The following is a 230,686-nucleotide window of genomic DNA, read 5'->3' as shown; positions in this document are numbered from 1 at the left end:
GCAGGAACTGGCAAATCTGGTCAACGGTTTCGCCAAGTGGCCGGACGGACAGGACCCGCGCGGCGCCACGGTTGCGATCGGGGGTGAGGTCCTTCGCCGCGGCGCCCGGCATTTTGACAACCAGCACCTGGCGATGCTTGTGAACGGCTTCAGTAAATGGCCGGACGCGCGGGATTGTCGTGACGCTACGCTTGCGATCGTGCGCGAGGTCGTTAGCCGGGGTACCCAGTTCTCTGATTTTACTCCGCAGGAGCTGGCGAACCTGGTGAACGGTTTCAGCAAGTGGCCTGACGCGCCGGACTGTGACGACGCCACGCTTGCGATCGCGGGTGAGGTCGTTCGCCGCGACGCGCGCAGTGAGTTCGGACTCTCTGATTTCGACCGTCAGGACCTTGCGATGCTGGTGAACGGCTTCAGCAAATTGCCGGACGCGCAGGACTCCCGCGACGCGACGCTTGCGATCGCGCGTAAGGTCCTTCGTCACGCCAGACTCTCAGAGTTTACGCACCAAAGCCTGTCGAACCTGGTGAACGGCTTCAGCAAATGGCCCGACGCGCGGGACTGTCGCGAGGTCACGTTTGCGATCGCGCGTGAGGTCCTTCGCGCCGAACTCTCTGATTTGGCCCCCCAGGGATTGGCAAACCTGTTGAACGGCTTCAGCAAATGGCCAGAGAGTGAGGATTGTCGCAAAGCCGCGATAGTAATCGCCGGGGAAACCCGTCAGCGTCAGCGCTCTAAGTTCTCTCCGCAGGACGTGGTGCACCTTCTGAACGGCTTCAGCAAGTGGCCTGACGCGATGTGCTGTCAGTCCATCATGGACATCGCGCGCGAATTGGGGGCTGGAGCACAGCGATTTGGTGTGTTCACCACGCCTGAGCTGGCTATGCTCGCCAACGCTCTGTCCCGAACGATCAGGAGGGCGGAGGAGAGTGGGGAGATTACGGATGCCGCTCTGCCGAAGGATCGGTTGCACAAGCTCGCCCACTACCTGCAGTATGATGATGATCGCCTCTTGACGGCTGAGGTTCTGAACATCACGAACATTTTCAAGGCTCTGGGTAAGGCTGGCCTATTCGATGATCTCGGTTTGCTCGCGCCGACAGGCTTGAGTCGGCTCTCTGAATTGCATTCAGCTCCTGGTTTTGCCGCCGAGAATAACCTCGAAACCATGGGTAATCTGAGTGCTGCTCTGCTGCCGCTCGCGCGCAGCCCAGAGAAGCCACTGCGCTGGCACCGCAGGCAGGCCCTCAACGTGCTTAACGATCTTCAGCCCTTGCTCGAGCAAAAGATCAAGGCGCATCTGAACGCGGGCGGTGCGGAGCGGAGCCGTGGGCCCATTGCGAGCCGCCGCCCCGCTTTATCGATCTATCAGACGCTCAAGGCTCGTGCGGTGCTGGAGAGATTGTTCAGGTCACCCTATGTCGAGGGCGACAGGCCCGATTTACGGATCAGGCAGAAAGAGCTGCAGTGCGGCACGAGAGAGATCCTGGCTGGCGCTCGCGACCTGATTCAAGACGATCTGTCCAGCATGAGCTGGAATCTGATTGCGCAGATCGAGGCGGATAGTCCAGTGGATGCGCTGGACTTATTCATGGAGCAGGATGCGGCGGCGATCCAGGCGCAACGTCCTCCGTCGGTGTTCGACGTGCACCAGGTATTGCGAGCCATGGACCACGCCCCGAGGTCTCCGCAAGGTGAGGCGGGACTGATGCAGTTGCCGGTCGTGGACATGCATGGGCGGCCGTTGGCCACGGAGCCGGAGACGCGGTACTCGATTTTCCATCGCCTGACTTCGGGGGCCCTGCCCGTCGTCGCGGTACAATTGCCGGCACCCCCGAGCGCCTTCATGCTGGCGCGTACGGTAAATGTAAACGGTATTCCATACCGGATTGACTTGTTCGGCGGCAGCAAGTTAAAGCCGCCACGATTAACTGTGTCTCAAATTGCGACCCGCGCCCCAGACGAGCAAGCAAAGCTTTCGGGGGGAAAGCTGCTGGCGATTCCCTATGCCGAAACCGGGCCGGGTACAGCATTCGAGCAGCTGTCGCGCGCGTGGGCCCCTTTCAAAGAGGCCTATTATTATACTCAGCGCAGAGGCTTTGCGGCGCCGCCGGCGATCAAAGGTCTATCACCCCACGACTCCGCGCTGGAAGGCGCCTTCAAACTGGCGCTGCTGCCTGACCGCCCTGCCAACGAGGAGCATCCCTTCCAGCTGAGGGGGGCGGCCGGACCCATTGCATTGCGACCGCACGACGGCTGCGGCTTCATCCGGGCCTCGCTGGCCAAGCTTATGCCAGCTGTTTGCCGCGCCGGCGAGCAGGAAGGTCCTGACCGCGTGCAGGCCTTTGCCGAGGGAAGGAGAGCATCCCTGCCAGCGTCGGCCTTGCAACATTATCCGCGCAGCGAGCAAGTAGCGGATGAGGCCCGGCGGAAGGCGATGAGCTGGCTTGAGAGTCGGGTAAAGCAAGAGCTGACGTCGGAGGAGCTGTTTCGCGTCGTAACAGCCGCGAATATCAATGGTCCGGGCGCCGTCGCCGTCCCATCCGCTGATGGCTGTCTGCATGTGCCGAGGCTCAAGAGCGAAACATTGACCGGTGGTGGCGTGCTGATCGGGCGATCGCCCTACGACAAGCCCAACCTCCGCCCGTTCGCCCCCGATCGCGTCAGGTCAGCTGCGGACGGGGACCCGACTGCGGCGTTTCTCGATCAGTGCGTGACCATACAATACAGCTTCAACGTCGCCCAGAAGTCGGGGGAGAAGCTGGCAGTCGATGATCCGACTTTCTTCGCCAAGGGGCTTCTGATCGTGGTGCCGGATGAAATGTGGCCGGCCGACTTCGCCGACCGTGGCTTGGTGATGTCCGCCGAGGACGTCAAGTGCCATTCGAGCTGGATCAAGGGCAAGGACCGCGTAACGGCGGACAGCGCGCTCGATTGTATCGGGATCCTGCAGGCCACTGAGATCTTCGCTCCGGGGTCCCTGGTTGCCATCCCGCCTGATGAACAGAAAAAACTCGACGGCGACTTCGATGGCGATACGGCCATTATCATTGCCGACCGGCCGCAGCTTTACGAGCATGTCAGGCAATTCGACCAAGAGGAGCAAGCTCGCGGCCTCCGCTCGCTCAAGCCGCCAAAATCCCATACCCCGGCGATTGAGGACGGTCGCTATAATTTCGGTCGCGCCAGCCAGATTCTCGCCGCCACGCGGAACGTTCTGGAAACTTATACCGGCCTGCAGCGAGGCTTTCTGGCTCAATCAGATGAAGCCCGGCAGTGGTTTGCCGAACGTGCCATATTCGGCACGTACGAAGGCATTGACCGAGAGCTCAAGCGAGACATTCGCGGCCTGCTGGAGCAGGAACAGGTTAGTGCTCACGACGTCCGGGACAAGCTCGAGAAGGCGCGGCACGACATTGAGCTGGCACACCATCCCGTCGCGCTCGAGGCGGCCGAGTTGCTTCTCACCGAACTCGAGGCGTGGGCGGCTGGTCTCGACGAGCAAGTTCCGCCTCAACTCCTGCCCGAAACAGCCGCCACTGCGAGTGAGAGACAGCTCGCAATGAGCCAAGAGCTTTGCGAGCTGTTTCCGCCGCTTGCCGAGACCTATCCGGCAACGGCTCACCCACGGGACCGCGTCCAGCTTCTGGTCGATCGTTACCCTACGCGCATCGAGCCCCGACCGGATGGTTACATGCCGCACGACCTCGTGCAAAGTGCAAAAAATCTGCTGAGCATCGGCACCAAGGTCGGAACTGACGCCTACAAATCCGACACTGGCGTTTACACCTTTATGATCAAGAGCAGGCACCTTCAGCGCCTGTTGCAACAGACACCCGGGTTAAAATCGGCTCCATACACCAAGAGCTTGGCGGCTATCCTCAACCACGGTCGTTTCGATGTCGATGCGGCCTTGGAGGATCTCAATGACAATCCGACGCTCGCGGCGTCGGTCATGCAAGCCTCGATCAAGCTTGCTGCCGAGCGGGGGATTCTGCGCGAACCCTCGGCTCCAACGCTTGCTGCCGAAGATGTCGCCACCACAATCACGTTGACTCGCGAGGCGGCGGCACAGCGCGCCCAAATGGAGGCGTCCCGCGCTCAAGCCGAAGAGAAGGACATCACGCGGACGGCAATGTCGGTTGCCGAAGCCCTTAAGGGGGCCGGCATCGAGGTGAAGATGCCCCATTTGGCTAAGCGTCTTAGATCGCCAAGCTCAATGACAGACGAGCTCACCGGAATCCAGGCCAGCTCTGAGGCCGGCGTCCAGCTTTTCAACAACGCTGTACGCCACGTCTTCGAATTCTCTGACAGGGATTTTACACGTGCCTTCAAGAAAGCCATTCTAGCGTTCGAGGAGAGCGGGTATAGCGAGGTCAGCACGACTAACTGGTTCAGGACGCGATCGCGGACCTTCGCTGGCATCAAGACAGTGTTCGGCACGCCTGGCGGTTACCGTTTTGAGCTCGAGTTTCACACGGCAGACAGCTACAAGGCCAAGCTCGACAATCATGACACGTACAAGGAGCTGCAGAAGCTCAGACGGCTGCAGCGAGGGAGCGAGGAGCCCCCGGATGAGTCTATAGCCGAGCAACTCCTGGAGCGCGTGCGACGGGCGTGCAACAAGGTTGTCATCCCCGAGGGGGCCACACAGATCCCCCATTGGGAAGCCGAAGCCGGCAACAGCGTTGGCGCTAGCCATGCTCGTGTGTCGAACGTGGCCCGGCCGACACGCGCAGCGCGGTCGCCTCGCGCAACAGAGATTGTTGGCGCCCTCGACAACCGCCCGATCGTGCTCGTTGGTATGATGGGGGCCGGGAAATCCGGTGTGGGACGTGCACTCGCAAAGCAGCTGGGGCTGACGTTCGTCGACTCCGATAAAGAGATCGAGGCGAAGGCTGGCAAGTCCATAACCAAGATTTTCGCGGAGGACGGCGAGGCGCATTTCAGGGATCTCGAGGCGAACGAGATCAGCCGGCTGCTCGATCGGGGGCCGCTGGTGCTCGCAACCGGTGGTGGAGCCTTCATGACCGAAGAAGTCCGGCGTCGTGTCGGCGAGAAAGCGGTCTCGATCTGGCTTAATACCAACGAGGACGTGATCAGGCGCAACCTGCGACACGACACCAACCGTCCGAAAATACAAACCGCAGACCGGGACGAGATGATCACAGACCTGATGGAGCAGCGCAATCCTGTGTATAAGCTCGCCAATCTCACGATTGCCCCACAGGCCCGGCGGGAACTCAAGAGCGCCGATGCTTGTCTTAGCGAACTGCACGGCTATCTCTGCGCCGGTGGCAGGCTAGACGCTGGGCAATCTGGCTCGGTTAAGGAGTCGTCCGTGAAGATCGGCTAAGCAATTGAGCTAGAATCGCATTTGTCGTTGCGGACTGTTTTGCGATTGCAGGATTTTGAAGCTTCGGGCATCGGAACCTTGCAATTTCATTTTCAGGATTCCGTCGAATCGCCAGTCATGATTCCGTCGGCGCATCGGAGGTGGCGATGCGACCGAAGAAGCACAGGACGACGGGATCGGGCGATCTGTTCCGGGCCAGGCTGGACCAAATCATCAATATGAAGCACGAGCTGGTTCAACTCGCCGGCAAGGTCGATTGGGACTGGATCGACGGCGAGATCGCGCCGCTCTATAGCGAGAACGGTCGGCCGGGCATCGCGACCCGCTTCATGATCGGGCTGCTGTTGCTCAAGCACATTTACGGCCTGTCCGATGAGGGGCTGTGCGAGCGCTGGGTCCACGACCCGTATTTCCAGTACTTCACCGGCGAAGAGTTTTTTCAGCACGCGTTCCCGCACGAGCGCTCGGACCTGAGCCACTGGCGCAAGCGGCTCGGCGACAAGCTGGAACTGTTGCTGGCCGAGAGTTTGCGGGTGGCGCACGAGACCGGCGCGTTACGCAGCCAAGACCTCAAGCGGGTCGGAATGCCTCCTTCGATGATATGGGCCGGGGCCGGCGCCTGGATCACGCCGTCCGCGTTCTTGAACGCATACTTGGGACGGCGCGTGACGATCACATGGAACTTGACCGGCACCACATCCAGACGCTCCGACACGTCCTCGCCGATCAGCACTTTCTGCTTGCCGGCATGCTCAGCCAGCTCTTCCGGCTCAATGACGATCTCGACCCGTTCCAGATGGGGCGCAAAGCCCTTGCGCCGACGCGGTGCACGCTTGCTATCCGCTTGCGCACGGCCCTTGCTGACCCGGGCCTTGATCGCAGCGATGCCGGTCCTCGATCTCCTCGAAGGCAAAGGCTTGCTGTTCAACGTCGCCATTCGCAGAGTCGAGCTTTTCCGATGGTCGGCCGAACCGCGCGCGGTCGAAGGCCTTGGATGGCTATGCCGCCTATAACAAGCTCGCGCGATCCGATCGCGGCAATGATGGCATCACATTGGCTGGCTGCTGGTCACACTGCAGACGCAAGTTCTACGAGCTGCATGTTGCGGGGAGCTCAGAAGGGGCAACGGCGACGGTCGAGCGGATGGCGAAGCTCTGGCAGATCGAGAAAACCGTGCGCGGTCAAAGCCCCGACGCTCGCGTTGCCGCGCGCCAGCAAGCCTCCGCGGCGATCGTCGCAGATCTCTTCGATCTCTGGCAGCAGACCTTGCGGCGGATCTCCGGCAAATCAAAATTGGCCGAGGCGATCCGCTATGCCGTCTCGCGCCGTGCCATCTTCGAACGCTTCCTGACCGATGGACGTATCGAGCTCGACTCCAACATCGTCGAGCGCGCCATCCGGCCACAAACAATCACGAGAAAGAATAGCCTCTTCGCCGGCAGCGACGTTGGCGCGTCATACTGCTCATCTGGTGATGCCCTTATAAAGGAAGGAGATTCTGTTGCGGATCTCGAGATATCGGACGATGCGATCGTCTGGCATCGGCTTCGCGGCACACAGCGTCTCGCTGCAGGTCGGCGAGCCGGATAATCCAGGGCGCCCCGGCGCACAGCTGCCGGGCCGGAAGGGTGCCACTGCTGACCATCCGATAGGCCGTCGTGCGGCTCACCCTCAGAATGTCGGCGGCCTCATCCAACGTCACTTCGGCGCGCTCGGCTCGTTCACCTTCGCGGTAGACAGGAATGCTGTTGGTGTTCCGGAGACTGCAGACGTGGGATCGTGTCCAACTCGCACCATGTGCAGTCAGCTTGCCGGACCGATTGAGGATCGCAGCGATTGCTGTGTCCGATAATTGCCTCGCCAATACGCGAACGAGATCGAGGACATCGGCTTCGACCGTCCAGCGGGTCTGTCCGATCTTGTTCTTTTTGACCGTCAACTGGGTATGGTCGCCGCCTTGCCAATGAATGATGAGCGCCCGCCTTAGTGTCTTCCATAAGAATATGGATATGCTCATCCTGAAACGTGTTGGAACGTGCCCGACGATTAAAATGCTTGAATCTACCGTAGCGGCAGGTTGTAGGCAGCACAAAGCAAGATCGGGCGCCTTTGCAGAAATGTCATGTTGGGAACTAACGTCGCGAATGTCACAAGAACTAACGCATTACCTAAAGTGGGCTGCGTGCGCTGCAAATGCTGCCAGCCATGTTGGCTTGGCGAGAGAGCTTGGTGCGTGCGATGCACCGATGATTCGTTAGTACCGCAACAATGATGCCAAGTGCGCAGTGGAAGACCGCTCCCGCTGATGCGGCGACTTGCTTTTCCCAGACAGATGATACTCGCGGGGAGGAACAGTGAAGGGTATGCAGCTCAAGAGAGGTTTGTTGAAACAGAAACAACGAGGGGATTGGACTTACCCTGTACCTCGCCATGTAACCGCCCTTTTTTCGATTGCGATCGCAGCTGCGTGGTGCGCGGGATACGCTCGTGCCCGCGAACTAAGATCAGAAGAGATCTTGACGTCTTGCAGACCGGACGTGATGCGCTTCTGTGACCGCTTTACAGGGCGTGGCGATGTGGACGCGGCCATGTTTTGCCTGAGGGATAATTTCAAGCTCCTGCGTGTCGAATGTCGCCGGGTGATGCCAATCGCGGCGCAGAGAAAGGGCGGATCGAAAAAACGAGGGGCCAACAACCTCCCAATCGTCCTGCATCGGGAGTGAAAACGGAGGGCTTCTTGAGCGCGGGAAGCCGCTTGGATTAGGCGCCGATCGTGCTTCCGAAGGAACCGGTTGGTGCCGTTGCGGGCTCCTCAACGAGCGGTTCAATGGATTCGCTAGAACTGATGGGACTGGTTCTCGTTAAGTGCACCCCAGAACTCAAGACCAGAGGAAATGCGGTCGTCAGGAGCCTTTCGAAGGCAAAAAGCTGTTCGAGCAGACGCTTCTCAACGGCCTCACTCTCCTCGCGAGGCAGCTCCGCTTTAAGCAGCCTACGACAGCGCCAGATCTCGTTTCGCACCCATCTGATTTCACTTAATCTATCATCAATCGAAGTCATCACAAATGCAGGTTCAGTTGGCATTGGAATTACAACGCGTACGCCTCAGCACTTCGCAGTCGCTGCATCCGCGTTCATGCGATGGACTGCGCCTGAACGTGCGACTTGCCGTCATTGCCCGGCGCATGTGGCGAACGATTCGATGTATTCAAGGCTCCTATCAAGCGATATCACTTTGCGCTAAGTGCGCGACCGGAATTTGCCGCGGATCGTTGCGGTTTTTCTGCGTTACAATCGTGCGAGTTGCGGAATTCCTGCGCTCCGCAGGGGATCAGAGCGGGAGCTCGCGACTGCAAGCATAGCGATGTTGACCTCGAGCGGCGTACGCTATCTCGCAGCTTCATTGCGCTTGCCGTTCCCGCGCTTGTCGGCGGACGATCGTAATCGTCTTCTCAATGGGAAGGGACGCGCGCTCACCGACATCATGGAAATGGCGTGGCGCAAGTATTGTCCCCCATAGAAAAGACGAGTTCTACCGCGATATCATGCGCGCGAATCGATCGACGAAATGCAAGAGCGAGCTTGGGATCTCAGATGAAGAATCTCAGTTGAAGTCGTTTGAGCTGAATAAGGCTTCCACTGATAGTCATTGCGATCGTGGGTCGTGCAAAGTGCAAGCCAACATTTAATGGCTTGAACCCCACGCTGCGTCAGGTTGTAGGATGTAAAGCCGTAAAGACAAAGGCAGGCTGGGGTGACCGTCGAGTGAGTCAATATCATCCGGCAGGCGAGCTTCCTGTGCCGATTGTCTCACTCGCGGCCAGGGGCGAGTAGGTGCATCGATCGGCTGGGATGATGCCGTGTTCGCCGTTATCAGTTGCGCTGCAACACCGGAGTCGCGATATGCCACGAGGTAATGGAATGATGTGCGTAAAATTGCTGACAGCGGTTGCAACCGCATTTCTCGTTGCGCAGTGAGAGCGCCTTCGGTGAACCGCCCCGCTGTCGCAAGCAGATGCCTAAACTGCATAGGCGGTTACTATCAGCCAGAAGCGAAAACCGGTCGCATTGAGCTCGTGGCCGCACAAGGCGCTGCGGCGAAAGCTCGGAAGATCCCATGTCTGCTCAAGCCAATCTGACCGCGGCGCTAACCGAAATCGATCGTGCTCGCGACATCGTTGAATTCTCAACTGTGGTGGTTGCGCGCGATAGGCAGCTGCGCAAGACGGACCATCCAGTCTTTTTGCAACAGGCAGCCCTTGAGTTTCAATCTAGGTTCCTGCCAAATTTCGAGGAAAGCATCCGTGCCGGGAAGTCGTGGGGCTATGCCACGACGTGCAATGCGGTGAGCCGAAAGGCGGGAGGTCAGGCCGGCCGGGACGCTTGCGAGAGAATAGCTTGTCGTCTGTCGCTGCTTGAACATGCGCTGATTGGGAAAATCGGAATAAGGGCGCTTTCCATATTTGCAGCATCATTCGGTCGGCACTCCAACAGAGCGGAATGTCGCAAAGGGGCAATCAGAATAGCTAAGTTCTGTCGCGACGAAAGCAGGCCGCTTCAAGAGTTGAACAACCTAAGCCTGGCGGCGCTGATAAACGGCTTCAGTAAATGGCCGGAAGAAGCAGATTTTCGCCAGGCGGCGGTTGCAATCGCGGGCGATGTCATTCGGCGCTCAGGCCGCCATCACCAGCTCTCTGACTTTACACAGCAAGGATTGGTGAGCCTGGTCAACGGATTCAGCAAATGGCCGGATGAGGCGGCCTCATGCAAGGCGGCAGCCGTGCTTGCACGCGAAATTCTGCGTCGTTCCGGCAGGCTCTGCGAATTTCCTCAGCAGGGATTAGCCATCCTGGTGAACGGCTTCAGCAAGTGGCCGGAAGAGCTGGCCTGTGGTCAAGTCACGATTGCGATCGCAGGCGAAGTCCTTGGACGGGTCACCCAATTTCCTGAGCTTAGCGAGCAAGATCTAGCAAATTTGGTGAATGGCTTCAGTAAATGGCCGGATGAGGCAGTCTCTCGTCAGGCCACAGTCGCGATTGCAAGTGAGCTGCTGCGCCGTGCTGACCAGCTTCCTCATTATAGTCAACAGGGACTGGCGAACCTGGTGAACGGGTTTTGCAAGTGGCCTGACGATGCGACATGTCGTAAGGCGACAGTCGCGATCGCTGGTGAGGTACTTTGGCGTGCAGCCCAACTCCCCGATCTTACTCAGCAGGGGCTGACGAACCTGGTGAACGGTTTTAGCAAGTGGCCGGAAGAGCCGGCGTTTTGCCGCGCAGTAGTCGCACTCGCTCGTGAGGTTCTGCGCCGTGCCACTCAGCTCTGCGAGTTTTCACAACAGGGACTAGCGAACTTAGTGAACGGCTTCAGCAATTGGCCGGAGGAGCTGCCCTGTGGTCAAGTGACCGTTGTACTCGCGGGCGAAGTCCTTCGCCGCGCCGGGCGGAGGACGGGGCTCTCAGACTTTACCACCCAGGACCTCAGGGGCCTGGTGATCGGTTTCAACAGATGGCCGCAGGAGAGCGCGGCTCGGCAAGCCACGATTGCGATCGTTAATGAGGTCCTTGGCCGCGGTGTTCGGTTCTTTGACTTTACCAAGCCGGAATCGGAGAGTCTGTTGGATGACTTCAGCAGATGGCCGCAAGGCGCTACGGGCCATGAGGCGATAGCGAAGATCATCGGGGAGCTGCAACTCATACAAAGTGAAGCGACCCAGCCTCGTACGGGGGAGAAGTGGGCCAACCAAAAGAGGCAATCGACCAAAGAAATCTCTTCCTAGCCGTGTTCGACGCGCATGATGCGGCGACGTCGCAATACGACAATCTACGCAGAGATGCTCTCGTGATGCCGTCGGCGGCGTCTACAGTTCACAGAACCGAAAAAAAATCAGGAGGATGTAGTTCTTGGTCCAGGCTGAGAAGGATATCGTCGAGCAGATGCTCTCATCATTGACGATCAGCTTGTTGCAGAATCGTGTCGCGCCTTCCTATGAACAGGTGATGCATCATTTCGGCTTGGCCTGCGAGAAAGCGGGGCTGATCGCGACGGAAGAGGTGGCAATCCGGATATTGAAGCGCGTCTCACGTGAGATCAACGAGGCGCATTCGGTGCTCGAGTTTGTCGGTCGCGGCGCGGATCTACTACATTGAGGTCGAGGTCTAAGGAATTCCATCGCATCTGCAGATGCAGCTGTTCAATTGTTCAACCGAAAAGGCCTTCCGGCAAGAGCCAGTGGTCAGCTTTCGTTGGCCGAAGCCTGCGGAAACGTGAGTCGATCTGGCGAGGATCGGTCCTCGCCGCCCGATGTCGGAATAGGTGGGAGTTCGTCATCCAGGAAGACATAGTCGCCCGGCCGAAAAGACCGGCTGGACGTTTGTGCCGATCGCGGGTCGTGACCGCGCTTTGATCGCCGGCTTTGTCATCAGCTGATGAGCACGCCAACCATGGTAAGGCCTGACAGCTTAAAGGTGCGGCTCCGCACGCATTCGCTTCATTTGGACAGGAAGAAACGGCGTCGATGAATACAGAACAACTTGGCTCAGGCTCTCCTTCCGAAACTTCCGATTCGGAAACGTCCGAGCCGGGGTCTCTGGCCACGATGCAGTGGCGCGAAGCCCTGACGGATGCGCTGGCATTCGCCAATGAGGCATCCAGCCGGCAGCATGAGACCTTGGCGGACTGGGCTGCCGAAGACGGGCAGGGGCAACATGAGAATCGTCAACAGGCGGTAAGTCGAACGATGGATTGGCGGCAGACGGGCGACCTCAATGAGGCCCTGGATCTGTCATCGCTGTCCCTGACCTCCTTGTCTGGACCGATCCTGGCCGGGCTGCGTCGCCTGAACGTCGATGACAATCAACTGAACAGCCTTCCCGCGGACCTTCCGGCTGGTCTCCGGCGGCTCTATGCCAGCAATAATCGCTTGACCAACCTACCTGAGCTGCCTGCTGGCCTGCGACGGCTATATGTCATCAGCAACGGGCTGACCAACCTGCCGGCACAGTTACCGCCCGGGTTGCGGCGCCTGAACGTCGATAACAATCAGCTGGCCAGTCTGCCTGATCGCCTTCCGGCGACGCTTGAGGAACTGGACGCTAGCGGCAACCGCCTGAGCAGTCTGCCCGAGCTTCCAGCCGGGCTCCAGCGTCAGCGCTAGCCATAACGAGCTGACCAGTCTGCCCGAAACGGTGCCTCCTGAACTGCTATGGCTCGGCGCCAGCAACAACCAGCTAACCAGCGTACCCGAGACCCTGCCTGACACAGCTAAGTCATGACTCGAGTGTTGATCTGGAGAATAACCCGCTCCCCGATTGGGTGCAGGCCTATAGCGCGACAATCTGGCTGGGAAGCGCGCGACAATCAGGATGGCGAGTCGGTGTCGCAAGCGAGGTGATGATTGCCGCGATGATTGTCGCGCGCAAGAGTTTTGTTGGCTCTGATTGACGCGGAGCGTCAATCAGCGAGTATTTTTGGTGTCGCGTGCGACGGTGGCCGCCCTGGGCCGCGTTTTCGCTCGAGCGCGGTGCGCCTGCGATAGCTCTCGACGTTCATTTCGATGATGGTGGCGTGGTGAACGAGGCGATCGATGGCGGCGAGCGTCATGGCGGGGTCCGGGAAGACCCTATTCCATTCGCCGAAGGGCTGATTGGCGGTGATCAGCATCGAGCGCCTTTCGTAGCGCGCGCTGATGAGCTCGAACAGCACGCTGGTCTCGGCCTGGTCCTTGGTGACGTAGGCGAGGTCATCGAGGATCAGGAGATCGAAGCGATCGAGGCGGTTGATGGCGGCCTCGAGGTTGAGCTCGCGCCGCGCCACCTGGAGCTTCTGCACGAGATCGGTGGTGCGGGTGAACAGGACCCGCCATCCGTTCTCGATCAGGGCGAGGCCGATCGCTGCCGCCAAGTGGCTCTTGCCGCCGCCGGGCGGACCGAACAGCAGCAAATTGGCGCCCTTGCCGACCCAGCCATCGCCAGCGGCGAGCGCGGTCACCTGCGCCTTGGAGATCATCGGCACGGCCTCGAAGTCGAAGCTGTCGAAGGTCTTTCCGGCCGGCAGCCGCGCCTCGACGAGATGGCGCTCGATGCGACGGCGGCCGCGTTCGGCGATCTCGTGCTCGGCGATGACGGCGAGGAAGCGGGCCGCTGGCCAACCTTCCTTGTCGGACTGTTCGGCGAACTGTGGCCACAGCACCTTGATGGCGGGCAGCCGCAGCTCGTTGAGCAACAGATTGAGGCGCGCGGTGTCGACGGTGTTGGCCGTGTTCATGCGGCGTCTCCGATCTGGCTGGCGCCGACGAGGCACTCATAGCTGGCGAGCGGGGCAAGCTGCACCATGACCTGCGGCACGCAGGCAGGATCGGGCGCGAAGTGGGCGCACAGCCGTCCAAGGTCGGGCAGTTGGCCAGCGTTAAGGTCGGCGGCGAGCTGACCGGCGAGTTCGGCCTCGCAGCCGCGCTCGTGCGCCAGCGCCAGCAGATCGACCATGAGCCGGCAGGCTTTCCTGTCCGACAGCCGTTCGCGCAGGCGATCGAAGGTTCTCCGATAGGCCTCGCGCGGGAACAGCCGATCGCGGTAGACCAGATTGAGCAGCGCCATTGGCTTCCGCCGCAAGGAATGGATCACGTGCCGATAATCGACGACCTGGTCGTGCTTGCCGTTGGGATGCGGCCGCCCACGCGGCAGGGTGACGAGATGGGTGCCGCCGACGAACACGTCGAGACGATCGTCGTAAAGGCGCACCCGCAGCTGGTGGCCGATCAGGCGTGACGGCACGGTGTAGAACACCTTGCGCAAGGTGAAGCCGCCGCTTGACGTTACGCGGACAATCACCTCCTCGTAGTCCGAGGTGCGGCGATCTGGCAACGCCTGCAGGGTGGCGCGCTCGTGGTCGATCCGCTTGGCGTTGCGGGCATTGCGGCGGCTGACGATCTCGTCGATGAAGCCGCGGTAGGCGGCGAGATCATCGAAGTCGGCAGTGCCGCGCAACAGCAGCGCATCGGCGATCGTCCGCTTGAGATGGCCATGCGAGCTCTCGATCGCCCCGTTCTCGTGGGCGATGCCGCGATTGTTGCGAGAGGGCCGCATGCCGTAATGGGCGCAGAGGTCCTCGTACCGCCGGGTCAGATCGTCCCGCGCATTGCGGTCGAGATTGCAGAAGGCGGCCGACAGGCTGTCGGTCCGATGCTCCCGCGGCGCGCCGCCGAGCGACCACAGGGCATTCTGCAGCCCTTCGGCCAATGCGACGAAGCTCTCGCCACCGAGCACGACATGGGCGTGCTCGAATCCGCAATAGGCCAACCGGAAGTGATAGAGGCGATGATCGAGCGGCATGCCAGCGATGCTGACCCCGAGCTCACCCATGTCGGTGAAGTCGGAGAGGCCGACCTGGCCGGGCTCGTGGATCTGGCGGAAGATCACCTCCTGCTCCTCGCCGTGGATCGCCCGCCAGGCGCGGATCCGGCGCTCCAGCGTGCGGCGGATTCCGCTCCCGAGTTCAGGATGGCGTCGCAAGATCTCCTCGAAGATCGCAATCGGCCGCACGCCGGGGGCGGCCTTCAGCATCGGCACCACCTCGGCCTCAAACACGCCGGCCAAGGGATCTGGCCGGCGGCTGCCGCGGGCTCCCTTCTTCCGCGATGGCAGGCGAGGATCCTTCTCAATCCGGTAGGCGGTTGACGTGCTGAACGACGCCTTGGCGGCGGCCACGGGCGGGGTATCGGTCTGACGGTACTTCATGTAGAGCCTCATCTGGTGATCGGTAATGTGACGGCCTGGCAAGCGAGTGATTCCTCTTGGCGGAAGAACCACTTGCATAACCAGCCGGCCGCGATCACCAGACGGCGCGGTCCCTTGTGGATCGCGCCGTCGCCGAGCTCGTAACTCCGGTCGGGCTACGCCCTCCCTGCGTCACGAGCTCGGCGACGCTCTCTCATCCTGATTGACGCTTTGCTTCCATCCTGATTGCCGCGCGGCATGCAGGCCGGCCTGGCGACAGCGATACATGCCGCAGGTTATGCGGGTCCGCAGGTCTTTTTCTCGATCGCCGAAGGAGCTGTGGAAGTCCAGCCGCGGTCTCTGCAAGAGGTTGTCGCGGACTGGCTCGAGGCCGAGCCATCGGTAATGGCCGCCTGGCAGTGCTTCGAACAAGAACGGGGAGCCCCGGAATACGCGCGGTTCCTCGACCGGCTGTCGAGAACAGTGAGCTCTAGCGATCAGGAGTTCCGGCGGACGGTGATTAATGATCTGCGGCAGGCCGCGGAGAACAGCAACTTGCGCGAGCAGTATTTCGACCTGGCCCTTGACGCCAGTGAAACGTGCGAAGATCGGGTCACGTTGACCTGGAACGCGATGCAAAACGCACGCATGATCGAGGACGTCAAGAATGGCGTCTATGATAATGACGGTCGCCTTGCCGATCTGATCGATCTGGGCCGGGTCATGTTCCGCCTGGACGCGCTGGAGGGGATTGCCCGCAAGAAGGTCGAATCGCTGCAAGCCGAACTTCAACTGATCGGCGACGAGGACGCCGAGCGGTTGCTCGGACCCGACATCTCAAATGAGATCGCCAGCGAGATCAAGGGCGGGCTAATGCGCCAGGTGCTTACTGAGCGCGGCCTCCAACTGTGAAGCCGCATTCAATTCCAGGGCCTGCCAGTTCGATTCTTCCTATCGGCGGGTGTCACTACGGCGGGGCAATCTAGGTAGGCGGAGCCAGGCAATCAGGGTCTTCCGCATATTGGTGCCGTATGAGCGATCAGGATTAGACAGGTTGTCCGGAGTTCTCAAGCAGCCAAGAGCGCGCGACGATGCGTGCGGGCGGCGCCAAGCACATTTGTGTGCTGTTGCGCCAGAGCTATCTACGCCTCGCTAAGCGCGCAGCCATCATGATCGACTGCTATACTCACGCTCATCTGCAAGATTGGTGATGATACAATGCTGTAAGCTCGCTTGGGCCCACTGCTTCGGCTTAGTGCAGCGGGGTGCGCAGCCAGGATCAGCATCAGCGCGGTCCAAAGATCTATGCGTTACATGCGCCGGAGGTAGAGCGCAACGGCAAGGGCAAAGCCCGCGCTCCTTACGAGTCGGCTGCAGGGTTAGTATCGCCACCCTTTGACGTCTCCGAAGGGCAGACAGTTCCTCCTCCTTGCCAAGGCATTGCATGGCAATCTCTTCGACGGGCGCACGCTCGGCCTTGTCATTGCCGACATGGAGAAGCTCACCGGCGTGGAGACTCGCCGCATCCACGCGACAAAGTGGCATCATGGTCACAAGCACCCGCATCGGCTCAGGGTCTGGATCTCGGGCCAGGTCCGCCGCGTCACCGCTTCCATTCGTTGCGAGATGAAGCGTCGCGCGGCTATCGAGCCCGTTATCAGCTACGTCAAGGGCGAACATCGCACGGAGCGCAACCATCTCAAAGGTCGCCCTCGACGACCGCATCAACGTCGTCCTTGCCGCCGCCGGCGACAACTTCGGACTGCTCCTCCGATGGCTGGCAGAGCTTTTGCGCGTCATCCGCGCCCTCGTCGAAACCGTCCCGGGTCACAACATCGCTTGAGCCGGGCGCTGCACCGGATCTTCACGGACGACCGCATAATCGAGATGGAATCCTTATCGCAATTGCATTCGATCACGCACCCTATCGACATAGATGGCGAGCGGGAACTTCAAGTTACCCTGGCGCGCCGCAGGCTCTCGATATTCGTCGCCCGAGATCGATAAGGCCCCCGCAGCATCACGCTCGATTCCAAATCGCGAAACATGGTGTAATTTCGTCGGATCCACTGATGCAGCTCGGAGGACCAGTCCTTTTCGTTGCGCAGATATCCGGTAAAAGAAAAGCTAAGTCGGTCTATATATCTCTTTAGAAACAGGGGCAGCGCGGGAATTCGAAGCACCCGCTCTGTGTCCATCGCTTCAGGTAATCCTCCGCACAGCACGAATTCATTGTGGACGGTGACCAGCGACGCCGGAGGAATCTGCCGCCGCAGCATTTCATAGCCACGAAAGGAGATGCGGTCAGCGCCCGCAACGAAGAGGATGATAGGCACGACATGGCAGCGCGCAGTCTCTTTCATAAAGCCGATCTCCTCGCACATCTTGAAAAACTCGTCGAAGGCGTGGAAGCCGAGGTCGATCACCTTGGCTACCCGATCGTGAATGATCAGCGGGTCCATCAGCTGCATCTTGCCATAAGTATCGATCACATCTGCGGTCTCCGTGATGTTAGGAAGGTAATCGAGCAACGACGGCTCCTTCAGATTGACATCGAAGGAGAGCGCCGTGCCATTTTTCAGCAGCAAGTACTCGCTCACAAGGCGAGCGACGAGGGTTTTGCCGACCTGCGGGCTAGGAGAGCAGATGATGTAGATGGGTGTCGCTAACATAGCCAGCAGATCAATCTCGCTTCGTGCTTGGGCTCAACCCGTCGCTCGTCGATAATGCGATTACTTCTCGGCACTCCGGACTGCTGACTTGGCGCCGGCCAATTCCGTCAGGTTGATGCGATCAAATTCGCTCCAGACATTTGCCAACCAGTGCCGTACATAGCCGCGCAGCACGAAGGAGTTGTTCGCCGGCTCATCGTTCCGCCCCTTATTGGCGACGAAGTCTACGAAAGGGACAGAAGCGACTTCGACCTGCTCATAGGCCATCTCGTTGAGCTTCGGTATGGTCAATTCGGTCGCATGCTTGATACGATGAAAATAGGAACTATAGGTCGATTGGTCCCACTGGAAGAACTGAGTGTCGTTGATGAAGTTCTTGACCAGATAGTACTTTGCGCCGCCCATGAAAGTTGCGGTCTCGGCGATCTCGTCCAGCGAAGCGATGGATGATCCCAGGATATGGAATACGGCGAAGGTGATCTGGCCGGACCGGGCCGAATCCAAAAAGCCGATGTCGCGCAAGGAGGCCAACGCTGTGGATAGCAAGCCGGCCCGAGCGTCGATGACAGTGACGGACAGTCCTGAATTTAGGGTATCGAAGATCTTCATCTGGTCCGCAGTCGTCGTCATATCGACGATCTCGGTGATTGCGGGATAGAAGCGCTTCAGCGTTCCCCGCGGCGATTCCGTGTCGAATGCGCGTGTTTGCACGTTATTGACATTGAAGTAGTCAAGGAGCGTCCGTGACACGGTCGTCTTGCCAACTCCTCCTTTGTCTGCGCCCACCACAATCACAACTGGCTTCACCATGGAATTCTCCTGAGACACTCGCTATCGCCGCGCGAAGTGCGCAAACGGCGAGTCTCTGTTTTGGGTGTGAACATGGCAGAAAGAAGGGGCAATAGATTCTTCGATCCGAGAGCGGCGCAACTGATGAAGTTTACCAACGTCAAGCCATCAGAGCGTTTTTGATTGCAGCGGCGATGCAGTCGAGAACAGCAGCTAATCACCCGTGATCGTGCTTCACGTGAGGTTTGTGAGGAGCTGAAAGAGCAATTAGTCGAAGAGTCGCCTCTGCGCAGGTGATGGCCATCGCGATCACCATCAACTGCACAGTTCCAGCTCTTTGACCAGCATGACATGACTTGAAGCTCACGTAACATCAGATTGTAGACTTGGTGGAAGCAGGATCGAGGCAGTGCGGCGCGGCTGCGTAGACGCGTTCGGCCCGTCGGGTCGCAGGCTGTGATGACCTGGTCGATCATCAAACATTTAACTTGACAATCATTACTGTCGTCTTCGGCAGGTGACGTGGCTAGTCAGTTCGAGGATGACAATGAAAGTATCGAGCCATCGGTCTATTGAAAGACACGCGGCAGGTTTGAGCGCTGGAGTGGAAGCGTAGCCACTTTAGCACCCAGCGAGCCGAAGTTGCTCCCGTGAAGAAGGCGGCGGCCGACCGCTGCGTGCGGCCGCGTCCGAGATGCTTGTTGGGGTCACAGCGGCCCACGTGACGCCTGCGCGTAAAGTGAGGATCGCCAATGGAAGACTGCCATCAGGCTCGCCTCCAAAGCACCTGGAGAACGTCGGTCGGACATCGCTTCCCGACGTCAAATAGGTCAACAGAGCCGAGGCTCCGGGCCGCGCGCTCAGCTTGGCAATGCGGACGTGGTTGGCGTAATTGGCACGAATTCGAGCTGGAGCCGAATGCGCGTGCGAGTTTTGGCAGTCTTTCAGCGCTCGGATTCGCTACACCGCGCTTGATCTCGGCGACCTGACGCGTCGTATGTGTGAAGAGCGTCGCGAATGGGTTGCGTTGGCCCTAGAGCATGCCGCACAACGATGGATGTGAAGGCAATTCGGAAGAAGGTCGGACTAACGCAGGAGGAATTTGCCCCGCGCTGCTCTGTAAGATTGGCCAGACTGCGAGATCTGGGAGCAAAGGCGATATGCTCCTGATCAGACCGCGCGCGCCTATCTGACGATTGTCCATCGTGATCCGGTCGCCGTGGAGCGCTGGCGCAAGAGTGTGAAGCTGCTTGAGTGGCTTAAGGGGCGCCCGCCTCGCGCACGCCCGACGTGAGGAGGCTTTCACGGCGTACACTCTACGACCTGCACCGGCTGATCTGTGCATCTGATGTCGAAATTGCGCTGACCGGATCGGCCCTTATTAATACCGACAGCACCGTTTATCGACCGATCACTCTGACCGTTTGGCCATGGCCTCTTCGATTTGGTCGGCAAGCTGCAAAACGGGCGCCGAGATGCTCGTACAGATCGCGCTTCTTCTCGTCAGTCGCACTTTTTGCTACCGCATATCCGGCTTCGGCATGAAGCTTCTTCACACTCGCCTCCACGTCCTCCATGGGGCCACCGACCCTTTAGTTTACCCTCTAGAGGTTGCGCTGTAGGGCAGGTGTCGATCCGCTGGCGCCACGGTACATAACGCTATTCCTCGACGGTAACACCAGCTGAGCACAACTGTAAGACGCCTAAAGGCGGATACTTATCGCGGCAGATCGAGTAAGGAGGGGAAACAGGAAGCGTCGACTTCATAGCTCCTGCGTCTTCGTCCCGGAGCCTCCAAAAGATGCGATTTCTAGCGCTGTGAGGACTTCCGGGTGCCGGGGATCGCTGCTTGAGCGAGAAGTGAAAGATTGGTAACAAGGCAATCGGTGAGCGCTCATTTGTGCTGCTCAGCCGTGAGTCCGAGAGTTGAGCCCGATCCCCCGCGGTTGCCAAGTGCCAGTTCTCGACCGGAAGGAGAATTGGAGAGTGAGCCTCGTGGTTACGAGCCGGGTTACCTACAAGCTAATTGGGTTTTTTCGGTAAGGTGGGTGATGGCGTGGCGCTTAGCTGCTCGGTGTGTGGCGGCGGCGTCGCGACCGATGGGACAGGGGACGACTGGGCTTCGCCAAGGCGGGCGCGGCCGACGATAATGGTGAGCAGGCCCTGGCCCCACAGTCGCTGCGTCGACGACGGCGTTGTGCTTTTCGAAATAGTTGATCGGTAGCTTGTCAAGCTGATGCTGCAGCAGCGTGCGCGCAAGTTTTGATGATGAGTTGAGCGCCAGCATTTGCGAGCCCTTCAGGTAACACTTTGCGTCATCGAGTTCCTGCTGGGTCGGCCCTACCTCGGCGATGTGGCGGGCTTGCTTCTCGATCTGTTCGACCGTCTCGCCGGCGCGATCGGCTCGGGTCGCGCATTTGCCGACGAACATGGCCGAATGAGTCCTCCAGACCAGGTGCTCACGTACGAAATAGGCTAGCTCGCGCTTCTCGCGGACTTCGCGGAACAGCCGCGACCTCAGACCTGCACCGCCGAGGATGTGGTTGACGACATAGGCGGCCATGAAATCGGGCTCGCCGCGGCGAACGCCGGACCGCCGAAAGCCATGACTGTCTGCGGCACATCGAACGGAATGAATGCGCGCTGCGGCGGCTTTGCCACGACCACGTCGGGTACCGGCGTCGAGTCCGCCTTGGCCGGCAAGCCGCCAAAGGTCTTGTCGAGAAGCTTGCAGAGTACCTCTGGATCGACGTTGCCGACCACCGCGATCTTGAGCGTGTCTCTTGCGATCACGCGTCGGACATGGCTCTTGAGATCCGCGACTTCGATCTTCGGCACGCTTTCGACCGAGCCTGCGGTTGGGCGGGCATAAGGATGATCGTTGAAGGCGACCTCTAGGAGCTTGCGACCGGCGAGTGATGATGGATCGGTCGAGTAATGCCGAAGGCGCGCAAGTACGCCGGCGCGGATTCGTTCGACATCGGCGGGGTCGAAGCGGGGCGAGGTTAGCGCCATCCTTAGAAGGTCGAAGGCCTCGTCCCCGTTGTCCTCGAGGGTGCGCAAGCCACCGCAGAAGTGATCTTGGGTCGATCCAAAGCTTAGCTCGATGGCGCGGCGGTCGAGTCGCTCATGAAAGGCCTTGAAGTTGAGATCGCCGGAACCTTCGTTGAGCAGGCCAGCAACCATGTGGCCAACCCCGGGTTTGTCGGTGGGATCTTGAGTCGCGCCGCCCCCGAAAGCGAATTCCATCGCGATCAACGGGACGGTGGAATCTCGGACGAACCAGACTTCTATACCGCAAGACGAGACCAAACGCTGGATCGTGGTCGTGATGGCGGCAAGCGAAGGTGGCGAGGTGAGCATCGCGATTGAGAGCGACGCGCCGCCGAGGAGAACCTCACGTCGTGTGCAAGAATAGGTCACTGCAGCTTCTCCCCGTGCTGTGGCGCTGACTCTTTGATGAGATAACCCGTCACCGAGCGTCTCTTGTCGAGCCATTTGCGCGCGGCCTCCTGCACCTGCTGGGCGCCGACGGCGCGGATGCCGTCCGGCCAGCCTCGGATATCGTCGATGCTTCGTCCCGTCGTCAGGCCGCGGCCATACCAGCTCGCGACCATTTCGTGATTGTCTTGGGCGTAGATTGCTTGCGCAATCAGCCAGGTCTTGACCCGCTCGAGATCTTCGGGAGTCGCCGGATGATGCGCAATGTCGGCGATCATCTCGTCGGCGGCGCGCTCAATCCGGGCGAACTCGACGCCAGGTTTTGGTGTGACGGAAATCCCGAATTGCGAGGGGTCGAATGCGGTAGCGTGGTAGCCCGCCGATGTACTGACCGCGAGCTGCTTATCGATTACCAGCGCGCGATAGAGATATGAGTTGACGCCACTGCCCATCAGTTTCACCAGCACCTCGAGCGCTGCGCTCTCCCCGGCGGCCGCGGTGCGAGCCGACGGTACGAGATAGCAGCGGTGCAAGGCTGGCTGCTCGACGCGGGGATCGGCCAGCGTCACGGCGCGCAGCGCGGCCGGGGTCGGCTCCTGCGGTCGCAGGCGTTGAGCGGGGATCGACGGCTACGGGGGGATGTCGCCAAAATTCTTCTCCACCATCGCGTGGATCTCAGTGGCTTCGACGTCGCCCGCGATGATCGGGATGGCGTTGTTCGGTGCGTAGAAACGCTTATAGAACGCGAGCGCATCCTCGCGCTGGAGCTTTTCGATCTCCTGCCGCCAACCGATCACAGGACGGCCGTAGGGATGGTTGAGGTAAAGCGCCGCCATCATCTGCTCGGCGAGCCGCGCACCCGGATCGTTTGCGACCCGCATATTGAATTCCTCAAGCACGACGTTGCGCTCGGACAGCACGTTCTCATCTTTTAGCATGAGACCAGTCATGCGGTCAGCTTCAAGTTCCATTATCTTTGCCGAGGTGCTCGCGCGGCACATGCTGGAAATAGCTGGTATAGTCGGTTCCGGTGAACGCATTTTTGGTTGCCGCCGACGCGCAACACGGTCTGGGAAAACTCATCCGCCGGATGTTTGGAGGTGCCCTTGAACATTAGGTGTTCGAGGAAATGCGCCAGCCCCGATTTGCCCGGCGGCTCATCGGCGGCCTCGACCTTATACCAGATCATCTGAGTCACAACGGGTATCCGATGATCCGGAATCACCACCACCTGCAGGCCGTTATGAAGCACAAAGCTAGCCGGTCGATCTGACGTGACCGTGTTCTGGGCGAAGACGCTCTCCTCCTCGGGAAAGTATAGGTTACCATCCGTGCTATCATCTGTTCTGTGTTCGATCGCCAGGGCGGTGCGCGTCATCGAACCGATCGCGTCAGTGGTGATACCTCCCGCCGTGGTGGTGACCGAACGCCCGTTCTACATGGCATCGCCTTCCATTCAATAGAGATTCACGTGCTGTGGCGGACAGACCGACAAAGCGGGAAGCTGCACACTGTTTGGCAAGCAATAGAGCAAAGGCCGGGCCAATTGCCCGATGGCCCGCGCAAGGCCGAACGACGCGCCAACCGGACGCAAAACAAACCCGGCCCGGTTGTTCTGGCCAAACATCAAGCGCCGGCATGTCGTGGGCACGACGTTGCGCACGAAAGCCCACAACGGTTGGCGCCAATTAGCAACTTACAGGGAAGGACGGATTGAGCTGCGATGATGCCGAATAAACGTTCGCGAGGGCTCGCTGGTAGAATCTCGCTCTACACCGCAAGTGGCTTGGCAATATTTCTCATGGTTGCGAGCCGAGAATTTGCGATGAGCTCCTTGGAGTACACTGTGCCGAAGTAGTCCAGGACGAAGGTGCCAGAATAGCGTAGATTTGCGCTCGCGCGGATTAGGTTATCGAGAATTGGGCCGACTTGCCCAATGCGGTCGCGATAGCGCGCGCGGATGACGTTAACAGCGTTCATCGAGTGAACCGCCTCGTCGGCAATGATCTCCCGCAGCCAATGATGAAATTTAGTGTTCCCAAGGCCGTCATAAAACGGCTTTTCTGCTGCGTAGGCGCGGCAAGTGCACATCTCGTCAAATGCGATCATAACCATGAGGGAGAATTCGTCCGTTAGGTGCTCAGTGATCGGACCAAAATCATGCGGTCGAGCGTCCAATCTCTCTCGAAGATCCCTCTCGGCTCCATGAGCGACAAGTTCAATGATGCGGATGAAGCCATCGGTGTGGCGCTCTTCATCGATCGCCCAGGCGTCGAGAAATGCCGCAGCTTCATCGGTAGCGATGAGGTTTCGGTCGGCTAGTTCTTGTTTCAGATATCGGGCGTCATACTCCGTATACAGATCAGGCCACAATTTATCCCAGCGTGCGCGTATGGCCGATGGTTCGGCGGTGAACATCGCAGGCGTAAGAGCGTTGAACAATTCTTTTGGATTCCAGTTCCGTCGAACCGGCGTGATCATCCGAGTCCCCTCGTCGCGAGCGCTCTGGCGGACAAGTCGTCTGCTTGACCTCCCGAACCCAAGAACCATATTAGCTACATACAGGCACGTCGTCGCCTCCTAGTTTTGGTAGGGGCTATTCCGGGCATACACTTCCCGGCGTACCAGTGTCCCCTTTAAACAGCCAGTACAAGCTCATCGCAGTGCGAAGCAAGCCGATACGCTCATGATGACCGCTGATTGGCTCGAACGCCGTCTCCGCGAAGCCCACTGAACCGTTCGCTATCAATACGCATAGCATCGCTAGGCCACCGTCGGCCGGCTGCTCGGGCGCGCTATATCTTGAATCGCTACCAGTTTTCTGTCGCGCAGCTTCGAGCAATGGGGCACGCGCCCAAGCAGCGTATTGTGCTAGGATGCTGGTCAGCGGTTGAATAGATCCGAACATCGGAACGATGAGCAATTGCTCCCCGTCGATCGTCATCGCTGTTCGGCACGAGAGCTGCCATTCGCCCTCCACTGCTGTCGCTCTGCCGTGTCCGATTTGATACTTTCATGTCTCGACGGCGACGCCGCAGTAGCAGGGCGTCCGGAGCGCTATATCAAGCACGTGTCTTTCCTGTTCGTGGACGGCAGCCTCTCAGGGATCTTTTATGGCACGTCGTTTGCTCGTCGAGCAAAGGGACCAGATTGGCCCCGCAATTGTAGGCGAGAGCACAGACGTGCCAATTGGTGACCACGAATGACAGGCGGGGGTTCTGCTCAGGCGTCGTCGTCCATATACAACGACAAAGGAGATGATGATGACGAAAGAGAATGGAATAAACAATGACATCGGCATTGCAGCCGGCGCGTTTCAGGACTTCACCAAGCGAGTCATCGGAACGCAAAACGAGCTTTTGAAAAAGTACTCAGAGGCCTATTGGCACTGGCAGGAGCGCCTTCAAACCGAATCGACACAATTGACGGAGTTCTTCAAGGAAGTCTCCTCCACGACTTCGGCGCCCGACCAGATCGGCGTTCTTCAGGCCTGGGTGAAAGGCGCCAAGCAGCGGGTCACGGAGGATTTTATCTATTCAATTGAAACCGCGAAAGCTCTCACTAATGTCGGACTGCAGGCTTGACTGGTTCCCGGCCATCGCAAGGTAGCGGCCTCGTAAACACCTGGAAGATAGGGTGACGGCTGAACCGCTATGGTGTGCCTGTCGATTCGTGTACCTATCGACCACATATTGTCTCTTCCTGAGTCTTAGCGGCGGCTTACAGTCAGCCTAGTGTCGACAAGCCGCCGCACAGGCATCAAGCGCTGGCCGCGCCATCGTGATCGGGCCACGGCGTGCCTGCCGTCGCTCTGCGGTTGTGGGCGAGCGTCGGTCTCCGTCTTCCCTTCTAGCGCAAGCGACAGCACGAGATTGTTTCGCAACATCGCAACAGCCGTTCCTGGGGTGCGCGAAGTCCCGCGCACCATTCGGCTATGCCATTTCAAGACCGAACGAAGAGATGCAAATGGATTCGTTGCGCACGCTTGATTGCAGATCGTCTCACGACCGTGCACGCGAAGGAGGAGGACGCGCGGCGAGTTCCAACTTGCTGGCAAGTCTCGCCGATGCAATCCCTTGATCCGAGACAATGACATGGCTGTCTTCGTGCACAAGAATCGCCCTTCAGCGCGCTGTCTCATTTTCATCGGCCTCGGAAACACTTGAGCACTGTTGCATGATGGGTCACTGATGCGATTATGGGGCATGATTGCCATTCCACCAAAGACATCACTTTCCATGAAGGCCGTCCTCGCGCGGCGCGGCGAATAGTCGGTTCACCGTAAGCAGGCGGTGGGGGCAGGCATCAAGCATTCATGGTCCGCTCTTGCTCGCTGGACTATCTCGATCGGGCCAACGCCTGTCGGCCGTCGGTCTGCGATTGGGGGCTGACGCTCTCTGGCTCTGTCTTGCTGTCAAGTGCGAGCGATAGCGCGAGATTGTTGCGCAACATCGGATTTGCCGGGTCGGCCGCGAGAGCTTGGCGGTATAGCGCCTGGGCCTCCTGGTGGCGGCTTTGGTGATCGAGGACGACGGCTTTGGCGTTCAGTGCGCGCAGGTCGCCGGGTGACGCCAACAAGACGGTATCAAGCACCTCAATCGCCTCGCCCGGGCATTTACGAGCCAGCAGTTCCCGCGTCAGAGGAATCGCGGCATCGGCGTTGTCTGGTCTTTGCTTCAGCGCATCGCACAAATGCCGCTCGCCAGCGTCTCGAACGAGGGCGTGAGCGATTCGCTCTCGCATGGCGGGATTGATCTTCGCAACGCCGACCAACTCTGCTGTAGGCGTCTGCTGCGATGAAAGACCCGGGTGGTCCAGGTTAGCGCAGCCTGCGAGCAGCAAAACGGCGAGAACTGGGAGAAAGGCTGAGCTCGCGTGCGGACGAAAGCTACGCCGGCACCGCAGAATGTCGATTTCATACGACTTCATAAGTTATCTCACGCCCACAGCTGTACTCGTCAGCCGGCCGCACGGAGAGGATCGCGATGCTCTCCTATGGGGGTCCTGTCCTTGCCAGCGGAAAGTTTGACGGAGCCAATCGGCTGGACCGTGAAGTCCGCGGCAAGATCCTGATACGAGAGAACGGGCAGATCGATTCCGTTACGGGTGAGGAAGCCGCGGACGAAGCGCCGGATATCCATCGAGCCAAGAATGACTGGCTGGCTCTGACTCCGCGCGAGGCTCGCATGGATCTGATGGAATTGTGAAAGCAGCATCTCGCTTTGCCGATCTTCCAAAACAAGATAGGGGCCGACAGCGGTTTCGCGCACGGCACCACGCACGATATCCTCGGTTTCGCGCTCGACGATAAAGGCAGCGACAACACGATGGGCGTTGGCATAGCGATGACAAATCTGGCGCTTCAGACCGGAGCGGACATATTCGGTCAGCAGCACGGCATTCTGCTCCCGTTCGCTCCATTCTGCGAGCGCCTCCAGGACTAGGCGAGTGTTGCGGATCGGGATGCCCTCGTCCAGCAAGCGGCGCAGAACGTCCGCGATGCGGGGGATCGGCGTCGTGCGCAGCACCTCCTTCACGAGATCAGCATATTCTTGCTCCATCCGTCCGAGCAGCTGACGGGTTTCTTGAATGCCCACCAGGCGTTGAGCATAGCGCCTCAACGTCGACTGGACCCGCAAGGCGATCACATCGCTTGCACGGTGATGCCCTATTCCGGCTGCTTTGAGAGCAGGAGCATGAGCTTGTTCGATCCAGATCCGGTTCGTGTCTGGGTCCTGCCGAAAGGGGATTCCGCTCAATTCAATGTTTACCGCGTCGTCGTTGAGCAAGAGTTGTGTCGGCTTAAGGCTGTCCGCTTCGACGGGCACTCCCTCGACATCCACCCTGAATTGCGAATCCGCCAACTGCTGGTCGACTTGGGTTGGAATGCGCGGAATCGCGATGCCAAGATCAGATGAGACCAGTGCCGAAACCCGTGCGATGCCCTGCTCAAGGTCTGCTTTGTCGATCGCTTGTGTCAGGTTCGGCGCCAGCAAGAGCGTGATCGGAAGTGCTTCCGCAGGCACGGGTTGCTTCTGACCCTGTGCGGAAGTGGGAGCCGCACCGGTCGAACTGGCGCCTGTCTTGATGTCCGCTTTGCCATCCTGCATACCAACCTTGAGAAAGCTCGCCGCACAGAAGAGTGCGGCCAAAATGACGAAGGGTGGCAAAGGGAAGCCCGGAACAAGCCCCATCACAACGAGGACGCAGGCGGCCAGCCGTAGCGCTTGTGTGCTGGCAGTAAGCTGGTTGACGATATCGGCGCCAAGATTAAGCCTAGAGGGACCGTTGACGCGAGTGACGATGGTCGCCGCTGTAATTGAGAGTAGCAGGGCCGGAATCTGCGAAATGAGTGCATCGCCTATAGTCAGGATGGTGTATTGATGCATCGCCTCCTCAAGGGACATGCCCTTAGAAAGCGAACCGATCGTGATGCCGCCCAGCATGTTGATGCAGATGACGATGAGGCCGGCGATAGCGTCGCCCTTCACAAATTTCATAGCGCCGTCCATGGCGCCGTGAAGTTGGCTTTCTCGCTCCAGCGCGCTGCGCCGGCTGCGGGCTTCGTGCTGATCGATGTGGCCGTTGCGCAGCTCCGCGTCGATAGCCATCTGCTTGCCGGGCAGGGCGTCGAGCGTGAAGCGCGCCGATACCTCTGCGACGCGTTCGGCCCCCTTAGCGAGAACCATGAACTGTACCATGGTCACGATGAGGAATATGACAATTCCGACGGCGATGTTGCCCGATATGACGAAATCGCCAAACGTATGGATGATGCTGCCGGCATCGCCTTCGGCGAGTATCAGCCGCGTCGTTGCAACGGTAAGTGCTAGACGAAAGACTGTGGAGATAAGGATGACGCCCGGCAGCGACGAAAAGTCGAGCGGCGTATTGAGATAGAGGGCGACCATCAGCAGCAATATGGCAAAGCCGAGATTGAAGCCGATCAGCATATCGAGCACCACGATTGGCATCGGCATGATCATCATTCCGATCGCCAGAAGCAGCATCAACGCGACCATCAAATCCGGGTGAGACGGTGCGCGGGCGACGAGATTTCGTAGGTTCCTGGCCATGCAAAGCCTTATCGTTTGACCGGAGCCGTGCTGCCCCGCAATGAAACATAGCGCTTGAAGGTGGCCTGCGCCTCGACTATGCGGCCAGCCTGACGCAGAGCATGGCTGCGTAGCAGGAGCAATGGCGGGCGCGACGATGGCTGATCATCAAGCACGTCCAGCCTGTCCAATACCGATAGCGCTTCCTCGCCGAGGCGCTCTGAGATGAGAGCATAGGCGAGGATACGAAGCAGCTCGACGTCTTGAGAATGTTCGTGAACCACGGGCCGTAAAAGAGCCAGGCTGTGTGCGCTCTGCCCGCACGCAAGGTGGACATAGGTAAGCGCGCAGAGCAAATCGCGCTCGGGCCCAGAGATCGGCACCACCCCATCGGTTTTGAAAACATTTGAGGACTGGGTAGGTGTGAAGTGTTGCACTCCGCGCGGATCTGGCATTGCTAACCTTGGATCAAGCCGTTGTGATTCTGCCGGAGCAGGATTAACCGCCGTAGTTCCAGCCGCAGAAGCGCGGCCCCTTCGCGTGCCACCGAGCCCTCTGGCGCGGCTGACAGCGCATCGGCCAGGCGCTCGAGGAGAAGGCCGTGTTGCTCTGGACGCACAACATGCGAATGACGCAGGCGGGGCGTGACGAAGGAGAGCAGGCTATCCGCGAGATTGGGGCCGTTCAGCCATGCAAGTTCCGAATTCGTTCCGATCTTATCTGCGTGCTCGGTGGCATCGGTGGGATTGATCCGCGAGATTGGATCGATTGACTTGAGTTCGAGCGCGTTATCGATCGTATTGGCAGCCAACCGCTCCTGCGCCGCGCGGTCCTGGACAACTGACGTGTGAGCGTTACCGCCTTTTCCATGGACCTTGTCGATGCCGATGCCACTGGCCTGAGGTGTGGCCGGGGCGACGGCAGGTGCATGATGCTCGTTGTTGATTCCCTGAAAGGCGGTGCCAAGCTCTACGGACCGCTGCGGCAGCCTAGTCATGAAACGTTCCTTCGTTGCCCGAGGGCTAAAACTTTAATAAGATAGAGCAGCAAGCTGGCCATTGCGTGTCAGCAGCACACGTCCGTCCTCGATCTCCTTTACGGTCCATCCATTGCTCAAGATCGCGCCCACGAAATACTTTTGACCAGAAATGACCAGGTAAGGGTCGTTTCCGCGCCAAACCGCCTGGACGGCAATCGCGGGGGGCGTCTTCTCATCCTTGATGGCGACCGCGCTGACGAGCGTATAACCACCATTGCTGTCGACATCGAATCGCTGCTGGACTTCCCGCCATTTAGCGAGCGAGGCAGGCGTAATGGTGCCATCGGCCGTCACAACGCCCGGCCCAGAACCGACTTTGATACCGAGCAGGCCCGCTGCATCAACTTCCCCTTGCAGCCGTCGAGCAGCTGCGTCGGCGGCCGGAGCATCAGGGGCGGCGAGCGCGACTTTGGGGCCAATGTCCGCGGCGGAGGACGAAGTGCTCGGTACTGCGGCGCCGTCGGACTGGAGAAGGCCCGTTGAGACAGTGCTAACTGCGGCAGAGCTGATAAGGACCAAGGCGAGCACGGTAATCGGTACATGCCGGCGACCGGTAGAGCCGGCTTGTTGAGAGCCATCGATCGACAAGCGAATGGACATCGCGCCCATACGGATGACGGCAGGAAGAGGGAGAACAACGATCTCATTTGGCGAAATAGAGTCGCGGCCCTCGATCGCGACGTCTGCGGCAAGGGCCTCGATCTCGATCGAGCTGACATGCCAGCTGACGCGAAGATGGTGCGGTTCGAGGCCTTGCTCGACGAAGACCAAATCAGCATCGAGGCTGCTGCCAATCAAGCACGAGCCGCCCCCCGCCTTGCCGGTCAGCCCGGAATAAGACCCCGACAACACTTCGAAAAGCGGGGAAGCTGGTTCATTCACGGTCGCCTCCTGAATGAAGAACGAGACCGTACGGCAAGCCGTACGGTCTGTTGCGACTTCACAGATTATGCGGCCCGCAAAAGCGGGAAGGACATAACGGCGTCCCGCTTCATCCGTTACTGCACCCGCTCGTCGGCCACCTTCTTGACGGTCGAGAGCTCTGTCGTGACGACGCGAAGTTCCACATCCCTTTCAGCAGCCTTCGTGCTGGTGGCAGTCAGTGCGGCGAGTTGCCTGTTGAATGCCGCTTCTCCGGCAACTTCAGCTGCGGTGGAACCCGCGGCTGCAGCAGCAGTACCAGCTGCGCCACCTGCAGTCGAGGAATGGGACGCACCAACCTTATCAGCCATATTGTCTCTCCTGTTTGTTCGAACATTGCCGCGACTTGCGGCTCTCATTTTCCTGACACCGCAACATGCGAGGTCAGGAATCCTCCTCTGTCTCGGCCATGGTATCGTCGAACTTGCCCATTGCACTACTTGCAAGTTGGAAAACGACGGAGCCGAGAGCGACGTTGAACGCTTGCTGCATAGCGGCGGCTTGCGAGCCAGCGTCTGGACTAGACGTGCCGCCATCTACGGGAGCTCCTGCACCAGTCGATCGACCATGATCATCGTGCTCACCAGGGCTCCGGGATCCCTTTTTGGCGCCGCCAGCCGCATGGAGGTCGGTATCAAGGTGCCCAGCGCCGCTTGTGCTGGAAATACGCATCGGGTGTCTCCTACTTCAAACTTCGTTCGTGCGGTGGAAGGAGTCTCCATCATGTTTACTATGCAAGCGTTAGCTTTCGACAAGCTGACGAGCCGCAGAAAATACAGTGAGCTCATTGACGCTGCTTCTGCTCAGGTGGCCTCATATGTCGGCACTAGGCCGGCGAAAGCTGCAGATCAGAGAGTTGGTACAAGAACCTCGCTGATGTGGCACTTGATCAGGCAGCCCGCTGATCATTCAAGCGCAGCTTTGGTGAGCGGAATGTAAGCGCCAGGACGGATAAAATGGGCTTGATCATTGATGTAGCCCAATCTGAGGGGAGGAATACTCGCAACTCGTTCGGCAATTTATTTGCCTCGAGCGACTCAGCGACTTGTCTCCATCCCCGCTCCAGGGCGGCAGGTTAAAGGTGCTTATACGCGTCAGAAACGAAGCGCGATCCTCCAGTTCCGCTCGTGGCAAACCCATAAAAATCGGTCCACTTTATCGGACACGATCGGGAGGCGTCGGAGACAAGGACCTTGAGCCTCACGAATCACTCATGTGGTCTCGATCCGACGGCGTAAACTGGTGAGGTTTGCAGCTCCGCCCGGTTGGTGGCGGCGTAAAGTTGACAGCTCGCGACGGGTGGCGCCATCAGTACGGCGAGATCCATCAGTACGGCGAGATCTTCGCGTTGGCATACGCGATGTGAGAATGTCGGTCGGTCGCTCGAGTACAGCCGACAAATGCGCCGGTTTAGCTATCGCCAAATACGCTCGTCGGTGTAAGCATCGAATGTCGGCGGAGCTTGCGGAAGCTGCACCGCGCGGACGACTGTGCGCGCGGTGGCCTCGCAAGCTAGCCTTTCGTTCCAGCTTCACCCTGTGTCGATAGCGCCGCTACGACTAGGCGTAGGCACCTGCAGCTTGCGTGCGCTCGGATTCAATCCGTGCCTTGAGGTTATCCAGATAGTTCTCCGCGTAGGACTGAGCCATCGACACCGGCAGGTTGATGCCGGCCGTCGCCGCTTCTTGAATTGCCTGCTTCACCAAGCCTTCCCGTATCGCTATCTTGACCTCGGGGCCGGCGATGCAGCCCACGGCCTGCGCCGCGAGACTGAGCCCGGCTTCCGCCAGCGCCTGTTTTATGTTGCCACCGGTGATCGCGGTGTGCAGAAGATTTGCAGCTTGCGCCTCGGCCTCCATCACCATTGAAGCAAGATCGGCCAGCTCACCCAGCCCTGGAATAAAGCCGAGTACACCAACGGCCGTCGCTGTCCAGTCGAGCAGCTTCGAGCCGACCTTCAGCACGTCATCAAGTGCATGCATGAGGGCGCCACCGTTCTTCTTGGGAGACTTGATGTCGGGCTGGTCTGCCACGCCATCCATCATGTCCGCGGTAGCCTCCTGTTCGGCAGGCGTTTGAGCGGCATGCGTCTTCAACTGCGGAGCAGCGCGGTTCGCACCAGACATGTTATTGAAGAACTGCTTGAAATCATTTCCGCTGATGTTTCCGGAATCAACCGTGTGGCCGCCGCCGAAGTCGAAAAACTTGTGGTGGGTTTTGTAGCCGGTAATCGCGTTGTTCATCAACCCAAACAGCACAGGATCCGAGAGCAGCTGGGAGGCCGCTTTTCGTACCTCGGGAGAAAGATTCTTGTCGTCCACCATACTCGCGAGCTTTTCCCGGGTCAGAACGCCATTTCCAAAGAAGGCGTCCTGGTTGTTGTTAATCGTGTCTAGTGTGCTCAGCTCGGGTCGGCTGAGACTCATCGATGATGAAGCGACCTGCAAAAAGTCCTCTTTGTGGACCTTATCGATCGAGCCGCCGTATAACTGCTTCCATTGATCCGGGTGGTCGAGAAAATATTGAGCCGCCGCGAGGACCTGTGGGGGGCATTTGCCAATGTCGGCGTTGCCGTCCACGATGTGTCTGAAATCCGCAAGGCTCAAGTTCTTGGGCAGGTTATCGGAATAGCGGTAGAGCTCGCGCATGGCATCGGTCAGGGTCATGACCGATGGCTCACCATTTCCGGTCCCGTCGGATGGTATGTAGTTCTGCTCGTAGGTCCGCGCCCGCTGCTCTTGGAACGCGGCAACTTGGGGGTGGTGATCGGAAAAGCCGCAGAGATCGCCCACCTTGATCTTGCCGCCACAGCGGCCGTCGCCTTGCGAACCGATCGCATAAAAGAGCTCCGGGTCCTGTTGCAGCGCTTCGATCGCCGCCTTTAGATCCGGCGGTGTCGAGGGATCGTTGGCCAAATCTCCCAGGGACTTCCAATCAAGCGGACATTTGTCCTTGTGGCGGTTCAGGACAGAGACAATCTGCAGTTCCGCATTAGTCAGCGTGCCACCATTCCAGGTGATCCTTGAGCTTTGTACGGGTGCCTCCGCAATGATTGGGCTGCTCGCAGCACAGGACGGCTGTGGGTCATCCTGATATCCATCCAGTGCCGCCCTAATCTCTGGTGGAAGAATACTCCGCGTCTCCCGCGTGAGTTCCTCTGTCAGTTGCTGGGCTGCGTCTGTCGGCACCGGCTCCTGCGGTGCGGAATGATCGCTAGTCGCGTCCTTCGACGCGAGGCTGACCAACATCGCCTGAAAGCTGGAAAAGTCCTGCGCCGAAGAGGGCGGGGCGGGCATTCCGGGTAAAGCCACAGTTGAATTGGCGGTTGGCGATAGGTCGACTGACATTATACGTTCTCCGATTTAAGGGTGCACCACAAGACGGTCACCTAGTTGCGGCCCGAGATCGCGACGAACAAGGAGTGTTGAGCGGCAGAGTTCAACAGGTCCTACCACTTGCATCCTGTTGCTCGGTGCGCCTCCAGCGCTCAGTTCCGCGACCATCCATGGGGACACCGCCGTCTTCACGCCGTATGCTAGGACGGACAAGCTTTCGAGAAGCTGACGGCGCTCAGACGATTTCGACACGATTGATGACATGGCCTTGCCAGTAAGGCCGGACGGATTTTCAATGCCGGTGTCAGCTTTGTATGGTTGCGTTGACTTGGCCTGGTGCAATTCCCGTCTGCCGATCCGCAGCATTCGTTGATTTGGTCTAACGATCTCGCAAGATCTCCGGAGCATCTCAAGATGGGGCACTGGTTTCGCGCTCGATGATCATCAGGTGACGAAGGCTCGTCAGCTTTCGGTCAGCTTGCGTTTCTAGGGTGCTGGCCCATTCGCGCTCACGAAGGTGCCAATCTCATCACGTGACAAAACGGTTCTTCTCATGTTGCCTGCCGTTGCCTCGATCTCTCTCAACCCGGCTGAATGGTTCTCCAGCGGCTGTTTATCGGTGCGGGACCAGTTTCATGATAGTCTTGCGCAGGCAGCTTCGAAGCAAGGTGCAGCTTCGTGGGCCTGCCGCCTGGCATCCGGCAGGTAAACCGGAAGGTAGGGATCATTTCGATTCGGCCTTGACGAACCTGTGGGGTGTTGGCGATCGCGTCATTCAGGTTTCGCTCATCTCCAAGGGCGCCGGCGCCGTCAGCTTATCTCTGAATAAGCTTCTATCGGTGGGCTGAGCGGGCTGATGGTTTCTTCGCACAACAGCAGGATCGCTCGCGCCGCGACGCGCAGAGGGGGTGATGCGCTTGTTCACTTGCCACTTCTGCTACCGCATCGGCGGATGTAAGGGCCTACACCCTATATAACCAAAGTGCAGGCGGGTACGAAGGCAACAGCCGTCGAGCTGCTTGCAAATGAGAGGAGACATTGCGTTGCGGATAGATTTCTCGCGCATCAATCGGTCTAAAGCTGCATTCCACGATATTTATGCTTCGGATGATCCGAGGGCATATTTCTCGGTCCTCGGAGACCTGGATTATATGATACCGGACGTGGCTGAGCCGGTTGTGCGCCAAATACTGGCAGCGAAAGCTTCGGCCACCGGCCTCAAGCCCGTCGTGCTCGATGTTGGTTGTTCGTACGGTATCAATGCAGCGGTGCATCGCTTTCCGCTGACCTTCGCGGGCTTGCGTCACCGCTACGCCCGGCGTGAGATGAGAGCGATCAGCTCTGAGACATTGGTGAGTCTCGATCGCAGTTTCTATGCAGCCTGGCCTGATGTCGGGTTGGCACGCTTTATCGGCCTCGATGTGTCGGCAGCGGCGGTCAGCTATGCGAAGAATGTTGGCCTTTTAGAGCAGGGCATTGTCGCTGACCTTGAAAAGGAGGCGCTATCGATGGACAGCGCGCGCATTCTCCGCTCCGTGGATGTTATCATGTCGACCGGATGCATCGGCTACGTTACCGAGAAGACGTTCGGCGAGATTCTCGATGCGGCAGAGAAGCAACCATGGATCATCTCCTTCGTGCTACGAATGTTCCCATTTGAATCGCTCGCCGCGACGTTCGCAAACCGTGGTCTTGTGACAGAACGTCTTGCCGGCGCAACGTTTATCCAGCGTCGCTTTCGCGATGCTGAAGAATTTGAGAGCTGTTTGGCCAGCTTGGCGGCCCTTGGCGTGGATGCCACCGGCCTCGAATCGGAAGGGCTGTTTCACGCCGATCTGATCTTGTCTCGCCCCGAGGCGGATGCGCGCGCCATGCCTTTGGAAGACATTGTCACTGTCGCCAGCGGCAGGGGACGGCCGATCGGACCCCGTTACGTTCATGTTGAAAGTAAGGAGGGCTTGCAGGTCGCGCTGGAGCCGTGACAGGCGTGGGACCACTGTGCAGCGCGATTCGGTTCGGGGCTGGATGCAAGGCCATTCCGGTCGACGGCGCGCCAGAGCCGATGTTGTTCGCCCGCGAGTGGATAACGAATTCGTCCAGATGCCATTGGTCGCGGCGAGCAGGAGCGCTGCGAATCAAATCAAGCGTCTGGCCGAATTGCTCCTCTACTGACGCGCCGTTTCTTAGATTCCATCAATGCGACGTGCGAGCCAGGAATTCCCTCGACCTTTGCGCAGGCTTGACGGAAACCGGTAATGCAGCCCAACGGCATATCCAATCACCTGCAGCAGAAGCCGACAGCGGCGACAAAGTCGTCCGGGCTTCGGTATGTTTTTGCGTTTCAATCTGGATCTCCCCAGTTGACGAATCCCGGCGAGTAGTGCCTATGTCTAGCCAGTCACGGTCTTCTGGCCCCAACATTTTGTAGGTCGGAAGCTAAGAGGGAACCCGGTGCGCCGAACGGCTACTCCGGGGCTGCCCCCGCAACTGTAAGCGGCGAGCGGTTGTCATCATGGTCACTGGCGCAGCACAGCGCCGGGAAGGCCGACAGCCGCGGCGACCCGCGAGCCAGGAGACCTGCCGCGACTGAACGAAAGTCCTCGGGCGGGGTGCCCCGTTGGGTCGCTTGCAGCCGGAGACGTTTGACCGGTTTCCTCGCAAGTCATCCGCGCAGTCCCCCCCGCCTAACATCGCGGGGTTGCCGATGTCGCCGTCTTACGATTTCGATCAGCATGGTCATCTCATTGAGGAGCCGGCGCGCGTGAGGTCGCAGCCATTGCAGGCAGAGCCCAGCGCGCCTGAGTTGTGTCTTGTGCCGCCGCCGTCGCCGGCCCCGCTGCCGTACCCCCTTGCGCCATCGCCAAAGCCGGCCGATCTCAAGCTCGATCGGACGCGCGACGACCTGTTGACGCCGTTCGGCAAGCTGACGCTGAGCGACCGTTATCTGCTCGCCGGCGAAATGATCCAGGACATGTTCGCGCGGGTGTCTTGCGCCTTCGCGGATGATGTTGCGCATGCCCAACGTCTCTACGATGCGATGTCTCGGCTGTGGTTCATGCCAGCCACACCGGTGCTCTCCAACGGCGGCACGACGCGCGGCCTGCCGATTTCCTGCTTCCTTAACTCGGTGTCGGACTCGCTCGAAGGCATCGTGGGCACCTGGAACGAGAACGTATGGCTTGCCTCTAACGGTGGCGGCATCGGCACCTACTGGGGCAATGTTCGCTCGATCGGCGAGCAGGTGAAGGGCGGCGTTACCTCAGGCATCATCCCGTTCATCCACGTCATGGACGGCCTGACGTTGGCGATCAGCCAGGGCTCGTTACGGCGCGGCTCGGCTGCGGTCTATCTCGATATCCACCATCCCGAGATCGAGGAGTTCCTCGAGATCCGCAAGGCGTCCGGCGACTTCAACCGCAAGAGTCTCAACCTGCATCACGGCATCAACGTCACCGATGAGTTCATGCGTGCCGTAGGCGCCGGCACTGCGTTCGCTCTGCGCAGTCCGAAGACCAAGGAGGTTATCCGCGAAATCGACGCCCGCCAGCTGTGGCAACGCATCCTGGAGAACCGGCTGCAGACGGGGGAGCCTTATCTCTTGTTCATCGATACAGTGAACCGCGCGCTCCCCAAGCACCAGCGCGAGCTCGGCCTCAAGGTCTCAACGTCCAACCTGTGCAGCGAAATTACCCTGCCGACCGGCATCGATCATCGCGACGAGGAGCGTACCGCCGTGTGCTGCCTGTCGTCGCTCAACCTCGAGACCTGGGACCAGTGGAACGAGGAGCCTGGCTTCATCGAGGACGTCATGCGCTTCCTCGACAACGTGCTGACCCACTTCATCACGGTGGCGCCGGGCGTCATGAAGCGTGCCCGCTACGCCGCCTTGCGTGAGCGTTCCGTCGGCCTTGGCGTCATGGGCTTCCACTCGTTCCTGCAGGCCAAGAGCATTCCGATGGAAAGCGTCGTGGCCAAGTCGTTCAATCTGAACATGTTCCGGAAAATCCGTCGCGATGCTGATGCGGCATCCGTGACGCTCGCGCGCGAGCGGGGGCCGTGCCCGGATGCCCTGGAACGAGGCGTGATGGCCCGCTTCAGCCATAAGATCGCGATCGCGCCGACCGCCTCGATAAGCATTATCTGCGGCGGCACCAGCGCTTGTGTAGAACCCATCCCGGCCAACATCTACACCCATAAGACCTTGTCCGGCGCCATCTCGGTGCGTAATCGGCATCTCGCCAAGCTGCTGGCCGCCAAGGGCGCCAATACTTCGGCGATCTGGCAGTCCATCATCGCCGCCGAGGGTTCGGTCGCCCATCTCGACATCCTCTCGGAAATCGAGAAAGCGGTCTTTCGCACCGCCTTCGAGATCGACCAGCGCTGGATCGTCGAACTTGCCGCCGACCGCGCCGCGTTCGTCTGCCAGAGCCAGTCGGTCAACCTCTATCTGCCGGCTGACGTCGATAAATGGGATCTTCACATGCTGCACTGGACGGCATGGAAGCGGGGGGTGAAGAGCCTCTACTACTGCCGTTCAAAATCTATTTCGCGCGCGGCGTTCGCCGGCGCCATCGCCGATGGCGACAAGGCTGCGCCCCCGCAACCATCGCAGCAGCGCACCGACTATGAGGAGTGCCTCGCATGTCAGTGATCGATCCCTCGTCCGTCGATCCGCGTACGCTGATCGGCAAGCAGCGCGTCGGCCTCCTCGACTCGACCGGCAGCTACGACGTTGATCGCTACGCCTGGGCTTACGAGTTCTGGAAGCGCCAGCAGCAGACCCATTGGATGGGGGAGGAGGTGCCGCTCGGCGCAGACCTCAAGGACTGGGCGTCGGACCGCGTCACCGACAACGAACGTGCGCTGCTCACCCAGATCTTCCGTTTCTTCACTCAATCGGACATCGAGGTCGGCGACAACTATCTTAAGCGCTACATCCCGATTTTCCAGCCGCTCACCGTCCAGATGATGATTGCAGCTTTCACCAACATGGAGACGGTCCACATCGATGCCTATGCGCTACTGCTCAAAACGCTCGGTATGCCCAAAACCGAGTTCGAGGCATTCCGCGGCTATGCCGAGATGCGCGCGAAGGCCGACTACATGCACGAGTTCGGCGTCGGCACCGTGGCCGATGTCGCCCGGACGTTGGCGATGTTCGGCGCCTTCACCGAAGGCATGGCGTTGTTCGCGAGCTTCGCGATGCTGCTCAACTTTCCGCGCCACAACAAGATGAACGGTATGGGACAGATCGTAAGCTGGTCAGTGCGCGACGAGAGCCTGCATTGTGAGGGCATCATAAAGCTGTTTCACGAATGGCACCGCGAAACTGGCGCGGTGACGCGCTCCGTCCGTGACGATATCATCGACGTCGCCAAGACCATGGTGAAGCTGGAGGAGAACTTCGTCGACCTCGCCTTTGGCCTCGGCGAGATCGAGGGTATGAATCCCGAGCAGATCCATGCCTACGTCCGCTACGTCGCCGACTGGCGACTGACCCAGCTGCGGATTGCCCCGGTATTCGGCTTCTTCGAGGCTAAGGAGGGCGGGTTCATCCGGCTCAAGGCACATCCGCTGCCATGGCTCGTGGAGATTCTCAACGGTGTCGAGCACGCCAATTTCTTCGAGCAGCGCGCCACGGAATACTCCAAGGCGGCGAGCCGCGGCAGCTGGGATGGCGAAGACGGGGTGTGGGCAGCTTTCGGCCGGACGTAGTCATGCTGGAGCTAATCATCAAGGGCGATTGTGCATGTGACGATCGCGTTGATGATCAAGGCTGCCGACTTCGTGGCGTCGGCACAGCGGGACGGAGAGACTAAAACGACAGGAGGACGGCTGCGATCGTTCATCTCGAGCGTGCAGCTATTCTGACTTGACCGATTCTGTAATGATCAAGTGGGCTTAAACCAGGTGAATGGCAATATTTGCCGGCTGCGGGCCCGTACCAACTGCTGCTGCCGTCGCAATTTTTAATCTATCCGCTTCCAGGACGTGGCCCAGCCAAGGTACGGCCCGTCCCTAGCGGATACGCGGATCTTCCTCAGAGTCGGAGTCCAAAGATCTATTTTCAGCCGGCTCTTCAGGCCAAAGGGTTTGGTCCAGCGACGGTGTAAGACGAATGAAGCCCTCTTCTCTCCATTCGGCTGTGTGAGGCACGCCGAGAAAGGTAAAAACCTTTGTGGGGTGGTCCTTGCTCGGCTTCACTCCGCTGCGCTCAAGCATATCGATCTGAGCGGCTGTGGCCGTTTGGCCAGTGAAAACCCAGTAATCCTTGGCGAGACGTCCGTTCAGCATCCGGAACTCGGAAAGTTCTGGTGGTGCAGTTTCGGACGGACCAGCCTGAGAGGGGCCCGCTTGCAATGGCCGAGCGTGGGTGGGACCGGCGTGCGATGGCCCGGCATGGGACGGTCCCTCCAGCAGTGGTCCAGCGTACGATGGCCCAGCGTGTGAAGGGCCGGCCACATTCTGCCATATCAGATCCTGATCGACACCAGGATGTGCCTCGATCGCCTGAGCGATCGTCTGCTGGGGGAGATATTGCGGGCTTTCCGGTTCTGGCGCGACGTGCTCCGCGCTTGGCGTAAACGGATCATTTTCCCGATCCAAGTCCAGCCAGGGATGCGCTAAATCCAGGTACGGAGAATAGGGGTGACCAGCATCCAAGTACGGTGAATAAGGATGACCTGCGTCCAAATATGGCGAATAGGCGCCTCCCTGCAGGACCGGCGGGGCTGCGTGCTGTGGCAGAGCACCAGCTTGCGCGCCACTGAGCCGCTGCTCAAAGCCGGTCGCGTCCATAGACGGTTCTGGTAAGTCGGGCTCTGGCCTCGTATTCGCTGGACCGATTGCATTGAAATCCATCCTGTTACTCCTTTTCGATGATGGAGCGGATCGAGCGAGACATGCCCTGCGGCTCTGACGCAGCCGGTTCGAAGGCTCTCATCGATATTTGAGGCCCCGAGCTTCCGTCAAAGATGGCGCTTGCCAGCTTCCGCTCGCGTCAAGGGTGGCTGGTTGCCCACATCCGTTGCGGTCGGTAGGAGGCCCCGCCGTCCAGCGTCCGCACGCCCATGGGAGCATTAGCTTTCGAAAAGCTGACGATCAGAAGGACTTGAGCCGATGCAGATTGGATCGACTTCGGCTCAAGCTGCCTCGCATCAATTAGGTCATTTCTGGCCTGTGTCAGCTCCACGCACGGTGCCGTCCTGACGCGGCGCGTCGGACGCATAATGCCCTTCCGGGCGCCCATCCCGAATAACCACGCTGGAGGAACCACGAAACAACATCAAAACGGAATCCCGCGGCGGCCTTTCGGCGATGGCGGGATTGCGCCGCGCCTGCTCCTCCGCCACAAGACCCTTCAGCGTCTGGTCCACCAGCGCGATGAAGCGTGGCGGACCCGAAGCCAGGACAAGACCATCCCCCGGCGCCGGCTTCACGATATAGCGCTCATCGGAGATGTTGAGCGCCTCGAGCGCGGTCTTGAACGCATCGAAGCTGATCGGGTTCAACACAATCAGCCGGCTCTGCGCCTCGTGGGCTGCGGATATGTAAAGCACGAGGCCGTCGTAGTACCATTGAAGATTGTACAGGTTGGTCAGACGCTCGAGGAAGTCGCGCGGCGGCAGGTCCGGCATTCGCCCGCGAATCCGGCCCTTCACTTCAGTGCTGACATTGACCCTGATATTGAGATTGTTGCCGAACTCCTGCAGCGCGGCAGCAAGGTCCTGATCGAGAACCGTATAGCTATAAGGAGTCGAAGGCAGCGACAGGGGCGCGCCAAACGCGCTCACCATTGCAAGACAAATGAGAGCTCCGGCATAGAGACTGCTCTTCAAACTTTGCGCCATCGTGGATCGAACGAGCATTCCCGAAGGCCTTCCACCTGAGAATTAAACCTGGAATTTCGTTCCAGCTTGGAAGCCAAACGTGATCATTAGATGGCGTAATAACCTCCATCTTCGTCAGGTTTTCGTCAGCTCACCAATCTACAGATTTTGATCTGTTCATCCGTCGAGAACGCTTGGTCTCACCAGCGAGCACAATGACTCCTTATATGATGTTAGGCGCAACGCCGATCTCTCCCAATTCAGCCGACTGCCTTTCCAATGCCTGTTCGCCGGCAGCTCCCGTCGAGCAGGCACACTTTGAGCAGTCTCTTGCGCAAGCGGTCTCAAGTCAGGGGCCTGCCTCACCAGTCGCGGACAGAGCTGCAGTCGTTTCGCCGGTACTGGAGGTGCAGCGCACGAACACGCTGGCGGTGCCGCCGGGCGATCGCGTTCTTCAAACTCTTTCCACCATGTACCACAGCCATGCCGTTGCTCCCGCGGTCGGTGGCGCGTCTTCTGCTGCGAGTGCCGTACAAGCCGGCCCCGCCGCGCGGCCGCTGTTGCCGCCGGTCGACATCAGCGCGCATGCGGCGGTTAAACCGGTGGCTGCGGATTTCGATTCGATGATGGTAAATCTACGGGATGTCTACCGGGACGTCGTTCAGGTTTCCCTCGTCTCCAAGAGCACCAGCGCCGTGAGCTCCTCGTTGAACAAGCTGCTATCGGCGGGCTGAGTGGAGCTGATGCCTGGTGTGATGCACAGTGGGGGTTGCGGCCGCCGTCAATGGTGGCGGCGGCTTCGCATTTGCCTTGCTCTGCCGCTTCTTGTTCCGTTGATCGGCTGCAAGGCTGATCTCTACAGCAAGATTCAGGAGCGTGAGGCCAATGAGATGCTTGCGCTTCTCCTTGGCAAGGGTGTCGATGCTGTTCGCGTTGTCGCCAAGGATGGAACCAGCACGATCCAGGTCGAGGAAAGGCAGCTTGCATATTCGATTGACCTGCTCAATGTTGAGGGGCTGCCGCGTCAATCTTTCAAGAATCTCGGCGAGGTATTCAAGGGATCGGGCCTCGTTGCCTCCCCGATCGAGGAGCGCGCCCGTTACGTTTATGCCCTCAGCGAAGAATTGTCGCGCACCATTAGCGACATCGATGGCGTCCTTTCGGCGCGGGTGCACGTGGTTCTGCCGAAGAACGATCTTCTGCGGCAAGACGCCACCCCATCGTCGGCGTCGGTTTTCATCCGACATGGTTCGAACGCCAAGCTCTCGGCGCTGTTGCCTCAGATCAAGATGCTCGTCGCCAACAGCATCGAAGGGCTGTCTTACGACAAGGTGGCTGTGGTCTTTGTGCCGGTTGAGCGAGCGCCGCTTGAGCAGCCGGCGCAGTCGGCAGCCGCTTCGTCTCAATCAACAAGGCCGGCTTCAACGCCGTGGCTTGCGCTTGGGGTCGGGGGCGCAAGCGCCGCATTCGTCATTGCATCTTATCTGTTGCTTGGCGCGCGTCTTCGTCAGTTCGGTCAATCATCGCGCAAACTTACCATGTTCGGCAGGCGTTCGAATGTGACCGCTGTCCAGGCTGCTGGCAAAAAGATCACCTCCGATGCGACATAACCAGGACGCTCATGTCGTCATCGATATCACCCACCGAACCCAATCGTTCGATCACGCTGGCTTCAGAACGGCTGCGCGAGCTTATTGCCTCGATCCATCCGAGCCGTTTTGCCGCGTGTCTCGATCCGCTGCTGTCGCCCGCCACATTACTCCGACTGCAGCAGAGTTCCAGGTTGCAGCCAAGGCTGGCCGAGCTGCTGCTCGGCAGCGACGTGGATGTGAGCGGAGCTGGCTGGAACGACGACCTTCTGCTCGGGCATGATCCGCGTCGGGCTGCGCTGCTCGCCGGCGGTATCTGGCATGCTCATTCCGTCCTGAAGCTGGTTTCAAAGCGCGATCTTTCGATCTTGGTCGAGATGATCGGTGCCGAAGCGCATGCCTTCGCCATCCGGCATTTACCCAGTGCGGTTGCAACAGCACTCATTGCCGATCCGGAACACCTGTCGCGACAGATTGAACGCGATGGACATGCCTGTCTGGGCGCCTGGCTCGACCGGGCTCCAGCGATTGAGCGTATCCGCGTGCTTCTACGCTTGCCTCGTGGGACGGCCGCGGACAATCCGGCGGCTGAGCACCATCGTGCTTCAGGCCCGCTGCTTTCCTTGGTTGTGGCCCATTTGGGGACGGAGGCTGCCACGGTATGACAGTCGACTTCCCAGCATTGCCTGTGGCCCCACAGATCCGTCCGCTTGGGCCCCTGATCCCGGCAGCCGAGCTCGAGATCTGGCATGACGCCGTGCACGCGCGGGCCACTGCTGAGCGGCATCTGCAGCGTGTTCGCGGCTGGGGACGCAAAGCTTTTGAGCGGGAACGGGCGCGCGGCCATGCGGAGGGGGTAAAAACGGGCGCAGAGGAAATCGCACGCCTGATTGCGCAGGCTGCTTGCGAACTCGCGCAGCGAAAGGCCGTTCTAGAACAAGAATTGCCCGAGCTGGTCATCGAGATCGTGCGAGATTTGCTCGGCGCCTTTGATCCGGGCGAGATGCTGGTGCGCAGCGTTCGTCACGCGATTGAGCAAAAGTACAAGAACACGGAAGTCTGCCTTCACGTGTCCCCCCTGAAAGCCGATCTGCTTGCCAATGAATTCGCAGCCTACAACGGACAGGAGGGCCGGCCCAAGGTCAGGATCGAGCCGGATCCGGCGCTCACGGCGGACCAATGTGTCTTGTGGAGCGAGTTTGGCAATGTCGATCTCGGACTTGCCGCGCAGCTCCGTGCGCTTCGTGTGGGGTTTGGCTTGCCGTCGCAGGAAGGTGGACCGTGACCGCGCAACGATCGACCCATGGTGCTGCGGCTGAAGAAGAGGCTGTCCACGCCGCACTGTCTTCCTTGAGATCTTCCGCCAAGCATATCGACACGCGTGCCGTCCGCGGCCGGATCACGAAGGCTATCGGTACGCTGCTCCATGCCGTCTTGCCGGAAGCCCGGGTTGGGGAGCTATGCCTGCTGCAGGACCCCCGCAGCGGGTGGTCGCTCGAGGCGGAGGTGATCGGCTTGTTGCCGGACGGGGTGTTGCTCACACCGATCGGTGACATGGTCGGCTTGTCCAACCGTGCCGAGGTCGTCACGACTGGGCGAATGCAGGAAGTTCCGGTCGGCCCCGATTTGCTCGGCCGCGTGATCGACAGTTTCGGTCGTCCACTCGATGGTAAGGGGCCAATAAAGGCTGGCGAAGTGCGCCCGCTGCGCGGCAAGGCGCCCAACCCCATGAAACGGCGAGGTATCGAGCAGCCTTTCCCACTCGGCGTTCGTGTCCTAGATGGGCTTCTGACATGTGGTGAAGGCCAGCGGATCGGAATCTATGGGGACGCCGGTTGCGGCAAGTCGACGCTGATGTCGCAAATCGTCAAAGGCGCAGCCGCCGACGTCACGATTGTCGCGCTGATCGGCGAACGTGGCAGAGAGGTACGTGAATTCATCGAACGTCATCTTGGCGAGGCACTCCGCCGTTCGGTCGTCGTCGTGGAAACCTCCGACCGTTCGGCGATGGAGCGGGCACAATGCGCCCATATGGCGACGGCGCTGGCCGAATACTTTCGTGATCAGGGGCTGCGCGTCGTTCTGATGATGGATTCCTTGACGCGCTTTAGTCGTGCGATGCGCGAGATCGGCCTTGCCGCGGGAGAGCCTCCGACCCGGCGCGGATTTCCGCCCTCCGTCTTTGCTCTGCTGCCGGGTCTGTTGGAGCGGGCCGGCATGGGCGAGCAGGGCTCCATCACGGCCTTTTATACCGTGCTAGTCGAAGGTGACGGCACGGGCGATCCAATCGCCGAAGAATCGCGCGGCATTCTCGACGGACACATCATTCTTTCGCGTGCGCTGGCTTCGCGGGAGCATTTTCCGGCCATCGACGTGCTGTCGAGCCGAAGCCGCGTCATGGATGCGGTCGTGTCTGTGCCGCATCGCAAGGCGGCATCCTTCTTTCGTGATCAGCTCTCGCGCTACGCCGAGGCCGAGTTTTTGATCAAGGTCGGCGAATATAAGCAAGGCGCTGATCCGCTGACCGACCGGGCGATCGCCTCGATTGAGGAGTTGCGGACGTTCCTGCGTCAAGGCCAGGACGAGGCGTGCAAATTTGAGGAGACGATCGCATGGATGTCACGTTTGACCGCCTGAACACCGCTCATGCGTCGAAATTGCGGGCGGTGAAGGACATGAGGGAGCGAAGCGCCCTTCGTGAACTGTCCGACATGGAAGCCAAGCGCCGCATCGCAGGTGAAGCCGTCGAACAGGCTTCCGAGCAGCTTGCCAATACCGAAAGACACCGCGCAAGGGTCGAAGCCGAGCTTTATCGGGAGATGTTATCGGCCGATGCGATATCCGTCAGCGAGCTCGAGCGCCGCCATCATCTTATCATTGGGCGGCTCACAGAGGATATCGCGGCGGCGCAGCTACTTCTTGACAAGGCGCACACCGCTCAGGATCAGGCCGAGGCGGCGGTCCGTGAGGCGCGGACGCTATGGGCCAAACGTTCCGCTGCGTGCCACAAATGGCAAGAGATCGAGCGTAATGTTGAGCGCATCACCAATGCTCATGTTGAAGCCGCGGCGGAAATCGAAGCCGATGATGAGGTGTTGCTTCGCTACCGCAGAGGCGCCCCCGTCCAAGCGGGAGGCGAGCCGAGCTGATGGCCAATTCTCCTTTGCCGGTGTGCTGCGATGGGCAGGCGCCGCCTGCGACACAGAGGCTGGGTGGGCCCGTACCATTCAGGCCACAGCTGACCCTATCTCGTGCTGTGGTCTCTTGGCTCAATGAGATCGCAGCTTTCCGCGGACCTCTGCAAAGCCGTTTCGGCGATAAGCCGCTATCGCTGCGCATGGTCAGGCTTGTCTGGCAGGTCGAGCCACCTGAGACATCGATGCTTGACTGCGTCTTTGACGCAGGCGGCGAAACGCTCGTCCTGTCCTTGCCCAGGTCGTTTGCCGAAGCGCTGATTGCGACGGTGCAGAATGGCCTGACCTTACCTTCCGAGCCAACGCGTTCGCTGGTCCTTGAACTCGCGCTAGACCCGTTGCTCTCTTCTCTGGAGCAGCTGACGCAGCGGCATTTGCAGCTTCTCCGCACCGATGAAGCGGCGAAATCAGGTCCATTCCTTGAGTTCGATGTCGCCTATGGGCCGCTCACGAGCAAGGTTCGCCTGCTCCTATTCTCGTCTCTTGACGGTCTGGTTCCGCCAGCTTTCGGCGTCCTAGGTGAATTGCTTGGCCGATTGCCGCGACAGACGCCTAAGCTTCGCCCTGAACTCCCTGTGATCGTTGCAGGCGAGGTTGGCTCGCTCCGCATTACAATCGGCCTTGTTCGTCAAGCCCAGCAAGGCGATGCGCTGCTGCCGGACGCAATTTACCTTGCTCGTGGCCAGATCATCCTCACTGCCGGCACTTTGTGGGCCCCTGCGGAGGTTGCCGGCGACCGACTGGTCCTGCGGGGACCATTCCGCTCGCAATCTCACCCCTCGAAAAGTGGACACATGACGACACAATCCCAAGCCCAGCAGCCTCCCTCCGAGGCCGATATCGACAGCCTCGAGATCACACTCGTATTCGAATGCGGCCGCTGGCCGATGCCGATTGGAACCTTGCGGAGCATCAACGAAGGCCATGTGTTCGAACTCGGCCGGTCGCTTGACGGCCCAGTTGATATCCTTGCCAACGGGCAGCGCATCGGCCGTGGCGATATCGTGCGGGTCGGCGACGAACTTGCCGTCAGATTACGTGGCAGGTTGGCGGTCAATGACTGAGATTCAACCCAGCATCCTCGCGCTTCTGGCGATCACGGTCGGTCTTGGCCTGCTCGCCTTCGCCGTCGTGACGACGACCGCCTTCATAAAGGTCTCCGTTGTGCTTTTCCTGGTGCGCAACGCGCTCGGGACTCAATCGATACCGCCCAATATCGTCCTGTATGGGGCGGCACTGATCCTGACCGTCTTCATCAGCGCGCCGGTGTTTGAGCAGACCTACAACCGCCTGACGGATCCGCAACTCCGCTACCAAACATTTGATGACTGGGTAACAGCCGCCAAGGAGGGGCAGGAGCCGCTGCGCGCGCATTTGAAGAAGTTCACCAATGAAGAGCAGCGCCGGTTTTTCCTGTCATCGACCGAACATGTCTGGTCGGAGGAGATGCGCGGCAGCGCCACGGCTGATGATTTTGTGATTCTTGTGCCGTCGTTCTTGATCTCGGAGCTCAAGCGCGGCTTCGAAATCGGCTTTCTTCTTTATCTTCCCTTTATCACCATCGACCTGATCGTCACGACGATTTTGATGGCCATGGGCATGTCGATGGTGTCGCCGACAGTGATATCTGTTCCCTTCAAGCTCTTTTTGTTCGTTACCATTGATGGCTGGTCACGTCTCATGCACGGGCTGGTTTTGAGCTACACGACGCCGGGAGGTTGATAATGAACGAAGCCAGCATCCTCAAGTACCTGAGCGAATCGCTCGTGCTTTTCATGATCTGGGTTCTGCCGCCGCTCCTGGCAGCCCTGATCTCGGGATTGATCATCGGCCTCATCCAGGCGGCAACCCAGCTCCAAGATCAAACCTTACCCCTGACGGTGAAGCTTCTCGTCGTCGTCGCCGTACTCGCCGGGTTCTCTCCGGTCCTCAGCGCTCCGCTCATCGAGCAGGCCGAACGCATTTTCAGCGAGTTTCCTGCACTCACCGCAAGATACTAGCAGGGCTTGGATGGCCGGCCTGTCACCCACAGATGCGCATGCCCTCGTCGAGGGCGGAATCGAACTTATCGCAGCAACCGGCCTGAGCGCGGCCCGCGCCTTGGGCATCATGCTTGTGCTTCCCGTCTTCACCCGGCCGCGCATCAGTGGCCTGATCCGCGGAAGTCTGACGATCGCGATCGGGCTACCGTGTCTGGCGCAGATCAAGCTGGGACTGGAGGCGCTAGATCCGAACACGCGTATGGTCAGCGTAACCATGCTCGGTTTGAAGGAGGTGTTCGTCGGCCTTCTGCTCGGTATCCTGCTCAGCATTCCCCTATGGAGCATCCAGGCAGTCGGCGACATCATCGATACGCAACGAGGAATCTCCAGCCAGGTCGCAGCAGAAGATCCTGCGACGCACAGCCAAGCGTCGGGGACCGGGCTTTTTCTCGGCGTCACTGCGGTCACGATCTTCGTTCTGGTCGGCGGCCTGCAGACCATGGTGAGCAGCCTTTATGGCAGCTATCTGATCTGGCCCGTGCATCAGTTCCTGCCTGCGGTGACGGCACTGGGAGCAATGGAATGCCTCGCTCTTCTCGATCATATCATGCTGACGACGCTATTGGTCGCCGGGCCGGTGCTGGCCCTGCTGCTGCTGATCGACGTGTCGGTCATGATGCTCGGCCGCTTTGCATCGCAACTCAAGCTGAACGATCTTTCGCCCACGATCAAGAATGTTGCCTTCGGTGTCATCATGGTCAGCTATACCGTCTACCTCCTCGAATACGCAGGAGCTGAAATCCTCACGCCGAACAACGTGCTCGAGTCCTTCAAGAAGCTCTTGAAATGAGCGGCACGAGCGAGGAGAAGAAGCTTCCCCCGACCCCCAAGAAGCTGCGCGATGCGCGCAAGAAAGGGCAGAGCGCGCGCAGCTCCGATCTGGTGAGCGGGGTCAGCGCGTGCGCCGGCTTTTCCTGTCTGTGGTGGAGAGCGGGTGCGATCGAAGACAAGTGGCATGAAACGGTCCAGCTGATCGACAAACTGCAGGAGCAGCCCTTCACGAGCGCGGTTCCGCAGGCGCTCAACGGGTTGCTGGAACTTTCGATGGCAACGGTCGGGCCTTTGCTCGCGGCTGCCGTCGCAGCAGCCCTTCTGGCCAATGTCGTGGCCAATGGCGGTTTCATGTTTGCGTTGGAGCCGCTCAAACCGAAGCTTGAGAAACTGGATCCGATCAAAGGCTTGACGCGGCTTGCATCCAAACGTTCGGCCGTCGAGCTTGGCAAGACGCTGGTTAAGGTGGTGCTCCTCGGGACGTGCTTTTTCCTTACCGTGACCGCAAGCTGGAAGGCACTGGTGTATTTGCCGGTCTGTGGCATGGGCTGCCTCGGAATAGTCTTCACAGAGGTCAAGCTGCTGGCCGGGATTGCTGCCGGGGCGTTCCTCGTCGGCGGGTTGGCCGACCTTCTGATCCAGCGCTGGTTGTTCATGCAGGAGCTGCGCATGACCGAAACCGAGGCTAAGCGCGAGAACAAGGAGCAGCAAGGCAATCCGCAGGTGAAGAGTGAACGCAGGCGTCTGCGCCAAGTGTCGGCGAACGAGGCTCCGCTTGGCGTCAATCGCGCCAACTTGATACTAAGGGGGTCCGCAGCCTTGATTGGGCTGCGCTATGTTCGCGGCGAAACCGGCGTGCCGGTTCTGGTCTGTCGGGGTGAGGGCGAAGCTGCTTCCAAGTTGCTAGGCGAGGCGCGCGCGCTGCGCCTCAAGATAGTGGATGACGACGTCCTGACACATCAGCTGCTCGGCAAAGCAAGACTCGGCAACCCGGTTCCGTCGCAATATTTCGAGTCGGTCGCAAAAGCCCTTTACGCTGCCGGGCTGGTCTAGAGCGGTTTCCAGCGAGGTGGACGCCGGTTCGCGCGAAGGAAATGCGTCAAACAAGAATCTACAGCTCCGTTCCGATTCAATCGGAACGGAAAAGTCTCTAGACTAGACGGCTTTCGAGCGAAGTTGTGTACCGGTTCGCGGAAGAAAGCGCGCCAGAACAAAAATCCGACCTGCGATTCAATCGGCACGGGAAATCGCTAGATCATTTTGATCAGGCGGCGGCGATGCAACGCCCATCACCGAGGAGGCTGTACGTCCCTCGTTGCCGCCGCGGGAGCTTCCGACGCGGCCCCATTGCTCTGTCCACCTTCTCCGTTGCTCTTGTTGCCCGGGCCAAACGTGCCATAGCTGGCAACCGGAATGGCGGCGCGATCGCCATTACTCGTCATGACCGAGCGATTGTCCAGTAAGTCGAGCGGATCGTTGACCATGACTGCCAGATTGCTTCTGGTCGAGCAGCCAAGCGTCGGGTCGAACGAATTATCGTTGACCGCAGGCCCGACGATGGAAAGCGACGGACAGACAGGAGGCTGGGCTTCAAATGTGATCGCCTCGATCCTTACCCCGAAACGGGAGGGCAGATCGAGAGGTGAGGCGGACAGGCGAATATTATAGGGGGCAACGCCCATGGCACGGGCCTCGTGGGCCACCTGTGCAATGAGCCGGGGCGTGCCGGTGACATCGACATGGAGTGCGTCCCGCCGGCCGCCACTTGCACTCGCAATGAAACTCCGCAGCCGGTGCCTTTCGGAGCCACGAAGGCTCTGTAGGAACAAAACACTGTTCTTCTGCTCCACTTGGATCGCCTGTTCAGCCGGCCCGGGACGGATCGAAGCACTGTTTGCGCATCCGCTCAATGTTGCCGCAACAACGATCAAATGGCACAAATGTCGCAACGTCATTTGACGATCCTCATTCGATGATAAATCCAGCGCTGCCGGTCAATCCTGGTGCGCTCGTGCGGGGCGCATCGCGGTCTTTTGGCGGCCGCGCCAGCGTGTTCGTCAAGATGCGGCCCGTGTCTGAGGGCGGTGCTATGCGGTCGGTCGGTGCACTCATCCGGGTCGGGTTCGATCCGGGCCGGACGATGTAAGGCGTGACAATAATAACCAGCTCGGTCTCGCGCTTTTGAAACGATGAGGAGCGAAACAGCGCGCCAAGGATCGGCACGTCGCCGAGCCAGGGAAACTCGCCAATGTCGTTGTTGAAGTTGCGCCTGATCAGTCCGCCGATGGCAAAGCTCTGACCGCTGGCGAGTTCGACCACGGTGCTAGCTCGTCGCGTCGAAAGCGCAGGGACTTCCATGCCATTGATCTTGACTTGGCCTTCGCTCGACAGTTCGCTGACTTCGGGCTTCACACGGACATTGATCTGATTATTGTTGAGCACTGTCGGGACGAATTCGAGGCTCACGCCGAACTGGCGGAATTGGACCGACACCTGCCGATTATCCTGCATCACAGGAATGGGGAATTCGCCGCCGGCCAGGAAACTCGCAGACTCGCCGGACATCGCCGTCAGATTCGGCTCAGCCAGGATCGAGGCGAGGTGCTCGCTGGCGAGCGCGTCGAGAACAGCGCTCAGATTGGTATTGCCCGCGCTGAATCCGATACCGATCGTGCCGCCGCCGTTCGCCGCGGCGGATCCGCCATCCTTGCCGCTGATAAGGAAAGCGCCGTTTGGGCTGGAGGCCGTGAAGTGGATATTGAGATCCTTGACGGCACTGCGGGACACTTCTGCGACCCGTACGCTGAGATTCACCTGCAGCGAGCCGGCCACCTGGATCTTGTTGACGACGAGCGCACCCGCCCCGAGAAACTGCTCGGTGACCTTCTTGGCTATCTCGACGACCTCGGCATTGGGCGCGGTACCGCTTAAGATCGCTCCGCGCGGGGTATAGCTAACCTGGATCGGATAGTCGCCGACCTCAGCTTTCAGCGCGGCGCGCAGATCCTCGATCGGCTGTGTGACGACAACGCGCAGCTCGGCGAGAGCTTCTCCGTTCTCATTGAGGGCGAACAGGCTGGTGCGTCCTGATTTCTTGCCAAACACGAAGATTGTCGTATTTGACGGCGCCTGATAATCCGCAATCGTCGGGTCGGCAACAAAGATGCTCGCCGCCGCAGCGGTCAGATGGATCGTCTTGCCCTGTGAGGAAATCAGGTTCAGCGTGCCGGAGGTGCTGCCGGGCGCGCTATGCGGCGGTTCTGCTTTGCCATCCCGCTTGGCTTGGGCTGCCGCAGCAAGCGGAAATAGCAGAGCAAGTCCGCACAGGACGTAGCAGAGGCGATGCAAAACGGCAGAGCGCGTCGCCCCAGCTACCATCGACGGCTCATCAGCGCGCGCAGCATTGTTATCGAAATTCAAGGGGTTATTGCTTTCAAGTTGAATCGGCTAAGCAGCCGACGCTGCGCCAATGAGTTCAAGGGTGTAACCGACGCCGCGCGCCGTCTTGATCCTGAGCGTCGCACCCGACTGGCTCAAATGCGTACGCAAGCGATAGATGCCGACTTCCAGCGCATTGGTCGAGACCTCGTCGTCGAACGCATAAAGGCTATCCTCCAGAGATGCGCGTGGCACGGTACGACCGGCACGGTTGAGCAAATGTTCGAGAATGCACACTTCGCGGCGGGCAATCCTCAGTATCCGACCGCCGACCGCGACTTGCCTCGCGATCGGATCGAAATGCAGATTGCCGAATGTCACGACCGGCGCCGTCATTTGCGTTGACCGCCGCAGAATGGCTCGCATGCGCGCGATGAGTTCTTCGGTCGACACGGGTTTGGGGAGGAAGTCGTCCGCACCCGCGTTAAAGATCGCAATCCGCCGCCCGAGGTCGTTGAGGCTGCTCATCATGATGGCCGGCATTGAATAACCCTCGCGCCGGAGCTGCTTCAGCCAGTCCAAGCCGTCTCCATCGGGCAAAACCAATTCGAGCAAAAGAATGTGGTAGTTCGCGCAATCCAGCGCGGCCGACGCCTCGTCCAGTGTGCGTGTCACGTCAACGGCAAACCCGCAATCGGGAAGTGCGTCCTTCACAGCACGGGCAAAGTCCGCATGATGATCAACCAGGAGAATTCGCATTTCATCGCCTCTCGTCCATCCGCGCCAAGACTTTAGGCGCGTCACGGTTGACCAAGAGGTTCGATGAAGCTGACCGGCGCCCGCTTCGACATGAGCGGCAATGTCCGGCGGCGAGGAAGCAGAGCATGGTGACGGGCTATCAATCCCGGTGAATTCCTTGTCACCGGGTTGGAAAGCGCGATGGACCGCCAGGGGCTGCATGCGCCGTCGTCGATGCCGAGCAGACCCCTTGGACCGGGAAGACTTTCGAAATCATTCACGAGGGCGAAAGCCGTCGCAGCAGTTTGACGCATCTGCGCGTCAATCGCGTCCGTGTTTGCACCTACTGCACAGCAGCCTTCGATCTTTATAGCGCTGGACCTCGCAATCGACATCGACACCCAAGCGCAGGAGCGAGCGGATGGAGTCGTGGTTGAATAGTCTAGTGAAATCGGCATTGGGAACTCCCCACTTTTCCCCAGTCCCGCGGTCAGTACTTGCTGTGCTGTCGAACCATGGTGTCGCGACAAGGCAAGCTGTTCCGCGTGAAGACAGTTTCACGCTACGCGTCCGGGCGATGTCTCCAGAGCTGCGTTGCGCGACGAATGAACGATGATGCGCCTCCGGGCTACTGAAAAAGCCTTTCCCAAGCCGGTGATAGACGCGCAGGACGCCGACGCTCCCAACTCTCGGTCGGGTCCGATGGGCGATCCCCTCGAAAGTAGCGAACGAGAGACGGAGGGGACTGCCGCATTTCTGGGCGATGGCCCATCTGGCTGATATTGCTATGCCAGTTGCATCGCTTCACTTGCGATGATCGACTGCAAAGTAATCCAAGCGGAAATTTGAGGCTGCGTGGTGCGCGGTCAGGCCAAGGCAAATGGAATCCGAGTTCTACTCGGCCGCTAAATGCTGCTCGGGCCGCAACAGGGGTGGCGCCGACTTCTCTGTCCTGCACATAGACGTTACGGAGAACACGTCGTCCACAGCAGTGATCGACCCACGTGATGGGGCGGAGCGGAGCGTCGTAAAGTTTGAAAGACATTCGCAATTCTTGCTACCTGTCAGGAAGTTTTCGCGCGCGGGTTCGGTGTCGCGAAGCTGTCGGAAATCCTACAATCTGACGTCAGGTGAGGATCAAGTGTCTTTAATTACGAGTACCCTCCATCTTGTGCGCGTCTTGACTCGGTCGCGACACAGTTTGAACACTGTCATAGCCTCGTGGGTCGCTGTCGCTCTTGTGTTCTCGAAGGTTGTGAGCATTTCGCCTCTCCAAATTCTGCGAGGTGCAGCTTCAGCTGTTGCGATAGCGTGAGCTAGTTGTTCCCGCTGCGCGTTAGGGCAAGCCATAGCGCGCGCGAGCATGAGATTGCCCTGGTTGCCTCAAACGTGGCGATTGGCAGGCGGACTATGGCCGGCCGAGGTGGACTGATCTGACGCATAGCGCTTAACGTCGCGGGTGCAGACGCGCGGTTGCCAAATCGAATTGACTGGCAAAGGATTGAAGAGAGGGTCGACTGTCACACCACGTTCCTGAATGCTGCTCCAAAACTGCGGCCGACTATGGGGGCTTCGGGCGGGATCGGAAAAATCAATTGTTTTGATGGAACGCATTCAAGCGGCGGATAGGCGCGGCGCTCGCCGCCGCTTGCCTTCCATAGGTGATGCAGCTTTTAGCGCGCTGGCCATGCGGTCGCGTCCACCGATATTCCGGCTGAACGCGCCTCCTGCGTCACGCCAAGCCAGCCACTGGGTAGAGGCGCGGCTTTCACCGGCTCACGCCGCGAGCTCAGTGAGAAATGTGATCCCGGCGAGTTGGATCGATGTCAGCCGTGAGTACCGCCAGAGAATTAGTTGTAAGAGCGAGTTGAATGGGCTCCAGGCGTCGAGTTCGCTCGCAGCAGGACGGGGCCGATTGAACCGCTTGATAGCTCGATGCGCGGGCTGCCCAAGTTATTGTTCGTAAAGCCTGTCAGCGTTCTCCAACTCGTCCTTAAGCGGAGTGCCTTTGTGATTGAACATAAGCACACCGCTGCAGCGCGGAGCTCAGCAAATGCATTAATCAGCGCCATCGCGCTTGTACGGATTTGCCTCGCTGTCCGTCCGGTAATCGTCGAGGTTGCCGCCTAGAAACAATCGTTCGGTCTCTCGGGTTGGTGTTCTGCCCAGCGAGCACATCAGATCCACGTCCGCATCGATGTTGTCCTGGTCCTCAACGTTCATTCCAAGCCCGATACTGCTCAGCACGTCGTCGGGCGTCCAGACCGCGGACTTCGGGACGGTGTAGGTGTGCAGCGTGTTCGCATTGTTGGCGATCGCTCTCGCCCAGTGGTCGCGCGAAACAACCAGTTTTGAGGGATCCTCAACCAGCGACACAAAAGGAGATGCTGCTGTCTTGCCGCGCATATGCCATCCGGCCTGACGCGCCCGGTCCATAGTATATCGCTCCAGAGGATCTCCAACAGAAGAATGATCCCGAGCCGTGTTACGGATATGCGAGATTGCTCTCGTGTTTTCTTCCGTGCGCGGCTTGCAATCGTTGTCCTGAGTCTGAAAGCGCCGCAGTGTGACATATGACGACCCTGCTACGTCGTCGAATACGAGGTTCCGATCGACGGGAACTGCGGTCGCCGGCGACCAACGTGCTGATTGATGCGTGGCGAGGTCGATCTCGTTTCTGAGCGCTTCAAGCGTGGCGCCTGTCAGCGTCGCGGCAAGTTGAGCGCGCGCGCTGACAAATGATGTGGCTGGATAGGGGCCGGTTTCCGGGGGGCTCTCGCTCGGCGCGGTCGAGGACGTAGCAGTCGTATTATTTGCCGCCAAGGAGGCAGGGTAGACCGAGTTCAATTCATCTGGATCCAAATCATCTAGCTGCTGCTCAAAGCTTGCCTGATCGTCTGAGCTGTGTGCCGGTGTGCTGGTTTGTGCGCTTAGCTCGTCTGGCTGCCGGCCCGTCCGATGTGGCTGCCGCAGCACGTCCTGAAGCTCAAAGGGAGCGTCTGCAGCATTCCGTGGATCAATATTCATTTCTCTCTCCCCTCGAGTGCCGGCTATTAGTGTAGACTGTTGCAGGTGCAGCTTTCGAGAAGCTGACGGACCAGGCGGTGAGCCAGTGTCGGTTTGACGGTCACCGGCTGAATTCAGTTCAGTGAGGCGAGCGCTGAGCCAGGTGGAAGCGACGCTAATCGACGGATCACAAATCAGCGCTGCTTTGTGCGGTTTGCCATTTGTGACGAGGTCGAAATTGGGCCTTGAAGAGCTTTTTCATTCGCGACGCCAGATTCGCTTCCTTGTTGTCTGTCGTCTGAGTGGCAGGGAGCCCCAGGTATCAACGTGGACAAGCCGGCAGATGTGGCTGGTCCAAATGCTCGTTGGAAATCGTCCGTTACGCGCGTGGAACCGCATCGTCGCGATCGTTCGTCTCCATTGGATCAGCGTGACCGCTTGCCGTTTGTGGTTTCCGAGCGGCTGCTACTTGATCAAATCGTTCCAGCGATGTCGCACTTTAACAAACCTGACCTACGAGGTTGTGAGGTAGGGATAGCCGCCTCAACCACTTGCGCCTGGTTGCGACAGGTTGTTTTTCTCGCAGGCGCGCGTGCGCTTGATGTCTGGTTTCCACCAAACAGTTTGCGAGCACGGCATCTTGCCACGTGTGATCTGTGGTACTTATCGAGGGAGAAAAGCATATGAAGTCTATTGGCAAAGGGCTGGCGATCCTGCTGTCTTTGCTTTCGGCCATGAGTGTGAGCACGATGGCGAGAGCCGATGAGCCCTCGCCGAAATACACTGAGGTGCTCAATGCCCTGCAGGCCGGCAAGAACGTGAAGCTCATCCTGGACATGAGCCGCTGTGCTGCCGCGGAGGGTGGCAAGCCAGCTTCGGCGACACAGGCCGGCCTGGTCATCAATGCATTCAGGGTGACCCCGCAGAACGGCATCAGCTTCGCCAATGCGCACCAAACGGTGGACAGCTCCGGACATGCGGTGACCGAATACATTCGTCATAGCCTCAGCCGCGAAGGTAAGCTCACGGTGCGGGCCTCAAAGCTTGTCGTCGGGACCACCGAACTCGTGAACCAGGGCGAATTCATCTGTGAACTGCCGGATGGCGCAAAGTTCATCTGGTAAACGAAAGAACACAGGGACGGGGATGCGCTTGGAGACCTCGATCCTTTAACCGTGCAGGCATCTTCGCAAGCCACGACACGAATAATATCGATCATGAGAGACGGCCAGATTGTTTCTGGCCGTCTTTTCCGCAACGCTCATCGAGTTGCTCGAGCTTGTTGTAGTCGCTCAAGATACCGAGCGAATACCCGCCACGACAGCGGGGTCCCGGTCCTGAAGATAGCGAGATCGGAGCGAGCGGAGAAACGCTGTTCCGGCGTTGGCCGTTTGATGGCTCGTGGCCTTTTCTTCGCAGCTATTCGTGCGAAAATGCTCCCGGATGAACCACGTCAAGGAAAACCTGGCTGCACTGCACCTCCGAGCAGGAGTTGGCCCGCACGCTGAAATGTCCCCTCGTTCAAAGCCGCATGCTGAGCAACCACGAAGCTGTCGCACATCGCGCGCGCCAGATTGCTCGTCGTGTACAGCGAGTCAGTGCCGGCGAGACGGCTCGCGATCTTACAGACCTCGGCGCTTTGGAGCGCGGCGTTAGTCGCGGCGAGCCGCATCAGCGTCGCCGTATTCGGATTTACCGCGCCGTTGAGCGCCTCGTTCCACAGCTCCTCGGTAGCATCATAGAAGAAGGACCGCGCGGAACGCAGCATAGCCTCGGCTCTGGCCGCTTCCAGTTGGATGTAGCCCCGCTCTCCCATCACAGGCGCTCCGGTGATCGAGGCGCGGTTCCTGCTCATAGCGATCACCTCGTTCAGTGCGGAGCGCGCAATACCGACGCCAACGATCGCATGCGCCTGGGCGGCGAACGTCACTGATGGATAACGGTAGATTGGCCGGTCGATTGTCGGCGAGCCGCCGCGGATCAGGGTCCATTCCTCCGGCACGACGACATCTTCGATAACTAAGTCATGGCTGCCGGTTCCCTGCAGCCCAATGACGTCCCAATTGGGGCGGATAGTTACCTTTTCGGCCGGCACTACGGCTACACGCGGAAGATCGCCGATAGGGTCGTCTTCCACCCTGATGCCGACGCCAATCAAAGCCGCCCCGGGCGAGCCGCTGGCAAATGGCCACACGCCGTTCACGACAAATCCGCCGGCACTGCGTCTGGCGGACTGTAGCGGAAAAAGCGCAGCCGCGTACACCACATCGGGTCCATTCGCGTAGACTTTGGCGAGCGTTTCATCCGGAAGAGCAGCGAGATTGCAAGCCCCATCACCGAAGCTGGCGACCCAACCGGCCGAGCCATCTGCCTCGGAAATGCGCTCGATCAGCTGACAAAACGCGGCCGGCGTTTGCTCCTCGCCGCCGAAACGCTTGGCGACCATAGCTCGATAGACGCCAACTCGTTTAAAGCCATCGATTATGTCGCCTGGAATTTGTTGCGCGACCGCGAACGTGTTTCGACGGCTTCGGATCTCGGCGAGCAACGAGGAGAGGTTATCCCTGCTGACAGGCTCGACGTCGGCTTCTGACGGGATCATCTCTGGAGAAGCGTTCATAAATTCTCCTTGGTGCCTATACGGATGCTACTGCGCGCCATTGACGAAGAGTGGATACACTGGCGCATCGCAATGCGGCGGATTCGTCTTGAGGGCGCAATCATTGCACCATTGAGAATCGCAGTGCGAGATTGCACTTCTGCAGGTGACCGCAGCGCATGATCTGTCTGGTCCTCTCGAATCAGGAGCCGTCACCTTCGTGGCCAGGCTCACGGCCGATCAAGCCCGCGAACTCCTGCTGGCGGCCCAGCCGAGTGGCACGCATCTGCCATCTCCTCAGCAATCGGCGTGCCAATGAGATATCATCCGGCACCTTTGCTGAAGACGCGGAGACTACGTGATATGCGCTGAGCTTCCCGGCTCGATGTCCGACTTCTGGCATAGAACGTCGTCAAACGAACACGACAGGCGCAGCAGGACGAAAATTGGCTTCGACGGCGGCCCGTTCAAGATTCGACCGCTCGGAGGCCCAAGTGATCGGACATGACAAGCTGTCATTGCTTTTCGATTAAAATTCCGCAGCGGTATAGGCCAAAGCGATCGTCGATGGTATCTGTCCCGGATCACTAGCGACTGGGGGCTAAAATCTCTTTGGCTGTCCATGGCCAATTAACTAACCAACTGATTTCGTCGACATGGGTCAACGTCGGCTCAACACCCGGACGCATCTGACCCGTTATACCTGCATGCCGCAGGCCAATTGCCTGTGAGTCGTTTAACAATCGTTATCTGCCGGTCCTCTACCCTAAACCCGGGAATCGACATGTTAGGTCTATGCGCAGCGCCCGTTCTTCGCTGTGCTCGATCTCGAAAAATTGCGCGTTGCGGGGTCACCGGCAAGCAGGAGATCTCGATCTCTCCTTGCCGTGGAGGTACTGCGACAGGGAGACGTGTTGTTCGAGATCGAGCTCCTCATAAATGTTATAGCGCCGGGGGGCGCATTTCAGGTTCGACAGATGTGGACCCGGCCTCCAATCGAGACCTTTAATGCGAGCAACCGCCAAGCTGTTCCTGCAAAGACATTCAACCTAGCGTCAGTTAGCTGCCGAATGCGATGCACAAGGCGATTGAAATCGTTCAGCTTGAGCAGCTGTCCGAGGCGTCGAGCACCTCGTTCAGCCAAATTGTGGCCGATGAAAGAGAAGAACGCGGCCTCTGGGTAGGCTTTCGGCCGTGTAGGGCTGACCGTGGATTAAAAATCGTGTCATTGGGACATACTCGCTCGGCAGAAGACCCAGATTTTGGAGCGTGTCGATTACGGCAGGCGAAGCCTCTTGGGGGCCGTGCCTCCAATCGCGGGGGAACAACTCTCCGATTTCAGGCACTTGCCGTAGCGGCTGATGGCCCGACGCCTGCGCCGCAGACGGCGTTGGAGGGTTTGCCGCCGCCTTTCGCAATTCGAGCGACGCGGGCGGATCGAACCCGGGTAAAAGGGCGCCGTACGTATGCGCGACACCGGTCGGTGCCAAAAGCGCAGTGTCACCCGGTAAAGCGAACTTGGGGTGATGAATGAGTTGAACGTCGTCAGGTCCTTTCGGTCCCAACACAGCCGTGTAGCGCTCGCCGCTAATCTCATAGTTCATGATCGGATGTTCCGCATTAGGCAAGAAGTCCCACTTGCCCAGCGTAGATAGCATCATGTCGGGCGCCAGCTGGGTGCCATGGGAAAAGTCCTTGGGCACTGCGAATGAAACGTCGAAGGTGTCACCGGCAGCGGGAGACCGAAGATGGATAAGCTGAACATCATTGCGCCCTCCCGGTCCTAACACGGCCGTATAGCGCTCACCGGCAATGTCGTAGGTCTTTACCCGCTCTGCCGCGTCGGGCAACAGACCCCAGTGGCCAAGTTTGGTGAGCATCATATCCGGCGCGGACTGATTGCCGTGGGAGAAGTTGTCTGGAACGGCCCAGGAAGTATCAAAGCTTTCGCTGCCTGGGGGAGACCTCGTGGCGAGGGCAGCGCCGCCTTGGTCCATCATCCCTGCAAGGTACTCTTCAGAGGCAGGATTCTGCGGCCGCGAGCTCGGCTGTGAGGGGAGGACATCGGAAAACTCCTTCCCACGGACACTTTGCATCGGTGGGTGGTCAGGCGAGCCTACTTCCCGCCAAAACTCCGGTACAACAAGACGGTCCGCGGTCATGGAGCCCTCCCGATCCGCGGCATCGAAAAGATCTTCCTGGGCGAAGCTTTGCATGGGCGAGGCGACGACTGAACTTGGCGGCGGCCACAGTTCAGGGGCATCGAAAGTTGTGCCTGCCGGCGCGTCCTCTCGATTCACGGCATGGAAAAGCTCATTCTCGTCGACACTTTGCGGGTTAGAGTGGCCGGCGGAGCTCATTGTCGGCCAAGACGCCGATGCATCGTAGGGCATGGCTGGCAGCAGGCTCTCGCGAGCTGCGGCATCGAAAAGCTCTTCCTGAGCGAAACTTTGCACGGGCGAGGAAGCGGCATCGCGCGTTCCCTGCCAAAGCAGCGATGCATCGAAGCTGGAAGGCGTAAGCTCCCCGCTCCGCTCCGCGGCATCGAAAAGCATGTCCTGGGCTACACTTTGGATGGGAGAATAAGTGGCTAAACCCATTTCATGCCAATCCTGCGGAGCATTGAAACCGTCAGCCGCCAATGCGCTCCGATCCGCAGCGTTCCCAAAGGGTTGACCCTCGAGAACCTGCAGCGGTGAATGGGCGGCTGGCTGTGTCGGCAGGCGCGAGCTGGCTGCCTGTCCTCCCAAATTGTTCGGCCCGATGATCGCGCGATAATTGCGGAGCCCGTTCAAGGCGCAGACAAGTATATCGTCACCCCGAAACAATGCGTTGGCATGACCGAGCAGCGCTTCGTCGCTGATCTTAGCCATTGACAGGGGGCGCAGTGCTGCCGCTAGCTTCCGGAGACTGCTAGCATAATTTCCGGCCGTTTTCGCGTCGATTGCTCGACCGAAGCCTGCCTCAGCGGCCTCCCTGATGAGCCGTTCATCTTCCTTGGAAGGACGGTAATGTGTTGCGGTAGCGATGGCGTCAGGATCGCGGTAGCGGCTGACCATAAACAATGCTGGAGCGATGATTTTGTCCGTTGGCAGCAGCTTCTTGGCGTAAGCGAGCAACGTATCGTCATTGAGCTCAGCAATCGATTTACCTGACTGCTTCAGCAACTCGGCCAATTTGCGAAGTCGGCGATCATAAATGCTCACGGTGGTAGAACCCGGCGGTGGCCCTCGCTCGAGAGCAGCGCTGGACGCTGCCTGGATCAGGCGATCGTCTTCGTCAGAGACATTATAAAGCTCTCGGTGTGGATATATAGGGCCAGCCTGACCCGCTTCTCCCAAGTGCTGCTCAAATTCGGCTTGCTGCCGTTGCGGTTGCTCCACCGTTGCTTCGGACGCAGCGGGTCCGGTATCGGCTGGGTTGATATTGTTGAATCGGTCCATGCTCTCGTCTGCTGGTGTCGCCCTCGTGTTCTCTCGCTAGTACCCTCAGCTTTCCAAAACCTGACGTGGGCTCGCCAAATGTAGGAATCAATGGGAGTCTGCAAATGCCTTCTCCGAGGTGCTGCTGCGTGGTCGTGCCCTCAAGATAAAGTTGGCGACAAAGAGGGGAGGAGCACGGCAATTGGCCAACGCACTTGCCTCCTAGAAGAGCAAGTGCACAATGTTGGAGTTGATTTCTATTGCCGCCAGCCACGATGTGTAGGTCGAGATCATTCATGATGATGGACAGAACGAGTTCGTCGGATGCACGGCAATCCCAAATCGCACGGCTTGTGGGAACTGACGGCACCCGCGCCGCCGAATACGGGTCCTCTTGTAGGCGATGCGAGAGCTGATGTCGCCGTGATCGGCGGTGGATACACCGGTCTCTCTGCAGCCATTCACCTCGCGAAGGCTGGCGCGCGCGCCGTCGTGCTGGAGGCATACGAAATTGGGTTCGGTGGTTCTGGGCGCAACGTTGGGCTCGTCAATGCGGGCATGGGGGTCATGCCCGACACGACTCTCGGGTACGCTTGGCCCTTCCGTTTGGCGAACGGCTCATCGAATTGCTAGGTGGAGCACCGCAAGAGGTTTTTGAACTGATCTAGAGAGATGTGGTCGACTGCGAAGTTGAGCGCGCGGGGACCCTGCATTGCGCGGTCGGCCATAGGGGCTTGCAGGAAATCCAGATACGTGCCGAGCAGTGGCAAAAGCGCGGTGCTCCGGTCGTCGTGCTTAACGCGGAGGAGACCCGCAGAAAGATTGGCGGAGGCAACTATACTGGCGCGATGCTAGACAAGCGCGCCGGTACAATACAGCCGCTGGCCTATGCGCGGGGTTTGGCGCGCCTTGCGCTTGCAGCGGGCGCGAGGATATTCACTCGGACTGAGATTCTCACAGTCAGCGACATGGGTTTGTGCTGGAGGTCGGCACGGCAATGGGATCCGTACGTGCTGAGTGGGTGGTCGTCGCCACCGACGCTTACGGAAACAGACCTCGGTCGCAGGTCCGTCTTCCTTACTTCAATTTGGCCACGCGGCCGTTGTCAGATCGTCTCAGGACCTCAATCTGCCCGAACGGCAGGGAGCATGGGACACCAGCGCGGTCCTTTCCTCGTTTCGCTTCGATCGGTCGGGCCGTCTGGTGTTCGGCAGCGTTGGCGCTTTACAGGATATCGGTGCCTTGGTTCACCGAGCCTGGGCGATCAGATCGCTTCGCAGGTTGTTTCCGCAGCTCGATGAGCTTGAGTTCGAAACCGGTTGGTTCGGGATGATCGGCATGACTTCGACCACCTGCCGCGCTTTCACAAGCTCGACCGTAACCTCGTCTCCTTCGACGGCTATAACGGACGCGGGATTGCACCCGGCACCGTCTTTGGCCGTGTGTTGGCGTCCTACGTCCTCGGCCACCTTGCAGAAAAGGATCTACCACTTCCAGCGGCGCCTGTTGAACATCGGCGGTTTCGTGCCGCCCGTGAGGCCCTCTACAGAGCAGGCTCCCAGCTGGTTCACCTCGCTGGAGCGCGTCTCTGATCCACCTAGTGGCAGTTGTATATCCGATCAAGGCGAGTTTCCTCGTCGGTATGGCCATTTCCGGCATGTAGCGATCTACGTGAATTCTTGACATCCGCAGCCGCGTGGCCCTGCCGTCAAGCTTGTTGGTCGGCGTCCATACGCCGTCCTGACGTCTGCGAATTGGCAAACTCGCACCTCCTGCAGAGCAGAAAACCAGCCATTCCGTTCATGCGATCGACGACTTCGCGAAAGATTGTTCCTTCAAAGAGATGTTCGTACTCGTCGCGCAAAAGATTGCCCAAGACATGACGCCGCTCGAAATCCATGCAGCACAGAGTAACATCGCCGTTTGGAAGAAGGATATTGCGATATTGTTGTTTGCCAAGACATGTCAAGGCTCCGATGACCGGCCGTCGTGGTTTGATGATATCCGGATCGAGACGTCCTCGCGTGCTGCTCAGTGGCCGCAAGCGCTCAAGCTTTTTAGCGGGAATGATGTCGGCGAGAGCGGGATGGATTGTGCCCAGCACGACGAATCGAATTGAGGGAATGTCCGCCTCGAGAAGTTGGCCCATGACGTTGAGATAGGACTTTCCAACGAGGCGTCTGTTCATATAACTGCCGTCATCAGGAACATGGACGACGAAAGCCCTAAATTGGAGCATTTGCAAGCGCCGGACGTCACTCCCGTTCATCCCGACAAGTGTCGTGAAAATTCGGATGTCATGGCCGCGTGTGTAAGCATGCTCAACCATGCTGGTGCACGACGGATGCAGCCAAGGCTCCGAGTAGCCGGCAAAACTGATGTCGGTAGCCGTGGGCACGCGTGTCAAACATCGCTCGAAATCGTGCAGGCCAAGATGCTTCGCTAGAGACACAGGTCTTTGACGATCGGCGAACTTGTCCTGGGAGCAATATGAACATCTGACGATGCATCCTGCGGTCGTGGTTATCTCCAACACCCTGCGACCAGGATTGACGGCGCGTAAGCTTTGTAACACCATGGGATATGCCATCATTCTGTCTGGTCCTTTCAGGTGCCGGAGAATTGGAGAAAGAGCGCAGCATTTGGTGCGCAGCGGCTTGCCTTGCTTCTCACGGATTGCAAATCCAGGATAGGTCGTTTGGCGAAACGACCTAGATCAAGATCCTGCCTCAACGCTAACAACGCGCTGAGTTCGATAATGCTCAACCAAGGTGGGGCTGATCTGGCGCGTCAACTCCTCCTCTCCGCCACGACCGCCACTTGGTACCGTTGGCCGTCATTGGCATCATAGTTGCTGGACTCGGTAACCTCGGTGGGGACGCTTACGCAATCCTGGCGAAGCGGAACGAGCATCTGGCCCGCCCGCCCCATCGGGACTTCGTATTTCCTCTTGACGGGCGGCGCGGACCCGAGGCCCTCTTTTTTATGTCAGGCGGAGCGATAGCCCTCCCGAATGGCCCCGACGATGTGAACGTGATGGCGCGGACGATCAATCATCGCAGCCCTCGACGGCAGTCGTCCGCGAGAGCTCCCCGTCCCGCCCAAATGCAAGTTGCTGGTCAGGATGATGGATGAAGCAGCCTTGTTGCATACCGATGAACAAACTAGCTGTTCCCGGGCGGTAACCGTTTTCGTGGGCAGGATCAGCGCGGGCGGTGGTCACCGCACGATCCAGCGCCAAGCAAGTAATTGAGTGCGGCCGTTAGGAGCTGAAGACTTCGCATTTTGGCCTCTTAAAGAAGGGGGGAGCTGCGGTCGCATTGCGTCCTGTTTGATAGCTTGAGCAGCCACTAGCTGGAGCATTAGGCACCGCTTACGTAGCGCGGATGGTTCTCATCGCCCCACTGGAGCGGACGGAGTTAGGAAGTCAATACGATACTTACCTGCCGGAAATGGTAGGGGTGACTGTCCGGTTTTTGCGATACTCTGCTGGAGCAGCGACCCGCTCGCAACCGGCACGCCACGGCAGCTCGAAACTATCGATCGCGATCTGTGGATCCCTCATCTCTTGAGAGAGCAAAATCTGCGGAGACGATCATGAAAACGCAATTGGCGGACTTTCGAGCCGACGACGACGCCTCCAATGTTCCGCTGAGCAAGCTGGATGTGAGCGAAGCCAAGCGCTTTCAAGACGATAGCATATGGGATTACTTCGAGCGGCTGCGAACGGAAGATCCCGTCCACTACTGCCAAGAAAGCTTCTATGGTCCATATTGGTCGCTAACGAAATACCGCGATATCGTAGAGGTAGATACCAATCACAAGATATTCTCGTCGGAGCGGGGTGTTACCATCGCCGACGTGCCTGATAAGCACTGGACGCAAAGTTTCATCAAGATGGGTCCTCCTAAGCATCGCGAGCAGCGTGATACTGTAAGTCCGATCGTCGCGCCGGAAAACCTGACGAAGCTCGAAAGCTTGATCCGCCGTCGCGTCAGAACGATTCTGGACGGCTTGCCACGTAATGATGACTTCAATTGGGTGGATCGGGTCTCCATCGAGTTGACGACGCAGATGCTTGCTACGCTATTCGACTTTCCATTTGAGGATCGGCGGCTCTTGACCTATTGGTCGGATGTGGCTGTTGCAATTCCGAAAATCGGCCAGCCCATCGATAGCTGGGACAAGCGAAGTGCGATCTTGTCTGAGTGCTTGGCGTGTTTCGTGCGGCTTTGGAACGAGCGCATCAATGCCGAGCCGCGTCTCGACCTGATTTCAATGATGGCGCACTCGCCTGCAACTCGACACATGGAGCCGAGCGAATTTCTTGGCAATCTAATTCTTCTGATCGTGGGTGGGAATGATACAACGCGCAATTCGATTACCGGCGGTCTTCTGTTCATGAACCAGCATCCCTCCGAGCTACAAAAGCTACGCGATAATCCCAAGCTGGTCTCAAGCGCCGTGTCCGAGATTATTCGGTATCAAACGCCCATCGCACATATGCGCCGCAACGCCACGGCCGATATCATCGTAGGTGGGAAACATATCAGGAAGGGCGACAAGGTCGTCATGTGGTATATTTCCGGTAACCGGGACGAAGAGGTCATCGAGAATGCCGATAGCTTCGTCATCGACCGCAAGAACGTGCGGCAACATCTTTCGTTCGGATTCGGGATCCATCGCTGCGTTGGGCGACATCTTGCAGAGCTGCAGTTGAAAATCCTCTGGGAAGAAATCTTGAAGGCGCGGCTGGAGATCAAGGTTGTCGGCGAACCCGAGCGAATTGCGTCCAACTTTGTCCACGGGTATTCCGCTCTTCCTGCGCAGATTGCAGCTTAGGTCGTGATGCTCCGGCTAGCAGCCGCTCAGCTGCGCGGTCTCGTCTCCCTGTTTGACCACTCTCCGCCGCGCAGGACCGAAAGCGGTGATCCGCGCGAGGCGTCTCGGGAGCCGGGCGGCTTGCGGCAAACGTTGAGCGCCTGCGACAAGCGACGAATGGAGGTGCTCGAGGGCGTCGGGTTTTCCTGCTGTCTGAGGCAGGCCAGAGACCGATCCCAGATTGGAAACAACCTTTGACAGCAATTTCGATGTGTCAAGCGATGAGCTCAACATTGAAGATTGTAGCGGTGGGCGCGATTTTCTTTGGAGAAGCGCTTTCGATCATTGCAGAGTTGGTTGCCTCAAAGCAGTTCGGAAAGGACGGCGGCGATTTGACAACTCTCCTGCCGATGTTCCTGCTGATAGCGTTCGGCGGCATCCTTCTCGTCTTCGGATATGCACTGGGTTACATGTATCTTGAGAATATCTGGGTCATCATCGCGACATCGGTGGGAGCAATTTTAGTGGTGGAACCGATTCTCACGCTTCTGCTGTTTCGAGACGTGCCGACGGTAGGTTCGCTGATCGGATTGGCGCTCGGCGTGCTTGGCACGCTCGCCGCGTTATTTTTATGAGCATATTCCAAGTACGCCTAGATGGGTAGCATCTCGGCGGTTCTATCCTGAAAAAGACTTGCACAACGTCAATTCGAACACGAGAAGAAGAGGTTGTTATGACGCACCGTTCCACATCGAGCCACATCTACGTATCGTTGGGTCGGTAAACTCTTCTCGTTGGATCCGTAAACTCTTCGGTCGAACAACGGCATCTCTTTCCCGGTTAGCAAGAGGTTCGCTGCTGCCAGAAGTCTGAAAATCGACATCCTTCCGGTACTTACTTTGCCGCAGTCCTCCAGTCCGTTCCACGGTTCGGCATGCTAGACAGCCTTCGGTATTCGGCAAAGGCACTGGCAGGGCTATGCCCTAGACAAGCCGCCGCCATCGCCGAGTCCTTGAGGGATCGGCGTCACTGCCATCACGCGCAGCCTGGCAGCGCGCATTTCTATTGGTCACGGCGAGGCAGCGCCGAATGCGGACACGCGTTACAACCGAGCCTCCCGCGCCTCATGGGTCATCCCTATTGCTGCCTCCAGCGCCACAACAGCTTCCATGAAATTGGAACTCGGGCGGCCGGGGGGTTCTTTGTGCATCCGCAGAGCATCCTTCGTCAGCCAACCGTCAGCCAGGCGGTCTATCCAGGGAGGCTGCGCATTGTTGACCGTATGGGAGATGGACATGACGGGCATTGGCCGACCTGGCGAACCGTATGTTGGGGCGACAGGAGCCAACAGCACGTCGGGATCGAGTAGTACGCCTTCGGCGCCCAATTTTGTCCCTGCGTTTGTCCCTGCGGAAGGTAACCGGGTTTTCGACTCCGTCGTGGAGCGGATGCGCTTAGCGCCTGAAGATAGAATGGCGACGCTCGCGAGCCTGCCCTCAGGTTCGGGTGTGGCAGTCCCCATTTCCTCAAGCGGTGAGGGGATCAACGCAGCGAAACGAAATATGGACGGCCTGCTTGAGGAACTTGATGCTTGCCACAGTGCTGCCATGGGCGCTCAGAGCTCGTCTGAGGCGCAAGAGCTGATCGATCAGGTTGTCAAAGCGGGCGCAGCAGTTCTGGACTACTACGCGAGCCTGCCCCCAGATGTGGCGCGCGGCATTCTTTCCGACGATCAGGCTCGCCGAGTTCGTGACCAGACGCTGGATGCGGGGAACCAATGCAACGCGCTGGCCGCGCCGACTATCTACGCCTTGGAGCAGAGTAGGAAGAATGCAGGAAAGATACTCGAGCGGATGCGCCAATCCAATGCTCCGCCGGACCACCTGATCCGAGCGGCTTCTAGTGCGGCGAAACACTATTTGGCCTGCACGGAGTGGTGGGGAAAAAAGGCATTGCGCTCCGAACGGATGCAGTCCGTCTGCGGAGCCACTGCCAACTTGCCAAGTGCAACGGCCCAAATACGACAGGCCGAGCAGGCGACACTACGGCTGCACACCGGCTGGGCACTGTATACGAAGTGCGTGCATCTGCAGTCGCAGGTCGCTCTCGCGCGGGTCATGATTGAGTCGCAGGCGAGCACGCTCGACCCGGCCGTCAGGCAAATCCTCTTGGGTGAGAACGGTCGGGCACGTCTACTCGGAACCTTTATGGAGGATGTCATTCCGGCATTCCTCTCAACGGGCGACGCTGTTCTGAACAGCAAAGGGCAAGCCCTCGATGCAGCGCACTGCGCTGTTCTGGAAGGCGTCATGGAGCGCCTATCGGAATTTGCGTCGGCATTGCCGAACATGGTTGCCGAGCTAAGGAATAAGGGAGCAAGTCCCGAGCTTCCGTTGGAACTGTTGGATCAGATCGTGGAAGGAGCGTGGGTCACTGCCCATGAGGTTATGCGCCTTCTGGCAGTGCAGCCGAAGACACCAGTCATCATTGCACCGCCAACGGAGGCTGGCCTTGCGATACCGGCCGACGCCGCCGGCAGGGCCCCGGCGGCCGAAGACAGTCCAGCGCGCAGGAAAGGGAAGGGAAAGCGCAGGCAGGCCGGAGGTGCGGGGAGTTCGGCAGCCGGGCGGCGGCCCGAGCCGCAGCCGGCTATGCCCGACGCCGACACGGCGCGAGCCGCCAAGGTTATTGTGCTCTCGGATCTGGGCACGAAGAAACTCGCGAGTGCGGAGGAGGCGCATGCGAGGACGTCATCGTCGGCGAGTGGACACTTGGCGATATGGCAGGCTCCGCCATCGAAGGAGGCACTGACACGCCTGCTCGAGCGGTTGGACGAACTCTTGCAATTCGATCTGGGCAGTCAGCAAAGAGCCATTTCGCAAGCGCGCCACATGAAGCCGGAAGATGCCGACCACGTCGTGGACACCGTGGTCGAGCGGCTGCAGAGCCAATCTGCGGAGATAGAGGCGTGTGTAGCCGCGCTCGACGAACCTCGCCGACGCGGCCTACTCACGCCTGTGCAAGTGCCGGAAGTGCACGACAAAATAGTCCGCCTCAAGGCGATGTTGTCGGAGGTTCAGGGGCAGATACATGCTTTGAAGGCACGAAAGGCCTCGATCGAGATCGATTGCATGAAGACCTACGCGTTCCCCTCGCAGAAGTACCTCGAACGGTTGCAGGCGGCCGAAGAGGTGGCTCCCTTGGAGCCACCGCGCGCGTTGAAGAGCGAGCCAGGAAAGTTGTTCGAGATCAAGCTGCAGCCTGCGCCACTGGTCAATGGTGCGGTGCCACATCCGATGTGGGTGCACATCCATACGAAGCGGCCGGTCCATGCATGGCAGTTGGCGACATTGGATCACGCCGAGTTCGCCGCTTGCCACGTGAAATCCAACGAACAGCGCGGCTACAATCGCCTCTGGCAGAACGCTCGAGCTGCAACAGGCCACGATGACGTCGTGATTCACCGCGGCAAGCTCACACCTGCGTTCTGCAAATCCTTGTTAGGTGCCGCTTTTAGCGGGTACCCAGGCTATCCTTTTACCGAGACGGAGCACGGGATACGCAGGTGACTCGACACGAGACCAGTCAAGGCGTCTCGGCAGAGTGCCGCTTGTGGTGACGGCATCGGTCTTCTTCGCATCCGAATCCTAGTGTTCGAATGAACCGCACCTTGGGCCCGCGGGCACCAACTCCTGGGAGAATCGAGGCGCGGGAAGAGACACGCGCTCTATCTACACAATCGCAGGCAATCCGTTTTCGATGCCGCACGAGCAAGCCCCCACTACGAAGCGATTCGACCGAGTGCGAAGACCAGCGCTCGGGTGACAAGCAGCCCCATGGCACGGTGTGCTTTAGTTGGAGGGACAAATGTGTCCGGTGCCGACGGCGATCCGTTCGAATGTGATCACGAACGGCGGCAAAGACCTGTCATATCCTTGCGAGCTGGTGGGCAAACTTCGGCGGGATTTTAGGGCGCTTTTGCATGATTCGCCCCCAGGAAGACAAGTATCCTGGGCGGGTTTGACGAATCGAATTGGCGATGCACAGTGCGGTTGCCTATCCATGCTGCTCTTGGATGAGGCTACGATGGCCCCAGCATCCCGGCTTCCACGGCCCCCAGAAGGTGCTGGGGCTTTTCGTTGTTCCTTGAGCGCGGCGCGCCCGATCTCGATCCGCGCCGGTGCTGGGTCCATGTCCGGACGATCTGTCGTTTGGTGGCGCACCGGCCCGGCGGCATCAATGTTCCCACGAGCGCTCGGCTGAATATCCTCGGGCACATCTGGCTCGATAACGCCATCCTGTAGGCAGACGCCTATGACGGGTGCAGCCAGCCCCTGATCGATGCGGAAGGTCAGTAGGCCGCCACCGTTCCGGCCAGGGCCGAGTCGCATCTGGTCGAGGGGCGGGTGGCTCAGCATCACGGTCATCACTTCCTTCATTGACATTAGTCCGCCACGGATGCTGGCGCGGCAAAGGCATGGCTTCGACGGGCGCGTTGCGGGCTCGCGCGGCCGAGCCCTGCCTTGACGACGGCGCTCACGGAGGCGCAGTTGAATCGCATTGAGCGCGCTCTCGTAGGCTGCTTCCAGCCGATTGCGCTCGTAGCGTCGCGCCAGAGCGATAATGCCCGTGGCGAAATAAAAATACTGTTCGGAATACGGGCGCTCGCGCATCAACCGCTCGACCCGCATGGCGAGGCAGACGCATTCCGCGCTGCCATCTTGATCAAGCTGGCCGGCGTCATATTGACGTGAGGCCGATGGGATTGGGGTGTGCTCGTTCAACGTAACATGGCGACTGCGCTCGCCGCGCCTGGCTGGCGACGTGGTGATTCTGCAAGATGTCGACCGCGCGATGGCAGGCCGGATGTCCACCTGACGACTGATCAGCCGGCGCGGCGCCAAGTAAAAGGTCTTGTCGACTTTGACACGATAAGCGGGTGTTCGGCATATTCGAATAAGGATTTCGTCGTGAGTGGCGCCAATGGCGCGCGCTCGATCTCTTCGAACATCTCCCGGCGGGATTTCCCGCCACGGCGCATCGGCCGGCAGGTTAGCGCCTAAAGCAATTCACCAATCGCGCTATTGAGACAGCCTCGCCCAGCCCTCGCTGCGAGAACATCGGCAATCCAGGTCCTTGGGTTGACGCAAGTGCGGCTAGCCAGTCATGGCGGGCAGGCTCGCCTGCTACGTATGGTCCCTAGCTCAGTTCTACCGTGCTCAGGCCTGAGCAATCTAGCGTCCTCGGGTCTGGCCACATCGCGCCACGTCCGGCAGTCCATATAGCTCGACCTTCCAACGCTTGCGAGCACTTCAAGTCTCTTATGCTGCCACTGCGCGCCTTCGATTGCGCGGCGGCGATCAGGGTGAGACTTCTCTCATCCTGGTTGTCGCGCTATATTCGATCCCCATTTGTGCCGGCTCGATCCTTGCTCATCACTCGTGAGCGAGCCCGACGTTGCTCGTCGGCGTGCGTTATTTGATCCGCTGACCAATCTCGATCGGTGATGGTCAGCGGCAGTTCGAAGATGATGTCAGTTGACACAACCGATCAGCGCTGCAGAGAGATATCTGCGCGGCGGCTCTGAGAAGTCTTATTGTTCGATCCCGCGGTCTGCGAGCAGCCGGTGCATGACTTCGCCTTTGATCTCGCCAGCGATTTGGTTTCGGATTTGAGCTCCGAGCACCCGCTCGGCATCTGGGTCGCCTAGCAGACCGTGCTCGGCCAAGCGCTGATCCAGGCGGCTTTGAAACTCCTCACCCATGGCTTCGACGAGCCGATCTTGCATTGCTTCATATTCGTCCGGAGCGATGCGCCTCAGCACCGTCTCCCAGGGTTGCCAGCGGGTTGCCATGTAGTCGGTGAATTGGTTCGCTTCCTGCTCCCGAACCAGGTCCAGCGCCCGCGCCGCATCATCCGGGGTCACGTGAGAGACCGACAGGAAACGCATCTCAGGGGCGACGTGACTGAGCTCCAGCGGCTCGCGCAGGAGGTATTGATAGGCAAGGTAGACTTCGACATCGTCTACGTTCGGGTCGACGCTGAGGAGCGATTTAACCCTGTCGCGCGCGATCCCGTCCAGCGCCTCGAGGCGAAAAGCAACGCGGGCGCGCTGGATCAGCTCGCTAAGCCGATCATCATACGACCCATTCTCGACCTCAGTATTGAGGCGCGCGGTCCGCATGCCGTTCCAGTGCAGGGTAATACGATCCTCGCAGCTCGCGTTGGCCTCGGAAGCCTGTGTGAAAAACTGCTCGCGCAGTCTCGGATCGGCCGCCGCCTGCCGCAGATCGTCAGCCACTGCCTGCCGAAACTCGTCGCTGCCCTGGTTTACGGTCCCTCTTAGCCTCTCCAGGAAGCGGGCGTAGTTCTGAGCGCCCGGCTCATCCGCAAAGTGCTGCCATTCGGCAAGCGCTGCGAGGTCGTTCCCGAGCCAGTGCGCCGCAGCCTCGTGCAGAGACCGTTGTTCAAGATGCGGTGCCGCCAGGTGAGCGCGGACCTCGTCCGGGAGCGGGTTGTCGGCAAACGCAAGCTCCAAATTCGGGTAGTTTAAACTCGATAGGAGATTCTCAGGCAGGCCGGTCAGCCGGTTGCCGCTCAGATTGAGCGATTGAAGCCAGCCGGGAAGGGGTTCAGGGAGGCTGGTCAACTGATTGCTGCTGACATCGATTTCGATAAGCCCCGATGGGAGGACGGGAAGCTCGGTCAGCTGATTGCCGCTAACCGCGAGCGAGGTCAGGCCGGTCGGGAGCGCGTCGGGCAGGCTGACGAGTCGGTTATTGTTTGCGCTTAGGATCCCGAGCCCCGGCGGGAGATCTGCCGGCAGACTGGTCAACCTGTTATCGTTCGCTTCCAGGCGATAGAGGCTCGCCGGGAGCACGTCCGGCAAACTGGTCAACTGGTTATGGCTAACAAGAAGTTCGTTGAGACCCGGGGGCAGCCGAGCGGACAGGCTGCCCAGCTCGTTGTGCATGGCGCGCAGTTCCCTCAGCCGGGGCGGCAGGGCGTCGGGCAAAGCGGTCAGGGAGAGGGATGACAGATCTACCAAATGCGATCCAATGTTCTCCGCAGCCCTAATTCGTGAGCGCCCCTGTCGCCGATTCTCGGCTTCGCCCTGGCCCTCTTCGGCGGCCCAGTTTTCCAGGATGCGCGCACGCGAAGAGGCGGGGGTCCGATATCCTGTCAAGGCTTCGACCCAATCTGCCAAGGCTCGGTTGAAGCCGCCGAGGTAGCTTTCCTGCTCCCCATCTTCAAAAGTGTCGAGGGAGGAGTTTGCACTTCGCTGTGCCTGTCCTGTGTTCATCAACTTTCTTCGCTGTTGAAATCAAAGAGTACGCCCGGCGCTTCTCAAGACAGCGAAGCAGGCCGTTGCGCAGCGCAGCGATCGTTCGAGCGAACGCAGACGCTCCGGGGCTACCGACTCCTGGCCAAGCCGGTAAGCCTCACACGAGGCCCTCCGAGGCAATTGGATCGATCCTATTGCCAGGCTTGCTGCCACTTCGTGACCAGATAAGTCCTGAAGACCGTCATCGTGGAAGCTTTCTGAGCTTAGCAGGCTTACCTGTCGATCAGCTGACGAGCGTTGCTCCAGGTTGGCCAGTTCGCTCAACCTTTGTTGCCAAAGTAGGTCACACCAACGGCTGAGCGGATCAACCTCTTCAGATGAGTCGGTGCCGACTGCTTGTTACTTGGGGAGAGACGTCGCACGTTTTGGAAGATCGCAGCGCTTGCTGCTGATTGCAAGAACGCACGGGTACGAATGGATCGTATCCTCAGCCAGGATCCACACCCAGTTTCAGGTCACGACAGCAGTGTCGTTTCCGACGCGTGGTTGCAGTTTTTGCCGATCGGACCTGTCAGCTTATGGAAAGCTAGATGTCTTAAGCCCTCCTACCTGTCGTCATGGACTGAGTATGCTCGGTCTCGCAAGGGGGTGGGGATGGATTCTTTTCAGGAGCGACAGATACAGCGGGGTAGTGCCAGCCTTTCCGCGTCTTCCGGCCAAACCGACCGGGAAAATGAGGCATCGGCGCAGTGGGACGGAGTTGTGTCAGGCTATGCAGAAAGCCCGGCGGATTCAGCTCATGCGAACGGAGAAATAGACCAGACGCTTGAGAATTGGGCTGCTGAACAGCACGTGGGTCCGCTGGAGGATCGGGAAGAGGCGCTAAGGCGAGTGAATGCTCGGGATGAGGTCGCGAGACTGGATCTCGAATCATTGTCTCTTACCAGTCTGCCTCGACTTCCGACCGAAATCGTCGTGCTCGAGGTCCCCTTCAATCGGCTGACCAGTCTGCCCGATGGTCTGCCTGCTTCGCTCCAGCGTCTCGACATCAGGGGCAATCAGCTGACTAGTCTGTCGGCTCTTCCGGCCGAGCTCAGAGGGCTTGATGCAAGGTCAAATCGACTGAGGAGCCTGCCCGAGGTCCTGCCTACAGCGCTCCAGTTCCTCGACGTCAGCCACAATCAGTTACCGAGCCTGCCTGAGACTCTCCCTGCTTCGCTCCAGTTTCTCTATGCCAGCCACAATCGATTGACGGGTCTGCCGGAGGATCTGCCTGCTACGCTCCAGTTTCTCGACGTCTGCCAAAACCGCTTGACGGGTTTGCCGGAATCTCTCCCTGCCATGCTCCGGTTTCTCGACGTCAGCGAAAACCAGTTGGCGAGTCTGCCTGAGGACCTGCTGACGCAGTTGGGCGCAGGTGCCAGGATAGAGCTGGGTGAAAATCCCCTGCCCGAGCAGGTGCTGACGAACCTGGACACAACCCTCCGCGCCGAAGGGTATACCGGTCCGACCGTCTACCTTTCGCGCGATGACGAAAGTGATTTGTCCGGGACAGACGATGGACAGGCCGATGATCTCGCTGAAACAGTCGCAGCCTGGCTCAGGAGCGATCCGAAGCAGGGCGATCGAGAGGTACTGGCCACTTGGCAGAGCTTTGCAGAAGAGCCGGGCGCCCAAGAATACGCGTTTTTTCTCGAAAAGCTGTTCGACTCGGTCAATTCTGGCAATGAACAATTCCAGCAGTCGGTCGCTGACGCTCTGCGCTTGGCGGCCACCAACCCGCAATTGCGCGCGCAGTACTTTCAACTGGCTCTCGACGCCAACCAAAGCTGCGAGGATCGGAGAACTTTGACTTGGAACGGCATGCAAACCGCGCGGCTCATCGCAGACGTCGAGAACGGGGCCTACGACGATACGGCCCGACTTCCCGATCTCGTCGATCTTGGGCGCATCATGTTCCGTCTGGACGCGCTTGAGCGGATTGCGCGCGAAAAGACTCACTCGCTTCAGTCCGCCTACAACGTGGAAGACATCGACGCCGTTGAGGTCTATCTTGCTTATCAGAACAAGCTGCGCGACCGGCTAGGACTGCAACACGTCGCGCCCGCTATGCGCTATTTTGAAGTCTCCAGCGTCACCGATGCCGACGTTGACAGTGCGGAGACCTCCGTCCTGACCAAGGAGGCGGCGGAATTCGCCGGCTATTTGGCGACGGACTGGCAACCTTGGGACGGCCTGGTGCGGCGAATCGCTCCTGAAGAATATGCCATGATGCAGGGCCAGCTCATTGATGCAATGGGGGAAGAGTTCGACAACCGGCTGGAGCAACAACTCGCCGACAAAGGCTTGGCCGGGAGTGCATCTGATCTCGTCGAGGATGCCAAGCGAGAATTGGGTGCTGAGATTCGCAAGGAAATCGCCCGCGAGATCAAGGGCGCTCTAAGAGACAAGGTGCTCAATGATCACGGCGTGAAGCTCTGAGGCCGCCTTTGCTACAGCGAGAAGCTAAAGGAAACTTAAGCTGATTGAGCGCGTGGTTGACCGTCGATAAAGATTTCCGCCGCTTTGCCAAACACTTAGTTTGCGAAAACTTCCTCGTTGGCGCTCTGATTTGCAGCAACTGCAATCTCACGTTCACTTGGGTGCGGAGGCTGGGTCAGACAGAGGAGCGCGATGTAACACGCATGTTCATAAATCTTCGTAGACGTCTAGCTCGCCCCGAGAGCGATCATCCTTTTTACAACGCAGCAAATGTCGCGATGGGATCCTGGCCGATATCCTGAGTGGCGGTTGTCTGGCTTTAGCCGCGCGGTGCTTTTCTCTGCCGCGGCCCAGACTACGCGAACGGCATCAGCATACATGTGCGGAATCCCCGCGCCAACGAAACCACGCCGAATGCCAGAAATAGGCCGTCAGTAAGCCGGCAGCCGATGACAGGGATGTTAGCGATCGCATCATTCCCAGCGGAGGAAGCGGCTCGTATCAAGCCGCCACCGTGCGAGCCGTATGCTGGCCGCAACTGCGGCCACCGCAAGGTGCGCTATGTGGAGAAGGGTCGGCTTTTGATGGCCTGCCTCGCTTTTCCACCGCAGTGGCCGTCGAGCCAACGGAAGCGCTTGAGTTCGACACGACCCGCATCGAATCCTTGTTGCGTGCCGATCCTGAATTGGCCTTGGCGATGTTGCGGCTGACCAGCCTCAAGCAGCCGTTGCTAGTAGCGCCTGACCAATGAGCGTTCTCTCGGAGAACATGTACAAGCCCGCCATCGCCAAACTAATTTTTCACTGACCCTCGTCAGCGAGAAGCTGGTCGCAGAACAGAGGAGCATAAGCAATCCTAGCCATAACCAGCAGGCTTGGATTCCGCGTTCAGCTTTTCATCGCGCGGACGTAGGTAAGATCCAGCTCGGCCTGGAACGGCAGTTGCTCTTGAGTAACGTGCTTTTTGCGCCCGAGACGGCCGTCGTTTCTGCCGTCGCCCAATCGCCTCAGCGGGCATATAGTCACTAGACTGTATGCCCGCCTCCGCGGGCACTCTCGCTGACAAATTCGTTCAACAAATCTCGGAAACCCGAGCTCGAAAAATCTCTCGAAGTTTTATATTTTCGCCTCGAACATCGCCTGAAGCATCGCTTGCGATACTAATTTTGAGCATCGCCAATCTAGGAGGTGCTCATGAAATCGTCAGTAGCGTCGTCGGGACTGTCCGCCCAGAAGGTCGTTGCCCAGATTCGCAAAGTGAGGAAAGCAGCGGAAAAGGCGTCAGAGAACAACGGGCGGTTCGCCGCGCACAAGTATTTGCGGGCTGTTTTACGCGCCTACAGCTATTTTGAGACCACCAATCGAGCTATGACGGATTTTGGGTAACGCGGTCCGATCAGGCGGCGCGGACTTCAGCGGTCGGAATGAATTCGATTCGGTCCGCAAACTTTACCACGGATATCACCTTCGGCAACTGATTTGTGCCCTTCAACCGTCGCCAAGTTTTAGATGCGGCGCCGACGAGCTTGAAGACCATCAACTTTGCTGTGTGTGGCGATAACGCTCCCTTCGTTCGCACAGTCCGGTGCCTGACCGTCGCAAAGACGCTCTCGATTGGATTCGACGTGCGCAGATGCGACCAGTGCTCGGCAGGGAAGTCATAAAACGCCAACATGGCCGAGCGATCCTTGATCAGGCATTCAACGGCGGGCTTGTATTTGACGCCGTACTTCTCGACAAAGATATCAATCGCTGTTTCAGCGGCCGCCCGGTTCGGCGCCAGGTAGATGTCACGCAGATCACTCTTTATTGCCGGCTGCACGGACTTGGCGACCTTGTCGAGCACGTTGTTCACCTTGTGCAGCCAACATCGCTGATGTTGCGTGCCGGGGAAGATTTCATCGAGCGCCCGCCAGAAGCCGAGAGCGCCGTCGCCGACAGCAAGCTGAGGCCCGATCTGCAAGCCGCGCTTGCGCAGATCGGGCAGCAATTCTCGCCAACTTTGTGCGCTCTCGCGTACCCCGACCTGGAAGCCGATGAGTTCCTTCTTTCCTTCAGGCGTGGCGCCTATCAACACCAGGATGCATTCGGCATGGTCCTCCATGCGAGCCTGCAGATAGACGCCATCCGCCCAGATATAGACGTACCGCCGCGCCGACAGGTCGCGCTTTTGCCAACGTTCGTATTCGGCCTGCCAGTCCTTCTTCAGGCCAGCGATGACCGGCGGCGACAAGTTCGGCGCGTCCTTGCCGAGCAAGGCCGAAAGCGCCTCCTGGAAGTCGCTGGTCGAGATTCCCCGCAAATAGAGCACGGGGATCAACGCGTCCAAGCTCTTCGCCCGGCGGGCCCAGAGCGGCAGGATCGTCGAATGAAACCGGATCCTGTCGCCTGGCCCGCTTGCTGCACGGTCGCGGGCCTTCGGACGGGCGATCACGACAGGGCCGATGCCGTGGCAATTTCGCGCGCCGGCCCATATCCATGCCGCACCACGCGCGCCCGACCATCCGGCAGCGCCAGATGCTTCGTCGTTTCCAGGAATGTAGTGAACTCAATCTCGACAGCCCGGGGCGATCAGTTCGCGAGCTCCGGCACGCAGAATATCCGTCAGTGGATCAGCGATCTGATCGGGCTGACGCAGAGGAAATACATTGGTAGTCTCGTTCACGGCGTATCGCTCCTTTGGAGGTTGCTGGCAGGCTTCATCACCCGCCTCGATACGCCGCCTTTCTCAGGTCGTCATCACCCAGTTTCCGTCATAGCTCCCACTCGACCATCGGCTATCTCAGCCTGGTTGAGTTCGAGCGCAAGGTGGGATTAGGCTTAAGTCGGTGTCCATCAAACCGGCAGCAGCTCAATGCTCAATTTTGCGGAGTCTCTGACTCGTCAGCTTTCTGAAAACTTAACTGACTAAGAAACCTGCTTAGATGATTCTGTGGATGCGAAGGTAACGTGGACCGCCCGAACTATGAAAGCAGCGCAACAGCTTCGTTGCAGGTGCAGCACGACTTGTTGCAGGAGCAGCAAGCGGGCCAAACCGGGCAAAGCGCCTTTGAGCAGCAACTGCACGAGGCACGCCAGGCTGACACCGCGATACCCGACCGGCCTCTCCCTCCCAGTGTGTCTAGCGACAGTCAGCAGTCCCCGGACCCGTCGATGGGTGCGCTCGCCCGGAGCAAGCTTCCGCCAAGCGAGAAGGGTCTCATCAATAGACATGGCACAGCTGAGTTGAGGCAAACGAACAGGCCGAGGTCCCCAATCAATTCGCAAGGCGTTGCCTTTGAGCAGCAGCCGAGCGAGGTCGCAAGCTCACTTGAAGCTGGTGGAGCAATGCCTGCTGAGGCTGCCCCGCGGGCGCCTCAGGTAACTCAGGTTTCAATAGCGGGCAAGAAAAGGAAGCAGCCTCTTTATTCCAAGGATGCTGTTGTTATTGTAGAATTTAGCCAGGCGCTCACCCAGGGCAAGCTCGCTGAATCATTTGTCCAGAGAATCGTAGGTCCTCTTCTTAGCTTTGGCCGCTGGCTGTGCGCAAATAACAAGACGGGCGTTATTGCTCGGCTAGACAACAATTCACTGACCACTGATGGCGATCTCTTCCAATACAGCGGAAATAATAATGATCTGATGTTGGCCCTAGACCATCTCCGGACCTGGCGGTCGACGGGGCACGTCCCCCATCCAGCTCCCGTGCGCAAGCGCCAAAAAGCATCCGCCGTCTGTCCCCATGTGTCTGAGCGCGACCAAGGGCTTATCAGAGAGGTGGCTCAGGGCGTTATTGCAAGTCGGAAGCTGAAAGGCGAGGTGGCTAACGGGTACGCGCGCAATCTTACCAGGTTGGCAAATGATCTCGGGGAGCGCGGCCTATCTCTGGACAGTAGTAGTGATGCAGACTTGCTTGCCCATGTAAAAAAACTCTTCAAGAGCAATAAATTTATGCGGGCCGCGGTGGGGGCTCTTAGGGACCATCGTGCCCCGAGGGCTCCGGGCGCTTCATCTGTTGGCGGGCGCCCATCGCTTCCTCCTGCCGATGGTGACGAAGTGCTCATTAAGGGAGCCATAAGCCACGCTCTTGAGAGCGACAGGTTGAGTTCGACGACCGCCCGACTTTATGATTGGGCGCTTCGCAAATTCTCTCGAGAGTTAGATCTCTACGGTGACACGCTTTCCGCACTCAGTAACGCGGCCCTACGTATCTGCGCTGACAGAATGTTTCGCGACGAAAAGTGGAAGATGGCCTTGGACGGTGGGCTGAAAGCCCTTGGAGAGTATCGTCAGACGAAGGGTGCTGAACCCTCAGGGGAAGGTGCTTCGGGGCAGGCGGCTCTCGGCAGAGCGCCGGTGAGGGGCGCCGAGTTTGCAGTAATGGACGTTGATCCCGAAGAGCTTTGGCAGCTGTTGGACGTTGAGGGCGACGAGTGGCCGGTTATGGCTGACGATTCTGCGCTTCTGCGACCGGATCAACAGCTTCCGGAAGAGACTCGCGAATTGCGGGATGATCAATCCGGCCCTTCGTCGGCTCTCGGGTCAAATGTGCGCGACAATAATGCGCTGGATCATCTCGCAGCGTTCTTGGCTGACCCGAGCCGGCACCGCGACCCCCTAGGGGCTCCGCAGGAGCTGATGAGTGCGCCTCAGAGTGACGTCCTGCAAAGTGAAGGGGTTCTCATCGATGATGAGCACGGCACAGCCGAACTGAGACCAGCGAAGAGGCCAAGGAATCTGGATAGGGCGCAAGCAGTCGCAATTCAGGAAATGCTGATCGAAAACGGCAATTCGGGGGAGGGCGTGCTGATGCAGGCCCCCCTCGGCCGCGTGGTCGCATGGCAATGGGACGCGGCCGCGCAGCACAGTGGACCGCAGGGAGGTCTCAGTTCGCCGGTGGTCTTTCCCGCGGAATATTACGATCAGGATCTGCTTTGGCGAGCGATGGACGAAACCGCCCCATCGCCGTCTCGCGGCTCAATCATGAGCCCTCCCCAAGCAAGAGATTCCGGAGAGTCCGACCATCCCCTGAACTGGCACCCCAACCGCAAGGCCGCGGCAACCGGGAGCAATCTCTCGCCGACTCGGGACATGGGCCCGATTGAGGGAACGGTTCATCTCAATTCCTTCGAGCTACCGGGCGGCCTCGTCCCGACGTCTTACTTACGGTCGCTATTTGCCGGATCAGCACTGGATCATCACGATGACAGTCGACAGCCTAGTCTGCCGCATGGGCTTTCACCGCCGGTGCCTGCCTTTTCGGACGATGAAGCTATGGTATGGTTAAGGGAGGAGTTCTCGCGGCGGCAGATGCAAGAATCTGCCTCACCGTCAATCTGCAGGGCTCCGTCCGATCTCTACGGCGGACTTGAACCGTTGGTTGATCTGACTACGTTCACGCTGTCAGAATTGGGCGACGATGCTAATTCTGTGCCGGCGTTTCCGAGCACATCCGCCGATGATCAGATCGTAGCGCTGAATGCGGCAGCCTTGCCTCGCGAGCTGGTGCTGGGGGACGAGCAATGGCTGGGCGACGAGCATATCCTGAGGGATTACCAGCTTCAGGAGCAGGAGTTGCACAGGGACCCTCAGGATTTCCCCGCCCTGGATATCGCCACTCGGACGCGGTTGGTGTCTCCCACTTTGGTCCATAATTTGCTGCGCTCTTCCGACGATACCGTCGTTGAACGGGCATTTCAGCGCATTGTCTATGATGACAAGGGTAATGATACAGCCGACTTCGTGTTCCTGCCCGTAAGCGATGCCGATCCTTCGGATCCTTATAGCCAAGGGAATCATTGGTCGCTGCTGTTCCTTGATCGCCGTGACCGGAGCTCGCCTATTGCCTATCACTACGACTCCCGCAGAGGATTCAACGAGACGTCTGCCACCCATCTGGCCGGTAGACTGGGTCTTCTAGACAACGTAGTGCAAGCTGGCATCGCCCAACAGCAGAACGGCTATGATTGCGGCGTCTTTGTCGTGGACGGTACGCGAGCTCTCGTTAGTGGGTTGGTTGCAGGGCAGCGAGGGGTGCAGAATCTTAACAACCTCAGTGTCAGTAGGCTGGCACTGCAAGCTCGCCTACGGGCTGTTATTGGAGCCTAGCCCGCTGCTGAGTGAAGACCTTTGATAATCAGTGAAATGCAGCACAAGCTCGCGACATGATGTTGCTATGGCCATCGGCCAAGCTTTGAACAGAGAGCCGTATGCGCTGAAAGGTGCACGTACGGTTGTGTGTCCAGGTAAAGCTGGCGTGTTCAGCAGGAGAAGTCCTGCCGGGGTAGAAGTCAGAGCCCGTAGTTTGGATAGCAGAGGAGATGGAAACAGAACTTCTGAAGCCTATCGACAAGGTCTCCTTGAGGGAGATCCACGAGTCACCGGGCTGTAACAACAGTGAACGCGTTGTGGCCTCGAAAGTGAGTAAATCCGAGGGCCGAGCTCGCAACCGTAGGGCGAAGGCAGCATGAACAGCCGAACACTGACCGATACGGCTGTTTATCTCGGCGGGGTGGAAGCGACGGCACGGTGACAAGGACATGCTGAGCAACTGGAGAAACCCTCCTCGTCCCGGCGAGAAATCGACGGAGCAAGGTAGGCCGTATAACCGGCGACACCGGGAAATCGGCCGAAGGCGAGAGGGTGGCGGCTGGGTTCGGAGTAGCGAGGAAGCGGAGTAATGTCCGTGGAGCAAAGGGGCCCTGCCATTTGTGACGTCTCCAACGTAAGGAAGGCAAGGACGAGATGACAAAGGCGTCCATCGATTTGCAGGACCTGAGGCGGAGGCTATACGTCAAGGCGAAGGCTGAACCGTCCTGGCGTTTCTGGGGTCTATACGTCCACGTGTGCAAGATGGAGACTCTGCGCGCGGCGTATGAGATGGCGAAAGAAAACGACGGCGCACCGGGAATAGACGAGGTGACGTTCGAAGCCATCGAGGCGCGAGATGTGGAGTCGCTGCTTGCAGCTAAGGGACGAACTGACCGGGCGTACCTATAAGCCACTCCCCGCGCGACGGCAGGAAATACCGAAAGATGGGGTAAAGTCCGCATCCTCTCGATTCCTGCAATCCGCGACAGAGTGGTGCAAGGTGCGCTCAAGCTCATACTCGAACCTGTCTTCGAGGCGGATTTCCAACCGGGGTCGTTTGGATATCGTCCCAAGCGGGCAGCACATGATGCGATCAAGCGAGTGGCTGAAGCAGTAGTCCAACGGAAGACGCGAGTTCTCGACTTTGATCTGAAAGCTTACTTCGACAATGTCCGGCACGATCGGCTGTTAGAGAAGGTGGCGCAACGGATCGATGACGCGGATATCATGCATCTCCTGAAGATTATGCTGAAGGCCTCTGGCAAGAAGGGCGTTCCGCAGGGCGGTGTGATCTCGCCGTTGCTCAGTAATCTCTATCTCAATGAGGTAGATAAGATGCTGGAAAGAGCAAGGGAAGTCACACGCAGTGGCAAGTACACCTACGTCGAATATGCGAGATTCGCTGACGATCTGGTGGTCTTGATTGATGCCTACAAGCGACATGACTGGCTAATTGGAGCGGTAACTAAGCGGTTACGGGAAGAGTTCGCCAAGCTGCGGGTTGAGATCAATGATGAAAAGAGCCGCGTTGTCGACTTGGAACGAGGTGAGAGCTTCGGCTTTCTGGGGTTCGACTTCCGCTATCTCCGCAGTCTACGCGGAGCAATGCGGCCGCATTACACGCCCAAGCTCAAAAAGTGGACGGCGCTGCTGCGGGCGGTCAAGGAGGTGTTCCGCCGACACCGGTCGCAACCGATTGGGAGGGTGATAAGCCTGATCAATCCAATGCTCCGGGGGTGGGTGAACTACTTCGCAGTTGGGCACTCCAGTGAGTGCTTCGGCTATATCAAAGATTGGGTAGAGAAGAAGGTCAGGCGCCATCTGGCGCACGCCCGGAAACTACAGGGCTTCGGCTGGGACCAGTGGAGTAGGCCGTGGTTGCACGACACTCTGAGGCTGTTCAACAGCTATCGGGTGCGGCGCGACGGAACGAAAGCAATCCCAGCATGATAGGTCCCATAAGCCTTGGAGCGAAGCAAATGGGGGCGCGCAGTGCGGGAAATCCGCATGCTGCGTGCGACGTGGAGGGGGCTGGAAACGTGGCACGGTCGAGAGACCTGTTGGCGCGCCAGTCCTCGACCCTACCGGGGAGGAGAAGCGCGCTCGCGCTTCTTACTTCACTCCCGATGGCGCGCGGCTTCCTCTATCTCGCGGTGGCGCTCGACTGGTTCAGCCGCCGGGTGCTGTCGTGGCGCGTCTCGATCACGATGGAACCCGCATTCTGCGTCGAGACGCTGGAGGACGCTCTCGCTCGCCACGGCAAGCCGGACATCTTCAACACCGACCAGGGCTCGCAGTTCACGGGCGCCGCGTTCACCGGCGTGCTCGCCAGTCATCGCATCGCCATGGACGGCCGGGGCGCATGGCGCGACAACGTGTTCGTCGAGCGGCTATGGCGCAGCATCAAATACGAAGAGGTCTATCTGCGCGCCTACGATACCGTGTCCGACGCCGGCGCCTCGATCGGCCGATACCTCGTCTTTTACAATGGCCGGCGTCCCCACTCGAGCCTTGACGGCGGCACCCCGGATCAAGCTTACTTCAACCCGCTGCCGTTCCGCGCGGCAGCCTAACTCTGGCACAAGCTCCACTTATCGACGCGGAATTGCTGTTCAGACAACCGCAGCCAGCTCACTGCACGACCAGGCTGCTTTTCTGAGAGCTCTTGCCGACTCGAAAACCCCGTCTGAGCTACTGAAGTGCCACCTGGATTTTGCGGAGCAATCTTGGTCGAAATCGTTCAGCGAAGGCTCAAAGATATTGGATCGTTTGAAACACGTCCATCGGCCTGCGGTAAGTTAGTCGTCCGTGAAGATCGGCTAAGCAATTGAGCTAGAGCATTTTTCACATGATGTGGATCATCTGGTGTATCCAGCATGCCTAAAGTAGTTGGCACACATCTGCGGCGCAAACGACTTGACGAGTTTGCCGATGAGTTTGAGCAGGGCTTGGACCGTGCGGGTGGCGCCTTTGCGCAGCGCAGCTTTCAACCGGGAGAAGGCCTGTTCGATTGGATTGAGGTCGGGCGAGTAGGCCGGCAGATAACGCACGCGGGCGCCGACAGCCTCGATCGCCTCGCGGACACCGGCGATCTTGTGAGTGCGCAAGTTGTCCATGAAGACGATGTCGCCCTTGCGCAAGGTCGGCGCCAGGACTTGCTCGACATAAGCCAGGAACGAGGGCCCATCCATTGCACCGTCGATGACATAGGGCGCCGTGAGGCCATCGATGCGCAGCGCGGCGACAAGCGTCAGCGTCTTCCAGTGACCATGGGGCACGCCAGAGACGAGGCGCTCACCGCGAGGAGAGCGCCCATAGTGCCGGACCATCTTCGTCGTGACCGCAGTCTCGTCGATAAAGATGAGGCGCGGTGCACGCAGCTTGGGCTGCTCGGCTTTCAGCGCGGCACGCTCGGCAGCGACGTCAGGTCGATCCTGCTCGGCGGCGTGCAGTGTTTTTTTGAAGGTGATGCTGTGACGGTCGAAGAAACGCCAGATCGAACCGATGCCGGCCTTTTGCTTTCTCTGAGAGCGCAGACGCGCGCGGATCTCCTCGAGCGTCAGGTCCGGCTCCGCGGCGATCAGCTCGATCAGCCACTGCTTGTGCTGCTCCAACGGCGAGCGGCTGTGCCCGGTGCCGGGCTTGGCCTCAACGTTTCCGGTCTTCCTCCAACGATCCATCCATCGGATCGTAGTCGAAGCGCCGAGATTGAGAATGCGCGCAGCCTCACGTGCGCTTTCGCCGGACTCAACAAGCTCAACCGCACGCACCCTGAGGTCCTTGGAGTATCCCTTCGCCATCGCATGCCCCGCATGTTGTCGCGGGCAACACCGAATCTAATTTGCGTGCCCGTGGGAATCCCCTTTGACTGTTCCGATTCACCTCAACTGGAAACCGCTCTAGAATCGCATTTGTCGTTGCGGACTGTTTTGCGATTGCAGGATTTTGAAGCTTCGGGCATCGGAACCTTGCAATTTCATTTTCAGGATTCCGTCGAATCGCCAGTCATGATTCCGTCGGCGCATCGGAGGTGGCGATGCGACCGAAGAAGCACAGGACGACGGGATCGGGCGATCTATTCCGGGCCAGGCTGGACCAAATCATCAATATGAAGCACGAGCTGGTTCAACTCGCCGGCAAGGTCGATAGGGACTGGATCGACGGCGAGATCGCGCCGCTCTATAGCGAGAACGGTCGGCCGGGCATCGCGACCCGCTTCATGATCGGGCTGCTGTTGCTCAAGCACATTTACGGCCTGTCCGATGAGGGGCTGTGCGAGCGCTGGGTCCACGACCCGTATTTCCAGTACTTCACCGGCGAAGAGTTCTTTCAGCAGCGTTCCCGCACGAGCGCTCGGACCTGAGCCACTGGCGCAAGCGGCTCGGCGACAAGCTGGAACTGTTGCTGGCCGAGAGTTTGCGGGTGGCGCACGAGACCGGCGCGTTACGCAGCCAAGACCTCAAGCGGGTCACGGTCGATACCACCGTGCAGCCGAAGGCCATCACCTTCCCGACCGATGCCAAGCTGCTGCACGCGGCGATCAAGGGGCTCAACCGCCTGGCGAGGAAGCACGGGGTCAAGCTGCGACAATCCTATCTTCGCATTGCCAAGACCGCGGCAATGATGGCTTCCCGCTACGCCCATGCCAAGCAATTCAAGCGGCATCAGCGGCAGTTGCGCATCCTGCGTAGCCGACTGGGCCGGATCATCCGCGACATCCGCCGCAAGATCGAAGGGCAGGAAGCGCTCGAGAACGCGTTCGCACTGCCGCTCAGCCGGGCCACGCAGATCCGTTCGCAGCAGCAGCGCCAGCGCGGCTGGAAGCTGTATTCCTTCCATGCTCCGGAGGTGGAGTGCATCGGCAAGGGTAAGGCTAGCGCTCCTTACGAGTTCGGGGTGAAGGCCTCCATCGTCACCAACAACCGCCGTGCTCCTGGGGGCCTGTTCGTGCTGCACGCCAAGGCGCTGCCCGATAACCCCTACGACGGTCACACCTTGCGGGACGCCATCGACCGCACCGAGACACTCACCGGCTGTGCGATCGAGCGCGCCTATGTCGACAAGGGATACCGCGGCCACGACGCGCAAGATCCCGTCGCGTCTTCATCTCCGGCCAGAAGCGCGGCGTCTTCGGTGTCATCAAGCGCGAGCTGCGCCGCCGCTCCGCCATCGAGCCCATCATCGGACACCTGAAGGCCGAAGGTCACCTCGGCCGCTGCTACCTCAAGGGCCGCCAGGAGACGCCGCCAACGTCGTCCTCTCAGCCATGGGCCACAACTTCCGCCGCATCCTCGCCTGGCTCAGGAAGCTCTTGCGCTTCATCCTGATCGCTCTTTGGCCCGCCTTCGCAACCCCAGTCGCCCTCGACCCCGCTTGTTAACGGACGACAAGTTAAACAATCGGCCACGCGTGAAATAGGGCCGACGGCGCGCTTTTCCCTCCGGATTCCAATCCCGAACTGAATCCCGACCCGGTCTCGTAGGAATTGTCGCCATGCTCCATAAGTCGCCGCCGACCCCGAACAACAACGGATATAGGAACCACCTGCTCGGGGAAGCGAAAATGATCGATCGGCGCGTGCTTTGGTTTTGCCTCGGTCTTGGCCTCTGTGTCGGCCTTGGCGTATGGTTCATTTTGCCGGGTGGGCTGGCCGGTAAGAGCGATGGTGTTCGTACGAGCGACAATCCGCTTATCGACAAGGTCAAATCAACCTGGCGAGCGCAGGATGGTGAGAGAGCGGAGCAAATCTTTTCCAAGGTCTCGAAGGTAGCACACTTCATCCCCCGGGGATGGGAGGTTGGTCAAAAGACCCACTCGGGCGAGCGAGTTATCTTTTCGTGGGCTAAACATCGGGCCCATCAAGCAAAGGAAGAGTACACGGTCACGTGGGAGGTGGCGCCCGATGGCGCAACGAAAATTGTGGCACCTTATGCAAAGCCGATGGAACTAGGCTGGCAGGCGTTCGCGCTCTCGCTCATTGCGGACGAAGTCACAAACGACGAAAGTGGCGTGAACCGTCGCTTTCTGCATAATCCCGCCAACTTCAACTTCGTAACCACCGCGCAGGGCAAATTGGGCGATCTCCTGCGGCGTGGCCGCTGCACTATCGGCGAGCCGATTGGAGTGCATTACTCGCCGACAATAAATAGATGAGCAGCAAGCCACGAAGGGCGGGCTGTGGCGGGTCGAACTTTCGGTCGACTGCAATGTTCCCGGACCTAGTTCTTTTACCCGTGACGGAGTCATCATTTTGGAGAAGCGCGAAGGGCAAGATTGGGAGGCACAATCGTTCTTTGCAACGCTTATCGCCACGTATGCACCCGGCTCTTGGTTTGAGCTTGCCGACCCGAAAGATCAGGAAGCGTTCAAGGCGGGCAAGAAAGTGTTGTCAAAATGACGTTCGCTGTCGATGCCTCGAGCGTCGACGATGATAAAGCCGCATGGCTGTTCAAAGTGTCCGCGCTTCGTGGTGCACGTCGCGATCTCGGTAACCGAGCGCAAGTGGAGTTTGTCGGACGGTTGGGCGAGGCAAGATTGCAGACCAACACGATGGCCGCGCCTTGACGTTCCGGCCTGTTGTGACCAATACCTCAATTGATCAGCCGCTAACGTTTGTGTACAGCGGAGCATTGACGAGTATTGGGCCATAGTAGGACGCATCGATTATCCAGTCACGCTAGGCGATCGTCTCGCCGAACCGCGATCACTCCGTCTCCGCAACCCCGACCCGGCTCCGAGGGAGCAATCGCCACCAGCGTGCCACGGGAGAGAAAGAATGGCAGCTTGAAAACAGCCCGCAGCTAAAGGGCCGATTGACATCCATCCATCTTTTCGACCTTTCGCCATCACTGACGCGGACGTTGGTCGATGAGGGCTCACTTGCTCGGCCGCCTAGTGCGATCGCTCAACAGCCTCAACACATCCGCGCGATACAGATCGGAGGGGCTTGAATCGGACCTCGCGTCAAGTTGTACCTATTGTACTATGTTCTGCTTTCCCGGCCGATCGCCTCGCGCGCCAACATCAGGAGTGCGTGGTTGATCGATTGCCACAATCCGCTGTCGCGCCATTGGTAGAAATAGTACTGCACCGTGGTCATTGGTGGGAACAGAGTGGGCGGCAGCATGCGCCACGGCAACCCGCCGCGCAACAGATAGAGCACCGCCTCGACGATGTCACGATAGCTCCATTTCGGGCGCCGCCCGCGCTTGGCCCGCACAGGAAGCAACCTCTCCAGCACGCCCCATTCCGCATCCGTCCAGCCGCTTGGCAAACGCAGCTCCTCTCGGGCAAACTGTGCCCGGGTGATATCAGTCCACATTCTCGATCCCTTTGATGCTTCGCAACACCAATGGAATCAGAACTCGCTGATATCACTCAACTTATTTTTCGGTCGGACACTAAGGGTCATCCAATTGACGAAATCATGCGCTCAGCCGTTGCTAATCCGGCGCCCATTCAGCCAGCTCTGTCAGCCAAGACGAGGACAAGTGGTCGAGCCGGCACGTGGCTATCGCGCTCGTGAGGGCAGCCTGCACAGTTTCTGCTACATTGGAGAAGGATTATGAGGCGCATTGACGAGCGCGGCACATCGCCCATTTCGGAATTTGGTGCCGATGAAGGTCAAGGCGCTGACGGTTCTAGCGCTAGATCGGCTTGTGCCCCCGGCGAAGAGGGCCGATCATTCAGTTCCGTTGTGGAGCAGACGCGCTCTGAGCCTCAGGATTCAGATGCTTCATACTCGCGCAGCGCGCAGCGCGCCAGCGGTGCAGGCCGATTTGCCGCTCCTCCCGCCAGCGCACATCGACTCTTTGGGGCTGCGCTGCATGGCGTAATCGGTGGGAGCCGTCGTCGTTTCGGCTCCTTGCCGGGATCCGGCTCGTCGCGATCTGATAAGGAAGTGCGTCGCGACGATCCAGAGGCGGAAGGCTCGCTAGGACGCTCTCTCCCATCGCACGGCGGAGACGGACCAGAAGTGGGACACGTCCACGATGTGCCCACGCAGAGTGTCCTAGGCCCAGGCCCGCAGCGACCTTATGGAATTTACAGTGGGAGACCAGGTCGAAACGCGGGCGCCTCGCATCCGCGTGGCGAAGAGTTCTGGCGCGACGATAGAGAGGCTCAAAGCTCGCACGTGGGTAGACGCCCGCCGGATACGCCGTCCGTGTCTGAGCGAGGTAGCAGACCAGGAAGATGGCGCGTCGCCGACGCGCCTGCGCAGCCAATCGAGCGTGAAGGTGCGGAACGAAGCGATCGTACCTATAATGGCGCAGCAAATCAGGAAACACGCCTGGCGCACTCTGATGGCAATCAGTGGCGTGCCGACCGAACGGCTGAGCGCTCGCAGAGAGGTGGGCTCCCGCCAGATACACCATCCGCCTCCGAGCGGGGTGACAGGCCAGGAAGCTCGCGCATCGGCGGTGTCGCTGCGCAGCCAATTCAGCCTGGAAGCTCGGAGCGAGCCCATCGAACTTATCGTGGCGCAGCCAATCTGGAAGTTGCCCCGTCGTCTTCGGATGGCGACCGTCGGCGCGCCGATCGCGCCGGCGGGCTGGCGCCGCATGGCCAATCCATCTCTGACCGAAGTGGCGGACCAGGAAGGCAGCGCATTGACGATGTCGCCGCGCAGAGGGTCCAAGGTGCGAGCTCCGAACGACCGTATGGATCCTATCTTGACGGAGTACCTGGGGGAGCAAGCTGGCGTTCAAGCGGCGACCACTGGCGAGGCGATCAAGCCGCTACCAGCTCGCAGACAGATGCGCTCTCTCGACATAGGCAATCCGTGCCTGACCTGGGTGCTGGACCAAAAATGCAGCGTATCGAAGATATAGGCGCCGAGAGCGTCCGGGCTGCAAGCTTGGCGCGTCCTTATAGACGTGCGGATGAACTTAATGCAGCTCTGAGGGACCTTGATCACGTTCGCGACATCCGTGCGTTCTCAACTGCAGTGGTGCAGCATGACAAGAGGCTGCGAAAGGCGGACCGGGAGGACCATGAAAGGTTTCTGGAAAAGGCCGCCGTTGATTTCAAGACTGAATTCGTTTCGCGCCTGGAGGAAAACATCCGCGCCGGGCGATCATGGGGGTACGCCACAACATGCAACGTGGTGAGCCGAGAAGCCGGTGGTCGTGCAGGTGTGGAAGCTTGCAGGGCCTTGGCAGCTCGGCTGTCGCAGCTGGAAGATGCGTTAATAACGAAAGTCGACCCTAATGCGCTTTCGCTCTTCGCATTATCGTTTGGTCGGAACCTCCGGGCGGCGGAATGCCGCAATGGGGTGATCAGAATCGCCCAGTTTTGTCTCGACCAAGAAGGCCGACTACTTCAGAAGCTGAACAGTCAAAATCTGTCACTGCTGCTGAACGGCATCAGCAAGTTGCCGGATCAGGAGGATATCCGCAAAGCCGTCCTCGCAATCGCCCGCGAGGTCTGTGACGGCGGCCGCCAGCTCGCTCGTTTTCATGAGCAGGACCTGGCGAACCTGGTGAACGGTTTCAGCAAGTGGCCGGGCCAGGACGATGCCGGCCGGGCCGTCCTCGCAATCGCCCGTGAGGTCTGTGACGACGGTCGCCAGCTCGCTCGTTTTAATGAGCAGGACCTGGCGAACCTGGTGAACGGTTTCAGCAAGTGGCCGGGCCAGGACGATGCCGGCCGGGCCGTCCTCGCAATCGCCCGTGAGGTCTGTGACGACGGCCGCCGGCTCGCTCGTTTTCATGAGCAGGAGCTGGCGAACCTGGTGAACGGTTTCAGCAAGTGGCCGGGCCAGGACGATGCCGGCCGGGCCGTCCTCGCAATCGCCCGTGAGGTCTGTGACGACGGCCGCCAGCTCGCTCGTTTTCATGAGCAGCAGCTGGCGAACCTGGTGAACGGTTTCAGCAAGTGGCCGGGCCAGGACGATGCCGGCCGGGCCGTCCTCGCAATCGCCCGTGAGGTCTGTGACGACGGCCGCCAGCTCGCTCGTTTTAATGAGCAGCAGCTGGCGAACCTGGTGAACGGTTTCAGCAAGTGGCCGGGCCAGGACGATGCCGGCCGGGCCGTCCTCGCAGTCGCCCGTGAGGTCTGTGACGACGGTCGCCAGCTCGCTCGTTTTCATGAGCAGCAGCTGGCGAACCTGGTGAACGGTTTCAGCAAGTGGCCGGGCCAGGACGATGCCGGCCGGGCCGTCCTCGCAATCGCCCGTGAGGTCTGTGACGACGGTCGCCAGCTCGCTCGTTTTCATGAGCAGGAGCTGGCGTACCTGGTGAACGGTTTCAGCAAGTGGCCGGGCCAGGACGATGCCGGCCGGGCCGTCCTCGCAATCGCCCGTGAGGTCTGTGACGACGGCCGCCAGCTCGCTCGTTTTAATGAGCAGGAGCTGGCGAACCTGGTGAACGGTTTCAGCAAGTGGCCGGGCCAGGACGATGCCGGCCGGGCCGTCCTCGCAATCGCCCGTGAGGTCTGTGACGACGGCCGCCGGCTCGCTCGTTTTAATGAGCAGGACCTGGCGAACCTGGTGAACGGTTTCAGCAAGTGGCCGGGCCAGGACGATGCCGGCCGGGCCGTCCTCGCAATCGCCCGTGAGGTCTGTGACGACGGCCGCCGGCTCGCTCGTTTTCATGAGCAGGAGCTGGCGAACCTGGTGAACGGTTTCAGCAAGTGGCCGGGCCAGGACGATGCCGGCCGGGCCGTCCTCGCAATCGCCCGTGAGGTCTGTGACGACGGTCGCCGGCTCGCTCGTTTTCATGAGCAGCAGCTGGCGAACCTGGTGAACGGTTTCAGCAAGTGGCCGGGCCAGGACGATGCCGGCCGGGCCGTCCTCGCAATCGCCCGTGAGGTCTGTGACGACGGCCGCCAGCTCGCTCGTTTTCATGAGCAGCAGCTGGCGAACCTGGTGAACGGTTTCAGCAAGTGGCCGGGCCAGGACGATGCCGGCCGGGCCGTCCTCGCAATCGCCCGTGAGGTCTGTGACGACGGCCGCCAGCTCGCTCGTTTTCATGAGCAGCAGCTGGCGAACCTGGTGAACGGTTTCAGCAAGTGGCCGGGCCAGGACGATGCCGGCCGGGCCGTCCTCGCAATCGCCCGTGAGGTCTGTGACGACGGCCGCCGGCTCGCTCGTTTTAATGAGCAGGAGCTGGCGAACCTGGTGAACGGTTTCAGCAAGTGGCCGGAAGACGAGGACATTTGCCATTCCGCAGCCGTGATCGCGGGTGAGGTCGGTCGCCGCGCGCTCTCCGATTTCACGCCGCAGCAGATGGCATATCTGATGAATGGCTTCAGCAAGTGGCCGGACGACCCGGCGTGTCACCGGGCGGTAGTGGACATCGCGCGCGGACTAGGCCGGGGCGGTCAACGCTTCGGTGCCTTCACGACGCCCGAGTTCAACATGATCGCCAATGCCCTGGGGCGAGGTATCACGAGAGGGGAAGACGCGGGAGAGATCACAGAGACCGCTCTGCTGAAGGATCGCTTGCATCAGCTGGCCCATCACCTGCACTATGACAATGATCGGCTGGAGCAAGGCGACGTTCTGACTATCGCCACCATTTTCAAGGCCTTGGCGAAGGCTCGACTATTCGAAGATCTTGGCTCGCTCGCCTCGACCGGGTTGGATCGGCTCAACGAATTGCATCGTGCCCCTGGTTTTGCCGCTGAGAATAACCTCGAAACCATGGGCAATCTCTGTGCCGCGCTGGTGCCGCTGGCGCGCAGCCCGCACCTGCGCTGGCACCGCAGAGTGGCTCTCCACTTGCTGAACGATCTCCAGCCGGTCGTGGAGCAAAAGATCGAGGCGCACTTCAATACAAGCGCGGCAGAGCGCATCCGTGGGCCGCGCGCGAGTCGCAATCCTGCCCTCTCGATCTATCAGATGCTCAAGGCTCGTGCAGTCCTGGCGAACATGTTCAAGCGACCGGTTATCGAGGGCAAGAAGGCCGATTTGCGGAAGAGGCAGCAAGAGCTGCGGCACGGTACCAAAGAGATCCTGGCCGGCACGCGCGACCTCATCCAGGGCGATCTTTCCAACATGAGCTGGAACCTGATCGCACAGATCGAGGCGGAGAGCCCGGTCGATGCGCTCGACACATTCGTCGAGCAAAACGCGGCAACGATCCGGGACAAATATCCTGCGTCCACATTCGATGTCCACGAGGTATTGCGAGCCATGGATCACGAGCCGAGGCCCCCACAGGGCGAAGCGGGTCTGATGCGGTTGCCGGTGGTGGACATGCAAGGACGGCCACTGGCCACAGAGTCCGAGACACGATACTCGGTTTTTCATCGGCTGACCTCAGGCGCGATCGAGGTGGTCGCCGTCCAGCTGCCGGCAAAGCCGAGCGCCCTCATGCTGGCGCGCACGCTCACCTACAAGGGGGTGCCGTACCGCATGGACCTGTTCGGCGGCAGCAAGTTGAAAGCACCAAGACCGACCGTGCTCGAAATCGCCGCCCATACTCCAGGCGGACCGGCAGCACCGTCTTCGGGGGGAAAACTGCTCGCCATTCCCTATGCCGAAACCGCGCCGGGGACGTCATTCGAGAAGCTGTTGCGGGCCTGGGCCCCGTTCAAGGAAGCCTATTGGTACACTCAGCGCAGGGGGTTTGCGGCGCCACCCGCAATCAAGGATCTGGGCCCTCACGATTACGCGCTGGAGGGCGCCTTCAAGCTGTTGCTGACGCCAGACCGCCCTACCAACGAGGAGCATCCGTTCAAATTGACTGGACCGGAAGGCCCGATTGCTTTGCGACCGCATGATGGCTGTGGCTTTATCAAGGCCTCGCTCGCCGAACGTATGCTCGCTATTCGCCGGGCCGGCCCCCAGGAAGGCCCCGATCGAATGCCGGCCTATGGTGAGGGAAGGAGATCGTCCGTTCCTGCCTCGGCGTTGCAACATTATCCGCGCAGTGAGCAGGTGGCCGACGAGGCTCGCGAAAAGGCCAAGAGCTGGCTGGACAGCAGAGGAGGGGAAAGCCTGATAGGCGAGCAGCTGTTTCGCATGGTGACGGCAGGCCACATCGATGCTCCCGGTGGCGTTGCCGTCCCGTCCAGTGATGATTACCTCCATGTGCCGAAGTGCAAGAGTGAGACGTTAACGGGAACGGGGGGCGTGCTGATCGGGCGATCTCCCTATGACAAGCCTAACCTTCGCCCACTCGCCGCCGAGCGAGTCAGGTCGGCAGCTGACGGGGATCCGACTGCGGCATTCCTCGATAGATGCGTGGCCATGCAATACAGTTTCAGTGTCGCCCAGAAGTCGCAGGAGGAGCTGGCGGCCCACGACCCGAGCTTCTTTGCCAAAGGCATTCTGATCGTGGTGCCGGATGGGATGTGGCCGGCCAACTACGCGGACCGCGGGCTGGTGATGTCGGCCGAAGACGTCAAGTGCCATTCGAGCTGGACCGAGCGCAAAGACCGTGCAAACGTAGACACGCCGGTCGACTGTGTGGGTATCCTGCAGGCGACCGAAGTGTTCGCTCCGGGGTCGTTGGTTGCAGTCCCGACCGGCGAGCAGAAAAAGCTCGACGGCGACTTCGACGGGGATACCGTCGTTATCATCGGCGATCGGCCGCAGCTGTATGAGCATGTTCGCCAGTTCGATGAGAAGGAACAAGCTCGCGGAGTTCGCTCGCTCAAGCCGCCGAAGTCGTATACCCCGGCGATCGAGGGCAACAATTACCAATTCAGTCGTGCCAGCCAGATCCTCGCGGCGACGCGGAACGCGTTGGAAATTTATAGCGGCCTGCAGCGGAGCTTTCTGGCGCAATCCCATCAAGCACGGCGTTGGTTTGCTGAGCGCGCGGTTTTTGGAACTTACGAGGGGTTTCATCACGAACTTCAGCGCGACATCCGTCAATTGCTGACCAAGGAGCAGGTGAGCGCCCAGGATGTCGAGCACATGCTCGATAGAGCGAGGCCCGAGATCAAGCTTGCAGACCATGCAGTCGCCCACGAAATTGCCGAGTTGCTCGTCAACGACCTCGAGGCGTGGGCAGCGAGCACAGCTGAGCAGATGCTGCCCGAAACATCCGAAAGCGTGAGCGACACTAAACTGACTGTGAGCCCAGCGCTTGCGGAGCTTTTCCCAAGCCTGGCGGAGACTTATCCGGCAGCCGCTCACCCACGCGACCGCATCCAGTCCTTGCTCGACCACTATCCTCCGCGCATCACTCCGCGGCCGGATGGGTACATTGCCGATGACCTCGTGCAAAGCGCGAGCAATCTTCTGAGCCTCGGGATCAAGGTCGGAACGGACGCCTTCAAGTCCGACACGAGTGTCCAGCTCTTCATGAAGAAAAGCGAATGGCTCCAGGGGCTCCTGCAGCAGACGCCAGGCCTGAAGTCCGTGCCCTATGTCAAGAGCATGGCGGCGACCCTCAACCACGGACGGTTCAATGTCGACACGACCCTGGAGGATCTGAAGGACAATCCCACATTGGCAGCTTCAATCATGGAGGCCTCTATTCATCTTGCTGCGGAGAAAGGGATTCTGCCTGGCTTTGGCCGACAGCCTGCCGAGGCTTCTGCCATCACGTTGACGCTAACTCGCGAGCAGGCTTCAGAGCGCGCCCAAATCGAGGTCGCGCGCGCCGCAGCCGAAGAGAAGGAGATCACTGTAGCAGCACGTCAGGTTGCCAAGGACCTTGAGCTGTTGGGCATCGATGTGAAGATGCCCCATCTCGACCGTCGGTTAAGATCGGAAAGCTCCCTCAGAGACCAACTCATGGAGGTGAATGATGCCCCCGAAGGCGCCTCACTGCTGATCAGCAGCGCCGTGCGCCATGTCTTCGAAGTGCCCGACAAGGATTTTGCACGTGCCTTCACGAAAGGCATTCTGGCGTTTGAGGAGCAAGGCTACGCCGAAATCAGCACAACCAACTGGTTCAGGATGAGCGCTCCGACGTTTGTCGGCATGAAGACTGTGCTCGCCACGCCGGATGGCTACCGATTCGAGGCGGAGTTCCATACGCCGGGCAGCTACAAGGCCAAAATTGCCAATCACGACACGTACAAGGAACTCCAGCGACGGCGCAGAGGCGATGCACCGGATCCCCGTAAGATGGAGCAGCTCACCCAGCGCGTGCGCGAGGTCTGCAAAGAAGTTGCGATACCGGAGGGTGTCAGAAACATTCCCCACTTTTCGATCGAAGGGGCGCGGACAGCTGGCGTCGGCGCAACCCTCGGGTTGCGATCTGCCCAACAGACCGCGACGCCCGAGCGATCACCGACTGCAAAGGAAGTTGTCGCTGCCCTCGACGGCCGGCCGATCGTGCTCGTCGGCATGCCCAGCTCCGGCAAATCCACTATCGGCCCACATCTTGCGCGAAGACTAGGGCTGCCTTTCATCGACACCGACAAAAAGATTGAGGCGATGACTCGCATGTCGATCACGGAGATTTTTGCGACCAAAGGGGAGCAGTACTTCAGAGACTTCGAGGCGAGTTTGATCGCGGAGTGTCTCGAGCGGGGACCCACGGTGCTCGCCACTGGTGGCGGCGCGTTCATGCGTGAGGAGACGCGGCACCGCGTCGCCAAGAAAGGGGTCTCGATCTGGCTCAATACCGACGCGGGTGAGATCAGGAAGCGCCTTGCTCGTGACATCACCCGCCCGCTGTTGCAGACCGAGGACCGGGAGGACAAGATCACGCAATTGATCCGCGATCGCGAACCGTTCTATCAACTTGCCGATCTCACCATCGTCCCGGGAAAGCGTAATAACAGGAGCGCGGATCAATGCTTGGTCGCGCTGCATGCCCATCTTTGCGGCGAGGCAAGCGCGGAGCGGATACCGTCCAATATCATGAGCGCGGCACCGTGATCTCGCCGCTCACCAGGTTGATTGTCGCAGCGATCGCACCTTTTAAATCCGCATGGCTTCGTGACCCTGATGAAACGGATTCATCAAGCGGCAAAAGGGATTCTAGTTCGGCCACCAACGCGGTCGCCAAGAAGGTCGTCGCTCGCGCCGAGCCAAGCAGGCCATTCTCGCCGCGGCAGAGGTGCTCCTGCTGAACGCGGGACAGGCTACCTGGGTCTCGTCAGCTTGTCGCAAAATCGACCTGTTAACATAAGAGGGGGGAAGTCCCGAGAGCCGTTCAGATGGCTCAATCGGAGCGCGGAATGAACCCTTTTAATGGTAACCGGCATGAGGGCCTCACCTCGCAGTGACGAAGCTTGTCTGCGATACCGGCTGGCAAGAGCTGATCGGTGGAGGTGGCGCGATGGCAAATGCCATGCTTGATGCCAGGTGCGTGTTCCAGCGGATCGTGATCACCGATTCCAGGCCATCGTGATCACCCATTGAACGAACCCGCTGCGCGGGAGGGCGAGGCCATTTATCTGAGAGGCATCTGTTTGAGAGGATTGGGCCGCAAGTCCGTTCCTCTTAATCCAGGAGTGCCTCATGGCCACGATGAGTTCGAGCCCGCTGCGCCGCCGCATGATCGAGGATATGACGCTGCGCAACTTATCACCGTCGACGCAGCAACGCGGTTGCGAACTTTAGCCGACACTTCGGCCGATCACCTGACAAGCTCGGCCTTGAGCAGGTGCGCGCGTACCAACTGCACCTGATCGGGTTGAAGCGGTCGTGGACTCACATCAACCAAGTGACGTGCGCGTTGCGCTTTTTCTATGCGGTGACGCTCGGGCGCAAGGAGGCGATTGAGAACATTATTTCGGCCCGCGAGCCGATCAAGCACCGCTGGTGCTGAGTGCGGAGGAAGTCGCCCGTTTCCTGGAGGCTGTACCGGCCCTGCGCGACCGCGTTGCGCTGGTGACGGCCTACGCTGCCGGGCTACGGGTCGGCGAGGTCAGCCGCCTGAAGCCCAGCGCGATCGACAGCAAGCGCATGCTGATCCTGATCACCGCCGGCAAGGGCGGCAAGGATCGTTACGTGATGCTGTCGCCGCGGCTGCTCAGCATCCTGCGATCCTACTGGTGTCTGGCCAAACCGCGCCATTGGCTGTTTCCGGGGCGCAATCCGGACGATCCGGTGAGCGTCGCCACGCTGCAAGAGGCTTGCCGCAGAGCTCGGCAACATGCCGGCCTCGATAAGCGGGTGACGGCACATGTTCTGCGGCACAGCTTTGCTACTCACCTTTACGAGCGCGGGACTGATATCCGGCTCATCCAAGTCCTTCTTGGCCATGCGCGACTGTCATCGACGGAGCGCTACACGCAAGTCGCAACCAATCTGATCGCACGGGCCAGAAGTCCGCTCGACGATCTCGACGCGCGATTGAGATCTCGGCCCGAGTAGGTGCCCGGCGCACGTCCGGCGTTCGAGGTGGCGGACATCTTCCGCCAGCACGGCCACGCGTTCCGCGTCGCCCACGCCGGGCACCTCAGCCGATCCCAGCTGCGCGTGATGGGCGCCATCGAAGCGTGCCGGACTGCCGCGCTCGGTGGTCACGTCGAGTGCTGTGTCGACTGCCGGCACCAGCGGATCTCCTACAATAGCTGCCGCGACCGTCATTGCCCGAAGTGCCAGAGTACGGCAGCCCGCGAGTGGCTCAGCGCCCGCGCTGCCGACCTGTTGCCGGTCGAGTACTTCCATGTGGTGTTCACGCTGCCGGCGCCGGTGGCGGCGATCGCCTATCACAACAAGGCGACCGTCTACGCGATGCTGTTCGAGGCAGCGGCTGAGACTTTGAAGACGATTGCGGCCGACAAGCGGTACCTCGGCGCTGAGATCGGTGCGATCATGGTGCTGCACACCTGGGGCCAGACGCTGACCCATCACCCGCACGTCCACTGCATCGTGCCGGGCGGCGGGCTGTCGGCGCACGGCGATCGCTGGATCGCCTGCCGACCGGGCTTCTTTCTGCCGGTGCGCGTGCTGTCGCGTCTCTACCGCCGGCTGTTCCTGGAGAAGCTGAGGGCTGCTTATCGTGCCGACAAGCTGCGTTTCTTCGGCAATCTGAAGCACCTCAGCGATCATTCAGCGTTCGATACAGTCCTTACGTCGCTGCGCCGCATCAAATGGCTGGTCTACGCCAAGCGACCTTTCGCCGGCCCCAAGCAGGTTCTCGCCTATTTGGCTCGCTACACGCACCGCGTTGCCATCTCCAATCACCGGCTTCTCGCAGTCGATAATGACGGCGCCACCTTCTCTTGGCGCGACTATCGCGACGGAGCACGGATGAAGTCGATGACGCTCGCGGCCGACGAGTTCATACGCCGGTTCTTGTTGCACGTCCTGCCCGATGGTTTCCAGCGCATCCGCCACTATGGATTTCTCGCTAACGGGCATCGCCGTGCCAAGCTCATGCTGATCCGTCGCTTGCTTGCGGCAACGCCACCTTCGATTGCTGATCAGGCGCCCGAGCAGCAGCCTGCGTGCGCAGTCGCAGACACATCCGAACGACCGCCATGTCCCTGTTGCGGAAGCCGCATGGTCGTTATCGAGATCCTTCCCGGACCTCGTCGGGGTAATCGGACGCCGGACACCTCATGAACCCAATCGCGCACGATAGTTTTCGCCGATATCACTGCTACCACCGCTCTGGCCGACAGCGGGTCGGTGCTCGCCCAGCCATGCTGCAATTGCCGTTGCAAGCACGATTCCGCTCTTATTGCACACCGAGCCGGCCGAGCCGACTCGGCTGCGCACCAATCTGTCCATTTACCCATCCCCAACTGATCGCGGATCGCGCACGTCTGCGGCGCCCTCAATCCCCATAACCGCTTGACCTCCCGGCCCGCGGCTTCGTTCAACCCGGCTTGAGCTGCGTCGCGCTCGTGCCTGGGTCGCGCATCCTCAAGCGCGACCCAGCTCAACCCTAAAGATTCCAGAGCATCGTGATCACCATTTCCAGCCGATCGTGATCGCTATTTCCAGCGATCATGATCGGGGCAACCAGGAGGCGCATACCGCTGACAGTCTGTAACCCGGGTAGCTTGGTCTTTTGCCTAAACCGCAGAGGATCGAGATGCCGACCGAGAGACTGTCCATGCGCCACATTCGTGAAGTTCTACGCCTGCATTACAGCGTCGGCATGTCGCAACGCGCCATTGCCCGCAGCCTTGGCTTGGCCCCGGGCACGGTCAGCAAGTACCTCAACCGAACCCGCCGCGCCGGCCTGGCCTGGCCGTTGCCTCCGGAGCTGGATGACGATGTCCGGCTCGAGAACCGCCTGTATCCGCCACCATCCGATCGGCCCAGCGACGAGCGTCCGCAGCCGGATTGGGCACTCGTGCATCGCGAGCTGCGGCGCCCGAACGTTACGCTGATGCTGTTGTGGGAGGAGTATTGCGACGCAAGTGCCGACAGCTTCAGCTATTCGTGGTTCTGCGAGCGTTACAAGGAATGGGCCGGCCGCCTCAAGCCGACCCTGCGCCAGGTCCATGTCGCTGGCGAGAAGCTGTTCGTCGACTATTCCGGACACACCATGGAGGTGGTTGACGGGCTCACCGGCGAGGTGCGCAGCACGCAGATCTTCGTCGCCGTGCTCGGCGCCTCGAACTACACCTACGCCGAGGCCAGCCTCAGCCAGAGCCTGCCGGACTGGATCGCCTCCCACGTTCGTGGCCTTTGCCTATTTCGGCGGCGTGGCGCGACAGACGGTGAGCGACAATCTCAAGGCTGGCATCATCAGGGCCTGCTTTCACGAGCCGATGGTCAACCGGACCTATGCCGATCTCGCCCGCCATTACCGCACCGCCATCGTTCCGGCGCGGCCATATCGGCCGCGCGACAGAGCCAAGGTCGAGGTCGGGGTCCAAATCGTCGGGCGATGGATTCTGGCGCGTCTGCGCAACCGCCGCTTCTTCTCGCTCGCCGCCCTTAACGAGACAATCCATAGCCTCCTTATCGAACTGAACCGTCGACCTCTCCGGAGCTGGGGGCGAAGTCGGCGCGAGCTGTTCGAGGAGCTTGATCGTCCGGCGCTTACTGCCTTGCCGGATGAACCGTACCAGTATGCCGAGTGGAAGCGCTGCCGGGTCAACCTCGATTATCACGTCGAGATCACCAAGCATTACTACAGCGTTCCTCACAACCTCGTGCATCGGGAGCTCGAGGTTCGCATCACCCAAAAAACCGTCGAGGTCTTCCTCCGTGGCAAGCGCGTGGCCTCGCATCTGCGCAGCACCTTGCCGCATCGCCCGACCACGATTTCCGAGCATATGCCGAGCTCGCATCGCCGCTATCGGGACTGGACCCATGAGCGTATTCGTTCGGAAGCCGCTAAGGTCGGTCCCGACGACGACACTCTCATTGATGTCATCCTGCGGTCGCGGCCGCATCCGGAACAGGGCTTCCGCTCAGCCATCGGCATTCTCGGACTGGTCAAGCGCTATGGCCAGGAGCGCGTCGACGCCGCCTGTGCCCGTGCCCTTCTGCTCAACGCCCGTTCGTACAAATCGGTCGCTGCCATCCGCAAGAACGGCACCGACAGAACCGCTCCGCCCGCCGAGGAGGCGCCCATCCTCTTCCACGCCAACATTCGTGGCCGCAGTTACTACAATTGATCAGGAGAGACCAGCATGCTCATTCACCCCACCGTCGATCGCTTGCGCGCCCTCGGCCTCGCCGCCATGGCCGATACCCTCGCCGAACTGCAGAACAATCCCGAGGCGGCCGGAATGCCGCACGCCGATTGGCTCGGCCTCCTCGTCGATCGCGAGGTCACCGCCCGTGACAACCGCCGCCTCACGCGCCGCTTGACCAGTGCTAAACTCCGTCAAGCCGCCGCCATCGAGAACGTCGACTATCGCACCGCCCGCGGCCTTGTTCGCTCTTCCAAACCCTCGCCACCTGCCAATGGATCCGTGATGCCAACCATCTGGTCATCGTCGGCCCAACCGGCACCGGCAAGTCCTGGCTTGCGTGTGCGCTCGGCAACAAGGCCTGCCGCAACGGCTTCTCCGTGCTCTACAAGCGGGCATCCCGCCTGTTCGCCGATCTCGCCCAGGCGCGCGGCGAAGGCCGTCTGGCGCGCCTGATCACCGCGCTCGAGCGCGTCAATCTCCTCATCCTTGATGGTGTGGACGGCCTCACCTCAACGGCATCATAGTGCCAAGGCGTGGTCGCCAGAGCGCCACAAAGAAGGGAGACCGTCCGCTATGAAATTTATCAGAATAGGCGTTGATCTCGCCAAAAACTATTTTCAGGTTCACGCGCTATCTAGCGAGGATGCACCAGCCGTAAAGCGCAAGCTGACGCGCCGGACAATGCGCGAGTTTTTCTCGAAGATCGAGCCCTGCCGCGTTGGCATGGAAGCTTGCGGCTCAGCGCACTATTGGGCGCGCGAATTGAAGGCCATGGGGCATGATGTGTCACTGATGCCGCCAGCCTACACAAAGCCCTATGTCAAGCGAGGTAAGAACGATGCCGTGGATGCGGAGGCCACCTCTGAAGCAGTCTCGCGACCTGCAATGCGTTTTGTGCCGGTCAAGAGCGCTGATCAGCAAGCGACCCTGATGCTGCACAAGGCGCGCGAGCTGCTCGTCAAACAGCGAACGATGAGCGTAAACGCTCTACGCGGCCACCTAGCCGAATTCGGACTTGTCGTCGCCAAGGGCACCGGCCGCGTCAACGAGCTTTTAGGCCTTGCAGAAGGCGACACGACTCTTCCGGACGCCGCTGTCATGGCTGCAAAGGTTCTCGGTCAGCAAATTGATGCGCTCGGAAGCGCGCTCGATGATCTAGAGAGGGAGATCGCCAAGGCCCACGCGCGAAGCGAGACGAGCCGTTCGCTCGGCGAAATTCCCGGCATTGGCAAGCTTGTTGTCTCGGTAATTGCAGCCAGTGTACCGGACCCAAGCGTATTCAATTCGGGGCGGGATTTTGCTGCCTGGCTGCGGCTGACGCCACGGCAAATTTCGAGTGGGGGTAAACCGACTCTCGGAAGCATCACCAAGGCGGGTAATCGATATATAAGGAAGCTACTGGTTCTCGGAGCAACATCGCTTCTAAACGTTGTGGAAAAAGCCGCGGCGGCTTGCGCGACTGGATTGTCGGGCTGTTGGCGAAAAAGCCGGCGCGGCTTGTGACCGTTGCCCTTGCCAACAAGCTGGCTCGGATCATCTGGGCAATGATGAGAACCGGAGAATGCTTTCGCACCGAGATGTTCGCGAAATCCTGAGCGTCAGTTTCGCCAGCCGCGTCCAAATCAAAGAGTTCTAAGCTTGGTAAGTGCAAGAAAGGCATGACGAAAGACAACGGTCGCCACCGAAAACCAGGAAAACCCCGACCAGTCGTGTGAGCTCCAAAGCTCGCATCCTTGATGTGACCCCTTGGTTGTCGGACTTCATCAGGGCCCGCGGAGATATGATCCACGCTAAAGGCCGGACATACGATCGCAGCCGTCCAAGTCGTTCGAAGTGCCAAATTGTGCTTGCCATCAGAGGCCGTCCACATATGACGACTGGGGACCCGAACCGCTCACCGCCGACCAGCGCCGTGATCTGCTTGAGATCGTCGACGATCGCTACGACAAGGGATCCTTGTTGATCACAAGTCAGGTCCCCGGGTCGCAATGGCACGACGTCATTGCCGATCCCACCCTGGGCGATGCGATATTGGACCGCATCATTCACTATGCGCACCGCCTCGAGCTCAAAGGCGACAGTCTGCGGCGTCAGGCTGGCGAAAAGAAAAAGCCGTGAGTACCTCGCGCACGATCGCTCCGCCGGTCCACAAGCCCCTCCCGTGCGCGTCGCTCCGTCGCTCGTGGGGGCACTCCGCGCCGCGCACGGCCCCTCCCATGGACCGTCGGAACGATCTCCAAGCCAGCCCGCCAGCCTTGACCAGGAGGCCATTTCCAGCACGCATAAACCCGTCAGCCGTGTTCGTCTCCGAACCTGATCACGATCACTGGAATCCGTGATCACCATCGCCTAGAACACCTGATCACCATCCCTGGAATGCGCATGCCAGGCAGGAAGGTGACTCTTATCGCCGCGTTGAGTGATCACTGGGGATCGCCGGCGGCGACGGACGGACGAGCGAGAAGAAGGCCCGGATCGCGGCAGAGAGCTTTGAGGAGGGGGCGAACATCTCCGAGGTGGCGCGGCGCGATGGCGTTTCTCGCGGACTGCTCACGGTGTGGCGACGCCAGGTAGCGGCGGCGCTGGCCGGCAAAGCCCAGAATTTCGTGCCTATCCAAATTGGCGCCGAGAGCGATGGCGGGAGGGTTGGCAAGTCCGAGTGTATTTCGCCGGTACAGACGAAGCCCGTGGAGATTGCCACGCCGCCGGCCAAGGTCTGTGGAGTGGTCGAGATCGAGGTGAACGGGGCGCGCATCCGGGGCGAGCCGGGGGTGGAACTGGCGACTCTTGTTCGCCAGGGCGATCGCCACCAGCATGCGTGGCTTCCTGACGAGAATCTGCGCAAGCCATGAGCCTTTGGGGATCGACTTGCGCCCCAGCCAGTTCGCTCGCGACATAGCCCCCACGATAAGTAATTGGCGAATGTCCGCCTGTCCCTCTCTCGAAACGCGCCCAAGCCTTTCCTTTCCTCCGGAGGAATGTTGCCGCGGGACTAAGCCGAGCCAAGCTGCGAAGTCTCGACCACATTTGAAAGTTGTCATGTCGGGCGCGAAAGCCTCGATCGCCAGCGCGGTCAGCGGACCGACTCCTGGCATTGTTTGCAGCCGGCGCGCCGCTCGAGTCCGCGCCGCCAACTTCTTGAGTTGCTCTGTCTTGGCATTCCGTCTTCTGGGTAATTTGATCAATGAGACTCCAGCATTCCTCCCGAACTAGTTCCGGCAGATCGACGTTCGGCTCCTTGAGGATTGCGGCAATGCGTTTAAGTTGTTCGATGCCTTATGGGACGGCATGACCAAATTCGTAAACAGCAGCACGTAATGCGTTGACTCAATCAGTATGCTGACGAACAAGCCGCTGCCGACTCCGAAACAACATTGCTCTGGCCTGCTGCTCTTCCGATTTCGGCTCGACGAAGCGCATCTCTGGGCGCTGTGCAGCGATTACTATTGCTTCGGCATCAGCCGCGTCGTTTTTTTGGCGCTTCACGAAAGGCTTCACGTATTGCGGCGCGATCAGTCTAACTTCATGGCCGAGCTTAACCATCTCTCGTGCCCAATAGTGAGCGCTGCCGCAAGCTTCCATCACCACCATTGCCGTTAAGTGCTCCGCCATGAACTTCCTGAACTGTGGCCGAGACAGCTTCTTTCGAAACTTGAGATGCCCAGTTGTTGATGCGCCGTGGAGCTGGAAGACATTCTTCGCCAGATCTACCCGGATTATAGCGCGACAATCAGGGGTTCTTCCGCACATTTGGTGCAGGGTGTGGGATTCACGGACAGTGCGAATAAGGGGATAAGGTTGGAATCGCAGTCGACGCCGTGATTCGCCTTGCTCCAAGCCTTCCGCTCGCTGATTTCCCCCGAGCTTTTGATTGTCCAGATACTTCCCCAAACTGACAGGGTGGTACTCGTGACTCGACCGAAGGCAGCGGTCGTGCTCTGTCCCTGTTGCAGCTACCAAACTCGTCAGGTCCACAGCCACTACACGCGACTGTTAGCCGATCTGCCATGGCAGGGTCAGGTGGTCGAAATCCGTCTTCAGGCGCGACGGTTTCGATGCGCGAACCCCGGATGCCTGCGCCGAATATTTACCGAGCGACTACCGACGACAGTACGGCCGAGAGCGAGACGAACAATCCGTCTCGGCGAGAGCCAATTGGCGATCGGCTTTGCTGTGGGCGGAGAGCCCGGCTCGCGCCTGTCGCACAAACTCGCCATGCCGGTTAGCGGCGATACCTTGCTGCGGATGGTTCACTCGGCCCCCTTTACCGGATTTTGCTGCTCCGACTGTCGTCGGCATCGACGATTGGGCTTGGCGTCGTGGCCAAGGATATGGAACGATTATCTGCGATCTGGAGCGCAATTGCGTGCTTGATCTGCTTCCGGATCGCAACGCCGACAGTGTTGCTCGCTGGCTGAAGAGCTGGCCGGGGATCAAGATTTCGGCCCGCGATCGTGCGGGTCTTTATGCTGACGGCGCACGCTGTGGTGCGCCCAACGCAGTTCAGGTCGCGGACCGATGGCACTTACTTAATAGCTTAGGGGACGCCTTGCGTCATGCGGTCGGTCGCCATCGTCACAATCTAGAGCATTTTCCACATGATGTGGATCATCTGGTGTATCCAGCATGCCTAAAGTAGTTGGCACACATCTGCGGCGCAAACGACTTGACGAGTTTGCCGATGAGTTTGAGCAGGGCTTGGACCGTGCGGGTGGCGCCTTTGCGCAGCGCAGCTTTCAACCGGGAGAAGGCCTGTTCGGTCGGGCGAGTAGGCCGGCAGATAACGCACGCGGGCGCCGACAGCCTCGATCGCCTCGCGGACACCGGCGATCTTGTGAGTGCGCAAGTTGTCCATGAAGACGATGTCGCCCTTGCGCAAGGTCGGCGCCAGGACTTGCTCGACATAAGCCAGGAACGAGGGCCCATCCATTGCACCGTCGATGACATAGGGCGCCGTGAGGCCATCGATGCGCAGCGCGGCGACAAGCGTCAGCGTCTTCCAGTGACCATGGGGCACGCCAGAGACGAGGCGCTCACCGCGAGGAGAGCGCCCATAGTGCCGGACCATCTTCGTCGTGACCGCAGTCTCGTCGATAAAGATGAGGCGCGGTGCACGCAGCTTGGGCTGCTCGGCTTTCAGCGCGGCACGCTCGGCAGCGACGTCAGGTCGATCCTGCTCGGCGGCGTGCAGTGTTTTTTTTGAAGGTGATGCTGTGACGGTCGAAGAAACGCCAGATCGAACCGATGCCGGCCTTTTGCTTTCTCTGAGAGCGCAGACGCGCGCGGATCTCCTCGAGCGTCAGGTCCGGCTCCGCGGCGATCAGCTCGATCAGCCACTGCTTGTGCTGCTCCAACGGCGAGCGGCTGTGCCCGGTGCCGGGCTTGGCCTCAACGTTTCCGGTCTTCCTCCAACGATCCATCCATCGGATCGTAGTCGAAGCGCCGAGATTGAGAATGCGCGCAGCCTCACGTGCGCTTTCGCCGGACTCAACAAGCTCAACCGCACGCACCCTGAGGTCCTTGGAGTATCCCTTCGCCATCGCATGCCCCGCATGTTGTCGCGGGCAACACCGAATCTGATTTGCGTGCCCGTGGGAATCCCCTTTGACTGTTCCGATTCACCTCAACTGGAAACCGCTCTAGCCGCAGCGGTGCAAATCATGGCCGCCGCAAAAACTCCGATCACCGGCGTGTCCGCGCCAGCGCCGGGCCTTGCACAATTACGAGCGGATAGACGAGCTGCGCGACGCGAACGTTGGGATGAAATTTGTCGCCTCCGCGCGCAAGGTTGTCCGACATCCGGCATCGGCAAACTGCTCGGTATCGACAGGCGCACTGTCCAGCGCTGGCTCGCCGCCGGCGGCGAGCCAGAGCATTCGCGTCCTCATAGACCCTCGCATCTTCTCGCGCCCTTCGAGGCATGGCTTGAAGCGCGATGAGCCTCAGGCAGCCGGGTGGGTCACAGCTTTGGCGGGAGCTTCAGCAGCAGGGTTATATCGGAAGTCGGGTGACGATAGCGCGATGGGCCGCGAACAGGCGTGAACGTGAAGCCCTTGAAGGAGCAGCACAACCGCCCCCGACCTGGAAAGCTCCTACACGTCGTCGCTGTGCTTGGTATTTGAGCCAGAATCTGGATCAGATCGATGCTGAAGCCAAGCTGTTTCTCGGACACCTGTTTGCGCAAGCGCCGGAACTCGCCACGGCAGCCGAGCTGGCGAAGCGATTTGTGTCCCTTCTCGGCGGCGGCGACATCGCCGAGCTCGATGAGTGGATCGCGCAAGCAGCCAACAGCGAGCTCAAGAGCTTCGCCAACGGCATGCGCGCGACGTCGACGCCGTCCGCGCAGCAATAACCACGTCCTGGACAACCAGTCCTGTCGAAGGCCAGATCAGCAGGATCAAAGCCATCAAACGACAGATGTATGGTCGCGCAAGTTACCCGTTACTGCGTCGACGCGTGCTTCTGGCCGCCTGAAATCGACCGACCTTCCGTTGCTCTCGATGCACCAAATGTGCGGAAGAACCCAATCAGGATGAGAGCGGAGTCTCACCTTGATCGCCGCCGCGCACCGGATCGTGCCCCGGGGCGTGGTGTAGCTGATTGCGGTTGGACCGCGTTCGCCGGCAGGGGCCGGATCGGTCAGCTGGCGATTGCCGGGAAGCTGACGGCGGGATCATCGCCCAAAGGCGTGATGGTTTCCAGCGTCATGTAGCGACCGCGCTGGACGGCCTACTCGTCGTTCTGCTCGAGCAGGATTGCGCCGACCAAGCGTGTGATGGCGTCCTCATTTGGGAAGATGCCGACCACTTCGGTTCGCTGCTTGATCTCGCCATTGACGCGCTCGAGCGGATTGGTCGAGTGCAGCTTGGCCCGATGCGCAGCAGGGAAGCTCATATAGGCCAGCACGTCGGTCTCGGCCTCATCCAGGAAGACCGCGAGTTTCGGCAATTTGGGACGCAGTTGGTCGGCAATGCGCCGCCACTGCGCCCGCGCCGCCTCAGCATCGTCCTGGGCAAAAGCGGTGGCAATGAAGGCGGAGACGACGCGTCGCCCGCTCTTGCCGGCGTGCGCCAGCGCGTTGCGCATGAAGTGCACGCGGCAGCGCTGCCAGCTGGCGTTGAGAACCTTTCCGACAGTGGCCTTGATCCCCTCATGGGCGTCGGAGACGACCAGCTTGACGCCGCGCAGGCCGCGCCGGGCGAGCTTGCGCAGGAATGCGGTCCAGAACGTCTCGGCCTCGGACGGACCGATGTCCATGCCGAGAACCTCGCGCTGGCCGTCGCTGTTGACCCCGACCGCGATGATCACCGCGACCGATACGATGCGCCCGTTCTGGCGCACCTTCACATAGGTGGCGTCGATCCACAGGTAGGGCCAGTCGCCCTCGATCGGCCGGTTTAGAAAGGCCTTCACCTTGTCGTCGATCTCGGTACACAGCCGCGACACTTGGCTCTTTGAGATGCCGCTCATGCCCATGGCCTGCACCAGGTCGTCGACCGAGCGGGTGGAGACGCCCTGCACATAGGCCTCCTGCACCACTGCCGTGAGGGCCTTCTCCGCCATCCGCCGCGGTTCGAGGAAGCCCGGGAAGTAGGATCCTTTGCGAAGCTTGGGGATGCGCAGCTCGACCGTGCCGGCGCGGGTCTCCCAGGTCCGGTCGCGGTAGCCATTGCGTTGGGCCAGCCGCTCCTGGCTCTTCTCCCCGTAGGCTGCCCCCGTCAGTCCCTCGACCTCGAGCTCCATCAGCCGGTGGGCGGCAAAGCCGATCATATCGCGCAAAAGATCGGCATCAGGGGTCTTCTCCACGAGTGCACGCAGGTTCATCATGTCGTCGGTCATCGGTGGTTCCTCGAATCAGGTTGGTGTCGCAACCCAAACCTTACCGACGAATCATCGGTGACCACCCGCAAAGCCGCTCGCTCGCTACGGCGCTATTGGGGAGCGCGCGTCGCGAGCGGCTTTGCTAACCAGCTACATAGTCGTCCGTTAACAAGCGGGGTCGAGGGCGACTGGGGTTGCGAAGGCGGGCCAAAGAGCGATCAGGATGAAGCGCAAGAGCTTCCTGAGCCAGGCGAGGATGCGGCGGAAGTTATGGCCCATGGCTGAGAGGACGACGTTGGCGGCGTCTCCTGGGCGGCCCTTGAGGTAGCGGCGGCCGAGGTGACCTTCGGCCTTCAGGTGTCCGATGATGGGCTCGATGGCGGAGCGGCGGCGCAGCTCGCGCTTGATGACACCGAAGACGCCGCGCTTCTGGCCGGAGATGAAGACGCGACGGGGATCTTGCGCGTCGTGGCCGCGGTATCCCTTGTCGACATAGGCGCGCTCGATCGCACAGCCGGTGAGTGTCTCGGTGCGGTCGATGGCGTCCCGCAAGGTGTGACCGTCGTAGGGGTTATCGGGCAGCGCCTTGGCGTGCAGCACGAACAGGCCCCCAGGAGCACGGCGGTTGTTGGTGACGATGGAGGCCTTCACCCCGAACTCGTAAGGAGCGCTAGCCTTACCCTTGCCGATGCACTCCACCTCCGGAGCATGGAAGGAATACAGCTTCCAGCCGCGCTGGCGCTGCTGCTGCGAACGGATCTGCGTGGCCCGGCTGAGCGGCAGTGCGAACGCGTTCTCGAGCGCTTCCTGCCCTTCGATCTTGCGGCGGATGTCGCGGATGATCCGGCCCAGTCGGCTACGCAGGATGCGCAACTGCCGCTGATGCCGCTTGAATTGCTTGGCATGGGCGTAGCGGGAAGCCATCATTGCCGCGGTCTTGGCAATGCGAAGATAGGATTGTCGCAGCTTGACCCCGTGCTTCCTCGCCAGGCGGTTGAGCCCCTTGATCGCCGCGTGCAGCAGCTTGGCATCGGTCGGGAAGGTGATGGCCTTCGGCTGCACGGTGGTATCGACCGTGACCCGCTTGAGGTCTTGGCTGCGTAACGCGCCGGTCTCGTGCGCCACCCGCAAACTCTCGGCCAGCAACAGTTCCAGCTTGTCGCCGAGCCGCTTGCGCCAGTGGCTCAGGTCCGAGCGCTCGTGCGGGAACGCGTGCTGAAAGAACTCTTCGCCGGTGAAGTATTGGAAATACGGGTCGTGGACCCAGCGCTCGCACAGCCCCTCATCGGACAGGCCGTAAATGTGCTTGAGCAACAGCAGCCCGATCATGAAGCGGGTCGCGATGCCCGGCCGACCGTTCTCGCTATAGAGCGGCGCGATCTCGCCGTCGATCCAGTCCCAATCGACCTTGCCGGCGAGTTGAACCAGCTCGTGCTTCATATTGATGATTTGGTCCAGCCTGGCCCGGAACAGATCGCCCGATCCCGTCGTCCTGTGCTTCTTCGGTCGCATCGCCACCTCCGATGCGCCGACGGAATCATGACTGGCGATTCGACGGAATCCTGAAAATGAAATTGCAAGGTTCCGATGCCCGAAGCTTCAAAATCCTGCAATCGCAAAACAGTCCGCAACGACAAATGCGATTCTAGCTCAATTGCTTAGCCGATCTTCACGGACGACTACATACACCACTATGTGGGACACGACCGACGACCGGGAAGAGTCTTGGTGAAGTCCTCAGCACCCAGTTTCCTGAAGATCACGTTCTTCAGCAGGAACGCAGCCGCGATACCCTGCTTGGTATAGTCCGAAAGATTGTAGGCGATCTTGGGACGCGGCAAACCGAGAAGGTCCTGAACCTCGCCCGCAGCACGGTCTACTATGAACCTCGGCCAGTTTCGGCCGAGGACTGTGTTGCGGCGTGGGGTCTCAACCATGATCGCGTGGGGATCCCATCGTTTCAATTCAATGAAATCAATGGCCTGAAGGGGACCGACGACGCCGATGGGGGGCATTTTTCGATCAGCATTCACAGCCTACGCCGCGTTCGAGTTCCCGAGGTGCGGGCGCCACCGGAAGCCGCTACCTTTCCGCTGTCGACGGATACGACGCCGATCATCCCGCTCGAGGCGAAGAGACTGTTCGGCCCGATCCCTCGGGGCGATATCGACAATCAACCTTGTGAGCGGCGAGGTCATGGTGCCGCTCCCATGACATTGGCCGGTGTCCGGTCCGCGCCCCCTTCGCCGCAAAGGTGGGCACGCAGCGCGGCCACACATTGATCTGCGTTCTTGTTGTCACGTTTTTGACCGGGGACGATCGTGAGATCGGCAAGTTGATAGAACGGCGAGCGCTCGCTGATCAGCTGCGTGATCTTGTCCTTCCGGTCTTCGGTCTGCAACAGCGGGCGGGCGGTGTCACGACTAAGGCGTTTCCTGATCTCACCTTCGTCGGTGTTGAGCCAGATCGAGACACCCTTCTCCGCGACGCGGTGCCGCGTCTCCTCACGCATGAACGCGCCGCCACCGGTGGCCAGCACCACCGGCCCCCGCTCGAGAAACTGTGCGATTGACCTCGCCTCGAGGTCCCTGAAATACTGCTCCCCTTTGGTTGCAAAAATCTCCGTGATCGACATGCGAGTCATCGCCTCAATCTTTTTGTCGGTGTCGATGAAAGGCAGCCCTAGTCTTCGCGCAAGATGTGGGCCGATAGTGGATTTGCCGGAGCTGGGCATGCCGACGAGCACGATCGGCCGGCCGTCGAGGGCAGCGACAACTTCCTTTGCAGTCGGTGATCGCTCGGGCGTCGCGGTCTGTTGGGCAGATCGCAACCCGAGGGTTGCGCCGACGCCAGCTGTCCGCGCCCCTTCGATCGAAAAGTGGGGAATGTTTCTGACACCCTCCGGTATCGCAACTTCTTTGCAGACCTCGCGCACGCGCTGGGTGAGCTGCTCCATCTTACGGGGATCCGGTGCATCGCCTCTGCGCCGTCGCTGGAGTTCCTTGTACGTGTCGTGATTGGCAATTTTGGCCTTGTAGCTGCCCGGCGTATGGAACTCCGCCTCGAATCGGTAGCCATCCGGCGTGGCGAGCACAGTCTTCATGCCGACAAACGTCGGAGCGCTCATCCTGAACCAGTTGGTTGTGCTGATTTCGGCGTAGCCTTGCTCCTCAAACGCCAGAATGCCTTTCGTGAAGGCACGTGCAAAATCCTTGTCGGGCACTTCGAAGACATGGCGCACGGCGCTGCTGATCAGCAGTGAGGCGCCTTCGGGGGCATCATTCACCTCCATGAGTTGGTCTCTGAGGGAGCTTTCCGATCTTAACCGACGGTCGAGATGGGGCATCTTCACATCGATGCCCAACAGCTCAAGGTCCTTGGCAACCTGACGTGCTGCTACAGTGATCTCCTTCTCTTCGGCTGCGGCGCGCGCGACCTCGATTTGGGCGCGCTCTGAAGCCTGCTCGCGAGTTAGCGTCAACGTGATGGCAGAAGCCTCGGCAGGCTGTCGGCCAAAGCCAGGCAGAATCCCTTTCTCCGCAGCAAGATGAATAGAGGCCTCCATGATTGAAGCTGCCAATGTGGGATTGTCCTTCAGATCCTCCAGGGTCGTGTCGACATTGAACCGTCCGTGGTTGAGGGTCGCCGCCATGCTCTTGACATAGGGCACGGACTTCAGGCCTGGCGTCTGCTGCAGGAGCCCCTGGAGCCATTCGCTTTTCTTCATGAAGAGCTGGACACTCGTGTCGGACTTGAAGGCGTCCGTTCCGACCTTGATCCCGAGGCTCAGAAGATTGCTCGCGCTTTGCACGAGGTCATCGGCAATGTACCCATCCGGCCGCGGAGTGATGCGCGGAGGATAGTGGTCGAGCAAGGACTGGATGCGGTCGCGTGGGTGAGCGGCTGCCGGATAAGTCTCCGCCAGGCTTGGGAAAAGCTCCGCAAGCGCTGGGCTCACAGTCAGTTTAGTGTCGCTCACGCTTTCGGATGTTTCGGGCAGCATCTGCTCAGCTGTGCTCGCTGCCCACGCCTCGAGGTCGTTGACGAGCAACTCGGCAATTTCGTGGGCGACTGCATGGTCTGCAAGCTTGATCTCGGGCCTCGCTCTATCGAGCATGTGCTCGACATCCTGGGCGCTCACCTGCTCCTTGGTCAGCAATTGACGGATGTCGCGCTGAAGTTCGTGATGAAACCCCTCGTAAGTTCCAAAAACCGCGCGCTCAGCAAACCAACGCCGTGCTTGATGGGATTGCGCCAGAAAGCTCCGCTGCAGGCCGCTATAAATTTCCAACGCGTTCCGCGTCGCCGCGAGGATCTGGCTGGCACGACTGAATTGGTAATTGTTGCCCTCGATCGCCGGGGTATACGACTTCGGCGGCTTGAGCGAGCGAACTCCGCGAGCTTGTTCCTTCTCATCGAACTGGCGAACATGCTCATACAGCTGCGGCCGATCGCCGATGATAACGACGGTATCCCCGTCGAAGTCGCCGTCGAGCTTTTTCTGCTCGCCGGTCGGGACTGCAACCAACGACCCCGGAGCGAACACTTCGGTCGCCTGCAGGATACCCACACAGTCGACCGGCGTGTCTACGTTTGCACGGTCTTTGCGCTCGGTCCAGCTCGAATGGCACTTGACGTCTTCGGCCGACATCACCAGCCCGCGGTCCGCGTAGTTGGCCGGCCACATCCCATCCGGCACCACGATCAGAATGCCTTTGGCAAAGAAGCTCGGGTCGTGGGCCGCCAGCTCCTCCTGCGACTTCTGGGCGACACTGAAACTGTATTGCATGGCCACGCATCTATCGAGGAATGCCGCAGTCGGATCCCCGTCAGCTGCCGACCTGACTCGCTCGGCGGCGAGTGGGCGAAGGTTAGGCTTGTCATAGGGAGATCGCCCGATCAGCACGCCCCCCGTTCCCGTTAACGTCTCACTCTTGCACTTCGGCACATGGAGGTAATCATCACTGGACGGGACGGCAACGCCACCGGGAGCATCGATGTGGCCTGCCGTCACCATGCGAAACAGCTGCTCGCCTATCAGGCTTTCCCCTCCTCTGCTGTCCAGCCAGCTCTTGGCCTTTTCGCGAGCCTCGTCGGCCACCTGCTCACTGCGCGGATAATGTTGCAACGCCGAGGCAGGAACGGACGATCTCCTTCCCTCACCATAGGCCGGCATTCGATCGGGGCCTTCCTGGGGGCCGGCCCGGCGAATAGCGAGCATACGTTCGGCGAGCGAGGCCTTGATAAAGCCACAGCCATCATGCGGTCGCAAAGCAATCGGGCCTTCCGGTCCAGTCAATTTGAACGGATGCTCCTCGTTGGTAGGGCGGTCTGGCGTCAGCAACAGCTTGAAGGCGCCCTCCAGCGCGTAATCGTGAGGGCCCAGATCCTTGATTGCGGGTGGCGCCGCAAACCCCCTGCGCTGAGTGTACCAATAGGCTTCCTTGAACGGGGCCCAGGCCCGCAACAGCTTCTCGAATGACGTCCCCGGCGCGGTTTCGGCATAGGGAATGGCGAGCAGTTTTCCCCCCGAAGACGGTGCTGCCGGTCCGCCTGGAGTATGGGCGGCGATTTCGAGCACGGTCGGTCTTGGTGCTTTCAACTTGCTGCCGCCGAACAGGTCCATGCGGTACGGCACCCCCTTGTAGGTGAGCGTGCGCGCCAGCATGAGGGCGCTCGGCTTTGCCGGCAGCTGGACGGCGACCACCTCGATCGCGCCTGAGGTCAGCCGATGAAAAACCGAGTATCGTGTCTCGGACTCTGTGGCCAGTGGCCGTCCTTGCATGTCCACCACCGGCAACCGCATCAGACCCGCTTCGCCCTGTGGGGGCCTCGGCTCGTGATCCATGGCTCGCAATACCTCGTGGACATCGAATGTGGACGCAGGATATTTGTCCCGGATCGTTGCCGCGTTTTGCTCGACGAATGTGTCGAGCGCATCGACCGGGCTCTCCGCCTCGATCTGTGCGATCAGGTTCCAGCTCATGTTGGAAAGATCGCCCTGGATGAGGTCGCGCGTGCCGGCCAGGATCTCTTTGGTACCGTGCCGCAGCTCTTGCTGCCTCTTCCGCAAATCGGCCTTCTTGCCCTCGATAACCGGTCGCTTGAACATGTTCGCCAGGACTGCACGAGCCTTGAGCATCTGATAGATCGAGAGGGCAGGATTGCGACTCGCGCGCGGCCCACGGATGCGCTCTGCCGCGCTTGTATTGAAGTGCGCCTCGATCTTTTGCTCCACGACCGGCTGGAGATCGTTCAGCAAGTGGAGAGCCACTCTGCGGTGCCAGCGCAGGTGCGGGCTGCGCGCCAGCGGCACCAGCGCGGCACAGAGATTGCCCATGGTTTCGAGGTTATTCTCAGCGGCAAAACCAGGGGCACGATGCAATTCGTTGAGCCGATCCAACCCGGTCGAGGCGAGCGAGCCAAGATCTTCGAATAGTCGAGCCTTCGCCAAGGCCTTGAAAATGCTGGCGATGGTCCGAACATCGCTCTGCTCCAGCCGATCATTGTCGTAGTGAAGGTGATGGGCCAGCTGATGCAAGCGATCCTTCAGCAGAGCGGTCTCTGTGATCTCGCCCGCCTCCTCTCCTCTCACGATACTTCGCCCCAGGGCATTGGCGATCATGCCGAACTGAGGCGTCGTGAAGGTACCGAAGCGTTGGCCTGCGCGGCCTAGTCCGCGTGCGACATCCACCAGCGCCCGGTGACACGCTGCGTCGTCGGGCCACTTGCTGAAGCCATTTATCAGATGTGCCATTTGCTGCGGCGTGAAATCGGAGAGCGCGCGGCGACCGACCTCACCCGCGATCACGGCCGCGGCTTGGCAAGTGTCCGGGTCTTCCGACCACTTGCTGAATCCGTTCACCAGATTCGCCAGCGCCTGCTGAGTAAAATGGGAGAGTTGATCGCCACGGCGACGGACCTCGCGAGCGATTGCGACCGTCGCTTGGCCCGTGAATGCTTCTTCGGGCCATTTGCTGAAACCGTTCGCCAGGTTCGCCAGCGCCTGCGGGTCAAAACGCAAGAGCTGGGACGGCACCTGACCTGCGATTGCGACGGCAGCCTCGCGACAGCCCACCGCGTCCGGCCATTTGCTGAAGCCGTTCACCAGCTTCGCCAGCTCCTGCGGGTTAAAACGCAAGAGCTGGGACGGCACCTGACCTGCGATTGCGACGGCAGCCTCGCGACAGCCCGCCGCGTCCGGCCATTTGCTGAAACCGTTCACCAGGTTCGCCAGGTGCTGCGGGGCAAAACGCAAGAGCTGGGATGGCACCTGACCCGCGATTGCGACGGCAGCCTCGCGACACTCCACCGCGTCCGGCCATTTGCTGAAACCGTTCACTAGGTTCGTCAGGTGCTGCGGGACAAAACGCAAGAGCTTGGCCGGCACCCTACCTGCGATTGCGACGGCAGCCTCGCGACAGCCCACCACGTCCGGCCATTTGCTGAAACCGTTCACCAGATTCGCCAGCGCCTGCGGATCAAAACGCAAGAGCTGGGACGGCACCTGACCTGCGATTGCGACGGCAGCCTCGCGACAGCCCGCGGCGTCCGGCCATTTGCTGAAACTGTTCACCAGGTTCGCCAGCGCCTGCGGGTCAAAACGCAAGAGCTGGGACGGCACCTGACCTGCGATTGCGACGGCAGCCTCGCGACAGCCCGCCGCGTCCGGCCATTTGCTGAAACCGTTCACCAGATTCGCCAGCGCCTGCGGATCAAAACGCAAGAGCTGGGACGGCACCTGACCTGCGATTGCGACGGCAGCCTCGCGACAGCCCGCGGCGTCCGGCCATTTGCTGAAACTGTTCACCAGGTTCGCCAGCGCCTGCGGGGCAAAACGCGAGAGCTGCGACGGCACCTCACCGGCGATTGCGACGGCAGCCTCGCGACAGCCCGCCGCGTCCGGCCATTTGCTGAAACCGTTCACCAGGTTCGCAAGGTGCTGCAGGTCAAAACGCAAGAGCTTGGCCGGCACCTCACCGGCAATTGCGACGGCAGCCTCGCGACACTCCACCGCGTCCGGCCATTTGCTGAAACCGTTCACCAGATTCGCCAGGTGCTGCGGTTCAAAACGCAAGAGCTTAGACGGCACCTCACCGGCGATTGCGACGGCAGCGTGGCGACAGCTCGCCGCGTCCGGCCATTTGCTGAAACCGTTCACGAGGTTCGCCAGTTCCTGCGGGGCAAAACGCAAGAGCTTTGACGGCACCTCACCGGCGATTGCGACGGCCGCCTCGCGACAGCCCACCGCGTCCGGCCATTTGCTGAAGCCGTTCACCAGGTTCGAAAGCGCCTGCGGAGCAAAACGCGCGAGCTGGGACGGCACCTCACCGGCGATTGCGACGGCAGCCTCGCGACAGTCCGACGCGCCCGGCCATTTGCTGAAACCGTTCACCAGGTTCGAAAGCGCCTGCGGGTCAAAACGCGAGAGCTGGGACGGCACCTCACCGGCGATGGCGACGGCAGCCTCGCGACAGCTCGCCGCCGAGGAATGTCGGCCGAACGATAATGCGAACAGAGAAAGAGCGATGGGATCAATTTGCTTCATAAGCGCCTTGTCGAGGCGCGACATCCGAACCGCTAAGGCCTGGCAAGCTCTTGTGCCGGCCTCCCCTCCAGCTTCCCGGCTCACCACATTGCATGTCGTGGCGTACCCCCACGAGAACCGGATATTTTCCTCCAACTGCGGCACAAATCGAGCATCGAAACGGGCAGCTGCGGTTTGCAGAAAGTCTGATAGATCCTGCCTTCCCAGCTGCTTGCTGTAACGTACAACTGCGCGTGAGAAAACGCTGATGTCGCGAGCGCTGGCGATTTCCCTCAAGGCGGCATTTAGTTCATCCGAACGTCTAGAATGCCTTTCCGGTATTCCAACTTGGACGTTCTGCAGGGCAGCATTGTCGACATGCGACCTTCCGGTTCGGCCGCTTCGGTCAGAGATGGATTGGCCATACGGCGCCAGCCTGCCTGTTTGCGGGCGGTCAGTGGTCCGATCGGCGCGTTGCCGGTCACCATCCGAAGCCGATGGAGTAATTTCCAGATTGGCTGCGCCACGATAAGTTCCACGGGCTCGCTCCGAGCTCCCAGGCTGGAATGGTTGCGCAGGCGCATCGGCGACGTACCACCTTCCTGGTCTGCCACTTCCCTCAGACACGGACTGCGTATCCAGTGGGGGTCTGCTCGCGTGCGAGCTTTCAGCCTCTCGATCGTCGCGCCAGAGCTCCTCGCCACTTTGACGCGAGAAACCCTCATCTCGCCTTGGTCTCCCATGGTACGTTCCATAAGGCCGTTGCAGGCCCGGGGTTTGGACATTCTGGATGCGTCCCCCTTCTGGTCCACCCCCCCCGTGCGACGGGAGAGGGCGTCCTAGCGAGCTTTCCGCCTCTGGATCGTCATGCCGCAGTTCCCCATCAGTTCGCGACGAGCCGGATTCCGGCAAGGAGCGCAAACGACGACGACTTCCACCGATTGCGCCCTGCAGCGCGGCCCCAAGGAGCCGATGTGCGCCGGCGGAGGGAGCGGCAAATCGGCCTGCACCGCTGTCGCGCTGCATGCTGCGAGAATCCGAAGGACCTGAATCCTCAAGCTCGGAACGCATCCGATCCACAATGGAACTGAACGATCGCCCCTCTTCACCAGGAACACAAGCCGGTCCAGCGCTCGAACCGTCAGCGCCTCGACCTTCAGCGGCACCAAATTCCGAAATGGGCGACTTGTCGTCCTCGTCAATGCGTCTCATTATCTTTATCCAATGTACCTGGATGCCCTGCCCTGACGAGTGCGACAGCCACTTGTCGGCTCGACCGCTATCCTCGTGGTCTGATGACTACCGAATGGGTTCGCCGAATCAGCGACCGCCAAACACGCGAAGCTCTTTGAATTGCATGCTCCCCTTTAGGCACAAGAGACTTCGAGCTCGCGGTGAACGCAAGCGGAGCCAAGTACGTCCCTTTTCGCTGCCCATTTGCTGACCGATCGCCGCGATTCCTGCGCCCTTCGATTGCCCATCGGCAACGCGACAGGCGTATTGAAGACTGACAATGATGTGCCCATTCCGATCACCTAGAGGCTGGCTCGCGATCAGTATCGTGTATGGTGCAGTCGAGCGACGGACAGCAAGCGCAACTCCGATTAGGGCCCGCAAACCGAAAGTAGAACATAGTACAAAAGAAAACGGTTGCTTCATTCGTCAGTGCTTTCGCGGGCACGTCTGCGCGGACTGTACAACTTGACGCAGGGTCCGATTCAAGCTCTGCGCTCTATGTCGCGTGAGTGGCACTCCTGAACTTTCGTCGCTCTTCCGTCATAGGCTTTGCGGCGACGCGCACCCGAGCCAAGCTCGACTCTGGAGGCCTCCCAATCCTTGGCGAGACGTTGGCATGGCTCAACCGCTGCCGACGTCTCGCCAAGGATTGGGAGGCTTCCGTCAACGAGCTATGCGGGAAGCTGGGTGATGACGGACTGAGATAGGCGGTCGTCCGTGAAGATCGGCTAAGCAATTGAGCTAGAATCGCATTTGTCGTTGCGGACTGTTTTGCGATTGCAGGATTTTGAAGCTTCGGGCATCGGAACCTTGCAATTTCATTTTCAGGATTCCGTCGAATCGCCAGTCATGATTCCGTCGGCGCATCGGAGGTGGCGATGCGACCGAAGAAGCACAGGACGACGGGATCGGGCGATCTGTTCCGGGCCAGGCTGGACCAAATCATCAATATGAAGCACGAGCTGGTTCAACTCGCCGGCAAGGTCGATTGGGACTGGATCGACGGCGAGATCGCGCCGCTCTATAGCGAGAACGGTCGGCCGGGCATCGCGACCCGCTTCATGATCGGGCTGCTGTTGCTCAAGCACATTTACGGCCTGTCCGATGAGGGGCTGTGCGAGCGCTGGGTCCACGACCCGTATTTCCAGTACTTCACCGGCGAAGAGTTCTTTCAGCACGCGTTCCCGCACGAGCGCTCGGACCTGAGCCACTGGCGCAAGCGGCTCGGCGACAAGCTGGAACTGTTGCTGGCCGAGAGTTTGCGGGTGGCGCACGAGACCGGCGCGTTACGCAGCCAAGACCTCAAGCGGGTCACGGTCGATACCACCGTGCAGCCGAAGGCCATCACCTTCCCGACCGATGCCAAGCTGCTGCACGCGGCGATCAAGGGGCTCAACCGCCTGGCGAGGAAGCACGGGGTCAAGCTGCGACAATCCTATCTTCGCATTGCCAAGGCCGCGGCAATGATGGCTTCCCGCTACGCCCATGCCAAGCAATTCAAGCGGCATCAGCGGCAGTTGCGCATCCTGCGTAGCCGACTGGGCCGGATCATCCGCGACATCCGCCGCAAGATCGAAGGGCAGGAAGCGCTCGAGAACGCGTTCGCACTGCCGCTCAGCCGGGCCACGCAGATCCGTTCGCAGCAGCAGCGCCAGCGCGGCTGGAAGCTGTATTCCTTCCATGCTCCGGAGGTGGAGTGCATCGGCAAGGGTAAGGCCAGCGCTCCTTACGAGTTCGGGGTGAAGGCCTCCATCGTCACCAACAACCGCCGTGCTCCTGGGGGCCTGTTCGTGCTGCACGCCAAGGCGCTGCCCGATAACCCCTACGACGGTCACACCTTGCGGGACGCCATCGACCGCACCGAGACACTCACCGGCTGTGCGATCGAGCGCGCCTATGTCGACAAGGGATACCGCGGCCACGACGCGCAAGATCCCCGTCGCGTCTTCATCTCCGGCCAGAAGCGCGGCGTCTTCGGTGTCATCAAGCGCGAGCTGCGCCGCCGCTCCGCCATCGAGCCCATCATCGGACACCTGAAGGCCGAAGGTCACCTCGGCCGCTGCTACCTCAAGGGCCGCCAGGAGACGCCGCCAACGTCGTCCTCTCAGCCATGGGCCACAACTTCCGCCGCATCCTCGCCTGGCTCAGGAAGCTCTTGCGCTTCATCCTGATCGCTCTTTGGCCCGCCTTCGCAACCCCAGTCGCCCTCGACCCCGCTTGTTAACGGACGACTATGTACGCGGCGAGTTTCTGGTCGATCTCATCAAAGGCCAGGCGGATAAGGAAGCGACTACGCGTCTGGCTGACAAGGTCGCGGCGCTGACTGGTATCGACCAAGCGGTCAGTCGTAGGCTCGCCGGTCGCTTCGAAGTCGCCGAGTTCCGCCGCGAGTTCGACCGTAAGAACCGCAAGTTGATCGGCCGGTATGATGCATCTGTGCGTGGCCTCGATCCATATCCGGAGTCCGATTTCCAACTTTCCGGCGATCCCTCTGGCGATACGCTGGTGGCGCCTCTGACCAGCGCCACTGTCGATCTCCTCACACGCAAACTAAGCTGGCGGCCGGACGGCTCCTATGAACTGGGCAACCCCAAGGTCATGGAGGCTTGGGATTTCGGCCGCAGCCCTCCGGAGTCAGTTTCGGAGCTGCGGCAAATCCTGGCAACGGACCGGAACATGAAATTGCTAGTCTAGTCGCGCACGGGCTGTTTGACCTCGCCACGCCGTATTTCGGATCACAAATCGTGCTCGATCAATTGCCGCCATCTGCCTCCACTCCGCGCATCAAACTTGTGGTCTTTCCGGGCGGCCACATGTTCTATTCACGAGACGCCTCGCGGCAAGCTTTTCGCGCGGAAGTCGAAGTGATGATGAAGTAACGCCGCCGACGGACTCGGTAACAAGCAACCTGGCGTTCGCGCAAACATCCACGATTTCTCAAAATGCGGATGGAATCCTAGCCCCGCTCCGATCATCAGACGCCTTCGTCTTCAATCAGGTATGGCTCGAGGCCAGTTTCGTGTGTGAACCAGGTATCTCTCAATGGCTTCCAACATGACCCCGTGTTGTGGAACGTAATCGCAGCGTTCCAAGCACAATGCGGCGCCCGATACCGATGGGAGCAGCTCGTCAGGCGCATGAAAAAAAGTCAACGACTTGGTGTGTCGATTGAGCCCTGGCGACCTCATCTAGAGGGCCGGAAAGATCGTGCGTGATGGTCGGTACACTGGAACTACCAGTGGCTGGTCACAGTGATTTTGACGGCTTGATATCGAGCCAGCTTAGGATCGGCAATTTTTCTGGCGGCAAAAGGAGCGGCTCGTTCAGATCATGGGAACCGCAGCGCCCAGCGAGCTGTGCAAATGTTAACGACGTGCAGGACATCGTCCCCGGCGCGATGATGAAGTAGGCGCCGCTCCCTGTATCACCTTTCGACCTCGGGAACGCGATCGTTCCCGAGGTGTTGCGTTCAGCGATCGTCGACGATGCATTTCGACCAGAAAAGATCGCTCCGAGAAAATGTCTCAAGCGTTATCTGCTTTTACGTAGCTGCGCCGGGCGCGCAAACGTTTGGTAAGGAGAAGGCAGTTCTCCTGCACTCATTTTGTTCTCGAATCCTCGAGCGGTCGAATCTTACTTGCGCATCATCGTCGACGTGATTTCAGCCGCGCAGGAACAAACCACGCATTTCGTTTTGAAGAAGAGAATACCGCTTTCCCGGACTGGGCAAAAAAGAGTTTGGCTTGGACTCGCTCGCCCGCAATTTCTCTGAGACACTTGATCGTCAGCCGATGGTGCTTGCGAGGGGAAATTCTAATGATTTGCACCGACGTCTTCGACGAAATCAACGCCTGCGCATTGCGAACGTCGTGTCGCACGATCTGCTGTTGACGCACTGGTCGTGCGTCGCGGATCGGAATTGCTGACCGCTCCGACCTTTCAAAAACATCCGAACTGACAAATTGTCAGTCGGTCATTTACCAACCCGCTGTCCCGCGCAGCGTGAATGCATCCTGCTGCCACCTCCCGTGGCGCGCGTCGTCACATCGCAACCGAATGAGGACATTCGAATGACCGCCAGCAATGATCCGATCAAGTTCGCCTATTGGGTGCCCAACGTCTCGGGCGGCTTGGTCATCAGCAAGATCGAGCAGCGAACCGGCTGGGACATCGACTACAACCGCCGCCTGGCGCAGATCGCAGAGCAGAGCGGCTTCGACTATGCGCTGAGCCAGATCCGCTTCACCGCCGGCTACGGCGCCGAGTTCCAGCACGAGCCGGTCGCCTTCAGCCACGCTTTGCTCGCCGCAACCACTAAGCTGAAGGTGATCGCGGCGCTGCTGCCCGGACCGTGGAATCCGGCGGTCGCAGCCAAGCAGATCGCGACCATCAGCCAGCTCACCGAGGGCCGCGTTGCCGTCAACATCGTCAGCGGCTGGTTCCGCGGCGAGTTCACCGCGATCGGCGAGCCCTGGCTCGATCACGACGAGCGCTACCGCCGTTCCGAGGAATTCATCCGCGCGCTGCGCGGAATCTGGACCCAGGACAATTTCACGTTCCGTGGCGATTTCTACCGCTTCTCCGACTACACGCTGAAGCCGAAACCTGCGCATCCATTGCCCGAGATTTTCCAGGGCGGCAGCTCGCGCGCCGCGCGCGACATGGCCGCGCGGGTGTCGGACTGGTACTTCACCAACGGCAATTCGGTGGCGGAGATCAAGAAGCAGGTCGACGACATCAGGGCGAAGGCGCGCGCCAACAATCACTCGGTCAAGATCGGCGTCAATGCCTTTGCCATCGGGCGCGATAGCGAGGTCGAGGCCCGCGCCGTGCTCGACGAGATCATCGTCAAGGCCGATCCGGAGGCGGTCAATGCGTTCGGACATGAGGTGAAGAATGCCGGCAAGGCTTCGCCGGAGGGCCAGGGCAATTGGGCGCAATCCAGCTTCGAGGATCTCGTCCAGTACAATGACGGCTTCAAGACCAATCTGATCGGCACGCCGGAACAGATCGCCGAGCGCATCGTCGCGCTCAAGGAGGTCGGCGTCGATCTCGTGCTGCTCGGCTTCCTGCACTTCCAGGAGGAGGTCGAATATTTCGGCCGCCGGGTCATTCCGCTGGTCCGTGCGCTGGAGGCGAAAACCGCCGCGCACGCCCAGGCCGCCGAATGATAGGGAGCCTTTCGACGTGACGGCGATGGCAACGAATGCTGACGTCCTTGCGCTGGAGGCGGCTCCAGCGCAAGGCAAGCCGCGTGCAATGTGGGCGGTCGATGCGCCCGAACGGGGGCTCGCGCCGGCCGCCGATCGCGCGGTACGGCCGGTCCTGGCATTGAGCGACATCGCGCTGACATTCGGCGGCGTCGCGGCGCTGCGCGACGTCGACCTTGCGGTCGCGCCGGGCGAGATCCGCGCGGTGATCGGGCCCAATGGCGCCGGCAAGAGCTCGTTGCTCAACGTTATTAGCGGGCTCTATCGGCCCGACCGCGGGCAGGTGTGGCTTGGCGAGCGTGCGTTCGTTCAGGTGCCGACGGCGCGATTGGCTGCGCACGGCGTCGCGCGCACGTTCCAGAACCTTGCGATCTTCAAGGGGCTGTCGGTTTTCGACAATGTCCTGATGGGGCTCGCGCATCGCGTCCGCGCAGGTTTCCTGCGCCAGATCATCGGCTCGCCGCTGGCGCGCCGGATCGAGGCGGAGAACCGCGCCGCCGCCGAGGATGTTATTGGCTTCCTGCACCTCGGCGACGTTCGTGAGCGCGCCGCCGGAACCTTGCCCTATGGCTTGCAGAAGCGCGTCGAACTCGCGCGGGCGCTGGTCGCGCGACCGACGCTGCTGCTGCTGGACGAGCCGTTCGCGGGCGTCACGTTGAGTGAGAAGCGCGAGCTGTCCGAGCACGTGCGCAATGCGCGCGACAGCTACGGCGCCACCATCATGCTGATCGAGCATGACATCGGCGTCGTGATGGGCCTCTCTGATCGCATCGCGGTCCTCGACAACGGCCGCAAGATCGCCGATGGCACGCCCGACGAGGTGAGGACCGACAAGGCCGTGATCGACGCCTATCTCGGCGTCGCGCATCAGGACGTCACGGAGCTCGCCGTCTGATGTTCGACTATCAGTTTTTGATCGAGGTGCTGGTTGGCGGCCTGCTGTCGGGGGTGATGTACTCGCTGGTCGCGATCGGCTTCGTGCTGATCTACAAGACCTCGGGCGTGCTCAATTTCGCACAAGGCGCGATGCTGCTGTTCGCGGCGCTGACCTTCGTCAGCCTGATCGAGCGCGGCATATCGTTTCCGGTCGCGTTCCTGATCACGCTCGCGATCATGGTCGTGCTGGGCGTAAGCGTCGAGCGAACCGTGCTGCGGCCGCTCGTCAACCAGCCGCCGATTACGCTGTTCATGGCAACGCTCGGGCTTTCCTATGTGATCGAGGGCGCGGCGCAGCTGTTGTGGGGCACGCAGGTTCACGGCCTCGACATCGGGATCAGTGACGTGCCGCTCGACATCGCCGGGGTCTTCATCAGCCGGTTCGATCTTTTCGCCGCGGCGGCCGCGGGCAGCCTGGTGGCGCTGTTCGCGCTGTTCTTCCGCTATACCCGAACCGGGCTCTCGTTTCGCGCCGTTGCCGACGATCCGTTCGCGGCACTTGCCGCCGGCCTGCGGCTGCCACGGGTCTGGGCCAGTGTGTGGACCGCTTCCGGCATCGTCGCGCTGGTCGCCGGACTGTTATGGGGCGCGCGTCTCGGCGTGCAGTTCTCGCTGTCGCTGGTTGTGTTGAAGGCATTGCCGGTGCTGGTGCTGGGCGGCTTCGATTCGATCGCTGGTGCGATCATCGGCGGTCTTCTGATCGGCGCCATCGAGAAGCTCGCCGAAGTCTATGTCGGGCCGCTGTTCGGCGGCGGCATCGAAGCCTGGGCCGCCTATGTCGTGGCGCTGGTGCTGCTCCTAGTGCGGCCGTCGGGGCTGTTCGGGCAGAAGCTGGTGGAAAGGGTCTAGGAGATGAGCGCAGCAGCACCGGCGGGATCGCTCGCGCCTGGCGTCGAGACCATTGCGATCGCCGCCGCAGCGGGGATCGCCTTTGGCGTCATTCCGGTCGCTGGCTCGGATTACCTGTTGGATGCGGTGCTGACGCCGTTCCTTGCGCTGGCGCTTGCCGCGGTCGGGCTCAACGTGCTCACCGGCTATGCTGGGCAGGTGTCGCTGGGCTCCGCCGCATTCCTCGCGGTAGGCGCCTATGCGACCTACAACCTTCACCTCCGGCTGCCGCAGCTGCCGCTGATCGTTGACCTTGTGCTCGCCGGCCTCGTCGCGGCCGCGATCGGAATCGTGTTCGGATTGCCGAGCCTGCGCCTGCGCGGCTTCTACCTCGCGGTCTCGACCTTGGCCGCGCAGTTCTTCGTGCAATGGACGCTCACCAAGTTCGGCTGGTTTTCCAACGACAGTCCGTCCGGCGTGATCGATGCCCCGGTACTGAGCGTGGCCGGTTTCGCCTTCACCAGCCCGGCCGGGCGCTATGTGTTCTCGCTGAGCGTCGTCGTGGCGGCGACGTTCCTGACCCTGCGGCTGCTGCGCGCGCAGAGCGGCCGCAACTTCATCGCGGTGCGCGATCACGAGCTCGCGGCCAGGGTGATCGGCGTGCCGCTGCTGCGCACCAAGCTCCTGGCCTTCGCCGTCTCCTCGTTCCTGATCGGCATCGCCGGGGTGTTGTGGGCCTTTGCCTATCTGCGAACGGTCGAGCCGGCCGGCTTCAATCTCGACCGCTCCTTCCAGATCCTGTTCATCATCATCATCGGCGGGCTGGCCTCGCTGCGCGGCGCGTTTCTCGGCGCCGCGTTTATCGTGGTGTTTCCGTTGATCCTGTCACGCGCCGGCGCGGCCTTGCTCGGCGGCGTATTCGATTCGGGCGTGCTGGAGATGAGCCAGCGCATCGTTCTCGGCGGGCTCATCATCGCCTTCCTGATTGTCGAACCGCGCGGCCTGGTCGCGCTGTGGGACCGGCTTTGGAGCGCCGTCACGCGGCCGGCCGCCATTCGCAACACATGACGTTTCGCGCCACTGGAGAGTTGAAGATGATCAAATCGAGATATCTGAAAGTTGCCTTTGCCGCAGCGGTCGCCTCCGTGTTGGCCGCAACACAGGCGGCGCGCGCCGACGAACAGTTCTTTCCGCTGCAAAGCTACCGGGTCGGCCCCTATGCGGCCGGCGGCACCGGCTTCTTCGGCGGCTTCATCGACTATCTCAATCTGATCAACATCCGCGACGGCGGCGTCAATGGCGTCAAGTTGACCTGGGACGAGGGCGAGACCCAGTACGAGGTCGAGCGCGGCGTCGAGGTCTATGAACGGCTGAAGGGGCGGCCCGGCGTTGCCGCCTGGAATCCGCTCTCGGTCGGGATCGCCTACGCCATGATCGACCGCATCACCAAGGACAAGGTGCCGCTCATCACCATCAATCATGGCCGCACCGATTCGACCGACGGCCGCGTGTTCCCCTATGTGTTTCCGCTGCTGCTCAATCCCTACAGCGAAACCTCGGGAATCGTGAACTACATCGCGAGCCGCGAGGGCGGAGTGGAGAAGCTGAAGGACAAGAAGATCGTCGTGCTCTATCACGGCTCGCCCTACGGCAAGGAGACCATCCCGATCTACAAGCTCTTGGCCGACAAGTACCAGTTCAGCCTAGAGCAGATCGAGGTGCCGCATCCCGGCAACGAGCAGCAGTCGCAATGGCTGTCGATCCGCCGCGCAAAGCCCGATTACGTGGTGCTGCGCGGCTGGGGCGTGATGAATCCAGTGGCGCTGAAGACCGCGCTGAAGGTTGGCTTCCCCGCCGACCACATCATCGGCAACGTCTGGTCCAATTCCGAGGAGGACGTGATCCCGGCCGGCGACGCCGCCAAGGGCTATATCGCGATCACCACGCAGGCCTCCGGCGAGCAGTATCCGGTGCTGCAGGAGGTGATCAAGACGGTCTATGGCGCCGGCAAGGGCAATCTCGACGACAAGAAGCGGATCGGCAGCGTCTACCACAACCTCGGCATCGTGAACGGCATCCTCAATGTCGAGGCGATCCGGATTGCGCAGGCGAAGTTCGGCAAGCGCACCTTGACCGGAGACGAGGTGCGATGGGGCTTCGAGCATCTCCAGCTCGATCCGGCGCGGGTCGAAGCGCTCGGCGCCAAGGATCTGTTCCATTCGATCAACGTCACCTGGGACAATCACGAAGGCGACGGCCGCGTCACCTTCCAGCAGTGGGATGGCGGCAAATGGAAGGTCGTCTCCGGTTGGATCGCACCGGACTGGGCCTTCCTGCGCCCGATCATTGAGAAGTCGGCGGCCGCCTATGCCAAGGAGCACGGCATCAAAGTGCGGACCTCCGGTGGCGAAGCCGTCAGCAATTGAGCCGCGCGCGATGCGGGAGCGATCCGGCCTCCCGCATCCGCCAACGCCATGGATCACGTGATGAGTGAAACCCTGCTCTCGGTCGAAGGCCTGGCCGCGACTTACAACCACGCGATCGCGGCGGTCAGCGACGTCTCGCTTGCCGTGCGGCGCGGTGAGATCGTCGCTGTGCTCGGCGCCAACGGCGCAGGCAAGTCGACCACATTGCAGGCCATCTCGGCGCTGCTCGCTGCCCGCCGCGGCCAGATCAGCGCCGGGCGGATCGTGTTCGATGGCCGCGATGTCGCAGGCACGTCGGCGGCGACGCTGGTGCGCGCCGGGCTCGTGCCGGTGCTCGAGGGGCGGCATTGCTTTGCCTCGCTGACGGTGGAGGAAAACCTCATCACCGGCGCGATAGGGCGCGATGCGCGGCGGGCGGAAATCGCCGCGGATATCGAGCGCGCCTATCAGCTGTTTCCGCGCCTCAAGCAGCATCGCCGCGCGCTGGCCGGACTGACCTCGGGCGGCGAGCAGCAGATGACGGCGATCGGCCGGGCTCTGATGTCGCGTCCGCGGCTGCTGGTGCTCGACGAACCGTCGATGGGCCTCGCGCCGCTGGTCGTCGAAGGAATCTTTCGCGCGCTCCAGCAGCTGAACGGCGAGCAGGGACTGTCGATCCTGATCGCTGAGCAGAACTCGACGGTGGCGCTGCGCTTTGCCGACCACGCGGTCGTGCTCGAAAACGGGCGCAGCGTGCTGGCCGGTCGCGCGGCCGAACTGCGCCAGCGCGCCGACATCAAGACCCATTATCTCGGCGGATCGTCGCGGGACGATCAGGGCCAGAGGCGGCCACGCGAGGCTGTCGCATGATTGCAACCCGGAGAGACTGACCATGGCCAACGACAATCTCGCACGCAAGATCGACGACGACGTTTATGCCAGGCTCGATGCCGCCATCGACGCGACAGTGACGGTGAATGCGGACCGCAACGACCGCGAAAGTCGCTTTCCGCGCGAGAATCTTCGTGCTCTGGCGGAGGCCGGCTGGACCGGCGTGCTGAACGAGCCGCAATTCGGCGGACTCGGCCTCAGCCATCTGGATTTCGCTGAAGCCGCGTACCGGATCGGACAGGCCGATGCCTCCACCGGGCTCATCTACGTCATGCATGTCGGCGCGGCCCAGACCATCAACCTGTTCGGCAACGCCGACCAGAAGGAGCGCTGGCTGAAGGCGAACAATGGCGGCCTGCTCGGCACCTATTCGACCAGCGAACGCGCCACCGGCGGTCACTGGTGGTACAATCTGTCCGAAGCCTCGCGCGACGGCGACGATTATCGTGTCAATGCCGAAAAGTCGTTCACGACAAGCTCGGGCCATGCCGACTATTACCTGGTGCAGACGCGCACGCCTGGCGCCAAGGACCAGGCCGATATCATCTTCTTCATTGTCGACGGCAAGGCCGAGGGCATCGAGTCCCGGCCCTGGGATGCGCTCGGTGTGCGGGCCAATCATTCCGGGGCGATCCGCTACAGCAACGTGCATGTGCCGCAGCGCGACCGGCTCGGCGCCGAAGGACAGGGCAAGGAGATCATCTATGACGGCGTCTCTCCGGTCTATCTGATCGGGCTCGGTGCGGTCTGGGAAGGCGTCGCACGCGGCGCGTTGAACGCGGCGATCGCACACAGCACGACCTTCGTGCACAAGGACCGGAACAAGAGCCTGTCCGACTATCAGGCGATTCGCCAGGAGCTCGGCGCGGCCAAGGTGCTGGTCGAGACGCTACGGCCGTGGCGCAACGAGCTCGCGGGCAAGCTCGATGCGCTCTGGCGCGCCGGCAAGCCGCAAAGCGAAATCCTGATCCCGCTGACCGAGTTCAAGGTGCACGCCGCCGAGGTCGCCAACAAGGTCGCGGCGACGGCGCTGACGGTGACGGGCGGGTATGGCTATCACCGCGGCCCGATCGAGCGCGCCTATCGCGATGCCCGCGCGGCGATCGCGATGGGGCCGTCCAATGTCATCGCGCGCGACTGGATCGGAAAGGCGGTGGTCGGCCTGCCGCTGGAACTGTTCTACGAGGGCGGAGAATAGAGGTTGGCCGCGAGGCTGCCCCACAGGTGGTCGAAGCTACCTGGTGGCGCAAAAAGAACGTGCGGAAAACTCTGTCGCCGCGCCTACCAGACCGTAGGGGCTGTCGCATAGCCTAGTACGTGATATCCAGCTAGGTGGGTCATGACCATGTTGTCGCGGATCGCACAGTTGTTCTTAAGCACACTCCGCTCGTTGCGGCAGCGAGTGGGGCACTGCATGTGCTCACCTTGACAGCTGCGACGGCGGGTAAAACTTGCTACCTTGGGCCAGCCGGATCATGGACACACCAAGCTTGCCTTGAGCTGTTCGGTCCGTCTGACCTAGCCCCTATGTCCCAAGAGGAATTGCTCTCAGCATACCAAAGTGGGAAGATCGACCGCGCCTGCCTGCCCGTTACCACGTCCCTGGTGGGAGCTACCCCGTATCTGGATCCGATCCTGGACCTGCCGAATGTAAGGATCGTGGCCGAATATCCCAAAATGCTCGGTTATAGCCTTCTTGTTCGTCATGGAACGCGTCTGGAGGATATTAGAGAGGTCTTCGGGCATCCGGTTGCCCTTGACGAGGTTAAGCCTTGGTTAGATCACCGGCTGCCGCAGGTTCGACGTACCGCGGTGGCGAGTAGTGGCGCCGCGGCGCAAGCCGTTGCCAACAGCGAAGCCTTGGACAGGGCTTCTATTGGCCCCAGAGTTGGCGCGGCGATTTATGGGCTGGGTTCGCTGGTGGCTGGGATTGAAGAAGGCCCGCACAATGTGACGCGCTGGTGGGTGCTAGGCAGGGATATGCCTCCGCCAACCGAGAACGACAAGACGTCGTTGCTCGCGACTGTAAGTGATGCGGATTTTGCCTCCTTGCTTGCTTCCTTTGCTGGTGCCCGAGTCCAAATCCTGACGATTTACGAGCGACCGGCCAAAGCGGGCCTTGACAGCCATCGATATTTGATTGAGGTCGCGGGGCATGCGCAGACGGATAGCCTTGCCGGATTGCTTCGAAAGCGCCCGGACATTCGCGTGTTCGGGTCATATCCGCGCCGGTACTGATAGCTTCTACTTGGCGTGATCCGAGCCCTTTCGGAACTCTTCGTAGCTCTACGAAGGAGATCGTGGAGCCGCTCATGGGGAAAGCGCCTGCAACTGCCGCGTGACAATCATAAGCTGGCAGAATTTGTCGACAATGCGTTGCAGAACTACCTTGAGAATGAGGGTAGGCTGCAAGCTCTCGCGCCGCCAGCGGGCCCGCTCGTAGTAGGGAGCGAGATCGAAACGACGGGTGGCGAACCGCATCAAAATCCGAGACAATGCAGGAGAGATCGGAGAAAGTACGAGCGAGCGTTCCGCTCTGCTGCGATCCCCGCTGATAGCTCGGGGCTCTCCGAATTCGGATCGGGCAGGAAGAGCCCGGCCTGCTGGTTCTCGCCTCGTTGGTATGTCCGCACGAGCGCTCTTTGCAACTGGTCGAGCGGACGGTCTGGTTTGATATCGACCGCATTGTCAGGGATGACATCACTGAGCTCGTCGGGAGGAGCGCCCCGCCGCGCCTGACGAGTCACTTTACAAAGGTGAGGCTCGAAGGACTCCAGCGGCCGCTGATCCGACGTACCGCTGGGAAGATCAAGGGGCACCTGACAGACATCTTCCGCCTCCTCCCGCGGCGGGGCTGATGCAGCTCATCGTGAACGGACGGCGCCGTACTTCCGCACTCCGGATGCGACCCAGTCATGTGGCGCAAGAGCATCTAGTTCGCACTTTTCCGCCGCTCGCGCTTGATCCAGGGAAGCGCAGACGAAGGCTAGGCGCCGATGAAGGCCAAATAGTGCTCGACAATCTCATTCATTCGGCCGGAGTGCTCAACAGGCCTTTCCCGCCGCCGACGCGCGACGGACACTGCGCCGGTTGGAGTCACCTCAATACGCCGGCTGTCTGAATATGGTTGAGATCGAGATCGGCATTCTCGTCGCCAATGCCTCGATGGACGTCGACAATTTCCCCGACCTGGTCACCGCGCCGGAGAACGGCGCCATGCCGATCGCGATCGCGTCAAGTGGTTGTACACAACCGAGAAGCTCGCGCAAAATGGCGCTCGACTGTCCGAGGCCCTCAACCAAATCAAACCATCTTCAACGAATCAAAAACCTCTGTGTCGGGGTACTGGTCAGCTTCTCGAAAGCCAACCTTCCTAGCATTCGAACCTGATCTCTAGATGCCGATGCCGCCTATAACTGAACTGATCACGAACCGGGGATACCCGCTGGGTGGTTCGGCGAGGGATTTTGCTACTCATAAGAGCAAGGAGAGCATTATGAATTCCAATCGGATCAACGATGCGGGCTCGCCAGGATCCCAAACTGGTTATGTTTTCAGACAGGAGGATCATAATCTATTTAGGCAAGCCGTGAATGAAGCCAAGTCACTGTCTGCCGCGCCTGTACCGGCGAAGGCTCCGATTTGGAGTTCGAGCGCTCCATACGGGAACTTCTCACGCGATGGCTACTCTTGGAACAACGACGTGTGGGGCAAGGGTGCTGGGCCTCAGACGATTTCGGTGCGTGCAGTCAACCAGTGGAGTGTGTGGTCGAACCAGCCTAATACTGCTGGCATCAAGAGCTATCCGCACGAGGCTTTCAATATCGGGAAACCGCTCAGTTCAATCAACGCTCTGAGCTCGAACTTCAATCAGGATGTTCCGACAAGCGGTGCCTGGGACGTTGCCTACGATATATGGGACAGCTCAAACCAGCATGAGATAATGCTCTGGACGAATTACACTGGAAATCCGGACGGCAGCGGTAACGTCAAACCAATTTCTTACCATTATCGTCAGGATCGTTCCGGGGCAGCGATCCCGGTCTACACCAATGTCGACGTGGGCGGAGCGACTTGGAACGTGTTTGAAGGCTTTAACGGTCACAAGGTCATCTCACTCCTGCGCACTTCGAAGACCAATAGTGGAACAGTGGACATCAAGAGCATCCTGGAGTGGATCAAGTCGAAGGGCTACTTCGGCGATATAAACGTCGGCAGCGTTCAATACGGCGTCGAGGTCACCTCATCCCCAGGGGGAATGAACTTCAATTTCAACAACTGGAGCGTGACCTCAAAGTAAGGATCCGCGTCAGTGAGGTGATGTGAGAGACTTCGGCGGCACGGGGCCGACGCATTATGCAGACCTCAACGGTCACGGTCCATACCACCGTGCAGCCGAAGTCCACAAGTTCCCAAGACGCCACGCTTGACGCTCCGCGACAATCAGATCCAACAAAGCTCTCGCACCCAACAACCTTTGGGCAATCATCGATATCCCGGCTATGCCGCCCGCTATCCTGATCGCTGCGTTCTTCGCGCCAGATCTGCGTGCAATCTTGCTTAGTTCGAACATAGCCAACTGCTCCGCAACAGATCCCGTTAATGCTTAGCCATCCACTTGACGCGAGCGAGATGGGTTATCATAGGCATGGGGAGCACGCTCCGGCTCAGGTTTAGGATCGATGCGCAACACGATCTCGGCGGCTTCTCTCCAGTCGGCGCCTTCCCCGTCTGCGTCTAGGAGACGCTAATAGATGACGACGTGTTCTTGGTCGTTGGGAGCCAGGATCGAATCAGTTGGCGCCGCATCGTTGACATTCGGATCTGAACGACGGATTTTACTGGCAATCTCCAAAAGAAGTAGATCGGTTCAATGACAATCCTCGGCTGTTTCGAGCCTTGAGGAGACCCCGAGCCCCAGTTGGCCGCGCGTGCGTGAGCGGCCGATGCGTATTGGACAACCGAGCCGCGTTCATGCGTTCCTAGCCAGCTATGGGCCGGCGTCTACTGCCCACTGATCCTCTGCCAAAGCCAGAGCGCCACCGCGGTGGGCGAGGAGTTCGCATTGCTGCCACTGGCGCGCAAATTGGCTTCGCGCATCGTCGCAATGTCGATCCGGTCAAGCAGTGGCTTCAGCGCGTCCTGCAACGCGGTATTATGAGCGCGCCGTGGTGCAAGTAGCAGGACCGCATCATAGGGCGGGACCGCGTGCTTGGGATCGGCCAGCGTCACCAGGTCGTATTCCTTGATCCGCCCCTCGCTGCTATAGCCCGCGATGACATCAACGTTGCCGCTCGCCACTGCCGCATACATGAAATCAGGCTGCATCTGTCGTTGCGTACGGAATGAGAGTCCGTAGGCCTTGTGCAGGGCAGTCCATTCCGGGCGCGAGAAGAACTCGTAGTCGCCCGCAATCGACAGCGTCGGCGCGTGCGCAGCCAGGTCGGTGATCGAATGAATGCCGAGTGCTTCGGCGCGCTGCCGCGGCATCACCAGGGCGTAGGCGTTTTCGAAACCGAGCGCGCCGAGCAGGGTGATGTCCTGCTTTGCCAGGAGTTTCTTCAGCTCGGCGAGCAATGCTTCACGCGGCAGCATCTCGCTGCGGTGAAACTGGTTGACCCACAGGGTGCCGGAATAATCCACATAGACGTCGATGTCGTTGGCCGCGAGCGCCTGAAAAATCACGTTGGAACCGAGACCTTCGCGCGTCGAGGCCTGCAATCCCGCGGCCTGCAGACGCTGCTCGATGAGCGCGGAGAGCACATATTGCTCGGCAAAGGTTTTGGCGCCGATGATGTAGGTCGACGGGGCGCGCGAGACCGAAGGGATCAATGTGGCCGCGACCAGTGCGGCGATCCCGACGCTGCCGAGCGCAGTGCGGAAGCGCTTGCGCTCGCCCAATCCGCGTTCGATCAGCGTTAAAAGTTGATCGACCGCTAACGCCAGCAGAGCTGAGGCGACGCAGCCAAATAGCACGAGCACCCAGTTTTGGGTCTGCAAGCCGGCGAAAATGTAATTGCCGAGGCTGGTCTGCCCGATCGGCGTGGACAATGTCGCCGTCCCGATCACCCATACCGCCGAGGTGCGGATGCCGGCCATGATCACCGGCAGCGCCAACGGTAATTCCACCGTGAACAACGATTGCCGCGGCGTCATGCCCACCCCTCGCGCCGCCTCAAGCAACGCGGGATCGACGCCGTTCAGGCCGGTGATGGTGTTGCGCAGCACCGGCAGCATGGAATAGAGCGCCAGTGCCAGCATGGAGGGCAGAAATCCGAATGCGGAAAAGTCGAAGCCGAACCAGCGAAGCGTCAACGACGCAATGGCGAGCAGAAGTGGGTAGAACAGCGCCAGCAGGGCCAGTCCGGGCACGGTCTGGACGATGCTGGCGAGGCCCAGCAGGATGCCGCGGATCACGGCATGATTGCGCGCGAGGATCGCGAGCGGGAGGCTGATCACGAGCCCGAGCGCTAGCGCTGCCAGGCTGACCTGAACGTGGCTGCCAAGATAGTCCGGCAGATGCGCCGCCGCGTCGTGCCAGCGCGGGTCGGACAGGAAGCTCATTCCGTGCTTGCTCCCGGGAGCAGGGCGTTCAGCCGCTCGGCCTGCCGCCTGGGTGTGCTCAACAGCTCCGCCACGTAGGGATCCTTGTTGTTTGCCAGCTCGGCTGGCTGGCCTTGCGCCACAACCCGTCCGGCCCGCATCACCGCGATGCGATCGGCAAGCAACAACGCCTCCGTCATGTCATGGGTGACCATTACCGTAGTCAAACCGAGCCTGCGATGCAGGGCGCGGTACTCCTCGCCCATGGTGTAGCGGGTCAGCGGATCGAGCGCGCCAAAGGGTTCGTCCATCAGCACGATACGGGGACGGGCGGCGAGCGCCCGCGCCACGCCTACACGCTGCTGCTGGCCGCCCGACAATTCATGCGGAAAGCGATCGCGATGGAGGAAGCGATCGAGCTGTACCAGGTCGAGGAGCTGATCGACCTGCACGGCGATCTCGGTGGCGGGCCAGCCGAGCAGTCTCGGTGTGACGGCGATGTTGTCGGCGACGCGCATATGCGGAAAAAGCCCGCTGCTCTGGAACACGAAGCCCATGCGCCGGCGCAAACCCACCGGGTCGACGTTGCGCACGTCCTCGCCCTCCACGATGACGCGGCCGCCGTCGGCATCGAGCAGGCGGTTGGCGAGCCGCAACAAGGTGGACTTGCCGGAGCCGGAGGTGCCAACGATCGCCAGGAATTCGCCCGCGGCAATATCGAGCGAGAAATCGTCGACCGCGTTGACGCGCTCGGCGTCACGACCGCTGGCAAAACTCTTCCCCACATGGGCATAGGTAATCAGCGGTGCGAGTGTCATGGTTGTGCTGGACCAGTGCGCGAGTGTTCCGGATCCGAACTTCGCTTCATTCAGCGGTGGCGCACGTTAGCGAACTTCGAATTCGAAGGACACTAGCAAGTCCATGCGGCCCCACGGCGACACGCGGCAAGACGGTTGGTGGTTTGAGATGTCGAAATTGGTAATGGCGTTACAGTCGTTCCGTACGAAATGTACCGTCGTGACTTCATTCGGGATTGGCTAGCCGGAGGGGCCGTGCCCGTTCGTCCGGGTCGAACAAAGTCTGTTCGCGCAGCGATCGCGAACAATGTGGCGGGGCAAAGGTCTCCAAGGAATGTAGAGGGTTATCTTAATTCTAACCCGACCGACCGCTCCGTAGCAGCTGCCACATGTCTTGCACACTTGGCACGAGCGAGATGGGTTTCGTACGCGCGGCGGGCACGCTACGGTCGCTCGATGACGGGCATGAAGAATTCGGCGGGCCTATCGCGCAGACACTAATTGCAAATTGTAACAGTTGCGCCGCCGAGCACCGACACAGCGAGCGAATTATCTCACTATCAGCTAGCGTGCTGTCTCAGCTACAGATTGGAGCGTTTCGTACAGAGATATTCCTGTCACTAGCTCTGACTTTTGGATGCCGAGCATAGGGGGGCGCCGACGTGAGTGCCTACATCGCCGCACGGTCGGCGGTGGACGCCGGCTCGCAGATCAAGATCACCGTCAGCTTCCGGTCCGTCGAGCCGATCGTCGATTTTGTCAACGCTCGGTTCGAGCAGCCCCTGTCCGCCACTGGGCAGCCCGGATTCTCCAAATTGTCGCCGATCCATTCCGCGATCGGCGAGAAGCCAGGTGTGTGCGCGCTGGACGTTGTAGTTGAAGGCGAAAAGCCCAAGGCCGCCGCGATCCGCGACGCCGAAGCGATCGCGGTAGCCGACCTGTGCGACCGGTTGGTCGGTAATCTGCAGGTCCGCGACCAGCAGACCGGCGAGACAAGACCGTGCCGTTTTGGCGACATCGGCCTATTGGCGCCCGTCGGCACCGAGCTCTGGCGTTTCGAGGAGGCGTTGGAGGATCTCGCAATTCCGGTCTCGACCCAGGCCGGCAAGGGCTTTTTCCGGCCACAGGAGATCCAGGATCTCATTGGGCTGACCCGCACTCTCGCCGACCCGCGCGACACGCTGGCATTCGGGTCGCTGCTGCGTGGACCGCTGGTCGGCCTCACCGAAACCGAACTGCTCGACATCTCAGAAGCACTGCCGTCGGATCCCAACCGGCAAGGCCTGCCGATGCTGACAATCCGGACCGATCCAGAAAGCGTGGGCCACGCGCTCGCCCGAGATGTCCTGATCAAGCTGTCGTCGTTGCGCAAGCGAGCGCGTACCACGATACCATACGCGCTCCTCGCCGATGCGATCGCGGCGTTCCACGTCCGTGCGCAGATCCGGCAGCGGTTCAAGGCCGGCGCCGAGCGGGCGGTCGCCAACGTCGATCTCTTCCTCGACATGGCGCGGGCCTACGATGTTCGCGGCCTGCGGGCGTTCGCGAGCGACATGCGCGCAAACTGGGAGGAAGCGGTGCGTCAGGTCGAAGGCCGGCCCGACGCAGAGCAGGAAGCGGTCTCGCTGATCACGGTCCACGCGGCTAAAGGTCTCGAATGGCCGGTCGTCATCCCGATCAACATGACCGGCACGCCCAACGCCGAAACCGGCTTGGTTCAGGATCGCTCGAAGAACCTGTTCTCGACCCCGATCCTCGGTATCTGCCCGGCGGACCATGCCGACATCGAGGCTCGCGCCGACGAAGAGCAGCGGCGCGAGCGCGTACGTCTCTGGTACGTGGCGGCGACTCGGGCACGCGATCTGTTGATCCTGCCCAGGCACTCCACCACCCTGTCGGACAAGTGCTGGGCAAAACTTGTCGATTTGGGCATTGCCGATCTTCCGGCGATCAACCCAAGGGACGTCGGGACCGCGAAGGTGAGGGGCGTCATGTACCGGGAGAACGGCCAAATCCGCGAGACCTTCGCCGCCGAGGCGACCGCCATATTTGACGCGTGCAAGGCCATAATCTGGCATCGCCCGAGCCGGAGAGAACTTGACCAGGTGGACGAAGCGGAAACGAAGATTGAAAGCGAGGAGACTCCCGAAGCCGCGACCTTGGAGCCGGCCGCCGTTCTCGGCAGTTCGACGCGCGGTACCATCCTCCACAAGCTGATCGAGGAGGTACTGACCGGAGAAGCCGGCGACGCCCAGACCGAGCTCGAAGCGCGAGCCGCCGAACTGATCTGCCAGATGGGGCAAGAGCCGGCGACTGACGCGGAGGTCGGCATCAGCGCCGTTGAACTGGCCGCTACGGTGCGGCGGACGCTCGCCCTTCCTGACGTCGCCAAGCTGCGGCCGCGTCTCGTCCCCGAGCTCCCATTGTTCGGAAGCGACAGCAGCAACGGCGAGGAGGTACTGCTCTCCGGACAGGCCGATGCGGTCGCGTTCGATGACGCCGGAGCCATCGATGCGGTCGTCGATTGGAAAAGCGACGTGGCGCCGGACGCGTCGAGCATCGGCCACTACAGGCAACAGATCGTCGACTATCGGAAGCAGACCAAGGCCAAGCGGGCTCTTCTGGTCTTCATGACTACCGGGCAGGTCGTTGAGGTCGCTTGATCAGGCCAACGAAATTGAACCGCGGCTGCTATTCACCGGGCCGTGGGACCGATCGTCGTCAGGCGCGGCGATGCCCTCGGCCTCCTCGCACTCACCAACGTGTTCGCCGAGACGTTGCACTGGTTTTCCAATCGTGTCCGTGACGCGCGATGGGTCACGATCCTGGCACGGTGTCTTGTGCCATCCCAGCAAGTTATCCTCACGGACCGAACAGGCCAGATGGTACGCTTGGCTCCGGCCGCTCAAGCTCAAGTGGCGCAGCAGAACCCTCTTTCGCGAGATCCGCGACATGATTGTTGCGGTTGACGCGATTTGCCATCTTCTCAGTCGGCTCCGCGAAGCGGGACTTTAGACGCCACGTTGGTCGAGCGAGGCGTGGCGCTCCCATGGTCTGCACCTCGATAGTGGACGCCTGCGGAACTGGTCTGCATCAAGGCTAGTAAAGTCATGTCCTGACGGCCCACACACCGGCGGCTGGCCCGTCAAACATCAGTGCCTCGGCGGCATCACCTGACCAGCGCACTACCGCGAACCAAGCTGGAGCAGGACCATGCGATGTCGATGACGGAAGCCTTCACGCCGGCGCGGTTCCAACAAGATGATTCCTGTCTTACTTCAATCCGGCTAACACCAGACACCATCGGTCACGAGCGGCGACCGCTTGATGCCCCTGCCGCTCAACTTCAAGGGCGCCACGACTCCCGATCGCTAATTGATGGCATATCCGTCAACCTCAAGCTTGGCCGGCCCGCTCACATTCCTGATGAACTCGGTGCAGCAGTGCTCGAGATGTGTCGCAATGCGTTCGGCATTGTGACGGAAGCTGTACGGGCTTTGGAGAGAAGTGTGACTATCCTTATCAAGAGAGAACTGGTCGATCGTCACTCGTGAGAACCGGTCGAGGGTCATCGCGGTTCGTACGACAGCCATGATCTGTCCTCTGCTGAGATGGTATATCCATAGCGGAGCGCTACCTACGCCGTTTCGGCGGTTTTCCTGATTGCTACGCCGCAGATCCGTACGTGGATAGAGGCGGCGCTTGCTACGAGAACGGAGACAAAGGCGCTTCTGTGGTTGAGCAACAAGGCGAAACGCGATGCCTTCACGATGCTTTGCATCGATCCTATGCACCTGCGGTCCGCGTGCGGGGTCTTCTCCACCGATACAATCTTGCCATCTTGGATGAAGGAAAAGGGGCCGGTAGTTAGAGAAGGCACCGGGCTAAGCGCCGCACGCCTATATGAGCGCACATTGCACGGCGCTCACCATACCGAGAACCCAGGATCTCCTGGATAAATTGTTCTCCTCCATGCCGGAGGCAAACGGATGTCTTCTAGGCTGTGTGTTCGCGACGGTGCTTCGATTATGAACCGTTGTGGCGCTTCATGAGCCTCACATGACCTGCCCCTGAATTTTCATCCAGCGGCAGTTAGAGTCTCGGGGGGGTACGCCTTGCGGCGCGGTGGAAACAACGGGCGATCGGCGGAGCTGGTCGGGGTTGCGCAGCCGAGCGCCCGCTGCGGTGAGAGAGGCGGCTTAGGCCGCGGGCGTGAGGTATTGCAGCGAGGAATGGGGGCGTTCGCCATTGTAGTCTGCGCGGCGGCGATCAGGGGGAGACTTCCTACCCAGATTGCCGCGCTACAGGTAACCGATTGGGCACTGACCATTGCAGCAAAAGGGGGAACCGCTGCCGTTGCAAGAGCGCTCGCTGTCGCTAACACAGTCTCTTTCATTCGATAATCGCTTCCCTAAGGTTTGCCCCCAAGCTTCATCGAGCGTCTTGCCGAGTACGCTGCAAGTGACAAAATTGAGTCTCTCGATCAGATCGATCTGCGGAATTGATGGGTCGGACGTCGCTCGGTGGGTTGTCGTCCGATTCACGTCTTTCATTGCTCGAGCATAGCGTTTTCTTGAAACTGATCTGGACGTCCGAACCGGCTTTTTATGGGGCACGTCCGAAGGCAGCCACATCACATTCGGACCGATGTTCATGAGCGATGAAGACGACGCGGAAATCTCTTACCTTTGGTCGGTTGCATTATAGGCCTCAAACCAGCTTCGACGGATTCCACCGCCGTGGCGTGGCTCCCGAGCACGACTGCATTCCCGGTCAGAAGCTCCATCACCGCATATGCTTGTTGGTCCAAGCCCATTCCTAGCGCGTTACCGAACGAATCAGCGGGAGACCGAAAGAGGAACGCGGAGATGACGGTCTCTCGGCTGAACTGAACCGCAAGGGCTCATTTTTTTTAAGCGGCAAGACTAGTCAGCTTTTAGACAGCTCAGCCGTCCTAGAACGAGAATATCCATCCAGACAAGAAGGCTTGACCTCATCCGCCCAATTCGGCTTGGAGAAGGAGCCGGATTTACCCAAGATACTAAGTCGTGTGAGAACCAGATGCCTGAAAATATCTTTGGCCATCATCGCTGCGTCAGAGCAGCCAGCGTTTTCGGCTCTGACAGCTTGAGTGGGCTCCATCATGGCCCGCTTGGCTTCTCGATGGATCACCATGATGAGAGTTAACCTTTGGGGAGGGCGCTCAAGCGCATTTCCTTGATAATGTCATGCGGGAGACGACAATAAATGGATAGAGATTTGTCACAGCTCGACGGTGGTGGCTCTTTCGCGATTTCTGACTCCGAAACGTCCCAGTCCGAAGCCTCAGAACCCGGCTCTCCCCTCGCGGCGCATTGGGACGACGCTCTCACGGAGGCGCTGCCCTCCGCGGCGAACCAAGCCCGGTCGCAGAACCACGCCAATCAAGCGATACCTTGGCCGCCGCAGGGTTGGGATGAGACGATGGGCCTGACCTTTCGCTCCCTGATCAGGCTTCCTGCCCTGCCGATGACCCTTCAAGAACTAAGAGCGGGGAGCAACTTTCTAACCAGCCTGCCCGAGCTTCCAGCCGGACTGCAGAGGCTATGGGTTGGGCGTAACCAATTGACCAGTCTGCCTCAGCTTCCGGCAACGCTTGAAGAACTCAACGTTACATACAACCAGCTGACCAGCTTGCCCAGCCTTCCAGCCGGACTGCGCTTGATGTTGCTTGGACGCAATCAACTGACCAGTCTGCCCACCCTTCCGACGGAGCTCCGGGATCTTTCCGCTCCAAACAATCAGCTGACCAGCCTACCCGCTCTTCCAGCCAATCTTGAGACCCTCAACGTCAGCAATAATCAGCTAACCGAAATGCCTGAGCCTCTTCCCTCGCGTATGGAAATTCTAGATGCGGACGACAATCAGCTGGTCCGGCTGCCGGAACTGCCGGCTGGCCTCGAAAGACTTGATGTCAGCCACAATCAGCTGACGGAGGTACCGGCGAGCCTGCTGCAGCTAAGGAGCAACGCACTGGTCGATTTAAGAGACAATCCACTGCAAGAGCCAGTCCAAAGTGATCTAGCGAGAGCAACTACTGCTGCGGGCTATGCCGGTCCTCGAATCCGTTTCGCGCAGAGCGCGGTCCTGCCAGAAATTCTCCAAAACTGGCTGAGAGAAGACCCAACCACCCTGGCGACATGGCGAGGCTTCGCCGGTGAGCCCGGCGCTCAAGACTACGCTCGATTCCTCGTGCGGCTTGCCGGAACGGTGAACAACCAAAGTGACGAATTTCGGCAGGCCGTCGGCGAGGATCTGCGGCAGGCGGCAGCGAGGCCGCGACTGCGCGAGCTGTTTTTCCAGCTGGCCTCTGATGCGTGCGCAAGCTGTGAGGATCGGGTCACTTTGACATGGAACGGGATGCAGAGCGCGCGGCTCAATGCCGACATCGAGGATGGCCTGTACGACGATCGGCTCCCCGAGTTGCTCCAGCATGCCCGCGTCATGTTCCGTATGGAGGCGCTGGACGGGATAGCGCGCCAGACGGTCAATGAGCTAAATCTCACCCTCCCGGCCGACGAAGTCGAGGTCTATCTGGCCTACCAGAACCAGTTGCGCGAGCCACTGGAACTGCATCACGTAGCCGCCGACATGCGCTTTTTAACCGTCGCTCATGTCAGCAGCGACCACCTTGAGAGAGCGATAGTAACGGTCCGGGAACAGGAAGAGACAGGCTTTGCGGATTATCTCGCTACCCGTTGGCAGCCTTGGGAATCAGTGTTGAGGCGCATTGCGCCCGAAGATCATGCAGCGATGGAGCAGCGGCTCGTCGACGCGATGGACGACGAGTTTCAAACTCGGCTAAATCAACGGCTCCTCGAAGCAGGGCTGATGGGCGACGCCGATGCCGAGCGGACGCTTGGACCTGACATCGTCAACGAGATCGCTCGCGAGATCAAGGGTGAGGTAATGCACCGGGTACTTAGGGCGAATGGCATCGAGCTATAATACACGGTCAAACCCAGGATTGCTGTCGAGAGCTCGGGCGATGACTTAATGACAGCCTTCGCCAAGCCAGTCGGCCTAAGAAGGCCGCTCTCGGCGAGTCCCCAGGTGAATTAGAAAAGAGACGCCTCAGTTTGACGACCGTAACAATGGTTGCGCATTGTCTCGCCCTAATTGTTACCGGATGCTGAGCCGTTGCCTCACGTAAATTGCTCCCTTGGAGCGGGGGCGACGATGGGGTGGCTAAGCATGGCAACGCGGAAGGAACTGACGGCGGCAGGAGGCGCGCGCTATCGGCGTTCGGATCGCGCGAAGAAGACGCGGATATTAGACGATTTCGTCGACATCACCGGATTCCATCGCAAGCATGCGATGCGACTACTTCGAGGTCAGGAAGACGCGCGCCCAAGCCGAAGGGCGCGACGTCGAATGTATAATGAGGTAGAACACAACGCGCTCGTGCTCCTTTGGGAGGCGTCGGACCGGATCTGCGGGAAGCGGCTGAAGGCGTTAATGCCTGGGTTGATTGAGGCGATGGAACGGTGTGGCCACCTCGACCTTGCCCCCGAGATCCGCGACAAACTTTTGGCAATGAGCGCTGCGACGATCGACCGCGCATTGGTGCGGGTCCGAGAAGGATTAGGTCGCAAGCGATCGGCGGCACGCGACGCACTCGTTGCGTCGCAGTGTTCCAATAAGGACGTCGGCAGATTGGAATGATCCGGCGCCCGGATTCGTCGAGGCCGACCTTGTCGCGCATAGCGGTCCATCTGCGCGCGGCAGCTTCATCCAGACCCTCGTGCTCACCGACATTGCTACCGGCTGGACGGAGTGCGCTCCTCTGATCGTGCGCGAACAGACGCTGTTGAGCACGGTGCTGACGGATGCGCGGCGGCGATCAGGGTGAGACTCTCATCCTGATCGTCGCGCTATACCTCCTCCAGCGACTTCAGCCGCTTGGCTTCGGAAGCTTCCATGCCGCCGAACTTGGCCTTCCAATTTTAGATCGTCGCCTCCGAGACCCCATGTTTGCGAGCCAGATCGGCTGTCGTCGCTCCGGCCTCATGCTCCTTCAACACTGCGATAATCTGCTCTTCCGTGAACCTTGCTCGCTTCATCTGTCCGTCCTTGCTCAGGCCGGACTCTAACTCCATCTGGAGGAAATACTCAGGGGCAGGTCACACAGGCAACAACTTCGGCGGTCCGTTTGAGATAGGGGCTGTCGCGTCAATTCGCATGGCTTCGAATGCGATGTTGCCGATCTCTTTGCCCGACCGTTTCAAGTGTCATCCGGCGCATTTTGGGGTTACATCACCAGTCGAGGAACCGAGGTAATATCTATGGGGCTGTACCTTGCCCGCGAGCTCTGCCCGGATGTGTCCCAAAGAATGGGCACTCAGGAAAAAGCGGCAACTATTTGCGTTTGCTTGATCCACGTTGATTGACGGAGCACGCGACGTGATTCGATGATGCGAACACTGGGCAGACGATTTCATGGAGGATATAATTGTAAGGCCCGATGGCGCCCGATACAGACAACGGCGGCTCGGCGACAGGAATGAGAACGGCCCAGTCAGTGCTCTCGCCGGGGCCGTTTTGTTGGCCGAGTGCAGGCCCCACAACTGAGGCGGCCTTACTCTCTGTTGTCTCCATCTGCGCTGATCTCTACGGGCGCGCCGGATCTATCATAGAGGGATTGCCGCAGCTCTGCTAGCCGCGCGTGGCTGAGCAGCGAAGGGCTTTCATTGTGTGCGCAATGCGTGACTATACAAGCTGAAAGCACGAACAGCGGATCGATAAGCGGCCAACTATACTACAGCGCTTAATTTTCGGCCCTGCCACGTGGCTATGTTAATCGATGCGGTCAGGTGTCGGGTCCGACGCCCCGGTCAATTGAGCGGCCCCAGCCTGGGGGCCGCCAACCCGAACGATACGGATTTTCCTCCAGCAGTCGGGGGCGCCTGGACCGGCTGGGGCCCTCAGCCGATGCACTGCCAAGCTGATTGTTCCTCGCCCGTCTGGCGCGCCAAAAGGGAAAAACCAGCAGCTCAATCAGTCGACATTGCGCCCGGCCTCTCGTTCCAGCCGCAGGCTCGACTGCACCCGGTTTAGATAGCCGTAAATGTAAAGCTTGAGGAGCACCGAGGGATGGTACGACGGCCAACCGCCGCCGGATCCGCAATCTCAAAGCCTATCTCAGCCAAACCGAGCGCATCGACAAATACGTCGATCACGCGAACCGGGCTGCTCTCGTCAATCAAGTCATCGAGGCATTCGGGGCAGCAGCGTCCGCTCCCACTGCCTCTTCATGAGCGCCTCACCAAGACTAACGGGGTAATCGTAACAGCAGCCCAGTGTTTCGATGCCAGGACGAGTTGCGGACACTAGCGAGTAAAAAAGCGAGTCAGTAACGAAGCCTTAGGTTGGCACAGCAGATGTAGTGAACTCCACGTAGGGGGGCTGCCAACGTCATCGAAAGCGCGTTCGTGCGCGCCAAGGGACGTCGAACAAGACCGCGCTCACGATGATCTTCAACTCGCGTCGTCTCGGTGGGGCAACCGCTGCCGAAACTCTCCCCCGTGTAAATTCGCCGGCGGAATCAACGTCGCCTGACCGCAAACTCAATCCGAGGCCGCCTGGCGCCTTCCGGCACCAAGATTCGGCGCTAGCTCTTTAACCCACGATAGGTCGCACCTTGGATCGAAAGACAAGTAATCGCAAGTCAGTTCTTCACCCGGTTGTATGTCACGGGCTGCGAAGATTCGACAATGATCGTCTTGATATGTGTTTGGCTGACTGCTGTGATTTATGAAACGGGCATTGTCAGCATTGTACTCTACAACACCATCATCCACATCGCGGTCTCTTGGATAGGCATGCTTGTCAAGTAAAGCTTGAAATGTTGGAGGTAAGGCTTCGTACTGTTCAGGCGTCACGGCAATGTCAACGATTGGATTATGAATCCAAACCAATGTACCTTTAGGTAAAAGAGTAGCAGAGAAAAGTCCGATGCCGCCAAAGTGGTCTGGCTTCAAAATGGTTTCAACAATCAACACTGAAATATCTCCAAAAGTGACTAACACCCAGCAAGCTAACTGACCTAAGTCCCGCAAATCTCCTGTAAGAATTGGTAGGGTCGTTTAATCGCGCCTCCGCCACAATTTCGATTTTTCTTCGATCTCTGCATTCGTTTCGGCGCTGTAACTGTCGGATCAGCATCTCGGCGAACTGGGCGAGCGTCAGCGGCGTAGTTGGGAGGATCTATGCACTGCTCTCAGAGGTTTCTGCGACTATCTCCCTCAAAAGAATAAGAAGGACATTGCTGGCCGGCTTTCCACGGAGGCGCTGGATGTCAAGAGCTACAACCAGGACACTGGTGTGGGCGGCAACGTCGGCGCAGCACTGGCTCAGCTGCGGAAGTCGTCGGTCGGCGCTAAAGCGATGGCGATCGCGCCCGGTATCCTGACCATTGCTGATCCCGAAGATACGGCACTGATAGACTCGGGGCGGATCGATGACGCCGCAGACCGGCGTTGGCCAGAGGAACTGCGGAAGGCTACGACCAGGATGTGCATCTGGGCTGACGGACCACCAGACCCGTCGTCATCAGTTGCCACCAGTTCAGTCGACCGGGGTTTCAATGGGACGCAGGAAGCAGCCTCTTTACTCCGAGGATGCTTCCCTTGTTTCGGGGCTTGAGGAGGGCCTTACGAAGGGCAATGCCGCCAAACGTGCCGTCAAGAACACCGTAGGTTTTTCTTCGCAGCTTTGGCGGCCGGCTCTCCAATAACAAGGAGGTGATGGCCGTTCGGCTGAACGATGAGTCGCTGAGCGACGATGCGTGCAAGTTGATCGGGACGGGTAGCGATCATCTGCACCGCCCACAAGGTCGCCAAGCTCGCAAGACTCGCTGGAGCAAGCTATCGTCCATTAGCAAGCCCGATACCAGAGCTATCTGGACGGGCTCCTAGCGTCGGGGGTGTACGTCGGCGTCTCCATTCGTGGTTGATGGATGAGCCGAACGTCATTGGGCCCTCCAGGCCCCACGATGGCGATGTAGCGCTCGCCGCGAATGTCGTATTGTTTTACCGGCTGCGCCGCGTCTGGCAAGAGACCCCAGCGGCCGAGCTTCGAGAGCATCGTGTCCGGGGCGGGTTGGGTGCCGTGCGAAAAATCCTCGGGAACGGCGAATGATGCAGCATAAATCTCGCGGACCGCCGGGGATGTCCTCTCAGCCCTGGCGGACGCCGAGGCGGCTTGATCCATCGACCGTCCAAGCAGCGCTGGCGAGGCCCGATTCGCCGGCCGTGCACTGGGCTGCGGAACGCTTTCCGGCCGAGAGCCGAGACGAATGCCAGCGCCTGGCGAATTGAGTGGGGTGCTTCGCCTCATCTCCGCCGCGGGCACGAACAGCGCAGTGTAGCGGTCATTGTGAACCACGAAACGGGTGGGTCGGCTGTCCTGGCTCGGCGGGACGCTGCTACCGTCAAGGGCAGCCGGCGTGTGCTGGTCGCCGTGCCGCGAGTTAAAGGAACGAACGGCCTCTCCTAAATCCAAGTCTTGGTGATGGCGTGCGGTTGGCTCGCGAGACGACGATGGGCCGGCGTCTTCCATCATCGCCCACAGCATATCCTGATCGTAACCTTCCGCAGGAAGGACGAACGTCGAACCGACCGCTGGCCCGAAAGGCGACGGTGCGCCGGCGTCCTCCATCAGCACAGGAGCGACTGAATTGCCGGACTCGCTCAGCTGGCGCCCAATGGCATCCCCTTCCGGCTGACCTAGCGTCCTCTGCCTCTTCGCAGGCCTCAACTGCCCCGCGTAATCCTCACCCATGAGGACCTCGTGCCTTTTAAGGGGGGAGCTCCTGGTCAGTTCGTTAGGAGCCGGCTGGTAGCTATCGCTCCAGCTGAAGTGATGCACGGCTTCTCCGGGATCCGGTGCCTGGTGATCGCGCGCGGTTGGCATGAGAGACGATGCTCGGATGGCTTCGCCCATCATCCCTCCCAGCGGATCCTGATCGTGATGTTCTGCAGTCAGCTCCTTCGGCCAACTTAAAGCTTCCCGCGGCGCGTTGTGCTGCGCAGCGGCGTCCCCGAGGCGTCTGGTAACTGCGTCTTCGGGATGAGGACCGCGGGCCCTATGGTGCCCAAGTTCCAACGCCTCGGTGAGTCTACGGTCTTCGTCAGACAGATGAGGATAGTAGTGATCTGGAATAGGAACCCTTGCGACGGCACTGGTATCGAGCTGCGGCACCTCATCCAAGTACGGCTCAAACTCCGCTTGCTGCTGTTGTAGCTCCGCGGCGTTGTGAGCAGCGCGATTTTGGTTGAATGAGTTGATACTGTTAAATGGGTCCATGTCCCCTCGAGTCCGTTCGCAATCGCGCGCAGATAGTGTCGCTCTCTGATTATGCTCTACTAGGATCAGCTGTCGACAAGCTGACGCGCTTAGAGACTTAAGAGAGCCAAATTGGCCAGCCCGACTGCCACACTCACCCGAGGGACGCGACCCGCTGCGGGCACACTACCAGCGGCTGTTCAACTATCAGTGGAGCTATACAGCCGCAACGTTATCTCATAAGCTCATCAAGCGCGCCGAAGACGCGGGATTACCTGGCGGTCCGCAGTTTCGTGGGACGCTCTTTCGCAGCGTCGGTAGCCGAGGCGGGAAGCCCCCGAAAAGTTGGCCGTCGGTCGCATTCCTTTCCTCACTTGTCGGCTTCTGGAAAGCCGCACCTGCCAAGATCAAACTGAATGTCCCATGCGCGAGGGGAACAGATGAACATCGATCCACCAAACGCATTAGGACCCTTGACCCAGAAGCAGCGGACGCAGCAACAGCCGGGCGGCCCTTCAAGCGCACAAACCAGCTCACCAGCACATCCGTCGCCGGATCAAGCGGACTTTGAGCAGCAGCTGAGCGAACTGCGGTCACACCGAACATCGGATTCAGCCGCCGCTTCGATCGATTGCCGGGTTGGATCACCCTCGACCCTGACGAGGGGCAATCGAAGAGCGTGCGCCATCCAGGAAAGCGAGCGGTGCCCGGCCGAATCCTTCGTCAGGGGGCGCGCTGAACTTGCCGCATCGCTAGCCGGAGCGAGCGTTAAGGCGCTGAAGAACGAGATCAAACTCGCTGCGCAGCGAGCCGCACAGTGGCCACGAACCACCGGATCTTATGCCGGCAGCGTCGAAGTCGACCGCATTTTCGACGATGTGGTGGCATCATCGTATCTGCCGCTGCATCGTTTTCAGAACGAGGACATCGATTGTGAGCCTATTCTAGACGAGGAGGTGAGTGCCATCGCGCATGTGCGTTCCCTAGCGGGTTTGCGTGCTCAGGCTAGCCCGCATGTTTATAAGGCTGCTATCTGCTCGGACGACGAAAGGGAGGACGAAATTGATATGGCGCGTCTCGCGGCGTGGCACACGAAAGGCGTTACAGAGAGTGCTTTTGTGTCATTGTCCCAGACCCCCTCGCGACTGCTCCTTTCAAAGGACCACAGCGAGAATGGCGCGAACGCAATTGCAAGGAACGCGAAGAAGCTGCACACTTATACGGTACCAAGCGTCACCGCCTGGCCGATCAGAAAGATCAACGATATTCTAGAGCGTGGGCATGCTCCCGGAGATGAGGAGCTGCGAGATTGGTTAGGGGGAATACCGCGCGAGGAGACCGAGGTCTTGTTTCTGGGCGGCAATCTAGCTGATTATTGGACAGCCAGCGTGGATAATCCGAACATTGCTAGCACACCGCAAGATCGTATGCCGATCAAGAAAGCAAGGATCACCTTCGATACGCCCGAGATGATGACGGGCTCTCGAGCTCATTGCTCATCCGATTCCGGCCACTGACCCTCTCAGTCCTGACGAGCTATCGACTGCGGTCGGATCGCACGCGACCGGCGCCCCTGCTTTCAGATATTTGAAAGTCAGCGTGCCGAGCGCTTGCGCATCCGGTCCGAAGGCCGGGACCCTCGTCGGGTCGATAGCCCAAGTCAACGAAAGCGATCATGCTTCGCCGATAAGGACCTGTTTCACGGAACCGACCGTGATGCTGTCTTACCCACCAGGTGCGTCGTAGGCACCAAGCGTGAATTTGCGTCTTACCCAATGTTACCCAACGCTGGTTTGAAAACCAGCTCAAGGCAGAAAAATGACGGATTAGCATCCCTTCACCGCGCCCCCGGACGACGAGGGCGCGTGGGTTTACGGGCCAAAGAGCCTAGGAGGGAATGATGACAAGGAAGCTCGCCGCTTTTCGCGGTTATTGGATGAGCCTTGCCCGAAGCGTTCTCATCTGCTGCACGGTTTTGGCTGAAACGGGCATGATATTCACCCAAGCCAGGGCGGACGAGATCAACTGGCGCCAGTTTGAAGGCGCGTCGATTGTCTGGGCCTATGACATTCATCCGTATGCCGACGCGGTCGCAGCCCAGTTGCCGGAGTTCGAGAAGCTCACGGGCATCAAAGTGACGCCCGAGCTTTATCCGGACGATGCCTACTGGAATAAGTTGACAATCCAGCTCAGCACCAAGTCAACGAGCTGGGACGTGGTGGGGACGGGCATCCAACCAGCATGGGATCTTGCGCCGGGTCAATTGCTTGAGCCGCTCGACAATTATCTGAACGATCCGAGACTTACGGCGGCGGGGTACGACTATCAGGATTTCTTTCCTGCACTTCGAGATGCGCTGACCTGGAAGGTCAAAGAGGGGCAGATCGAGCCGGGAAGTGGACAGGTCTGGGCCATTGCGCATGGCTTTGAGAACATCCAGCTGCTCTACCGCAAGGACATCCTCGACAAGTACGACGTTAAAGTCCCAACGACTCCTCCGGAGATGTCCGCGGCCTGCGAAAAACTGAAGGGCGCGGATCCCGCGATCACACCCCTTGGCGTGCGCGGCGTGCGATTTTGGAGCAGCATCCACACGGCCGCGATCTCGATCGTCAGGTCCTATGGGGTGCATGATTTCGTCCTCAAGGATGGCAAGACGGACACTGGCCTCGACTCGGCGGAGTCGATCGCGTTCCACAAGGACTATGTGGACATGATCAAGAAGTGCGCGGCTCCGTCGTTTGCGAACGACAATTGGTACCAGGTGGTCGATGGCATCAGTTCGGGACGCACGGCGATGGCGATCGATCTCAATATGTTCGGCTTTTGGAATGACGTGGCCGGCAAACCTGGCTCGGGGAAGATCGCATTCGCGCCTCCGCTGCGCGCTCCTAACAGCAAGAATTTCGAATCCAACATCTGGATCTGGTCTCTTGCGATGAATGCCGCTTCAAAGAAGAAGGGGGCAGCCTGGCTGTTCATCCAATGGGCAACGTCAAAGCAGGTCGAACTGAACGGAGCCGTCGCTGCCAAGCTCGTCAACTCTCCGCGTGCCTCTACCTGGAGTGACAAGGCTTGGCTCGAATATGCGGCAAAGCCTGAGTTCAATAACTTCGTGGACACGTTCAAGACCGTGCAGGATAGAGCAAAACTCGCATTTACAGCTCGTGTTGGCTTTGCAGAAGCAATGAACGCTTGGGCCGTCGCTATGCAAAAAATGGTCAACGGAGCTGACGTGAAGGCCACGCTGGCTGATCTCGCTTCCGAGATCCGCTCGTCCATGTGAAACGCGCTGGCGGCGAGCAACATCGCCGCCCTGCATTTTAAAGATGAACTGAGATGGACATCCGAGGATCCCGCGGGCTCGTGACGCTGCAGTCTTCGACCAGTCAACTTGCATCGCCAAAACGCAAGGCGGTCAGCGTGCAAGATCCGCGCTTTGATTGGTGGAGCGTTGCCGCAATCACCCCCGCTATCATCGTACTTCTTGGCTTTCTTATCTTGTTTTTCTATGGCGTGTTTCAGTCGCTGACCGATCTCAAATTCGGCCGGCCTTTGGTTCACTTCATCGGCCTCAACAACTTCGCGGCATTGATCAAGACAGGAGATTTTTGGAATAGCGTTCGTGCCACTCTTGTTTACGCCGGATCGGCGGTGCTTGCGCAAGCCGTATTGGGTCTGGCGCTTGCCAAGCTGTTTGCAACTGACGTCTTCCTGGCGCGCGTGATGCGGCCCGTCATTCTCCTGCCGCTCGTCCTGCCTCCGATGAGCGTAGCGCTCATGTGGACGACAATGATGGACCCGCAAAATGGAATCATGAACTACCTGCTCTCCCTGGCAGGCATAGGCAGATTTACATGGATTTCAGATCCAAACAGCGCGATGTTCTCACTCGTCCTTATTGACGTTTGGACCTATACGCCATTCTTCGCCCTAATCATCTTCGCCGGTCTTCAGGGCATCAATGAAGAGGTCAAGGAGGCCGCGCGTGTAAATGGCGCGAAGGGCTGGGCAACCTTCCGGCACATCGAGTTGCCGCTGATTGCGACATACATCCTGATCGCCGCCGTGTTTCGGCTGATCGAATCCCTCAATCAGTTCGACATCATTTTTGGGACAACGCAAGGTGGCCCTGGAAATAGCACCTCCGTACTTTCGGTGCGAGCTTACGTTACCGCGTTCCAGAATCTCGCCTTTGGGCGTGGTGCCGCACTTATGGTCGTCAATTGGATGATCGTGTTAATCGCAACGTTTGCCAATGGTGAAGCTATGGCGCCTCGTTCGGCAGCGCGTAAGCTGAGGATGCAACCCATGCGATTGAAGCGCTCCACCTCCGTCAATGTGCTTCTGAACCTGCTCGTCGGCATTTGCGCATTGATCTTGGCCTTTCCACTTGTCTGGATCGCCATGATGTCGCTGAAGCAGCAGGCTGAAGTGATGACTTGGCCGCCAACCTTCCTGTTCGTGCCTACGCTGGAGAATTTCCGTGTCCTGTTTGATGTCAGCCAGGCCGGAGCGACCAGCTATGGCACCATCAAAGTCGACTTCCTAACGCCGGTCACGAACAGCGTCGTCATTGCGCTGGGCTCCGTAATCATCGCGCTGCTCATTGGAGTGCCAGCCGGCTACGTCCTAGCCAGGCGAGACATACCTTTCAAGGAAGACATTGCCTTCTTCATTTTGGGCTTCCGCTTTGCCCCCGTCCTTTTGGTCGTCATCCCGCTCTTCAGCGTCTTTCAGACGATTGGATTGTATGACACCTATATCGGGATGATCTGGGTCTACCAAGTCGTTACATTGCCGATGATTGTTTGGCTGAGCCGGTCCTATATCGAAGACATCCCGAAAGACATCGAGGAGGCAGCTGCCATGGATGGCGCCAAACCGGTCCGAGTGGTGCTGCACATCGTGCTACCGCTTTTGAAACCCGGCCTGATCGGGGCCTCGTTGCTCATCTTCCTGCTTGCTTGGCACAACTTCGCCTTAGGTCTGATCCTCACTTCGACCAAGGCGCCGGTAACGGTCGCTCTTCTCAAGCTGCTCAATCCAGGCGTGCAATTCTACCCGGTCATGGCCGCAGGGCTGGTCGTGACGATGATCATTCCCGTCATTCTGATCGTAATCGGTCAGCGTCACCTTGAACGCGGCCTAACCTTCGGTGCCGTAAAATGAGCGTCCGGCCATTAATGTTCTTCGGAACGACGAATCTCGATCTGTGCTTCAATGTCGAGCGGCTTCCAACACGGGGTGAAAGCCTGATGGGTACGGTGAGACGTCACCCTGGAGGAAAGGGCGCGAACCAAGCCGTCGCGGCCGCCCGCCTCGGCCTAAAACCACACTTCTACACGCATCTCGGTGATGATGATGCCGGTCAGTCGCTTTTAAAATCGCTCATGGAAGCCGGCGTTTGCACTGATGCAATTACGATCTGTACAGGCGAAGTCTCGGGCTTGGCCGTGGTTATGGTCGCTGACGACGGCTCCAACATGATCGTCATAGACCCAGGCGCCAATTCGAAGGTGGCGCCGGACATGATCGAGAGCGCAATCAAATTCATAGAGCGCGATACAATCGTCGTCGCAGAAATGGGGATGCCGATCCCCGCGCTCAATCGGCTGTTCGAGATGAAGCTTAAGAAGGGCTTCGAGCTTATTTTCAACCCAGCCCCGGTGAGGCCAGGTCTGCCACCGGCCGCCTGGAGAAACGTTGACTTCGTCACGCCGAACCAGACGGAAGCTTTCGAGCTGACGGGCATCAAGGTGTGCGACTTCGATAGCGCCGCGCGCGCGGCGGGGAAGCTGCTTGACCTCGGGCCCGGTGCCGCGCTGATCACGCTCGGGGCGCAGGGAGCATATTACGCTGATGCCACGCGCTCCTTTGCTCTTCGGGCGTTCCCCGTCAAGGTCGTCGATACCACGGCCGCAGGCGATGCCTTCAACGGGGCATTCGCAGCGTCGCTCGCTCAGCGGCTGCCTCTAGAGGAAGCAGTGAGAAGGGCGCTAGCGGTGGCTGCCTTATGTGTAACACGGCGCGGTGCTCAAAGCTCAATGCCGACTGCCCAGGCAGTTGACGAGTTTTTACAGTCTCAAACGATCTTGGAGTTGGAATGACCGTACAGTTCTCAGTTGCAGACCGAACGGTGCTCGTCACCGGGGCAGGTGGCGGTATTGGTTCTGCCATTGCGAATGCATTTCGCCAGGGAGGCGCGAACGTCGTCGCCACCGATGCCAATCTAGAGAACCTCAGAGATACTCTGCCAAGACTGCCCTATGGCAATGGCATACTGCCCATGGCTATGGACGTCGCGCGCGAGGAAGACGTCGGTAGGGTCCTCGAAGAAATCGCCAGGCACTTTGGCCGGCTGGACGTGCTGGTCAATAATGCAGGCATAAAATCTGCCCAGCCGCTGCTCAGCGGCAGCGCTGAAAAAATTGAACGTACGATCCAGATCAACTCGATCGCCGTCCTGCGCTGTTCGAAATTGGTCGTTGAGCGCTTCATGAAAAGCAAAGGCGGACGCATTGTCAATGTGGGCTCCTCGCTGTCATCGCAAGGTGCAGTTTTCAACTACCAGGCCGGCGGGGGTGACTATTGCCTTTCAAAGGCAATCGTTCACGACATGACCAAACTACTTGCCTATGAATGCGCGCCCCTCAGCATCAACGTGAATGCGATCGCGCCTGGCATCATTGATACTCCCATGCACGGTCGCCCGCGGGAGGAGACCGAAGCTCGCCATGGTGGCCGGATCCCATTAGGACGGGTTGGAGTGCCTGAGGATATCGCAGGGCTAGCCGTCTTCCTCGCGAGTCCTGCGGCTTCCTACATGACAGGACAGATCGTTCACGTGAATGGCGGGATGCTGATGAATGGCTAGCCCAAGCTCTCATCTTGACTGGCCGTCAGTCGCTGGGATCATTTCGGATCTCGATGGCGTCCTCTATCGCGGAGATGCCGCAATTGTCGATGCCATAGAAGCATTTACGCGTTGGCGGGCGGCCGGACTGCCCTTCTGTTTCGTGACAAACAATTCGACCCACACGCCGGAGGACGTCGCCCGCAAATTGCAAGCATTTGGCCTTACAATCGTGCCGAACGAAGTGGTTACCAGCGCGATCGCGGCCGCAGAACTCGCGCGCGCGAAGTACCCGGACGCGAGCCGCGTATATGTCATCGGCGCGACCTCGCTTGTGAATGCGGTCGCCGCGGTAGGTCTGGACGTGACTGACCAAGAGCCGGAGATCGTGGTGATGGGTCTCGATCGCCACATCACACATGAGAAGATGCGGATTGCGATTGAGGCGATCTTGAACGGTGCCGCCCTCATCGGCACAAACCCCGATCTCCTCTTGCCAACCGCTAATGGATTCGAACCGGGAGCAGGAGCAATAATTACGGCTGTGGCTACTGCTACCCAGGTCAAGCCGCTGATCGTTGGTAAGCCCGAGCCGCACATGATCGAAACGGCGCTTTCCCGCCTAGGGACGGTGCGCAGCGCCACACTGATGATCGGTGACCAGGTTGCGACGGATATTCAGGCCGGTAAGCGAGCTGGCCTTCCGACCGTGCTGGTCACGACCGGCGTTCCGCCCCGAGAGAATCCTTCCCTGGCACGACCAGATTTCATCGTATCGAGCCTGGCGGAGATTGAGATCCCGGCCGTGGTTGGAAGCCCGCGACAGAGGAGAGCGTGATGGCCGACGTTCGTCTAGAAGGTGTCAGCAAGGCCTACGGGACTATCCAGGTACTGCGGAATATCGACCTCGCAATCGACCATGGCCAATTCGTCGTCTTCGTTGGGCCATCCGGGTCGGGTAAGTCGACGCTGCTGCGCATGATCGGAGGGCTGGAGCGAATTAGCGATGGACGGCTGCTGATCGATAACGAGGTCGTCAACGACGTTGATGCGGCTGATCGTAACCTTGGCATGGTGTTTCAGAGCTACGCTCGCTCTCTATCCGCATATGACTGTCCGCGAGAATCTCGCCTTTCCTCTCCGCATGGCGAAACTTAGTAAAGCCGACATTGATGCCAGGGTTGCCCAGGCTGCATCGCTGTTGCAAATGGATCACCTCCTGGGTCGTAAACCTCGACAACTGTCCGGCGGGCAGCGGCAGCGCGTGGCAATTGGCCGCGCCATTGTGCGTGAGCCAAAGGTGTTTTTATTCGATGAGCCGTTGTCCAACCTGGATACGGAATTGCGCGTCCAAATGCGGGTTCAGATTGCCAAGCTTCACAAGCAGCTTGGCAACACGATGATTTATGTGACGCACGACCAAATCGAAGCCATGACCATGGCTGACAAGATCGTCGTGCTCAAGGAGGGCGTTGTCGAGCAGGTGGGGAGCCCGCATGATCTCTACCACAATCCGGCGTCCCGGTTTGTCGCGGGATTCATCGGCTCGCCCAAAATGAATTTCCTAGGCGGCAAGGTCGAAGCAGCGCATGAGTTGGGCATGGAGGTTCGACTGGATGCGGGTGCGCTGGTCTGTGTCCCCGTGGAGGCGGACAAATCGCTGATCGGCAAGCCGATCACGCTTGGCATAAGGTCCGATGATTTCTCCTCATCGTCCGCAGAGAAGGATATCGCGATCGACCTCGATCTCGATTTCGTCGAGCATCTCGGCTGCGTCACTTACGTTTATGGCAACGCCGGAAAGGAGGCAGTCGTGGCAAAAGCGGCAAAGCCTGATCCGCTCAAAAACTCCGGAAAAGTTCGTCTTGCGGCTTCCCCGCCGACTGCCATCTGTTCAAGACGAACGGAAAAGCTCTGCGGCAGTTGCATGCGCCCGCAAATTGGAGCTAATTTTAGTTAGTCGCCAAAAGCGAACGCGGTCTATAGCCACGGGCGGTCGAGGTGAAGGGAGGCGGTATCAGGCAGTTCTTCCGGAATTCCCGTTCGTTTGTGCTGGGGGCGGGGATCGGATCGGGCATGGCTGCGAGAGCGGCCGAGCGAGCAGGGGCAGATTTCGTGCTTGCGCTCAATGCCGGCCGATTTCGCGCGATGGGCGGCTCTTCACCCGCCTCAATCCTTCCAATCCGCAATAGCAATGAATTCGTCGCCGGCTTCGGTCGGACCGAGATCCTGCCCAGCACGAAATTGCCAGTATTCTTCGGCGCTTGTACCTTTGATCCGCAGCTCGATATCGATCGCTGGCTCGACCGGATCAGTAGATGGGGTTTTTCGGGGGTTACTAACTTCCCTTCGGTCATCCACATTGATGACTACAGGAGGTCGTTGCTTGAGAAATCCGGCCTAGGTTACGCTCGCGAAATTGAGCTGCTGGTGAAGGCGGCAAAACGTGGCCTGATGACGATCGCCTATACTCGAACTCAATCCGAAGCAAGGCGCATGGTAGAGGCTGGTATCCAGGCCATCTGCATCAACTTCAATCTCAATCGTGGGGTTGAAAGCGCATCTGACCCATCGATCAGCTTGTCGGAGCTTGCCGCGCGCACGAGCGCAGTCGCGCGTGTGGCTCAATCCGTCGACCGAAACGTGATCTGCCTCCTCGGCGGCGGCCCGATAACGAAGCCTGACGAACTCTTGGATATCTGTGGCGAAACAGGTGTCAAGGGCTTCATCGGTGGCTCCTCCCTCGATCGCGTCCCGCTGGAGATGTCTGTCCTTGAGGTCACCTCCGGCTTCAAGACTCTTCACTTATTGCGGGAGAAGGTCGATCTTCTTGAGCGCCAACTCCAGTTGAGCGGCTTCAGGCACGGCGTCATCGCACAGTCCTCAATCATGAAACGCGTTCTAGAGAATACAAAGCGCCTGGCGTCCCATCCCAATCCTGTGCTCGTTTGGGGCGAGGCCGGCTCGGGCAAGCGGAGGATAGCGAGCCTCGTCCATGCCTTCAGCGACCGCAAGCACGCGAGGGCAACGCTGTTTCAATGCCGACCCGGTTCGCCCATCGATACGGTCGGCGCGCTTTTTGGGGCCGAGCGCGATCAGAGCAGGAGACGCCAACTGTCGCTGCTGGAAAGTGCAAGCGATACGACCGTGTTGCTGCTGCATCTCGATCAGCTTTCGCGTGACGGGCAGGAACGGCTTGCCGATTACCTCGAGACTGGTAGTTTCTCGCCCTTGAACGGCGCATCGATTGTGCGCTCCAGTGCTCGAATTATCGCAACTGCGACGGTCGCCCGCGGGGCGGGCCTTCAAACGGTGCTATGTCCCCGGCTGCTCGGGTTGTTTTCGGGGCTCGACATCAAGCTACCTGCCTTGCCAGACCGACTGGAGGACCTCCCTCAGCTGGTTCAACATTTCACAGTCGAGGCGAAGGGCGATTCGAATGCCCAAACGCTGGCAATCGAAAATTCTGCATTTTTGGCGCTCGCTGGCCATAATTGGCCCGGCAATTTAAGGGAATTGCGTCAGATCGTGAACCAACTCGTGACGCTCCCAGATGCGCATATCAGCGCGGGCGTCCTCAGGCCGCTGTTGAACGCGTCGGCACCAGCTAAGCCGAAAAATGCATTCTCCGAGCGGGAATGGATCATAGAAGGCTTGAAACGAAACAGACTTCATCGCGGAAAAACAGCTAGTTCTCTGGGGCTTTCAAGAAAAACTCTATACAACAAAATCAAAAAGCTGCGGATCTTAGAGTAGCAATCCCAGTGTTCACGTTGCTCAAGCGAGCCGCTCGAAGCGGCCGCATCCAAAAGCGTCAACATTGGTTTGACGATCCGTGCTGGCCACGGCTTACCAGCTCCATTTGCTCAGTGAATTTGGTGTGAAACGCGCCGTCGGTCGCCAATTGCTCGCTACGGAGCTTTCGTCCACAGCATGCCATCGCACCACACGTGTTCCACGCGCCCCCATTCACAGGCCGCTGCGACATGCGGGAAGAACCCACGTCCGTGTTGGTTGGCGCTCGTATTGCAAAGCAGCGGAATGCCTGTGAGCGATTCGTATTCGACGAGAAGCTCGGCAATTTTGTGCTGAGAGGTCCTGCTAATCGTCTGCAATCTTGCAGATCCGTCGAGATGTATAACCGCGGGAATTTTGTCCCGCCATTCTGCTCGCGTCTGGTGATCGAAAAGCATATAAGGGTCCGGCGTCCCGGGAGTGAAAATCTCCGGCGCACGATCTTCCAGGCATATCGGCGCCACTGGCCGGAAGTGTTCTCGATGTTTGATGTCGTTGAGATAATCCTTCATTCGCGGCGATGTGGCGGCTGCCAGAATACTTCTGCTACCCAATGCCCGAGGTCCAAGTTCGGCGCGGCCGGTAAGAAAAACAACGGGCTTGTTGCTGGCGAGGATAGTTGCGAGTTCATGCATGCCACAGGGCACGGCGTCCCATTCGGGCGGCACATCGCTACCATGCAGTGCCGGACCACTGTAGACCGACCACTCCAGCGGCCCGAATCCTTTGTCCGCCATTGCAGAGCAAGCGGTTCCGATTGCAGAGCCACTGTCGTTTGGAAAGGGGGGCACCCAGACAGCGTCGAACAGGCCTGCCGCACGTAGCGCACTGTTCCACTTGATATTGAGCCCGCAGCCGCCGGCTATGCACAAATTGCGTGTCGCAAAACACGAGTGCCGCTGCAAAGCAATTGCCATTTCGCGCACAAGCAGACGCTCGAGGAAGCAATGAAACGATGCGAGCACATCTTCGGGTGCCTTGGCCTCCAACCGGCGCTCGCTAGCATCGAAGAAACCATGCACAGCCGCAAGCTTAGATTCCATACTTTTGATGTCGGTACGATAAGTGGCAAGCTTCGTGTCAGCCGCAAAGCGCTGTTGATAGAGCTCCTGAAAGACCGCGACGATGGCTTCTTCAACAGACCCGAGGGCGATATAAGCCATCAGCTTGCCTGCAAGACCCAAGTTGAGCTTGCCGGCACCGCCAGGGTCCATCTTGCCGGGGTCGCCTAGGTCCCAGTTGGCGCGGTTCGCCTGCTTATACGGCCCAAAGTGAAGGCCCGCGGCGGCATAGACGTGCCCAATCACTGGGAACAGGCACTCGATGAACCGTGCCCCCTGTCGTCCTACATGATAGAGACGTGGAAAGGTGCCGCCATCCCACAAGAGGCAGAAAGCTCCCTGTCCAGCTTTGGCAAAGGGGCTGGTGCAGTACGCGGCGGCGAGGTGGCTCGTGACGTGCGGATAGCTTCTATAAGGGAAATCCCTGCCGCGGAGCCTGAGGCCAAAACCGTCCTGCGAGGTCAGAAGGCCCTCTGCATGGCGTTCAATATACGATGCCCCTTTGAGAGTAATAGGAACGCTACCACTGAGGATCCGGAACTTGGAGGCCACCGTCCCAACCCAGCCGTCGATGACGAACTGATCAACCTCCCGCGGGTCGAGACCGTGTTCCGCCAAAGCCCGCACGATTGCATCGAGATTCTCGATCGTTTGATACCGCCGATTGTTGCTCCGCTTCTCCTGCTCGATACAAAAGATAAGCCGGCCGTCCTCAATAAGGGCTATCGCTCCGTCATGCGTCAGCTTGATACCGCAGATGCGCATAATGCCTCCGTGTTTAATGCGGGAAATTCGATTATTCGAAGATCAAATCGGACCGCGAGGGCATGCGGGCAAGCAGTCGCCGCGGATCGAATCATTCACACGCCGCTCACGCTCGATCTCGATCAGCACGTCATCCAGCACGTGACGGTGTCGGTATCGGCGGCGTGCTCCAACCGGAGATCCGATCATTAGATGCCCCGCGTAGCGCAGTGCATGATTTGCGCCAATGCGAAGGAAAGCCGTCGCGGTTTCCGGGCCGAGCCTCGCATTCACGACCGAGCAGTGCATCGGGATCGAGAAAGAATCTCAATGCTTCAATCCAATCTCGACCGTCGTGAAGGAGGGAGTCTTGCAGAGGAAAGTGTAAGCTGTAGCAGGAGCGCGGCCCACTTCATTCTTCTTGTCAGCTCCAATTTGACTTGCTTTGCCAGGTCGGTTGCGTCTTTGCAACATTGTCTGTTCTCGCATGGCTCGTCATAGGACGGGACGACTTCTTAGTTTCAAAGAGCGTGCCAATCGCCAGTGCTGCTTTTCTGCGCCTATTCTCATCGGGCGGCTGTCGCGAACAGAACGGAATGACCTGATCCCGACAGTGCGTTGCAGATGCTCCCTCTCGATTGCTTTCGATGAGGCTTGCGCAACGCCAAAGCCGCTTTCCGGCAGAATGAGATGGCTGCGCGATCTCTCTGCGCCATCTGCATTAGATCATTGCGCCAGCGGTGGAGACGCGCGGACTAGACGTCGGCTGTTTGGCTGCCTCTGCGGCCATCCGCACTTCTTCGACCGGGCGCGACATTCAGGGCACCAGCTTTTGCGTGGATTGGTTGACAGACGCTGGAGAGCAGGCAATTACCGTAAGAAACCACGGCCGCTCGGGGATGCATTGAGGTGTTGCGGGCAGCGCGGCGCGTAGGTTCAACGGGCGCGAATACCTTGCGATTGGGCCCCGTCGTTGCGCTGACGACCCTGCTTCGACACTCAGTCGAGTTAGACGAAGTGGGCCTTTCTGCGCCTGGAGCCCACAAAGCGCCCGAGGGATGTATTGCCCTTCGGCATTTCGATAGTTTCGGCCGAGACAATCGCACCCAGAATAAACCAGCTGTTTGGCTGCAGTCGCGTATTCAAGCTGCCGATCCATTGTTGGTGGACAACGTACGCGATACCGTCAGCCTTTACTTACTCCCGCCAAACCGGCTCCTTGTCCTCAGCATGGACAAAGAAAAGTGAGACTTAGCCGCTTTATCGCAAGCAGCCGGTCTTGCCGATAATAGCGGCGTAGCGGAAGGTGCATTCCCAGCTCCATCAACTTATCAGCCAGTCTCGAGATTTGTAGTGAACAACGAAGCCTTGTTGCCGGACATCCGTGAGTTCCTAGGGCTCTGGGAACGAACTTTCAACACGCACGCACCGGATCGTCTGGTTGCGCTATACACAGATGACGCGATGCTTCACGGTACATCGAGCGCTAAGCTCTATATCGGCGCCAAGGAGATAGGCACTTACTTTCACGGCAGCGCTACCGTGAAAATGGACGTATGGCATTCCGTGGTGTTGGCGCACAACGTTTCCTTGGTGGTGGGAAGTTATGTCTTTTCACAGCTGTGGAAAGGTCACCAGGTAACCACGCCGGCTCGATTCACTTTCGTACTACGCCGCCAGGACGGCGAGTGGAAAATCGTTCATCACCACTCATCCGCTACTCCAGCCTGAAGGCTGAACCAAGCTAATACGCGCGGATAAGCAAGCTCGTCAGCTCTTCATCCCATATGCGGGCCGACAGCGGGCTACTTGCCGCCTATGGCTCTTCTTTTTGATTGGTGCGTGCACGCCGGCAAGGGGGCACTAGCTGCTTCCGCCGAGCGGTCGCCACATGCAATTATTAGTTTTCAGCATGCGGCGTGCCCGAAAAGAAGCGCTGCAGATGGCGTGAGTGCGAAAATTTCTGCTCTCGGCGGCCTCTTACTTGGCGGAATTACCCAAATTTACCCACTGTGAACGATCCGCTTCAGGTTCGACCAACCTGCAGTCGAGTAGCCTTGCCGAATTGAACCCATCGCAGAGTGGGTCTGCCGTCGGATAGTACAGGAGCGCCCAGTGTCAGTTGTCCCGCCCACACCCGCCCAGTTGCGTGATGTCGCCTCACAATGCGGCCTTTCACTTACCGACCAGGACATCGTCTCCTTCCGCGGCCTGATCAACCGATCCCTCGAAGCTTACAGATACATCGAAGCCGTTCCGGACGAGTTGCCTCCGGTGAAATATGCACGCATCCCGGGCTATCAACCCAAAGCCGAGGAAAATCTGCACAACGCGTGGTACCGCAAGGCGAGAATCGAAGGAGCGCCGAGCGGAAAACTCAAGGGCAAGACCGTCGCTCTAAAAGATAACGTCATGTTGGCCGGGGTTCCAATGATGAACGGTTCGGCGACGCTCGAAGGGTTCGTACCAGATATCGACGCAACCATTGTCACCCGCATGCTTGATGCGGGTGCCGAAATTGCAGGTAAAGTGCATTGCGAATGCTTTTGCACATCCGGTGGTAGCCATACCGGTGCGCTCGGACCGGTGCACAATCCTCATAGAATGGGCTACTCTGCCGGCGGCTCGTCTTCGGGCTCGGCTGTTGTTGTGGCGCTTGGCGAAGTCGATATGGCGATCGGCGGCGACCAGGGCGGCTCAATACGCATGCCGTCCTCGTTTTGCGGTATCTACGGGATGAAGCCTACTTGGGGTCTTGTCCCCTATACCGGCATCATGCCTAACGAGCTGACGCTCGACCACACGGGCCCGATGACCGCAACGGTCGCAGACAATGCGTTGCTCTTGGAGGTAATCGCCGGAGACGATGGTTACGATCCGCGCATCAAAGCACCGAAAGTCGAAGAGTACACGAAAGCGCTTGGTCAAAGCGTCAGCGGATTGAAGATCGGCGTTCTGAAGGAGGGCTTCGAACAGCCCGGGGCGGAAGCTGGCGTCAATGGAGCGGTTCGTGAAGCGGCCAAACGGTTCAAGGATCTTGGGGCCTCCGTTGAAACGGTCTCGGTACCGATGCACCTCCAAGGAGCCGCAATCTGGACGCCGATCGGTACCGAGGGCGCCACACAAACCATGATGTTCGGTGACGGCTTTGGTACCAGCCGATCCGACCTCTTTTCACTGTCGCTCATGGATTTTCATCGAGGGTGGCGCCAGAAGGCGAACTCCCTGTCCGAGCAGGCCAAGTTGTTCTTGTTGCTCGGCACCTACGTAAACAACACGTACGGGCCGCGATTCTACGGCAAGGCCGTCAACGTGTCTCGCCGCTTAAGTGCAGCTTACGACAGGGCCCTTAAGGACTACGATCTGCTTCTTCTACCGACGACGCCGATGAAGGCGACGCAACTCCCTCCACATGACGTCAGCCGAGAGGATTATATCACTCGTGCGACCGAGATGTTCACCAACACGGCTCCGTTCAACATCACGCACCATCCGGCTATGTCGCTGCCATGCGGAATCGTGGATGGCCTGCCGGTGGGCCTGATGCTCGTCGGTCGCCACTTCGAGGAAGCAACCATCTATAGGGCGGCGCATGCGTTCGAGCGGATCGGAGACTGGAAGAAGATGTGACTAGAGCATGATGCCCGCAGCAACGGACCACCGCGGCGTCCGCGTTGGGTTATGAAACTCTTCGCAAGCCGGGATGACTGTTCTGACACACAGGCAAACACGTCGTTTGTTCCGAATTATTCCATTGTGAAGACGTGCGCGCCTGCCGACCAACGTGAACGAAAGACAAATCATCTACAACAAACAAGTGCGAGGAGGGTCAATCAATGCGAAGACTGTCGACTTACCTTTTTGCTACCGCCGCATTCCTGGGCATTGCGGGTGGTGCGAGCGCTGAGGATGTCCTGTCTGAAGTTTCCACATTAGAAAACGAATATTTCAACAACTGGTCGCAAGGTGCCGAACAAGCCGCAAAATCCCTAGGTCTAAATTATCGCATCCTTTCGGGCAAAGGCGATGCCGCAAAGCAGATCGAAATCTATGAGGCCCAGTTCGGTGCGGGTGTCAGGATCACGTTCGGCGAGAACCTCGTTGCGGCGAACATAAAGCCCATCGTTGAGATGGCGAAGAAGGTCGGTGCGGTGCATGTTGCTGTTTGGGAGTCGTTGCCCGGCTTCCATCCTTTGGATGCGGGGGCCGACAACTATGCTTTTGCAACCTTCTTCTCGCCGGATGATGTCGAAAATAGCTATAGAATTGCCAAACTGCTTTTTGACAAGATCGGCGGAAAAGGCAACGTCGCGCACATTACCGGTTTTCCTGGGGTAGATGCAGATATTGCCAGAACCGCGGGTTTCGATAAAGCGCTGGCCGAATATCCCAACGTCAAGCTCGTCGCGCGCCAACCAGGAAAATGGAATCAGGTTGACTCTCGCAAGGTCATGGAAGACTTGTTGGTGGCTCACTCCAAGATTGATGCTGTCTTCGGGCAAAATGACTCGATTGCACTGGGCGCGATGCAAGCCGTCGAAGATGCTGGTATGCGCATTCCGATCGTCGGCCTCGATGGCAATCGAGAAACCCTCAAGCTAGTGAAGGAAGGCCGCATTCTTGCGACAATGGGCTTTACGCCACAGTGGCAAGCCGGTTTTGCCCTCGTGCGGGCATACGATGTCGCAAAGGGATTTAAGCCCAGCCCGTGTGAACGCATGATGTACACGGGAGCCACGCTGATCAGCGCTCAGAATGTGGACAAGTATCAAGCGTTTCTCGCCGGCGAGAAGCTTCCGTTTGATTGGAAGAAAATGTCGCGGGTTCTTCATCCCAGCGACTGGGATGCTCAAAACTATGTGTGGCCGATCGACGTGAAGACGTACTGGGGAGCGCGCACGCCGGCCGGATACAAATTTCCGAAGGCTTATCAAGACGCCGTTGATTCCGGTTGCGTGGATCAGCTCAAGGCCGAGTATAACGGCCACTATAAGCAGCGAATTCCCGAGTGATCGCTCCGGATGCCCCTCTCCGTGGAGAGGGGCATCGTGTTTACCTCACGCTGACGGATCGCAAAAATGCTAGAAGCGTCGCTGGTTGGGCGTAGAGATGGTGAGCTATGGCGGCGCGCCATAACAGTCGTCGTCGTTACAATCGCGATTATATCTTTTGGTTTGGCGGCTCCATCGTTCTTTACCATCGCAAATATCAGGGCAATCGAACTATCGAGTTCCGTCCTCTTGATCGCATCCATCGGGGCGACCTTCGTGATCCTGATGGGCTCTATCGACTTATCGATCGGAGCGGTTGCCAGCTTTTGCGGCATGCTGGTCGCTCGGCTCGCACCAGACCTGGGTTTATGGTCGGTTCCCATCGCGTGTTTGGTCGGCTTGGTGTTTGGCGCGATCAATGGGCTGGTTTACGTCTATCTCAGAATTCCCTCAATTCTGGTGACGCTTGGAACAGCAACAACGATTTCAGGAGCGGTGCTTTTCATCTCAGATGGCCGGTCCTTATCGGTATCGCACGCGGCCCTAATCGATATGGCCCAGGGCGCACTGGCCAATCTGGTCCCCAATGCGGTACTGGTTTCGGCGGTGATCTACGGTGTTGCCATTCTCGTAGTTGATCGCACGCGTTTCGGACGGATGACGCTCGCAATCGGAAGCGACGAGCAAGTAGCCGCGCTCATCGGAGTTAAGGTCAATACGATCAAAATCCAGGCGTTTGCATTGTCCGGCCTTCTTGCAGGAGTTGCCGGTGTCTTGCTGGCCGCTCGTCTGGGGTCCGCAACAGTCACAATGGGCAGTTATATGACTCTCGACACGATCACCGCAGTGGTCGTTGGCGGAACAGCGATAACGGGCGGGTTTGGCAACGTGCGCCTGACGATAATCGGGGTTCTTTTCATAACGATCCTTTCAGACGGCATGAACATTCTTGCCGTGCCTCCCTATCTACAAACAATCATTCAAGGGACCGTCATTCTGTTCGCTGTTCTCCTGAACACCAATCGTGCGAGCGCGGAGGATGTGAAATGAGCGGCGTGCCGACGCCCATCTACACGATGCGCAACGGGTCGAAGCGCTTCAATGGCATTTGCGTCGTTGAAGGGATCGATCTCGATGTGTTTTCGAACGAAATAGTTGGAATTGCCGGTGAAAACGGAGCGGGCAAATCAACGACCCTCAAAATGATTGCCGGCATCCATACACCGAACGCGGGAAGTATGAGACGTTTCGGCAAGAGCTTCAAGCCGACAAGCTATACTGAGGCCGTCGAGGCCGGTATTTCGATGGTCTTTCAGGAGCAGGCCCTTATTCCAAGCCTGGCTGTCTACGAGAATATATTTCTGTCTTTAGAAGCCAACTTCGCCAATCGGATAGGGATCGTCGACAGACGAGCGATGATCGCCGTAAGCGAAAGACATCTCAAAGACCTCGGTCTTGACTGCATCGATCCGCGCCGTCGCACAGGCGACTACGCGTTTCACGATCGGCAGATGATCGAGATTGCCAAGGCGTTCGTTTTGGCCGAACATTTCCATATTGATCATCCAATCATCCTACTCGACGAACCGACAGCGGCAATCGGCGAGCGACAGATCAAAATTCTCTTTGAGTCGATTCGACGGTACCGTCGTCGCGCTTCATTTATACTTATTACTCACCGTCTCGCGGAATACGTAGAGCTTTGCGACCGCATCTACGTGTTCAAGGACGGGCGGAACGTTGGCGAGTTCGCAGGAGAACAGATCTCCGAACAAAGCCTTCATCGAGCAATGGTGGGCCGAACGCGAGACGACGAATACTTCATGGAGAAGCGCCAGCTGAAACTCGAGGGGGCACCCATCGCGGTCTCAGTCAAAGGTCTAAGCGGCCACAACGTCCAGAATGTCAGCTTTGAGGTTCGCAAAGGTGAGATCCTTGGAATTGGCGGCCTTGTCGGATGCGGCAAGGAGGCTGTAGCCAAAGCCGTCGTCGGATTTGAACCCTTTCCCCCAAACGGCACCATCGAAGTGGGCGGCGAAGCGTTGCCGCTTCGCGGACGTGGAAAAGCGGCGATGGCGCGCGGCATGGGTTTTGTCCCCAAAGAACGCAAGACCGAAGGCATCGTGCCTTACATGTCGGTTCAAGCAAATATGTCTTTGGCCTCGCTTCCGCTTGTCTCACGCCTATCTGGTTTCATTTCACGCTCCCGAGAACGGCTTCTCGCCGAAAAGTACATCAATCGCTTGCGCGTTAGATGCAAAGGGCCAGCACAGCTTTGTCAGTTCCTTTCCGGGGGGAATCAACAGAAGGTGGTGATAGCTAAATGGCTGGCTCGAAAGGTTCAGGTGCTGGTCCTCGACAATCCCACGCGCGGCGTCGATGTCGGCGCTAAACAAGAGATCTACGGCGTCCTGAGGGACTTGGCTGAGGAAGGCGTAGCTATTCTTCTCGTCGCAGACGATTTGCCTGAGCTTATTGGAATGTCAAACCGCATCCTCGTGATGCGAGAGGGAGAAATTCAGTTCTTGTGCAATGCGCCTGCCGATAACAAGCCAACGGAGCAGGAACTTGTCCAACACATGGTATGAGCCGCAGACGACTGGGTCGAGATCGAGATCAGGTGTAGAAGCAAAGGTGCAGATTGCCCAGTTTTACAACCGTCACCGTCCCATCATAAATGCGGTAGGGCCATTGTTGCTGCTGATGGCGATGGTCGCGGTGTTCGCTTTGATCAATCCGCGCTTTCTGAGTTGGATAAATCTTTTCAATCTCATGCGGCAATCCTCGATCCTGCTGATCGTCTCGACGGGCATCACATTTGTAATTCTCATGGGAGCGCTCGACCTTTCGGTTGGAGCCATCGTGACGCTTGTGGCAATTTCGTCTGCGGTTCTGATCCGTGACTTTAATATAGGTGCAGCTGGAATAGCCGTCGCTGCCGCATGCATTGGAGCTCTGTGCGGCCTCGTCAATGCTGCGCTCGTCCTTCGACTACGGCTGCCCTCTTTCGTTGCCACACTAAGCACGATGACGGTTCTTGGCGGCGTGTCCACGTGGATCAGCGGTGGTGGCAATGTGTTCTTTCAAAGCCCCAACCTGACGTGGATTGCTTCCGGTTCTATGATCGGCCGTATTCCGAATTCTGGAGTTTTAGCACTTCTCATTTTTGTGGTCGCGTCCGTTGTCGGTGCGAGAAGCCACTTCGGAAGAGCCCTTTTTGCGATCGGCGGTGGTGGCCTGACTGCTCGACTTTCGGGGATCGACGTCCTTCGCACCAAAGCCGTCGCTTTTGTTGTCTGCGGAACGCTTTGCGGAGTTGCGGGTCTGCTCCTTGTTGCGCGGACATCAACGGGAACGTCGCGCATGGGAGACGATCTGCTGCTCCAGGCGATCGCCGCGGTCGTGATGGGCGGTACTGCGCTATCTGGAGGCTCGGGGGGAGTGCATCGAACGCTGACCGGTGTTCTGGTGATCGCCGTCCTGCAAAATGGCCTCAATATCGCAGGCGTGCATACATACCTGCAAATCATGGTGACGGGGCTCATCGTAGTTCTATCCGTTACAATAACTCTCGATCGATCCAGGCTAGCCTCCATTAAGTAGCGGCGCGTTGTAGTCGCGATACGGACCGGCAATTGCCTCCGTCTGGCTCGCGCCATCGAAACGGACATTATGCCGAAAAAAGGATCGGCGGCCGGATCACTCGAGCGCTTGACGGAATGGTGCGGTCGGTCGACATCGGCAGTCAGGCTGCTGATGCCGTTAGAAGCAAATGGCGACGCGAGAGCTCCGTTTCTGGATGTATCAGTCGATATGCCAATCCAACTTGTTACTGGCCCGTCATCAGAAAAGTCCGGTCGGTGAGAGGCAGCCCGCGTACACGTGCACTGCCGCGAGGCGGGTCCGGGCCTGGCTTCGGAAGCGAGCTATGCGGTTGCGCAAAGTGATGACGAGTGTCGGTCGCTCTGACAGCCGCGCGCGCCGATAGTGCCGGCGAGTATCTGTTAAGTGAACCGTGCCCGCGACATTCCGCAAACATCGGGTTTCTAGAGCCGTAGGTAGGTAACTGTCGCGTCAGACTTGGAAGACTGTTGCGCCTGATGCGGTCGGTTTACCCAATGCTACCCAGATGCTGAACTCGTACGCCGTGACCAATCCGACATCATCTGAATAATTGCGACCGGCGGCCAGAATTCCGTTCTGATCTCTTGGGTCCGCTGGCAGACCGGCTCGTCTGCTTTCTCCCGAGACTTGAGCCGCTGCCGGAGAAAGCCCGGCAGCGGTTTTTTTAACCTTCATCATTGCAGTCGACAGAGTGAGCTGATTGCAGCCAAGCAGATCGACGGGACAGCGTAACGATGGTCGTGCCTGAAACACCTGGCCGTTGCGCAATCGCATTTCAACGAAAAGAAGTGACGGCTGCGAACGAGATCATTTGGACAGGGCGGCACCGGAAACGATGTGACAAATGCGCCAGCGTGAGAATGGTTTATCAAGGTCAGACGAACCAGGCTTTTTCACGAAAAGGCGGCCAGTGTTGTGGTGGGTTTTTCAAGAAAAACCTCTCATCAGGAAGCTGCAGATCTTGGAGAGCAGTCCCGCTCATCACTTTGCTCCAGTTGGCCGCGTCGAACCCGTGCCATCCAAGAGCGCGAACATTGGTAGTGACGATCCATGTTGGCCAAGGCTTACCAGCTCCATCTGTTCGCTCATCGTCCGGGTAAGAGCCTCTGCTGGTAGATGGATGAGTCCGTCCAGATGGGAGCCAAGTCGCGTCTCCGCCGCGGTAATTTCGGAATCGCTCGCGATCGCAAACAACGCCTTGAAACCAAGGCTTGTGAACCATTCCATCCGCCGAAGTTCGAGCTCCTGTCCGGCATCAATAGGCACGCCCGCCGCCGACCGCTCGATCATAGATGCCGGCGGGAAATTGGCGACACCGGTGATGCCGGCATCCTTCAACGATTCGGCAATATCCTCCCAGCATGCGAAGGGATCGATCATGAGGATCGCTGCATAGACATGAGGAGCGGACGTTGCCTTGTCGAGGGTACGCAAGTCTCGCATAAGGCAGTCGTTCCAGTCGAGGATTGGCAGGGTCGCCATGACTAGCAGGGAGCCTTCCGGAAGGCTGCGCAAAGAGGGCGCGTAGACTTGCAATTGTGCGCCTTTAGCTATGTCCGACATGCGGGTGGCAAGTTTGCCGGGAACTCTCGCTCTCACCGCTTCTACCCAATCTTACCCATTTGGAGGCCACGCCGATCTTATACCCGGGTATAGCCGGGTCTAGACCACCAGTTGTTAGGAATGGTTCTGGGAGGAAGATCGTGTCTCATCATTGTACGGACGGCCAGAGGTCGGCCCGGGATGGTAGCCTGTCCGAACTGGCGACTGGATCCGCGACTACGGACGCGGTCGCGATCGTGGCCACGCTGGATACCAAGGGCCGCGAGGCATCTTATCTCGCCGACATTATCGAGGCGTGTGGCCGCACGACCATCCTGATCGACGTCGGCACGAAGAGGGATGACGGCGACAAACAAGCCGATGCGAAGGCTCCGACCGAACTCTTGAAGCGGATTGCTGAAAGGACACGCGTTAGGGTTGGTGACCTCCTGGGCTCAGGAACGATCAGCGCGATTGTCGGGGTTGCGGGGGGCAGGGGGAGCGCGGTTTTCGGCGAGGTTGTGTCTGAGCTGCCTTATGGCTTTCCGAAACTTCTGGTGAGCAGCGCAAGGCCTGCGTTACTCGCCGAATTGGCCACTCACAGCGACATCATCCTCTATCCGACGCTGGTCGATCTCTTCGGCATCAACGCCTTTACCACAAGGGTGCTCGAGAATGCGGGGCGGGCCATTGCGGCCACGCGCTATGCTCCCGTCAAGCTTGGACGAGACAAGAAGATCGTTGCGATCACTGCGTTCGGCGTGACAACGCCAGCGGCCAACCAGTGCGCAGCGCGCCTTGCCGATGCCGGCGTAGACGCCATCGTCTTTCCAGCGAACGGGGCGGGCGGCCGTAAGATGGAGCAGCTGATCGCTGCTGGCGAATTCGACGCCGTCATTGATTTGACCACAACGGAGCTCGCAGACGAAATCGTTGGAGGCACCGCAAGCGCCGGTCCGGATCGGCTCAAGGCAGCGTCGCGGCAAAACATTCCGCAAGTGATCGCGCCCGGTGCGGTCGATATGGTCAATTTTGGACTGCCATCGAGCGTTCCTGATCAGTTTCGCGCTCGCCAGTTCTACGCCCACACGCCTTACACGACGCTCATGCGCACAACTGCATCTGAGAACGCGAGCATTGGCCGGTTCACGGCAGAACGCCTATCGCAAGCAAAAGGACCCGCAATTGTCCTTTGGCCGGCGAAAGGGGTGTCCGATTACGACCGCCCAGGCGGCATCTTCTACGATCCCGTCGCTGACAAGGCTTGGCTGGATGCGGTCAAGGAACATCTCCCCGCGCACGTCAGGGTCCGCGACCTGAACTGTCACATTAACGATGGCGAGTTCGCCGAGGTTGCCGCGGCATGGATCCTGGAACAACTCACGCAAGGAGGTTCATCCCATGCGGATGTTTGAGCGAATCGAAATTCTTTCCAGGATCGAAGGACAGGTGGCGGAGCGAAAAGCAATTCTCGCGGCAGGTAGTAGCTGCGGCCTGGTCGCCAAATGTGCCGTTCTTGGAGGTGCCGACATGCTGGTGGTCTACTCGACCGGCCTGTCGCGTCTGATGGGGCTGCCCACGAGCCGGATTGGTGATTCCAACGCACGCACGCTCGAGCTTGCGGCGGAAATTCGTAATGTGGTGTCTAGCGTGCCGGTGGTTGGCGGCATCGAGGCTTGGGATCCTCTCCGGCTCGACCTCGATGCTCTTTTGGACAAGTTTTGGGCTGCTGGGTTCTCCGGCGTCATTAACTACCCAACGATCTCCACCATGGGTGACAACTGGCGTGGCCGCCGCGGCCGCATCGGCCTCGGCTTTGAACGTGAGGTCGAACTGATCGCTCTCGCGCGCAAGAAGAATATCTTTTCGCTCGCCTATGTCGCAAGCGCTCAAGACGCCAAAGCCATGGCAAGTGCGGGGGCAGACTGCATCGTCCCACATGTCGGCGCAACGCGCGGCGGCCTGGTTGGTCACGAGGACGGGCAATCCATAAAGGAGGCGATCGGGCGCATCAATGAGATCAACGCGGCGGCGCGAAGCGTCCGGTCGGACGTTCTATCGCTTTGTCATGGCGGGGCAATTGCGGAGCCTGAAGATACGATCGAGGTCTATCGAACGACCGAGTGTGTCGGCTTTGTTGGCGCATCCTCAATCGAAAGAATTCCAATTGAGCGGGCAGTGAAAACAGCGGCGGCGGAATTCAAAGCTGTCCCGCTTCGGCAAACCCACTGACGTTCACTGCAATACGTGCAGCGAGGCCGCATGACCACATCAAATGACCGAGCTAAACCTGACACGATCGCGTTCACCTCCAAAGGAGGAACGAGGCCGGATCAGGACTGGGAAACAGATGTCCTCGTGATCGGCAGCGGCGCGGCTGGATTGTCGGCGGCGCTCTATGCGGCAAAGGCCGGGCTGCGCGTCATTGTGTGCGAGAAATCTCCACGTCTTGGTGGAACGACGGCCCTGTCGAATGGCATGATCTGGGTTCCTTGTTCTGCTCAAGCGCGCGCGGCTAACATCGCTGACACCATCGCCAATGCGAAGACATATCTGCAGCACGAACTTGGCGTTCATTATCGCGCGCAATTCATTGATGCTTATCTTGAAGACGGCCCAGCGGCGCTAACCGCCCTCGAGAACGGCACGAGCGTCAAATTTACCCTGGCCTCTACGCCTGATTATCACTCGAGCCAACGTGGCGGCGCTGATAGGGGGCGGGCACTGAGCCCGGCCGCTTATGATGGGCGGCTTCTAGGCAAGGATTTCGATTTGCTGGGCGACCCCATTCGGGTTGTGCTCGGGGGCATGATGATCTCATCAAGTGAGGTGAGAAGCTTTCTCAACCCGCTCCAATCTGTTGCGTCGCTCAAACACGTCCTAACTCGCCTGAGCCGCTATGCGCGGGATCGGCTCAGCTTCAGGCGTGGTACTGAGCTCAGCGGAGGGAATGCCTTGATCGCGCGGCTGCTGGTGAGCCTGCGTGAGTACGGCGTGGAGATTTGGCCATCTTCTCCAGCGCTCGAACTCATCAAGGAAGGCGGGCGCGTCACCGGTGCCGTCGTCAAGCGGATCAACCTCGATGTCCACGTGCGTGCCTCGCGTGGGGTTGTTCTCGCAACTGGCGGCTTTGCCCGGAACGCGCAGTTGAGGACGCACCTCAGTGGTGCACACCAGCATGATCTTACCTTGGCCCATACCGATGTTAACGGTGACGGCATTGGGCTTGCAACCGCGCTCGGGGCCGCCATCGACAAAGATGTTGCATCCGCCGGCTTCTGGACCCCAGTCTCAATTCTGAAGCGCGGTAGAGGGGCGCGGGTCGTCCCATACGGCTGGCTCGACCGCGGCCGTCCTGGGGTCATTGCCGTCGGTCCAAATGGAAGACGTTTTGTCAACGAATCGAATTCGTACCACGATATTTGCCTGGCAATGTTTGAGAACGGATATCCAGCAGATAAGCGATTTTACTTCATCTGCGACCACCATTTCGTGCGATTGAGGGGCATGGGACACCTGCTGCCATGGCCCTGGACGTTGAGCATCGGCAAATATGTCCGGCTTGGCTACATCAAGACAGGTGAAACGATTTCGGAGCTCGCAAAGCAGCTGGGACTAGATTCCGCTGTGCTTCAAAAGACGATCGAGGAACACAACGCGCACGCTGCCCAAGGGCGGGATCCGATCTTTATGCGTGGGGAATCGGCTTTCAATCGCACCCTCGGCGATCCGGCCGTGGGAAAAAATCCAAATCTAGGACCAATCAAAGACGGGCCATTCGTCGCGTTGCCAATCGTTCCGGCAACGCTTGGCACGGCGACCGGATTGGCGACCGACAGTTACGGAAACGTCCTGGATGCACAAGGCAATACAATCCAGGGGCTTTACGCGTGCGGCAACGACATGACTTCGCCGATGCGCGGAGTGTATCCCGGGGCAGGCATAACAATCGGTCCCGCCATCGTATTCGCATATCGCGCCATCAACGCAATAATGCTTTCCGCAGATCAGGAGCAAAAAGCCGTCGCTTCGGGAGCTTGATCGTCAACCACATTCGTGCGTCGCGGGGAATATGTATTCGGGCCCGGGCGCGCATCGATAGAACGACGGCCTTCTCATCAGCAGCTCTCGGCGGACGTGGGTCCTGGCGGCCGGGTTCGAGCGTGGTGAGCCCGGCGGACGGAAGATCGCCGCGCCAACTGTGTTCGATGTATCGCAAAGAGCTGGGGTCCCAATGGGTGTTCCAAGGCATATGACAGCGGAAATCGATCGTTCAACAGCTTGGCTGCGCGGTGACGAATCGAAAATGTCAGGACAACCCGCGCAGGCGTCCGTTTCCCCGGCGCGATCGCCATCAGCTGGCCGCGAGACAGTGATACAACTCGACAAGATCGATTTTCGTCTTCTTGATCTCGTCCAACGAGACAATCGCCTCCGTAGCGAACAACTTGGAGCAAAGGTCGGCCTATCCGCATCCGGAGTGCAACGTCGGCTGAAGCGCCTTCGATCCAAGGGTATCATAGAGGCCGACGTTTCCATCATTTCTCCAAAGGCAATTGGGCGGAATGTGACGGCAGTGGTCCTCATTTCCTTAGAGCGCGCGCGTGCCGACACCGTTGATCGCCTCAAGCGGCAAATTCGCAAGATGCCTGAAGTGATGAGCGCATTTTACGTTACTGGTCTGGCCGACGTCGTCTTGCTAGTTACCATGAACGACATGGAAGATTACGAGCAGTTTGCCCGGCGCCTTACCGAAGAAAGTCCAGACATAAAGCGCATTGAGACTATGGTTGTCATGGATCGATTCAAAGCAGGATTCACCTTGCCGATAGCGTCCATCGCATGGTGTTGAGCGACTGACGAGGGGAGGGCATTGGGGTGCTCAACTGCCGTCGAACGCAGTCCGCAAGCGTCGGTTTTTGACTTTATCGCTAGATCGATCTCATTCTTTCAGATGGGGGATACGTTGCATCGCTCGCGTCACGCCAAGATCGTGGCAACCGTCGGTCCGGCAAGTGCCGAGCCTGAGAAGATACGTGCTCTCTATCTTTCCGGTGCAGATGTCTTTCGGCTAAACTTTAGTCACGGAAGCCATGAAGACCATGCCAAGGTCTATATGTGTATCCGTGAACTCGAGCGAGAGTTCGGCCGGCCGATAGGCGTCCTGCAGGATCTACAAGGCCCAAAGCTTCGCATCGGCTCCCTCGAAGACGGCGGGCTGGTTTTGCGTGCTGGTGAAACGGTCCGCTTTGTGGTCGATGGAGCCAAAGGAGCAAAGCAATCGATACCCTTGCCTCATCCGGAGATTTTTGCAGCCGCGCATCCCGGACAAGAGCTTCTCATTGATGATGGCCGGGTGCGCTTGCGGATCACCGAGCCAGGAGACGCAGAAATCGTTGCGCAAGTGGCGGTTGGAGGCCGGATCTCGGACCACAAGGGGGTCAACGTACCGGGGGCGATGCTCGACCTATCTCCGCTCAGCAGGAAAGATCGCGCCGACCTCGCGTTCGGCATTGGTCTTGGGGTCGACTGGGTGGCCTTGTCCTTTGTTCAGAAGCCGTCCGACCTGATCGAGGCACGCGCCCTGATTGGCGAGGCCGCAGGTTTGATTGCCAAAATCGAGACGCCGATGGCGCTCGATCGCATCGACGACATCATCAGCTTGTCAGACGGCATTATGGTCGCGCGTGGTGATCTTGGCGTCGAAATCCCGCCCGAGGAGGTGCCAGGCCGGCAAAAGGAGCTCCTACGCGCCTGTCGGCGTGCCGGAAAATTCGTCATCGTCGCAACGCAAATGTTGGATTCCATGGTGGCTGGGCCGACGCCGACGCGGGCCGAAACCTCAGATGTCGCGACCGCGATCTATGATGGAGCCGATGCTGTGATGCTGTCTGCTGAATCGGCAAGCGGGGCCTACCCGATTGAATCGGTGGCCATGATGGATCGCATCATCAAAAGCACGGAGCGGCATCATCTCTATCGGTCGCTGATCGAGGCGTCTCGAGCCGACGTGGAGAGCACCCCTTCGCATGCCGTCGCGGCCGCAGGAGCAGATCTTGCCGCTACAATTGGCGCCAAGGTCATCATCGGCTTCACGGCGGGCGGGACGACGGCCGCGCGGATCTCGCGCAGCCGGCCGCCGGTGCCGATCCTTGCCCTTACTCCGGATGAAAGAGTGGCGCGGCGCATGAGCCTGTTGTGGGGGGTGCACAGTGCCGTGTCCAGCGATCCTTCTGGCTATGAGGAGATGACGCGGATCGCCTCGGCGACCGCGCAGCGCGAAGGCTATATTCGGCTGGGCGAGTTGGCTGTGGTCGTCTCTGGAGTGCCGTTTGGACTTAGAGGCGCGACAAACAATCTTCGCGTTGTCGTATGTTAAGACTAGTCCTTGAATGGCTCTGGCTGCTCATGATGCAGCTCCGTGATGGGCACGCAGCAGAGCTTTGATCGGGGCAATAGCTTGATTGCGCGTTTGGGAGGCGCCGCCGAAACGATGAATCGTAAACCGCCCTTAATATGCTCAGCGTTCTGAACCTTCGCGGTGTCGGGCAAGACAACATCAAATGCCCCTCGAAACGTATGGCGGGTCCGGGTGTGCCGCGCTGATCCAGCGCGGATTATCGCGGCAGCTACGGCGCGGCGCGCTCATAGATCCTCAGCGCACGCTGCAGAAGAATGGCGGCCGCGTCTTGCCCTCGGCGGATTTGGCGCGGTACTCGATCTCGGTGAGCAGCTTCGGCTCAATCCAGATGGCGTTCTGTACTTGGATGGGCTTGGTAACCTGCACGGGCCTCTTTTCGCAATCGCTCCGTCTTCCTCACAGCAATGCTTGTCGAGAGGATCAATTTGCTTGGAAAGCAAGGAGCTCGCTCATGGCGCTCGCCTCCTATGTTACGCAGGCGAGAGCACTACCGGGCTGTCTGCCACCGACGCCCACGGATTACCCACGGCCGATGATGATGGAACAATGATCCCTCCCGGAAATAGTTGGGAGGAGCTTTGCTCTCCCATGGAGAACTCCGGGCACAATTTAGGCAATTCGCTGCGGGAATTAGGACACTTGATGCCGTCTGACCTGTCCGACCGTCATGTCCAACGCCGCGATGTGCTCAGCGCTCAATGGTCGTTGAACCAAGCCAACCGCCCATCCTTCCGGGACAACGTCCAGCACTCGGTCAAGGGCCTCCTCGCGTGGGGTCGCGGCAAGCCAAATCTGAACTTCGCCGTCATCGGTTGTCACGCGGACCAAATGAATTTCGCTAGCCGGCTGCATAACCGTAAAACCGTGTCTGAGCGGGTTGTCTCTAAGCAGAAACCAAGGCCTATTTTTGGTCAGTTAGGAACAGGACCCCGCTGGAGCGGTTTTGACCAAGTCCCGATGCTGTCCCCCGCGGCATCCGGAAACCAACGGAAGTTGAGGCCCCAGCGACGTGCCCCCGCGCTGGGGCTTGAGCTCTCACGCGAAAGGATCCTTAGCAGCCTGGGTCATTCTGACCAAGGTGCCGCTCTCGGGGCCACTTCTTCTCATCGACCGCGTCTTAGCCCGGCCCAGTATTGCGCCGGCGGCGCCGCGTCCTGGTGGATCATCGGGTAGCTGATCTTATCAAACTAGATCCTGCCATCCCGCATCGGGTGGTCCGGCCAGCGCTTTCTCGGGACCGGCGTGATGCCCGTCATATTCAGCGGCCACCCATTTCCAGTCAGAGTGACTATTGAGCCCGGCCCAATGTTGGACTGGCTTTGGCGCACTGCTCGCATTTGAGGGCGCCTGAAATGATGGTAGCGCTGAGCAACGCTCTTGAGACGCCGTGATGACATGAAAACTGTACCATGATCATCTAACGACTACGTAGCGGTACAGCGGGGGCAGGCGTCTCAGAACCATTCGCCCGGAATATACTGGTCCAACAGCAATACGATCAGACCCGTCAGAAGGCCAACACCGCTGAAGATTGCAACGGAGACCAGCGACTCGATTTCTGCGATCGACCCTGAGGACGCCCGGGGAAAAAATCTTGCAAGCACTGCAGCCATGTCAATCTCCGGTCACCGGAGCGGAGCTCCGACAGCAAAAATCGCAGCAATCATTTTCAAAATCGGTCTGACTGTTACTTTCGTCGAATAAGAAGTCAAGCTACCTACCGTGGCTGCGCAAACTCACGACCTCAAAACTCATTCAGTCCGCTGGCTCGGCGCCGTTTCACTTCACTGGAATTTTCCTTTCGCCCTCGTCGTGCTGTTCCCATCTTTGGGGTGCCTCAACATGCGGCCCGACGTCGGCCCCGCGACGACCGCAGGGCTTACAGGCAAATGGAGATCGAGGCGGGAGAGCCCGGTGCGATCGGGCCACTGGCCGATCTTGGCTGGCGTGAGCTCGATCGAATGGCTACAGCCATAGCCCGAGTAGTAGGCGAGGAGACCGCGGGCGGCGAACTGGCGCGTCGCCCAGGGCGATCTTGCGCCAGCCATGACGGTCGCTGCCTATGACGGTGGGCCAAGAAGGGCGGCGCCGGCTCACTCACCTTGTGGATTTAGTGCTGTCTCCGCGGATGAACTCACGGAGCTTTTGCACGATCTCGTTGGCTATTTGTTGATTAATCAGGAACTCGTAGTGCCCGACCGGGTGTCACCACGGTGAATATGCCAGTCTCGGAGTCATCGTCGATTGCCAGCACCCCCGAGGCATGAACTTGGATATCCTCCAAGTCCTCACTGGAGCTAAGCGCGGGATTGGTGTCTTCATTGCTTGCCATCTTTGCAGGCTAGCAGACCATCCTTGGCATGTCTCAGGTCTGCGGCCGACGAAATGGGACAACGTCGCCGTCAGCCGCGCGGATCGCCACGCGGGCCATCTCGAGCGGATCGAACCCGAGGTCAGCCACGGCTTCTGCCACACCCTGGCGGTTCAGTTCGGCGACGATTGCCTCCGTCACCTTCATCAGTCGGGCTGTTTGGGCGGTGGTGTCCGTCATGAGGCCTGGCCTGTGGCCGCCGACCAGGAGGTTGGCGGCAGAAGAGGATTAATTTTCCGCTATTTGGCTATGGACTAGGCGCTGACCCGAAAACATCACAGCGATGCCAAACCAAAAGCGCCGCCCTGCGGTCTTGTCGTCAAAATGGCATATAAAAATCAGATGATAAGCTAGGTCAACAACTGCATCCTCGTTCCATATTGCGTTCCTTGGCCGCCAAAATACCTCGTTGAACGAAATCAGGAAGCAGCCGTTCTTTGGGCCGCCGCCTTGCTGTTTCCGATCAAGTGGCCAGAGGCGTTCGGGTTCGTCCTTGATCGAAGCGATGACCTGCGGAACGGCTGTGATTGCCTACCGAGCGGGCTCGGTGCCCGAAGGGGTGGACGGCATCACCGGCTTTATCGTGGATAACGAGGGGCAGGCAATCAGGGCGGTGAACGAACGGACCGGTTCAACAGAACAGTGCTCCGCGCCCGGTGCGAGGAGCGCTTCCTGCGAGCCGGATGGCGAAGGGGTAAGAACGCCGATATCGCGAGCTGCTCGATCGGGACGGCGCGAAGGGTTGGAGAAAGGGGCAGCCACATCTCGCCAGCCGTCAGAACGGCTTCGTTGAGTTGCCGGACTCGCATGAAAACTATTCTTTCCGCCGCGGCGACTTTGTTCTTCTCGCGACAGGCGCACTGGAGGCGAAGTGCTTCCTCTCCCAGCCGCAGGTCCAGCTAGCCCGGCGACTGCGCGAAGCAACCGAAAGACTGTTCGAAGCCGGTGGTCCGCGCTTCCGCCGGCTTGCCTCTGCTGCGAAGGCCAGGCAATTGCCGTCCGGCTCGTGAGCACCGAAAGTCGACAGCGTGGCCTCAGTCCCGATCCTATGAAGTATGGAGCGAATCTTTTGCGGACGGCCCGTCCGACTGAAAGAGCGATCAGGAACAAGTGGCAATCGCGGACGTTGGGGCCGGGCATCTGAAAGGTGCGGCTCACGTTGGAGGAGATAATCGATGAAAAGCTTTCTTGCCGTCGCTCTGCTCGGCACTGCCGTAATCGGCGGCGCTGCATTCGCGCAGTCCACTCAGCCGGCCGATCGCGGCGCGCCGGCGGCCACCGCCCAGCCGGCCGATGCGAAGATGGCGCTCAAGGGCAATTGGCGCGCCTCGAAGCTGATGGGCCTGAAGGTCTACAACGAAGCCAACGAGAAGCTCGGAGACATCAACGAACTGCTCGTCGACAAGAGCGGCAAGATCAACGCGGTGGTGATCGGCGTCGGCGGCTTCCTTGGGATGGGCGAGCACGATATCGCCGTCTCGATGGACAAGCTGAAGTTCGTCGAGGAGCCGGTCCGGACCAGCTCGAGCAGCACCTCGACCACCTCGACCGACACCACCACCGGGGCGGCTTCGACTAACACGACGAACCGCAATGCGAACGATTGGGTCCCGGACCACGCCGTCATGAGCGGCAACAAGGAGCAGTTGAAAGCACTCCCGCAGTTCAAATACTCGGACTACAATTAGGACGACGAGAGTTCACTGAAAAAGGACCCCATGCTGGGGCCCTTTTTTCTGCCCGGCGGCCAGCGCCCAGTGGGTCCAGAAAAGCTCGCCTGGATTGCGGGCGAGCCTTTCATGCGAACGACCGTTCGCTCAGTGTATGTGAACTATCCAACAGCCGCCCGCCAACAACGAGCGCGACGGGAATGGCCCATAAGATCAGTACGGGCGTCTTCTCCTCCAGTGGCTGTCAGAACGTTTTCGCGAGGCGGGCTCGGCCCCGCGATAGCCGTTTACTGTTCGGTGCAGACCTTGGTGGTCTTCACGGCGGTCTCGGCTTCCGTCTTGGTCTTGTAGACGCCGTCGCCCACGACCGTCGTCGTGGTCGTCGTCGGCTTGGTGTCGACGACGGTGCATTTCTTGGTCGTCGCGTCGCGAACGATGTAGAACTCGGCGGCGCTGGCGGCCTGGGCGCCGAGGGCGAAGGCAGCGAGAGCGCCGCATACGATCAGCTTCTTCATGGTGTCTCCTCCAATGGCTTCTAAGTAGTCACTTCCAACGAGGAGGCGCGCGCGAAGTTCCGTTTCTACCGGTAGCCGGAAGGGCACGCCGCCGCGTCGCTGGACCAATTTCTCGCGGCTCGAAGAACGTCTGGCTGCGCCCGTCCAGCTAATTTGCCGAAACTTCTCCAGCAGGAACCCGGCCCGTCGTCCGGTGTTGTTCGGCGACCAATTAGGAGGATTTCAGATGAACAAGCGTTTATTGTTGGCTACGACCGCCGCAGTCGCGCTCGCGACTTCGGCTCTCGCACAATCTTCTCCGAGCACGTCGAGCTCCAGTCCGTCGGCTACGCAGCGTCAGCAGGATTCCACATCGGCACCGCCGTCGTCTTCGACGTCGACACCGACGTCCAACTCCGCTTCGGGATCGGCGCAAACCAATCCTTCGACGAATTCGGCCCAGACGCAGCCTTCGTCAGCGACCGGCCAGAGCGCGGCGGGCCAAACCTCCAACTCCGGGACGGGCACCAACACCACGCAAGCGCCCGCGTCGAACAACTCTACCAACCAGGCGCAGACCAGCCAGCCCTCCAACCAGACCAATCCGCCTTCGAACCAGGCACAGACCAACCCGCCTGCGAACAATCAGACGCAGAGCGCGAACCCACCGGCTTCCGGCACCAGTCAGGCGCAGTCTCCGACGGGTAGCAATTCGACCACCACGGCCCAGCAGCCGAACAGCCAGCAGAACACGGCCGATCGCTCGTCGAACACGAACGTGAATGCGTCCGTGAACATCAACGATCAGCAGCGGACCCGGATCAGCACGTCGATTTCACACCTGAATGTGCAACCGCTCAACAACGTGAACTTCTCACTGTCGGTCGGCACGGTCGTGCCGCGCGATGTACGGCTGCAGCCGCTGCCCGCGGACGTCGTCGAGATCGTGCCCCAGTATCGGGGCTACGACTTCGTGCTGGTGAAGGACGAGATCGTGATCGTGGAGCCCTCCAGCTACAAGATCGTCGCGGTGCTGCCGTACTCGGGTCGCTCCACGGCGGCCGCGCCGGCGCGCACCGAGCAGCGCAAGACGACGTTCACCGATAGGGACCGCGAGGTGATCCGCAAGCACGCCAAGGCACGGCCGGTCGAGCGCGAGCGTCGCACCACCGGCAGCACGGTTCGTACCGAAATCCGCACCGGAGAGCGCGTGCCGGAAGACGCGGAGATCGAAGCGTTCCCCGAAGAGGTCTATCGGGATGCGCCGACCCTTCGCGAGTATCGGTATATCAACCGGGACAGCCGCACCTACATCGTCGAGCCCCATGAGCGCCGCATCATCGAAGAGATCGACTGACCTGGCTAGGGAAGGAGAACACCCCATGAAAACCATCTCACTAGGAGTTCTCGTTGGTGCCCTGATGGCGTCGTCGGCGACTGCCGCCCCTCTGGCGCCTGCGGCCATCGCGTCGACGGAGGTCGCGGGCATCGAGCAGGTGCGACTGGTCTGCAATGAGTATGGCCGCTGCTACCGGACCGGCGGCCCCCGCTATGTCCAACGCTACTACGACGAAGACGACGGCTATGTGGTCCGCCGGAGCTACGGCTACTCTAGCGGTCCGGGCTACTACGATCCCGGCTATGGCTACTACGGCGGCGGCCCAAGCATCGGTTTCAGCTTCGGCACAAGGAGCTGGTGATCTAGCAAGAGGGCCGCTCCCAGAGCGGCCCTTTCCACGGGATTGCGTTCCTGCCGGGACAAGATGTCTGCTGTTGCGAAGCTCCTGGGATAGAAGGACAGTCGCTGGCGCGGCTCGGAGCCGACCCCGTCCCGAAAGAGCGCGCCGAAATCCAGGCGCTCCTCGCCAAGATCGACCTGCGCTGAGTTGCTCGCTACCTCTCGGCACCCATGGTTGCGTCGCTGCACGCGATGATGAATAACCCTCTAGGGGAAGAGATCGAGGGCTGGATCTTCGCCTCGCGGCCCTTATTGGGCGGATGAAGGCCCAGTTCGGGGCGCTTGAGGCTGTGAGGCGGCGCCAGTTCGGGGGTCGCCCCTTGGGGCGGGCAAACCCGGTGCTCGCGCCAGCGTTCCCCCTGCGCGCAGCTTATCGACCAGCCCGGAAAAGGGGGGCCTTGGCCGCCCCGCCTGTCTTCCGCCCTGCGCTGGCAGGCAGCTCGGACGCAGGCGGGGCCAGTCCGCGAAAGCTCAAATTGGCTGCCAAGATGCATGCTCGCTCAGCACGGTGCTATGCTGCGCTCTGCAGGAAACAATAATGGCCATCTCCCGAACACTTCAAAACTCGCCGCTGGGGCCGGAAGAGATCACCCGGCTTTCGAGAGCCTACGAACAGGCCCTGCGCACGATCGGCGTGCAGGATCGCAACGACCCGCTGACTGAACTGATTGCCAAGAAGATCATCGAGATCGGTCAGACCGGCCTCAAGGACCCCGCCGAGATCTGCGGTCGGGCCGTCGAGCAATTAGGCCTGCCGAAGGGATGATCGAGGGAAAGGGCGTGGTGATCAAAGCGACGGATCAGATCGCGGTCCAGGCTACGGCGATCGCGGCCAAGGCTCGGCGGTGAGGAGAGCGGCTAACCCGGCCGCGCCCCCTTTTCTGCGCCGAACTCCCTGATCATCCGAACAATCTCGTCCGGATGGAAGGGCTTATGCGCGATGCGGCTGCCGGGGACGGGACGGGGTGTGGCAGGCGAGAAGCCCGTTGCGCAGAATGACCGGCAGTTCCGGATCGTGCTCTCGGCAGCGCTCCGCGATCTGCCATCCATCGAGCTGTCCCGGCAGCCGGACATCGGTGACCAGCACGTCCGCAACGTGGCGCTTGCACCACGCCAGTGCCTCCCCCCGGTGCTCACGTGGATCACGTGGTAGCCTGCCTCGCGCAGCGCTTCGACGATCAATTCGCGGATCAGAGGGTCGTCTTCGATAAGAAGTACGCTCACTGGTAGCTCATATCCGATAGCTTTGTTACGCATGTCGAACGGCCAAAATGCGGAGCCGTTCCTGACGGATAGCCCCCGATTGGGCCTGTTCTGGCTTGCCTCGCGGCGCCGTCGGGGGGCCGGTTTCGTGCGTGGCGAAGGTGGCGGCGCGGACGGCTGCGGTGCAGGGGCAGGCTGCTGGGCAAACGCGCCTGACGACTGATCGGCTCCGCCATGCGAGGCTCAGCAGCCATTGGCTGGAGGCTACATCCTTCGAATACTCACGTCGGCGGTGGACTTCTCTTCATTCGGCACGAGGCCGGTCGGCACGCTACAGCTTGGCCGCCGCCGCGGACGCATCCGTCGGTTTGGTGAAAGAGGGCAGCAAAGGCGGTGGCTGCTGCTGGGCACCGCCCGGCTGGGGATCCCGATTCCCGACGAGCCGTCATCCGAGGCGCCGGTGATCGGGCCTGGATCGAGCCGCTGTAGGAAACTACCCTGGTTCTTGTTTGGTTGAGGTTCTGATCGTTATGCCCTTCGGCCGCTGCAGCGTCCTGCTATCGTTCGAACCTACATGGTTTTGGAACATCAACTGCGGATCGCATCCTGTGTGCTGTTTCGTACACAAGGCGTCCGCCGCGTCGACAAGCACGTGCCGTCGTGCCGGTTGCCTCGCTGTTCGAAAGCTGCAACATAAGAACGGAGGTGCGTGGCGCATGCGCGGTTGGGCAAGTCTGATCCTCCTGTTGCTGATCTGCGGGAGCGCTGCGGCTCAGGAGGACAAGAAGACCGACGATCTCAAGCCGAACGATCCCGACACGGGAGAGAGCACCGTCCAGGAGACGACGCTCGGCGTGTTGCCCAATCCGTTCGAAAAGCAGGGCGTCAAGTTCGCCGTCACCTACATCGGAGAGGTGCTCGGAAATCCATCCGGCGGCGCGAAGCCCGGCGCCGTCTACGAAGACCGCTTCAATTTCGCCGCCGACCTCGATTTCGAGAAACTCGTCGGCCTTCAGGGACTAAGCTTTCATGCCAACGTGTTCCGCATCGACGGCGGAGGTCTGTCGCGCGGATCGCTCCTCAATTATCTCGATGTTAGCGGCATCGAAGCGCTGCCGACGACCCGTCTGTACGAAATGTGGTTCGAGAAGAAGTGGAACGACGATAAGATCGCCTTGCGAGCGGGCCAGCTCGCAGCCGACTCGGAGTTTGCCACCTCCAAATATACCGACGTCTTCACGAACGCGTCGCTCGGCTGGCCGGCGATATTCGCGCTGAACATGCCCAGTGGGGGTCCATCGCCGCCTCTCGCCGCTCTAGGCGCTCGCTTCCGCGCCGACGTGACCGACAACCTGACGCTCGTCGGAGCAGTCTTCGACGGCAACGCGGCGGGCCCTGGGCCCGACGACCCGCAGCTTAGCAATCGCTACGGCGTCAATTTCCGGATCAACGATCCGCCACTAACGCTGTACGAAGCCCAATTTCAGTGGAACGCCAAGAAAGGCGATCCTGGCCTGGCCGGCAAGCTGAAACTAGGCGGTTGGCGGCACTTCGGGAACTTCAACGACCAGAGGTTCGACACGTCCGGGCTATCTCTCGCTGATCCCAGCACTACGGGAATCCCCGCAACTTTCGCCGGCGACTATGGGCTTTATGCCGTCTTCGAGCAGAAGCTCTTCCGCGTAGGACAAGATTACGAGCGTGGCATCGGCGTCTTCGCGCGAGCATCCTACAGTCCGCCCGCCCAGAACCTGATCGACTACTATGCGGATGGTGGCGTTGAGTTCATCGGTCTCTACGATGCGCGTCCCCACGACAAGCTGGGGATCTCGGCAGCCTACGCACATGTCTCGCCTCGGGCGCAGGCTCTCGATCGCGACTTTCAGGCGGTCTACGGACCCGCCTGGCCCGTTCGGACTTCGGAGACGCTTTTAACGGCAGTCTATCAGTACGAAGTCCATGCCGGAGTCACGCTGCAGCCGAACTTTCAGTTCGTGCGCCGCCCCGGCGGCGGCGCAACGGATCCGCTCAGCAACATGAAAGGTCTCCGACTCAAGGACGCATCGGTCTTCGGCCTCCGGACGGTGGTGAAGTTCTGAAGGCGTTAGGGCGTAGCGAGCGGCGAAAGACAGCAGGCAAGCTTATGGATCACCGTGTCGGCCGGTCCGACAAGCTGTCGCACATCGTCGCATGCCCGGGTGACTATTTGACCCGGGCCCACTATGCGGTTCCGTTCTGGTCCGTCGGCCGGGGCATGTTCGAACTTGACGCGCTATTGCATCCACCATTGGTCAAGGGTTCCTATCTCTCCACCGGGCCGAGCCCGCCCTGGCGGTAAACGGCCACGATCGGGAACGAATTTTTTCGAACGACGTTTGATGACGCGGAGCCATCGCCCGCCGTTCACAACGGCGCCTGTCGCGGATAGCCAAAGGTCATTTTGACCCGCTGTTATTCTCCACTAGCGCTCGCGCGGATAGCCAAAGGCGATGGCTGCCCCTGCTCAGCCAACCGACGTGTCGGAATGCGATGGATGACCCATACGATCTAGTGCTGGCCATGTTCGGCGTGGTGGTCGCCGCCGTCACGCTGCTAGCCGGCGAGCTCTATCTTGTAACGCGGCAGGACCCGCCAGAAAAAAACTTGAAGCCTCCCTCCATCGTCACATCCTCGATTGAACGGCAACGGCTGTAACGAGCTTCGGAATTGTTTTTGTGGTTGCGATCGGTTGGAAATTCGCGGTGCACCCTTCCTTCAAATCTTTGTCGAGCTTCGTCACGCTATTCGTTGCGATCGGACCGACCGAAACCGCTGTCATATACCGGTCTCCACCGCTGGAGACCAATTTCGGTGATCTCCTAGCGCGCATCAAATCCGGACGTTACATCGCGCCGCCGGTGCGACGGCACTACATCCCGAAGGCGGATGGGACCGAACGGCCACTCGGCATACCGACATTGGAAGACAAGGTGGCACAGCGGGCTGCTGCTGGAGCCGATCTATGAGACCGACATCTTGTCGTGCTCGTACGGCTTCCGACCGGAACGATCGGCCCATAATGCCCTATAGCCCGCTATATGGCCAGTTCACTGAAGGGCTTGGGACACCGGCTCTGTCGGCTGCCAGCGCAATGCTTCGAGAGACCAGTGCCAGCTCCGAGCCGAGACGGATCCCAATTCGAGCTTGGACGGGAAATCTCGCCGGTTTCAAGTAGTGACTTCGACCTCTGAACGGCGCCTCCAGGGCCAAGTAGAGACATGGCTCTAGCACATGGCTGGACTAGATCACGGGCAACGCCGTCCAACTCAGATGGCGGCTCCGGCCAGCAAGGAAGCGCCGCCAAGCGCGACCATCACAAGTCCAGGCCAGTTCGATTTGATGCCGAAGCCGCTACCTGGTCCTTCAGGTTCCAGCGTGTCTCGCCCAGAACGAAGCCATCTTCCACCGCTGAATCGGCCTCGCCAGATTGGCTGATACGCCATCTGGAGTACGCCGCCGAAAACAAGGAACACACCAAGCCATATCAGGGTCATGCTCTCCTCCTACGCACCAGTGAACGCCAACAAGGAACCGTGGTCCGTTCAACGTCTGCACGCTGCTCTCGGAATTAGAACGACCTTGAAAGCCGCCGGCCGAGCGCGCCGCGCGTAGATTGAGGATGGTCCCGGGCGAAGTGCAGGCTTACGTCAACATAAGCATCCTGCTCAGTCTTCGTCCGGCTCGCGCACAACCGGCTGTTCGTCGGTCCGATTCTCTTCGTCGTCTTGCTCTTCGTCCTCTTCGTCGTCGTCGTCGGGATCTCGGGGGGGCGTCGTGTTGCCCACGATCGTGAAGACACGCCAGTCGATCCTGGTGGAAACTATCTCGGGGGTTTGCAAGGTCATGTTGCTGCTCCTCGGATGTGACCCCGGGGCACTTTACCCTTTTGTCGGAGGGACAGTTACGGAATTAGCCGGCGCGGCCGAGGTCCGATTTTATCTCCGTCAAGTGTCCCTGAGATCAGTGTTCGAGATCGTCGGATTCGGGGCCAAACTCCGACGGCAATCACCCTCCGTCCGGGCGAGCAGAACGACGGTCGAGCACAGCAGCCGCAGCCATTCCAGGAGCCGAAAGGGCCTTCCAGGCTGGCGCCTTACTGCGGCCCGGCTTACAGGGTCTGCCATAGTTGCCGAGGTGCGTCACGGACACAGGCCCAAGTCCTGACTAGTGCTGGCCCTTGGCCGGTCCTTTTAATTGACGACACCAGTGCCGATCGCGGTGTCAGGTTTCGCCCGGCCGGATCATCCTTGCGGCGTGAGGCTGCGGTGTATCGCCCCGCCGCGAGCCTGTTTCGGGCTGCGCCCTTTGCAGCTCCACTCGCCGCTCCACGATGGCATGCCTCAACAATTCGAGCACAAGGCCGAAGGCCGCGAGTTCCTCCTCCTCGATCGCGCCGTCATCGTAACATTCGAGGGTTTCACTGATGATGGCATCGGCCTCTCCCTGCAAAGCCAGCAGTTGCTGATTTGACTCCGCGGCCCGCGCGCTGGAGACCATCGCCAGGATTCTATTGCGATGACCGGTATTTTCCTCCCTTTCGTCCCGATTCAAATAGCGACGCAACCAAGCTCCGGCCGAACCGATCCCGGAGAGAAGCAGGAGCGCGAACCAGAAGTAGTCGCCGTACCTGTCGAGGAAAGTGCGTTCGTTGCCGTCGATGACGGCCGCCGCTCCGCGATGTACCGGCAGCTCGGCGTCTTTCTCAGTGTCTGGCTTGGTGATGTGCGCAGCACCAGGCACCTGCCTGGCAATCGCCTGACGGATGGCGAATAGCTGCCGGAAAAAGGCCGCCACGGTCGCTTCAGACAGCGTCTTTCGCGCCACGATTAGGTGGCTGACGCTGACCGTCTCAACCTTGTCGTCCGGCCAAGCCGGCTTCGCATTAAAGACGCTGGGTGGAATTTCCTCAGATTCATAACGAGGGTGCTTCAATGCGATGGCTTCCGAAGCGTCGATCGGGAGAAACTTCGGCTCACCTCGCGCGCGGGCCGTTGCGGCGATGGCCTCGGACGTGATTTTACTGTCGAGCGGACCGACCGCCATGAACGCATCGATGGTCAGGTCGCGCGCCAGCTCATCGATGTGGTCCGTGCCAAAGTGCGAAAGCCCGACCTTGTCCACCTCAACGCCGGAGGCGCTCAAGATGACCCGCAGCAGCGTCGCGTTCGCTGGTGTCCGGCCGATCACGCCGACGCGATGCCCTGCGAGGTCGGCAATCTCCTTGATCTTCGGTCCGTGCCTTCTCCTGGAGCTCTGGCCCGCAAGTCCGGAAGACGACCACAGCACGACGAAGTTCTTGCGTACCGTGGCAACTGTCTGCGCGTCGGCCGGCATCTCCAGATCACCACGGCCGACCGCAAGGTCGACCTTGCCAGCACCAAGCAGAGCGATGGCTTCGACTGCCCCCTCTGTCGCGATCGGAGATAACCTGATAGTTCGGCTTTCGCTCGCGAAAGCATCGGCCATCGCCTGAACTACCTTATGATCGTTGCTTCCCGGCGGTCCAACTGCAATCCGGAGAACTTCCGGCTGCAACGCATAATACAGAGCGCCCGCTGCGGCCCCAAAAAACAGAAATCCAACGACTAAGACCAGCAGTAAGGAATTGCTCCTTCTCCGCAATCGGCGGGCCGCCTCACTGGTTTTACTCGCATCCTTGGACGAGAACATTGCCGCTGCCAGTCGGGATCCAAAGCAATTCCTGCTTCCCAGATACTGCGTTTTTCCGAGAATAACGTCGTGGTGGATGCCTTGGTTCATGTTCATCCGGCGAACTGAATGGCTTTTTGGGGCGACTTGCCGGGCTGCGGAGCACTCCTGTGCTGCGGGAACGAGCGCAGTGGCCGGCGGCGGCCATTCCTGTCGATAGCCGTTTGGCTCCTGTTGCGCGGATCTTGGAATAAAGTCTGGCGATCGGGAGAAAGTGACGCGACGCGATTTACCCGTGGGATTCTAGAAACTCGCGCTTACTCTGATGATTCGAAAAGTTCTTTAAACCGAGTTGGCCTTCGATCTTGCGGCAGCCCGCGGTCCCTGACGGCATAGGTGCCGTGCTTCCTCTTTCCCGCTCGGCCAAATGCCGGACGGTTGCGCCGAACATGTACTCCTGGGGGGCGCGCCCAATGAGGAGCAGGAATCGAAGAGTGGGCAAATCGTCAATAAGGTTGAGATACGGAACAGAGCAGGTCTATCGTAAGTCGGGGGTGTGGACAGGAATGACTCGGATTGTTCCTATTGTCATCCAATTCGAGGTAGCTTTGATGCAGGCTAACCGGGGACTTCATTCCGTCAAATAGGACTCGAAATGCTAGTTTGCTTGCTTTGCCGGCGCCCACCACGCGTCCCGTCTTTGAGGAAGCTTTCCTGATCCGGTCGGCCCCGAGCTGGCTAAGACGCACTTTATCGCCAACTCAAAAAGTCGCTGGGTCGGCTTGCAAAAGATCGATCCCCTCTGCTGAGACAGCCGCAGCTTACGTGATTCTCACGCTCGGACCGCTATTTAGGATCGTTGCTCGTAAGTGGCGGATTTCCGTCGGTAGGCGCCGAGCGCTGATCCCTTCGTGGCCGTGACTTGAGAAGATCCGGTAGCGGAGGCAGTTGCTGACGCGGTTTGGCACTCGGAGCGCTGGCAGGATGATTCTGGGCCATCTCCATCTGCCTACGATTCATCGCAAGCCCAATTAGCCCGGCGATCACCAGTAATGCCACCCGCAGCGATGAGCCAGTGGGGTAGCTCCAACCATCCAATCGCGGTCTTGACTGCATCCATCTATTTTTTTTGCCTTTAAGACCGCGCTCCAGCCTCGGGTAGTCATCCCTTAATAATGAGACGACCCAGAAACGCATTGCAGGCACGCTCGGCTTCAGCGAAGGTGCTAAAAGGCGATCCGGCTACTTGAGCCACGGGCATATTCACAAAGCCGGGGCGGTATGACGCAACAAAGCCCGGTTCTCCGTGCAATCCCGCTCCACTTCGGCTCTCACTGCAGATAACGAATGAATAGTCATCGCTGCTTGCGATCCATATCTCCAGATCGCCGGTGTTGACGCGGCTGAAGTGCAGGGCCATTTCACCCTCCACCGGCTGGGCCAAACTTGGTCCTCCGTGACGCTTAATCTGCCTTGGTGCGGCCGGCGGCTTTGGCCTCCCGCGCCAGCCGCTCTGCCTTTAGGCGTTCTCGATTCTCGTGGAATGCCTTCTGCGCTTTAGCGTAATCGGTCAAAGCTTCCTTGGCTTCTGCCTGTCTGAATACCTTGCGGGCTTCTCTCTCTGCGCCTGTTGGTGTGCTCCTTCGCTCTCGAACGTTGACCATTGCGTGGCGCTAGCATTCGATCCTATTGGTCAACTCATCTGACCTTAGCCTGCACACCCAACTCCACCAGCCGGCGGCCTCGAGTGGCCGGGGGCGTCTGGCCGCTGGGGGCCCATGCGGTTACGGCGCCAATGAAGTCATCAGAGAGCCGCAAGGTGCGCGCGGGGGCGCGTCCCGTTGCGGGCGTACTGGACCAGCGGTGCGCCTCCATCCAGTGCGTCGGGGAGGAGACGGTAGACCACCCAAGGGCTCTCGCGGCAACCCGTCCTGCTACCGTTGCCCGCGTCGCCGTGTTCTCGCGTATATTAACGAAGTCGAGGACCCATGGCGCGGAACGGCCAGACACCGACCTCGCCGGCCGGAAAGGCTCGCACTGCCAACTAAGGCAGGCGATCGCCGTTGATCAACTTGGCTACTCTCTAAGCGGCGGCGACAAAAAAGTACGCCGCCGGGCCCGAAATGGTTTGTTACGGCGGTGCCCTGTCATTCCCAGTGCTGGGGTCCTGAAATTCCCAGTGCCATTTCCGTTAGCGGGTACGTGGAGAGACGGCAGTTGCCCACCTCAAACAACTTTTAAAAGAGGAGCCGACGTCAGGGCCTACACGCCAGCTCCTCCGTAACGCGACCGTACTGCGTCCCCAACGGTCCCGTCCCTCAAAGGAGCGTGCGCCCAGCTGGTTGCTGATTTCTTAATGGTCATTCTCATCAGCAGACGCAGCGAACGCCTTGCCCAAATTTTTGTATCGTTTTTCGGCGGAGGGGGCGGGGCGTAGCTCCTAATGGCATTGCTCGGCCACGAACAAGAGGCAATATCCGCTCGTCGATGCCGCTGTGATCCACGAGCTGAGGCCGTCAGATGGCTCGTGGAAGTATTTGCGCGCAGGGCGTCCAGGCCCGGGCGCACATCTGGAGCTCGATGGCGACCGGAATTGCGGAGCCCGTCGGCCCACGACCTTTCGCCACGCACAAGCTCACCAATCGAACCGTACCGCATACCGCTGTTTCAGCCTCTTGGTGGTCAGGCTGACGGCATACTGGATGCGATCGAGATCGGCGCCGTCGCGGGCTATTGCCGTCATCGCCCAATCGCTGCCAGCCGGTTCGACCTCGACGTGGCAGACGTACTCTGCGCCGGGGAAGCTGCGGATTTCGCGCAGCGCGATGAGCTCAAGATCCTTCGCGGCTACCATTGTAACGGGCACCGGAGCATTCCTCGCCTTTTCAGAAGTCAACCGGGATCGATCGGTGCTGTTCCTAAGCTGAAGGGCAAGCGCGAAGCGGGAGCTGTCCGATGACATCGAAGCAGCAGCACTCCACCCTCAAGGGTGCGATCAACCATGGGATCGTAGTGCTCGACGCGCTCGGCGATCTCCGAGCTCAACTTTCAGAGCGTATCGCAGGTCTGGAATCGAGTGACGCCCCATGCTGTCTTGGCCTAAGGCTACAAGGAGACCCGCGTCCGGATCGTGCCGACGGCTCGTGAGATCGCCCAAGCCGAGACCGTGGCCGACTGGCTAGCTTGGCTAGGACATTACCACGGCGGCGTTCGGCGGCTCGTGGCATGGGCGCACGATGACCCTATCTGGCGCGTGGCTGAGCCGTCGAGCAGGCCTCAGTGCGTACCTTTGGCTCGCTAGCTTCCATGGCATGGCACGATCAGCTGATCCGGCAACACCGGGGATAGGAACAATCCCCTAGCAGGTCAGTTGATGGCCTCTTCAGTGCCAACCGTGGCGTTGAACGAGGGATGATGGTACTCGTCTCGGCACTTGCACCCCTCGTGCTGAGATCTTTGCTTTGCACTCAGTTTCGCGACCGGAGAATCCGCATGCCTCCCAGAGAACGCCGTGACATGCCATGGATTATTGGGGCCGCTGCATTGGCTTTTGTCCTATCGATCGTTGTCGGCGGCATGACGTACTTCCGGTAGCGGCCGCGCTAGTCCCGGCGAATATCGCGACCATTCACCAGTTGCTTCTCTAGTTCGGAAGCGCGATTTTCCAAGTCGTCCATCTCGAGCCGGATTTTGAGAGCTAAATCCGTGTCCTTGCTTTGCCGAGCCAGGGCGAGGTCCGTCTCCAACTCGCTGAGGTCCATCAAAACGCTGCCCAATTCCACGCTTGTTGCGTGGGTCGGATCATTTTCAAGGTGGGTGTACCGGCTGCCGAGCGCCGTAGGAGAGCGGGCCTCGTCACCGCGTTCGGGGTGGGCGATTGCGGATGGATGGTTTTGCGGGCCAGCGTTCGCGTCACGTTCATCGGGGATATGTTGTCTTTGGCTATAGCGCCCACGCCGGGTTTTGCTCACCAGCAGGTAAACGATCATCCCAGCGGCTAGGCCGATGACGAGCACAATGGCTAGACCGATGACGCTCATGTTACACCCTTATCGTTCTCCACAGGTCCGGACCAGGAATTGACTTCTGCAGCGACGTAGCCGAATTCGCTCGCAACATCAGCTTGAGTGAATAGATGGGCCCGCCCGGCACCGCCGCGGCGGGTTTTCATTTGCCGTGTTTTCAAACGAGCACGGCAGAAGACGTTCCAAAGTAGAGAGAAATAGATGGCGCACGGGATCAAGACCAGCGGCTGGCAGAATGGCAAGCCGAACAAGCCGTCGGATCAGCCCGTTACTGATCCTGCAGAGAATGAACGACGCCCCGAGCGCTTGTTCAGGCCAGGCCAGTCTGGCAACCCGGCCGGCGGTGCGTGGCAAGCGTTTCAAATCGGAAGATCTGCCGCTTGTGCGTCCCTTCTCGGCGGTCCCGAAGCTGCTACGCCGCGTTCGCGACGCTGGAGTCCGGATCGCGGTTGCTTCCTCGGCCAAGAAGAATGAAGTCGATGAGTATCTCGGCATCGCTCGCGTCGTTGATCTCGTGAACCTCACAACTTCTTCAGACGACATAGAAGAACAAAGCTGGCGCCGGACATCTTCAATGTCGTTCTCAAGAAGCTTAAGATTGAGGGCGCCGGCGCGATTTGTGATACGCGATACGATGCGGAAGCGGCTGGTAGGGCGGCAGTTCGCACGGTCGGCGTGTTCTGTGGAGGCTTGACGGAACACGAATTGCGGAAAGCCGGGTGCGCCGAGGTGTATCCGGGGCCCGCTGCGCTACTGGCCTGTTTCGAACGATCTTTGCTGTGCAATTTGCCAGTCGGCGCGCCTTTACTCGTCGCCTGCTCAGCTCTCGATTGCCCCGCAAATAGGAGCGATAGGCCTGCGGTGAAAAACTCTCTCAGGAGATCTGAGCGCGGGCATTCTCGCATACCGCAAGGGCGCTCGGGGTCTGCTCGTTCACCTCGGCGGTCCGTTTTGGCGTAAGAAGGATGATAACGCCTGGTCCATTCCAAAGGTGAAACCAATGCCGTGGCTGCCGCGATCTTTCTCGCCGCCGCAATAAAGCACGGCTTCGTGCCGCGATTCATGGTGCTCGATGATGTTGCTTCGAGCTTCGATGCAGGACATCAGTTCGCCTTGATGGACGCGTTAGGCACGTTATTGCGATACGCACGGCGGCTGACGGCTTGCATTTCTTCATCTTGAGTCACGACACAAGCCTGGAGAACTATTTTGACAAGCTCACGGTACGACTGATTGGGATCATCAGAAACTGCAAGGATGCCGCCGAAGGGGCGCCTGATGGTATCGGCCCAGGAGGCGGACCGTCTCAAGCCCAAACGCAACAGCACCTCAATGCGGGCCAGGTCGATATTGGTTGCTCCGTCTCTGCCACGATCTCGAATACAAGCTCGGCCAACTCATCTCGAAACTCGAAGTTCCCGTGCCGCCCGATTATGCCACGCGCGGAGCCAGACGGACGCTCTGGACCTATATCGAGGCGATCACCGATGCCCTGAAACTGTACCAAGCGGCTAACCGATGCGTGATGTCATCACAGCAGATCAATGATCTGCCGAACCATCATGCTCCGTCGATTTTGGGCAACTTCGTGAGCCATTACGAGACCGGAGCTGGCACGCCGTTCAATGCCTATGCCCTGCTCGGCGTGCTTCAGAGCATCGACCATCTTGCCGACGCGGCAAACGGCCAGAAGTAATTATTCGTCGTCTCGATCGGCGTTGAAGGGAAGCATCACCCGAGCGGTCCACTTGGCGTAGAACTACTATCCGTTCGAGGCCGGTAGCGTTGCATGCGGCTACTTTGTAAGATGGGTCATGAAGCCAACCGCCCGGTGTTGCAATTCGGGCTCTAGACTGGTTGCCTTGATTCTCTCAATAATCAGTTCGGAATTGAGGGGCCGAGCGGCGTGGTAGGCTTCGACGAACTCCGTGTCCTTATCCGACAACCGCGCGAGTTTGGACACGATCACGTCCTCAGGGCAGGGCGCAATCGCCAAAACCGTTCGATCGTCGACCTCTACCTCCCTATAGATCGCCCTCGTGTTCCAGTCAGACGGAAGACGGGCCGTATTTTCGTCCACCCCATCGATATAGAAGCCGTGATTCCGGTGAAAATCAGAGCCTTCGCCAAAGAGCGCGTTGATCTGTTCGGAAGCTTCCGGAGGGAAATCCGGATCTAGTTCTTTTTGAGTGATCTCCCACAACCTAGCATTCTCAGGATAGGCGTCGATTTCGCCAGATGTTCTCAAGATGACCGGAGCGTCCGGCCACGAGAGGAGAATGCTTTGACTGCCAATAATGAAGACCTTGTCGGTTTCAAACAGCCGGGCTATCGCCCTGACCGTCTCGATAAGGTCTTCAAAGGTTCGACAATGATTGCTGCGTCACGCGACAATCCGCGCACCCGCGGGTTCATGCGCAGCCGATTTCACGGCGAGACGCTTCGCTGCCTGCCAGATACGACGCCTTAGCGCAACGTCGCTAAAGTCAATCCCATCGGCAATCACGAACGGGGACGACAGACGCAAACGAGTCATTTCCTCGTCGCGGCTCGTTAACCGGCGGCGTACCTTCGACGGCGGAAGGCGAAGCAAATCATCCCATTCGCTGACGAATGAATAGCCCGCGTAACGCTCCGAAGCGCTACGATCGAGCGAAATCTTCGCACTGTCGATCAACGAAGGGTCGCGACCGATCGCCCGCGCAATAAGCCGATGAATTATCAGCTTCGCGGTGTCGTTTACGTGCTCCTGGTTGACCCGAATGGTCATCGTTTCCGTTGCCTCTAGGGGAGCATAAGCATCAGCTAGTAAAAATCCAACTAGCCGCGCCGATCCTTGTTCCCTTTGCGTTCCTGTCAGTTCCACTCTACGTTACAACACCGCTCAAGGACCAGCCTTCAGCTCCTTTAGGCCTTCACTTTTATGCCGCCCCTTCGTTACGTAAGATTATCTTACCAGATGTCGGAGGTCCGAAGGAGGCAAGCATGGACCCCGTTATCGTTAAAGAAACACTGATCAAGGTCCTCAGTCAGATCCAGACTGATAGCGGCCTGGAATGCCCGCCCCTTAGCGGGGCAATAAAGCCGGTCGAGAACATCCCCAAATTCGACAGTAATGTCTGGCCGGTCGCGACCAGAATCCTTGCGACCGAGATAAAGGCCGAGATTCCCAAAGACGTGAATATTTTCGTCGACGAGACGACCAAACTGGCCCGAACAATCGACGAGACGGCGGGCTTTATCTGCGACCTTCTCAAGAAGCAAAGCGAGCAAAAAGCCGCAGCAGCATGACCGAGGTTGATTCAATCAAGCGCCGCCAAGTTGCTGAGCGCCTCAAGCAGGCACGTAAGCTCGCGGGCCTATCACAAGGTCATGTCGCAAAAATACTGGGCCTGCATCGTCCTTCCGTCACCGAAATGGAAGCCGGCAACCGCCGCGTTTCAGCTGACGAACTCGCTCGGCTTGCCGAGATCTATGACGTCAGCGTCGCTTTTCTGCTTGGCGAGGCGCCAGAAAAGCTCAATGCCCAGGACCCGCGGGTCGAGCTTGCCGCGCGCGAACTCTCCAAACTCAAGCCTGATGATCTGGAACGCCTGCTCAAACTGTTGGCCGCAATGCGCAGCGATCCGAACCCAAGCGGAGGCGATCGCTGATGAGCGTGACGCGCACCACCAAGTTCAGCTTCAACCGTCGTGCCTTGGCGACTGAGGGCATGCAAGCCGCCGCGGCCACACGGGCCAAGGCCAAGCTCGATCAGGCCGGCTGATCTGCATCTACGGATTGTGCGAGACGCTGGGCGTAGTGGTGCCCTTCAACAACATCAATATGGAAGGGATGTATCAGCGCGGCCTTCCTCCGCGCATCCACCTCTCAGCGCGACGGCCACTGCCCTGGCGCGCTTACAATTGTGCGCAGGAGCTCGGCCATCACGTATTCGGTCATGTCTCGTCGATCGATGAACTGCGCGAGGATGCGAAAGCGCAACCCTGGGACGATCCAAAAGAGTTCTTGGCGGATACATTTGCAGGGTTCGCCCTCATGTCATCGGCTCGCGTCGCGCCTTTGCTGTGCGACGCTGGACGCCGGAAACGGCGACGCCAGCGCAGATATTCACTATCGCCTGCCGGGTTCGGTCGGCTACGCGACACTTCTCACTCAGCTCTCGGCAGGGGTGAACTTGCTGTCGCGCGGCCTCTCTGCAGCGAGTCACGCCTAAAGACTTGCGAACAGATATCCTTGGCAAACAGGCCGGATCGGCAAATCCTAAGCGACTACGGCATCTCGAACCCTGGCCAGCACCCGTCTTCTTCATGCCCGCCCGTGCGCTGCTGGCAGGTGTTATCGAGCAGCCGCTGCGCGACGTCCTTCCAGAGCGCATTATCGCCATACAAGCGGACGGCAACGGCGGTCTGGATTTCCAGGGTCCGCTCGCAGCGGCGACAGGAGACGCGCAGCACGTGGCCCTTAATATCGGAAAGGCGTCGCGGTCGGGCCTGGGTCACGGTCGCGCCGGCGCGAGGGTCTTTGAGGACCGATTCCCAATATTCCGCCGGGAGGGGGGCATCAGGACCCGCAGCGGAGGGCGCTCGTCGACGGTCGGCTTCAGCGGCCAATTTTTCCATCTGCTTCGCGGTCGGCATGCGCCAGCTCGCGGGTCGGTCGGTCATGTCCGAATTAGAACATAGCAAGAACAAATGTCGAGTCCGACCTAGGACCGATCGACATTCAGGATTCCCAAGCGGTTTGATCGCTGATTCATAGAGTTCCGTGATTCGAGACACGGAGCAGATGGTGGCGGCGAAACGATATGAGCTGACGGAGGCGCAATGGGCGAGGATTGCGCCACTGCTGCCGGGGAAAGCTGGCGACCCGGGACGTACGGCTGCGGACAATCGACTGTTCGTCAACGGATGTTTGTGGGTTTTGCGATCGGGCGCACACTGGAGCGACCTGCCGGAACGGTACGGCAAGTGGAAAACGGTGCATCAGCGCTTCAGCCGCTGGTGCCATGCCGGCGTCTGGGAGTGCGTGTTCGCTGCTCTGACCGCCGATCGCGACAACCAGTATCTGATGATCGACAGCACCATCGTTCGCGCCCACCAGCAGGCGACGAGCGGAAAAGGGGGGCCAAAGATCAGGCGCTGGGGCGTTCCCGAGGTGGACTGACCACCAAGATCCACATGCTGGCTGATGCGCTCGGCCGTCCGCTCCGCTTCATCGTCACGGCTGGGCAAGTTAATGACATCACCCAGGCGCCGGCACTGCTCCACGGCCAAAGCGGCGATGCCGTGCTCGCCGACAAGGCCTATGACAGCAACGCCCTGCGTGCGATCATCGCGGAAATCGGCGCAACGGCGGTGATCCCGTCAAACCGCACCCGCAGGATCATCATTCCGCACGACGCCGACGCATACAAACAGCGCAACCGCATCGAGCGCTGCTTTGGCCAGCTCAAACACTTCCGACGCTTGGCAACCCGTTATGACAGGCGATCTGACAACTTTACCGGCTTCATCCATCTCGCTGCCGCAATGATCTGGATGCAATGAATGTCGATCGGTCCTAGCAGCAGCTGAGAAAAATCCTCCTTTGGGACGGGTCGCGATGTCGGAACCAAGCCGGGTCGTTCGTCTTGAATCCGGTATCAGTATCGGAGTTCCCCCGGCATGGCCCCCCGCGCTAACTGGAAAGGCTTCCTGCGTCTTTCCCTCGTCACCTGTCCGGTCGCGCTTTATCCGGCCACCTCGGACTCCGAAAAGGTCTCGTTCAACCAGCTGAACCGAAAGACCGGCCATCGGATCAAGTATGCCAAGGTCGACGCCGACACCGGCGAGGAGGTCGACAACGAGGACATCGTCAAGGGCTACAAGGTTGATACCGATATCTTCATCGAAGTGACCAAGGAGGAGCTCGAGAACGTCGCGCTGGAGTCTACGCGAACCATCGAGATCGACGAGTTTGTCGACCGCAGCGAGATCGATCCGCGATATCTCATTCGCCCCTACTACCTGCGTCCCGACGGTAAAGTCGGGCACGATGCCTTCGCCGTCATTCGGGAAACCATCCGCGAGATGAATAAGGTCGCAATTGGTCGTGTGGTGCTGACCAATCGGGAGCACATCATCGCGCTCGAGCCGCTGGACAAGGGACTGATGGGCACGCTGCTGCGCTACCCCTACGAGGTCCGTTCTGCGGATGAGTATTTCGAAGATATCCAGGATGTGAAACTCACCAAGGACATGCTCGATCTCGCCAAACACATCGTCAATCAGAAGGCGGGCCATTTCGAGCCGGACAAGTTCGAAGACCAATACGAAACCGCCCTCATCGATCTCATCAACCAGAAGCGCGCCGGCAAACCAATCACCGCGAAAGCTCGCCCCCGCGGCGAGAACGTGGTGGACCTGATGGACGCGCTGCGAAAGAGCATCGGAAGAGAGGGGGCGACCGCGACAGAGGCACCCAAGAAATCAGGAAAAAAGCCGCGCAAGGCGGCGGCTGGGCAGAAGGAAATGCTGATGCCGATCGCAGGCAAGAAGCCGCCGAAGGAGACCGCGGCGAAGAAGCCGGCGGCCAAGCCGCAGCGAAAGTCGGCTTAGGTATCGTGTATCATCCGGTGACGCCGGACGGCCACTATTCGTCGTCCGCGACAGGCTCTGGCGGATGGCAAATCCAATCTCCGTGAGGTCACGCGAGATCATCTCGTCCGCAGTCTAATGGCGGCCCGGCGGGCAGCGCGCGACGCCAGGAAGGCGGCCGACCGCGAGGCCGAAATAACAGTGGTAGGATCGTGGACAAGGTTAAGCAGGCGCTCGGCGAGCGCGGTACGGTATGGTGGGACGTGGGCTCGCTGGATCTCAACCGTCGCGTGGCGAAGAACACGCTTGGTGCCAGCAGGTATGCGAAACTAAATCACTCCGAACGTGGAGGACCGTGAGTTGCCAAAAGCCGCTATCTTCGATCTGGACGGCACGCTTCTTGACTCGGTGGATCTCCACGCGCTGGCATGGCAGGAAGCTTTGCTCAAGTTTGGCCACGATGTCAGCTTTGAGAACGTTAGAGGACAGATCGGTAAAGGCGGAGACAAGCTCATTCCCGTCTTTCTGTCCGTCGACGAACAACGGGACCACGGCAAGGAACTGGAGGAGTGGCGTGGGAAGCGTTTCAAGTCGGAATATCTGCCGCTTGTGCGTCCCTTCTCGGCCGTCCCAAACTTGCTGCGGCGCGTTCGCGACGCTGGAGTCCGGATCGCGGTTGCTTCCTCGGCCAAGAAGGATGAAGTCAATGATTATCTCGACGTCGCTCGCGTCGTCGATCTCGTGGACCTCACAACTTCTTCCGACGATGTAGATGAATCGAAACCGGAGCCGGACATCTTCAATGTCGTTCTCAGGAAGCTCAAGATTGATGGCGCCGGCACCGTTGCGATCGGTGATATGCCGTACGATGCGGAAGCGGCTGGTAAGGCGGGAGTTCGCTCGATTGGCGTGCTCTGCGGAGGCTTCACAGAACACGAATTGAGGAAAGCCGGGTGCGCCGAGGTGTATCCGGGGCCCGCTGCGCTACTGGCCTGTTTCGAACGATCTTTGCTGTGCAATTAGTCAGTCGTCGCGCCTTCAGTGCTCCTCGCCTGCAATCAGCTCTCGATTGCTCTGCAAAGTAGGAGCGATATGGCTGAAAAAACTTCCAGGAGATCGACCTCGAGCGCGGGGATTCTCGCATACCGCAAGGGCGCCCGCGGGCTCGAGGTTCTGCTCGTTCATCCCGGTGGTCCGTTCTGGCGTAAGAAGGATGATGGCGCCGGTCCATTCCAAAAGGTGAAATCGATGCCAATGATGCACCGGAGAACGTCGCTCGACGCGAATTTGCCGAAGAACTCGGCCCCAGCGCTTCGATTGGTCCACTCCGGGCGCTGGAGGAAGTCCGACAGGGGAGGGAAGCGCGTTATCGCATTCGCCGGCAAGGGCCATTTTGACCCGGCGGCGCTGACCAGCAATACCTTCGATATCGAATGGCCGCCCAGAAGCGGTCGACGGCAGAGCTTTCCCGAAGTCGACCGCGTGGAATGGTTTGATATCGAGTTCGCGCGGACCAAGATGCTGTCCGCTCAGATAAAGTTTCTCGATCGTCTTTTGGCGATCGCCGTTGAGGGCGCCGGGAAATAATGTTCAGGATTGGAATCATTTCGGACACGCACGGCCTGTTGAGGCCCGAGGCGGAACGAGGGTTGACGGGCGTCGATCACATCATCCATGCCGGTGACATCGGGCGGCCCGAGATCGTCGATGCGCTTCGCCGGATCGCGCCCGTCAAAGCCATTCGTGGAAACGTGGACAGTGGCGAGTGGGCTCGCGACTACCCCGACACGACCCTTGTGCGCTTGGCGGGAAAATCGATCTACGTTCTGCACGACTTGAAGACGCTGAAGGCCGACCCCGGCGCCGGCATCGACGTCATCGTCTCCGGGCATTCCCACGTGCCGAAGATCGACAGGGTCGGCGGCGTTCTCTATCTGAATCCCGGCAGCGCGGGACCCCGGCGTTTCAAGCTGCCGATCACGCTTGCGACGCTCGAACTCACGCCTGACGGCATGCGACCGGAAATCCATGACCTCGGAAGCGACTGAGTGCCACCGCGGAGGAATTCACACCGGAGGAGGCGAGTGCGTCAACCTTTTTGCCGGCTTTCGCCGAACGAAAGTTCTACTTGCGCCGACGTTCGCGCTCGCGCACGACGTCCTTGGCCCGCTTGTCGGACCTGAGCCCAAGGTAGACGGGCTGGCGCAGTTCGCCCTTGCTCGTCCACTCCGCGAATTTGACCTCGGCAACCAACGAGGGCCTGACCCAGGTCGTGGCGGCCTCGTCCTTCACTTTGGCAGGGAAGGGTGATTTCGGGGTCGTCAGCTTCACGAGCTTGGCGTGGAGCTCTTCCAGGACCTTGTGGCTGAATCCAGTCCCGACATGTCCGATATAGCGCCATGCGTCGTCTTCCCGCACGGCAAGGACCAGGGCGCCGAAGAATGGCCTGCTGCGCCTCGGCGCTGTGAAGCCCGCGATCACCACTTCCTGCCGCTTTGCTGTCTTGATCTTCAGCCAATCCGCCGTCCGGCTTCCGGACGCATAGGCGCTGTCGGCGCGCTTCGCCATGATGCCTTCCAGACCCTTCCGCTCGGCCTCGGCGAAGAATTTCGTGCCGTTCGCTTTGCGGTGACGGCTGAAGGCGATCAGCCGGTGATGTGGCAGGATCGCTTTCAGCCGCTCCTTGCGCTCGAGAAGAGGCTGTTTGCGCAAGTCAATTGCGTTCTGAAACATGAGATCGAAGGCACAATACAGGAGCTTTGCTTCATGACGCAGCGCGTTTTGAAGCAGCTGGAAATGCGAGACGCCGTCCTTTCCGATCGCCACGAGCTCGCCGTCGATCACGGCGTCGCCCCTCACGCCCTCCAGCGCTTTGGCGACCTCGATATAGCTGCGGCTGATGATCTTGCCGTTGCGGCTGTAGAGCGAAACCTTGCCCCGCCGGATTTCTGCTATCATCCGGAAGCCATCGTACTTATCCTCGAAAATCCAGCCGGGATCGTCGAACGGCGCGTCGGTGAGCGTCGCCAGCATCGGCTGTAAGCGCTTGGGCAGGGTCGACGTCCGGCTCATTCAAGGGCCAATTTTTCAGAGCGTGTTGCGTAATGCATGGACGTCCTTCAAGAATGAGGGAACGCTTAAAGCCATGGCATGTTCCGTCAGACGCGCGGCAAATCCCAGAGTGCGCGACGCTAACTATCGAACGTGAAGGTCTGATCAGACCGATGGCCAGAAAACTGAAAACCTACCTGACCTCGCTGGGCTTCTTCGATCTGGCGATCGCCGCTCCTTCCATGAAAGCGGCGCTGGAAGCGTGGGGCGCAGACAGCAATCTCTTTCATCAGGGCATCAGGGCGCGGCGAAGGAAGGCGATGATCCGGACGTCATCGCCGCGACCATCGCAAAGCCTGGCGTCGTGCTCAGGCGTCCGGTCGGATCCGACGGATCTTTCAAGGAGCATGCCGAGCTGCCCACCGATCTCGGCGGTGGCACGCCAACGAAAACTGCCCGCAAGCCGAAAGGCTCTAAGGCGAAGAAGCTTCCCTCTCGCCCTGTCGACAAGGCTGCGGAGCGAAAGGCCGCTCTCGACTACGACCAAGAACAGAGGCGTCGCGAGGTGGAACGAGCGAGAGAGGAGGCCGCCCGACAGAAGGAGAGAAAACGCCGTCAGCAGGCGGTCGACAAGGCGCAGGCTGCGTTGGACAAGGCCGAACAGGAACACGCGAAACGAGCCGCGGCCATCCAGGCGGAGGTCGTGGCTATTGAGAAGAGATCGCAGGCCGAAGAAAATCGGTGGGATAAAGAGAAAGCGCGATTGGAAGCTGCGATGCGGCGTGCGCGGGCTAGTTAGCGGTTCTTTGGTCGGCGGCACGAGCGATCAGCGCCATGAACTCGCAACGGCTTATGGCGGTGCGCTCATACTCTTATTTCGCTTTCGGCACCTCGGATGCGAGCGGCGCGCCCCAATTGTAGGAAAAGCGGACGCCGGTCAGAAGAATGAAGTCATTTCATTCTTGATCCCCGCTTAGTCCAGCTCGGCAAGTGCCGGCTCACCCGCGCTTATAGTCTGGCCGGATAGACGGGGACGACAAAGTGGGCTGGCTTGCGGTTGCGGTGCAACCATCGGTAAATGTTGAGGCCGCTTGGTCAGGACCGTGGGTAATGCCTCAGTTTGAAATTCAGCTTTGGGCATGTTCGTGCCTCGCAGCGGCAAAAACCTCGCGCGCGGCGTCAGCATTGATCGCCGCGATTGCAAGGCCAACGATGATGTCTGGCCATGCTGAGTTCCACGCAAATGCGGTCACGAGCCCGGCTGCGACAATGGCGATATTGGCCATAACGTCGTTGCGAGCCGACAAGAATGCAGCGCGGGTGAGACTTCCGCCCTGATGGCGATAACGCGCGAGCATGAGGGCGCAAAACAGGTTAACCAGCATGGCGCCAACCGCTGTTAGCGCCAGCGGAGTGGGCTCTGGCGGGATAGGAGTGCTGAATTTCTCCCAAGCCGTCCAAAGTGTCGCCAACGCTGGTATCAGAAGAACTCCGGCCAGCGCCATTCCGAGCCGCGCCCGATTGCGAATCGTCCAGCCGAGACCGACCAGGATCAAGAAATTCACCGATGCATCTTCTAGAAAGTCGATGCTATCGGCGAATAGAGAAACCGATCCGATCCAGACGGCTACGGCAAATTCGATTCCGAAATAGGCGAGGTTCAGAATCGCGACCAACCGCACGGTCTTACTTAGTGCCGTTCTCATCATGCTTTCATCGTCCAGATGCCCCGGTGTACCGTCCCTAGAAAAAATAGGAAGCCCTGATAAAAAGAGCCGAGCCCTTTGCAGCTAACAAACATGCACGACGACAAGGCAAGAGATTGAGCGGAAGTTAGCGAAGTGCCGTGACCTTTGCTTGAGTTGCCGGGCGGACTAACGAGCTCGGCTGCGCCCTGCTTAGCGAACAGCGGGCTTCGGCAGTTCTTCTTGAAGCGCTGCAAGGGTGAGGTTCGCCCCAGGCACGCCAGTGAACTTACACTGGATGGTCGATTTCGCGGTTGTGCGGTATTGCCGTTTTAGCGCTCCCAGGAAAACGCCATCACGGCCGCGGTCGTTCGATCCCAAAAACGTCTGGACAGGCCACTTCAACATTTCGGCGGTGAGAGAGCAGGCGAGGTCTTGGAAGGCCTTCGAGCCGAGCTGCTCAAATTGAAGCTCACGTCAACCCAGGGCTGCCTTAGTATTCTACTACGGCCTCAACCAACGAATAGCTCGTGCTACGACCGCCGGCCGCGTCCTTCGCGAGTATCCCCTTCGCAACCAGATCTTCGATGTCGCGCAGAGCGGTGTCTTGCGAGACCTTGGTAAGTTTGGCCCACTTCGATGAGTTAAGCTTGCCTTCAAAGCCCTCGAACAGACGTTCGATCATTGCTTTCTGGCGCTCGTTCAATTTCTGACCCGCGTGTTTCTTCCAGAAGCGCGCTTTCTTGAGCACGGGTGCCAGGATTGTATCGGCACGGTCAAAGGAGCGATCAAGACAATCGAGAAACCAAGTGAGCCACTCAGTGATCTCAAGGTCGCCCTTCTGCGTCGCTTCCAAGATATCGTAGTAGGCATTGCGCTCCTGCCCAATTTGAGCCTACATGCTGTAGAATCGTTGTGGGCTGTTTTCGGAACCTGCTAGCGCCAGATCGGCAATCGCGCGCGCGATGCGGCCGTTGCCATCCTCAAAAGGATGGATGGTCACAAACCACAGATGGGCAATAGCCGCCTTCAGCACCGGATCGATGTCCTGCGTGCCGTTGAACCAGCCGATGAAGGATTTCATCTCATCGGGTAGCAGTGTCGCTTTGGGTGCTTCGTAATGTACGCGCTCGCGTCCGATCGCGCCCGAGACGACCTGCATAGGTCCGGATTGTTCGGTGCGCCAGGCTCCCACCGTGATTTTGGTCATGCCGCTGCGACCTGTAGGAAACAGGGCAGCGTGCCAGCCAGATAGGCGTTCGGCGGTAAGGGGGGCATTGTACTTGCCCGTTGCGTCGACCATCATTTCGACAATTTCTTCGACATTGCGCTCAGCTGGCGTAAGAGCGCCGATATCGACACCCAAGCGGCGTGCGAGTGACGAACGAACCTGGTCGCGGCTGAGAACTTCGCCCTCGATCTCGCTCGACTTCGTCACTTCCTCGGTAAGCGCTTCGAGGTTGGCTTCGGTTTTTAGTTTGAAGCCCAGTTCTTCCATGCGACCGGTAAGGCGCCCCTGCCGATTGCGAACAGCCGCGAGCCTTTGGGCGAGCTTCGCCGCATCCCAGTGAAATGGGGCCAATCCTGAAGTTCGTGGATATTGGTCATTCGCCGTATCTTTTGCGGAGAATATGGAGTCTATTCGCCGCAAAAGAAAGGGTATTCTACGCACGAGATGCGGAGAATACGTAATGGCGAGTGGAAACCGGCGATCGGGTGGCCGCTGCGCGGCTGCCCACCACTCCTGCTTTCAACAGACTTTCTCCAACAAGCGAGCGCCAATAGACGCCGAAATCGATCAAAGCCTCACGCTGCTCGTCGAGGCCAAGAAACCGTCTTCCCACGGGATACGCGCAAAGCGCTTTGGCAGCTACGGGAGTACGCGCCGTTTTGGCGGGCGATCGCGGTCATTCCCCTTCTTGCCGCTAAATCCATATTCCCGGCTCGAAGGAATTTCTGCGACGGGAAAACGTCAGTTATTTTGGTGCTGTCCTAGCTAGGACACCCAGCGGAGGGGAATTAGGACACCAGTTAAGCATCCGGAAAAAATAGGCAATTCATTTACGTTTGATTCACGCAAGTTAATTGACCTGCTCCGGCTTTGATTCGATGATCTCGAGACTGGGTAGGCCGTTTCATCAAGGTCAATTTACTAAGGCCCAGAGGGGCGCCTAATTATTTCACCGGCGGCTCGGCAAGCGCGGAATGAGGAACGGCCTCAGCATCACCTCCAAGGGTGCTGGGGCCGTTTCTTTTTTTGGCGCGAGCCGCCCGGACCGGAGAGTTAATGGTTCCCTGCCTGTTTCTGGGTTGCCACAAAACTACGCCCGTACCATGCAGATGCGGACCACTCGTGGAGTGGGTCCCACGAGCGCTGCATGATCCCGGCGCTTGACGCGATGACAGAGTTAACCTTGGCCCCGGTCCGTCGCTGGGGCCGTTTCTTTGGGCTGGCCTGTGGACATGTCGTATGGCGGGGAAATTGTCAGGCCCCGGCGAATGCGTCGCGGATCGCTACCTTTTACGGATGGAAGCCATCCGTCCTGATCTCGGGCGCGCCGATCACGCGCTCGCGAGGGTCCTGAACGAAAAGTCCGTATTCTCCATTGTCGTGCTTGCCGTGCATTAGCTGATGATCGCCTTGCAGACGGCCATGCCGATAAACGTGTACTGGTCGCCCTTGTGGCCGATCATGTGGCGCTCAGCGCTAGGAAACCATGTCGTAACACTGGCACCCGGCGACGACAGAGCCGCAACTGAGCCTACCTTACTCTTCGGTAGGCGGTTGCTGGTCGGCTCGCCGTCGCGCCTCTAACCAATCAGCGAGAACCTTGTACTCGCGCTCCATTTTTTGGAGTTCGTCTTTAGTCTCTTTGTGCCCCGTGATAGCGGCCTGTAGATGGCACTCGCGCTCCAGCGCGCGGTACTTACGATGGGGCATCGTCCTTCCCCGGTGTCAGAGACGACCCTTATGATTCGTGCTTTCCAAAGTTATTTCGTGCTTCCAAAGTCATGCATTCAACTAGGATACTTAATCACGTTCCGCTGTCCCCGGTTCGTTCTCCGAGATCGGATTCCTTGATCTAGGTCAAAGACCGGATAGAGGTAGAACATCCGACGGGGCGCCTAGGACAGCGGACGTATACGCAGAGCACCAGCAATTGCCCGGCTTTCGGACAGTTTAGCTTAAATTGTCCTCGCACCCTCGACGACGCGCTGAGATAGAGCAGCCGGATGTTCACCGCCTGATGAAAAGCGAGACCTGATGACAACGTGCAGATAGCTGTGCTGGCGTATGCTGGCGCTGAACAGTGGCGGGTTCGTCCTGATTGAGAGATCCCGCGAGTTAGTGTTGGCGCCTTGGCGGCCGGTGCTGGAGCGCGCGGGGCAATTGGTCACCAGCCAAGTCGGCGGCGAGGGCATGTCTGGTCGATCGGCATCAAGCGCGGCATGAGGACGAAGACGTCGCTTTCGTTGGGGCGCTCCTCGCACCGAAAACCCTCGACGTCGCCAGTCTTGACCATAACGGTGCTGGGCTCCTCGACCGGCGCGATGAGGTATTGGTGCGACCAATGTCCTCGATGCTGGGCCTGTTCTTGAGGAGCGCTCCACCCGCCCGTCTTATTCGACACCATTGGACTGAAACGGTCGTCCAGCGCCTCGCGGTACTGCGCGGTTGACTAAGCCGCCGGAGTCCTTTCGCTGGAACGTCACGACGTCGCGGCTGAAGTCATAGCGAGCGAGGCGCGCCATGGGTCTTGAGCACCGCGTCCGGCACGGAGGCCGCGAGCAAGCAAAGCCCTTCGAGCATCAACTAGCGCCATTTGGGTCCGCGAGCATGAGCTTCCTTCCGGGCCGGTTTCAGTTCATGGCGGCCCTTTTCGGCCAGGGCCGCAAGCAAGGTTTCAGATTGCAGCAGGTCATTGTCCGGCTCTGCAAACCTGCAAGCGCCTGCAAGATGATGAGATTGTGGGCGGCATAGCGCGCCGGGGCGGGACATGCACGGAGATGCGGGCGGCATGCAGGATGACCGCGGGCTCGGGGTCACCGATCAAGAAATCGAGGACGCAGCGGCCGACCGCCGTGAGGGCGGGCAGCTTTTGGAGGCGGCCGGTCTCCTTTCCCCCTCGACGTGCAAGCCGCCTTTGGAGGCGTAGCTGGTCATGCACCGGCCGTCAGATCCGTGAGGAACGGCACGAGGAATTTATCGGCCTCCTTTAGCACGTCCAGAAGGGGCGGCGTTGAGTCGTCGACAGCCATCGAGACATCTTGAACTGGGCGATGTCGACGTCGCCGGTCTGTCGCGAGCCGGCGGAGCGGCGAACACCAAGCATGGCGGCATAGGTTTGGTGGGCGATCGCGCCAATGAGCATCCCGCGAAGGCGAAAAACGCCGGTCTTGGCAAGCGCCGCGATGACATCGCCGATCCCACGTTGAGGCGGGGAAAGCTGAAAGATCAGAGCCGCGCGCTGCCAGCAATGTTGAAATGTTGGCTTTGTTATTTCCCATACCAGCTCGTCGCGCTTCAGACGGATTGTCGCGAAAACGCCAGCTCATTTGTCCGGCACACAGGGGATGCGGGAGCGCAAATCTCGATACGTGCGGGTTTGATCGGCGAGTCAAATTGCCGAGCGCTGGGCGATGGTACGAAGCTTGCGTAAGAGCAGGTGATCGGCGGAGTACATCCGCCTTGTGACGGGCTCGGGATACGGGCGCTACATGAAGGTTGCCAGCATGTCAGGTATCGCTGCCGCTTTTCTCTTGCCTTGGAGCAGCTCCCATCAGACGGTTTATGATCGGCTCAAGCACATGCTTCCGAAGCTCTCGCTTCGTGGACAGGCAGGCGTCGGCATCGCCGCCTTCATGCACAACAAAGGCGTTCGATATAAAACCGCGTCTCGGCCATCACACGAACTGCGTGCGATCGACAAGGACGAGCAGGATGTGGAGTTCATTCCCCATGTTGCAATCGCTCATGTTCGCGATCGAGTTTGCACACAGGGTGAGAGTGACGATCGACCAACTTCCAATCGCAGGGCCGCCTCCCGCCAACTGACAATTTCGTTGGACGGAGCGTTAGTAAATGCTCGAGAGATTAGAGCAGAAGTGATTGTCCAAGGTCACACCTTCGAGGATCGGACGGACGCCGAACTCTTGCTCAAGCTAGTTGAACACATTTGTGAAAGGGATTATTGGCGCCAAGGCCTGCGCGTCAACTATGAGAACGTGTTTCGTGAGATTGATGAGCGCATTGATGGTGCTATTAGTGCGCTTTTGCTGGACGCCGAAGGAAATCTGGTTGCGTTCCGCAATAGGTATGGTCTGCGTCCTTTGGAGTTCATGCAGACGGACGATGGGTCCTTGCTCTTTGCGTCGGAAAATTGCGCCTTTGCCGGACTTCAGGGCAAGTCTGACCAAATCGTGCCGGGCTACATCAAATATGTGAACGGAAAAAACGGAGAATGCCTCGATCGTTCTGTCGGAGATTCTCGACGTGCCGCCAAGCTTTGCGCCTACGAAGCGCTTTACCTCGGAAGTCCGGATACGTCGATCCAGGGGCGATCTCACCTCGAAACTCGTTACAGCATTGGCGTCTCGCTGGGGGACCTTGTTGCGCGTCAGCTTCCTGCAGACCCGGGCGCCGCTCCAATCATCATCTCGTCCATGCCTGATACTGGAGGGCCCTACGCTGACGGCTTATTCGCATCTCTCGTAGCACGTGGGATTAGCGCCGAACGGCGTGAAGTCATCGAGACTCAAATCACTGAGCGAACTCTCATCGGCCCAAGTAGTGAGCGCAAGCGTCGTATCGCTCACAAATACCGTCTGGCTTCGACTGACGTCGAAAAACGCACGATACTCATTGCCGATGAAGCCCTCATTCGTGGCGACACCAGTCGGGTCGTAACGAATATACTTCTTGCTGCGGGCGTCGAAGCTGTCCATTGGGCAATCGGCTCACCGCCTATCGTGGCTCCGAATTACTACGGCGTGAATATTGAAACCATCGATGAACTGGCCTTCTGGCGGACATGGAAGAGGCTGTCCGCTCAACAGCGGAAGCAAAGCTTACTATTCAAAGATATCGAGCCGCACGTCCTCAAAACCATCGAAGCAAGAATCGCGGCCTCGATCAACGCGGCAACTGTGACCTACTTGCCCTTCCCGCGTCTCACATCGTTGCTGCCACGGGAGAGCGAGGGAATAGATTTGTCGCCCTTTACATTCGAAATGCCAACTCCTGCGGGGCAAAGGCGCGCAAACAGAGACCTGCATAATCTCATGGCCGACCACTATAGCGCCGCCTGAGGCCCGAATCATGAAGCCAGCTCTTGTTTTTGATTGGAATGGCACGTTGCTTGACGATGCCCAGGCGCTACTGCAAACGACCAATACTATCTTGGAGCGCTTTGGACGCCCGACGATCGATCTGGATACCTTTCGGGATCATTGCGATGTTCCACTATCCATTCTTTTCCGAAATGTCGGGATGTCAGAAGCGGAAGTCGCAGCCGTAGATCGCGATGGCGGCGCAATCTTCCATGACACCTACGAGCCGCTAGCCGACAAAGCGGAGTTACGCGTAGGTGCGCGCATAATGCTGGAATTGGCGCGCCAAGAAGCGGCTTCGTCCATCATCGTGAGTAACCATATAGTCGCGCCCCTTGTTGCTCAATTGCGAAGGCTCGGAATCGACAGCTACTTCAATGACGTCCTGGCTTTTGAAAGCCGTCTCACCCAGTATAAAACGATGAGCAAAGGGGAGCGGCTTCGGCGGTACATGGAGGAGAATGATCTAAAGCCTGAGTCAACTTTCATCATCGGGGATATGCCAGTGGAAACCAACATTGCGCGAAGCCTCGGACTGATAAGCATATCCATCACCGGCGGATTTGTTTCCGAAGCACGCTTGCGAGCAGCGAAGCCGGACCACATCATTCACAACTATCACGAGCTGTTACCAATCGTTCAAGCGCATGGCTTTTTCTAAATTGATAGATGGTACGTGCGAAGTCGCACTTAAGCCGGCGGTGGGAAGGAGTAGGCCTTGTCGAACTGGGGCCCATGGGAGGGTATTGGTATCAGCCTCTTGCGTCACCAGAATGAAGCTTACAAGGATCATTGTGCGACGGACCGTCCGAACATAATACCATCGCCGAGTTGTCGTGGCCCGTAAAAGCCTGTCCTCTTGCCCTTGCCGCCGGCAGATTAATTGAGGCAGATCGATGTGTTCAATGGCCGCCATGGACGCTGCTGAGAACGCCTGATCCGCGAGCAACTTGCGTGCTTCACGGTCGGCCAACCGGCCAGGTGTTCTACTCGGCGCCACCGACGCGATCTCTGTGCTTGGCAACAGCCAACAGCTGCTCGTTAAACCGGAACAAATGACGCTTGGTTGAACCCCACATGGTTCTGGGACGCCGCGACGAAAATGGTTGGCCAGTATGCCGCAATTGTCCCGTTCTTCCTGCTGACGGACATCGTCAGCAATGAGTCCTCGAACTTCTTGGAGGACGAATTATCATGGGCCCGGATGGGGCAGCCCATGATGGAGTTTTTGATCGCGCCGATGCGCTTGGATGAGCTATGGCGCCCCGGACCGGTGTCGTCCGTCGCGAAAATCTTATTCAGCGTCGCTCATCAGCATCAAAGCAGCATCTCGCAGCCACCCCTGGCTACGCTATGATAGCCGAACTGATTCGGCGGCCTAGCCTGGCCTTGACCCCAAGTCCGGCCGCCGTAGCGCCCCATCCGAAAGGGTGGGGCGCTCTCCTTTTGCATATGCCCTTGCTGGCCCCTGGGAGCATCAGATGGCGCACCACGCGCGCCGCAACAGTAGCTCGCCCCCGATGCCAGCAAGCTTAGGAGGTGGTCCGACCGTCTTAAAAAATTGCGATGCGCGTGGCAGTCGACAAAATTTGGGCAGATATGCGCGGATTCGGCTAGCTGGAATAATGCTCGTCAACTGGCCGACTTTTGCCATTCGGCGGCTGGCGAATTCGACAATTTCAGTTTGCCTTGATGCAAATGCGCTGGACCGGACTGATGCCAGCTCGCGCTCTGTTTTTAGCATTTCTTTTGCTCATCCAGTGGCCGCAATACTCATTGGCGTTGCGAAGTTGCCCAGCAGAGCAAACCCCGCCAATTCCATGTCGGTGAGGCAGATTTCTGCGGCAGCGCCCGTGGTTTTACGGGGCGCGATTTGTGAACCATTTCACAAATGCAGGGCGCGATGACTGCTAGATCGTAACGCGCTGGGGGATTTCAGGGGCCCAGTGACAGGGCGCCGCCGGGACACCATATTTCGAGCCCGACGGCGTAGCTTTTTTATGGGCATTGAAAACGGCGTTGGAAGCGCAAGGATGGTCCTTAGACTGGCAATCGGACCTCTCAAATCCTTGCGATCGTCGTTGCTCTTCCATTGGGGATCGGTTTAGCGGTTGAAGCCGCCGTGTTCGCGTTGTCCGATCGGGATGTTGGCGGCGCGTTCGGTTCAGGTCTGGCCAGGATTGTTGCTGGCATATTTGGTTGGTCATCACCATCGTGATCGTTCTCAGGCGAATTGCCGATGTCGAGGATTGACTTGGAGGGCCCGGATCACGCGCCGTCACAAAGCCTTGGCGGAAAAGTGCCAATCTCGCCGAGCTGGAATTTCAGGATCCAGACTGGAACGCGTGGCGGGTGCCGCCGAGCGAATATACTCCGCTCGGCGGGCGTTCAGCATTAATCTCCAATTGGAGGGAAACGCATGTTCGACGCCGAAACGACTGCGCTGCTAAGGGCAGTGCTAGAGGAAGTTTGCGAGAATATTTCCGTCTTTGAAATCGGCGCCAGGACGCATGTTGCTTCCAAGATCCTCGAAGCCGCGGCCAACGGGCGACTCTCAATAGATGAATTAAAAGCGGCGGGTCACAGCGCGCTGAACGCGCCTCCGGGGCGCTGAGTTTCGTCCCGGTCGGCTATGCTGCGCGGAGGTGTTGAGCTCTCGCGGTGAGGCGCTGTTAAGACGCCGCTCGCTGGCGCGCCCTTACAAGAACCGGCCGCCGTCAAACGCGCGTCTTCACGATGGGCCCTTCCGGGTGGATGGCGAAACCTAGGGGGAGCCAGCCGTCGCGCCACAGACCTTGCGTCTCGAACGGCATCTTAAACGTCGGATCGGAGATTTATTCCAATTGAGCGGGCGACAAATTGAGGCGGTCGAAGACGAAGCAACGCCACCCGTTTGAAGCTCTTACAGGGGCGACCTTCCAGCCGAGAGGGTACTAACATCCCGAACATTGATCCGTGTCGTCGTTGCGAGAAAAGATTCGGGCCTTCAGGCAGTATGCGCTTGGAACGAAATGGAGCACCGGCTATCGATTCAAAGCTCCCGGTCTCAAGCCCCAAGCCCGCCGGGAGTAGCGGCCCTCGGTGCCACGAACCTCCGGCGCCGGGGGTCGTTGGTTGAGGAATCCTACATGGCGTCAGCCGTCTCTGCCGGTATCCATCATCGGCGCCACTTAGTCGCGACGTGCCGACAGGTAGGGGCTTTAGGCCGGGCGAACTCAGCCTTTCGTTTATGTATGCTGCAGTTTCAGCCTGTTGCTCTAGGCGAATAAGATTGTCGCGCTCCACACCTGGTGCGATGCCACGAGCTTCTGATCCGCAGGCGCTCGGCCGTTTCTCCAAGCCGCTGGTCGAGGAGATAAAACTTGCTTGGTGCGGTTTGTCTGGGCGTCCGCGGCGCAGGTAAAGACGAAGAAAATAAAACCGAAGGATTGAAGCATTATTTCCTCCCTCAAAAGCGCTGATCAAAATTCATTTTGTTCATCACGAAATGCGATGTGCAGCCAACCGCATCCCCAGAGCCGGCGCAATGATCGGCTTCCGACGGGTGAAAATTGGGGCGTCCATTGCCCGCTAGCTCCTCCTGGGATTGCGACACGGTCCTGGAGGCAGGACGCCTTAGAATTTACATCACTTAGCTCTCACCTTTTCCTTCCATCTCGCCGATTGAAAGAAGCGCGCCTTCTGAAGAGACGCCTCGAGGATTGCTTTTCAGATGAGCGAGAGGCGGCTTCCAATCGCTTCCAATACGTAAATCGCATTGTCACGATGCATGCTCGCCAGCACAACTAACCCTTGGCGCCCAATCATATGCGATGTAAACGCCAAAGCCATTCACTGCGACGTATATGGTGGTGGTCCAAATGAAACGAGTGTGTCTAGGGTACTTTAGATTTCAGAAGATCAATCCGCGTCGATCTGAGCCACGCTCGGGGACGAGGTAGGTCGGATTCTTGGAGCTATTCACCAACCTTTCGGACATGTCGCACTCGCCGATCGGTCGGCAGGTATGAAGAACCTCAACCTTGTCGTCTTGGCAATTTGGGCAGGGGTCATTCATTGGGGGTATGGAGACTGCCGCTGAGCGTTGGACGAGACTGGCCGGGTCGCGCTCAGCGCGCTCTCTGAGTTGCGTGATAGCGCGCTCGCGGTCGCTCTCATCATCCGAAATTAGGAGCGGGTACACTGTAGTATACATATCGAGCGGGACAATCACCTCGCCGAGATCGGGCACGTCCACGATCGCAGGGGCCGTTAGTCCAGCCAGGGGAGGGACTCCGATCATGCGACCGTGAAATCTTACGAACCGTTCGGGAGCTCGACGCACCGGATTGGCGTAGGTTGGGTTGCGTGACACGGAGATTAGGCGATGCACTGTCGACCTAGTGTAGATCGCCGGGACGTATCTGGGGTGAGCGTATTGCTGCCTGGGTACATAAAGCCGAGCCGCCGGCGGCGCCCGATAGCCAGGTGCGGAGCGCATGACAGGAGTGGCACGAAACGTTGCGGCAGATCTTGCGCCACCACCATAGGAATGACCGCCGCCGCCGGCTCTCGCTAAACATGGCGATGAGGCTACCAACGCCACGGACAGCGCCGCAGCAAGAACCAAGAACATTTTCATATTGATCGCCCTAAAAAACAACTTTTTTCAAAGAGCGACAGTCTTCAGCAACCTGCGGGCGAGTTCAAGAGGTTATTTGGTCTTCACCGCAAGCCCGATCTCGACCAGCCGGCGGATAGCCTCAGATCGGCCAGGCAGATCCCCCTGATGGCGCCGCCAATCATCAACATCTCGCGGGGCATATGAATCATTCGCGGTAACGGGCTCGTTTTGTACGGGAAGGCGCCCCCGCCGCGATTTCTGTCATTTATTCTTGATGGCACGTCATAAAGGGACAAGCCGAGCAAGTGCTGGAACACCCGCTCGGCTCTAGCCCAAGCCAAGGAGTGAGCATGGCCCAAGCAATCTAATACAAAGCCGGCTTCTTCGCTCTTCCGCGATCCAGTGCTTCGCGCTGCCTTCAAGGCGCTGAGGACGATGGGCAGACCGGTGAGCTGGTTGGAAACCGACCGGCCGGCCCGGCTGGATGGTGGCGCCGCCGAGTCCTTCCGCGTTCTCGAGAGGGCGTAACGGAGGGCGCGATGATGCTAAGCGCCGCTCGATGGCGGCCGCTTTTTGTACGTTACGAAAATTCGAATTCAAGTTTTGCCTTGGTCTTAGGCTTGGCGTCTGAAACCACGATACGCACGTTCTCTCCCAGCGCGTTGAGTAGATTAAATAGACGCTCATAGGAGAAGCCGTCGAAGTTCCCACGCATCAGTCGAGAGACATCGGGCTGCGCAATCCCGATCGTCTTCGCGGCTTGTGATTGTGTGAGCCCTTTTGATCGAATGATCGCGGCGATGCCGAGGACAAGGTCGGCCTTAGCAAGATGCATCTCTGCATCCGGCACGCCAATATCGGCGAAAACATTACCGCTGCCTTTTGTGCTTCTTGCTTTGCTCATTTCCTTGTCCGCGTGTAACTCAATTGCCGCGTTCAACCGGGTGCGTATCAAGTCCTTGTCGTTCTGGGATGTCGTTTTCCCTTTAGTGGATTTCTTCTGAAAGGCGTGGAGTACGTATATGGCGCCTTTCAGCTGAACCGTGTAGACAGCCCGGAACGTATCTCCGTCAAAACTAGACTTGATTGAGGACGTTAGCTCCGCCAAAACCTTTCAGCGGCTTTACATTCTCTCCTTTTCCGCCCTTCTGGGCGGCACGGAGCGCAAAACCGATCTCCTTCTTGCACGGAAGGGGAAAAGCGGAAAGATCCTCAAGCGATGAGCCGACGAACTCGAGAGGCACATCCTCCTTGCCCTCAGACGACTTTATAGCAGATTTACTATTGGCCATGTCAACGAAAATATTGTGGTCTGGTTCCAGGAAATTGGGCGGCGAATCTGGTTGTTTTGCGGGTCAGATACAATCTCAACGGGGGCGCGGCCGCAAGTGGGACTACACCTTCGCCTTCACACCGGCCGGCGGATGGCCTCGGGCCGGCCCGGCAGATCGGCTTGGTTGCGGCGCCAGTCGTCGAGCCTGCCCCAGCCCGCAGGGAGCCAAAGCAGCCGGCGATAGGGGTGGGAACTCGTCTGTGCGATTGCGGGGCCGGCAATCCTTGCTGCCACAACGGCCGACGCGCATTCCGGTTACCGGGAGGTACAAGTGCTGCCCCTGTCGAAAGCACTTGGACGATCCACTTGGAATGTCGGCCTCAGCGTCTCCCGGGCGCTGGGCGTTTCTTTTAGGAACGAAGCGCAAGCACTCGCATTGGTCGCCCTGTTCGGTGCCGCACCGCTACCGGCACTGCGACGCCCAGCTACATACTGGCCCCAGCATGTGCCTCGCTGGGGCCGTCTCTTTCTTTCAGTGCGTCTATTTCACGGGCTCCATCATGGGTTTGCCCTTATCGACGATATGAACCGTCAACATCTTCAGGGTTTTGTCGCCGGCCACCTTGAATCCACCGTGGGGAACGTCGCGAATGTTGATCGTCGCTGCTCCCGTAGGAAATGGCACCTCTTTTCCATCAGGTAGTGCCAACGTTGCACCCTCCAGAACATAAACGGCTTCCTCGCCATGGTGCGTGTGGCGAATGAGATTGTTTCCAGGCTGTACGTCGACGACGCTGACTACAATCTCCATATTTGTGCCGGTCAAATCGGCACGCTTTAACTCGGTGCGGTTGGTTTGAGCATTGGCTGCGCAGGTAAGGGCGAAAAAAATCAAAGCGAGATATCGAAGCATCATTATCTCCTTTAAAAATAGATAAATGAATTCGGCAGGTTGTTTGCCATCGCATATGGATGGGAATAGGTATTCAACCGCAACTCCGGGGCGAGTGCAACAATGGGGTTAGACACGCGGGAGGCCCGCGCCAACGCAAGTAAGGCCGGCAATCAGCAACGCGCCCGCGCACGTCTCCAAGACGATCGAGCGATGCTGACTTGCGTACAGCGCGAGCACAGATCCCATGATCGTGCTCACGATAGCGAATTCCACGATCATTGATTCAAATCACTGAACTTTTGAAAATGGCTTTGACGAATTGAAAACGAATATCTCTGACATTACACGATGCCACGTGGGCGCGGTCCTCGCGACTCTGCTTAACGTTAAGGCCTCAGCCCGTGGTTTACGGATGCGCCGCCGGGGACGCGCCGTTAGTTCATCATCCGGTTTCGGCCCCCTGCATTCTGGGTAGGGCGCGCCAGCGCCGCCGCATCGGCAAGTGCGATTGCCGGTCCAAAACGGCGGGCGTGTGCCGCAGAGCGGGCTCTATCGCCTGTGTTCAGGATGTTTGTCGACGCACCTCTTCGCTGCGGATCTTCGCTGCGGAAATCGCTTCCAGCGTGCTCTGATAGGTCATCGTCCTAACGGTTTGGCCGCCCCCGAGAGGCGTGATCTCGACCAGGAAACCGCCGCCAGGCTGTTCGATGACCACTAATCGGTGCGCCGAATATTCGAGTTCGTCTGCCACGTCCGCGGTTCCGACCCTGTTTCCAGACAAAACAGCTGCAAGGTCCTGGCGTTCCAATAGAGGAATGGCGACTTGACAGTATCACGGCTCCCATGGCCACCAGGTCGACTGAGGAGGTTCAGGGCCAACACCCGCAGTTTCCGTTGGAATGGCTCCCGAATTAATGTCACTCGCCAAAGCGATTGACCGGTTCATGTACGGCGCGTCGTTTCCGCCACGCCACCGCCTTTGCCCAGGACGATGCCCACGCCGCCTGGCCCAGTGGCGCCGCGTCGCCGATCAGCTCCGCCCCAAGCTGCCCTAGCTTGCCGCCTTCCTGGACGAGGCCGAGACCGATGTGCTCGCCTATTGAGCGCGGCCAGGTCCAGCAGAACACCACGCGCAAAACGTCGACCTTTCAATGCAAGGTTCCGATGAGCTTGGAGGGCGCCTACGACACATTCGCCCAGATCGGTGGCGATGACGAGATCCCCGTCGAGGTCATGACGCGCGGCGCGAGCAGTACTTTGTCACGATGAATGTCAAGTTCGACTACATCGGACCGAGGATTGCGTTCACGGCTCACGACCCGTCGGCCAAGCTGCACGAGATGCTCGAGCAGGACTTCGTCAAGCTTTCCGACAACGTCAGCTTCGCCTATGTCATCCACAAGCTCGACGAGCGTGATGGCGCGTTGGTGGGGCGGCTCGCAGGGAGTGTTTTACTAGGCCACTCTCGCCTCGACAGCCGGCACCTACTCGATCTATGTCGATCAGAACTCGATGCCGGTCAAGTCAGACTGCCTGCACCTCAACGTCGACCACAACGTGCAGGCGGCCAAGGCTTCAGGGTCGACATCAAGTCCTGGCATCCAAGGCAGAAGAGGGTTCTCCAATACGCCGAGATCATTCAATATCAGGTTGCTGCGCATGCCAAAGCGCAGGCCAACGAGAAGGCGTGCATGAGTTCAAGTGAGGGCAACCGTGGTCGGCGACGCCGCAGTCGCCGCCAGCATGGCTCTCTCGCTCGAGTATTTCGACCAGACCTTCGACATCGACACCGTCAGCCAGGACTTCGGCATGTCGGGGCACACGACGCACCTCACGGCGCGCTCCGCCAAGAAGGGGCGATCTCCGTCGTGACGCGGCGACAGTTTTTACCTCAAATTCTTGGGCGAGTGCCTGAGCCGAAGAGATACCCTAAGGCTGTTGCCGCGAGACCCACGAAAGCCTTCATGGCATCACCTCGGAGGCCCTGGTCACTGTACGCGAGCGTGGCTGCCGCGATGAGCGTCACGAGTATGGTGATGCCAGCAAAGTAAGTAGCAGCATGTTCCTTGGCCCCGAAGAATTTCCCGAGAAAGCCCATTTCCTGCTTGTTTTTGTCAGCTTCAAGGACCATCGAAGCCAACTGCTTGTCTTTAGGCAGTTCAACGCGATCGGCCATGACGTTAGTTTCCGCCCGAGAGGCTGAACGTGTAGCCGATCATGCGGTTCTTCACTTTAGGAGATCCGACAGAAAGCACGTAGAGGTCCAGGTGGAGTCTTCGGCCGTCTAGTGTCCCGAGTCACAAGTTCGCAATCATAGATTCGCAGTAGATTCGCGTCGCTGTGCCAAGGATGGAGGCAAACAGCGGCGGAGTCTCCAATGGCGGTCCAGCAACTTGCCCCCCTGATATTGAGTGATGATGAGCGGGCTGAACTGACGTCGCTGACGATGCGGCGGAAGACGGCTCAGGCGCTGGCTCTGAGAGCCCGGATCGTGCTGACCTGTGCGGAAGGTGGTCAGAACACGGAAGTGGCGGTCAAGCTCGGGCTGGACCGGCAGACCGTAGGCAAGTGGCGGCGGCGCTTTATGGCACAGCGTGTGGCCGGGCTGCACGACGAGCCGCGTTCCGGCGCGCCGCGCACGATTGACGATGCCCGCATCGAAGCCGTGATCGTGAGGACGTTGGAGAGTTGCCCTGAGAACGCCACTCATTGGAGCTCCCGCGACATGGCCAAGACCAGCGGCCTATCGGTATCGACGGTCCAACGCATCTGGCGGGCCTTCGGGCTCCAGCCGCACCGGATGGAGACGTTCAAGCTCTCGACCGATCCGAACTTCGTGGCCAAAGTGCGCGATGTCGTGGGCCTCTACGTCTCACCACCCGAGCACGCCATCGTTCTGTGTGTGGATGAGAAGTCCCAAATCCAGGCGCTGGACCGCAGCCAGCCGTTGCTGCCGATGCGTCCCGGCCAGGCGGCCCGAAGGAGCCATGACTACAAAAGGCATGGCACCACATCGTTGTTCGCCGCCCTCGATATTGCGACGGGACGGGTCATCGGCAAATGCTACGGGCGCCACCGCACCGCCGAGTTCCGCAAGTTCCTTGACGAGATCGAGGCTGCCGTACCGCGCGAACTCGACGTCCATCTCGTCATGGACAATTACGTCACGCACAAGACCCCAATGATCCGGAGATGGCTCGCCAAAAGGCCGCGTTGGCACGTGCACCTGACCCCGACCAGTTCGTCATGGCTCAACCAAGTCGAGCGCTTCTTCGCGCTCCTCACCGATAAGAAGATCAGGCGCGGCGTCTATCGCAGCGTAGCCGCCCTCAGGGCGGACATCGCCTCGTTCATCGAACGACACAACGCCGATCCAAAACCGTTCCGATGGACCAAATCCGCCGATGATATCCTTGCTTCCATCGAGCGCTTCTGCCGTTACAATGCCCCGGCAAAACAAGCCCCGATGTTGCGAACTTCTGGTTCAGGACACTAGATTTCCGACCTCCGCGTGATATCCGATGCCGAGAGGATTGTTGAAATTCTCTAGCGCGAAACGCAGCGCTCTGCCGATGCCGCCGTCGGCCATCTCGGGCATTCAGGTTCATGTCTCCGGAAGGAGTGTTCTTAAACGAAAGGATAAACGTCAGGTCGCGCACGCGGATTTCAACATCCTCATCCTCGCGAGAGACGACGGTCGACGACGTCAATACGTCGCGCCCACCTACCTTCACTGTGGGTGTTGTTAGAGGTACGCCGCTAACCGTGAATCTGCCCGTGACCATATTCGGGGTTCCCTTTCGATCTGAGTGACCTAGCGGCGATCACCTTTGGTTTCAAATATCGGGCCAATTGCGTGAATGCACCAGATATTCCGGTGCATGACATCGGCACTGAGATGGTGCAAGCCGTCTTCGTCGGCGTTGTTCGCAGCCCGGCCGGCGCCAGACCACGATGCCATTGCCCGCTGCGCAGGACCTTGGTTGTCGTCGTGATCATCAAGCGCAAAGAGGACTGAGCCACATGCACGGCACTACCAACCATTCGATAGGCCGCGACATCACCGAGCTCGATCTGCTCTGGGAGGCTGTCGACGAATTGGATAAGCAGGCCATGAAGGCCAACCGCGCCGAGCGCGTCGCCTGCAGTCGGGTGTTGAACATTAGTGTCGCTGACCGTTCCATAGCGGCGCTCAACATAGATCGGAGGTGGAGCGGGCTAGCCGAGCTTAAAGAACGCAAGGCCGTCCCGCGACCGTTGGCGAAGTTGGTGGAAGTCGGTGAGATCGTTAAGTCGGGAGACAATCGGGCGACTGATTACAAATTAGCGTGTGGTTGACTGGCTATGCGGCCTTAGGCTCAGAACTGCGTTCAGAGGCCAAACCGGCAAAGCCTCATTTTTTGGCCTCCTAAACTCGTCAAGCGGGTGCTTTTTCACCTCGGGGAAAGCTGAAGACCAAATGCTTTCCCGTTTCGGGTTGCCCCACAACTGCGCTTTGGCCCGAAACTTCGCTTTACCTTCATCGTGCCGTTCCCAAAAGAGCGGCAAGTCTTTTATCGCTCCTTTTTTGTCGACACAATCCCGCTGATTTGTGTCGAATGACAGCATCGTGTCAGAGCGCTGCCCCTTCGAATCACAATAGTGGTAGTGCCAGCCTTTTTGGTGATTGTCGCGGGCGAGCTTATTCCTGTCGTCCAAGGTGATCATCAGCTTCATTGCATGGGATCGTGCTCGACCGAGATCAGTGGCACGGTCTCGATAAGTTCTACGTGTCCGCGCAGGATTGGATAGACGGCGTGTATTACGTGGATTGCAGCTCGCGGGGCTCCCGTTTGGGCGGGGGGGAAGCATCGTGCCTCCGGTCGACTGGCTCATTCAACATTTTGATTGCTCTCCTGACCCCTGGGCAATCCAGGGCAAAAAAAGGCAGGAGAGTCACTCTCCTCCCATATTGAGCTAAGTACTTCTGTCGCAAGAGCTTCGCTTGCATATACCGGGCGGTGACTAGGTGAGATCAGCGAAGCCAGTGTCTGCAGCAGCTCAATCGAGAATCGCGTCTCTTCACCTATTCGAAAGTCTTCCCTGTAGGCTCGCGGTAGTCCGCTGAGCTGAGGGTCCAAGTGATAATCCATGATGAGCCCGCCCGTGCGTCAGGAAATAGAGATACCTTGTTCGACCGTGCATCTGACCGTGCAACGATCGACCGTGAGACGGTTGCTGCATGGTCGCTTCCAGACGGTTGTTTTCAAGCATTATCAGACGCTTAGGTTGATCATGCAACCGCCGTGCAGCAACCGTGCACTACGTTTCCCATCAATACGTCTCTCCTCCCCTTAAGGGCCTTAAGGGAGGGAGACTGCACGGTGGGCGCTGTTGGCGTGCTAGGCCCGATGGACGACGTCGAAATGATCAGTCTAGCAGGCTGGCCTTCCAGAGAACGCCTAATAGAGCGGTCCATTGACTCTTTCGATTGCGCGTCGTTTTGCTTTGCCTGCGTAGTCTTCCCGAACAGCGCGCTTCTGCCATCGCTTACTTACTGTATCTAGGTCAATATACGACAACTCGCTTCCCTGCTTTTGTCGAAACCATTCGATGAGGGGTTCGCTCTCGTCGTAGCACCAGGGTAATAAGTCCCCCCAACAATCAAATGCCACGCGATCATCGAAAACGCGGCGATTGATGCCAACAGATATTAGTTCGCAGATATTTAGCCAGATACGTACCTTCTTGTACGCGGGCGTCTTAATGTAGCTTTCAAAATGAACGCCCGGGCTTTTGATGTTTGCGAGCTCGGCTTTGAAAGTCTCGTAGGTTTCCAGGCACTCTTTGTCCATTGAGGCCTTCAAGAAGAAATCGATCGTGGCGCGCTTGCGGGCGATCTGCCGCTGAACATGAATAGAAGAAATTGCGATGATTGCTGCGACAAATGCAATCGCCGCTGCCAACCACTGGGGAATTGAGCCCCATATTTCGCCTTTCGGAAGCATCCAATACTCGATCACAGGCCACCGTCGTGTATGGCGAGGGTCCGGAGCGGACCGGGCAGCAGGGCCGCTCGTCTCAATTCATGAGAAGCTTCGGCACTATTGGCGGACAAAAACGTTCTTGCCGTACATTGTGTGAAATTCTTCTTGTCGGAATAGATCAGCTTCCAGCGAGTCGGAATTTGGTTGCCCAGAAGCTGTCCATGGCAGTTTGTTACCGTGTTGCAGTCAATGAATGTGACTGTGAGCAGTACCGCACCGTTCGGTTTCACCAAGCCCGTCGCGTATACGGTATTGCCTGACACTCGAAGCCCGGCGCGAAATTGGTGAACGAGCCGCTGAAGGAATCGCGGAAGTTGACTAGATCGTCAGGATAGAACCGCCTTCATTCTTCCAAGTTGAAAATAGCGGCAGGTTTTGCGCGAAGGACGGTGGCAGTCGTGGCCAACAGCAGGCATATCGTCGCAAGCATTTTCGCTTTCATCGGTCACTCTCCTATCCATCTAAGTATTCTTCTTAAGTCGAAATAAGCCGCATACTAACGCTAAGATTGTGGGCAGTTCAATAGGGTAAAGGCTGATGGGATGGCTGGTGAGCCAAACCAAGTCGCTGCCGGACCCCAGTCCCACCGCATCCCTCGGCAAACGGGGCGCGCTCTGGACCGCGGTTACGGTTGATAAGCAGCCGGGGCTGGCCACGCAGCCACCACCGCCGTCGCTTCCACCCGGCCGCGAAGATACGGCCAGTCATCCTCGATCGGGCGCGCGAGGAAGGCCTTCACCTTGTCGTCGATCTCCGCGTACAGCCACGAGACCATGTTCGCGGAGGCCGAGTGTGTTCCCTAGTCACGAAGGCAGCATGAGCATCGTCGTTACGCGAGACGATGCCGCTCCGTCGGGGTCGATGGCCGCATCACGCATGGAAGGCAATCATCGGAACATGAGAGGCCCGACCGGGTCCACTGGATTGGTCTCCAGTGGGGGACAACGGCAAGGCACTGCCAGAGCCGCGGTCCGAGCTGAGGTCGGGAGTCGGACTGGTCCATAGTGTGCGCTGGGCAGCGCATGAGTCAGGAGGGTTCAAGTCCCTCCGGCGCTCGAATGAGGGGCGCCGTATCCAAAGGTGGGGGTAATGCCTCGCCGGCCAGCGGTGGAAGCCGGTGGAGGACAGGGTGTCCGGAGCGATCCGGAATCCGAAGGGTTTGAGGAGAAGTATCGGGCTGCAATCAATGGGGGTTACCCCGACGATGAACAGGTCGGCCAAAGATGGGGCAAGGTCGAGCCCGCACTATGGGGGCGAAGGCGTTACTCATTCACCCATCGAACCAAGGTGTTTGCTGACGGCACGATACGGAAGATTCATGCGTGACCCCAGGAGACCTGCATAGGTCCCGGCCCATCAAGCCGGGTAAGCAACCCTATAAGCGCAAGCGAAGTGGGAAAGCGAGGCTCATGCAGGAGTCGGAGAACGGAGTAGTACCTGAAGCGCGAGACGAACAACTCGCGTGACCGGAAACGGCGAACCGAGAGTGGTTCGGGGAAGGACGTTCGTGAACGGATCGAGCGAGGATGCATCGAGATGGATGAGAAAGGAGCGTGAAGATGGAAAGTTCCCTTTGTGAAAAACCCGAACGTCACGCTTCCAGGAGACTGTCCGATCATCTGGTGCTCGAAGGTCAGAAGCAGAAGGTCCACTCTCTGGTGGACAAAGTCTACTCACGCAAGAACTTGAAGCTTGCGTGGGAGCGCGTTCGCACCAATCAGGGTGCAGGCGGCACAGATGGGGTGACGATCGGAGAATTTGAGGCCGAGCTGGATGCGAATCTGGAGCGGCTCCATCGCGAGCTTCGAGAGAGGACCTATCGGCCGCAAGCCGTGCGACGACTGGAGATCCCGAAAAGAGGGGCTCCCGGCAAGACAAGACCTCTCGGCATACCTTCGGTCTACGACCGGGTCTGCCAGCAGGCGCTGGTAAATCGCCTGGAGCCGATCTTTGAGAAGGTCTTTGATCCGAGCAGCTTTGGGTATCGCAAGGGTCGCAAGACCGCCGATGCCCTGGCCAAGATCTGGCGCGAAGTGGAGGCTGGAAACGAGTGGATCGTGGATGCGGACCTGAAAGACTACTTGGATGTTGCGTCATACTACACCTTCAGTTTTTTTGAGAGGGTCGAAGAGGTCCGGAGCAACTGCAGGTACTTGAATTCGTATGCCTTTTGCCCGTCCGCGATAGACGTGAACGGCCTTGAGCTCGCCGCGCTTTACACGTTGCAAGATGGTTTGCCGCGAGACGCCGAGTAGATTCATGGCCTTGAACATCTTCACGTAACCTTCAGGCGCGCTCTCCACAAAGCGCGACCGCAACTCGTCATTGATACGGATGCGCCACGGCGCGCCAGGTGTGATCTGCTCTCCGGCAATGAAGCCATCGTTGAGGCAGCGATGCAAAGTAGAGGGTGCGATCCCGAGAGCGCGTGCTGCTTTCTCGATCGTCATGCAATCGCCGTCCTGCACTTGCTGTTTCGGCTCGAAGCACGGGATCT

The 230,686-nt window shown here is 59.4% G+C and carries 166 protein-coding genes, 32 pseudogenes and 1 riboswitch (2 of these 199 cut by a window edge); of the genes and pseudogenes, 116 read left to right on the top strand and 82 right to left on the bottom strand.

Features of this window, described 5'->3' with window-relative positions; all coding sequences use genetic code 11:
- On the top strand, nucleotides 1-5,356 hold the 3' portion of the coding sequence (locus tag J2R78_RS09270) for a shikimate kinase (protein ID WP_253588038.1). The gene continues 1,379 nt to the left of window position 1, outside the view; the window shows 5,356 of its 6,735 coding nt (coding positions 1,380-6,735); its start codon lies off the left edge, out of view; it ends in the stop codon at nucleotides 5,354-5,356.
- A gap of 146 nt (nucleotides 5,357-5,502) precedes the next feature.
- Nucleotides 5,503-5,937, top strand: a pseudogene (locus J2R78_RS09265) (transposase); the annotation flags it as partial.
- Here the strand turns inward: J2R78_RS09265 and J2R78_RS09260 are convergent.
- Nucleotides 5,934-6,348, bottom strand: a pseudogene (locus J2R78_RS09260) (IS66 family transposase zinc-finger binding domain-containing protein); the annotation flags it as partial. The pseudogenes J2R78_RS09265 and J2R78_RS09260 overlap by 4 nt on opposite strands.
- On the opposite strand from J2R78_RS09260, the pseudogene J2R78_RS09255 reads away from it, so the two are divergent.
- A pseudogene (locus tag J2R78_RS09255) lies at nucleotides 6,347-6,946 on the top strand (IS66 family transposase); the annotation flags it as partial. The pseudogenes J2R78_RS09260 and J2R78_RS09255 overlap by 2 nt on opposite strands.
- Here the strand turns inward: J2R78_RS09255 and J2R78_RS44995 are convergent.
- A complete protein-coding gene (locus J2R78_RS44995) occupies nucleotides 6,837-7,373 on the bottom strand; it encodes a helix-turn-helix domain-containing protein (RefSeq protein ID WP_309144993.1) in 537 nt (178 codons plus the stop codon). The pseudogene J2R78_RS09255 and the gene J2R78_RS44995 sit on opposite strands and share 110 nt — an antisense overlap.
- A 2,100-nt stretch (nucleotides 7,374-9,473) precedes the next feature.
- On the opposite strand from J2R78_RS44995, the gene J2R78_RS09245 reads away from it, so the two are divergent.
- The 3 genes from J2R78_RS09245 (at nucleotide 9,474) to J2R78_RS09235 (ending at nucleotide 12,512) form a co-directional block, all read left to right on the top strand.
- On the top strand, nucleotides 9,474-11,135 hold the full coding sequence (locus tag J2R78_RS09245) for a hypothetical protein (RefSeq protein ID WP_253603968.1): 1,662 nt from the start codon (nucleotides 9,474-9,476) through the stop codon (nucleotides 11,133-11,135).
- Nucleotides 11,136-11,259: 124 nt separating this feature from the next.
- Nucleotides 11,260-11,505 carry a hypothetical protein gene (locus J2R78_RS09240; RefSeq protein ID WP_253603966.1) on the top strand — a complete coding sequence of 82 codons (246 nt, stop codon included), beginning with the start codon at nucleotides 11,260-11,262 and terminating at the stop codon, nucleotides 11,503-11,505.
- A gap of 368 nt (nucleotides 11,506-11,873) precedes the next feature.
- Nucleotides 11,874-12,512: a hypothetical protein gene (locus J2R78_RS09235; protein ID WP_245314102.1), complete on the top strand. Its 639-nt coding sequence runs from the start codon at nucleotides 11,874-11,876 to the stop codon at nucleotides 12,510-12,512.
- 296 nt (nucleotides 12,513-12,808) lie between these two features.
- Here the strand turns inward: J2R78_RS09235 and istB are convergent, their stop codons facing one another.
- The gene (gene istB, locus J2R78_RS09230; RefSeq protein ID WP_253603964.1) at nucleotides 12,809-13,621 is read right to left on the bottom strand and encodes an IS21-like element ISBj11 family helper ATPase IstB; all 813 of its coding nucleotides are present in this window, start codon (nucleotides 13,619-13,621) and stop codon (nucleotides 12,809-12,811) included.
- Complete coding sequence (gene istA / locus J2R78_RS09225) at nucleotides 13,618-15,168, bottom strand: IS21 family transposase (RefSeq protein ID WP_253603962.1); 1,551 nt, start codon at nucleotides 15,166-15,168, stop codon at nucleotides 13,618-13,620. Before istA (J2R78_RS09225) ends, istB begins: the two co-directional genes overlap by 4 nt.
- Before the next feature lie 159 nt (nucleotides 15,169-15,327).
- Here istA (J2R78_RS09225) and J2R78_RS09220 point away from each other — a divergent pair, with 159 nt between their 5' ends.
- Together J2R78_RS09220 and J2R78_RS09215 are read left to right on the top strand one after the other, a co-directional pair.
- Entirely contained in the window at nucleotides 15,328-15,981 is a 654-nt protein-coding gene (locus J2R78_RS09220; RefSeq protein WP_253588035.1) for an NEL-type E3 ubiquitin ligase domain-containing protein, read from the top strand.
- Nucleotides 15,982-16,175: 194 nt separating this feature from the next.
- A pseudogene (locus tag J2R78_RS09215) lies at nucleotides 16,176-16,912 on the top strand (IS5/IS1182 family transposase); the annotation flags it as partial.
- A 109-nt stretch (nucleotides 16,913-17,021) separates the two neighbouring features.
- Here the strand turns inward: J2R78_RS09215 and J2R78_RS09210 are convergent.
- The 5 genes and pseudogenes from J2R78_RS09210 to J2R78_RS09190 form a co-directional block, all read right to left on the bottom strand.
- Entirely contained in the window at nucleotides 17,022-17,741 is a 720-nt protein-coding gene (locus tag J2R78_RS09210; protein WP_069280069.1) for a hypothetical protein, read from the bottom strand.
- A gap of 60 nt (nucleotides 17,742-17,801) precedes the next feature.
- A complete protein-coding gene (locus J2R78_RS09205) occupies nucleotides 17,802-18,551 on the bottom strand; it encodes a hypothetical protein (protein ID WP_057018235.1) in 750 nt (249 codons plus the stop codon).
- A 2,001-nt stretch (nucleotides 18,552-20,552) separates the two neighbouring features.
- A pseudogene (locus J2R78_RS09200) lies at nucleotides 20,553-21,893 on the bottom strand (M16 family metallopeptidase).
- Nucleotides 21,894-21,949: 56 nt separating this feature from the next.
- A pseudogene (locus tag J2R78_RS09195) lies at nucleotides 21,950-23,223 on the bottom strand (M16 family metallopeptidase).
- A 518-nt stretch (nucleotides 23,224-23,741) separates the two neighbouring features.
- Nucleotides 23,742-24,452 carry a hypothetical protein gene (locus tag J2R78_RS09190; protein WP_245314099.1) on the bottom strand — a complete coding sequence of 237 codons (711 nt, stop codon included), beginning with the start codon at nucleotides 24,450-24,452 and terminating at the stop codon, nucleotides 23,742-23,744.
- A gap of 782 nt (nucleotides 24,453-25,234) precedes the next feature.
- On the opposite strand from J2R78_RS09190, the gene J2R78_RS09185 reads away from it, so the two are divergent.
- Nucleotides 25,235-25,555 (top strand): hypothetical protein, encoded by a 321-nt coding sequence (locus tag J2R78_RS09185; protein ID WP_141713663.1) that lies wholly within the window; start codon nucleotides 25,235-25,237, stop codon nucleotides 25,553-25,555.
- A 754-nt stretch (nucleotides 25,556-26,309) separates the two neighbouring features.
- Here J2R78_RS09185 and J2R78_RS09180 read toward each other — a convergent pair.
- From J2R78_RS09180 to J2R78_RS09155, 6 genes are all read right to left on the bottom strand, one after another.
- Nucleotides 26,310-26,900, bottom strand: a complete 591-nt coding sequence (locus J2R78_RS09180) for a tetratricopeptide repeat protein (RefSeq protein WP_069280066.1) — start codon at nucleotides 26,898-26,900, stop codon at nucleotides 26,310-26,312.
- Between the two features lie 29 nt (nucleotides 26,901-26,929).
- Nucleotides 26,930-29,047, bottom strand: coding sequence for a type III secretion system export apparatus subunit SctV (gene sctV / locus J2R78_RS09175; protein WP_069280065.1), 2,118 nt, complete (start codon nucleotides 29,045-29,047; stop codon nucleotides 26,930-26,932).
- A gap of 8 nt (nucleotides 29,048-29,055) precedes the next feature.
- Complete coding sequence (locus tag J2R78_RS09170) at nucleotides 29,056-29,481, bottom strand: M48 family metallopeptidase (protein WP_069280064.1); 426 nt, start codon at nucleotides 29,479-29,481, stop codon at nucleotides 29,056-29,058.
- A gap of 2 nt (nucleotides 29,482-29,483) precedes the next feature.
- Nucleotides 29,484-30,023, bottom strand: coding sequence for a hypothetical protein (locus J2R78_RS09165; protein WP_069280063.1), 540 nt, complete (start codon nucleotides 30,021-30,023; stop codon nucleotides 29,484-29,486).
- Nucleotides 30,024-30,056: 33 nt separating this feature from the next.
- Nucleotides 30,057-30,947: a hypothetical protein gene (locus J2R78_RS09160; RefSeq protein ID WP_069280062.1), complete on the bottom strand. Its 891-nt coding sequence runs from the start codon at nucleotides 30,945-30,947 to the stop codon at nucleotides 30,057-30,059.
- A gap of 116 nt (nucleotides 30,948-31,063) precedes the next feature.
- Complete coding sequence (locus J2R78_RS09155) at nucleotides 31,064-31,297, bottom strand: hypothetical protein (RefSeq protein ID WP_069280658.1); 234 nt, start codon at nucleotides 31,295-31,297, stop codon at nucleotides 31,064-31,066.
- Between the two features lie 256 nt (nucleotides 31,298-31,553).
- Here J2R78_RS09155 and J2R78_RS09150 point away from each other — a divergent pair, with 256 nt between their 5' ends.
- A complete protein-coding gene (locus tag J2R78_RS09150; RefSeq protein ID WP_069280061.1) occupies nucleotides 31,554-31,925 on the top strand; it encodes a hypothetical protein in 372 nt (123 codons plus the stop codon).
- A gap of 620 nt (nucleotides 31,926-32,545) precedes the next feature.
- Here the strand turns inward: J2R78_RS09150 and J2R78_RS09145 are convergent.
- Nucleotides 32,546-34,333 carry an HrpF/NolX family T3SS translocon protein gene (locus tag J2R78_RS09145; protein ID WP_375167006.1) on the bottom strand — a complete coding sequence of 596 codons (1,788 nt, stop codon included), beginning with the start codon at nucleotides 34,331-34,333 and terminating at the stop codon, nucleotides 32,546-32,548.
- A 623-nt stretch (nucleotides 34,334-34,956) separates the two neighbouring features.
- On the opposite strand from J2R78_RS09145, the gene J2R78_RS09140 reads away from it, so the two are divergent.
- From J2R78_RS09140 to J2R78_RS09125, 4 genes are all read left to right on the top strand, one after another.
- The gene (locus J2R78_RS09140; protein ID WP_253588032.1) at nucleotides 34,957-35,169 is read left to right on the top strand and encodes a nodulation protein NolB; all 213 of its coding nucleotides are present in this window, start codon (nucleotides 34,957-34,959) and stop codon (nucleotides 35,167-35,169) included.
- Between the two features lie 201 nt (nucleotides 35,170-35,370).
- A complete protein-coding gene (locus J2R78_RS09135; protein WP_069280076.1) occupies nucleotides 35,371-36,303 on the top strand; it encodes a hypothetical protein in 933 nt (310 codons plus the stop codon).
- A gap of 402 nt (nucleotides 36,304-36,705) precedes the next feature.
- Nucleotides 36,706-36,921: riboswitch (cobalamin riboswitch) on the top strand.
- 161 nt (nucleotides 36,922-37,082) lie between these two features.
- A complete protein-coding gene (locus tag J2R78_RS09130; RefSeq protein ID WP_253603960.1) occupies nucleotides 37,083-38,972 on the top strand; it encodes a ribonucleoside-diphosphate reductase subunit alpha in 1,890 nt (629 codons plus the stop codon).
- Nucleotides 38,963-40,036, top strand: a complete 1,074-nt coding sequence (locus J2R78_RS09125) for a ribonucleotide-diphosphate reductase subunit beta (protein WP_253603958.1) — start codon at nucleotides 38,963-38,965, stop codon at nucleotides 40,034-40,036. Before J2R78_RS09130 ends, J2R78_RS09125 begins: the two co-directional genes overlap by 10 nt.
- Nucleotides 40,037-40,339: 303 nt before the next feature.
- On the opposite strand, the gene J2R78_RS09120 is transcribed toward J2R78_RS09125, so the two are convergent.
- Together J2R78_RS09120 and J2R78_RS09115 are read right to left on the bottom strand one after the other, a co-directional pair.
- Nucleotides 40,340-41,182 (bottom strand): hypothetical protein, encoded by an 843-nt coding sequence (locus J2R78_RS09120; protein WP_253603956.1) that lies wholly within the window; start codon nucleotides 41,180-41,182, stop codon nucleotides 40,340-40,342.
- 305 nt (nucleotides 41,183-41,487) lie between these two features.
- On the bottom strand, nucleotides 41,488-42,189 hold the full coding sequence (locus J2R78_RS09115) for a secretin N-terminal domain-containing protein (protein WP_375167005.1): 702 nt from the start codon (nucleotides 42,187-42,189) through the stop codon (nucleotides 41,488-41,490).
- Nucleotides 42,190-42,365: 176 nt separating this feature from the next.
- On the opposite strand from J2R78_RS09115, the gene J2R78_RS09110 reads away from it, so the two are divergent.
- The 11 genes from J2R78_RS09110 to J2R78_RS09060 all read left to right on the top strand — a co-directional run bounded on the left by J2R78_RS09110 (nucleotide 42,366) and on the right by J2R78_RS09060 (nucleotide 50,799).
- Nucleotides 42,366-42,884 carry a nodulation protein NolB gene (locus tag J2R78_RS09110; RefSeq protein WP_309144992.1) on the top strand — a complete coding sequence of 173 codons (519 nt, stop codon included), beginning with the start codon at nucleotides 42,366-42,368 and terminating at the stop codon, nucleotides 42,882-42,884.
- Nucleotides 42,885-42,893: 9 nt separating this feature from the next.
- Nucleotides 42,894-43,760 carry a type III secretion system inner membrane ring lipoprotein SctJ gene (sctJ, locus tag J2R78_RS09105; RefSeq protein ID WP_069280074.1) on the top strand — a complete coding sequence of 289 codons (867 nt, stop codon included), beginning with the start codon at nucleotides 42,894-42,896 and terminating at the stop codon, nucleotides 43,758-43,760.
- A gap of 11 nt (nucleotides 43,761-43,771) precedes the next feature.
- Entirely contained in the window at nucleotides 43,772-44,404 is a 633-nt protein-coding gene (locus J2R78_RS09100) for a nodulation protein NolU (RefSeq protein WP_081334766.1), read from the top strand.
- Nucleotides 44,401-45,024, top strand: a complete 624-nt coding sequence (sctL, locus tag J2R78_RS09095; RefSeq protein ID WP_069280057.1) for a type III secretion system stator protein SctL — start codon at nucleotides 44,401-44,403, stop codon at nucleotides 45,022-45,024. Before J2R78_RS09100 ends, sctL begins: the two co-directional genes overlap by 4 nt.
- On the top strand, nucleotides 45,021-46,376 hold the full coding sequence (gene sctN / locus J2R78_RS09090; protein WP_069280056.1) for a type III secretion system ATPase SctN: 1,356 nt from the start codon (nucleotides 45,021-45,023) through the stop codon (nucleotides 46,374-46,376). The genes sctL and sctN overlap by 4 nt, the downstream gene beginning before the upstream one ends.
- On the top strand, nucleotides 46,352-46,888 hold the full coding sequence (locus J2R78_RS09085; RefSeq protein ID WP_069280055.1) for a hypothetical protein: 537 nt from the start codon (nucleotides 46,352-46,354) through the stop codon (nucleotides 46,886-46,888). Before sctN ends, J2R78_RS09085 begins: the two co-directional genes overlap by 25 nt.
- Before the next feature lie 107 nt (nucleotides 46,889-46,995).
- Nucleotides 46,996-47,997: a type III secretion system cytoplasmic ring protein SctQ gene (sctQ, locus tag J2R78_RS09080; RefSeq protein WP_081334767.1), complete on the top strand. Its 1,002-nt coding sequence runs from the start codon at nucleotides 46,996-46,998 to the stop codon at nucleotides 47,995-47,997.
- A complete protein-coding gene (gene sctR / locus J2R78_RS09075; protein ID WP_028343882.1) occupies nucleotides 47,990-48,655 on the top strand; it encodes a type III secretion system export apparatus subunit SctR in 666 nt (221 codons plus the stop codon). The genes sctQ and sctR overlap by 8 nt, the downstream gene beginning before the upstream one ends.
- 2 nt (nucleotides 48,656-48,657) lie before the next feature.
- Entirely contained in the window at nucleotides 48,658-48,933 is a 276-nt protein-coding gene (locus J2R78_RS09070; protein WP_057018251.1) for an EscS/YscS/HrcS family type III secretion system export apparatus protein, read from the top strand.
- Nucleotides 48,934-48,943: 10 nt separating this feature from the next.
- Nucleotides 48,944-49,765, top strand: a complete 822-nt coding sequence (gene sctT, locus J2R78_RS09065) for a type III secretion system export apparatus subunit SctT (protein ID WP_069280054.1) — start codon at nucleotides 48,944-48,946, stop codon at nucleotides 49,763-49,765.
- The gene (locus J2R78_RS09060; protein WP_069280053.1) at nucleotides 49,762-50,799 is read left to right on the top strand and encodes an EscU/YscU/HrcU family type III secretion system export apparatus switch protein; all 1,038 of its coding nucleotides are present in this window, start codon (nucleotides 49,762-49,764) and stop codon (nucleotides 50,797-50,799) included. The genes sctT and J2R78_RS09060 overlap by 4 nt, the downstream gene beginning before the upstream one ends.
- A gap of 236 nt (nucleotides 50,800-51,035) precedes the next feature.
- Here the strand turns inward: J2R78_RS09060 and J2R78_RS09055 are convergent, their stop codons facing one another.
- From J2R78_RS09055 to J2R78_RS09040, 4 genes are all read right to left on the bottom strand, one after another.
- Nucleotides 51,036-51,701 (bottom strand): CpaD family pilus assembly lipoprotein, encoded by a 666-nt coding sequence (locus J2R78_RS09055; protein WP_069280052.1) that lies wholly within the window; start codon nucleotides 51,699-51,701, stop codon nucleotides 51,036-51,038.
- A 10-nt stretch (nucleotides 51,702-51,711) separates the two neighbouring features.
- Nucleotides 51,712-53,124, bottom strand: coding sequence for a type II and III secretion system protein family protein (locus J2R78_RS09050; protein WP_069280072.1), 1,413 nt, complete (start codon nucleotides 53,122-53,124; stop codon nucleotides 51,712-51,714).
- A 69-nt stretch (nucleotides 53,125-53,193) separates the two neighbouring features.
- Entirely contained in the window at nucleotides 53,194-53,883 is a 690-nt protein-coding gene (locus tag J2R78_RS09045; RefSeq protein WP_253588027.1) for a response regulator transcription factor, read from the bottom strand.
- Nucleotides 53,884-55,920: 2,037 nt separating this feature from the next.
- Entirely contained in the window at nucleotides 55,921-56,889 is a 969-nt protein-coding gene (locus J2R78_RS09040; RefSeq protein ID WP_253588026.1) for a hypothetical protein, read from the bottom strand.
- A 662-nt stretch (nucleotides 56,890-57,551) separates the two neighbouring features.
- Between J2R78_RS09040 and J2R78_RS09035 the strand changes: the two genes are divergently transcribed.
- Entirely contained in the window at nucleotides 57,552-57,992 is a 441-nt protein-coding gene (locus J2R78_RS09035) for a VirK family protein (protein WP_253588025.1), read from the top strand.
- A gap of 329 nt (nucleotides 57,993-58,321) precedes the next feature.
- On the opposite strand, the gene J2R78_RS09030 is transcribed toward J2R78_RS09035, so the two are convergent.
- Entirely contained in the window at nucleotides 58,322-59,488 is a 1,167-nt protein-coding gene (locus tag J2R78_RS09030; protein WP_253588024.1) for an acyl-CoA dehydrogenase family protein, read from the bottom strand.
- A gap of 1,115 nt (nucleotides 59,489-60,603) precedes the next feature.
- Nucleotides 60,604-62,910 carry a hypothetical protein gene (locus J2R78_RS09025; protein WP_253603954.1) on the bottom strand — a complete coding sequence of 769 codons (2,307 nt, stop codon included), beginning with the start codon at nucleotides 62,908-62,910 and terminating at the stop codon, nucleotides 60,604-60,606.
- A gap of 303 nt (nucleotides 62,911-63,213) precedes the next feature.
- On the opposite strand from J2R78_RS09025, the pseudogene J2R78_RS09020 reads away from it, so the two are divergent.
- Nucleotides 63,214-64,481 (top strand): annotated as a pseudogene (locus tag J2R78_RS09020) (NAD(P)/FAD-dependent oxidoreductase).
- Nucleotides 64,482-64,597: 116 nt separating this feature from the next.
- Here J2R78_RS09020 and J2R78_RS09015 read toward each other — a convergent pair.
- Nucleotides 64,598-65,482 (bottom strand): radical SAM/SPASM domain-containing protein, encoded by an 885-nt coding sequence (locus tag J2R78_RS09015; protein WP_253603952.1) that lies wholly within the window; start codon nucleotides 65,480-65,482, stop codon nucleotides 64,598-64,600.
- A gap of 1,004 nt (nucleotides 65,483-66,486) precedes the next feature.
- Here J2R78_RS09015 and J2R78_RS09010 point away from each other — a divergent pair.
- The 3 genes from J2R78_RS09010 to J2R78_RS09000 all read left to right on the top strand — a co-directional run bounded on the left by J2R78_RS09010 (nucleotide 66,487) and on the right by J2R78_RS09000 (nucleotide 71,279).
- Complete coding sequence (locus tag J2R78_RS09010; protein WP_253603950.1) at nucleotides 66,487-67,731, top strand: cytochrome P450; 1,245 nt, start codon at nucleotides 66,487-66,489, stop codon at nucleotides 67,729-67,731.
- Nucleotides 67,732-68,003: 272 nt separating this feature from the next.
- A complete protein-coding gene (locus J2R78_RS09005; RefSeq protein WP_233443032.1) occupies nucleotides 68,004-68,345 on the top strand; it encodes a hypothetical protein in 342 nt (113 codons plus the stop codon).
- A 660-nt stretch (nucleotides 68,346-69,005) separates the two neighbouring features.
- Nucleotides 69,006-71,279, top strand: a complete 2,274-nt coding sequence (locus tag J2R78_RS09000) for a hypothetical protein (protein WP_253588021.1) — start codon at nucleotides 69,006-69,008, stop codon at nucleotides 71,277-71,279.
- A 282-nt stretch (nucleotides 71,280-71,561) separates the two neighbouring features.
- On the opposite strand, the gene J2R78_RS08995 is transcribed toward J2R78_RS09000, so the two are convergent.
- Complete coding sequence (locus J2R78_RS08995) at nucleotides 71,562-72,494, bottom strand: hypothetical protein (protein WP_253588020.1); 933 nt, start codon at nucleotides 72,492-72,494, stop codon at nucleotides 71,562-71,564.
- An 809-nt stretch (nucleotides 72,495-73,303) separates the two neighbouring features.
- Entirely contained in the window at nucleotides 73,304-75,013 is a 1,710-nt protein-coding gene (nopM, locus tag J2R78_RS08990) for a T3SS effector NEL-type E3 ubiquitin ligase NopM (protein WP_253588019.1), read from the bottom strand.
- A gap of 636 nt (nucleotides 75,014-75,649) precedes the next feature.
- Between nopM and J2R78_RS08985 the strand changes: the two genes are divergently transcribed.
- Nucleotides 75,650-77,476, top strand: coding sequence for an NEL-type E3 ubiquitin ligase domain-containing protein (locus J2R78_RS08985; RefSeq protein WP_253588018.1), 1,827 nt, complete (start codon nucleotides 75,650-75,652; stop codon nucleotides 77,474-77,476).
- 1,193 nt (nucleotides 77,477-78,669) lie between these two features.
- Complete coding sequence (locus J2R78_RS08980; RefSeq protein ID WP_069279834.1) at nucleotides 78,670-78,861, top strand: hypothetical protein; 192 nt, start codon at nucleotides 78,670-78,672, stop codon at nucleotides 78,859-78,861.
- Nucleotides 78,862-78,871: 10 nt separating this feature from the next.
- On the opposite strand, the pseudogene J2R78_RS08975 reads toward J2R78_RS08980, so the two are convergent.
- A pseudogene (locus J2R78_RS08975) lies at nucleotides 78,872-80,181 on the bottom strand (IS256 family transposase).
- 243 nt (nucleotides 80,182-80,424) lie between these two features.
- Here J2R78_RS08975 and J2R78_RS08970 point away from each other — a divergent pair.
- From J2R78_RS08970 to J2R78_RS08955, 4 genes and pseudogenes are all read left to right on the top strand, one after another.
- Nucleotides 80,425-83,562, top strand: coding sequence for a Ulp1 family isopeptidase (locus J2R78_RS08970; protein WP_253588017.1), 3,138 nt, complete (start codon nucleotides 80,425-80,427; stop codon nucleotides 83,560-83,562).
- Between the two features lie 636 nt (nucleotides 83,563-84,198).
- Nucleotides 84,199-84,453: a hypothetical protein gene (locus J2R78_RS08965; RefSeq protein ID WP_253588016.1), complete on the top strand. Its 255-nt coding sequence runs from the start codon at nucleotides 84,199-84,201 to the stop codon at nucleotides 84,451-84,453.
- Nucleotides 84,454-84,504: 51 nt separating this feature from the next.
- Nucleotides 84,505-85,494 carry a reverse transcriptase domain-containing protein gene (locus J2R78_RS44990; RefSeq protein WP_309145042.1) on the top strand — a complete coding sequence of 330 codons (990 nt, stop codon included), beginning with the start codon at nucleotides 84,505-84,507 and terminating at the stop codon, nucleotides 85,492-85,494.
- Nucleotides 85,495-85,655: 161 nt separating this feature from the next.
- Nucleotides 85,656-86,117, top strand: a pseudogene (locus J2R78_RS08955) (transposase); the annotation flags it as partial.
- Nucleotides 86,118-86,402: 285 nt separating this feature from the next.
- Here the strand turns inward: J2R78_RS08955 and J2R78_RS08950 are convergent.
- A complete protein-coding gene (locus J2R78_RS08950; protein WP_141343507.1) occupies nucleotides 86,403-87,344 on the bottom strand; it encodes an IS630 family transposase in 942 nt (313 codons plus the stop codon).
- A gap of 236 nt (nucleotides 87,345-87,580) precedes the next feature.
- On the opposite strand from J2R78_RS08950, the pseudogene J2R78_RS08945 reads away from it, so the two are divergent.
- The 4 genes and pseudogenes from J2R78_RS08945 to J2R78_RS08930 all read left to right on the top strand — a co-directional run bounded on the left by J2R78_RS08945 (nucleotide 87,581) and on the right by J2R78_RS08930 (nucleotide 90,108).
- Nucleotides 87,581-88,924: pseudogene (locus J2R78_RS08945) on the top strand (IS5 family transposase).
- 182 nt (nucleotides 88,925-89,106) lie between these two features.
- Entirely contained in the window at nucleotides 89,107-89,697 is a 591-nt protein-coding gene (locus J2R78_RS08940) for a hypothetical protein (protein WP_253588014.1), read from the top strand.
- A 97-nt stretch (nucleotides 89,698-89,794) separates the two neighbouring features.
- Nucleotides 89,795-89,941, top strand: a complete 147-nt coding sequence (locus J2R78_RS08935; RefSeq protein WP_253588013.1) for a hypothetical protein — start codon at nucleotides 89,795-89,797, stop codon at nucleotides 89,939-89,941.
- Entirely contained in the window at nucleotides 89,938-90,108 is a 171-nt protein-coding gene (locus J2R78_RS08930) for a hypothetical protein (RefSeq protein WP_253588012.1), read from the top strand. Before J2R78_RS08935 ends, J2R78_RS08930 begins: the two co-directional genes overlap by 4 nt.
- A 427-nt stretch (nucleotides 90,109-90,535) precedes the next feature.
- Here the strand turns inward: J2R78_RS08930 and J2R78_RS08925 are convergent.
- Nucleotides 90,536-90,865 (bottom strand): annotated as a pseudogene (locus J2R78_RS08925) (transposase); the annotation flags it as partial.
- A 943-nt stretch (nucleotides 90,866-91,808) separates the two neighbouring features.
- Between J2R78_RS08925 and J2R78_RS08920 the strand changes: the two are divergent.
- The 4 genes and pseudogenes from J2R78_RS08920 to J2R78_RS08905 all read left to right on the top strand — a co-directional run bounded on the left by J2R78_RS08920 (nucleotide 91,809) and on the right by J2R78_RS08905 (nucleotide 101,971).
- Nucleotides 91,809-92,375, top strand: coding sequence for a hypothetical protein (locus J2R78_RS08920; RefSeq protein WP_141713704.1), 567 nt, complete (start codon nucleotides 91,809-91,811; stop codon nucleotides 92,373-92,375).
- Nucleotides 92,354-99,331: a shikimate kinase gene (locus J2R78_RS08915; RefSeq protein ID WP_253603946.1), complete on the top strand. Its 6,978-nt coding sequence runs from the start codon at nucleotides 92,354-92,356 to the stop codon at nucleotides 99,329-99,331. The genes J2R78_RS08920 and J2R78_RS08915 overlap by 22 nt, the downstream gene beginning before the upstream one ends.
- Before the next feature lie 585 nt (nucleotides 99,332-99,916).
- Nucleotides 99,917-100,774 (top strand): annotated as a pseudogene (locus J2R78_RS08910) (tyrosine-type recombinase/integrase).
- A complete protein-coding gene (locus J2R78_RS08905; RefSeq protein ID WP_253603944.1) occupies nucleotides 100,775-101,971 on the top strand; it encodes an IS91 family transposase in 1,197 nt (398 codons plus the stop codon).
- Here the strand turns inward: J2R78_RS08905 and J2R78_RS08900 are convergent.
- Entirely contained in the window at nucleotides 101,966-102,139 is a 174-nt protein-coding gene (locus J2R78_RS08900; RefSeq protein ID WP_225649129.1) for a hypothetical protein, read from the bottom strand. The two genes, J2R78_RS08905 and J2R78_RS08900, sit on opposite strands and share 6 nt — an antisense overlap.
- A gap of 307 nt (nucleotides 102,140-102,446) precedes the next feature.
- Here J2R78_RS08900 and istA (J2R78_RS08895) point away from each other — a divergent pair.
- The 6 genes and pseudogenes from istA (J2R78_RS08895) to J2R78_RS08870 all read left to right on the top strand — a co-directional run bounded on the left by istA (J2R78_RS08895) (nucleotide 102,447) and on the right by J2R78_RS08870 (nucleotide 106,859).
- Nucleotides 102,447-103,986, top strand: a pseudogene (gene istA / locus J2R78_RS08895) (IS21 family transposase).
- A gap of 15 nt (nucleotides 103,987-104,001) precedes the next feature.
- Nucleotides 104,002-104,187 (top strand): annotated as a pseudogene (locus J2R78_RS45325) (AAA family ATPase); the annotation flags it as partial.
- 95 nt (nucleotides 104,188-104,282) lie between these two features.
- A complete protein-coding gene (locus tag J2R78_RS45320; protein WP_375167115.1) occupies nucleotides 104,283-104,531 on the top strand; it encodes an ATP-binding protein in 249 nt (82 codons plus the stop codon).
- A 49-nt stretch (nucleotides 104,532-104,580) separates the two neighbouring features.
- Nucleotides 104,581-105,602: pseudogene (locus J2R78_RS08880) on the top strand (IS110 family transposase).
- A 238-nt stretch (nucleotides 105,603-105,840) separates the two neighbouring features.
- On the top strand, nucleotides 105,841-106,125 hold the full coding sequence (locus J2R78_RS08875; protein WP_375167004.1) for an ATP-binding protein: 285 nt from the start codon (nucleotides 105,841-105,843) through the stop codon (nucleotides 106,123-106,125).
- A gap of 308 nt (nucleotides 106,126-106,433) precedes the next feature.
- Nucleotides 106,434-106,859 carry a transposase gene (locus tag J2R78_RS08870; RefSeq protein WP_256558825.1) on the top strand — a complete coding sequence of 142 codons (426 nt, stop codon included), beginning with the start codon at nucleotides 106,434-106,436 and terminating at the stop codon, nucleotides 106,857-106,859.
- 90 nt (nucleotides 106,860-106,949) lie between these two features.
- Here the strand turns inward: J2R78_RS08870 and J2R78_RS08865 are convergent.
- Both J2R78_RS08865 and J2R78_RS08860 read right to left on the bottom strand, forming a co-directional pair.
- Nucleotides 106,950-107,102: pseudogene (locus tag J2R78_RS08865) on the bottom strand (transposase); the annotation flags it as partial.
- 232 nt (nucleotides 107,103-107,334) lie between these two features.
- Nucleotides 107,335-107,757, bottom strand: coding sequence for a transposase (locus J2R78_RS08860; RefSeq protein ID WP_253609784.1), 423 nt, complete (start codon nucleotides 107,755-107,757; stop codon nucleotides 107,335-107,337).
- A 150-nt stretch (nucleotides 107,758-107,907) separates the two neighbouring features.
- Between J2R78_RS08860 and J2R78_RS08855 the strand changes: the two genes are divergently transcribed.
- Together J2R78_RS08855 and J2R78_RS08850 are read left to right on the top strand one after the other, a co-directional pair.
- On the top strand, nucleotides 107,908-108,381 hold the full coding sequence (locus tag J2R78_RS08855; RefSeq protein ID WP_309145041.1) for a transposase family protein: 474 nt from the start codon (nucleotides 107,908-107,910) through the stop codon (nucleotides 108,379-108,381).
- Complete coding sequence (locus J2R78_RS08850) at nucleotides 108,305-108,646, top strand: transposase (protein WP_253609782.1); 342 nt, start codon at nucleotides 108,305-108,307, stop codon at nucleotides 108,644-108,646. The genes J2R78_RS08855 and J2R78_RS08850 overlap by 77 nt, the downstream gene beginning before the upstream one ends.
- On the opposite strand, the pseudogene J2R78_RS08845 reads toward J2R78_RS08850, so the two are convergent.
- Nucleotides 108,616-109,547, bottom strand: a pseudogene (locus J2R78_RS08845) (IS630 family transposase). The gene J2R78_RS08850 and the pseudogene J2R78_RS08845 sit on opposite strands and share 31 nt — an antisense overlap.
- Before the next feature lie 180 nt (nucleotides 109,548-109,727).
- Nucleotides 109,728-109,883, bottom strand: coding sequence for a hypothetical protein (locus J2R78_RS08840; protein WP_253603942.1), 156 nt, complete (start codon nucleotides 109,881-109,883; stop codon nucleotides 109,728-109,730).
- 59 nt (nucleotides 109,884-109,942) lie between these two features.
- Here J2R78_RS08840 and J2R78_RS08835 point away from each other — a divergent pair, with 59 nt between their 5' ends.
- Entirely contained in the window at nucleotides 109,943-110,359 is a 417-nt protein-coding gene (locus J2R78_RS08835; RefSeq protein ID WP_253603940.1) for a hypothetical protein, read from the top strand.
- 287 nt (nucleotides 110,360-110,646) lie between these two features.
- On the opposite strand, the pseudogene J2R78_RS08830 reads toward J2R78_RS08835, so the two are convergent.
- The 5 genes and pseudogenes from J2R78_RS08830 to J2R78_RS08810 form a co-directional block, all read right to left on the bottom strand.
- Nucleotides 110,647-111,846: pseudogene (locus J2R78_RS08830) on the bottom strand (IS256 family transposase).
- A gap of 147 nt (nucleotides 111,847-111,993) precedes the next feature.
- Nucleotides 111,994-113,340 (bottom strand): IS5 family transposase, encoded by a 1,347-nt coding sequence (locus J2R78_RS08825; RefSeq protein ID WP_253588041.1) that lies wholly within the window; start codon nucleotides 113,338-113,340, stop codon nucleotides 111,994-111,996.
- Between the two features lie 179 nt (nucleotides 113,341-113,519).
- A complete protein-coding gene (locus J2R78_RS08820) occupies nucleotides 113,520-113,843 on the bottom strand; it encodes a hypothetical protein (RefSeq protein WP_253603939.1) in 324 nt (107 codons plus the stop codon).
- Nucleotides 113,844-114,022: 179 nt separating this feature from the next.
- Nucleotides 114,023-120,400 carry a shikimate kinase gene (locus tag J2R78_RS08815; RefSeq protein WP_253603937.1) on the bottom strand — a complete coding sequence of 2,126 codons (6,378 nt, stop codon included), beginning with the start codon at nucleotides 120,398-120,400 and terminating at the stop codon, nucleotides 114,023-114,025.
- A 260-nt stretch (nucleotides 120,401-120,660) separates the two neighbouring features.
- Nucleotides 120,661-120,894, bottom strand: a complete 234-nt coding sequence (locus tag J2R78_RS08810) for a hypothetical protein (protein WP_141713294.1) — start codon at nucleotides 120,892-120,894, stop codon at nucleotides 120,661-120,663.
- Between the two features lie 1,575 nt (nucleotides 120,895-122,469).
- Here J2R78_RS08810 and J2R78_RS08805 point away from each other — a divergent pair.
- A pseudogene (locus J2R78_RS08805) lies at nucleotides 122,470-123,815 on the top strand (IS5 family transposase).
- Nucleotides 123,816-123,823: 8 nt separating this feature from the next.
- Nucleotides 123,824-124,470, top strand: a pseudogene (locus tag J2R78_RS08800) (peptidase S10); the annotation flags it as partial.
- A 367-nt stretch (nucleotides 124,471-124,837) separates the two neighbouring features.
- Here J2R78_RS08800 and J2R78_RS08795 read toward each other — a convergent pair.
- Nucleotides 124,838-125,119, bottom strand: coding sequence for a hypothetical protein (locus J2R78_RS08795; RefSeq protein WP_141713299.1), 282 nt, complete (start codon nucleotides 125,117-125,119; stop codon nucleotides 124,838-124,840).
- A gap of 542 nt (nucleotides 125,120-125,661) precedes the next feature.
- Here J2R78_RS08795 and sfnG point away from each other — a divergent pair.
- From sfnG to J2R78_RS08755, 8 genes are all read left to right on the top strand, one after another.
- Nucleotides 125,662-126,762 carry a dimethylsulfone monooxygenase SfnG gene (gene sfnG / locus J2R78_RS08790; RefSeq protein WP_069276313.1) on the top strand — a complete coding sequence of 367 codons (1,101 nt, stop codon included), beginning with the start codon at nucleotides 125,662-125,664 and terminating at the stop codon, nucleotides 126,760-126,762.
- A gap of 88 nt (nucleotides 126,763-126,850) precedes the next feature.
- Nucleotides 126,851-127,696: an ABC transporter ATP-binding protein gene (locus J2R78_RS08785; RefSeq protein WP_375167114.1), complete on the top strand. Its 846-nt coding sequence runs from the start codon at nucleotides 126,851-126,853 to the stop codon at nucleotides 127,694-127,696.
- Entirely contained in the window at nucleotides 127,696-128,586 is an 891-nt protein-coding gene (locus J2R78_RS08780; RefSeq protein ID WP_253603935.1) for a branched-chain amino acid ABC transporter permease, read from the top strand. Before J2R78_RS08785 ends, J2R78_RS08780 begins: the two co-directional genes overlap by 1 nt.
- A gap of 3 nt (nucleotides 128,587-128,589) precedes the next feature.
- Nucleotides 128,590-129,633 carry a branched-chain amino acid ABC transporter permease gene (locus J2R78_RS08775; RefSeq protein WP_069276316.1) on the top strand — a complete coding sequence of 348 codons (1,044 nt, stop codon included), beginning with the start codon at nucleotides 128,590-128,592 and terminating at the stop codon, nucleotides 129,631-129,633.
- A gap of 26 nt (nucleotides 129,634-129,659) precedes the next feature.
- Entirely contained in the window at nucleotides 129,660-130,991 is a 1,332-nt protein-coding gene (locus J2R78_RS08770; RefSeq protein WP_253603934.1) for an ABC transporter substrate-binding protein, read from the top strand.
- Between the two features lie 60 nt (nucleotides 130,992-131,051).
- Complete coding sequence (locus J2R78_RS08765; RefSeq protein WP_069276460.1) at nucleotides 131,052-131,840, top strand: ABC transporter ATP-binding protein; 789 nt, start codon at nucleotides 131,052-131,054, stop codon at nucleotides 131,838-131,840.
- A 22-nt stretch (nucleotides 131,841-131,862) separates the two neighbouring features.
- Nucleotides 131,863-133,059, top strand: coding sequence for an acyl-CoA dehydrogenase family protein (locus J2R78_RS08760; protein ID WP_253603932.1), 1,197 nt, complete (start codon nucleotides 131,863-131,865; stop codon nucleotides 133,057-133,059).
- 134 nt (nucleotides 133,060-133,193) lie between these two features.
- A complete protein-coding gene (locus J2R78_RS08755) occupies nucleotides 133,194-134,099 on the top strand; it encodes a prephenate dehydratase domain-containing protein (RefSeq protein ID WP_309144991.1) in 906 nt (301 codons plus the stop codon).
- 72 nt (nucleotides 134,100-134,171) lie between these two features.
- Here the strand turns inward: J2R78_RS08755 and J2R78_RS08750 are convergent, their stop codons facing one another.
- Complete coding sequence (locus tag J2R78_RS08750; RefSeq protein ID WP_253603930.1) at nucleotides 134,172-134,342, bottom strand: hypothetical protein; 171 nt, start codon at nucleotides 134,340-134,342, stop codon at nucleotides 134,172-134,174.
- A 642-nt stretch (nucleotides 134,343-134,984) separates the two neighbouring features.
- Here J2R78_RS08750 and J2R78_RS08745 point away from each other — a divergent pair.
- Together J2R78_RS08745 and J2R78_RS08740 are read left to right on the top strand one after the other, a co-directional pair.
- Complete coding sequence (locus J2R78_RS08745) at nucleotides 134,985-135,251, top strand: hypothetical protein (protein ID WP_141713300.1); 267 nt, start codon at nucleotides 134,985-134,987, stop codon at nucleotides 135,249-135,251.
- 106 nt (nucleotides 135,252-135,357) lie between these two features.
- Nucleotides 135,358-136,161: a glycosyl hydrolase gene (locus J2R78_RS08740; RefSeq protein WP_069276462.1), complete on the top strand. Its 804-nt coding sequence runs from the start codon at nucleotides 135,358-135,360 to the stop codon at nucleotides 136,159-136,161.
- A gap of 704 nt (nucleotides 136,162-136,865) precedes the next feature.
- Here J2R78_RS08740 and J2R78_RS08730 read toward each other — a convergent pair.
- Both J2R78_RS08730 and J2R78_RS08725 read right to left on the bottom strand, forming a co-directional pair.
- Entirely contained in the window at nucleotides 136,866-138,425 is a 1,560-nt protein-coding gene (locus J2R78_RS08730; protein ID WP_069276319.1) for an ABC transporter permease/substrate-binding protein, read from the bottom strand.
- Complete coding sequence (locus J2R78_RS08725; RefSeq protein ID WP_253603928.1) at nucleotides 138,422-139,222, bottom strand: ABC transporter ATP-binding protein; 801 nt, start codon at nucleotides 139,220-139,222, stop codon at nucleotides 138,422-138,424. Before J2R78_RS08725 ends, J2R78_RS08730 begins: the two co-directional genes overlap by 4 nt.
- Before the next feature lie 641 nt (nucleotides 139,223-139,863).
- On the opposite strand from J2R78_RS08725, the gene J2R78_RS08720 reads away from it, so the two are divergent.
- Both J2R78_RS08720 and J2R78_RS08715 read left to right on the top strand, forming a co-directional pair.
- Nucleotides 139,864-141,864, top strand: coding sequence for a 3'-5' exonuclease (locus tag J2R78_RS08720; protein WP_253603926.1), 2,001 nt, complete (start codon nucleotides 139,864-139,866; stop codon nucleotides 141,862-141,864).
- A 555-nt stretch (nucleotides 141,865-142,419) separates the two neighbouring features.
- On the top strand, nucleotides 142,420-142,755 hold the full coding sequence (locus J2R78_RS08715) for a hypothetical protein (RefSeq protein ID WP_141713301.1): 336 nt from the start codon (nucleotides 142,420-142,422) through the stop codon (nucleotides 142,753-142,755).
- A 524-nt stretch (nucleotides 142,756-143,279) separates the two neighbouring features.
- On the opposite strand, the pseudogene J2R78_RS08710 reads toward J2R78_RS08715, so the two are convergent.
- Nucleotides 143,280-143,460 (bottom strand): annotated as a pseudogene (locus J2R78_RS08710) (IS3 family transposase); the annotation flags it as partial.
- A 988-nt stretch (nucleotides 143,461-144,448) separates the two neighbouring features.
- Here J2R78_RS08710 and J2R78_RS08705 point away from each other — a divergent pair.
- Entirely contained in the window at nucleotides 144,449-146,188 is a 1,740-nt protein-coding gene (locus tag J2R78_RS08705) for an NEL-type E3 ubiquitin ligase domain-containing protein (RefSeq protein ID WP_069276325.1), read from the top strand.
- A 231-nt stretch (nucleotides 146,189-146,419) separates the two neighbouring features.
- Nucleotides 146,420-147,083: pseudogene (locus tag J2R78_RS08700) on the top strand (ISNCY family transposase); the annotation flags it as partial.
- Nucleotides 147,084-147,120: 37 nt separating this feature from the next.
- On the opposite strand, the pseudogene J2R78_RS08695 reads toward J2R78_RS08700, so the two are convergent.
- The 4 genes and pseudogenes from J2R78_RS08695 to J2R78_RS08680 form a co-directional block, all read right to left on the bottom strand.
- A pseudogene (locus J2R78_RS08695) lies at nucleotides 147,121-147,303 on the bottom strand (transposase); the annotation flags it as partial.
- A 937-nt stretch (nucleotides 147,304-148,240) separates the two neighbouring features.
- Nucleotides 148,241-148,446, bottom strand: a pseudogene (locus tag J2R78_RS08690) (IS5/IS1182 family transposase); the annotation flags it as partial.
- A gap of 360 nt (nucleotides 148,447-148,806) precedes the next feature.
- On the bottom strand, nucleotides 148,807-149,241 hold the full coding sequence (locus J2R78_RS08685) for an SET domain-containing protein (RefSeq protein ID WP_081334933.1): 435 nt from the start codon (nucleotides 149,239-149,241) through the stop codon (nucleotides 148,807-148,809).
- Between the two features lie 895 nt (nucleotides 149,242-150,136).
- Nucleotides 150,137-151,546, bottom strand: coding sequence for a hypothetical protein (locus J2R78_RS08680; protein ID WP_253603924.1), 1,410 nt, complete (start codon nucleotides 151,544-151,546; stop codon nucleotides 150,137-150,139).
- A gap of 419 nt (nucleotides 151,547-151,965) precedes the next feature.
- On the opposite strand from J2R78_RS08680, the gene J2R78_RS08675 reads away from it, so the two are divergent.
- The 8 genes and pseudogenes from J2R78_RS08675 (at nucleotide 151,966) to J2R78_RS44985 (ending at nucleotide 162,137) form a co-directional block, all read left to right on the top strand.
- The gene (locus J2R78_RS08675; RefSeq protein WP_253587991.1) at nucleotides 151,966-153,042 is read left to right on the top strand and encodes a hypothetical protein; all 1,077 of its coding nucleotides are present in this window, start codon (nucleotides 151,966-151,968) and stop codon (nucleotides 153,040-153,042) included.
- 383 nt (nucleotides 153,043-153,425) lie between these two features.
- Nucleotides 153,426-154,811: an extracellular solute-binding protein gene (locus J2R78_RS08670; RefSeq protein WP_253636006.1), complete on the top strand. Its 1,386-nt coding sequence runs from the start codon at nucleotides 153,426-153,428 to the stop codon at nucleotides 154,809-154,811.
- Nucleotides 154,812-154,891: 80 nt separating this feature from the next.
- Entirely contained in the window at nucleotides 154,892-156,697 is a 1,806-nt protein-coding gene (locus J2R78_RS08665; RefSeq protein WP_253603920.1) for an ABC transporter permease subunit, read from the top strand.
- Nucleotides 156,694-157,635: a ribokinase gene (locus tag J2R78_RS08660; RefSeq protein ID WP_253603918.1), complete on the top strand. Its 942-nt coding sequence runs from the start codon at nucleotides 156,694-156,696 to the stop codon at nucleotides 157,633-157,635. The genes J2R78_RS08665 and J2R78_RS08660 overlap by 4 nt, the downstream gene beginning before the upstream one ends.
- Nucleotides 157,632-158,402, top strand: a complete 771-nt coding sequence (locus J2R78_RS08655) for an SDR family NAD(P)-dependent oxidoreductase (protein ID WP_253603916.1) — start codon at nucleotides 157,632-157,634, stop codon at nucleotides 158,400-158,402. The genes J2R78_RS08660 and J2R78_RS08655 overlap by 4 nt, the downstream gene beginning before the upstream one ends.
- On the top strand, nucleotides 158,395-159,219 hold the full coding sequence (locus tag J2R78_RS08650) for an HAD-IIA family hydrolase (RefSeq protein ID WP_253603914.1): 825 nt from the start codon (nucleotides 158,395-158,397) through the stop codon (nucleotides 159,217-159,219). Before J2R78_RS08655 ends, J2R78_RS08650 begins: the two co-directional genes overlap by 8 nt.
- Nucleotides 159,219-160,331 (top strand): annotated as a pseudogene (locus J2R78_RS08640) (ABC transporter ATP-binding protein). Before J2R78_RS08650 ends, J2R78_RS08640 begins: the two are co-directional and overlap by 1 nt.
- Before the next feature lie 51 nt (nucleotides 160,332-160,382).
- Complete coding sequence (locus tag J2R78_RS44985; protein WP_309144990.1) at nucleotides 160,383-162,137, top strand: phosphoenolpyruvate hydrolase family protein; 1,755 nt, start codon at nucleotides 160,383-160,385, stop codon at nucleotides 162,135-162,137.
- Nucleotides 162,138-162,292: 155 nt separating this feature from the next.
- On the opposite strand, the gene nodU is transcribed toward J2R78_RS44985, so the two are convergent.
- Nucleotides 162,293-164,002 carry a nodulation protein NodU gene (gene nodU / locus J2R78_RS08630; RefSeq protein WP_253603905.1) on the bottom strand — a complete coding sequence of 570 codons (1,710 nt, stop codon included), beginning with the start codon at nucleotides 164,000-164,002 and terminating at the stop codon, nucleotides 162,293-162,295.
- 1,332 nt (nucleotides 164,003-165,334) lie between these two features.
- On the opposite strand from nodU, the gene J2R78_RS08620 reads away from it, so the two are divergent.
- The 6 genes from J2R78_RS08620 (at nucleotide 165,335) to J2R78_RS08595 (ending at nucleotide 172,575) form a co-directional block, all read left to right on the top strand.
- A complete protein-coding gene (locus J2R78_RS08620) occupies nucleotides 165,335-165,712 on the top strand; it encodes a nuclear transport factor 2 family protein (RefSeq protein WP_069276333.1) in 378 nt (125 codons plus the stop codon).
- Between the two features lie 384 nt (nucleotides 165,713-166,096).
- Nucleotides 166,097-167,611, top strand: coding sequence for an amidase (locus J2R78_RS08615; RefSeq protein WP_069276334.1), 1,515 nt, complete (start codon nucleotides 166,097-166,099; stop codon nucleotides 167,609-167,611).
- A gap of 206 nt (nucleotides 167,612-167,817) precedes the next feature.
- Nucleotides 167,818-168,993: a sugar ABC transporter substrate-binding protein gene (locus tag J2R78_RS08610; RefSeq protein ID WP_253603903.1), complete on the top strand. Its 1,176-nt coding sequence runs from the start codon at nucleotides 167,818-167,820 to the stop codon at nucleotides 168,991-168,993.
- Between the two features lie 66 nt (nucleotides 168,994-169,059).
- Nucleotides 169,060-170,022, top strand: coding sequence for an ABC transporter permease (locus J2R78_RS08605; RefSeq protein ID WP_253587986.1), 963 nt, complete (start codon nucleotides 169,060-169,062; stop codon nucleotides 170,020-170,022).
- Nucleotides 170,019-171,560, top strand: coding sequence for a sugar ABC transporter ATP-binding protein (locus J2R78_RS08600; RefSeq protein ID WP_081334925.1), 1,542 nt, complete (start codon nucleotides 170,019-170,021; stop codon nucleotides 171,558-171,560). The genes J2R78_RS08605 and J2R78_RS08600 overlap by 4 nt, the downstream gene beginning before the upstream one ends.
- 46 nt (nucleotides 171,561-171,606) lie before the next feature.
- Nucleotides 171,607-172,575, top strand: coding sequence for an ABC transporter permease (locus J2R78_RS08595; RefSeq protein WP_176731285.1), 969 nt, complete (start codon nucleotides 171,607-171,609; stop codon nucleotides 172,573-172,575).
- 471 nt (nucleotides 172,576-173,046) lie between these two features.
- Here the strand turns inward: J2R78_RS08595 and J2R78_RS08590 are convergent, their stop codons facing one another.
- Together J2R78_RS08590 and J2R78_RS08585 are read right to left on the bottom strand one after the other, a co-directional pair.
- Nucleotides 173,047-173,364 carry a hypothetical protein gene (locus J2R78_RS08590; protein ID WP_141713303.1) on the bottom strand — a complete coding sequence of 106 codons (318 nt, stop codon included), beginning with the start codon at nucleotides 173,362-173,364 and terminating at the stop codon, nucleotides 173,047-173,049.
- Between the two features lie 213 nt (nucleotides 173,365-173,577).
- The gene (locus tag J2R78_RS08585) at nucleotides 173,578-174,078 is read right to left on the bottom strand and encodes a hypothetical protein (RefSeq protein WP_245313784.1); all 501 of its coding nucleotides are present in this window, start codon (nucleotides 174,076-174,078) and stop codon (nucleotides 173,578-173,580) included.
- Between the two features lie 221 nt (nucleotides 174,079-174,299).
- On the opposite strand from J2R78_RS08585, the gene J2R78_RS08580 reads away from it, so the two are divergent.
- The 5 genes from J2R78_RS08580 (at nucleotide 174,300) to pyk (ending at nucleotide 180,517) form a co-directional block, all read left to right on the top strand.
- On the top strand, nucleotides 174,300-175,553 hold the full coding sequence (locus J2R78_RS08580; RefSeq protein WP_309144989.1) for a Tm-1-like ATP-binding domain-containing protein: 1,254 nt from the start codon (nucleotides 174,300-174,302) through the stop codon (nucleotides 175,551-175,553).
- The gene (locus J2R78_RS08575) at nucleotides 175,540-176,370 is read left to right on the top strand and encodes a phosphoenolpyruvate hydrolase family protein (RefSeq protein ID WP_253603900.1); all 831 of its coding nucleotides are present in this window, start codon (nucleotides 175,540-175,542) and stop codon (nucleotides 176,368-176,370) included. The genes J2R78_RS08580 and J2R78_RS08575 overlap by 14 nt, the downstream gene beginning before the upstream one ends.
- Nucleotides 176,371-176,400: 30 nt before the next feature.
- Nucleotides 176,401-178,179 carry an FAD-dependent oxidoreductase gene (locus J2R78_RS08570; protein WP_253603899.1) on the top strand — a complete coding sequence of 593 codons (1,779 nt, stop codon included), beginning with the start codon at nucleotides 176,401-176,403 and terminating at the stop codon, nucleotides 178,177-178,179.
- A 334-nt stretch (nucleotides 178,180-178,513) separates the two neighbouring features.
- Nucleotides 178,514-178,990: an Lrp/AsnC ligand binding domain-containing protein gene (locus tag J2R78_RS08565; RefSeq protein WP_253609781.1), complete on the top strand. Its 477-nt coding sequence runs from the start codon at nucleotides 178,514-178,516 to the stop codon at nucleotides 178,988-178,990.
- Between the two features lie 114 nt (nucleotides 178,991-179,104).
- A complete protein-coding gene (gene pyk / locus J2R78_RS08560) occupies nucleotides 179,105-180,517 on the top strand; it encodes a pyruvate kinase (RefSeq protein WP_253603897.1) in 1,413 nt (470 codons plus the stop codon).
- A 276-nt stretch (nucleotides 180,518-180,793) separates the two neighbouring features.
- Here the strand turns inward: pyk and J2R78_RS08555 are convergent.
- The 4 genes and pseudogenes from J2R78_RS08555 to J2R78_RS08540 all read right to left on the bottom strand — a co-directional run.
- Nucleotides 180,794-180,889, bottom strand: a pseudogene (locus J2R78_RS08555) (DNA ligase); the annotation flags it as partial.
- Nucleotides 180,890-182,013: 1,124 nt separating this feature from the next.
- Complete coding sequence (locus tag J2R78_RS08550; protein WP_176731286.1) at nucleotides 182,014-182,172, bottom strand: hypothetical protein; 159 nt, start codon at nucleotides 182,170-182,172, stop codon at nucleotides 182,014-182,016.
- A gap of 171 nt (nucleotides 182,173-182,343) precedes the next feature.
- On the bottom strand, nucleotides 182,344-182,607 hold the full coding sequence (locus J2R78_RS08545; protein ID WP_253603896.1) for a hypothetical protein: 264 nt from the start codon (nucleotides 182,605-182,607) through the stop codon (nucleotides 182,344-182,346).
- Nucleotides 182,608-182,924: 317 nt separating this feature from the next.
- Nucleotides 182,925-183,110 carry a hypothetical protein gene (locus J2R78_RS08540; protein WP_057019405.1) on the bottom strand — a complete coding sequence of 62 codons (186 nt, stop codon included), beginning with the start codon at nucleotides 183,108-183,110 and terminating at the stop codon, nucleotides 182,925-182,927.
- 995 nt (nucleotides 183,111-184,105) lie between these two features.
- On the opposite strand from J2R78_RS08540, the gene J2R78_RS08535 reads away from it, so the two are divergent.
- Nucleotides 184,106-184,618: a PRC-barrel domain-containing protein gene (locus J2R78_RS08535; protein ID WP_253603894.1), complete on the top strand. Its 513-nt coding sequence runs from the start codon at nucleotides 184,106-184,108 to the stop codon at nucleotides 184,616-184,618.
- A 269-nt stretch (nucleotides 184,619-184,887) separates the two neighbouring features.
- On the opposite strand, the gene J2R78_RS08530 is transcribed toward J2R78_RS08535, so the two are convergent.
- The gene (locus J2R78_RS08530; protein ID WP_057019402.1) at nucleotides 184,888-185,115 is read right to left on the bottom strand and encodes a hypothetical protein; all 228 of its coding nucleotides are present in this window, start codon (nucleotides 185,113-185,115) and stop codon (nucleotides 184,888-184,890) included.
- 226 nt (nucleotides 185,116-185,341) lie between these two features.
- Here J2R78_RS08530 and J2R78_RS08525 point away from each other — a divergent pair, with 226 nt between their 5' ends.
- The 3 genes from J2R78_RS08525 to J2R78_RS08515 all read left to right on the top strand — a co-directional run bounded on the left by J2R78_RS08525 (nucleotide 185,342) and on the right by J2R78_RS08515 (nucleotide 187,598).
- A complete protein-coding gene (locus J2R78_RS08525; protein ID WP_253603893.1) occupies nucleotides 185,342-186,451 on the top strand; it encodes a DUF1236 domain-containing protein in 1,110 nt (369 codons plus the stop codon).
- 25 nt (nucleotides 186,452-186,476) lie between these two features.
- Nucleotides 186,477-186,794 (top strand): hypothetical protein, encoded by a 318-nt coding sequence (locus J2R78_RS08520; RefSeq protein ID WP_253603892.1) that lies wholly within the window; start codon nucleotides 186,477-186,479, stop codon nucleotides 186,792-186,794.
- A 576-nt stretch (nucleotides 186,795-187,370) separates the two neighbouring features.
- Complete coding sequence (locus J2R78_RS08515) at nucleotides 187,371-187,598, top strand: hypothetical protein (RefSeq protein WP_253603890.1); 228 nt, start codon at nucleotides 187,371-187,373, stop codon at nucleotides 187,596-187,598.
- A gap of 165 nt (nucleotides 187,599-187,763) precedes the next feature.
- Here J2R78_RS08515 and J2R78_RS45315 read toward each other — a convergent pair whose 3' ends face one another.
- Entirely contained in the window at nucleotides 187,764-187,919 is a 156-nt protein-coding gene (locus J2R78_RS45315; RefSeq protein WP_375167003.1) for a hypothetical protein, read from the bottom strand.
- Nucleotides 187,920-188,751: 832 nt separating this feature from the next.
- Between J2R78_RS45315 and J2R78_RS08505 the strand changes: the two genes are divergently transcribed.
- Both J2R78_RS08505 and J2R78_RS08500 read left to right on the top strand, forming a co-directional pair.
- Entirely contained in the window at nucleotides 188,752-190,134 is a 1,383-nt protein-coding gene (locus J2R78_RS08505) for a carbohydrate porin (RefSeq protein ID WP_253603888.1), read from the top strand.
- 430 nt (nucleotides 190,135-190,564) lie between these two features.
- Nucleotides 190,565-190,729 (top strand): hypothetical protein, encoded by a 165-nt coding sequence (locus tag J2R78_RS08500; protein ID WP_253603886.1) that lies wholly within the window; start codon nucleotides 190,565-190,567, stop codon nucleotides 190,727-190,729.
- A 611-nt stretch (nucleotides 190,730-191,340) separates the two neighbouring features.
- On the opposite strand, the gene J2R78_RS08490 is transcribed toward J2R78_RS08500, so the two are convergent.
- The 6 genes from J2R78_RS08490 to J2R78_RS08460 form a co-directional block, all read right to left on the bottom strand.
- Nucleotides 191,341-191,568 carry a hypothetical protein gene (locus tag J2R78_RS08490; protein WP_082653959.1) on the bottom strand — a complete coding sequence of 76 codons (228 nt, stop codon included), beginning with the start codon at nucleotides 191,566-191,568 and terminating at the stop codon, nucleotides 191,341-191,343.
- 171 nt (nucleotides 191,569-191,739) lie between these two features.
- A complete protein-coding gene (locus J2R78_RS08485; RefSeq protein ID WP_253603884.1) occupies nucleotides 191,740-191,919 on the bottom strand; it encodes a hypothetical protein in 180 nt (59 codons plus the stop codon).
- Between the two features lie 376 nt (nucleotides 191,920-192,295).
- Nucleotides 192,296-193,744, bottom strand: a complete 1,449-nt coding sequence (locus J2R78_RS08480; protein ID WP_253609780.1) for a TAXI family TRAP transporter solute-binding subunit — start codon at nucleotides 193,742-193,744, stop codon at nucleotides 192,296-192,298.
- A 1,141-nt stretch (nucleotides 193,745-194,885) separates the two neighbouring features.
- Nucleotides 194,886-195,143: a hypothetical protein gene (locus J2R78_RS08475; protein WP_253603883.1), complete on the bottom strand. Its 258-nt coding sequence runs from the start codon at nucleotides 195,141-195,143 to the stop codon at nucleotides 194,886-194,888.
- Between the two features lie 1,215 nt (nucleotides 195,144-196,358).
- The gene (locus J2R78_RS08465) at nucleotides 196,359-196,577 is read right to left on the bottom strand and encodes a hypothetical protein (protein ID WP_057019395.1); all 219 of its coding nucleotides are present in this window, start codon (nucleotides 196,575-196,577) and stop codon (nucleotides 196,359-196,361) included.
- 748 nt (nucleotides 196,578-197,325) lie between these two features.
- Nucleotides 197,326-197,763, bottom strand: a complete 438-nt coding sequence (locus J2R78_RS08460; RefSeq protein WP_253603879.1) for a hypothetical protein — start codon at nucleotides 197,761-197,763, stop codon at nucleotides 197,326-197,328.
- Nucleotides 197,764-198,631: 868 nt separating this feature from the next.
- Between J2R78_RS08460 and J2R78_RS08455 the strand changes: the two are divergent.
- The 3 genes and pseudogenes from J2R78_RS08455 to J2R78_RS08445 form a co-directional block, all read left to right on the top strand.
- Nucleotides 198,632-198,739: pseudogene (locus tag J2R78_RS08455) on the top strand (NUDIX hydrolase); the annotation flags it as partial.
- 14 nt (nucleotides 198,740-198,753) lie between these two features.
- Nucleotides 198,754-198,930, top strand: coding sequence for a hypothetical protein (locus J2R78_RS08450; protein ID WP_245311693.1), 177 nt, complete (start codon nucleotides 198,754-198,756; stop codon nucleotides 198,928-198,930).
- A gap of 238 nt (nucleotides 198,931-199,168) precedes the next feature.
- Nucleotides 199,169-199,444 (top strand): hypothetical protein, encoded by a 276-nt coding sequence (locus J2R78_RS08445; protein ID WP_253587966.1) that lies wholly within the window; start codon nucleotides 199,169-199,171, stop codon nucleotides 199,442-199,444.
- Between the two features lie 99 nt (nucleotides 199,445-199,543).
- On the opposite strand, the gene J2R78_RS08440 is transcribed toward J2R78_RS08445, so the two are convergent.
- Nucleotides 199,544-200,098, bottom strand: coding sequence for a DUF6036 family nucleotidyltransferase (locus J2R78_RS08440; RefSeq protein ID WP_309145040.1), 555 nt, complete (start codon nucleotides 200,096-200,098; stop codon nucleotides 199,544-199,546).
- Between the two features lie 33 nt (nucleotides 200,099-200,131).
- Nucleotides 200,132-200,518 (bottom strand): hypothetical protein, encoded by a 387-nt coding sequence (locus J2R78_RS08435; protein WP_057019391.1) that lies wholly within the window; start codon nucleotides 200,516-200,518, stop codon nucleotides 200,132-200,134.
- Between the two features lie 215 nt (nucleotides 200,519-200,733).
- Between J2R78_RS08435 and J2R78_RS08430 the strand changes: the two genes are divergently transcribed.
- From J2R78_RS08430 to J2R78_RS08420, 3 genes and pseudogenes are all read left to right on the top strand, one after another.
- Entirely contained in the window at nucleotides 200,734-201,039 is a 306-nt protein-coding gene (locus J2R78_RS08430) for a hypothetical protein (RefSeq protein WP_057019390.1), read from the top strand.
- The gene (locus tag J2R78_RS08425) at nucleotides 201,036-201,401 is read left to right on the top strand and encodes a helix-turn-helix domain-containing protein (protein WP_253603875.1); all 366 of its coding nucleotides are present in this window, start codon (nucleotides 201,036-201,038) and stop codon (nucleotides 201,399-201,401) included. The genes J2R78_RS08430 and J2R78_RS08425 overlap by 4 nt, the downstream gene beginning before the upstream one ends.
- A 172-nt stretch (nucleotides 201,402-201,573) precedes the next feature.
- Nucleotides 201,574-201,762: pseudogene (locus tag J2R78_RS08420) on the top strand (Zn peptidase); the annotation flags it as partial.
- Nucleotides 201,763-202,019: 257 nt separating this feature from the next.
- On the opposite strand, the gene J2R78_RS08415 reads toward J2R78_RS08420, so the two are convergent.
- On the bottom strand, nucleotides 202,020-202,415 hold the full coding sequence (locus J2R78_RS08415; protein ID WP_253603874.1) for a hypothetical protein: 396 nt from the start codon (nucleotides 202,413-202,415) through the stop codon (nucleotides 202,020-202,022).
- A 121-nt stretch (nucleotides 202,416-202,536) separates the two neighbouring features.
- On the opposite strand from J2R78_RS08415, the gene J2R78_RS08410 reads away from it, so the two are divergent.
- From J2R78_RS08410 to J2R78_RS08385, 5 genes and pseudogenes are all read left to right on the top strand, one after another.
- Nucleotides 202,537-203,297 (top strand): IS5 family transposase gene (locus J2R78_RS08410; protein WP_199805250.1). Its coding sequence is split into 2 segments (ribosomal slippage): nucleotides 202,537-202,882 and nucleotides 202,882-203,297, totalling 762 coding nucleotides; the frame shifts between segments, so codons are not numbered across the junction.
- Between the two features lie 117 nt (nucleotides 203,298-203,414).
- The gene (locus J2R78_RS08405; protein ID WP_253603872.1) at nucleotides 203,415-204,347 is read left to right on the top strand and encodes a Ku protein; all 933 of its coding nucleotides are present in this window, start codon (nucleotides 203,415-203,417) and stop codon (nucleotides 204,345-204,347) included.
- A 339-nt stretch (nucleotides 204,348-204,686) separates the two neighbouring features.
- Nucleotides 204,687-205,349: an HAD family hydrolase gene (locus J2R78_RS08395; protein WP_253603869.1), complete on the top strand. Its 663-nt coding sequence runs from the start codon at nucleotides 204,687-204,689 to the stop codon at nucleotides 205,347-205,349.
- A gap of 69 nt (nucleotides 205,350-205,418) precedes the next feature.
- A pseudogene (locus J2R78_RS08390) lies at nucleotides 205,419-205,913 on the top strand (NUDIX domain-containing protein).
- Nucleotides 205,910-206,374: a metallophosphoesterase family protein gene (locus J2R78_RS08385; RefSeq protein WP_253609779.1), complete on the top strand. Its 465-nt coding sequence runs from the start codon at nucleotides 205,910-205,912 to the stop codon at nucleotides 206,372-206,374. The pseudogene J2R78_RS08390 and the gene J2R78_RS08385 overlap by 4 nt, the downstream one beginning before the upstream one ends.
- Nucleotides 206,375-206,450: 76 nt before the next feature.
- Here J2R78_RS08385 and ligD read toward each other — a convergent pair whose 3' ends face one another.
- Nucleotides 206,451-207,398, bottom strand: coding sequence for a non-homologous end-joining DNA ligase (ligD, locus tag J2R78_RS08380; RefSeq protein ID WP_253603867.1), 948 nt, complete (start codon nucleotides 207,396-207,398; stop codon nucleotides 206,451-206,453).
- A gap of 152 nt (nucleotides 207,399-207,550) precedes the next feature.
- Here ligD and J2R78_RS08375 point away from each other — a divergent pair.
- Nucleotides 207,551-208,176 (top strand): annotated as a pseudogene (locus tag J2R78_RS08375) (cell envelope biogenesis protein TolA).
- A gap of 328 nt (nucleotides 208,177-208,504) precedes the next feature.
- Here the strand turns inward: J2R78_RS08375 and J2R78_RS08370 are convergent.
- From J2R78_RS08370 to J2R78_RS44975, 3 genes are all read right to left on the bottom strand, one after another.
- Entirely contained in the window at nucleotides 208,505-209,083 is a 579-nt protein-coding gene (locus J2R78_RS08370; protein ID WP_253609778.1) for a cation transporter, read from the bottom strand.
- A 472-nt stretch (nucleotides 209,084-209,555) separates the two neighbouring features.
- Nucleotides 209,556-209,918, bottom strand: a complete 363-nt coding sequence (locus J2R78_RS44980) for a hypothetical protein (RefSeq protein WP_309144988.1) — start codon at nucleotides 209,916-209,918, stop codon at nucleotides 209,556-209,558.
- A 39-nt stretch (nucleotides 209,919-209,957) separates the two neighbouring features.
- Nucleotides 209,958-210,734, bottom strand: a complete 777-nt coding sequence (locus tag J2R78_RS44975; RefSeq protein WP_309144987.1) for a DUF4172 domain-containing protein — start codon at nucleotides 210,732-210,734, stop codon at nucleotides 209,958-209,960.
- 798 nt (nucleotides 210,735-211,532) lie between these two features.
- On the opposite strand from J2R78_RS44975, the gene J2R78_RS08360 reads away from it, so the two are divergent.
- The gene (locus J2R78_RS08360; RefSeq protein ID WP_253636003.1) at nucleotides 211,533-211,691 is read left to right on the top strand and encodes a hypothetical protein; all 159 of its coding nucleotides are present in this window, start codon (nucleotides 211,533-211,535) and stop codon (nucleotides 211,689-211,691) included.
- A 1,588-nt stretch (nucleotides 211,692-213,279) separates the two neighbouring features.
- Here J2R78_RS08360 and J2R78_RS45310 read toward each other — a convergent pair.
- The gene (locus J2R78_RS45310; protein ID WP_375167002.1) at nucleotides 213,280-213,435 is read right to left on the bottom strand and encodes a GSU2403 family nucleotidyltransferase fold protein; all 156 of its coding nucleotides are present in this window, start codon (nucleotides 213,433-213,435) and stop codon (nucleotides 213,280-213,282) included.
- A gap of 346 nt (nucleotides 213,436-213,781) precedes the next feature.
- Here J2R78_RS45310 and J2R78_RS08350 point away from each other — a divergent pair, with 346 nt between their 5' ends.
- The 4 genes from J2R78_RS08350 to J2R78_RS08335 all read left to right on the top strand — a co-directional run bounded on the left by J2R78_RS08350 (nucleotide 213,782) and on the right by J2R78_RS08335 (nucleotide 218,006).
- Nucleotides 213,782-215,371: a hypothetical protein gene (locus J2R78_RS08350; RefSeq protein WP_253603863.1), complete on the top strand. Its 1,590-nt coding sequence runs from the start codon at nucleotides 213,782-213,784 to the stop codon at nucleotides 215,369-215,371.
- Nucleotides 215,372-215,381: 10 nt separating this feature from the next.
- The gene (locus tag J2R78_RS08345; protein WP_253603861.1) at nucleotides 215,382-216,053 is read left to right on the top strand and encodes an HAD family hydrolase; all 672 of its coding nucleotides are present in this window, start codon (nucleotides 215,382-215,384) and stop codon (nucleotides 216,051-216,053) included.
- A 405-nt stretch (nucleotides 216,054-216,458) separates the two neighbouring features.
- The gene (locus tag J2R78_RS08340; protein WP_253603859.1) at nucleotides 216,459-216,749 is read left to right on the top strand and encodes a hypothetical protein; all 291 of its coding nucleotides are present in this window, start codon (nucleotides 216,459-216,461) and stop codon (nucleotides 216,747-216,749) included.
- A gap of 1,062 nt (nucleotides 216,750-217,811) precedes the next feature.
- A complete protein-coding gene (locus J2R78_RS08335) occupies nucleotides 217,812-218,006 on the top strand; it encodes a hypothetical protein (protein WP_092089273.1) in 195 nt (64 codons plus the stop codon).
- 2,569 nt (nucleotides 218,007-220,575) lie between these two features.
- Here the strand turns inward: J2R78_RS08335 and J2R78_RS08330 are convergent.
- From J2R78_RS08330 to J2R78_RS08310, 5 genes and pseudogenes are all read right to left on the bottom strand, one after another.
- Nucleotides 220,576-220,899, bottom strand: a complete 324-nt coding sequence (locus tag J2R78_RS08330; protein ID WP_092089278.1) for a helix-turn-helix domain-containing protein — start codon at nucleotides 220,897-220,899, stop codon at nucleotides 220,576-220,578.
- A gap of 93 nt (nucleotides 220,900-220,992) precedes the next feature.
- Nucleotides 220,993-221,103 (bottom strand): annotated as a pseudogene (locus J2R78_RS44970) (type II toxin-antitoxin system RelE/ParE family toxin); the annotation flags it as partial.
- 706 nt (nucleotides 221,104-221,809) lie between these two features.
- Nucleotides 221,810-222,181, bottom strand: coding sequence for a cupin domain-containing protein (locus J2R78_RS08320; protein WP_092089306.1), 372 nt, complete (start codon nucleotides 222,179-222,181; stop codon nucleotides 221,810-221,812).
- A gap of 544 nt (nucleotides 222,182-222,725) precedes the next feature.
- Nucleotides 222,726-222,914: a hypothetical protein gene (locus J2R78_RS08315; RefSeq protein ID WP_253603855.1), complete on the bottom strand. Its 189-nt coding sequence runs from the start codon at nucleotides 222,912-222,914 to the stop codon at nucleotides 222,726-222,728.
- 166 nt (nucleotides 222,915-223,080) lie between these two features.
- Nucleotides 223,081-223,299 carry a hypothetical protein gene (locus J2R78_RS08310; RefSeq protein ID WP_253603853.1) on the bottom strand — a complete coding sequence of 73 codons (219 nt, stop codon included), beginning with the start codon at nucleotides 223,297-223,299 and terminating at the stop codon, nucleotides 223,081-223,083.
- A gap of 565 nt (nucleotides 223,300-223,864) precedes the next feature.
- Here J2R78_RS08310 and J2R78_RS08305 point away from each other — a divergent pair.
- A complete protein-coding gene (locus tag J2R78_RS08305; protein WP_253603851.1) occupies nucleotides 223,865-224,035 on the top strand; it encodes a hypothetical protein in 171 nt (56 codons plus the stop codon).
- Between the two features lie 19 nt (nucleotides 224,036-224,054).
- On the opposite strand, the gene J2R78_RS08300 is transcribed toward J2R78_RS08305, so the two are convergent.
- Nucleotides 224,055-224,339 (bottom strand): hypothetical protein, encoded by a 285-nt coding sequence (locus J2R78_RS08300; RefSeq protein WP_253603849.1) that lies wholly within the window; start codon nucleotides 224,337-224,339, stop codon nucleotides 224,055-224,057.
- Between the two features lie 201 nt (nucleotides 224,340-224,540).
- On the opposite strand from J2R78_RS08300, the gene J2R78_RS08295 reads away from it, so the two are divergent.
- The 3 genes from J2R78_RS08295 to J2R78_RS08285 all read left to right on the top strand — a co-directional run bounded on the left by J2R78_RS08295 (nucleotide 224,541) and on the right by J2R78_RS08285 (nucleotide 226,501).
- Complete coding sequence (locus J2R78_RS08295; protein WP_141343495.1) at nucleotides 224,541-225,659, top strand: IS630 family transposase; 1,119 nt, start codon at nucleotides 224,541-224,543, stop codon at nucleotides 225,657-225,659.
- 360 nt (nucleotides 225,660-226,019) lie between these two features.
- Nucleotides 226,020-226,181, top strand: coding sequence for a hypothetical protein (locus J2R78_RS08290; protein ID WP_253603847.1), 162 nt, complete (start codon nucleotides 226,020-226,022; stop codon nucleotides 226,179-226,181).
- 5 nt (nucleotides 226,182-226,186) lie between these two features.
- Entirely contained in the window at nucleotides 226,187-226,501 is a 315-nt protein-coding gene (locus J2R78_RS08285) for a hypothetical protein (RefSeq protein ID WP_253603845.1), read from the top strand.
- On the opposite strand, the gene J2R78_RS08280 is transcribed toward J2R78_RS08285, so the two are convergent.
- The 3 genes from J2R78_RS08280 to J2R78_RS08270 all read right to left on the bottom strand — a co-directional run bounded on the left by J2R78_RS08280 (nucleotide 226,487) and on the right by J2R78_RS08270 (nucleotide 228,964).
- The gene (locus J2R78_RS08280) at nucleotides 226,487-226,879 is read right to left on the bottom strand and encodes a hypothetical protein (RefSeq protein WP_253603843.1); all 393 of its coding nucleotides are present in this window, start codon (nucleotides 226,877-226,879) and stop codon (nucleotides 226,487-226,489) included. The genes J2R78_RS08285 and J2R78_RS08280 overlap by 15 nt on opposite strands.
- A gap of 725 nt (nucleotides 226,880-227,604) precedes the next feature.
- On the bottom strand, nucleotides 227,605-228,150 hold the full coding sequence (locus J2R78_RS08275) for a DUF4760 domain-containing protein (RefSeq protein WP_253603840.1): 546 nt from the start codon (nucleotides 228,148-228,150) through the stop codon (nucleotides 227,605-227,607).
- 664 nt (nucleotides 228,151-228,814) lie between these two features.
- Complete coding sequence (locus J2R78_RS08270) at nucleotides 228,815-228,964, bottom strand: hypothetical protein (protein WP_253603838.1); 150 nt, start codon at nucleotides 228,962-228,964, stop codon at nucleotides 228,815-228,817.
- Between the two features lie 784 nt (nucleotides 228,965-229,748).
- Between J2R78_RS08270 and J2R78_RS08265 the strand changes: the two are divergent.
- Nucleotides 229,749-230,255 (top strand): annotated as a pseudogene (locus J2R78_RS08265) (reverse transcriptase domain-containing protein); the annotation flags it as partial.
- A 27-nt stretch (nucleotides 230,256-230,282) separates the two neighbouring features.
- On the opposite strand, the gene J2R78_RS08260 reads toward J2R78_RS08265, so the two are convergent.
- A protein-coding gene (locus J2R78_RS08260) for a recombinase family protein (protein ID WP_253603835.1) crosses the window boundary here: on the bottom strand, nucleotides 230,283-230,686 show its 3' end. Its footprint extends 1,825 nt past the window's final position; the window shows 404 of its 2,229 coding nt (coding positions 1,826-2,229); its start codon lies off the right edge, out of view; it ends in the stop codon at nucleotides 230,283-230,285.

It is taken from the genome of Bradyrhizobium sp. USDA 4538 (assembly GCF_024171045.1).
GTDB classification, from domain to species: Bacteria; Pseudomonadota; Alphaproteobacteria; order Rhizobiales; family Xanthobacteraceae; genus Bradyrhizobium; species Bradyrhizobium australafricanum.
This window is presented reverse-complemented; position numbering and strand designations above follow the sequence as displayed.

Excerpts from the sequence above, each read along its gene's own strand:
- J2R78_RS44995 (WP_309144993.1), bottom strand. The coding sequence starts at position 7,373 with ATGAGCATATCCATATTCTTATGGAAGACACTAAGGCGGGCGCTCATC.
- J2R78_RS09245 (WP_253603968.1), top strand. The coding sequence starts at position 9,474 with ATGTCTGCTCAAGCCAATCTGACCGCGGCGCTAACCGAAATCGATCGT.
- J2R78_RS09235 (WP_245314102.1), top strand. The coding sequence starts at position 11,874 with ATGAATACAGAACAACTTGGCTCAGGCTCTCCTTCCGAAACTTCCGAT.
- istB (WP_253603964.1), bottom strand. The coding sequence starts at position 13,621 with ATGAACACGGCCAACACCGTCGACACCGCGCGCCTCAATCTGTTGCTC.
- istA (WP_253603962.1), bottom strand. The coding sequence starts at position 15,168 with ATGCAAGTGGTTCTTCCGCCAAGAGGAATCACTCGCTTGCCAGGCCGT.
- J2R78_RS09220 (WP_253588035.1), top strand. The coding sequence starts at position 15,328 with ATGCAGGCCGGCCTGGCGACAGCGATACATGCCGCAGGTTATGCGGGT.
- J2R78_RS09210 (WP_069280069.1), bottom strand. The coding sequence starts at position 17,741 with ATGTTAGCGACACCCATCTACATCATCTGCTCTCCTAGCCCGCAGGTC.
- J2R78_RS09205 (WP_057018235.1), bottom strand. The coding sequence starts at position 18,551 with ATGGTGAAGCCAGTTGTGATTGTGGTGGGCGCAGACAAAGGAGGAGTT.
- J2R78_RS09190 (WP_245314099.1), bottom strand. The coding sequence starts at position 24,452 with ATGATCACGCCGGTTCGACGGAACTGGAATCCAAAAGAATTGTTCAAC.
- J2R78_RS09185 (WP_141713663.1), top strand. The coding sequence starts at position 25,235 with ATGACGAAAGAGAATGGAATAAACAATGACATCGGCATTGCAGCCGGC.
- J2R78_RS09180 (WP_069280066.1), bottom strand. The coding sequence starts at position 26,900 with ATGAAGTCGTATGAAATCGACATTCTGCGGTGCCGGCGTAGCTTTCGT.
- sctV (WP_069280065.1), bottom strand. The coding sequence starts at position 29,047 with ATGGCCAGGAACCTACGAAATCTCGTCGCCCGCGCACCGTCTCACCCG.
- J2R78_RS09170 (WP_069280064.1), bottom strand. The coding sequence starts at position 29,481 with ATGCCAGATCCGCGCGGAGTGCAACACTTCACACCTACCCAGTCCTCA.
- J2R78_RS09165 (WP_069280063.1), bottom strand. The coding sequence starts at position 30,023 with ATGACTAGGCTGCCGCAGCGGTCCGTAGAGCTTGGCACCGCCTTTCAG.
- J2R78_RS09155 (WP_069280658.1), bottom strand. The coding sequence starts at position 31,297 with ATGGCTGATAAGGTTGGTGCGTCCCATTCCTCGACTGCAGGTGGCGCA.
- J2R78_RS09150 (WP_069280061.1), top strand. The coding sequence starts at position 31,554 with ATGATCATCGTGCTCACCAGGGCTCCGGGATCCCTTTTTGGCGCCGCC.
- J2R78_RS09145 (WP_375167006.1), bottom strand. The coding sequence starts at position 34,333 with ATGTCAGTCGACCTATCGCCAACCGCCAATTCAACTGTGGCTTTACCC.
- J2R78_RS09140 (WP_253588032.1), top strand. The coding sequence starts at position 34,957 with ATGATAGTCTTGCGCAGGCAGCTTCGAAGCAAGGTGCAGCTTCGTGGG.
- J2R78_RS09125 (WP_253603958.1), top strand. The coding sequence starts at position 38,963 with ATGTCAGTGATCGATCCCTCGTCCGTCGATCCGCGTACGCTGATCGGC.
- J2R78_RS09120 (WP_253603956.1), bottom strand. The coding sequence starts at position 41,182 with ATGGATTTCAATGCAATCGGTCCAGCGAATACGAGGCCAGAGCCCGAC.
- J2R78_RS09115 (WP_375167005.1), bottom strand. The coding sequence starts at position 42,189 with ATGCTCGTTCGATCCACGATGGCGCAAAGTTTGAAGAGCAGTCTCTAT.
- J2R78_RS09110 (WP_309144992.1), top strand. The coding sequence starts at position 42,366 with ATGACTCCTTATATGATGTTAGGCGCAACGCCGATCTCTCCCAATTCA.
- sctJ (WP_069280074.1), top strand. The coding sequence starts at position 42,894 with ATGCCTGGTGTGATGCACAGTGGGGGTTGCGGCCGCCGTCAATGGTGG.
- J2R78_RS09100 (WP_081334766.1), top strand. The coding sequence starts at position 43,772 with ATGTCGTCATCGATATCACCCACCGAACCCAATCGTTCGATCACGCTG.
- sctL (WP_069280057.1), top strand. The coding sequence starts at position 44,401 with ATGACAGTCGACTTCCCAGCATTGCCTGTGGCCCCACAGATCCGTCCG.
- J2R78_RS09085 (WP_069280055.1), top strand. The coding sequence starts at position 46,352 with ATGGATGTCACGTTTGACCGCCTGAACACCGCTCATGCGTCGAAATTG.
- sctR (WP_028343882.1), top strand. The coding sequence starts at position 47,990 with ATGACTGAGATTCAACCCAGCATCCTCGCGCTTCTGGCGATCACGGTC.
- J2R78_RS09070 (WP_057018251.1), top strand. The coding sequence starts at position 48,658 with ATGAACGAAGCCAGCATCCTCAAGTACCTGAGCGAATCGCTCGTGCTT.
- sctT (WP_069280054.1), top strand. The coding sequence starts at position 48,944 with ATGGCCGGCCTGTCACCCACAGATGCGCATGCCCTCGTCGAGGGCGGA.
- J2R78_RS09060 (WP_069280053.1), top strand. The coding sequence starts at position 49,762 with ATGAGCGGCACGAGCGAGGAGAAGAAGCTTCCCCCGACCCCCAAGAAG.
- J2R78_RS09055 (WP_069280052.1), bottom strand. The coding sequence starts at position 51,701 with ATGACGTTGCGACATTTGTGCCATTTGATCGTTGTTGCGGCAACATTG.
- J2R78_RS09050 (WP_069280072.1), bottom strand. The coding sequence starts at position 53,124 with ATGGTAGCTGGGGCGACGCGCTCTGCCGTTTTGCATCGCCTCTGCTAC.
- J2R78_RS09045 (WP_253588027.1), bottom strand. The coding sequence starts at position 53,883 with ATGCGAATTCTCCTGGTTGATCATCATGCGGACTTTGCCCGTGCTGTG.
- J2R78_RS09040 (WP_253588026.1), bottom strand. The coding sequence starts at position 56,889 with ATGAATATTGATCCACGGAATGCTGCAGACGCTCCCTTTGAGCTTCAG.
- J2R78_RS09035 (WP_253588025.1), top strand. The coding sequence starts at position 57,552 with ATGAAGTCTATTGGCAAAGGGCTGGCGATCCTGCTGTCTTTGCTTTCG.
- J2R78_RS09030 (WP_253588024.1), bottom strand. The coding sequence starts at position 59,488 with ATGAACGCTTCTCCAGAGATGATCCCGTCAGAAGCCGACGTCGAGCCT.
- J2R78_RS09025 (WP_253603954.1), bottom strand. The coding sequence starts at position 62,910 with ATGGACCGATTCAACAATATCAACCCAGCCGATACCGGACCCGCTGCG.
- J2R78_RS09015 (WP_253603952.1), bottom strand. The coding sequence starts at position 65,482 with ATGATGGCATATCCCATGGTGTTACAAAGCTTACGCGCCGTCAATCCT.
- J2R78_RS09010 (WP_253603950.1), top strand. The coding sequence starts at position 66,487 with ATGAAAACGCAATTGGCGGACTTTCGAGCCGACGACGACGCCTCCAAT.
- J2R78_RS09000 (WP_253588021.1), top strand. The coding sequence starts at position 69,006 with ATGACGGGCATTGGCCGACCTGGCGAACCGTATGTTGGGGCGACAGGA.
- nopM (WP_253588019.1), bottom strand. The coding sequence starts at position 75,013 with ATGAACACAGGACAGGCACAGCGAAGTGCAAACTCCTCCCTCGACACT.
- J2R78_RS08985 (WP_253588018.1), top strand. The coding sequence starts at position 75,650 with ATGGATTCTTTTCAGGAGCGACAGATACAGCGGGGTAGTGCCAGCCTT.
- J2R78_RS08980 (WP_069279834.1), top strand. The coding sequence starts at position 78,670 with ATGAAATCGTCAGTAGCGTCGTCGGGACTGTCCGCCCAGAAGGTCGTT.
- J2R78_RS08965 (WP_253588016.1), top strand. The coding sequence starts at position 84,199 with ATGACAAAGGCGTCCATCGATTTGCAGGACCTGAGGCGGAGGCTATAC.
- J2R78_RS08950 (WP_141343507.1), bottom strand. The coding sequence starts at position 87,344 with ATGGCGAAGGGATACTCCAAGGACCTCAGGGTGCGTGCGGTTGAGCTT.
- J2R78_RS08940 (WP_253588014.1), top strand. The coding sequence starts at position 89,107 with ATGATCGATCGGCGCGTGCTTTGGTTTTGCCTCGGTCTTGGCCTCTGT.
- J2R78_RS08930 (WP_253588012.1), top strand. The coding sequence starts at position 89,938 with ATGACGTTCGCTGTCGATGCCTCGAGCGTCGACGATGATAAAGCCGCA.
- J2R78_RS08920 (WP_141713704.1), top strand. The coding sequence starts at position 91,809 with ATGGCGCAGCAAATCAGGAAACACGCCTGGCGCACTCTGATGGCAATC.
- J2R78_RS08915 (WP_253603946.1), top strand. The coding sequence starts at position 92,354 with ATGCAGCGTATCGAAGATATAGGCGCCGAGAGCGTCCGGGCTGCAAGC.
- J2R78_RS08900 (WP_225649129.1), bottom strand. The coding sequence starts at position 102,139 with ATGGACAGATTGGTGCGCAGCCGAGTCGGCTCGGCCGGCTCGGTGTGC.
- J2R78_RS08860 (WP_253609784.1), bottom strand. The coding sequence starts at position 107,757 with ATGTGCGGAAGAACCCCTGATTGTCGCGCTATAATCCGGGTAGATCTG.
- J2R78_RS08840 (WP_253603942.1), bottom strand. The coding sequence starts at position 109,883 with ATGCTCTGGCTCGCCGCCGGCGGCGAGCCAGCGCTGGACAGTGCGCCT.
- J2R78_RS08835 (WP_253603940.1), top strand. The coding sequence starts at position 109,943 with ATGAGCCTCAGGCAGCCGGGTGGGTCACAGCTTTGGCGGGAGCTTCAG.
- J2R78_RS08825 (WP_253588041.1), bottom strand. The coding sequence starts at position 113,340 with ATGCGACCGAAGAAGCACAGGACGACGGGATCGGGCGATCTGTTCCGG.
- J2R78_RS08820 (WP_253603939.1), bottom strand. The coding sequence starts at position 113,843 with ATGCCCCCCATCGGCGTCGTCGGTCCCCTTCAGGCCATTGATTTCATT.
- J2R78_RS08815 (WP_253603937.1), bottom strand. The coding sequence starts at position 120,400 with ATGTCGCGCCTCGACAAGGCGCTTATGAAGCAAATTGATCCCATCGCT.
- sfnG (WP_069276313.1), top strand. The coding sequence starts at position 125,662 with ATGACCGCCAGCAATGATCCGATCAAGTTCGCCTATTGGGTGCCCAAC.
- J2R78_RS08785 (WP_375167114.1), top strand. The coding sequence starts at position 126,851 with ATGTGGGCGGTCGATGCGCCCGAACGGGGGCTCGCGCCGGCCGCCGAT.
- J2R78_RS08780 (WP_253603935.1), top strand. The coding sequence starts at position 127,696 with ATGTTCGACTATCAGTTTTTGATCGAGGTGCTGGTTGGCGGCCTGCTG.
- J2R78_RS08775 (WP_069276316.1), top strand. The coding sequence starts at position 128,590 with ATGAGCGCAGCAGCACCGGCGGGATCGCTCGCGCCTGGCGTCGAGACC.
- J2R78_RS08770 (WP_253603934.1), top strand. The coding sequence starts at position 129,660 with ATGATCAAATCGAGATATCTGAAAGTTGCCTTTGCCGCAGCGGTCGCC.
- J2R78_RS08765 (WP_069276460.1), top strand. The coding sequence starts at position 131,052 with ATGAGTGAAACCCTGCTCTCGGTCGAAGGCCTGGCCGCGACTTACAAC.
- J2R78_RS08760 (WP_253603932.1), top strand. The coding sequence starts at position 131,863 with ATGGCCAACGACAATCTCGCACGCAAGATCGACGACGACGTTTATGCC.
- J2R78_RS08750 (WP_253603930.1), bottom strand. The coding sequence starts at position 134,342 with ATGCGGTTCGCCACCCGTCGTTTCGATCTCGCTCCCTACTACGAGCGG.
- J2R78_RS08745 (WP_141713300.1), top strand. The coding sequence starts at position 134,985 with ATGGTTGAGATCGAGATCGGCATTCTCGTCGCCAATGCCTCGATGGAC.
- J2R78_RS08740 (WP_069276462.1), top strand. The coding sequence starts at position 135,358 with ATGAATTCCAATCGGATCAACGATGCGGGCTCGCCAGGATCCCAAACT.
- J2R78_RS08730 (WP_069276319.1), bottom strand. The coding sequence starts at position 138,425 with ATGAGCTTCCTGTCCGACCCGCGCTGGCACGACGCGGCGGCGCATCTG.
- J2R78_RS08725 (WP_253603928.1), bottom strand. The coding sequence starts at position 139,222 with ATGACACTCGCACCGCTGATTACCTATGCCCATGTGGGGAAGAGTTTT.
- J2R78_RS08715 (WP_141713301.1), top strand. The coding sequence starts at position 142,420 with ATGTCGATGACGGAAGCCTTCACGCCGGCGCGGTTCCAACAAGATGAT.
- J2R78_RS08705 (WP_069276325.1), top strand. The coding sequence starts at position 144,449 with ATGGATAGAGATTTGTCACAGCTCGACGGTGGTGGCTCTTTCGCGATT.
- J2R78_RS08680 (WP_253603924.1), bottom strand. The coding sequence starts at position 151,546 with ATGGACCCATTTAACAGTATCAACTCATTCAACCAAAATCGCGCTGCT.
- J2R78_RS08675 (WP_253587991.1), top strand. The coding sequence starts at position 151,966 with ATGAACATCGATCCACCAAACGCATTAGGACCCTTGACCCAGAAGCAG.
- J2R78_RS08670 (WP_253636006.1), top strand. The coding sequence starts at position 153,426 with ATGACAAGGAAGCTCGCCGCTTTTCGCGGTTATTGGATGAGCCTTGCC.
- J2R78_RS08660 (WP_253603918.1), top strand. The coding sequence starts at position 156,694 with ATGAGCGTCCGGCCATTAATGTTCTTCGGAACGACGAATCTCGATCTG.
- J2R78_RS08655 (WP_253603916.1), top strand. The coding sequence starts at position 157,632 with ATGACCGTACAGTTCTCAGTTGCAGACCGAACGGTGCTCGTCACCGGG.
- J2R78_RS08650 (WP_253603914.1), top strand. The coding sequence starts at position 158,395 with ATGGCTAGCCCAAGCTCTCATCTTGACTGGCCGTCAGTCGCTGGGATC.
- nodU (WP_253603905.1), bottom strand. The coding sequence starts at position 164,002 with ATGCGCATCTGCGGTATCAAGCTGACGCATGACGGAGCGATAGCCCTT.
- J2R78_RS08610 (WP_253603903.1), top strand. The coding sequence starts at position 167,818 with ATGCGAAGACTGTCGACTTACCTTTTTGCTACCGCCGCATTCCTGGGC.
- J2R78_RS08605 (WP_253587986.1), top strand. The coding sequence starts at position 169,060 with ATGCTAGAAGCGTCGCTGGTTGGGCGTAGAGATGGTGAGCTATGGCGG.
- J2R78_RS08600 (WP_081334925.1), top strand. The coding sequence starts at position 170,019 with ATGAGCGGCGTGCCGACGCCCATCTACACGATGCGCAACGGGTCGAAG.
- J2R78_RS08585 (WP_245313784.1), bottom strand. The coding sequence starts at position 174,078 with ATGGCGACCCTGCCAATCCTCGACTGGAACGACTGCCTTATGCGAGAC.
- J2R78_RS08575 (WP_253603900.1), top strand. The coding sequence starts at position 175,540 with ATGCGGATGTTTGAGCGAATCGAAATTCTTTCCAGGATCGAAGGACAG.
- J2R78_RS08570 (WP_253603899.1), top strand. The coding sequence starts at position 176,401 with ATGACCACATCAAATGACCGAGCTAAACCTGACACGATCGCGTTCACC.
- J2R78_RS08550 (WP_176731286.1), bottom strand. The coding sequence starts at position 182,172 with ATGGCTGCAGTGCTTGCAAGATTTTTTCCCCGGGCGTCCTCAGGGTCG.
- J2R78_RS08545 (WP_253603896.1), bottom strand. The coding sequence starts at position 182,607 with ATGGCTGGCGCAAGATCGCCCTGGGCGACGCGCCAGTTCGCCGCCCGC.
- J2R78_RS08540 (WP_057019405.1), bottom strand. The coding sequence starts at position 183,110 with ATGACGGACACCACCGCCCAAACAGCCCGACTGATGAAGGTGACGGAG.
- J2R78_RS08535 (WP_253603894.1), top strand. The coding sequence starts at position 184,106 with ATGAAAAGCTTTCTTGCCGTCGCTCTGCTCGGCACTGCCGTAATCGGC.
- J2R78_RS08530 (WP_057019402.1), bottom strand. The coding sequence starts at position 185,115 with ATGAAGAAGCTGATCGTATGCGGCGCTCTCGCTGCCTTCGCCCTCGGC.
- J2R78_RS08525 (WP_253603893.1), top strand. The coding sequence starts at position 185,342 with ATGAACAAGCGTTTATTGTTGGCTACGACCGCCGCAGTCGCGCTCGCG.
- J2R78_RS08520 (WP_253603892.1), top strand. The coding sequence starts at position 186,477 with ATGAAAACCATCTCACTAGGAGTTCTCGTTGGTGCCCTGATGGCGTCG.
- J2R78_RS08515 (WP_253603890.1), top strand. The coding sequence starts at position 187,371 with ATGGCCATCTCCCGAACACTTCAAAACTCGCCGCTGGGGCCGGAAGAG.
- J2R78_RS08505 (WP_253603888.1), top strand. The coding sequence starts at position 188,752 with ATGCGCGGTTGGGCAAGTCTGATCCTCCTGTTGCTGATCTGCGGGAGC.
- J2R78_RS08500 (WP_253603886.1), top strand. The coding sequence starts at position 190,565 with ATGGATGACCCATACGATCTAGTGCTGGCCATGTTCGGCGTGGTGGTC.
- J2R78_RS08490 (WP_082653959.1), bottom strand. The coding sequence starts at position 191,568 with ATGACCCTGATATGGCTTGGTGTGTTCCTTGTTTTCGGCGGCGTACTC.
- J2R78_RS08485 (WP_253603884.1), bottom strand. The coding sequence starts at position 191,919 with ATGACCTTGCAAACCCCCGAGATAGTTTCCACCAGGATCGACTGGCGT.
- J2R78_RS08480 (WP_253609780.1), bottom strand. The coding sequence starts at position 193,744 with ATGTTCTCGTCCAAGGATGCGAGTAAAACCAGTGAGGCGGCCCGCCGA.
- J2R78_RS08475 (WP_253603883.1), bottom strand. The coding sequence starts at position 195,143 with ATGGCCCTGCACTTCAGCCGCGTCAACACCGGCGATCTGGAGATATGG.
- J2R78_RS08465 (WP_057019395.1), bottom strand. The coding sequence starts at position 196,577 with ATGGTAGCCGCGAAGGATCTTGAGCTCATCGCGCTGCGCGAAATCCGC.
- J2R78_RS08460 (WP_253603879.1), bottom strand. The coding sequence starts at position 197,763 with ATGAGCGTCATCGGTCTAGCCATTGTGCTCGTCATCGGCCTAGCCGCT.
- J2R78_RS08435 (WP_057019391.1), bottom strand. The coding sequence starts at position 200,518 with ATGACCATTCGGGTCAACCAGGAGCACGTAAACGACACCGCGAAGCTG.
- J2R78_RS08430 (WP_057019390.1), top strand. The coding sequence starts at position 200,734 with ATGGACCCCGTTATCGTTAAAGAAACACTGATCAAGGTCCTCAGTCAG.
- J2R78_RS08425 (WP_253603875.1), top strand. The coding sequence starts at position 201,036 with ATGACCGAGGTTGATTCAATCAAGCGCCGCCAAGTTGCTGAGCGCCTC.
- J2R78_RS08415 (WP_253603874.1), bottom strand. The coding sequence starts at position 202,415 with ATGACCGACCGACCCGCGAGCTGGCGCATGCCGACCGCGAAGCAGATG.
- J2R78_RS08405 (WP_253603872.1), top strand. The coding sequence starts at position 203,415 with ATGGCCCCCCGCGCTAACTGGAAAGGCTTCCTGCGTCTTTCCCTCGTC.
- ligD (WP_253603867.1), bottom strand. The coding sequence starts at position 207,398 with ATGAGCCGGACGTCGACCCTGCCCAAGCGCTTACAGCCGATGCTGGCG.
- J2R78_RS08370 (WP_253609778.1), bottom strand. The coding sequence starts at position 209,083 with ATGAGAACGGCACTAAGTAAGACCGTGCGGTTGGTCGCGATTCTGAAC.
- J2R78_RS08360 (WP_253636003.1), top strand. The coding sequence starts at position 211,533 with ATGGCGGGGAAATTGTCAGGCCCCGGCGAATGCGTCGCGGATCGCTAC.
- J2R78_RS45310 (WP_375167002.1), bottom strand. The coding sequence starts at position 213,435 with ATGCTCATTGGCGCGATCGCCCACCAAACCTATGCCGCCATGCTTGGT.
- J2R78_RS08350 (WP_253603863.1), top strand. The coding sequence starts at position 213,782 with ATGAAGGTTGCCAGCATGTCAGGTATCGCTGCCGCTTTTCTCTTGCCT.
- J2R78_RS08345 (WP_253603861.1), top strand. The coding sequence starts at position 215,382 with ATGAAGCCAGCTCTTGTTTTTGATTGGAATGGCACGTTGCTTGACGAT.
- J2R78_RS08335 (WP_092089273.1), top strand. The coding sequence starts at position 217,812 with ATGTTCGACGCCGAAACGACTGCGCTGCTAAGGGCAGTGCTAGAGGAA.
- J2R78_RS08330 (WP_092089278.1), bottom strand. The coding sequence starts at position 220,899 with ATGAGCAAAGCAAGAAGCACAAAAGGCAGCGGTAATGTTTTCGCCGAT.
- J2R78_RS08320 (WP_092089306.1), bottom strand. The coding sequence starts at position 222,181 with ATGCTTCGATATCTCGCTTTGATTTTTTTCGCCCTTACCTGCGCAGCC.
- J2R78_RS08300 (WP_253603849.1), bottom strand. The coding sequence starts at position 224,339 with ATGGCCGATCGCGTTGAACTGCCTAAAGACAAGCAGTTGGCTTCGATG.
- J2R78_RS08295 (WP_141343495.1), top strand. The coding sequence starts at position 224,541 with ATGGCGGTCCAGCAACTTGCCCCCCTGATATTGAGTGATGATGAGCGG.
- J2R78_RS08285 (WP_253603845.1), top strand. The coding sequence starts at position 226,187 with ATGCACGGCACTACCAACCATTCGATAGGCCGCGACATCACCGAGCTC.
- J2R78_RS08280 (WP_253603843.1), bottom strand. The coding sequence starts at position 226,879 with ATGAAGCTGATGATCACCTTGGACGACAGGAATAAGCTCGCCCGCGAC.
- J2R78_RS08275 (WP_253603840.1), bottom strand. The coding sequence starts at position 228,150 with ATGCTTCCGAAAGGCGAAATATGGGGCTCAATTCCCCAGTGGTTGGCA.
- J2R78_RS08270 (WP_253603838.1), bottom strand. The coding sequence starts at position 228,964 with ATGGTCTCGTGGCTGTACGCGGAGATCGACGACAAGGTGAAGGCCTTC.